Annotated in this window: 219 protein-coding genes, 5 tRNA genes, 3 rRNA genes, 1 pseudogene and 2 riboswitches (2 of these 230 running past the window's edge); of the genes and pseudogenes, 59 read left to right on the top strand and 169 right to left on the bottom strand. The window is 72.3% G+C overall.

The window, feature by feature from the left end; all coding sequences use genetic code 11:
• Window positions 1-413, top strand: the 3' portion of a protein-coding gene (locus ACJ5H2_RS10090; protein ID WP_408899428.1) for a sulfite exporter TauE/SafE family protein. The gene continues 349 nt to the left of window position 1, outside the view; 413 of the gene's 762 nt are visible here — the last part of the coding sequence; its start codon lies off the left edge, out of view; it ends in the stop codon at window positions 411-413.
• A 3-nt stretch (window positions 414-416) separates the two neighbouring features.
• Here the strand turns inward: ACJ5H2_RS10090 and ACJ5H2_RS10085 are convergent, their stop codons facing one another.
• Complete coding sequence (locus ACJ5H2_RS10085; protein WP_408899427.1) at window positions 417-713, bottom strand: antibiotic biosynthesis monooxygenase family protein; 297 nt, start codon at window positions 711-713, stop codon at window positions 417-419.
• 45 nt (window positions 714-758) lie between these two features.
• Between ACJ5H2_RS10085 and ACJ5H2_RS10080 the strand changes: the two genes are divergently transcribed.
• Window positions 759-1487, top strand: coding sequence for a peptidylprolyl isomerase (locus ACJ5H2_RS10080; RefSeq protein WP_408899426.1), 729 nt, complete (start codon window positions 759-761; stop codon window positions 1485-1487).
• A gap of 7 nt (window positions 1488-1494) precedes the next feature.
• Here ACJ5H2_RS10080 and ACJ5H2_RS10075 read toward each other — a convergent pair whose 3' ends face one another.
• On the bottom strand, window positions 1495-2376 hold the full coding sequence (locus ACJ5H2_RS10075) for an oxidoreductase (protein ID WP_408899425.1): 882 nt from the start codon (window positions 2374-2376) through the stop codon (window positions 1495-1497).
• A 27-nt stretch (window positions 2377-2403) separates the two neighbouring features.
• Here ACJ5H2_RS10075 and pepN point away from each other — a divergent pair, with 27 nt between their 5' ends.
• Genes pepN through rmuC form a run of 3 tightly spaced genes read left to right on the top strand, consistent with a single transcriptional unit; the run spans window position 2404 to window position 7117 of the window.
• Complete coding sequence (gene pepN, locus ACJ5H2_RS10070; protein WP_408899424.1) at window positions 2404-4833, top strand: aminopeptidase N; 2430 nt, start codon at window positions 2404-2406, stop codon at window positions 4831-4833.
• Window positions 4830-5651 carry a formate dehydrogenase accessory sulfurtransferase FdhD gene (locus ACJ5H2_RS10065; protein WP_408899423.1) on the top strand — a complete coding sequence of 274 codons (822 nt, stop codon included), beginning with the start codon at window positions 4830-4832 and terminating at the stop codon, window positions 5649-5651. The genes pepN and ACJ5H2_RS10065 overlap by 4 nt, the downstream gene beginning before the upstream one ends.
• A gap of 59 nt (window positions 5652-5710) precedes the next feature.
• Window positions 5711-7117, top strand: coding sequence for a DNA recombination protein RmuC (rmuC, locus tag ACJ5H2_RS10060; RefSeq protein WP_408899422.1), 1407 nt, complete (start codon window positions 5711-5713; stop codon window positions 7115-7117).
• 6 nt (window positions 7118-7123) lie between these two features.
• On the opposite strand, the gene ACJ5H2_RS10055 is transcribed toward rmuC, so the two are convergent.
• The 16 genes from ACJ5H2_RS10055 to ACJ5H2_RS09980 form a co-directional block, all read right to left on the bottom strand.
• Window positions 7124-7966 (bottom strand): acyl-CoA thioesterase domain-containing protein, encoded by an 843-nt coding sequence (locus ACJ5H2_RS10055; protein WP_408899421.1) that lies wholly within the window; start codon window positions 7964-7966, stop codon window positions 7124-7126.
• Window positions 7967-7987: 21 nt separating this feature from the next.
• The gene (locus tag ACJ5H2_RS10050) at window positions 7988-9289 is read right to left on the bottom strand and encodes a serine hydrolase domain-containing protein (RefSeq protein WP_408899420.1); all 1302 of its coding nucleotides are present in this window, start codon (window positions 9287-9289) and stop codon (window positions 7988-7990) included.
• 7 nt (window positions 9290-9296) lie between these two features.
• On the bottom strand, window positions 9297-11879 hold the full coding sequence (gene gcvP, locus ACJ5H2_RS10045) for an aminomethyl-transferring glycine dehydrogenase (RefSeq protein WP_408899419.1): 2583 nt from the start codon (window positions 11877-11879) through the stop codon (window positions 9297-9299).
• Window positions 11880-11965: 86 nt separating this feature from the next.
• A riboswitch (glycine riboswitch) is annotated at window positions 11966-12056 on the bottom strand.
• 14 nt (window positions 12057-12070) lie between these two features.
• Window positions 12071-12655: a MerR family transcriptional regulator gene (locus ACJ5H2_RS10040; protein WP_408899418.1), complete on the bottom strand. Its 585-nt coding sequence runs from the start codon at window positions 12653-12655 to the stop codon at window positions 12071-12073.
• A 136-nt stretch (window positions 12656-12791) separates the two neighbouring features.
• A complete protein-coding gene (locus tag ACJ5H2_RS10035; RefSeq protein WP_408899417.1) occupies window positions 12792-13262 on the bottom strand; it encodes a bifunctional nuclease family protein in 471 nt (156 codons plus the stop codon).
• A 31-nt stretch (window positions 13263-13293) separates the two neighbouring features.
• Window positions 13294-14025 (bottom strand): MerR family transcriptional regulator, encoded by a 732-nt coding sequence (locus tag ACJ5H2_RS10030; RefSeq protein WP_408899416.1) that lies wholly within the window; start codon window positions 14023-14025, stop codon window positions 13294-13296.
• Complete coding sequence (locus ACJ5H2_RS10025; RefSeq protein WP_408899415.1) at window positions 14025-14531, bottom strand: FHA domain-containing protein; 507 nt, start codon at window positions 14529-14531, stop codon at window positions 14025-14027. The genes ACJ5H2_RS10030 and ACJ5H2_RS10025 overlap by 1 nt, the downstream gene beginning before the upstream one ends.
• Window positions 14532-14572: 41 nt before the next feature.
• Window positions 14573-14971, bottom strand: a complete 399-nt coding sequence (gcvH, locus tag ACJ5H2_RS10020) for a glycine cleavage system protein GcvH (RefSeq protein WP_408899414.1) — start codon at window positions 14969-14971, stop codon at window positions 14573-14575.
• A gap of 9 nt (window positions 14972-14980) precedes the next feature.
• The gene (locus ACJ5H2_RS10015; RefSeq protein ID WP_408899413.1) at window positions 14981-15769 is read right to left on the bottom strand and encodes a DUF881 domain-containing protein; all 789 of its coding nucleotides are present in this window, start codon (window positions 15767-15769) and stop codon (window positions 14981-14983) included.
• Entirely contained in the window at window positions 15762-16094 is a 333-nt protein-coding gene (locus ACJ5H2_RS10010; RefSeq protein ID WP_408899412.1) for a small basic family protein, read from the bottom strand. Before ACJ5H2_RS10010 ends, ACJ5H2_RS10015 begins: the two co-directional genes overlap by 8 nt.
• The gene (locus ACJ5H2_RS10005) at window positions 16091-16942 is read right to left on the bottom strand and encodes a DUF881 domain-containing protein (RefSeq protein ID WP_408899411.1); all 852 of its coding nucleotides are present in this window, start codon (window positions 16940-16942) and stop codon (window positions 16091-16093) included. The genes ACJ5H2_RS10010 and ACJ5H2_RS10005 overlap by 4 nt, the downstream gene beginning before the upstream one ends.
• The gene (locus tag ACJ5H2_RS10000) at window positions 16935-17504 is read right to left on the bottom strand and encodes a CDP-alcohol phosphatidyltransferase family protein (protein WP_408899410.1); all 570 of its coding nucleotides are present in this window, start codon (window positions 17502-17504) and stop codon (window positions 16935-16937) included. The genes ACJ5H2_RS10005 and ACJ5H2_RS10000 overlap by 8 nt, the downstream gene beginning before the upstream one ends.
• The gene (locus ACJ5H2_RS09995; RefSeq protein ID WP_408899409.1) at window positions 17501-18571 is read right to left on the bottom strand and encodes a hemolysin family protein; all 1071 of its coding nucleotides are present in this window, start codon (window positions 18569-18571) and stop codon (window positions 17501-17503) included. The genes ACJ5H2_RS10000 and ACJ5H2_RS09995 overlap by 4 nt, the downstream gene beginning before the upstream one ends.
• The gene (locus tag ACJ5H2_RS09990) at window positions 18564-19910 is read right to left on the bottom strand and encodes a hemolysin family protein (protein ID WP_408899408.1); all 1347 of its coding nucleotides are present in this window, start codon (window positions 19908-19910) and stop codon (window positions 18564-18566) included. Before ACJ5H2_RS09990 ends, ACJ5H2_RS09995 begins: the two co-directional genes overlap by 8 nt.
• Window positions 19907-21796, bottom strand: a complete 1890-nt coding sequence (locus ACJ5H2_RS09985) for an acetoacetate--CoA ligase (RefSeq protein WP_408899407.1) — start codon at window positions 21794-21796, stop codon at window positions 19907-19909. The genes ACJ5H2_RS09990 and ACJ5H2_RS09985 overlap by 4 nt, the downstream gene beginning before the upstream one ends.
• Entirely contained in the window at window positions 21793-22455 is a 663-nt protein-coding gene (locus tag ACJ5H2_RS09980; RefSeq protein WP_408899406.1) for an acyltransferase, read from the bottom strand. Before ACJ5H2_RS09980 ends, ACJ5H2_RS09985 begins: the two co-directional genes overlap by 4 nt.
• Window positions 22456-22535: 80 nt before the next feature.
• On the opposite strand from ACJ5H2_RS09980, the gene ACJ5H2_RS09975 reads away from it, so the two are divergent.
• Both ACJ5H2_RS09975 and ACJ5H2_RS09970 read left to right on the top strand, forming a co-directional pair.
• The gene (locus ACJ5H2_RS09975) at window positions 22536-23687 is read left to right on the top strand and encodes a CDP-glycerol glycerophosphotransferase family protein (protein WP_408899405.1); all 1152 of its coding nucleotides are present in this window, start codon (window positions 22536-22538) and stop codon (window positions 23685-23687) included.
• Between the two features lie 12 nt (window positions 23688-23699).
• Entirely contained in the window at window positions 23700-25034 is a 1335-nt protein-coding gene (locus ACJ5H2_RS09970) for a DUF2786 domain-containing protein (protein WP_408899404.1), read from the top strand.
• Here the strand turns inward: ACJ5H2_RS09970 and ACJ5H2_RS09965 are convergent.
• Entirely contained in the window at window positions 25024-25413 is a 390-nt protein-coding gene (locus tag ACJ5H2_RS09965; RefSeq protein WP_408899403.1) for a hotdog fold thioesterase, read from the bottom strand. The two genes, ACJ5H2_RS09970 and ACJ5H2_RS09965, sit on opposite strands and share 11 nt — an antisense overlap.
• Window positions 25410-26255: an SDR family oxidoreductase gene (locus tag ACJ5H2_RS09960; protein WP_408899402.1), complete on the bottom strand. Its 846-nt coding sequence runs from the start codon at window positions 26253-26255 to the stop codon at window positions 25410-25412. Before ACJ5H2_RS09960 ends, ACJ5H2_RS09965 begins: the two co-directional genes overlap by 4 nt.
• Before the next feature lie 102 nt (window positions 26256-26357).
• On the opposite strand from ACJ5H2_RS09960, the gene ACJ5H2_RS09955 reads away from it, so the two are divergent.
• Window positions 26358-27089, top strand: a complete 732-nt coding sequence (locus ACJ5H2_RS09955; protein WP_408899401.1) for a PaaX family transcriptional regulator C-terminal domain-containing protein — start codon at window positions 26358-26360, stop codon at window positions 27087-27089.
• A gap of 18 nt (window positions 27090-27107) precedes the next feature.
• On the opposite strand, the gene ACJ5H2_RS09950 is transcribed toward ACJ5H2_RS09955, so the two are convergent.
• Window positions 27108-28079 (bottom strand): AurF N-oxygenase family protein, encoded by a 972-nt coding sequence (locus tag ACJ5H2_RS09950; RefSeq protein ID WP_408899400.1) that lies wholly within the window; start codon window positions 28077-28079, stop codon window positions 27108-27110.
• 55 nt (window positions 28080-28134) lie between these two features.
• Window positions 28135-28929 carry an SDR family NAD(P)-dependent oxidoreductase gene (locus tag ACJ5H2_RS09945; RefSeq protein WP_408899399.1) on the bottom strand — a complete coding sequence of 265 codons (795 nt, stop codon included), beginning with the start codon at window positions 28927-28929 and terminating at the stop codon, window positions 28135-28137.
• Window positions 28930-29040: 111 nt separating this feature from the next.
• Here ACJ5H2_RS09945 and ACJ5H2_RS09940 point away from each other — a divergent pair, with 111 nt between their 5' ends.
• Window positions 29041-29643, top strand: coding sequence for a TetR/AcrR family transcriptional regulator (locus ACJ5H2_RS09940; RefSeq protein WP_408899398.1), 603 nt, complete (start codon window positions 29041-29043; stop codon window positions 29641-29643).
• Here the strand turns inward: ACJ5H2_RS09940 and ACJ5H2_RS09935 are convergent.
• From ACJ5H2_RS09935 to ACJ5H2_RS09915, 5 genes are all read right to left on the bottom strand, one after another.
• Window positions 29615-30643: an NADP-dependent oxidoreductase gene (locus tag ACJ5H2_RS09935; RefSeq protein ID WP_408899397.1), complete on the bottom strand. Its 1029-nt coding sequence runs from the start codon at window positions 30641-30643 to the stop codon at window positions 29615-29617. The genes ACJ5H2_RS09940 and ACJ5H2_RS09935 overlap by 29 nt on opposite strands.
• A gap of 16 nt (window positions 30644-30659) precedes the next feature.
• Complete coding sequence (locus tag ACJ5H2_RS09930) at window positions 30660-31439, bottom strand: helix-turn-helix domain-containing protein (RefSeq protein ID WP_408899396.1); 780 nt, start codon at window positions 31437-31439, stop codon at window positions 30660-30662.
• Window positions 31440-31552: 113 nt separating this feature from the next.
• A tRNA-Pro gene (locus ACJ5H2_RS09925) sits at window positions 31553-31626 on the bottom strand.
• 93 nt (window positions 31627-31719) lie between these two features.
• Window positions 31720-35037 carry an error-prone DNA polymerase gene (locus ACJ5H2_RS09920; protein WP_408899395.1) on the bottom strand — a complete coding sequence of 1106 codons (3318 nt, stop codon included), beginning with the start codon at window positions 35035-35037 and terminating at the stop codon, window positions 31720-31722.
• A 7-nt stretch (window positions 35038-35044) separates the two neighbouring features.
• The gene (locus ACJ5H2_RS09915) at window positions 35045-36412 is read right to left on the bottom strand and encodes a DUF222 domain-containing protein (RefSeq protein ID WP_408899394.1); all 1368 of its coding nucleotides are present in this window, start codon (window positions 36410-36412) and stop codon (window positions 35045-35047) included.
• A 52-nt stretch (window positions 36413-36464) separates the two neighbouring features.
• On the opposite strand from ACJ5H2_RS09915, the gene ACJ5H2_RS09910 reads away from it, so the two are divergent.
• Together ACJ5H2_RS09910 and ACJ5H2_RS09905 are read left to right on the top strand one after the other, a co-directional pair.
• Window positions 36465-36857 carry a VOC family protein gene (locus ACJ5H2_RS09910; protein ID WP_408899393.1) on the top strand — a complete coding sequence of 131 codons (393 nt, stop codon included), beginning with the start codon at window positions 36465-36467 and terminating at the stop codon, window positions 36855-36857.
• 86 nt (window positions 36858-36943) lie between these two features.
• Complete coding sequence (locus ACJ5H2_RS09905) at window positions 36944-37417, top strand: VOC family protein (RefSeq protein WP_408899392.1); 474 nt, start codon at window positions 36944-36946, stop codon at window positions 37415-37417.
• A 100-nt stretch (window positions 37418-37517) separates the two neighbouring features.
• On the opposite strand, the gene ACJ5H2_RS09900 is transcribed toward ACJ5H2_RS09905, so the two are convergent.
• The gene (locus ACJ5H2_RS09900) at window positions 37518-38396 is read right to left on the bottom strand and encodes an Ltp family lipoprotein (RefSeq protein ID WP_408899391.1); all 879 of its coding nucleotides are present in this window, start codon (window positions 38394-38396) and stop codon (window positions 37518-37520) included.
• Between the two features lie 252 nt (window positions 38397-38648).
• Here ACJ5H2_RS09900 and ACJ5H2_RS09895 point away from each other — a divergent pair, with 252 nt between their 5' ends.
• The gene (locus ACJ5H2_RS09895) at window positions 38649-38771 is read left to right on the top strand and encodes a hypothetical protein (RefSeq protein WP_408899390.1); all 123 of its coding nucleotides are present in this window, start codon (window positions 38649-38651) and stop codon (window positions 38769-38771) included.
• A 12-nt stretch (window positions 38772-38783) separates the two neighbouring features.
• Here ACJ5H2_RS09895 and arr read toward each other — a convergent pair whose 3' ends face one another.
• Window positions 38784-39194 (bottom strand): NAD(+)--rifampin ADP-ribosyltransferase, encoded by a 411-nt coding sequence (gene arr, locus ACJ5H2_RS09890; RefSeq protein ID WP_408899389.1) that lies wholly within the window; start codon window positions 39192-39194, stop codon window positions 38784-38786.
• A gap of 31 nt (window positions 39195-39225) precedes the next feature.
• Here arr and ACJ5H2_RS09885 point away from each other — a divergent pair, with 31 nt between their 5' ends.
• Complete coding sequence (locus ACJ5H2_RS09885) at window positions 39226-39504, top strand: PLDc N-terminal domain-containing protein (protein WP_408899388.1); 279 nt, start codon at window positions 39226-39228, stop codon at window positions 39502-39504.
• 2 nt (window positions 39505-39506) lie between these two features.
• Here the strand turns inward: ACJ5H2_RS09885 and ACJ5H2_RS09880 are convergent, their stop codons facing one another.
• Both ACJ5H2_RS09880 and ACJ5H2_RS09875 read right to left on the bottom strand, forming a co-directional pair.
• Complete coding sequence (locus tag ACJ5H2_RS09880) at window positions 39507-40631, bottom strand: endonuclease/exonuclease/phosphatase family protein (RefSeq protein WP_408899387.1); 1125 nt, start codon at window positions 40629-40631, stop codon at window positions 39507-39509.
• A 52-nt stretch (window positions 40632-40683) separates the two neighbouring features.
• Window positions 40684-41022, bottom strand: a complete 339-nt coding sequence (locus ACJ5H2_RS09875; RefSeq protein WP_408899386.1) for a TraR/DksA family transcriptional regulator — start codon at window positions 41020-41022, stop codon at window positions 40684-40686.
• A gap of 69 nt (window positions 41023-41091) precedes the next feature.
• Between ACJ5H2_RS09875 and ACJ5H2_RS09870 the strand changes: the two genes are divergently transcribed.
• Together ACJ5H2_RS09870 and ACJ5H2_RS09865 are read left to right on the top strand one after the other, a co-directional pair.
• The gene (locus ACJ5H2_RS09870) at window positions 41092-41574 is read left to right on the top strand and encodes a nuclear transport factor 2 family protein (RefSeq protein ID WP_408899385.1); all 483 of its coding nucleotides are present in this window, start codon (window positions 41092-41094) and stop codon (window positions 41572-41574) included.
• Window positions 41575-41611: 37 nt separating this feature from the next.
• A complete protein-coding gene (locus ACJ5H2_RS09865; protein WP_408899384.1) occupies window positions 41612-41806 on the top strand; it encodes a hypothetical protein in 195 nt (64 codons plus the stop codon).
• A 15-nt stretch (window positions 41807-41821) separates the two neighbouring features.
• On the opposite strand, the gene ACJ5H2_RS09860 is transcribed toward ACJ5H2_RS09865, so the two are convergent.
• From ACJ5H2_RS09860 to ACJ5H2_RS09725, 28 genes are all read right to left on the bottom strand, one after another.
• Window positions 41822-43174: a phospholipase D-like domain-containing protein gene (locus tag ACJ5H2_RS09860; protein WP_408899383.1), complete on the bottom strand. Its 1353-nt coding sequence runs from the start codon at window positions 43172-43174 to the stop codon at window positions 41822-41824.
• Window positions 43175-43262: 88 nt separating this feature from the next.
• Complete coding sequence (locus tag ACJ5H2_RS09855; RefSeq protein WP_408899382.1) at window positions 43263-43772, bottom strand: hypothetical protein; 510 nt, start codon at window positions 43770-43772, stop codon at window positions 43263-43265.
• 3 nt (window positions 43773-43775) lie between these two features.
• Complete coding sequence (locus tag ACJ5H2_RS09850; protein ID WP_408899381.1) at window positions 43776-45464, bottom strand: DNA polymerase Y family protein; 1689 nt, start codon at window positions 45462-45464, stop codon at window positions 43776-43778.
• Window positions 45461-46042 (bottom strand): hypothetical protein, encoded by a 582-nt coding sequence (locus tag ACJ5H2_RS09845; RefSeq protein WP_408899380.1) that lies wholly within the window; start codon window positions 46040-46042, stop codon window positions 45461-45463. The genes ACJ5H2_RS09850 and ACJ5H2_RS09845 overlap by 4 nt, the downstream gene beginning before the upstream one ends.
• 64 nt (window positions 46043-46106) lie before the next feature.
• Window positions 46107-47447: a ribosome biogenesis GTPase Der gene (gene der, locus ACJ5H2_RS09840; protein WP_408899379.1), complete on the bottom strand. Its 1341-nt coding sequence runs from the start codon at window positions 47445-47447 to the stop codon at window positions 46107-46109.
• A complete protein-coding gene (locus tag ACJ5H2_RS09835; RefSeq protein WP_408899378.1) occupies window positions 47440-48039 on the bottom strand; it encodes a lysophospholipid acyltransferase family protein in 600 nt (199 codons plus the stop codon). The genes der and ACJ5H2_RS09835 overlap by 8 nt, the downstream gene beginning before the upstream one ends.
• Before the next feature lie 110 nt (window positions 48040-48149).
• Window positions 48150-48851 (bottom strand): (d)CMP kinase, encoded by a 702-nt coding sequence (gene cmk, locus ACJ5H2_RS09830; protein WP_408899377.1) that lies wholly within the window; start codon window positions 48849-48851, stop codon window positions 48150-48152.
• Between the two features lie 24 nt (window positions 48852-48875).
• Window positions 48876-49952 (bottom strand): prephenate dehydrogenase, encoded by a 1077-nt coding sequence (locus ACJ5H2_RS09825; protein WP_408899376.1) that lies wholly within the window; start codon window positions 49950-49952, stop codon window positions 48876-48878.
• Between the two features lie 10 nt (window positions 49953-49962).
• A complete protein-coding gene (locus tag ACJ5H2_RS09820; RefSeq protein WP_408899375.1) occupies window positions 49963-50367 on the bottom strand; it encodes a VOC family protein in 405 nt (134 codons plus the stop codon).
• Complete coding sequence (locus tag ACJ5H2_RS09815) at window positions 50357-51184, bottom strand: helix-turn-helix domain-containing protein (protein WP_408899374.1); 828 nt, start codon at window positions 51182-51184, stop codon at window positions 50357-50359. Before ACJ5H2_RS09815 ends, ACJ5H2_RS09820 begins: the two co-directional genes overlap by 11 nt.
• A gap of 15 nt (window positions 51185-51199) precedes the next feature.
• The gene (locus ACJ5H2_RS09810; RefSeq protein ID WP_408899373.1) at window positions 51200-51952 is read right to left on the bottom strand and encodes a pseudouridine synthase; all 753 of its coding nucleotides are present in this window, start codon (window positions 51950-51952) and stop codon (window positions 51200-51202) included.
• Complete coding sequence (scpB, locus tag ACJ5H2_RS09805; protein WP_408899372.1) at window positions 51942-52586, bottom strand: SMC-Scp complex subunit ScpB; 645 nt, start codon at window positions 52584-52586, stop codon at window positions 51942-51944. The genes ACJ5H2_RS09810 and scpB overlap by 11 nt, the downstream gene beginning before the upstream one ends.
• Entirely contained in the window at window positions 52579-53424 is an 846-nt protein-coding gene (locus ACJ5H2_RS09800) for a segregation and condensation protein A (protein WP_408899618.1), read from the bottom strand. Before ACJ5H2_RS09800 ends, scpB begins: the two co-directional genes overlap by 8 nt.
• 67 nt (window positions 53425-53491) lie before the next feature.
• Window positions 53492-53833 carry a hypothetical protein gene (locus ACJ5H2_RS09795; protein ID WP_408899617.1) on the bottom strand — a complete coding sequence of 114 codons (342 nt, stop codon included), beginning with the start codon at window positions 53831-53833 and terminating at the stop codon, window positions 53492-53494.
• A gap of 2 nt (window positions 53834-53835) precedes the next feature.
• Window positions 53836-54765 carry a ParA family protein gene (locus ACJ5H2_RS09790; RefSeq protein WP_408899616.1) on the bottom strand — a complete coding sequence of 310 codons (930 nt, stop codon included), beginning with the start codon at window positions 54763-54765 and terminating at the stop codon, window positions 53836-53838.
• A gap of 219 nt (window positions 54766-54984) precedes the next feature.
• On the bottom strand, window positions 54985-55671 hold the full coding sequence (locus tag ACJ5H2_RS09785; protein ID WP_408899371.1) for a DUF6766 family protein: 687 nt from the start codon (window positions 55669-55671) through the stop codon (window positions 54985-54987).
• 81 nt (window positions 55672-55752) lie between these two features.
• Entirely contained in the window at window positions 55753-56115 is a 363-nt protein-coding gene (locus ACJ5H2_RS09780) for a hypothetical protein (protein ID WP_408899370.1), read from the bottom strand.
• Between the two features lie 16 nt (window positions 56116-56131).
• Window positions 56132-58660 carry a DEAD/DEAH box helicase gene (locus tag ACJ5H2_RS09775; RefSeq protein WP_408899369.1) on the bottom strand — a complete coding sequence of 843 codons (2529 nt, stop codon included), beginning with the start codon at window positions 58658-58660 and terminating at the stop codon, window positions 56132-56134.
• Window positions 58653-59618, bottom strand: a complete 966-nt coding sequence (gene xerD, locus ACJ5H2_RS09770; protein ID WP_408899368.1) for a site-specific tyrosine recombinase XerD — start codon at window positions 59616-59618, stop codon at window positions 58653-58655. Before xerD ends, ACJ5H2_RS09775 begins: the two co-directional genes overlap by 8 nt.
• 20 nt (window positions 59619-59638) lie before the next feature.
• Complete coding sequence (gene ald, locus ACJ5H2_RS09765; RefSeq protein ID WP_408899367.1) at window positions 59639-60754, bottom strand: alanine dehydrogenase; 1116 nt, start codon at window positions 60752-60754, stop codon at window positions 59639-59641.
• A 137-nt stretch (window positions 60755-60891) separates the two neighbouring features.
• A complete protein-coding gene (locus ACJ5H2_RS09760) occupies window positions 60892-61377 on the bottom strand; it encodes an Lrp/AsnC family transcriptional regulator (RefSeq protein WP_408899366.1) in 486 nt (161 codons plus the stop codon).
• On the bottom strand, window positions 61370-61963 hold the full coding sequence (locus tag ACJ5H2_RS09755; protein ID WP_408899365.1) for an NUDIX domain-containing protein: 594 nt from the start codon (window positions 61961-61963) through the stop codon (window positions 61370-61372). Before ACJ5H2_RS09755 ends, ACJ5H2_RS09760 begins: the two co-directional genes overlap by 8 nt.
• The gene (locus ACJ5H2_RS09750; protein ID WP_408899364.1) at window positions 61963-63657 is read right to left on the bottom strand and encodes a CTP synthase; all 1695 of its coding nucleotides are present in this window, start codon (window positions 63655-63657) and stop codon (window positions 61963-61965) included. Before ACJ5H2_RS09750 ends, ACJ5H2_RS09755 begins: the two co-directional genes overlap by 1 nt.
• Before the next feature lie 57 nt (window positions 63658-63714).
• A complete protein-coding gene (recN, locus tag ACJ5H2_RS09745; protein WP_408899363.1) occupies window positions 63715-65469 on the bottom strand; it encodes a DNA repair protein RecN in 1755 nt (584 codons plus the stop codon).
• Window positions 65466-66431 carry an NAD kinase gene (locus ACJ5H2_RS09740; protein WP_408899362.1) on the bottom strand — a complete coding sequence of 322 codons (966 nt, stop codon included), beginning with the start codon at window positions 66429-66431 and terminating at the stop codon, window positions 65466-65468. Before ACJ5H2_RS09740 ends, recN begins: the two co-directional genes overlap by 4 nt.
• Entirely contained in the window at window positions 66428-67261 is an 834-nt protein-coding gene (locus ACJ5H2_RS09735) for a TlyA family RNA methyltransferase (protein WP_408899361.1), read from the bottom strand. The genes ACJ5H2_RS09740 and ACJ5H2_RS09735 overlap by 4 nt, the downstream gene beginning before the upstream one ends.
• A complete protein-coding gene (locus tag ACJ5H2_RS09730) occupies window positions 67261-67443 on the bottom strand; it encodes a hypothetical protein (protein WP_408899360.1) in 183 nt (60 codons plus the stop codon). The genes ACJ5H2_RS09735 and ACJ5H2_RS09730 overlap by 1 nt, the downstream gene beginning before the upstream one ends.
• A 9-nt stretch (window positions 67444-67452) precedes the next feature.
• Entirely contained in the window at window positions 67453-68487 is a 1035-nt protein-coding gene (locus tag ACJ5H2_RS09725; protein WP_408899359.1) for an HAD-IIA family hydrolase, read from the bottom strand.
• Window positions 68488-68537: 50 nt separating this feature from the next.
• Between ACJ5H2_RS09725 and ACJ5H2_RS09720 the strand changes: the two genes are divergently transcribed.
• On the top strand, window positions 68538-69689 hold the full coding sequence (locus tag ACJ5H2_RS09720; RefSeq protein WP_408899358.1) for a DUF1015 family protein: 1152 nt from the start codon (window positions 68538-68540) through the stop codon (window positions 69687-69689).
• Here ACJ5H2_RS09720 and ACJ5H2_RS09715 read toward each other — a convergent pair.
• The 14 genes from ACJ5H2_RS09715 to argC all read right to left on the bottom strand — a co-directional run bounded on the left by ACJ5H2_RS09715 (window position 69649) and on the right by argC (window position 85537).
• Window positions 69649-70017, bottom strand: coding sequence for a single-stranded DNA-binding protein (locus ACJ5H2_RS09715; RefSeq protein ID WP_408899357.1), 369 nt, complete (start codon window positions 70015-70017; stop codon window positions 69649-69651). The two genes, ACJ5H2_RS09720 and ACJ5H2_RS09715, sit on opposite strands and share 41 nt — an antisense overlap.
• Before the next feature lie 285 nt (window positions 70018-70302).
• A 5S ribosomal RNA gene (rrf, locus tag ACJ5H2_RS09710) occupies window positions 70303-70419 on the bottom strand.
• Window positions 70420-70553: 134 nt separating this feature from the next.
• Window positions 70554-73679, bottom strand: a 23S ribosomal RNA gene (locus ACJ5H2_RS09705).
• 355 nt (window positions 73680-74034) lie between these two features.
• A 16S ribosomal RNA gene (locus ACJ5H2_RS09700) occupies window positions 74035-75553 on the bottom strand.
• The 16S, 23S and 5S rRNA genes sit together here, the layout of an rRNA operon.
• A 392-nt stretch (window positions 75554-75945) precedes the next feature.
• Window positions 75946-77376, bottom strand: coding sequence for an argininosuccinate lyase (argH, locus tag ACJ5H2_RS09695; RefSeq protein WP_408899356.1), 1431 nt, complete (start codon window positions 77374-77376; stop codon window positions 75946-75948).
• Window positions 77373-77891: an NUDIX hydrolase gene (locus tag ACJ5H2_RS09690; RefSeq protein WP_408899355.1), complete on the bottom strand. Its 519-nt coding sequence runs from the start codon at window positions 77889-77891 to the stop codon at window positions 77373-77375. The genes argH and ACJ5H2_RS09690 overlap by 4 nt, the downstream gene beginning before the upstream one ends.
• On the bottom strand, window positions 77891-79321 hold the full coding sequence (gene argG, locus ACJ5H2_RS09685; RefSeq protein WP_408899354.1) for an argininosuccinate synthase: 1431 nt from the start codon (window positions 79319-79321) through the stop codon (window positions 77891-77893). Before argG ends, ACJ5H2_RS09690 begins: the two co-directional genes overlap by 1 nt.
• Window positions 79318-79845 carry an arginine repressor gene (locus ACJ5H2_RS09680; protein ID WP_408899353.1) on the bottom strand — a complete coding sequence of 176 codons (528 nt, stop codon included), beginning with the start codon at window positions 79843-79845 and terminating at the stop codon, window positions 79318-79320. The genes argG and ACJ5H2_RS09680 overlap by 4 nt, the downstream gene beginning before the upstream one ends.
• A gap of 1 nt (window position 79846) precedes the next feature.
• Window positions 79847-80773 carry an ornithine carbamoyltransferase gene (gene argF, locus ACJ5H2_RS09675; RefSeq protein WP_408899352.1) on the bottom strand — a complete coding sequence of 309 codons (927 nt, stop codon included), beginning with the start codon at window positions 80771-80773 and terminating at the stop codon, window positions 79847-79849.
• The gene (locus tag ACJ5H2_RS09670; protein ID WP_408899615.1) at window positions 80770-81936 is read right to left on the bottom strand and encodes an acetylornithine transaminase; all 1167 of its coding nucleotides are present in this window, start codon (window positions 81934-81936) and stop codon (window positions 80770-80772) included. Before ACJ5H2_RS09670 ends, argF begins: the two co-directional genes overlap by 4 nt.
• A 41-nt stretch (window positions 81937-81977) precedes the next feature.
• Window positions 81978-82916: an acetylglutamate kinase gene (gene argB / locus ACJ5H2_RS09665; RefSeq protein ID WP_408899351.1), complete on the bottom strand. Its 939-nt coding sequence runs from the start codon at window positions 82914-82916 to the stop codon at window positions 81978-81980.
• A complete protein-coding gene (gene argJ, locus ACJ5H2_RS09660; RefSeq protein WP_408899350.1) occupies window positions 82913-84067 on the bottom strand; it encodes a bifunctional glutamate N-acetyltransferase/amino-acid acetyltransferase ArgJ in 1155 nt (384 codons plus the stop codon). Before argJ ends, argB begins: the two co-directional genes overlap by 4 nt.
• Window positions 84068-84089: 22 nt before the next feature.
• Window positions 84090-84488: an ACT domain-containing protein gene (locus ACJ5H2_RS09655; protein WP_408899349.1), complete on the bottom strand. Its 399-nt coding sequence runs from the start codon at window positions 84486-84488 to the stop codon at window positions 84090-84092.
• Window positions 84485-85537 (bottom strand): N-acetyl-gamma-glutamyl-phosphate reductase, encoded by a 1053-nt coding sequence (argC, locus tag ACJ5H2_RS09650; protein WP_408899348.1) that lies wholly within the window; start codon window positions 85535-85537, stop codon window positions 84485-84487. Before argC ends, ACJ5H2_RS09655 begins: the two co-directional genes overlap by 4 nt.
• An 81-nt stretch (window positions 85538-85618) precedes the next feature.
• On the opposite strand from argC, the gene ACJ5H2_RS09645 reads away from it, so the two are divergent.
• Together ACJ5H2_RS09645 and ACJ5H2_RS09640 are read left to right on the top strand one after the other, a co-directional pair.
• Window positions 85619-86608: an ATP-binding cassette domain-containing protein gene (locus ACJ5H2_RS09645; RefSeq protein WP_408899347.1), complete on the top strand. Its 990-nt coding sequence runs from the start codon at window positions 85619-85621 to the stop codon at window positions 86606-86608.
• Window positions 86608-87441, top strand: a complete 834-nt coding sequence (locus ACJ5H2_RS09640; protein ID WP_408899346.1) for an ABC transporter permease — start codon at window positions 86608-86610, stop codon at window positions 87439-87441. The genes ACJ5H2_RS09645 and ACJ5H2_RS09640 overlap by 1 nt, the downstream gene beginning before the upstream one ends.
• Window positions 87442-87444: 3 nt before the next feature.
• Here ACJ5H2_RS09640 and ACJ5H2_RS09635 read toward each other — a convergent pair whose 3' ends face one another.
• From ACJ5H2_RS09635 to ACJ5H2_RS09590, 10 genes are all read right to left on the bottom strand, one after another.
• Window positions 87445-90510 carry a BTAD domain-containing putative transcriptional regulator gene (locus ACJ5H2_RS09635; protein WP_408899345.1) on the bottom strand — a complete coding sequence of 1022 codons (3066 nt, stop codon included), beginning with the start codon at window positions 90508-90510 and terminating at the stop codon, window positions 87445-87447.
• Window positions 90510-92993: a phenylalanine--tRNA ligase subunit beta gene (gene pheT, locus ACJ5H2_RS09630; RefSeq protein WP_408899344.1), complete on the bottom strand. Its 2484-nt coding sequence runs from the start codon at window positions 92991-92993 to the stop codon at window positions 90510-90512. The genes ACJ5H2_RS09635 and pheT overlap by 1 nt, the downstream gene beginning before the upstream one ends.
• The gene (pheS, locus tag ACJ5H2_RS09625; RefSeq protein ID WP_408899343.1) at window positions 92990-94114 is read right to left on the bottom strand and encodes a phenylalanine--tRNA ligase subunit alpha; all 1125 of its coding nucleotides are present in this window, start codon (window positions 94112-94114) and stop codon (window positions 92990-92992) included. Before pheS ends, pheT begins: the two co-directional genes overlap by 4 nt.
• 60 nt (window positions 94115-94174) lie before the next feature.
• Window positions 94175-94774: a DinB family protein gene (locus ACJ5H2_RS09620; protein ID WP_408899342.1), complete on the bottom strand. Its 600-nt coding sequence runs from the start codon at window positions 94772-94774 to the stop codon at window positions 94175-94177.
• Between the two features lie 7 nt (window positions 94775-94781).
• On the bottom strand, window positions 94782-95816 hold the full coding sequence (locus ACJ5H2_RS09615; RefSeq protein WP_408899341.1) for an ATP-binding protein: 1035 nt from the start codon (window positions 95814-95816) through the stop codon (window positions 94782-94784).
• Window positions 95813-96604 (bottom strand): TrmH family RNA methyltransferase, encoded by a 792-nt coding sequence (locus tag ACJ5H2_RS09610; RefSeq protein ID WP_408899340.1) that lies wholly within the window; start codon window positions 96602-96604, stop codon window positions 95813-95815. The genes ACJ5H2_RS09615 and ACJ5H2_RS09610 overlap by 4 nt, the downstream gene beginning before the upstream one ends.
• A gap of 2 nt (window positions 96605-96606) precedes the next feature.
• Window positions 96607-97005: a 50S ribosomal protein L20 gene (rplT, locus tag ACJ5H2_RS09605; RefSeq protein WP_408899339.1), complete on the bottom strand. Its 399-nt coding sequence runs from the start codon at window positions 97003-97005 to the stop codon at window positions 96607-96609.
• Between the two features lie 43 nt (window positions 97006-97048).
• Window positions 97049-97243 (bottom strand): 50S ribosomal protein L35, encoded by a 195-nt coding sequence (gene rpmI, locus ACJ5H2_RS09600; protein ID WP_028654205.1) that lies wholly within the window; start codon window positions 97241-97243, stop codon window positions 97049-97051.
• 25 nt (window positions 97244-97268) lie between these two features.
• Entirely contained in the window at window positions 97269-97934 is a 666-nt protein-coding gene (gene infC / locus ACJ5H2_RS09595) for a translation initiation factor IF-3 (protein ID WP_408899614.1), read from the bottom strand.
• A gap of 247 nt (window positions 97935-98181) precedes the next feature.
• Window positions 98182-98727: an SseB family protein gene (locus tag ACJ5H2_RS09590; protein ID WP_408899338.1), complete on the bottom strand. Its 546-nt coding sequence runs from the start codon at window positions 98725-98727 to the stop codon at window positions 98182-98184.
• A 65-nt stretch (window positions 98728-98792) separates the two neighbouring features.
• On the opposite strand from ACJ5H2_RS09590, the gene ACJ5H2_RS09585 reads away from it, so the two are divergent.
• The 3 genes from ACJ5H2_RS09585 to ACJ5H2_RS09575 are packed head-to-tail and all read left to right on the top strand — an operon-like array spanning window position 98793 to window position 101463.
• The gene (locus ACJ5H2_RS09585) at window positions 98793-100037 is read left to right on the top strand and encodes an amino acid deaminase/aldolase (protein ID WP_408899337.1); all 1245 of its coding nucleotides are present in this window, start codon (window positions 98793-98795) and stop codon (window positions 100035-100037) included.
• The gene (locus ACJ5H2_RS09580) at window positions 100015-100557 is read left to right on the top strand and encodes a uridine kinase (RefSeq protein ID WP_408899336.1); all 543 of its coding nucleotides are present in this window, start codon (window positions 100015-100017) and stop codon (window positions 100555-100557) included. The genes ACJ5H2_RS09585 and ACJ5H2_RS09580 overlap by 23 nt, the downstream gene beginning before the upstream one ends.
• 15 nt (window positions 100558-100572) lie before the next feature.
• Window positions 100573-101463, top strand: coding sequence for an aldose 1-epimerase family protein (locus ACJ5H2_RS09575; RefSeq protein ID WP_408899335.1), 891 nt, complete (start codon window positions 100573-100575; stop codon window positions 101461-101463).
• Between the two features lie 6 nt (window positions 101464-101469).
• On the opposite strand, the gene ACJ5H2_RS09570 is transcribed toward ACJ5H2_RS09575, so the two are convergent.
• The 12 genes from ACJ5H2_RS09570 to ACJ5H2_RS09515 all read right to left on the bottom strand — a co-directional run bounded on the left by ACJ5H2_RS09570 (window position 101470) and on the right by ACJ5H2_RS09515 (window position 111611).
• Window positions 101470-101937: a PH domain-containing protein gene (locus ACJ5H2_RS09570; RefSeq protein WP_408899334.1), complete on the bottom strand. Its 468-nt coding sequence runs from the start codon at window positions 101935-101937 to the stop codon at window positions 101470-101472.
• A gap of 1 nt (window position 101938) precedes the next feature.
• Complete coding sequence (gene hisG, locus ACJ5H2_RS09565; RefSeq protein WP_408899333.1) at window positions 101939-102781, bottom strand: ATP phosphoribosyltransferase; 843 nt, start codon at window positions 102779-102781, stop codon at window positions 101939-101941.
• An 11-nt stretch (window positions 102782-102792) separates the two neighbouring features.
• Window positions 102793-103056 (bottom strand): phosphoribosyl-ATP diphosphatase, encoded by a 264-nt coding sequence (locus tag ACJ5H2_RS09560; protein WP_408899332.1) that lies wholly within the window; start codon window positions 103054-103056, stop codon window positions 102793-102795.
• 93 nt (window positions 103057-103149) lie between these two features.
• The gene (ribH, locus tag ACJ5H2_RS09555; RefSeq protein ID WP_408899331.1) at window positions 103150-103635 is read right to left on the bottom strand and encodes a 6,7-dimethyl-8-ribityllumazine synthase; all 486 of its coding nucleotides are present in this window, start codon (window positions 103633-103635) and stop codon (window positions 103150-103152) included.
• Between the two features lies 1 nt (window position 103636).
• Entirely contained in the window at window positions 103637-104887 is a 1251-nt protein-coding gene (locus tag ACJ5H2_RS09550) for a bifunctional 3,4-dihydroxy-2-butanone-4-phosphate synthase/GTP cyclohydrolase II (RefSeq protein WP_408899330.1), read from the bottom strand.
• A gap of 1 nt (window position 104888) precedes the next feature.
• On the bottom strand, window positions 104889-105503 hold the full coding sequence (locus tag ACJ5H2_RS09545) for a riboflavin synthase (protein ID WP_408899329.1): 615 nt from the start codon (window positions 105501-105503) through the stop codon (window positions 104889-104891).
• Entirely contained in the window at window positions 105504-106553 is a 1050-nt protein-coding gene (gene ribD / locus ACJ5H2_RS09540; protein ID WP_408899613.1) for a bifunctional diaminohydroxyphosphoribosylaminopyrimidine deaminase/5-amino-6-(5-phosphoribosylamino)uracil reductase RibD, read from the bottom strand.
• Between the two features lie 126 nt (window positions 106554-106679).
• Window positions 106680-106838, bottom strand: a riboswitch (FMN riboswitch).
• A gap of 100 nt (window positions 106839-106938) precedes the next feature.
• Window positions 106939-108111 (bottom strand): lipid-transfer protein, encoded by a 1173-nt coding sequence (locus tag ACJ5H2_RS09535; protein ID WP_408899328.1) that lies wholly within the window; start codon window positions 108109-108111, stop codon window positions 106939-106941.
• Window positions 108108-108515, bottom strand: a complete 408-nt coding sequence (locus ACJ5H2_RS09530; protein ID WP_408899327.1) for a MaoC family dehydratase — start codon at window positions 108513-108515, stop codon at window positions 108108-108110. Before ACJ5H2_RS09530 ends, ACJ5H2_RS09535 begins: the two co-directional genes overlap by 4 nt.
• The gene (locus tag ACJ5H2_RS09525) at window positions 108512-108901 is read right to left on the bottom strand and encodes a Zn-ribbon domain-containing OB-fold protein (protein ID WP_408899326.1); all 390 of its coding nucleotides are present in this window, start codon (window positions 108899-108901) and stop codon (window positions 108512-108514) included. Before ACJ5H2_RS09525 ends, ACJ5H2_RS09530 begins: the two co-directional genes overlap by 4 nt.
• Window positions 108898-109443 (bottom strand): MaoC family dehydratase N-terminal domain-containing protein, encoded by a 546-nt coding sequence (locus ACJ5H2_RS09520; protein ID WP_408899325.1) that lies wholly within the window; start codon window positions 109441-109443, stop codon window positions 108898-108900. The genes ACJ5H2_RS09525 and ACJ5H2_RS09520 overlap by 4 nt, the downstream gene beginning before the upstream one ends.
• Entirely contained in the window at window positions 109440-111611 is a 2172-nt protein-coding gene (locus ACJ5H2_RS09515; protein WP_408899324.1) for an acyl-CoA dehydrogenase, read from the bottom strand. Before ACJ5H2_RS09515 ends, ACJ5H2_RS09520 begins: the two co-directional genes overlap by 4 nt.
• A gap of 33 nt (window positions 111612-111644) precedes the next feature.
• Here ACJ5H2_RS09515 and ACJ5H2_RS09510 point away from each other — a divergent pair, with 33 nt between their 5' ends.
• On the top strand, window positions 111645-112568 hold the full coding sequence (locus ACJ5H2_RS09510) for an alpha/beta fold hydrolase (protein WP_408899323.1): 924 nt from the start codon (window positions 111645-111647) through the stop codon (window positions 112566-112568).
• On the opposite strand, the gene ACJ5H2_RS09505 is transcribed toward ACJ5H2_RS09510, so the two are convergent.
• Complete coding sequence (locus ACJ5H2_RS09505; RefSeq protein WP_408899322.1) at window positions 112522-113973, bottom strand: WS/DGAT/MGAT family O-acyltransferase; 1452 nt, start codon at window positions 113971-113973, stop codon at window positions 112522-112524. The two genes, ACJ5H2_RS09510 and ACJ5H2_RS09505, sit on opposite strands and share 47 nt — an antisense overlap.
• 94 nt (window positions 113974-114067) lie before the next feature.
• Here ACJ5H2_RS09505 and ACJ5H2_RS09500 point away from each other — a divergent pair, with 94 nt between their 5' ends.
• A complete protein-coding gene (locus ACJ5H2_RS09500) occupies window positions 114068-115339 on the top strand; it encodes an alpha/beta hydrolase fold domain-containing protein (RefSeq protein ID WP_408899321.1) in 1272 nt (423 codons plus the stop codon).
• On the opposite strand, the gene ACJ5H2_RS09495 is transcribed toward ACJ5H2_RS09500, so the two are convergent.
• The 22 genes from ACJ5H2_RS09495 to thrS form a co-directional block, all read right to left on the bottom strand.
• The gene (locus ACJ5H2_RS09495; RefSeq protein WP_408899320.1) at window positions 115329-117650 is read right to left on the bottom strand and encodes a RelA/SpoT family protein; all 2322 of its coding nucleotides are present in this window, start codon (window positions 117648-117650) and stop codon (window positions 115329-115331) included. The two genes, ACJ5H2_RS09500 and ACJ5H2_RS09495, sit on opposite strands and share 11 nt — an antisense overlap.
• A gap of 64 nt (window positions 117651-117714) precedes the next feature.
• A complete protein-coding gene (locus ACJ5H2_RS09490) occupies window positions 117715-118272 on the bottom strand; it encodes an adenine phosphoribosyltransferase (RefSeq protein ID WP_408899319.1) in 558 nt (185 codons plus the stop codon).
• Between the two features lie 4 nt (window positions 118273-118276).
• A complete protein-coding gene (gene secF, locus ACJ5H2_RS09485; protein WP_408899318.1) occupies window positions 118277-119548 on the bottom strand; it encodes a protein translocase subunit SecF in 1272 nt (423 codons plus the stop codon).
• A complete protein-coding gene (gene secD, locus ACJ5H2_RS09480; protein WP_408899317.1) occupies window positions 119548-121335 on the bottom strand; it encodes a protein translocase subunit SecD in 1788 nt (595 codons plus the stop codon). Before secD ends, secF begins: the two co-directional genes overlap by 1 nt.
• A 3-nt stretch (window positions 121336-121338) precedes the next feature.
• Window positions 121339-121671 (bottom strand): preprotein translocase subunit YajC, encoded by a 333-nt coding sequence (yajC, locus tag ACJ5H2_RS09475; RefSeq protein ID WP_408899316.1) that lies wholly within the window; start codon window positions 121669-121671, stop codon window positions 121339-121341.
• Window positions 121672-121803: 132 nt separating this feature from the next.
• Window positions 121804-122883: a Holliday junction branch migration DNA helicase RuvB gene (gene ruvB / locus ACJ5H2_RS09470; protein ID WP_408899315.1), complete on the bottom strand. Its 1080-nt coding sequence runs from the start codon at window positions 122881-122883 to the stop codon at window positions 121804-121806.
• 22 nt (window positions 122884-122905) lie between these two features.
• A complete protein-coding gene (gene ruvA / locus ACJ5H2_RS09465) occupies window positions 122906-123502 on the bottom strand; it encodes a Holliday junction branch migration protein RuvA (protein ID WP_408899314.1) in 597 nt (198 codons plus the stop codon).
• Window positions 123499-124023 carry a crossover junction endodeoxyribonuclease RuvC gene (ruvC, locus tag ACJ5H2_RS09460; protein ID WP_408899313.1) on the bottom strand — a complete coding sequence of 175 codons (525 nt, stop codon included), beginning with the start codon at window positions 124021-124023 and terminating at the stop codon, window positions 123499-123501. The genes ruvA and ruvC overlap by 4 nt, the downstream gene beginning before the upstream one ends.
• A gap of 105 nt (window positions 124024-124128) precedes the next feature.
• Window positions 124129-124896, bottom strand: coding sequence for a YebC/PmpR family DNA-binding transcriptional regulator (locus tag ACJ5H2_RS09455; RefSeq protein ID WP_408899312.1), 768 nt, complete (start codon window positions 124894-124896; stop codon window positions 124129-124131).
• A gap of 15 nt (window positions 124897-124911) precedes the next feature.
• On the bottom strand, window positions 124912-125784 hold the full coding sequence (locus ACJ5H2_RS09450) for an acyltransferase family protein (protein ID WP_408899311.1): 873 nt from the start codon (window positions 125782-125784) through the stop codon (window positions 124912-124914).
• A 73-nt stretch (window positions 125785-125857) separates the two neighbouring features.
• Window positions 125858-126439, bottom strand: a complete 582-nt coding sequence (gene pdxT / locus ACJ5H2_RS09445; RefSeq protein WP_408899310.1) for a pyridoxal 5'-phosphate synthase glutaminase subunit PdxT — start codon at window positions 126437-126439, stop codon at window positions 125858-125860.
• A 32-nt stretch (window positions 126440-126471) separates the two neighbouring features.
• Window positions 126472-127440: a signal peptidase I gene (locus tag ACJ5H2_RS09440; protein ID WP_408899309.1), complete on the bottom strand. Its 969-nt coding sequence runs from the start codon at window positions 127438-127440 to the stop codon at window positions 126472-126474.
• Window positions 127440-128042 carry a hypothetical protein gene (locus tag ACJ5H2_RS09435; protein ID WP_408899308.1) on the bottom strand — a complete coding sequence of 201 codons (603 nt, stop codon included), beginning with the start codon at window positions 128040-128042 and terminating at the stop codon, window positions 127440-127442. Before ACJ5H2_RS09435 ends, ACJ5H2_RS09440 begins: the two co-directional genes overlap by 1 nt.
• Window positions 128035-128685, bottom strand: a complete 651-nt coding sequence (locus tag ACJ5H2_RS09430; RefSeq protein ID WP_408899307.1) for a hypothetical protein — start codon at window positions 128683-128685, stop codon at window positions 128035-128037. The genes ACJ5H2_RS09435 and ACJ5H2_RS09430 overlap by 8 nt, the downstream gene beginning before the upstream one ends.
• Window positions 128686-128751: 66 nt before the next feature.
• Complete coding sequence (locus ACJ5H2_RS09425; RefSeq protein ID WP_408899306.1) at window positions 128752-129453, bottom strand: signal peptidase I; 702 nt, start codon at window positions 129451-129453, stop codon at window positions 128752-128754.
• A gap of 23 nt (window positions 129454-129476) precedes the next feature.
• The gene (locus ACJ5H2_RS09420) at window positions 129477-130064 is read right to left on the bottom strand and encodes an alternate-type signal peptide domain-containing protein (protein ID WP_408899305.1); all 588 of its coding nucleotides are present in this window, start codon (window positions 130062-130064) and stop codon (window positions 129477-129479) included.
• 221 nt (window positions 130065-130285) lie between these two features.
• Window positions 130286-131179, bottom strand: coding sequence for a pyridoxal 5'-phosphate synthase lyase subunit PdxS (gene pdxS, locus ACJ5H2_RS09415; protein ID WP_408899304.1), 894 nt, complete (start codon window positions 131177-131179; stop codon window positions 130286-130288).
• Between the two features lie 31 nt (window positions 131180-131210).
• Complete coding sequence (gene pgsA / locus ACJ5H2_RS09410) at window positions 131211-131873, bottom strand: phosphatidylinositol phosphate synthase (protein WP_408899303.1); 663 nt, start codon at window positions 131871-131873, stop codon at window positions 131211-131213.
• Window positions 131874-131895: 22 nt separating this feature from the next.
• On the bottom strand, window positions 131896-132396 hold the full coding sequence (locus tag ACJ5H2_RS09405; RefSeq protein ID WP_408899612.1) for an HIT family protein: 501 nt from the start codon (window positions 132394-132396) through the stop codon (window positions 131896-131898).
• A gap of 44 nt (window positions 132397-132440) precedes the next feature.
• Window positions 132441-133175, bottom strand: coding sequence for a TetR/AcrR family transcriptional regulator (locus tag ACJ5H2_RS09400; protein ID WP_408899302.1), 735 nt, complete (start codon window positions 133173-133175; stop codon window positions 132441-132443).
• A gap of 40 nt (window positions 133176-133215) precedes the next feature.
• A complete protein-coding gene (locus tag ACJ5H2_RS09395) occupies window positions 133216-134058 on the bottom strand; it encodes a hypothetical protein (RefSeq protein WP_408899301.1) in 843 nt (280 codons plus the stop codon).
• A gap of 155 nt (window positions 134059-134213) precedes the next feature.
• A complete protein-coding gene (gene thrS, locus ACJ5H2_RS09390) occupies window positions 134214-136187 on the bottom strand; it encodes a threonine--tRNA ligase (RefSeq protein ID WP_408899611.1) in 1974 nt (657 codons plus the stop codon).
• Between the two features lie 164 nt (window positions 136188-136351).
• Here thrS and ACJ5H2_RS09385 point away from each other — a divergent pair, with 164 nt between their 5' ends.
• Window positions 136352-136903 (top strand): Dps family protein, encoded by a 552-nt coding sequence (locus ACJ5H2_RS09385; protein WP_408899300.1) that lies wholly within the window; start codon window positions 136352-136354, stop codon window positions 136901-136903.
• 25 nt (window positions 136904-136928) lie between these two features.
• Window positions 136929-137555: a class I SAM-dependent methyltransferase gene (locus tag ACJ5H2_RS09380; RefSeq protein ID WP_408899299.1), complete on the top strand. Its 627-nt coding sequence runs from the start codon at window positions 136929-136931 to the stop codon at window positions 137553-137555.
• Between the two features lie 68 nt (window positions 137556-137623).
• On the opposite strand, the gene ACJ5H2_RS09375 is transcribed toward ACJ5H2_RS09380, so the two are convergent.
• Together ACJ5H2_RS09375 and ACJ5H2_RS09370 are read right to left on the bottom strand one after the other, a co-directional pair.
• Window positions 137624-137695: transfer RNA gene (locus ACJ5H2_RS09375), tRNA-Val, on the bottom strand.
• Between the two features lie 90 nt (window positions 137696-137785).
• Window positions 137786-139639, bottom strand: a complete 1854-nt coding sequence (locus ACJ5H2_RS09370) for an NAD(P)-binding domain-containing protein (RefSeq protein WP_408899298.1) — start codon at window positions 139637-139639, stop codon at window positions 137786-137788.
• 93 nt (window positions 139640-139732) lie between these two features.
• On the opposite strand from ACJ5H2_RS09370, the gene ACJ5H2_RS09365 reads away from it, so the two are divergent.
• The gene (locus ACJ5H2_RS09365; protein WP_408899297.1) at window positions 139733-140899 is read left to right on the top strand and encodes a GAF domain-containing protein; all 1167 of its coding nucleotides are present in this window, start codon (window positions 139733-139735) and stop codon (window positions 140897-140899) included.
• A 3-nt stretch (window positions 140900-140902) separates the two neighbouring features.
• On the opposite strand, the gene ACJ5H2_RS09360 is transcribed toward ACJ5H2_RS09365, so the two are convergent.
• On the bottom strand, window positions 140903-141730 hold the full coding sequence (locus tag ACJ5H2_RS09360; RefSeq protein ID WP_408899296.1) for an aminotransferase class IV: 828 nt from the start codon (window positions 141728-141730) through the stop codon (window positions 140903-140905).
• A gap of 169 nt (window positions 141731-141899) precedes the next feature.
• Between ACJ5H2_RS09360 and ACJ5H2_RS09355 the strand changes: the two genes are divergently transcribed.
• From ACJ5H2_RS09355 to ACJ5H2_RS09345, 3 genes are all read left to right on the top strand, one after another.
• A tRNA-Gly gene (locus ACJ5H2_RS09355) sits at window positions 141900-141972 on the top strand.
• A gap of 50 nt (window positions 141973-142022) precedes the next feature.
• Window positions 142023-142096: transfer RNA gene (locus ACJ5H2_RS09350), tRNA-Cys, on the top strand.
• 14 nt (window positions 142097-142110) lie between these two features.
• Window positions 142111-142185, top strand: a tRNA-Val gene (locus tag ACJ5H2_RS09345).
• A 130-nt stretch (window positions 142186-142315) separates the two neighbouring features.
• Here the strand turns inward: ACJ5H2_RS09345 and ACJ5H2_RS09340 are convergent.
• A complete protein-coding gene (locus ACJ5H2_RS09340) occupies window positions 142316-142975 on the bottom strand; it encodes a hypothetical protein (protein ID WP_408899295.1) in 660 nt (219 codons plus the stop codon).
• A gap of 122 nt (window positions 142976-143097) precedes the next feature.
• Between ACJ5H2_RS09340 and ACJ5H2_RS09335 the strand changes: the two genes are divergently transcribed.
• Entirely contained in the window at window positions 143098-143688 is a 591-nt protein-coding gene (locus ACJ5H2_RS09335) for a hypothetical protein (protein WP_408899294.1), read from the top strand.
• Between the two features lie 271 nt (window positions 143689-143959).
• Window positions 143960-144679 (top strand): hypothetical protein, encoded by a 720-nt coding sequence (locus ACJ5H2_RS09330; RefSeq protein ID WP_408899293.1) that lies wholly within the window; start codon window positions 143960-143962, stop codon window positions 144677-144679.
• A 206-nt stretch (window positions 144680-144885) separates the two neighbouring features.
• On the opposite strand, the gene ACJ5H2_RS09325 is transcribed toward ACJ5H2_RS09330, so the two are convergent.
• From ACJ5H2_RS09325 to ACJ5H2_RS09290, 8 genes are all read right to left on the bottom strand, one after another.
• Window positions 144886-145179, bottom strand: coding sequence for a hypothetical protein (locus ACJ5H2_RS09325; RefSeq protein ID WP_408899292.1), 294 nt, complete (start codon window positions 145177-145179; stop codon window positions 144886-144888).
• Window positions 145176-145607 carry a hypothetical protein gene (locus ACJ5H2_RS09320; protein ID WP_408899291.1) on the bottom strand — a complete coding sequence of 144 codons (432 nt, stop codon included), beginning with the start codon at window positions 145605-145607 and terminating at the stop codon, window positions 145176-145178. Before ACJ5H2_RS09320 ends, ACJ5H2_RS09325 begins: the two co-directional genes overlap by 4 nt.
• Window positions 145604-146251: a site-specific integrase gene (locus ACJ5H2_RS09315; protein WP_408899290.1), complete on the bottom strand. Its 648-nt coding sequence runs from the start codon at window positions 146249-146251 to the stop codon at window positions 145604-145606. Before ACJ5H2_RS09315 ends, ACJ5H2_RS09320 begins: the two co-directional genes overlap by 4 nt.
• An 84-nt stretch (window positions 146252-146335) precedes the next feature.
• On the bottom strand, window positions 146336-146740 hold the full coding sequence (locus ACJ5H2_RS09310; protein WP_408899289.1) for a YjbQ family protein: 405 nt from the start codon (window positions 146738-146740) through the stop codon (window positions 146336-146338).
• Between the two features lie 513 nt (window positions 146741-147253).
• The gene (locus tag ACJ5H2_RS09305) at window positions 147254-147463 is read right to left on the bottom strand and encodes a hypothetical protein (protein ID WP_408899288.1); all 210 of its coding nucleotides are present in this window, start codon (window positions 147461-147463) and stop codon (window positions 147254-147256) included.
• Window positions 147464-147533: 70 nt separating this feature from the next.
• A complete protein-coding gene (locus ACJ5H2_RS09300; RefSeq protein ID WP_408899287.1) occupies window positions 147534-148001 on the bottom strand; it encodes a hypothetical protein in 468 nt (155 codons plus the stop codon).
• A 79-nt stretch (window positions 148002-148080) separates the two neighbouring features.
• Window positions 148081-149196, bottom strand: coding sequence for a potassium channel family protein (locus tag ACJ5H2_RS09295; RefSeq protein WP_408899286.1), 1116 nt, complete (start codon window positions 149194-149196; stop codon window positions 148081-148083).
• A 10-nt stretch (window positions 149197-149206) separates the two neighbouring features.
• A complete protein-coding gene (locus tag ACJ5H2_RS09290; protein ID WP_408899285.1) occupies window positions 149207-150157 on the bottom strand; it encodes a YihY/virulence factor BrkB family protein in 951 nt (316 codons plus the stop codon).
• A gap of 119 nt (window positions 150158-150276) precedes the next feature.
• Between ACJ5H2_RS09290 and ACJ5H2_RS09285 the strand changes: the two genes are divergently transcribed.
• The gene (locus ACJ5H2_RS09285; protein WP_408899284.1) at window positions 150277-151407 is read left to right on the top strand and encodes a phosphotransferase; all 1131 of its coding nucleotides are present in this window, start codon (window positions 150277-150279) and stop codon (window positions 151405-151407) included.
• Here ACJ5H2_RS09285 and ACJ5H2_RS09280 read toward each other — a convergent pair.
• Entirely contained in the window at window positions 151395-152798 is a 1404-nt protein-coding gene (locus ACJ5H2_RS09280; protein WP_408899283.1) for a cation:dicarboxylate symporter family transporter, read from the bottom strand. The genes ACJ5H2_RS09285 and ACJ5H2_RS09280 overlap by 13 nt on opposite strands.
• A gap of 131 nt (window positions 152799-152929) precedes the next feature.
• On the opposite strand from ACJ5H2_RS09280, the gene ACJ5H2_RS09275 reads away from it, so the two are divergent.
• Complete coding sequence (locus tag ACJ5H2_RS09275; protein WP_408899282.1) at window positions 152930-154528, top strand: ATP-binding protein; 1599 nt, start codon at window positions 152930-152932, stop codon at window positions 154526-154528.
• Entirely contained in the window at window positions 154525-155217 is a 693-nt protein-coding gene (locus ACJ5H2_RS09270; RefSeq protein ID WP_408899281.1) for a response regulator, read from the top strand. The genes ACJ5H2_RS09275 and ACJ5H2_RS09270 overlap by 4 nt, the downstream gene beginning before the upstream one ends.
• 14 nt (window positions 155218-155231) lie before the next feature.
• Here the strand turns inward: ACJ5H2_RS09270 and ACJ5H2_RS09265 are convergent, their stop codons facing one another.
• A complete protein-coding gene (locus ACJ5H2_RS09265; protein ID WP_408899280.1) occupies window positions 155232-156683 on the bottom strand; it encodes a glycine hydroxymethyltransferase in 1452 nt (483 codons plus the stop codon).
• Window positions 156684-157034: 351 nt separating this feature from the next.
• On the opposite strand from ACJ5H2_RS09265, the gene ACJ5H2_RS09260 reads away from it, so the two are divergent.
• From ACJ5H2_RS09260 to ACJ5H2_RS09245, 4 genes are read left to right on the top strand one after another with little or no spacing between them, the layout of a single operon-like run.
• The gene (locus ACJ5H2_RS09260; protein ID WP_408899279.1) at window positions 157035-158765 is read left to right on the top strand and encodes a nitrite/sulfite reductase; all 1731 of its coding nucleotides are present in this window, start codon (window positions 157035-157037) and stop codon (window positions 158763-158765) included.
• Window positions 158765-158965, top strand: coding sequence for a hypothetical protein (locus ACJ5H2_RS09255; protein WP_408899278.1), 201 nt, complete (start codon window positions 158765-158767; stop codon window positions 158963-158965). The genes ACJ5H2_RS09260 and ACJ5H2_RS09255 overlap by 1 nt, the downstream gene beginning before the upstream one ends.
• On the top strand, window positions 158962-159708 hold the full coding sequence (locus tag ACJ5H2_RS09250) for a phosphoadenylyl-sulfate reductase (protein WP_408899277.1): 747 nt from the start codon (window positions 158962-158964) through the stop codon (window positions 159706-159708). The genes ACJ5H2_RS09255 and ACJ5H2_RS09250 overlap by 4 nt, the downstream gene beginning before the upstream one ends.
• Before the next feature lie 31 nt (window positions 159709-159739).
• On the top strand, window positions 159740-160483 hold the full coding sequence (locus tag ACJ5H2_RS09245; protein ID WP_408899276.1) for a sirohydrochlorin chelatase: 744 nt from the start codon (window positions 159740-159742) through the stop codon (window positions 160481-160483).
• 8 nt (window positions 160484-160491) lie between these two features.
• On the opposite strand, the gene ACJ5H2_RS09240 is transcribed toward ACJ5H2_RS09245, so the two are convergent.
• From ACJ5H2_RS09240 to hutH, 15 genes are all read right to left on the bottom strand, one after another.
• Complete coding sequence (locus ACJ5H2_RS09240; protein ID WP_408899275.1) at window positions 160492-160902, bottom strand: DUF3037 domain-containing protein; 411 nt, start codon at window positions 160900-160902, stop codon at window positions 160492-160494.
• Complete coding sequence (locus tag ACJ5H2_RS09235) at window positions 160899-161669, bottom strand: HipA family kinase (protein WP_408899274.1); 771 nt, start codon at window positions 161667-161669, stop codon at window positions 160899-160901. Before ACJ5H2_RS09235 ends, ACJ5H2_RS09240 begins: the two co-directional genes overlap by 4 nt.
• A complete protein-coding gene (locus ACJ5H2_RS09230) occupies window positions 161669-162529 on the bottom strand; it encodes a PPK2 family polyphosphate kinase (protein WP_408899273.1) in 861 nt (286 codons plus the stop codon). The genes ACJ5H2_RS09235 and ACJ5H2_RS09230 overlap by 1 nt, the downstream gene beginning before the upstream one ends.
• 9 nt (window positions 162530-162538) lie before the next feature.
• Window positions 162539-163051, bottom strand: a complete 513-nt coding sequence (locus tag ACJ5H2_RS09225; protein WP_408899272.1) for a phosphoribosyltransferase — start codon at window positions 163049-163051, stop codon at window positions 162539-162541.
• On the bottom strand, window positions 163041-163571 hold the full coding sequence (locus tag ACJ5H2_RS09220) for a regulatory protein RecX (RefSeq protein WP_408899271.1): 531 nt from the start codon (window positions 163569-163571) through the stop codon (window positions 163041-163043). Before ACJ5H2_RS09220 ends, ACJ5H2_RS09225 begins: the two co-directional genes overlap by 11 nt.
• Window positions 163572-163982: 411 nt before the next feature.
• On the bottom strand, window positions 163983-165032 hold the full coding sequence (gene recA, locus ACJ5H2_RS09215; RefSeq protein ID WP_408899270.1) for a recombinase RecA: 1050 nt from the start codon (window positions 165030-165032) through the stop codon (window positions 163983-163985).
• Between the two features lie 195 nt (window positions 165033-165227).
• The gene (locus ACJ5H2_RS09210; RefSeq protein ID WP_408899269.1) at window positions 165228-166535 is read right to left on the bottom strand and encodes an MFS transporter; all 1308 of its coding nucleotides are present in this window, start codon (window positions 166533-166535) and stop codon (window positions 165228-165230) included.
• Window positions 166532-166726 carry a DUF3046 domain-containing protein gene (locus ACJ5H2_RS09205; protein ID WP_408899268.1) on the bottom strand — a complete coding sequence of 65 codons (195 nt, stop codon included), beginning with the start codon at window positions 166724-166726 and terminating at the stop codon, window positions 166532-166534. The genes ACJ5H2_RS09210 and ACJ5H2_RS09205 overlap by 4 nt, the downstream gene beginning before the upstream one ends.
• Window positions 166723-167268, bottom strand: a complete 546-nt coding sequence (locus ACJ5H2_RS09200) for a DinB family protein (protein ID WP_408899267.1) — start codon at window positions 167266-167268, stop codon at window positions 166723-166725. Before ACJ5H2_RS09200 ends, ACJ5H2_RS09205 begins: the two co-directional genes overlap by 4 nt.
• 90 nt (window positions 167269-167358) lie before the next feature.
• Complete coding sequence (locus tag ACJ5H2_RS09195) at window positions 167359-167922, bottom strand: DM13 domain-containing protein (protein ID WP_408899266.1); 564 nt, start codon at window positions 167920-167922, stop codon at window positions 167359-167361.
• A 25-nt stretch (window positions 167923-167947) separates the two neighbouring features.
• On the bottom strand, window positions 167948-169105 hold the full coding sequence (gene hutI / locus ACJ5H2_RS09190; RefSeq protein WP_408899265.1) for an imidazolonepropionase: 1158 nt from the start codon (window positions 169103-169105) through the stop codon (window positions 167948-167950).
• A complete protein-coding gene (locus ACJ5H2_RS09185) occupies window positions 169102-170412 on the bottom strand; it encodes a formimidoylglutamate deiminase (RefSeq protein WP_408899264.1) in 1311 nt (436 codons plus the stop codon). The genes hutI and ACJ5H2_RS09185 overlap by 4 nt, the downstream gene beginning before the upstream one ends.
• Entirely contained in the window at window positions 170409-171659 is a 1251-nt protein-coding gene (locus ACJ5H2_RS09180) for an allantoate amidohydrolase (protein WP_408899263.1), read from the bottom strand. Before ACJ5H2_RS09180 ends, ACJ5H2_RS09185 begins: the two co-directional genes overlap by 4 nt.
• Window positions 171660-171661: 2 nt before the next feature.
• Window positions 171662-173353 (bottom strand): urocanate hydratase, encoded by a 1692-nt coding sequence (gene hutU, locus ACJ5H2_RS09175; protein WP_408899262.1) that lies wholly within the window; start codon window positions 173351-173353, stop codon window positions 171662-171664.
• The gene (gene hutH, locus ACJ5H2_RS09170; protein ID WP_408899261.1) at window positions 173350-174912 is read right to left on the bottom strand and encodes a histidine ammonia-lyase; all 1563 of its coding nucleotides are present in this window, start codon (window positions 174910-174912) and stop codon (window positions 173350-173352) included. The genes hutU and hutH overlap by 4 nt, the downstream gene beginning before the upstream one ends.
• Window positions 174913-175020: 108 nt before the next feature.
• On the opposite strand from hutH, the gene ACJ5H2_RS09165 reads away from it, so the two are divergent.
• Complete coding sequence (locus ACJ5H2_RS09165; protein ID WP_408899260.1) at window positions 175021-175779, top strand: IclR family transcriptional regulator; 759 nt, start codon at window positions 175021-175023, stop codon at window positions 175777-175779.
• Here ACJ5H2_RS09165 and ACJ5H2_RS09160 read toward each other — a convergent pair.
• Complete coding sequence (locus ACJ5H2_RS09160) at window positions 175754-177202, bottom strand: class I SAM-dependent DNA methyltransferase (protein WP_408899259.1); 1449 nt, start codon at window positions 177200-177202, stop codon at window positions 175754-175756. The two genes, ACJ5H2_RS09165 and ACJ5H2_RS09160, sit on opposite strands and share 26 nt — an antisense overlap.
• Window positions 177203-177261: 59 nt before the next feature.
• Here ACJ5H2_RS09160 and ACJ5H2_RS09155 point away from each other — a divergent pair.
• The 8 genes and pseudogenes from ACJ5H2_RS09155 to ACJ5H2_RS09120 all read left to right on the top strand — a co-directional run.
• Window positions 177262-178626: pseudogene (locus tag ACJ5H2_RS09155) on the top strand (nicotinate phosphoribosyltransferase); the annotation flags it as partial.
• Window positions 178600-179229, top strand: a complete 630-nt coding sequence (locus tag ACJ5H2_RS09150) for an isochorismatase family protein (RefSeq protein WP_408899610.1) — start codon at window positions 178600-178602, stop codon at window positions 179227-179229. The pseudogene ACJ5H2_RS09155 and the gene ACJ5H2_RS09150, both read left to right, overlap by 27 nt.
• Window positions 179226-179933 (top strand): NUDIX hydrolase, encoded by a 708-nt coding sequence (locus ACJ5H2_RS09145; protein WP_408899258.1) that lies wholly within the window; start codon window positions 179226-179228, stop codon window positions 179931-179933. Before ACJ5H2_RS09150 ends, ACJ5H2_RS09145 begins: the two co-directional genes overlap by 4 nt.
• Before the next feature lie 55 nt (window positions 179934-179988).
• Window positions 179989-180369 (top strand): ArsR/SmtB family transcription factor, encoded by a 381-nt coding sequence (locus ACJ5H2_RS09140; protein ID WP_408899257.1) that lies wholly within the window; start codon window positions 179989-179991, stop codon window positions 180367-180369.
• Window positions 180366-180911 carry an SRPBCC family protein gene (locus ACJ5H2_RS09135; protein ID WP_408899256.1) on the top strand — a complete coding sequence of 182 codons (546 nt, stop codon included), beginning with the start codon at window positions 180366-180368 and terminating at the stop codon, window positions 180909-180911. The genes ACJ5H2_RS09140 and ACJ5H2_RS09135 overlap by 4 nt, the downstream gene beginning before the upstream one ends.
• Window positions 180908-181477, top strand: a complete 570-nt coding sequence (locus tag ACJ5H2_RS09130) for a TIGR03086 family metal-binding protein (RefSeq protein WP_408899255.1) — start codon at window positions 180908-180910, stop codon at window positions 181475-181477. The genes ACJ5H2_RS09135 and ACJ5H2_RS09130 overlap by 4 nt, the downstream gene beginning before the upstream one ends.
• Window positions 181478-181518: 41 nt before the next feature.
• A complete protein-coding gene (locus tag ACJ5H2_RS09125; RefSeq protein WP_408899254.1) occupies window positions 181519-181875 on the top strand; it encodes a TfoX/Sxy family protein in 357 nt (118 codons plus the stop codon).
• Entirely contained in the window at window positions 181872-183131 is a 1260-nt protein-coding gene (locus ACJ5H2_RS09120; protein ID WP_408899253.1) for an MFS transporter, read from the top strand. The genes ACJ5H2_RS09125 and ACJ5H2_RS09120 overlap by 4 nt, the downstream gene beginning before the upstream one ends.
• On the opposite strand, the gene ACJ5H2_RS09115 is transcribed toward ACJ5H2_RS09120, so the two are convergent.
• The gene (locus tag ACJ5H2_RS09115; RefSeq protein WP_408899252.1) at window positions 183124-183789 is read right to left on the bottom strand and encodes a class F sortase; all 666 of its coding nucleotides are present in this window, start codon (window positions 183787-183789) and stop codon (window positions 183124-183126) included. The two genes, ACJ5H2_RS09120 and ACJ5H2_RS09115, sit on opposite strands and share 8 nt — an antisense overlap.
• 47 nt (window positions 183790-183836) lie before the next feature.
• On the opposite strand from ACJ5H2_RS09115, the gene ACJ5H2_RS09110 reads away from it, so the two are divergent.
• From ACJ5H2_RS09110 to htpX, 3 genes are read left to right on the top strand one after another with little or no spacing between them, the layout of a single operon-like run.
• Complete coding sequence (locus ACJ5H2_RS09110) at window positions 183837-188426, top strand: ATP-dependent helicase (RefSeq protein ID WP_408899251.1); 4590 nt, start codon at window positions 183837-183839, stop codon at window positions 188424-188426.
• The gene (locus ACJ5H2_RS09105) at window positions 188419-189216 is read left to right on the top strand and encodes a DNA-formamidopyrimidine glycosylase family protein (RefSeq protein WP_408899250.1); all 798 of its coding nucleotides are present in this window, start codon (window positions 188419-188421) and stop codon (window positions 189214-189216) included. Before ACJ5H2_RS09110 ends, ACJ5H2_RS09105 begins: the two co-directional genes overlap by 8 nt.
• 56 nt (window positions 189217-189272) lie before the next feature.
• Window positions 189273-190145 carry a zinc metalloprotease HtpX gene (gene htpX / locus ACJ5H2_RS09100; protein WP_408899249.1) on the top strand — a complete coding sequence of 291 codons (873 nt, stop codon included), beginning with the start codon at window positions 189273-189275 and terminating at the stop codon, window positions 190143-190145.
• Between the two features lie 120 nt (window positions 190146-190265).
• Here htpX and ACJ5H2_RS09095 read toward each other — a convergent pair whose 3' ends face one another.
• From ACJ5H2_RS09095 to ACJ5H2_RS09065, 7 genes are all read right to left on the bottom strand, one after another.
• Window positions 190266-190577, bottom strand: a complete 312-nt coding sequence (locus ACJ5H2_RS09095) for a helix-turn-helix domain-containing protein (RefSeq protein WP_408899248.1) — start codon at window positions 190575-190577, stop codon at window positions 190266-190268.
• Between the two features lie 44 nt (window positions 190578-190621).
• The gene (locus tag ACJ5H2_RS09090) at window positions 190622-191137 is read right to left on the bottom strand and encodes a CinA family protein (RefSeq protein WP_408899247.1); all 516 of its coding nucleotides are present in this window, start codon (window positions 191135-191137) and stop codon (window positions 190622-190624) included.
• 45 nt (window positions 191138-191182) lie between these two features.
• Complete coding sequence (locus tag ACJ5H2_RS09085; protein WP_408899246.1) at window positions 191183-196270, bottom strand: ExeM/NucH family extracellular endonuclease; 5088 nt, start codon at window positions 196268-196270, stop codon at window positions 191183-191185.
• Between the two features lie 205 nt (window positions 196271-196475).
• On the bottom strand, window positions 196476-197126 hold the full coding sequence (pgsA, locus tag ACJ5H2_RS09080) for a CDP-diacylglycerol--glycerol-3-phosphate 3-phosphatidyltransferase (protein WP_408899245.1): 651 nt from the start codon (window positions 197124-197126) through the stop codon (window positions 196476-196478).
• A complete protein-coding gene (gene rimO, locus ACJ5H2_RS09075; protein ID WP_408899244.1) occupies window positions 197123-198571 on the bottom strand; it encodes a 30S ribosomal protein S12 methylthiotransferase RimO in 1449 nt (482 codons plus the stop codon). The genes pgsA (ACJ5H2_RS09080) and rimO overlap by 4 nt, the downstream gene beginning before the upstream one ends.
• A gap of 64 nt (window positions 198572-198635) precedes the next feature.
• The gene (locus ACJ5H2_RS09070; RefSeq protein WP_408899243.1) at window positions 198636-200300 is read right to left on the bottom strand and encodes a helix-turn-helix domain-containing protein; all 1665 of its coding nucleotides are present in this window, start codon (window positions 200298-200300) and stop codon (window positions 198636-198638) included.
• 29 nt (window positions 200301-200329) lie between these two features.
• Window positions 200330-202948 (bottom strand): DNA translocase FtsK 4TM domain-containing protein, encoded by a 2619-nt coding sequence (locus ACJ5H2_RS09065; RefSeq protein WP_408899242.1) that lies wholly within the window; start codon window positions 202946-202948, stop codon window positions 200330-200332.
• A gap of 232 nt (window positions 202949-203180) precedes the next feature.
• On the opposite strand from ACJ5H2_RS09065, the gene ACJ5H2_RS09060 reads away from it, so the two are divergent.
• A complete protein-coding gene (locus ACJ5H2_RS09060; protein ID WP_408899241.1) occupies window positions 203181-206420 on the top strand; it encodes a M4 family metallopeptidase in 3240 nt (1079 codons plus the stop codon).
• A 49-nt stretch (window positions 206421-206469) separates the two neighbouring features.
• Here the strand turns inward: ACJ5H2_RS09060 and ACJ5H2_RS09055 are convergent, their stop codons facing one another.
• The 8 genes from ACJ5H2_RS09055 to gcvT are packed head-to-tail and all read right to left on the bottom strand — an operon-like array spanning window position 206470 to window position 213674.
• Entirely contained in the window at window positions 206470-208155 is a 1686-nt protein-coding gene (locus ACJ5H2_RS09055; protein ID WP_408899240.1) for a ribonuclease J, read from the bottom strand.
• Complete coding sequence (gene dapA, locus ACJ5H2_RS09050) at window positions 208155-209042, bottom strand: 4-hydroxy-tetrahydrodipicolinate synthase (protein WP_408899239.1); 888 nt, start codon at window positions 209040-209042, stop codon at window positions 208155-208157. The genes ACJ5H2_RS09055 and dapA overlap by 1 nt, the downstream gene beginning before the upstream one ends.
• A 42-nt stretch (window positions 209043-209084) precedes the next feature.
• Window positions 209085-210023, bottom strand: coding sequence for an LLM class F420-dependent oxidoreductase (locus ACJ5H2_RS09045; protein WP_408899238.1), 939 nt, complete (start codon window positions 210021-210023; stop codon window positions 209085-209087).
• A gap of 57 nt (window positions 210024-210080) precedes the next feature.
• On the bottom strand, window positions 210081-210617 hold the full coding sequence (locus ACJ5H2_RS09040) for a dihydrofolate reductase (RefSeq protein WP_408899237.1): 537 nt from the start codon (window positions 210615-210617) through the stop codon (window positions 210081-210083).
• 13 nt (window positions 210618-210630) lie between these two features.
• Entirely contained in the window at window positions 210631-211425 is a 795-nt protein-coding gene (locus ACJ5H2_RS09035) for a thymidylate synthase (protein WP_408899236.1), read from the bottom strand.
• Between the two features lie 27 nt (window positions 211426-211452).
• Entirely contained in the window at window positions 211453-212295 is an 843-nt protein-coding gene (locus ACJ5H2_RS09030) for a PhzF family phenazine biosynthesis protein (RefSeq protein ID WP_408899235.1), read from the bottom strand.
• Window positions 212292-212561 (bottom strand): hypothetical protein, encoded by a 270-nt coding sequence (locus ACJ5H2_RS09025; protein ID WP_408899234.1) that lies wholly within the window; start codon window positions 212559-212561, stop codon window positions 212292-212294. Before ACJ5H2_RS09025 ends, ACJ5H2_RS09030 begins: the two co-directional genes overlap by 4 nt.
• A 3-nt stretch (window positions 212562-212564) precedes the next feature.
• Entirely contained in the window at window positions 212565-213674 is a 1110-nt protein-coding gene (gcvT, locus tag ACJ5H2_RS09020) for a glycine cleavage system aminomethyltransferase GcvT (RefSeq protein WP_408899233.1), read from the bottom strand.
• 46 nt (window positions 213675-213720) lie between these two features.
• Here gcvT and ACJ5H2_RS09015 point away from each other — a divergent pair, with 46 nt between their 5' ends.
• Complete coding sequence (locus tag ACJ5H2_RS09015; RefSeq protein WP_408899232.1) at window positions 213721-215244, top strand: leucyl aminopeptidase; 1524 nt, start codon at window positions 213721-213723, stop codon at window positions 215242-215244.
• Here the strand turns inward: ACJ5H2_RS09015 and ACJ5H2_RS09010 are convergent.
• Window positions 215198-215548: a hypothetical protein gene (locus ACJ5H2_RS09010; RefSeq protein ID WP_408899231.1), complete on the bottom strand. Its 351-nt coding sequence runs from the start codon at window positions 215546-215548 to the stop codon at window positions 215198-215200. The genes ACJ5H2_RS09015 and ACJ5H2_RS09010 overlap by 47 nt on opposite strands.
• A 111-nt stretch (window positions 215549-215659) precedes the next feature.
• Between ACJ5H2_RS09010 and sucB the strand changes: the two genes are divergently transcribed.
• Together sucB and ACJ5H2_RS09000 are read left to right on the top strand one after the other, a co-directional pair.
• Complete coding sequence (sucB, locus tag ACJ5H2_RS09005) at window positions 215660-217420, top strand: 2-oxoglutarate dehydrogenase, E2 component, dihydrolipoamide succinyltransferase (RefSeq protein ID WP_408899230.1); 1761 nt, start codon at window positions 215660-215662, stop codon at window positions 217418-217420.
• A gap of 32 nt (window positions 217421-217452) precedes the next feature.
• The gene (locus ACJ5H2_RS09000; protein ID WP_408899229.1) at window positions 217453-218361 is read left to right on the top strand and encodes a TIGR01777 family oxidoreductase; all 909 of its coding nucleotides are present in this window, start codon (window positions 217453-217455) and stop codon (window positions 218359-218361) included.
• On the opposite strand, the gene ACJ5H2_RS08995 is transcribed toward ACJ5H2_RS09000, so the two are convergent.
• A complete protein-coding gene (locus ACJ5H2_RS08995; protein ID WP_408899228.1) occupies window positions 218321-218932 on the bottom strand; it encodes a hypothetical protein in 612 nt (203 codons plus the stop codon). The genes ACJ5H2_RS09000 and ACJ5H2_RS08995 overlap by 41 nt on opposite strands.
• Before the next feature lie 70 nt (window positions 218933-219002).
• On the opposite strand from ACJ5H2_RS08995, the gene lipB reads away from it, so the two are divergent.
• The 5 genes from lipB (at window position 219003) to ACJ5H2_RS08970 (ending at window position 222848) form a co-directional block, all read left to right on the top strand.
• Entirely contained in the window at window positions 219003-219746 is a 744-nt protein-coding gene (lipB, locus tag ACJ5H2_RS08990) for a lipoyl(octanoyl) transferase LipB (RefSeq protein WP_408899227.1), read from the top strand.
• A gap of 4 nt (window positions 219747-219750) precedes the next feature.
• Window positions 219751-220695 carry a lipoyl synthase gene (gene lipA / locus ACJ5H2_RS08985; RefSeq protein WP_408899226.1) on the top strand — a complete coding sequence of 315 codons (945 nt, stop codon included), beginning with the start codon at window positions 219751-219753 and terminating at the stop codon, window positions 220693-220695.
• 37 nt (window positions 220696-220732) lie between these two features.
• On the top strand, window positions 220733-221449 hold the full coding sequence (locus tag ACJ5H2_RS08980) for a DUF4191 domain-containing protein (protein ID WP_408899225.1): 717 nt from the start codon (window positions 220733-220735) through the stop codon (window positions 221447-221449).
• Between the two features lie 128 nt (window positions 221450-221577).
• Complete coding sequence (locus tag ACJ5H2_RS08975; RefSeq protein ID WP_408899224.1) at window positions 221578-222141, top strand: DUF6318 family protein; 564 nt, start codon at window positions 221578-221580, stop codon at window positions 222139-222141.
• Window positions 222138-222848, top strand: coding sequence for a PKD domain-containing protein (locus ACJ5H2_RS08970; RefSeq protein WP_408899223.1), 711 nt, complete (start codon window positions 222138-222140; stop codon window positions 222846-222848). Before ACJ5H2_RS08975 ends, ACJ5H2_RS08970 begins: the two co-directional genes overlap by 4 nt.
• Before the next feature lie 13 nt (window positions 222849-222861).
• Here the strand turns inward: ACJ5H2_RS08970 and ACJ5H2_RS08965 are convergent, their stop codons facing one another.
• The 3 genes from ACJ5H2_RS08965 to ACJ5H2_RS08955 form a co-directional block, all read right to left on the bottom strand.
• Window positions 222862-224193: a DUF222 domain-containing protein gene (locus ACJ5H2_RS08965; protein ID WP_408899222.1), complete on the bottom strand. Its 1332-nt coding sequence runs from the start codon at window positions 224191-224193 to the stop codon at window positions 222862-222864.
• Between the two features lie 65 nt (window positions 224194-224258).
• On the bottom strand, window positions 224259-225197 hold the full coding sequence (speB, locus tag ACJ5H2_RS08960; RefSeq protein ID WP_408899221.1) for an agmatinase: 939 nt from the start codon (window positions 225195-225197) through the stop codon (window positions 224259-224261).
• A protein-coding gene (locus tag ACJ5H2_RS08955; RefSeq protein WP_408899220.1) for a flavin monoamine oxidase family protein crosses the window boundary here: on the bottom strand, window positions 225194-225359 show its final stretch. Its footprint extends 1157 nt past the window's final position; only the last 166 of its 1323 coding nucleotides appear in the window; its start codon lies off the right edge, out of view; the stop codon is at window positions 225194-225196. The genes speB and ACJ5H2_RS08955 overlap by 4 nt, the downstream gene beginning before the upstream one ends.

Genomic DNA, 225359 nt, shown 5'->3' with positions numbered 1-225359 from the left:
CCCAGCCCTGGATCTCCCGCTGGCTGGCTCGGCACCGGGACCTCGGCGACGGCCCGCGCCACGCACTGTCCCCCGCGACCACCGGCTTCGCCCTGCTGACCGGCGTGTACGGCGGCTACTTCGGCGCGGGCTCCGGCGTGATGATGGTCGCCGTTCTCGCCCTCGGCACCGATCTGGACCTGCGGGTGGTCAACGGGCTCAAGACGCTGGCCGTGATGGCCGGCAACATCGTGGCCGGCGCGATCTTCGTCGCGGTCGCCGACCTCGACTGGCACGCGATCGCGCTCCTCGCCGCCGGCTCGGTCGGCGGCGGCTACCTGGGGGCCCGGATCGGGCGGCGGCTGCCCTCGAGCGTCTTCCGGGCCGGCGTCGTCGTCGCCGGCCTGGTCGCCGCGGCGCTGATGCTCCGCTAGCTGCTAGCCCAGGTCGACGTCCCGATAGTGCTCCACCACCGGGAACGGGTCGTAGAACTCGTGGAGCAGGGCCCGCCACTCGTCGTACTGCGGGGAGCCGCGGAAGCCCTCGGTGTGGTCCTCGACCGTGTCCCACTCGACGAGGAGCAGGTACAGCTGGGGCGACTCCAGGCAGCGGCGCAGGGCGAGGCTGCGGAAGCCGGGCATCGAGGAGATGATCGGGCGCGCCCGCCGGAAGGCGGCCTCGAACTCCTCCTCGCGACCGGCGACGACGGGCAGGACGGCGTGCTCGAGGATCATGGGCCCAGCCTCGCAGGCTCGGCCCCGCTGCGTACCATGCGCCCCATGCGCTCTCGTCTGCTCGCCGTCGCTCCGGCCCTGCTGCTGCTCGCCACCCTGTCCGCCTGCGGCGAGGACTCCGGTGACGACTCCGGGAAGGGATCCGGCAAGGACTCCGGCGCGGCAGGCGCCACGGACACGGTGGAGTGCGACTGGCAGGAGGAGGGCGAGCCGGCCCGCGAGGTGGACCTCCCGCCCACCACGCCGACGTACGACGGCGAGGTGCCCGCCGTGCTGACCACCTCGGTCGGGACCCTCAACGTCACCCTCGACGCCGCGAAGGCGCCGTGCACCGTGCAGTCCTTCGCCTCGCTCGCCGAGCAGGGCTACTACGACGGCACCTCGTGCCACCGCCAGGGCAACGAGACCGGCTTCGAGTTCCTCCAGTGCGGCGACCCCTTCTTCGACCCGACGGCGGCAGAGGCCGACCCCAGCACCGGCACGGGCGGCCCCGGCTACACGATCCCCGACGAGGTCGACGGGAGCGAGACCTACCCGGCGGGCACCCTCGCGATGGCCAACACGGGCGTGCCGCACTCCGGCGGCGGACAGTTCTTCATCGTCTTCGGCGACTCCCAGTTCCCGCCGGACTACACCGTGTGGGGCCACCTCGACGCCGCCTCGCTCGAGACGCTGAGGAAGGCGACCGCGAGCGGCAACGACGGCTACTGGGCGCAGAGCGGCGGCGGCCGCCCGAACACCCCGGTGACCTTCGAGAGCATCCAGGTCGGCTGAGAGCCGATCAGCCCCCGGTCAGCGCGACGGACCTCTCCCAGAGCGCCCGCGCCAGCACCTCGTCCTCGGCGCGCCGCGACATCCGCGCCGGCGCGGGCCAGCCCCACAGCTCGGTCCGCCCGTGCGGCCCGACGTAGGCGCCGCCCTCCACGTCCATCGTCGCGGCGTAGACCGTGCAGAGCGCGCCGCGCCACGCGGGCATGCCGACGAGCCGCTGGCCGTAGTGCCCCACGGCGGTGACCACCGGATGACCGGAGCCGCTGGTGATCGCGGTCGCCGACGCCCCCGGGTGGGCAGCCACCGCCCGCACGGGCGAGCCGTCGGCGCGCAGCCGCCGGTCGAGCTCGCGCATGAACAGCAGGCCGGCGAGCTTCGAGTCGCCGTACGCCTGGAAGGGCCGGTAGGGCCGGCGCTGCCAGCCGAGGTCGTCGAGGTCGATCCGGCCCGACCGGTGCTCGCGTGAGCTGACGATCACGACGCGGTCGGTGAGGGCCGGCAGGAGCAGGCGGGTGAGCAGGAAGTGTCCGAGATAGTTCGTCGCGAAGTGCATCTCGACGCCCTCCGGCGTCACCGCGTGCGGTACGCCGAGCACGCCGGCGTTGTTGACCAGGACGTCGACCGGACGCCCGTCCGCGAGCAGCGCCCGCGCGAAGGAGCGCACCGAGTCCAGGTCGCTCACGTCGACCTGGCGGACCTCGACGCGGCCCTTGTCGTGGCCCGGGACCCGGCGCGCGGCGGCCTCCGCCTTCTCGCGGCTGCGACAGGCCAGCACGATCTCGGCTCCCCGCGAGCCGAGGATCCGGGCGGTCTCCAGGCCCAGCCCGCCGTTCGAGCCGGTGATGACGAACCGCCGACCCTGCTGGGGCGGCACCTGGGTCCAGGGTCGCATGGCCGTAGGCTCCCATAGGCTGCAGACATGAGTCTCACGCGTGCCGAAGCAGAGCACCGGGCGAGTGTGCTCGCCGTGTCGTCCTACGACGTCGAGCTGGACCTCTCGCTCGCCGAGGACGCCTTCCGCTCGGTGACCACGATCCGCTTCCGCAGCGAGCGCTCGGCCACCTTCGTCGACGTCACGCCGCGCACCCTGCACGGGGTGCGGCTCGACGGCAGCAGCCTCGACCCCGCGCTGCTCGCCGACGGCCGGCTGCCTCTCGCCCTCGACGCCGGGGAGCACGAGCTCGTCGTCGAGGCGACGATGGGCTTCCGCAACGACGGCGAGGGCCTGCACCGCTCCGTCGACCCCGCCGACGGGCGCGCCTACGTGTACGGCATGTCGTTCATGGACGCCGCGCCGTCGATCTTCGCGTGCTTCGACCAGCCGGATCTCAAGGCGCCGTACACGATGCGGGTCGCGGCGCCCGCCGACTGGCTGGTCGTCGGCAACGCACCGGCCCGCGAGACCGGAAGCGAGGGCGCCATCCGGCACTGGGAGCTGGGCCCCACACCCCCGCTGGCCACCTACTTCGTCACCCTCGTCGCCGGGCCCTACCACCTGGTCCGCGCGGAGCACGACGGCATCGCGCTCGGCCTGAGCGCCCGGCAGAGCCTGGCGGCCACGCTCGACCGCGAGGCCGACGAGCTGCTCACCCTCACCCGGCAGTCCTTCGACGAGCTGCACCGCCTCTTCGGCATCCGGTACCCGTTCGGCGACTACCACCAGGCGTTCGTGCCGGAGTTCAACGCGGGCGCCATGGAGAACCCCGGGTGCGTGACCATCCGCGACCCCCTGCTGTTCGAGGGCAGCAGCACCCGCGCCGACCGCAGCTTCCGCGCCGCGCTGGTCGCGCACGAGATGGCGCACCAGTGGTTCGGCAACCTGGTCACCCCGACCTGGTGGGACGACCTGTGGCTCAACGAGTCCTTCGCCGAGTACATGGGCTACCGGGTGATCGCCGACGCCACCGAGTACGCCGACGGATGGCTGCACCAGTCCTACGCGCGTCGCACGTGGGGCATCACCGCAGACCAGCGGCCCACGACCCACCCGGTGGCCGGCAACGCGGCCGAGGACGCCCTCTCTGCGCTGCAGAACTTCGACGGCATCTCCTACGCCCGCGGCTGCAACGTGCTGCGCCAGCTCGCGCAGCGCCTCGGCGACGACGCCTTCCTCGCCGGCGTGCGCGAGCACTTCACGCTGCACCGCTTCGGCAACGCGACGATGCACGACCTCTTCGCGAGCTGGGAGCGCGCCGCCGGCGGGACGTCCCTCGACGGCTTCGTCAAGGACTGGCTGCTGACCCCGGGGGCCGACCGCCTCGAGCTCGACCGCGCTGCCGGCGTGGTCCGTCGTACCTCCCCGCCCGCGCACCCGGCGGACCGGCGCCACGAGATCCTGGTGGCCGTCCACGGCCCGGACGGGTGGACCCAGCGGCCGCTGGTGGTCGACGGCCCGGAGACGCCGCTCGCGGTCGGCGACGCGCCCGTGCTGCTGGACGCCGCGGAGACCACCTGGGCCGTCAGCCCGCCGGACGACCTCACGATGGCGGCCCTGCCGGCGCTCGCGCCCACGATGACCGACCCCCAGCTGCGCGCGACGATGTGGAACAGCGTGCGGCTGGGCCTCTTCGAGGGGGCGCTCGCCCCGGCGCAGGTCGCCGAGCTGCTCGCCACGGCTCCTCCGGTGGAGGACACCGCCGACGGCGTGCGGAACCTGCTCCCCTGGGTCCTCGACGTCGCCCTCCCGCTCGCGCCGCCGGGCACCGGGGAGCGCTTCCACGCCGCCGTCCGCGAGGCCGCCGAGCGCGCCGAGCCCGGCTCGGAGCTCCAGCTGTCGGCGTTCCGGGCCACCGTGCTGTCCAGCTCCGATGTCGCCCGGCTCGAGCGCTGGGCCGCGGCCGAGGACCTGCCCGAGGGCATCGTGGGTGACAGCGACCTGCGATGGAAGGCGCTGCGCCGGCTCGCCGAGCTGGGCGCCACCGACCGCGCCCGCCTGGACGCGGCGCTGGAGGCCGAGCGCAGCGGCGCGACGACCGTCCACCACGCCCGGGCGGTGGCCTCGCTGCCGACCACCGACGCCAAGGAGTTCGCCTGGGTGCGGGCCACGGGCGAGGTGTCCGTCCCGAACTACGAGGTGAAGGCCGCCGGCACCGGGATGTGGCAGCCGGACCAGCGCGACCTGACCGCCCCCTTCGCCGAGGCCTACTTCGCCCGGCTCGATGCGATCGTCGCGGCACACCAGGGCTGGGTGCAGGGCGACGTCGTCGAGGCCTACTTCCCGATCACCCACCTCGACGAGGCGACCGAGGCTGCCGCCGCGGCGGCGCTGGAGGGCGAGCTGCCCGGCGCCGTACGACGGCGGCTGGCCGACCGGCTCGACGAGCTGCGCCGCCGTCGGGCCCTGCTGTGAGCGCCACGAAGGCCCGCCGTCCGGGCCCGACGACCCGGGTGCGGGTCGCCGAGCACCGGGGCGAGGAGCTGCGGCGCCACGAGGACCGGGTGCTCACCGAGGAGCCGCTCGAGATCCGGCTGGCGTGGCCGGGCGCGCCGGCTCGACGGGTGTGGACGACCCTGCGCACCCCCGGCCACGACTTCGAGCTCGCGGCGGGCTGGGTGCACCACGAGGGCCTGGGTCGGCCGGCCGGCGTCGCCTACTGCACCGACGTCGAGCTCCGCCCCGAGCAGGAGTTCAACGTCGTCACGCTGAGCCTCGCCGCTACACCGCCGCGCGTGCCGAGCCAGCTGGACGCGCTCAGCGCGGGGTCGGCGGCCTGCGGGGTGTGCGGGACCGACGAGGTCGGCGAGGTGCTGGCCCGCCGTCCCACCGGGCCCTGGTCCGGCGCGCTCCCCTCCGCCGACGTCGTGCGACGGCTGCCCGACCTGATGCGGCCCCACCAGCGGCTCTTCGAGCGCACGGGCAGTGCGCACGCCGCGGGCCTGTTCGCCGCCGACGGCTCGCTCGTGGCCGTGCGCGAGGACGTCGGCCGGCACAACGCCGTCGACAAGGTGGTCGGCTCCCGGCTCCTCGCCGGCGCGTCGCCGGCCGAGGCGGCACTGGTGATCAGCGGCCGGGCGGGCTTCGAGCTGGTCCAGAAGGCCGTCGCCAGCGGGATCGGCGCCCTGGTCGCGGTCGGCGCTCCGACCGGCCTCTCGGTGCGTCTCGCCGAGGCCGGCGGGCTCGCCCTGTTCGGCTGGACCAAGGGCGAGCGCACCGTCCGCTACGCCTGATCCGGGTCGGACGGCGCGCCCCGAGGGGTTCTGTCGCGGGTCCCTGTTTGACTGCTCCCATGGCCATCCTCCTCGCTCTCCTCCTCGGTCTCCTGCTCGGCGCAGGGGTCGGCTGGCTGGCGCGGCAGGCCACGCTCCCGCCGGCGACCCAGCTGCCTGCGGACGAGGCTCCCGAGGTCGTCGCGGAGCGCCACGAGGCCGCCCTGGCCGCGCTCCGGGCCGACCACCAGCTCGCGCTCGCCGAGACGCGTGCCGAGGAGGCCGCCGTCCGCGCCGCCGTGCAGGCCGAGCTGACCGGCGCCCTCGCGACGGTCGAGCAGCTGCGCGACGCCGTCGACGAGGCCCGGGGGCAGTACCGCGCCCTCGTGGAGCAGCAGCGCCGGGCCGAGCGCGAGCGAGAGACCCAGGAGGCCGGGCAGACCCAGGTCCTCAAGACCCTCACCCCGGTCGTGGAGCACCTGCGCGCCATGCAGCGCAAGGTCGACGACCTCGAGCAGGCCCGGGTGCGCCAGCACACCGAGCTCGCCACCCAGATCCAGCACACCCAGCGATCGGTGGAGGACTCGCGCAAGGCCGCCGACACGCTGGCCTCGGTGTTGAAGAACAACGCCGTGCGCGGCGCGTGGGGCGAGACCCAGCTGCGCACCCTCGTCGAGACCGCGGGCCTGCTCAACCGCGTCGACTTCGAGCTGCAGCACTCCGTGGAGGCCGACTCCGGCGCGCGCCGCCCGGACATGGTGATCAACCTGCCAGGCGGCAAGCAGATGGCGATCGACGCGAAGGTGCCCTACAACGCGTTCATGGACGCCCACCGCGAGGGCCTCGACCCCGAGGCGCGCCAGCGCCTCCTGGAGGACCACGCCCGCAAGGTGCGCGGCCATGTCGACGTCCTCGCCCGCAAGGGCTACTGGACGGGGCTGGCGGTCAGCCCGGAGTTCACGGTCGCCTTCATCCCCAACGAGCAGCTGCTCAACGCGGCGCTCGAGGTGGACCCCTCCCTGATGGAGCATGCCTTCAAGCAGGGCATCGTGCTGGCCACGCCGACCAACCTGTGGGGGATGCTCAAGACGGTGGCGTTCACCTGGAAGCAGGAGGCGCTCACCGAGGACGCCGAGGTCCTCTTCGAGCTCGGCCAGGTCCTCTACCGCCGCATCCTCAAGCTCTCCGAGCACGTCGACAAGCTCGGCCGCTCCCTGCAGCGCAGCGTGAAGGACTACAACGCCTTCACCGGCTCGCTGGAGCGCTCGGTGCTCCCCGCGGCCCGCAAGCTCAACGCCGCGGACCCGGTCACCACGATCCCGGTGCCCAAGGAGGTCGAGGAGACGCCGAAGGCGCTCACCTCCAGCGAGTTCTCCGCGCTGGCCGACCTCGACCGCGAGGAGCTGGTCTTCGACTTCGACACGCCGCTCGATCCCTCCCTCGGGGCCGTCGACGCGGAGATCGTCGACGACGCGCAGGCGGGCTGAGCGCGCTCACGCGGCGCCGCGCGGCTCCACCCCACCGGACAGGTCGACCGTCCGCCGGGTGTTGGCGAGCGAGGTGACCGTCGCCGTGCCGATCGGGCCGGAGGCGTCGAAGACCTCGGCGGTCCCCACCGCGATGCCGTCGGCGGCGAGGTGGTCGGCGGCGCGCAGGCCCAGGCGGGAGCTGTCGGGCAGGCGGCACAACGCCAGGTCGATGTCGGTGTTGATGTGCTCGACGCCGCGGGTGCCCCAGTTGGTGACCATGCTGGTGGCGTCGGCGATCGAGGCCACCGCCTGGAACGGGGTGCACTCCTCGCCCAGGACGACCGGGACGGCGGTCTGCCAGGTCTGATGGCGCCCTCCGTTCTGGTGGTCCCCGAAGTCGTCCGACCAGGGTGCCGCGCTCGCGAACCAGGGCACGTGGTGCTCCCCCGGCGCCGGCAGCCGGTCGGCCGGAGGCGGCGCCGGTCGCTCGTGCGGCGCCGACCACACCTCGCCGTCGGCGTTCGCCGACGGCAGGAGGAAAGTGCCGCTGGCGCGGGCGACGACCTCCCCCTCCTGGTCGACCACCGCGTCGAGAAGTACCAGCCGCGGTCCCCCGCGCACGACCCGCGCCGAGGCGCGCGTCGCGATCATCCGCGCCGGCCGGAACAGGTCGACGTGGTAGCGAGCCGGAACGAGGTCCGCCCGACCGGCGGCGGCGAGCTCGTGCTCCAGGGCCCGGGCGAGCAGCCCGCTCACCGCGACGCCGTGCATCTGGTCCGCGCGCCACAGGCTCTGCGCGAGGGGCATCGGCGCGAAGCCTGCGGGTGACTGCTGGAACCAGGCGAACTGGAACGTGTTCTCGTTCACGGGAGCATCATGCCCCCTGCCTCATGCGTCGGGCGCAGGACCCCCGGGGATCGGCGCATCCGGGTCGTACGGTGAGCGGGTCCACACGAAGGTCGCGCACTCCAGGTGGCTCACCCGGCCGTCGGCCCGACGGCGCGTCCGCAGCCGCTCGCCCCGGTGGTAGCCCTCGATGCCGAGGAAGGCGTCACCGTCGCGCCGGAAGCGCTCCTCGAGCTCACCCGTGCGCAGGTCGCGCATCCTCAGCTCGCCACCGACCCACTCGAACGCGAAGCCGGTGTGTCCCCAGAACCAGACACCGAGCACGTCGGCGACCTCCGCCGGCACGGGACGGGGCGAGGGCCGCCACGGCACCGTCACCGGTCCGCCGCGGGCGTCCACCGCCAGCAGCCGCGCCGGCACCTGCTCGGCGTCCAGCCCGGTCGTGGCGTCCGCGAGCGCGACCACAGCGTCGCGCGCGTCGCGGTCGACGAACAGGGATGCCTGGAAGCCGGGCATCGAGCCGGTGTGGCCGACCATCGTGCGCTCGCCGACCCGCAGCACGCGCAGCCCCAGGCCGTAGGACTCCGCAGGGGCGGCCGGTGCGGCCATCTCGTCGAGGGTCGCGGGCGAGAGCACCTCGGGGTGGCCGGTCGCCAGGAAGTCGGCCCAGCGGAGCAGGTCGCCGACCGTGCTCCACAGCTGGCCTGCCGGCGCCATCGCCCCGGTGTCGGTGTGCGGCTCCGCGCTGAGCGTGTGGGCGAAGTGGTCGACACTGCGTCCCGGCGCATGGTCCGGCGGCGGGTGGTAGGTCGTCGCGCCCATCCCGAGCGGAGCCAGGAGCCGGGCCTGGACGACCTCCCACCACGGGGCGCCGCGCAGCCGCGCGGCGACCTCCCCCAGGAGGGCGTACCCGAGGTTGGAGTAGTGGTAGTACTCCCCCGCAGCGGCCACCCGCCCCGAGCCGTCGTTGGCGGCGAGCAGCTCCGCGACCGAGCCGCCGTCGACCCGCTCCCACCACGGACCGGCGGGCTCGCTCTGCAGGCCCGCGGTGTGGCTCAGCAGGTCACGGATGGTCGCCTCGCCGTAGCCCGCCTCCGGCACGTGGGCACCGACCGGGTCGTCCAGGCGCAGGGCGCCCTCGTCGCGCAGCTGCAGGACGAGGACGGCCGTCAGCGTCTTGGTGATCGAGCCGATCCGGTACGACGAGGCGGTGCTCACCGCGCGGCCCGGCAGCACACTCACGCAGCCCTGCCAGACCGGCGCCCCGCCACGGGCGACGGCGGCCGAGACCGACGGCAGCCGTCCGGCAGCCTGGAGCGCGGCCAGCGCCTCGTCGTACGCCACGGGGCGCTCAGTCGGCGTAGGCGTCCACCGGCGGGCAGGCGCAGACCAGGTTGCGGTCGCCGTAGGCCTGGTCGATCCGGGCCACCGGCGGCCAGTACTTGTCCGGGGAGATCCCGGCCGGGAAGACCGCGACCTCGCGCGAGTACACCCGGTCCCACTCGCCCACGAGTGCGCGCGCGGTGTGCGGCGCGTGGTGCAGCGGCGAGGCCTCGACGTCCCACTCCCCCGCGGCGACCCGGTCGATCTCGCCCTTGATCGCGATCATCGCGTCGCAGAAGCGGTTCAGCTCGGCCAGGTCCTCGGACTCGGTCGGCTCGACCATGAGCGTGCCCGCGACGGGGAAGGACATGGTCGGGGCGTGGAAGCCGTAGTCGATGAGCCGCTTGGCGACGTCGTCGACCGACACGCCGGTCTGCGCGGTGATCGGACGCAGGTCGAGGATGCACTCGTGGGCCACCAACCCGGACTCGCCGCGGTAGAGCACCGGGAAGTGCTCGCCCAGCCGGGCGGCCACGTAGTTGGCCGAGAGGACCGCGACCGCGGTGGCCCGGGTCAGTCCCTCGGCGCCCATCATCCGGATGTAGGCCCACGAGATCGGCAGGATGCCCGCGGAGCCGAACGGCGCGGCGCTGATCGCGCCCGTCCCCTCGCGGCGGCTCTCGTCGGGGTGCAGCGGGTGGGTCGGCAGGTACGGCGCCAGGTGCGCGCGCACCGCGACCGGGCCCACGCCCGGACCGCCGCCGCCGTGCGGGATGCAGAACGTCTTGTGCAGGTTCAGGTGGGAGACGTCGCCGCCGAACCTGCCGGGCGCGGCGTAGCCGAGCAGGGCGTTGAAGTTCGCACCGTCGATGTAGACCTGCCCACCGTGCTCGTGGACCACGTCGCACAGCTCGGTGATGGTCTCCTCGTAGACGCCGTGCGTGGAGGGATAGGTGACCATGATCGCCGCGAGCGTCGCGGAGTGCTGCTCGCACTTGGCGCGCAGGTCGTCGAGGTCGACCGTGCCGTCGTCGTTGGCCTTGACGACGACGACCTTCATGCCCGCCATCACCGCGGAGGCCGGGTTGGTGCCGTGCGCGGACGACGGGATCAGGCAGACGTCGCGCTGTCCCTGTCCGTTGGCCCGGTGGTAGTTGCGGATCGCGAGCATCCCGGCGTACTCGCCCTGCGCGCCGGCGTTGGGCTGGATGGAGACGCGGTCGTAGCCGGTCACCTCGGCCAGCCAGCCCTCGAGCTGCTCGATCAGCTGGCGGTAGCCCTCGGCGTCGGCGGCTGGCACGAACGGGTGCAGCCCGGCGAAGCCGGCCAGCGAGATCGGCTCCATCTCCGTGGTGGCGTTGAGCTTCATCGTGCAGGAGCCCAGCGGGATCATGCCGCGGTCGAGCGCATAGTCGCGGTTCGACAGCCGCGCGAGGTAGCGCAGCATCGAGGTCTCGTTGTGGTGGGTGTTGAACACCGGGTGGGTCAGGAAGTCCGTGGTGCGCTCAAGCTCGTCAGGGATCGCGCCGGCGACCGACCAAGGGCCGTCGACCGGCTCCGCCCCGAAGGCCTCCAGCACCGCGCCGATCGCCGAGCCCGACGACTCTCCCACGCTGATGCCGACATGGTCCGCGTCGACCAGCCGCAGGTGCGCTCCCCCCGCGCGCGCGGCGGCGACGATCTCCTCCGCGCGCCCCGGGACGGAGGCGAGGACCGTGTCGAAGAACGTGTCGTGCACCACCTCCACGCCGGCGCTGCGAAGTCGATCCGCGATCAACGACGCCAAGGCGTGGATCTGCTGGCTGATCGCCTTCAGCCCCGCCGGCCCGTGGTAGACGGCGTACATCCCCGCGGTGACCGCGAGCAGCACCTGCGCGGTGCAGATGTTGGAGGTCGCCTTGTCGCGGCGGATGTGCTGCTCGCGGGTCTGCAGCGCCAGCCGGTACGCCGGGCGGCCCTCCGCGTCGACCGAGACGCCGACGAGCCGGCCGGGGAGCTGGCGCTCGAGGCCCTCGCGCACCGCGATGAAGCCGGCGTGCGGGCCCCCGTAGAAGAGGGGGACGCCGAAGCGCTGCGCGGAGCCGACGACGACGTCGGCCCCCAGGGTGCCGGGCGCCTCGAGGAGGGTGAGGGCGAGCAGGTCCGCGGCGACGACGGCCAGTCCGCCGTGCTCGTGGACGGCGTCGATGACGGGCTTGATGTCGGCGACGCGGCCCGACGCGCCCGGGTACTGGACCAGGACGCCCGCGACCGGGCCCTCGGGCAGGCCGTCGGCGAGGTCGGCGACCAGGATCTCGATGCCGAGGCCCTCGCACCGGGTGCGGACGACGTCGATGGTCTGGGGCAGCGCGTCCGCGTCGACGACGAAGGGGCCCGCGGCCTTGCGGTTGGCCCGGTAGGCCAGCGCGACCGCCTCGGCGGCCGCCGTTCCCTCGTCGAGCAGGGACGAGCCGGCCGTCGTGAGTCCGGTCAGGTCGGCGACCATGGTCTGGAAGTTGATGAGCGCCTCGAGGCGGCCCTGGGAGATCTCCGGCTGGTACGGCGTGTAGGCGGTGTACCAGCTCGGGTCCTCGAGCACGTCGATGTGACGGGAGGCGAAGGGGGCGCTCATGAGCGAGGGAGGCTCCTGGGGTCGGGGTCGATGAGTCGATCGAGCCCTCCCCCTCTGTCGGCGCGCCGCTGCGCCTTCAGAGTTGCCTGCTCCGCACGGTCCTGGCGCCTGAGAGGTTCCGGGGAGGGATTGCCCCTTCGGCGCAGGCACGGGGCCTGACTCTCCCGTGCAGCATCAACAGCGAGTACAGGCTACCCCACGTTGCGGGCAGCGCGGCGAGCAGCGAGCTCGTCGCCGGCGACGGCGGCGTCGCCCTCGGCCTCGTTGGCGTGCTCGCTCGGGAGCTGCGCCAGCGTGCCCTCGATCTCGCGCCACACCCCGCCGATCGCGATGCCGAACACGCCCTGGCCGCCCTGCAGGAGGTCGATGACCTCGTCGTTGCTGGTGCACTCGTAGACGGAGGCCCCGTCGCTCATCAGGGTGACCTGGGTGAGGTCGTCGGTCCCGCGCTCGCGCAGGTGGCCGACGTGCAGGGAGATGCCGGCGTCGAGCAGGCGCTTGATGATCTTGAGGATCAGGATGTCGCGGAAACTGTAGAGCCGCTGCGAGCCGGAGCCCTTGGCACCGCGCACGCTGGGCTCGATCAGGCCCGTGCGGGCCCAGTAGTCGAGCTGGCGGTAGGTGATGCCGGCGGCGTTGCACGCGGTCGGGCCGCGGTAGCCCAGGTCGCTCGGCAGGGGCGACACGTCGTCGGTGAAGAGCAGTCCCTGCTCCTCGGCGGCAGCAGTCGCCGCGGTCACGTCCTGACCGACCTTCTCGGGCTGCTGCTCGTTCACGGATCCTCCAGGTCGCTGCGCCGATGCGCGGGTTGCACTGCTGTGGTTCGACCTCCTCACGGTACGGCCGCGGTGTCCGGCCGGTCAAAGAGGTGGCTGGGCGTGTCGCCGAAAACCCTCAACCTGAGGCTGAGGTTCAACCCTCCGCGCCGAAGTCCTCCGGCGAGACGTGGTCGAGGAACTCGCGGAAGGCCTCGACCTCGTCCTCCTCCTCGGCGGGCGCGGCGAGCCCCGCCTCGGCGAGGACGTCCTCGTCGCAGTAGATCGTGGTGCCCGTGCGCAGCGCGAGGGCGATCGAGTCCGAGGGGCGCGCGCTGACCTCGACGCCGGACGCGAAGACGAGCGTGGCGTAGAAGACGCCGTCGCGGACGTCGGTGATCCGGACCTCGCTCAGCTCGTTGCCGGTGGCGGTGAGCACGTCGCGCATCAGGTCGTGCGTCAGCGGGCGCGGCGGGACGACGCCCTGCTGGGCGAACGCGATGGCGGTGGCCTCGACCGCACCGATCCAGATCGGCAGGTAACGGTCACCCTCGACCTCGCGCAGCAGCACGATCGGCTGGTTGGACGGCATCTCCACCCGGACACCCATCACATCGACCTCGCGCATGCGTCCAGCCTACTGCGTGGGGACAGACGGCTCAGATGCGACGCAGGCCGGCCTTCACCAGTGTCGCGTGCAGCCGCACGGAGAGCGCCGCGATCTCGCTGACGGTGTCCTCCGCGCGGGCGCTCGCGCCGGCATCGCGGCCCTTGCGCGGCGTCACGACCTGCTGGATCAGGCCGACCTCACGGTCGGCCGCGGTCCGGAAGGCGCGCAGGTGGCGCGGCTCGATGCCGTAGTCGGCGAGCTCGCGGGCCGTCTGCGCGACCACCAGCGCGTCGGTGTCGTAGTGGCCCGTCGGCGAGGGCGTGATGATCGCGAAGGACTCGAGCTGGCCGAGCAGCTCCTCGTCGATCTCGGCGATCTTGAGCAGCTCCTTGCGCGAGAGCCGCAGCCGGTCGGTACGGCGGAAGGACTCGGGCGCGGGCAGCCCGTCGGCGCCCAGGGCGACGGTCGGCACGGTCGGCACCACCGGCTCCGGCTCGGGCGGGGTGAGTCCGCGGTCGATGGCGTCAAGGTGCTCCCCGATGACCTTGAGCGGCAGGTAGTGGTCGCGCTGCATGCGCAGGATGTAGCGCAGCCGCTCGATGTCGCCCTCGGAGAACTTCCGGTACCCGGCCGGCGTGCGCTCGGGCTTGACCAGGCCCTCGGCCTCGAGGAAGCGAATCTTGGGGATGCTGATGTCCTCGAACTCGGCACGCAGCCGGTCGAGCACCTGACCGATGTTGAGCCGTGGCTCCCGCTCCCCCCGAGCGACAGCAGCCGTCATCACGCGCTTTCGTGACCGGCGAAGAAGACCAGGCGGTACTTCCCGACCTGGACCTCGTCGCTGTCCTTGAGCTGGACCTTCTCGATCCGGTCGCGGTTGACGTAGGTGCCGTTGAGGCTGCCGGCGTCCTCCACGGTGAAGGTGTCGCCGTCGCGCCGGAAGACGGCGTGCCGCCGTGAGACCGTGACGTCGTCGAGGAAGATGCCGCTCTCCGGGTGGCGTCCGGCGCTCACCTCGTCGGCGTCGAGCAGGAACCGGCTGCCGGAGCCGGGTCCCTTCTGGACGACGAGCAGAGCGTGGCCGACCGGGAGCGCGTCGACCGCCGCGGCGTCGACCGGGCTGAGGGCGCGGTCGGAGGTCTCGACGCGCTCGCCGCCGCCGAACTGGATCGTCGCGGTGGCGTCGGTCGGAGGCGCCGGCTCCGGCGCGACCAGCCGCGTCCCGCACTGCGAGCAGAAGCGGGCGTCATCGGGGTTCTGCCGACCACAGGCGGTGCAGAACGGCATCAGTGGCTCCTCACGGTGGGTCTTCTCACGAACCTACCGGATCAGTTGTCGAGCTGGGCCTCATATGCGGCGGCGTCGAGCAGTCCCTGGGCCTGGGCGAGGTCCTGGCCGTCGGCCGGGACGACCTCGAAGAGCCAGCCGGCGCCGTACGGGTCGGTGTTCACCAGCTCGGGGGTCGCGTCGAGCGCCTCGTTGACGGCCACGACCTCGCCGGTGACGGGCGCGTAGACGTCGCTGACCGACTTCGTGGACTCCAGCTCGCCGCAGGCGTCGCCGGCGCTCACGGACGCACCGACCTCGGGGAGGGACACGTAGACGATGTCGCCGAGGGCGTCCTGGGCGTAGTCGGTGATGCCGATCCGCACCGAACCGGCGGCCTCGCCGGGCTGACGGAGCCACTCGTGCTCGACGGTGTACTTCAGGTCCGCGGGGTTCGTCATGGCGCCACCTTATTGCCCCTGGTCCGGAACGGCATACGAAGGCCGGTCGCGTCGCACGACCGACTCGATGTCGACCGTGCTCACCTCCTCGACCTCGACGACGGCTCCGTCGTTCTCGAGCTGCTTCTTGGGCCCGTAGGCGAAGGTCATCGCCTCGGACAGCACCGCCGGGTCGCCGATCGCCACGATGGCGTACGGCGCCTCGATCCGCTCGCCGTCGACGAGGAAGCCGCCGTCGTCCTCCGCGAAGGAGGTCTGCGCGACGACCCGGACCTTGCCGTTCACCTCGATCGCCTCCGCACCCACGGTGCGCAGCTCCTGGATGGTGTCCAGCAGCGAGGACAGGCGGACCTCGCCGTCCTCCTCGGTGATGGTCACGCGGAGGCCGGGACCGGTCACCGGCACGAGCCCGGCCAGGATGTTGAGGTCGTCGACCTCCGCCTCGGCCTGGTCCAACGCGGTCTGCCGCTTCGTCGTGTCGTCGCGCAGGCCGCTGGCGACCTCCTCGAGACGCTCGATCTCGGTCTCGGTGCGCTGCCGGGTGCCGGCCAGGCCGTCGAGCAGGTCGATCAGCTCCTGCTCACGCAGTCCCGCATAGGTCTCGTCGGTGTCGGCGGCCCGCACCTGGGTGACGGCGCCGAAGCCCACCAGCGCCAGCAGCACGGCGGCCACCAGCTGCCTGCGGGAGGGACGCAGAAGCGCCTGCCGCAGCCGGTCGGCGGGCGTGGCGTCGGCGGGTGTGGCGTCGGCGGGTGTGGCGTCGGCGGGTGGCTCCGGCACGGGCTCCGGCTCAGGCATGGAAGATGTGCCTCCGGATCGCGGCGACGTTGGTGAAGATCCGGATGCCCAGAACGACGATCACGCCGGTCGACAGCTGGCCGCCGACGCCGAGCCGGTCGCCCAGGTAGACGATGCCGGCAGCGATCACGACGTTGCTGAGGAACGAGACGACGAACACCTTGTCGTCGAAGATCCCGTCGAGATACGCGCGCAGCGCGCCGAAGACCGCGTCGAGCGCGGCGACCACGGCGATGGGCAGATAGGGCTCGACCGCGCGGGGGACGTCCGGCTGGAAGAAGAAGCCGAGGGCCACGCCCACGACCAGTCCGAGCACCGCGATCACGGCATCTCACCTCCCTGGCCCTTCGGCTCGATCTGTGCGTACTCCGCCGACCGTAGCCGCTGCAGCGCGCCGGGCGCGGCAGGCAGGTGGAGGTCGTCGACATTGTCCATCGAGTGCTCGAAGCCGTACTGGCGGGCCAGCGCGACGAAGCGCAGGCCCGCCTGGGTCTCGACGAAGCTCGACGCCAGCGTGCGCCGGTCGCCGATGGCGAGGATCGTGAACGGGGGCGCCACGCCGACGCCGTTGACCTCGATGGCCTCGCTCACGTTGCGGATGCCGCCGCGGGCGTTGAGCCGCTGGCCGTTGATCGAGATCGCCTCGGCGCCGGCGTCCCACAGACCGTCGACGAGGAGCGCGAGGTCGGAGTCGCGCAGCCCCTCGTTGGGGCCGGCGTACGGAGGGTTGTCCAGGGTGACCCGGACACCCGCTCCGGTGACCGGCTCGAACCCGGTGAGGGCGCCGAGCCGCGAGCGGCGCGTCTGCACCTCGGCGTAGCGCCGGCCGAGCGAGCGCAGGCTGCTCTCGGCGGCGGCGTTGGACGTGCGCAGGCCGGCGAGCTCCTCCTGGAGCCGGCGTACCGTGGCGCGACGCGCCTCCAGCCGCTCGATGAGGGTCGCCCGGCTCGCGTCGTCGACGTCGGCGTTCTCCGAGGTCTGCACGCCCGCGACGGTGACCAGCATCGCGAAGGCCCCGATCACGAGGACCACGGCGACGTGGTAGGCGCGACGCGTCGCGGGCTCCCGGGTGGCAGCGGTGCGCGAGGCGGCGACCTGGTAGTCCCGGTCGATCGCCTCCTGGGTGATCAGCGCGAGCAGCGGAGTGCGGGACCGGTCGAGGCTCTCAGGCATGGGCGCGCCGCTCGGTCGTGGCGAGGAGCCGGCGGACCTGCCAGGCGTAGAGGACCCCCGCCCACCAGTACAGGCCGATCCCCCACAGGGCGAACGCCCAGCCGAAGACCTGCGCGAGGGTGGCCACCGTGCCCTCGCCGTCGCCGAGCAGCAGCAGCGGGAAGGCGTAGAGCAGGTTGAAGGTCGCGGCCTTGCCCAGGAAGTGCACCGGCAGCGCGCTGTAGCCGCGCGTCCGCAGCAGCGGCACCAGGCCCCACAGCAGGAGGTCGCGCAGCGGCAGGCACAGCGCGACCCACCACGGGATGATGTCGCGCATCGCCAGCCCGACCACCACCGCGAGGATGTAGAGCCGGTCGGCGACCGGGTCGAGGAGCTGCCCCAGCTCGGAGGTCTGGTCGAGCTTGCGCGCCAGCCAGCCGTCGAGGAAGTCGGTCACCCCCGAGACCATGAGCACCACGAGTGCGAGCACGTCCTCCTCCGGCCCGAGGACCAGCCAGAGGAAGAGGGGGACGCCGAGCAGCCGCAGGAAGCTGATCAGGTTGGGCAGCGTCAGCACGGTCACGATGATGGCTCCTCGGAGTGAGCCGCGTCGCGGATCTCGCCGACCAGCTCCTCGATGACGTCCTCCAGCGCCGCGATGCCCAAGGTGGCGCCCGCGGGGTCGACGACCCGCGCCATGTGCGCGCCCCGGCGCTGCAGGACCTCGAGGGCGTCGTGCAGCAGCGTGCTCTCGGTCACGGTCGCGAAGGGCCGGATCCACCGGTCCGCGATCGGGCGCTCACGGCGCTCCTCGTCGGGTTCGAGGACGTCCTTGATGTGCAGGTAGCCCAGCAGCTCGCCGCCCCCGCCGGCGCTCTCGGCACCGGACACGACCGGGAAACGGCTGAAGCCGGTGGCCGCGCAGAGCGCCTCGACGTCGGCGCCGGTCGACCCGCGGACCACGGTCGCGAGCGAGTCGGGACGCATCATCACCTCGCCGACGGTCTTCTCGGTGAAGCCGAGGGCGAACGAGAGCCGGTCGTACTCGTCCTCGGCGATCAGGCCCTCGCCGTGGGACTCCTCGACGAGGGCGGCGACCTCCTCGCGGGTGTAGGTGCTGCCGATCTCGTCCTTGGGCTCGATGCGCAGCAGGCGCAGGATGCCGTTCGCGATGGCGTTGATGCCGGCGATCACCGGCCGCAGCACCGTGACGATGCCGAGCATCGGGGGTCCCAGGATGAGTGCGGCGCGGTCCGGGCCGGCGATCGCGATGTTCTTCGGCACCATCTCGCCCAGCACGACGTGCAGGAAGACGACGACCGTCATCGCGATGACGAAGGCGACGGGGTGCAGCCACTCGTCCGGGACGTGCAGCTCGTGGAAGGCCGGCTCGATCAGGTGGGCCAGCGCGGGCTCGCCGACGGCACCGAGGCCCAGCGAGCAGATCGTGATGCCGAGCTGCGCGCCGGCCATCATCTCCGAGACCCGCTCCATCGCGGTCAGGGTGATCTGCGCCATCCGCGACCCGGCCTGCGCGCGGGGCTCGATCTGGCTGCGGCGCGCCGAGATCAGGGCGAACTCCGCGCCGACGAAGAACGCGTTCGCGCCCAGCAGCACCACCGCCAGCAGGACGCCGCCGAGGTCACCCATCGGCGCCGACCTCCTCGACGCGCATGGAGATCCGGTCGATCCGCAGGCCGTCCATGTGGTCGACGGTCAGCACGGCGCGGCGGGCGGGCCCCTCCTCGTCCTCCCCCTCCGTGGGAAGGGGTACGACGGCCACGTCGCCGGTCTGCGGGACCCGGCCGAGCACCTTGAGGACGAGTCCCGCGACGGTGTCGTAGTCCTCGCTCTCCGGGAGCGGGACCTCGGTGAGGTCCTCGACCTCGTCGGGACGCAGCAGGCCCGAGAGGGACCAGGTGCCGTCGCGGCGCAGCCGGCCCCGGGCGCCGAGCCGGTCGTGCTCGTCGGCGATGTCGCCGACGATCTCCTCGATCACGTCCTCGAGCGTCACGATGCCGGCGTGGTCGCCGTACTCGTCCAGCACGATGGCCATCTGGAAGCCGTCGGCGCGCAGCAGCGCGAGCAGCGGGTCCAGGCGCAGCGAGTCGGGCACCAGGATCGGCTTGGCCATCAGGTGCTTGACCTTCGTGGTCGCGCGCTCGTGGAGCGGCAGCGCCACGGCGTTCTTGACGTGCACGGTGCCGACGACCGCCTCGGAGTCGTCGAGCACGGGGAAGCGCGAGTTGCCGCTCTCGCGAGCCAGCGCGATGACCGCGCTGGCGCGGTCGTTGACCTCCAGCGACCGGGTGCGCACTCGCGGCGTCATGATCTCGCCGGCGGTGCGCGTGCCGAACTCCACCGAGCGCTCCATCAGCTCGGCGGTGTCCGCGTCGAGCGTCCCCTCGTCGGCCGAGTGCTGGATGAGCGAGGCCAGCTCGGTGGAGCTGCGCGCCGAGCGCAGCTCCTCCTGGGGCTCGACCCCGAGCCGGCGCACGATCGCGTTGGCGCTGCCGTTGAGCACCCGGATCGGTCCGCGGCACAGGGCGGTGAAGGCCCTCATCGGGCCCTGGGTGAGCCGCGCGGTGGCCAGGGGCAGCGCGATGGCGACGTTCTTCGGCACCAGCTCGCCGATGAGCATGGTGAGCAGGGTGCTCAGGGTCAGGCCGATCGCCACCCCGACCGGCCGTACGGCGCCGTCGGCCACCCCCGCGGCCGCGAGGGGGTCGCCCAGCAGCTCGGCGATGGCCGGCTCGGCCAGGAAGCCGATGGCCAGGTTCGTGATGGTGATGCCGACCTGGGCGCCGGAGAGCTGGGTGGACAGCGACCGCAGCGCCTTCTGCAGACCGAGCGCGGCGGCGTCCCCGTCCGCGGCGGCCCGGTCGACCTGACCGCGGTCGACGGTGACGAAGGCGAACTCCGCCGCGACGAACAGTCCACACGCGAGCACGAGGAGGATGGCGAGCCCCAGCAGCAGCCAGGCGGTCATCGGGTTCTGCGGCTCCTGCCCACGGTTCGGTACCAGTCGATCAGCTCTGGGTCGTCCACACTACCCGGATCGTAGGCGGCGCCGAGGTCCTGGCCGGCGAGCACCTTCTTCACGGGGACCTCGAGCTTCTTGCCGGTCCGCGTGTGGGGGATGCCGGGCGCCTGGATCACGACGTCCGGCACGTGACGCGGCGAGGCATGGGTGCGGACCGCGTCGCGGATGCGGGCGTCGAGCGCCTCGTCGAGCTCCACGCCCTCGGCCAGCACCACGAACAGCGGCATCCAGTAGCCGCCGTCGGGCTCCTCGACGCCGATCACCAGCGCCTCGCGCACCTCCGGCAGCGCCTCGACGGGCTCGTAGATGTCGCCGCTGCCCATCCGGATGCCGTTGCGGTTGAGCGTCGCGTCGGACCGGCCGTGGATGACGACCGAGCCGTGGTCGGTGATGGTGATCCAGTCGCCGTGACGCCACACGCCGGGGTAGGTGGCGAAGTAGGCGTCGCGATAGCGGCTCCCGTCGTCGTCGCCCCAGAAGCGGAGCGGCATGGAGGGCATGGGCCGGGTGACGACGAGCTCGCCGACCTCGCCGCGCACCGGCGCGCCCGCCGGGTCGTAGGCGTCGAGTGCGACGCCCAGGCAGGGCCGGCTGAGCTCCCCCGGCCACACGGGCAGGGTCGGGGCCGGGCCGACGAAGGCGCTGACGACGTCGGTGCCGCCGCTGATCGAGCAGATCTGGACGCCGGGCCCGAGCTCGGACTGGAGTGCCTCGTGGCTGGTGGCCGGGAAGGTCGACCCGGAGATGCCGACCCGGCGCAGGCGGGACAGGTCGTGACCGGCCGGTCCCACGCCGTCCTTCTGGCAGGCGGCGACGTAGCCCGGGCTCATCCCCGCGACGGTGACGTCGTGTCGCGCGGCGAGCGCCCACAGGCCGTCCGTCGCCGGGTGGGCCGGGCTGCCGTCGTACGCGACGACGGAGGCGCCGGTGAGCAGCCCTCCGACGACGAAGTTCCACATCATCCAGGAGGGGGTCGTGTACCAGAACAGCCGCTCCCCCGGCCCCAGGTCGAAGTGGTACGCCGCCACCTTGGCCTGTTCCAGGAGCGCCCCGCCGTGCCCGTGGACGATGCCCTTCGGCCGGCCGGTCGTGCCGGAGGAGAACAGCACCCACAACGGATGCCCGAACGGGACCGGCGTGGGCGCGAACGGCAGGTCGGCGCCGGTCGCCTCCTCCCAGGCAGGGGTACCCACCTCGAGCGTCGCGCGCAGCGTGGGCAGCGCGGACGCGAGCTCGGCGACCACCTCGGTGCGGTCGTGCCGGCGCCCGCCGTGGACGTAGGAGGAGGCGTGCAGGAGCACCACCGGGTCGAGCTGCTCGAACCGCGCGCGGGCGGCCGACGCCGCGTAGTCCATGCCGCACACCGACCACACGGCGCCGAGGCTGGCCGTCGCCAGCAGCCCGACGATCGCGTCCGGGGTGTTGGGCAGGAAGGCGACGACGCGGTCGCCCTCGCCGACGCCGAGCCCGCGCAAGGTCGCGGCGAGCGAGGCGGTCCGGCGCCGCAGCTCGGCCCAGGTGAGCGCGCGGGCGGCGGAGGGGTCCTCTGTCACGCCGACGACCGCGACCTCCTCGTCCGGACGGCCGTCCAGGACGGCGGCCGCGTAGTTGACCCGCGCGTCGGGGAACCAGACCGCACCGGGCATCCGCTCCTCCGCCAGCGCGGGCCCCGGCAGCGGGAAGCCGAGGTGCTCGGCGGCGAGGGACCAGAAGGCGTCCAGGTCCGTGACGGACCAGGCCCACAGCTCGTCGTACTCCTGGGTCGTGCCCGCGCCCAGCGGGCGGCCCGTCGCGGAGGAGGCGAACGCGGCGAGCTCCTCGATCCGGCTCATGAGGTCAGGGTAGGCGCCATCTCGCTCACCCGCGCCCAGTCGCCGCCGGCATCGCGGACCCGCAGCAGGCGGGCCGGGACGCCCCCGACCACCGCATGGTCCGGCACGTCGCCACGCACCACCGAGCCCGCCGCCACCACGACGTTGCGCCCGATCGTCGTGCCGGGCAGGACCATCGCCCCGTGTCCGATCCACGATCCCGAGCCGATCCGGACCGGCTGGTGGGTCCCGAACTGGCGGCCGATCGGCGTGTCGGGGTCCTGGTAGCCGTGGCTGGCGTCGGAGACGAAGACGTCCTGCCCGAACCACACGTCGTCACCGATCTCGATCGACTCGTGGGCAGTGAGGCAGACCCGCGCGCCGAGCACGCACCGCTCCCCGATCACGAGCCCGCGCTCAGGCAGCACTGCCTGGGTCGGGCCGTAGCCCACGGAGAGGGTGGCGTACTTGCCGATCAGGGTGTCCCGGCCGACGTGGATCGCGGGGGCGTTGACGACGTCGGAGATCGGGAACGCCAGGCACGCCCCGGAGCCGAAGGTGCCGAACCGGTCGGCCAGGTCGGTGCCCGGCGCCACGTCGCCCAGGTGCTCGGCCCAGCGCCAGGCGGAGTGGACGGACCGGTTGAGGAGGCGGCGCAGCGGGCGCCGGAGAGCGAGCACCGGCCGAGGTTACCGAAACGCAACCTCGACGGGGGTCCGTCGGTTCGTCGACCCACCATTCGTGGCCGTAGAATCTGTAGGTGCAGAACCTCCACGTCATCGCCTACTTCGCCGACGACCCGACCCGGGTCTACCAGCTCCTGCAGTGGATCCCGGTGCTCGAGCGGCTCGATGGCAGCCATCCGGTGGGAATCGTGACCCGCGACCCGGAGACGCACGCGGTGGTCGAGGCGCGCACCTCGCTGCCGGTCCTCCTGGCGCCCGGCTTCGCCGACCTCGCCGCGACGTACGACGAGCTCGACGCGAAGGTAGTCCTCTACTGCAACAACTCGATGCTCAACTTCAACTCGCTGCTGGACGGCCGGATGCTGCACGTCCACATCAACCACGGCGAGAGCGACAAGCAGTCGATGGTGTCGAACAACGCGAAGGCCTACGACCGCGTCTTCGTCGCCGGCGAGGCCGCGGTGCAGCGGCACCGGGCAGCCCTCATGGAGCTCGACGAGTCGCGGCTGGTGCGGATCGGTCGTCCCCAGCTGGACCTGCGCCCCGCTCCCCTGCTGCCGGCGAGCGAGCGTCGCACGGTCCTCTATGCGCCCACGTGGGAGGGCGACGCGGACTACAACGACTACACCTCCGTCGACGTCTTCGGCGTCGAGATCGTCCGCTCGGTCCTGGCGGTCCCGGACGTGCGTCTGGTGTACAAGCCCCACCCGAAGGTGACCACCAGCCAGACCCCGGCCATCCGGGAGGCCCACCAGGCCATCCTCGACCTGGTGGAGCGCGCCGCCGAGCGCGAGCCGGAGGCGGGCCACGCGGCGATCTGGCAAGGCGACATCCTCGCCGTGTTCCCGGGCTGCGACGCGATGGTCACCGATGTGTCGTCCGTCGGCCTGGACTGGCTCTACCTGCAGACCGACAAGCCGCTCCTCATCACCGACCGCCACCACGACGCCGAGCGGCTGCGCCAGGAGGTGCCCGTCAGCCGGTGCGCCGACGTCATCGACACCGACGACCTGCCCCGGCTCACCGCGCTGCTGACGGACCGGCTCGAGCACGACGAGCACCGGATGGCCCGCGCCGCGATGCGTCACCACTACTTCGACGACAACGGCGTCGGCGACAGCACGGTCCGCTTCGTCGAGGCGGTCGGCGCGCTCGTCGCGCTGCGCGACCGGCTGCGCGGAGACCTGGAGCCCGGGAGCGCGGACGGAACTGTCGGAGCGGCCTGACAGGCTGGGCGCATGCCCGACACCGCCACCGTCTACGCCGCCGAGGACCTCTTCGCCGGCTGGCTCGACGAGGCGTCGCGCACCCCGGGCCAGCCGCTGCGCATCCAGGTCGGCCCGAGCCTGCAGACGTTCGAGCCCGAGACAGAGCCGCGGTTCACCGACCCGGGGCACGTCCAGGAGTTCGTCGACCGGGTGCTCGCCCATCTCGTCGCCACCGGCAGCCGGTACGACGACGGCGCGGGCCTGGACCTGGCCGGGGTGCCGGTCGCCGTGCGCCCCCGCCGTGGCCACACCCGCGCCCACTACGAGTTCGACGAGCTGCCCGCCCGCGGGGTGATCGCCATCCCGCCGCGCGAGGTCGGCGGTGCCTGGTCCCTGCGGGCCGCGGTCGTGCTGCACGAGCTCGCCCACCACCTGGCCGGTGCCGGCGGGCACGGACCCGAGTTCCGCACCACCTCGCTGCGCCTCCTCGAGGACATCGGCCTGCCGGTGCTCGCCGACCTGCTCCACACGGCGTACCGGCTGCACGGCCTCGACACCGTTGTGAACGGGGAGGACCGCACCCTGCTGCGCATCGGGCGGCTGCTGCGCCAGGCCGAGCGCACCGCCAACGCCGCCGAGCGGGAGGCCTTCTTCGCCAAGGCGCAGACCCTCGCCAGCCGGCACCAGATCGCTCTCGCGGTGGCCCGCGCGACGGCCGGCGCCGAGGAGCGGCGGGAGGAGCCCACCTGGGAGACGGTGCTCATCGGCGAGACCGGGAAGCGCTCGCTCGCGCGCTACGTCCGGCTGATCCTGGAGATCGCGCGCGCCAACGACGTGCGGGTGGCGATCTACACCAGCAACACCCGGGTCACGCTCTACGGCTTCCCGTCCGACATCGCGGTCGTGCAGGCGCTCTACGCGACGCTGGTGACGCAGATGGTCGCCGACGGCGACGCGCACCTGCGCTCGGGCGCCCACAAGGCCGACCAACGCGAGGTGTGGAACCCTCGCCGCCGGCGCTGGGAGCGCAAGCCGGTCCACGGGTCCACGGCGCGCGCCGCGTTCTACGAGGCGTGGGCCGACCACATCGGAGAGCGCCTCGCCGCCGCCCGGGCGGAGGCGCGGGCGAGCGCCATCGCCGCGGACGCCCCGGTCGCCGAGGGCCCGACGTCGACGGAGCTGGCCCTGCGGGCGCGGGAGGTCGAGGTCGTCGACTACTTCGGCCGCATGCAGCGCGACCACGGCATCCGGGGCACCTGGAAGGGTGCCGCCCACGCCGGGCACGCGGCTCCTGGCTCGCACGAGGCCGGCACCCGCGCCGCCGCCCGGGCGAGCCTGGGCACCGAGCGGGCGATCACCCCGTAGGGCCGGCAGCCCGCACGCGGCGGTTGGCCCGGCCGTTCGCACGGGCGACCAGCTTCTCGCCGCTCGTCACCCGGACCACGAAGAGGTCCTCCTTCGCCAGCCGCTCGGCGACCTCAGCGGTCGCGACCAGTGTGTCGCCGGCCCGGGCGGGCGAGACGTAGTCGATGTGGACCGCGCTCACCACGCCGGAGTGCTCGGCGTCGTTGGCCGCGGCCGCGAGGGCGATCCCCGCGAGCGAGAAGAGGAACGACCCGTGCGCGGTGCCGTGCGGGTTCAGGTGGTCGCCGGTGACGACCACCCGTGCCTCGGCCCGTCCGCCGCCGTGCCCGGCGACGTCCACGCCGAGCGTGGCGGCGAAGGCGTCCTGCGGCGCGCTCACGACCGGGTCCGGCCGGGCGGGTCGATGAAGATGTCGTACTCCAGCTCGCCGGTTCCGCCGTAGGACGACAGGTCCGTGACACCGGCCTCGCGCAGCACGTCCACGTCGAGCACGGCGTTGCCCGTGAACTCTCGGGAAGAACGCGTGAGGATCTCGATCGCCGCATCGGCCACGATCTCGGGCGTGCGCGCCTTCTGCATCGCGTCGTCGCCGCCCAGCAGGTTCTGCACGGCCGCGGTGGCGATGAGGGTCTCCGGCCACAGGCAGTTCGCCGCCACGCCCGCCTCGGCGTACTCGGCGGCCCAGCCGAGGGTCAGCAGGGACATGCCGTACTTCGCCAGGGTGTACGCCGGATGCTTGCCCAGCCACTCCGGTGACAGGTTGAGCGGCGGCGAGAGGGAGAGGATGTGCGGGTTCACGCTCGTGCGCAGGTGGGGCAGGCATGCCCGGGTCAGCAGGTAGGTGCCGCGCAGCTGGATCTGCGTCATCAGGTCGAAGCGCTTGACCGGCAGCTGCTCGGTGCCGTCGAGCGCGATCGCGGAGGCGTTGTTGAGGCAGATGTCGATGCCGCCGAAGCGCTCGACCGCGCGGGCCACGGCGCTCTCGACGGAGGCCTCGTCGCGCACGTCGCCGACGACTGCCAGCGCTCGGCCGCCAGCTGCCTCGATCTCCGCCGCCGCCGTGTGGACGGTGCCGGGCAGACGGGGGTCGGGCACGTCCGTCTTCGCCAGCAGGACCACGTTGGCGCCCTCCCGCGCCGCGGCCAGCCCGATCGCCAGCCCGATCCCCCGGCTTCCACCGGACATCATCAGGGTCCGCCCCGCAAGTCGCTTCTCAGTCATGGAGGAACCGTTACACGTTGGCGACAGGCGCGCCAAGACTGTTAGACATAGATCACAACATCTGCGCCACAGCCGTCGCGACTCTGTAACATGTCGCTCGCCATGGCCGCCCCGGATCTCAAGCCCGTCACGACGCGCTCCGCGCTGCTGACCCTGCTGCTGGGCGCCGACGTGCCCCGGCTGTCCACCCGTGAGCTGGTCGCCGCCGCATCGGTGGTGGGCTTCGCGGAGCCGACCGTGCGGGTCGCGCTCTCGCGGATGACCGCGGCCGGCGACGTGGTCCGTGACGGGGACGGCTGCTATCTGCTCTCCGAGCGGCTGGCCGCGCGCCAGCGACGGCAGGAGGAGGCCGCCCATCCGTCGCTGCGGAGGTGGGACGGCACGTGGGAGCTCGTCGTCGTCACCGCCGCCGGACGGACAGCGAGCGAGCGCGCGGACCTGCGCGCCGCGCTGGGCGAGCTCCGCCTCGCCGAGCTGCGCGAGGGCGTGTGGACCCGGCCGGCCAACCTCGAGCTGGCCTGGCCGGAGACGGTCAGCGAGGTGGGCGAGCGATTCGGCGGTGCCGCGCCCGCCGCGGACGCGGCCGCGCTCGCGGCGCGGCTGTGGGACCTCGACGGCTGGGCCGCGACCGCGCGCCGCCTCCTCGAGGCCACCGACACCACCGACCCGGTGCTGCGGTTCACCGCCTGCGCGACCTCGGGACGCCACCTGCTCGCCGACCCCGTCCTGCCAGCGGACCTGCTGCCGGACGACTGGCCGGGCGACGCGCTGCGCGCCTCCCACGTCGCCTACAAGCAGTGGGTCGTGGACATGCGCCGCAGCCTGACCGGGTGAGCAGGCCTCCCCGGTCGGTCAGTCGGCGGCGGGCACGGGCTCGCTGCGGAACCGGTTCGGCCGCCCGGCGATGCCGAGCGCGCGCCACACCCGGCGGGAGACCGGGTTCATCAGGCCGGTCTCCTCCGCCAGCATCCGCACGTCGCCGAACATGTCACGCAGGAACTTCCGCGACTCCGGGCTGCGCCACCAGATCTCCCGCGCGACCTCCTTCGGGATGCCCATGTCGCGCATGGCCCTCGGCCCGGGGACGACGATCGCGTCGCACAGCAGCCGCATCACGACGGGCGTGAGGACCGAGGCGAATGCACGCTCGAGACGGTTGAGCCGGGGCGCCCGGTGCTCGAGGAACTGGTGGGCGAAGCCGATGTGCCGCGCCTCCTCGGCGACGTGGATCTGGCTGATCCGCTCCAGCAGCGGGTGCATCGGCGTACCGGAGCGCAGCATCACCTTCTGCACGTAGTCGATCGGCTCCTCGCCGCCGAGCACGCCCACGAAGAAGAGGAACGGCAGGTGCTTCGCCGCGAGCGGGAGGAACGGACCGAGCGCGCGGAAGACGCTGTGCGCGCCGGGGACGTCCAGGCCGGTCCGGTTGACGAACTCCTGGAACATCTGCGTGTGGTGGCACTCCTCGGTCGCCTCGTGCGTGGAGTAGCGGAACTCCGCGCGGCCGTTGGGCAGGTCGAGGCAGTACATCATCAGCCCGGCGATCAGCACCTGCTCGAACTGGAGACCGACCTTGACCACATTGGTCTGCCGGTAGAAGCCCACCGCGATCTGACGCTCGACCGGGAGCGAGCGGTACCACGCGGTGCGGCCGAGCGGGTCGACGTCCGGGAGGATCCAGCGCGGGTCCGCGGGGTCGATGGCGTACGCCGGGTCGTCCCACGCGATGTCGACGAAGGCGTCGAAATGGTGCTCGACCGAGGCCTCGGACAGTGTCCGCAGCTGGTCCTGGTAGCTGGTCGCGTCGACGCCGATGCCGCCCATGGCCACATGTTACCGTCGGTAACATCTAACGCAAGGGCGGCGTCGGCGTGGCGGCTCAGAAGTGGGTGCCCCCGTCGATGCGGACCTCGGTCCCCGTGATGAACGCCCCGTCGTCGCTGGCGAGCATCGCCACGACGCCGGCGACCGTCTCCGGCCCGGCGAAGCCCTGCCCCAGGGCAGGGGCGAGCTTCGCGAACAGACCCAGGTCGGCGTCCTCCGGGAGGCCGGGACCGACACTCTGCCCGCTGGCGCCGCTGCCGTCGGTCATGCCGGACGAGATCGAGCCGGGCTGCACAGCGGTGAATCGGATGCCGTCGCCGGCGTACTCGGCCGCCAGGGCGTGCGTCATCGACTGGATGCCGCCCTTGCTCGCGGCATAGGCCGCCATGTACGGGTGCGCGAACATCGCCGAGGTGGAGCTGAAGTTCACGACGGCGGCGCCGGCGCCCTCGCGCAGCGCGGGGACGGCCTCCCGGATGACCAGGAAGGTCCCGACCAGGTTGACCCGGAGCACCTGCTCGAAGGCCTCGACCGTGGTCTCGTGGGTGTGGCTCGAGCGCAGGATGCCGGCCGCGTTGACGAGGGCGTCCAGCCCACCGAGGTCGCGCACCGCCGCGGCCACCGCCGCCCGCACCGACGCCTCGTCGGCGACGTCGACCACCACGGTGCCCAGCCGGTCGGTCCCGCCGTCGACGGCCGCGGCCTTCGCGACCGTGTCGTCGAGTCCGGCTCTGCTCACGTCGGCGGCCACCACACGGCCGCCCTCGGCCAGCATCCGCAGCACCGTCGCCTGGCCGATGCCCGACCCGCCTCCGGTCACCAGCACCCGGCGTCCCTCGTAGCGGTTCATCAACGTCCCCTCTCTCGATCGCCGCGCAGGCCCCTGCCCGCGCCATCTGGCACAACGTGCCGATACGGCACAATATGCCCGGACGCCGCCGGGGCCGATACGCTCGTCCCCGTGAGCGAGACGGGGAGCCTGACCGAGCGGCGCAGGGCGGCGACCCGGCTCGAGATCGCCCGGACGGCGGCGCGGCTGTTCACCGAGCACGGCGCGTCGGGTACGACGGCCGAGGCGATCGCGGCGGCGGCCGGGATCGGGCTGCGGACGTTCTACCGCTACAGCCGTACGAAGGAGGATGCCGTGGCGCCGCTGCTCACCGTCGGCGGCGACGCCTGGCGCGCGCGGCTGGCCGCGACCGAGCCGGGCGCTCCCCTCCTCCCCGCCGTGGAGCGGGCCATCCGGGCGAGCCTCGGGGCGGGCGACGAGGACGGCGACCTCGCGTCGGTCCGCGGCCTGCTGCGCGCCGCCGGGGAGGATCCCGACCTGGCGGCGGTCTGGTACCGGGTGAACCGCGACTCCGAGGCCGGGCTGCTCCCGATCCTGGCGCGGATCGCACCGGGCGCGGACCCCCTCGAGCTGAGGCTGGTGGCGGCCGCGGCGACGGACGCGATCCGGGTGGCCCTCGAGTCCTGGGCCGAGGGCGAGGAGCACGCGGCGCCGGTGGAACTGGCCGTGCGCTGCCTGCGCGCGCTCACCGCTGGGCTGCCACGCCGACCTTGACCAGCAGCTTGCCGAAGTTGCGGCCGACGAGAAGGCCGCGGAACGCCTCGGGCGCGTTCTCGAGACCCTCGACCACGTCCTCGCGGTAGCGGACCCGGCCCTCCCGGACCCACTGCGTCATGTCGCGCTGGAAGGGCTCGCCGAGCGTGGGCTCGAACTCGCTCTGGATGAACCCGCGCACCGTGAGGCTCAGGGTGAGGACCCGGCCCATGAACGCCGGCAGGCGGTCCGGGCCGGAGGGCGCCTCGGTGGCGTTGTAGTTGGCGACGAGCCCACAGACGGGGATGCGCGCGTAGGTGTTGAGCCGGCGGGTCACCGCGTCCGCGACCGGCCCGCCGACGTTCTCGAAGTACACGTCGATGCCGTCCGGCGTCGCCGCCGCGAGCTCGTCGCGGAAGGTCGGCGAGCGGTGGTCGAGCGCGACGTCGAAGCCGAACTCCTCCGTCAGCGCCCGCACCTTGTCCGGACCGCCTGCGATGCCGACCGAACGGGCGCCCTTGACCTGGGCGATCTGGCCGACGGCTGAGCCGACCGGGCCGGTCGCCGCGGCGACCACGACGGTCTCCCCCGGCTGGGGGCGGCCGATCTCCAGGAGCCCGGCGTACGCCGTGAAGCCGGGCATGCCCAGCACCCCGAGCGCCGTCGAGACGGGGGCGGCCTCCGGGTCGAGGCGGCGCGTGTGGCGGGCGTCGGCCACAGCATGGGTCTGCCAACCGGTGTAGGCCAGCACGACGTCGCCCACGGCGCGCCGCTCGGAGCGGCTCTCGACGACCTCGCACACGGTCTGGCCGACCATCACGCCGCCGACCGGCACCGGCGCGGCGTACGACTTCGCCTCGCTCATCCGGCCCCGCATGTACGGGTCGAGGGAGAGGTAGATCGTGCGCAACAGCACCTGGCCCTCCGCGAGGGCGGGCAGGTCCTCGGTGACGAAGGCGAAGTCGTCGTCGGTGGGCTCCCCCACGGGGCGGGCGGCGAGGCGGATCTGGGTGGTCTGCACGGGTCGAACGTAGTCGTCAGGCCGTGAAGAACCGCCGCGTGGCCTCGTCCGCCGGCAGGAAGGTCTCCAGCGCCAGGCCCTCCAGCGCCGCGTCGGTGGCGGTCTGCAGCTGCGCGGAGGTGCTGAACATGCGCAGCAGGTCGTCGCCGTAGCGCAGCTCCAGGGTGAGCACCGGGCCCGTCGTCGCCGGGTCGAGGCGGGGTACGCCGCCCGCGAGCTCGGCGATCTCGGACGCCAGCGCATGGTGGCGCGGGTCGTGCGTCCGCTCGGCCCGACCGGCCGCGCGGTGGTAGAGATGGGCCGCCCACTGGTCGAGGTTCTCGATCCTCCTCGCGAGCCCGTCCGGGCGCAGGCACAGGCGCACCACGTTGAGCGGCGGCTCGAGGAGCTCCGGCGCGCACCCCTCGAGGAAGGGCGTCAGCGCCGTGTTGGCGTCCACGACGTCCCAGTAGTCGTCGAGCAGGATCGCCGGGTAGGGCAGGTGCGCGTCGAGCAGGCTGCGGAGACCGTCCATCACCACCGCGAGGGACCGGTCCTCCAGGGAGCGGTCGGGATAGCGCGGCGCGTAGCCCGCGGCCAGCAGCAGCCGGTTGCGCTCACGCAAGGGGATCTCCAGGTTCTCGGCGAGGTGCAGGATCATGTCGGGCGTCGGGTGGGCCCGGCCGGTCTCCACCCGGCTCAGGTGGCGGGTCGAGACCGTCGACAGGTTCGACAGCTCCTGCTGGCTGAACCGGCGGCGCTCTCGCCACGAACGAAGCATCGGCCCGACCTGCGGGCTCTCCAGCACTGCGGTCATGGGTCGCAGCCTAGGGAGGCGGTGTCCGGGCGCCCATGACCTCGGAGGTCATGGGGAGCCAGAGACGACAGAGCCCCTCCGACCGTGACGGTCCGGAGGGGCTCTGCATGCGGTCGGGCTGACAGGATTTGAACCTGCGACCCCCTGACCCCCAGTCAGGTGCGCTACCAAGCTGCGCTACAGCCCGATGCCCCGTCCGGAACCAGCCGTCCGGAGCGGGGGGAACACTACCGCAGGCCCGTGGGCTCCCCCGAATCGGCCTCGCTACGGGCGCGCCGGGTCACCGGAAGTCCCGCGAGGACTGCCGCGCCTGGAGCGCGTCGCCGGCGCCGGGGAGGACGGCGTCGAGGGGCTCGACGCGGTCGGCGACGAGGTTGGTGACGCCGTCCTGCCGCTCGACCTTGCCGCGGATCACGACGGCGACCCGGTTGCGGGCGGCCTGGCGGTGGGCGCGCATCACGCCCTGGGAGCAGATCACGTTGAGCATCCCGGTCTCGTCCTCGAGGTTGAGGAAGGTGATGCCGCCAGCGGTGCCGGGGCGCTGGCGGTGGGTGACCAGCCCGGCGACGTGCACCCGTCGCCCGGCCTCGGCGGTCGCGAGCTCGCCCACGGGCTTGATCCCGGCGGCGGCCAGGGTGGCGCGGAAGTGCTGGATCGGGTGGACGTCGGTCGAGACCCGGGTCGCCCAGAGATCGGCGAGGGTCGTCTCCAGCGGCGACATCTCCGGCAGCGTCGGCGGGGCGGGGGCGGGGGTGCTCCCCGGCAGCTGGGCGGCGTCCTCGGCGTACCCGGCCATCCACAGCGCCTGACGACGGTCCAGGCCGAGGCAGTCGAGCGCACCGGCCGTGGCGAGCGCCTCGAGCTGGGCCTGGCTCAGCCCGGCGCGTCGCGACAGGTCGCGGATGTCGGCGAACGGCGCATCGGCGCGCGCCTGCACGATCCGGGTCGCGACCTCCGTGCCGATGCCCTTCACCGCGTCGAGCCCGAGGCGCACGGCCAGCGCGCCGTCGTAGCGCAGCGGGTCGGCGGAAGGCTCCTCGGAGGTCTTCGGAGCCGGCTCGAGCCCCGCCTGGACGCCGGAGCGCGCGAGGTCGGGCGGCAGTACGAGCACCCCGTGGCGGCGGGCGTCGGCGACCAGCGACTGCGGTGAGTAGAAGCCCATCGGCTGGTTGCGCAGCAGGCCGGCGAGGAAGGCGGCCGGGTAGTGGAGCTTGAACCAGGACGAGGCGTAGACCAGCAGCGCGAAGCTGAGCGCATGCGACTCGGCGAAGCCGAAGCCGGAGAAGGAGAGGATCTGGACGTAGATGGCATCGGCCGCATCCCCCGTGATGCCCTTGCGCGCCATGCCGGCGTACAGCTTGTCCTTGACCTTCTCGATCCGCTCGACGCCGCGCTTGGAGCCCATCGCGCGGCGCAGCAGGTCGGCGTCGTCGGCGCTGCAGTCCCCGAGCGCGACGGCCATCTGCATGAGCTGCTCCTGGAACAGGGGGACGCCGAGGGTGCGCTCCAGGATCGGCCGGAGCAGCTCGTGCTGGTAGGTGACCTTCTCCTTGCCGGTCTTGCGGCGGATGTAGGGATGGACCGCGCCGCCCTGGATCGGGCCGGGGCGGATCAGCGCGATCTCGATGGCGAGCTCGTAGAAGCACTCGGGCTTGAGCCGCGGGAGGGTGCCGATCTGGGCGCGGGACTCGACCTGGAAGACGCCGATCGAGTCGGCGCGGCCCAGCATCTCGTAGACCGCCGGCTCCTCCTTGGGCAGCGTGGCCAGGGTCCACTCCTGACCGAGGTGCTCGGCGACGAGGCGCATCATGTGGTCGAGGGCGCCGAGCATGCCCAGGCCGAGCAGGTCGAACTTCACCAGTCCCATGGACTCGCAGCCGTCCTTGTCCCACTGCAGCACGGTCCGCTTGTCCATCCGCGCCCTCTCGATCGGGCAGACCTCGCCGATCGGGCGCTCGGTGAGCACCATGCCACCGGAGTGGATGCCGAGATGGCGAGGGGCGGACATCAGCTCCTCCGCGAGGGCGACGACCGGGTCGGGGATGCCGAGGTCCCGCTCGACCTCGCGTCCCCAGCTGTCGACCTGCTTGGACCAGGCGTCCTGCTGGCCGGTGGAGTAGCCGAGCGCCTTCGCCGCGTCCCGTACGGCCATCCGGGGGCGGTAGCTGATCACATTGCACACCTGCGCGGCGTTGCGACGGCCGTAGGTGTCGTAGACCCACTGGATCACCTCCTCGCGCCGGTCGGAGTCGAAGTCCACGTCGATGTCCGGCTCCTCCTCGCGGTGCTGGGAGATGAACCGCTCGAAGGGCAGGTCGTAGAGCACCGAGTCGATGGCGGTGATCCCGAGCGCGAAGCACACCGCCGAGCTGGCGGCGGAGCCGCGGCCCTGGCACAGGATCCCGTTGTCCCGTGCGAACCGCACGATGTCGTGCACGATGACGAAGTAGCCGGCGAAGTCCTTCTCCAAGATCACCGTCATCTCCGCCTCCACCCGCTGCCGGGCCCTCCCGGCGTGCGGCAGGTGCGCGTACCGCTCCGCGAAGCCCTCCTCCACGAGGTGGCGCAGTTGCTCGCCTGCCGTGCGCCCCTCGGGGATGCCCTGCTTGGGCAGCCTCGGGGAGGCCTTGCGTAGGTCGAAGGCGAGCTCGCGGACCAAGGCGACCGAGCGTCGCACCGCGTCGGGGCGGTGGGCGAAGCGCCGCATCATCTCCTCGCCGCTGCGCAGGTGCGCCCCGCCGGACAGGTCGAGCCAGCCGTCGAGCTCGGCGATGCTGCGGCGGGCACGAATGGCGGCCATCGCGGCGGCCAGGCGCCGCTTGTCCGGAGTCGCGAAGTGGACGTTGCCCGTCGCCAGCACCGGCAGACCGCGGTCGTCGGCGATCCGGGCGAGCAGGTCGTTGTCCTCCTCTCCGCCCGGATGGTCGCTCGCCGTCAGCTCCACCACGACGTGCTCGCGCCCGAAGCGCCGGGTCAGCTCGTCGAGGGCGGCGGCCGCGGCCACGGGACCATGCTCGCCGAGCGCCCTCCGTACGGCGCCCTTGCGGCAGCCGGTGAGCACCATCCAGTGCCCTCTCCCCCGCTCGGCGAGCTCGTCGAGGTCGTGGGCGGGGCTGCCCTTCTCCGGCGCCCGCAGCCCGGCCTCCGTGATCGCCCCGGAGAGGCGGTGGTAGCCCTCCACGCCGCGCGCGAGCACGAGCAGGTGGGTGCCCTCCGGGTCGGGGATGCCGTTCTGGGAGCGGTGGACGTCGAGGGTGAGCTCGGCGCCGTACACGGTGGGCAGACCGTAGTCGGCGCCCGCCTCGGCGAACAGCGGCGCTCCGGCGAAGCCGTCGTGGTCGGTGAGCGCGAGACCGTCGAGACCCAGCCGCACGGCCTCCTTGACCAGGTCCCCCGGAGAGCTGGCGCCGTCGAGGAAGCTGAAGTGGCTGTGGCAGTGGAGCTCGGCGTAGGGCACCGACTCGGCCGGTCGGTGAACCAGCTCGGGCTCGACGCGGGGTCGCTTCCGTCGCGACACCGGCGCCTCGAGGGCCGGGACGCGTCCGGACAGGCGGCGCTCGAGCTCGCTCCACGGGACCGGGGGGTTGTTCCAGCCCATGGTCTGCTCAGGCGACCAGGCCGTAGCGGCCCGGACCGATCTCCACGTAGCGCGGCTCCCGCCAGCCGGGCGGAGCGGGGGCGGTGGCGACGTACCGGTGGCCGGTGGGGGTGATGGTCTCGACCTCGGGGCGCTCGCGCGGGCTCGAGACCACGCGTTGTCGCCAGCCCGGCGCCTGCTTGGCGTGGTTGCACGCCTCGCACAGGCCCTGCCCGTTGGCGGCGCTCGTCGCGCCGCCCTCCTCGACGGGCGTGAGGTGGTCGGTGTGGCGCACCGGGGCGTCGCAGTAGGGACTGGCGCAGATCCCCAGCCCCTGCAGGGCCAGGAGCTCGGCGATCCCGTCGGGGAAGAGGCGCTGGCGACTGGTCATCGCCACCAGCCGGCCCAGCCGGTTGCGGTAGAGCCGGCGGAACCACGCCGTCGCGTCGTCCAGGGCGTGGGCGGCCAGCTGGCGGGCGACCTCGGCGGGGAGCACCTCCCCCGCCACACCGTCGCCGGACAGCACGGCGGGCGCGTGGCCCCCGGCGAGGGTCTCCTCGGACATGGTCAGGTTGATGGTGACGGGCACCGCGGGGGCACGCTCGGCGCTGCCCGTGTCGGGCAGGCCGGTCAGCCGAGACAGCATCAGGTCGGACATCAGCTGGCCGAGCGAGCGCTGGTCGCCCTGGGCACGAGCGCTCAGCGCCGCCGCACGGACGGACGCGTACGCCGCGACCGCCTGGGCGACCGGCATCAGCCCGGTCAGGTAGGCCATCGTGTCGGGCGCGGGCCGGACCGTGACGTTGCGGTCCGCCTCGGCCCGACGGGCGCGCCGCGCGACCGCTGCGGGGTCGAGCTCGGCCGCCAACCGGCGCACCCGGCCGAGGAGCTCGCGGGTGCCGACGCCGGCGAGGGCGCGCGGGTCGGCGCAGAGCTCCTCGTCGACGAAGGACCGCTGCTCGGCGCTCAGGCAGCCGGTCTCGCGGGCCAGGATCGTGGCGCGGAACTCGTTGAGCGAGCCGTCGCGGAGCCGGGCGAGGGTGTGCGGCATCTCGGTGACGAGGACCTTCGCGAGGCCCAGCAGGGACTGACCGCGGTGCGGCGACTCGCGCCGCGCGAGCGCGACCTCCGCCGCGATCCCCCGGCCCTGCCGCGCGGCCGGCACGCCCGCCCGCGCCTGCTCCGCGCGGCGCCGGGCGTCGAACGCGACCGCCGCCTGCGCCTGGGCGGCGCACGCCGCGGACTTCAGCTCCTCGAGCGCGGCGATCAGGTCCACCTGGTCGGCCGATCCACCGGCCGATCCACTGGCGGATCCACCGGCCGATCCCTCATCGCACCACGCGACCACCCGGTCGGCGTACGACCGGATCTCGGCGGCGGTGAGGGGTGCGTCCATGACCACATCCTATCGAACACCTGTTCGATCTCCAACTGGCTACGCTGCCGCTGTGGACACAGTGCGACAGGTGCAGGTGACCTTCGACTGCGCGAGCCCGCGCGCGGTCGCGGACTTCTGGAAGGCGGCGCTCGGGTACGTCGACCCGCCCTACCCGCCCGACCCCGACGACGCCTGGGCGGTCTGCGAGGACCCCACCGGCGCCGGCCCTCGGATGTACTTCCAGCGCGTCCCCGAGGGCAAGACGGCCAAGAACCGGGTCCACCTCGACGTCGGCGTCGGCACCGGTCTGACCGGCGACGAGCGACTCGCCGTCCTCGAGGCGGAGGCGACGCGGCTGGAGGCCCTCGGCGCACGGCGCGGCCGGCTGCTCCTCGCCGACGAGGAGAACGAGTCCTGCCAGAACATGTTCGACGTCGAGGGCAACGAGTTCTGCCTCGACTAGCTCCTCGCCGATGAGTCCCGCCGCCGGGTCCGGTCGTCCTAGGCATCGGCCCTCGACCGGAGGGCCCCCGGACGAGGAGATCCCCCATGGCATCGGTGCGCACCCATCTGTGGTTCGGCAACGACAAGGCCGTCGAGGCCGCGAAGTTCTACGCCGAGCACATCCCGAACTCGTCGGTCGGCCAGGTCCTCACCGCCTGGACCGAGCCCGGCACCTCCGTCGCCGAGGTCGTCGAGTTCACCGTCGCCGGCCACGAGGTCATCGGCCTCAACGCCGGACCGGAGTTCCACCTCAACGAGTCGTTCTCCTTCTACCTGAGCGTCGAGGGCCAGGAGGAGGTCGACAGGTACTGGGAGATCCTCACCGCCGACGGCGGCGAGCCGGGCCCCTGCGGCTGGTGCAAGGACAAGTACGGCGTGTCCTGGCAGGTCATCCCCCGCGAGCTCGAGGAGCTCTGCGGCGACTACACCACGCCCGCCAACCAGGCGGCCTGCCGGGCGATGCTGACGATGGGCAAGATCGACATCGCCGAGCTGCAGGCGGCGTACGACGGGGCGTGAGGTTTTCGTGGAAGCAGCTGCGGCCGGCAGCCGAGTTCCGACCGAGACTTCTGCGGCCCGCTGGCGGATGATCGTCGATCAGCTGCGGCGCCGAGAAGCATCAGTACGCTTGATTGACCCCGTGCACGGCCTGCTCGTAGGTGAAGCCTTCAAACTGCAACTGCGAGATCAGTCCGGCCCGAGAGAAGGACGAGTAGTCGAGATAGTCCTTCGCCTTCTGCACAGCCTGCTTGAACCAATCGACCTTCAAGTAGTCGACAGCGAAGGTAGCGTCGGAAGTGCTGAAGCCCTCAAACTCCAACTGATTGATTAAGCCGCTCCGCGAGAATGACGAGTAGTCGAGATAGTCACTAGCTTTCTCGATCGCGTTGTACATCTCCGACGTGATCTTCCATCGACTCGGATCATTGGGGAAGTCGTCCACGGAGTTGGCACGCTTGTCTCCGTCTGAGTCCTTGCTGTACCGCTCGTCTTTCGGAAAGTCGTCGATCGCGTCTGCTACCCCGTCGCCGTCAGTGTCCTTGCTGTACTTCGCATTCTCCGGAAAGGCGTCCTTGTAGTCGGGGACGCCATCCTTGTCAGTGTCGACGTCGTCTCTGGTCCGCACCTTCGGATCACTCGGGTCAGGGTCATCCACATCAGCGGCGCCGTCGCCATCTGTGTCTACGTCTTCCTCAGTCCGAACGTTCGCGTCAGTTGGGTCGTAGTCCTCCCCGTCACTCACGCCGTCGCCGTCGGCATCTGTCTCGGACTCCTCAGAAGAGGTGTCCTTGGCGTCGGCCGCTCCGGAGGAGGAGTCCTTCCCCGTGTCCTGGTCCTCCGAAGACACCGCAACCAGGATTCCTCCGAATCCGCAGCACAGGACCATGATTCCACCGACGACGCCAAGCGCTATCCATAGCACCTTGTTCTGGCGCTTCGGCGGAGACGCCAGATAAGGCTGAGAAGGAGGCGGGGGCGGAGGCGCGGGCACTGACATGGAGACACTCCGACGACAGGTGACTGGTTAGCTGGAGGATAAGAGAGATCGCGACCTCGCGTTCGGTTTCGACGAAACGAATCCTCGCAACAGGACGTAGAACTCCCTTGCCCGAACCGGAGACGTCCTCCGGCTCCGAGTGCGCCGTGGCAATGTCGCCGACCCCCTCCCGCCGATGCGGTCCACCCACCGCCCGTCATACTCGACGTACCCGAGGTGACCGTTCGTGGAGCAGGCGCCCGAGCTGCGACCGTGGAGCGGATTGCCGCCGCCTCCGGCACCGTCGGGAGCGACACCACCAGCCTCGCCGATCTCGCGCAGCTTCTGGGCGCCGAATGGCTGCTCGCCGCGGCGCTGACCGGAGACGGTGCGTGAGTCAAGCCCGCGCTAATTGATGATCTCGCCTCGCTCGTCCGCCGCCAGCTCGGCCAGCCGGTCCCGCCATGCCTGCAGCGCCTCCGGCGCCAGCCGGGTCCAGTCGGTGACCTCGCCGACGACCTTCAGCGGCTCTCGGCTGCGATAGGACCGCGTGGGGTTGCCGGGGAACTTCTTGTCCGTGACGTTCGGGTCGTTCTCGAAGTCGCCCGTCGGCTCCACGAGGTACACCCGCGGCTCGCCGTCGCCCGCCGCGAGCTCGGCGGCGAGGCCGGCGCCGTCGACGAGCGCGGTGAAGTAGATGTGGTTCATCACCACCTCCGGGCGGTAGTTCGACCGAAACCCGGCGGTGAGCAGGTCGCCCTCCCGCAGGTCGGCCTTCGTGCCGTGGAAGAAGGGCCCCTCGTCCAGTACGTCGCTCACGGCTCGAGCCTAGGCGCTGTACCGTTCGGACATGTTCGCGGAATGGCTGGGCGTGCTCGGCATCAACTACGCCTTGAGCCTCCTCGCGGTCATCGACATGTTCCGGTTCCGCCCGGCCACGTGGCACCGCGCAGGCCAGAACCGAGCGCTGTGGATCGCCCTCTCCCTCCTGCTCCCGCCGCTCGGTGGGCTTCTGTACCTGACCGGACCGCGGCTCCGCCTCCGCCAAGCCGTGCGCGCGATGAGGACTGCCGTCGCCTCTGGGACGGACGACTCGGCGTCGCGCGCCACCCGCGCCGCGGCTCCCTGACCTCAGAGGTCCTCGAGGTCCGCGTAGATCGCCGCGTGGTCCGAGGCCTCGTGCTCGGGCCGGTCGAGCGTCGGGAAGACCTCCCACGGGTCCTTCGTGCGGCTGCCGCGGTAGACGCCCTTGCGGTACACCCCGCCCCCGGTGGCCCGGGCGAAGAGGGGATCGGACAGCAGGACGTAGTCGATCTTGTCCTTCTCGTTGCCCGAGCCGTAGGTGCCGCGGCGGTGGTTCCAGTCGAAGTCGGGGTGCGCGCTGATGTCGGTGAGCCCCGGCAGCGAGAGGAGTGGTGCGAGGGCGTCGCTCGCGGGGTCGTCGTTGAGGTCGCCGGTGATCGCGACGTACTCGAGGCCCTCCTTGCGCAGGGCCTTGTAGATCGCGGCCACCCGGCGGGCCTGGCGCTTGCGCCGCTTGGCGCCGATCGGGTCGTTCCTCGAGGCATAGCCCTTCGACTTGAAGTGGTTGGCCAGGACGACGAGACGGCTGCCGCCCGGGGTGTCGAAGTGGTACTCGCAGCAGTCCCGGGAGAACACCGGGCCCTGCGTGTCGGCGTCGAAGATGTGCGTGCGCATCTGCGCCAGCGTGTAGCCGGGCGCCGCCATACAGCCGACATCGATGCCACGGGTGTCGTTGCCCTCGACGACCATCACCTGCGGGTACGGCGTGCCGCCCACGGCCGGCAGCATCGCGCGGTTGAACATCTCCAGGCCCGGCCGGTCGTCGGCCTCGACCACGGTGAGGACGTCGGCGCCGAGCTCCTTGATGACGAGAGCGGTGTGCTCGGTGGCCCGCACGTTGACGGCCACCGTCTTCAGCTCGACCCAACCCACCCAGTCGGCCCGGCCCTCCGCGACCAGCGTGACCGGTCCGGTCATCGGCCGGCGCAGCAGCCGCCCGCGCAGCTTGCGCAGCCGCACGAACGTGCCCTCGTCGTCGTTCAGCACGCCGAGCTGGTCGAGGAGGTCGAGGATCTCGGCCTCCACGCCGGCGTAGCTGGCCCGCTCGAAGAGCTCCGAGACCCGCGCGTGGGCGGCGAGGATCCGGCTGCGGGTCTCGGCGTCGGCCTCGCCGCTGTCCATCGCCTTGGGCCGGGCGAAGAGGTTCTCGACGTTGAACGACGCGATCCGCATGCGTCCACGATGGGCGGGTGCCGCACGCGGGGCAATGGCCCGAACGGGCCCCCTAGGGTCGTGCGGCGCAGGCGACGCACCGGCGTGCCGACGGCCGGGCCTCGAGCCGCGCGGAGGCGATCGGCTCGCCGCAGCGCTCGCACACGCCGTACGTCCCGGCGTCCAGGCGCGCGAGGGCGGCGTCGACCTCGGCGAGATGGCGGCGGACCTGGGCGACGAGGGTCGCCAGCTGGGACCGCTCGAATGCGATGGTCGCGCCCTCGGGGTCGTGCTCGTCGTCGGCGTTGGTGTCGCGCGAGGCGGCGACGACCTCGTCGAAGCTGCCGGTCAGGCCGGAGAGCCGGCGGCCCGCCTCGGCCCGCTCGGCCTCCAGCAGTGCGCGGGGGTCCATGGGAGGCCACCCTGCCACCGACGACCGACACCCCTCGACCAGACCTAGAACACGTTCTACAGTGCGCCCATGGACCTCGTCGCGATCGAAGAGATCAAGCGCCTCAAGTACCGCTACTTCCGCACCCTCGACCTGAAGCGCTGGGACGAGTTCGCGGACTGTCTCGCCGAGGACGTGCGCGCCCGCTACGGGACCCAGGCGATGGGCGAGCCGCTGCACTTCGACAGCCGCACGGAGGTCGCCGAGTACATGGCGGCCAACCTCGGCCCCGGGATCATCACGGTCCACATCGCCAACCACCCCGAGATCGACGTCGACGGCGACGCCGCGACCGGCTCCTGGGCCTTCGAGGACACGGTGATCGTGCCGGACTTCCGGATGCAGGTCCGCGGCGGCGGCTACTACCAGGACACCTACCGTCGCGACGCCGACGGGTCCTGGCGGATCGCCTCGACGCAGTACGAGCGCATCTACGAGGCGACGACCTCCCTCGAGGACACACCGAGCTTCCGGCTGATCGCCAACCGCTGGGACCCCTCGCTCGCCCACTGAGGCGGCTGTCGGCCCGGCGAGCGGGTACGTCGGGTCCATGACGAGCACACCCAGTGACGACCAGCGCGAGGCCGAGCGGGTGGCCGAGCGGGCCGAGCTCCTGCCCGAGGAGCAGCAGGCGGGCAGCGAGGATCCGCAGGACCAGGCCGCCGCGATCCTCGAGGAGTCCGACGAGCGCGTCGACGACCCCGAGGGCACCCGCCGGGAGAGCTCCCAGACACCGGGCGGGTGACCTCGGGGCGCTCCGTCAGTGCAGCTCGAGCTCGTGGAAGGGGTAGTCCCTCGGCCCGAGGAACTCGGTGCCCGGCACCACGCGGCCGTTGGGGTCGGCGGAGTTGACGTAGTTGTTGAGGCTGCGCGGCGCCTGGCGGTAGATCAGGTCCACCCAGTCGGCGTACTGCGCCGCCATCAGCGCGTCGTCGCGGAAGATGACGTTCTGCTCGTCGGAGTGCCAGCCGAGCTGGGTCCAGTTCTCACTGCTGGAGAGGACGACGTTGCCGTCGGCGCGGCCGTCGACGTTGCCCTGGACCGCCAGCCCCTTGAGGTGGACATAGCGGTCCTTGAACTTGTTGGCCGTCGCGCCGGTGATGTACACCATCTGCTTCGCCGGCAGGCCCCGCAGGATGTTGCGGATCTTCAGCGACATCATCATGAACACGATCCGCACGTCGCAGCCCGCGCGGGCCAGCTCCCGCACCTTGCGCGCGACCCGCGCACCGCGCTCGTCGCCCCAGACGGCGTTGGCGATGCGCACCTTCGTGCGCCCACCCGGGACGTTCGCGGCGCCCGTGCACCGCACCTCGTCGAGCACCTTCAGCGCCGGGTCGACCTTCTTCTTGTGGGGCGCGAACATCGAGGTGATCGTGCCGACCGTGAACCGCAGCGGCTTGGTGTTCCTGTCCTTCTTCGCCTGCTTCCACATCGTCATCCAGCCGTCGTAGACGGCCGGGTTCTCGGTGATCGTGGTCCAGTCGTTGAACTGCTGCACCGCCGCGGCGCCGGTGAAGTTGCCGGAGCCCTGCATGGCGATGTGGCTGGTGGCACCGGACCGGCTGACCAGCATCAGCTTGGAGTGCATGGCACCGCCCTTGCCGCGGCAGGTCGCGACGCAGGTGCGGATCCAGCTGCGCTGCGACTTCGGCCGCTCGGCGTTGCCCTTCGCCAGCGCCTTGCGCAGCACCGGGTACGACCGCCCCGGCCCCTGCGACCGCGCCAGACCGCGGGCCATGATGATCTGGACCGAGACCCCTCGCCGGTGGGCGTTGATGAACTTCTTGGCCAGCTTGGGCGAGTCGAAGTTCCACGTCATCAGCCGGATCGACTCGCCCGCGGGGACGTTCTTGACCGTGTGGATGATCTTGCGCTGGATCTTGGTCCGCTTCTTCTTGCGGAAGGGGTGGTTGAAGACGATCCCCGGCGTCACGACGTACGACGGGTCGGGCGCGCGCTTCACGACCGTGGACGCGGCGGGCGCGGCCTCCGCCCGCGCCAGGACGCCCTGGCTCCCGGCCAGCAGCCCGATCCCGAGCAGCAGCGCGACCCCCGCCGCGACCACCCCTCGCGTCCGTCCGACCGCCGACGTCCCCCACTCGAACCGCACGATTCCCACTCCCTGATGTCCCGGACTGTTCCGCCCTACCAGCGGGAGCGGGGCGCGATCCATTACAGGGTCGCGGCGGCGGGCTTGCTCACTCGCGCAGGAGCCGGTCGATCTCGGCCAGCACGCCCTTGCGGTTCTTGCCGCCGATCTCCCGCTCCTGCACGCGGCGCAGCTCGGTGGGACCCAGTCCGGCGATCCGCGCCTTCACCTGCGGGACGGTGAGGGTGTCGAGGTCGGGGACGACGAGTGTCTCGACGTTGTCGAGCGGCGGAGGCTCGACGGTCGGCTCGTCGTCGCCCACCGCGGCACTCCGGCGGCGCCCGGGCAGCAGCTGGCTGGGCACGAGCGGCAGCCTCGGAGCCTGCCCCCGCACGGTGTCGAGGACCTGCAGGAGAGCCTGGGAGTAGGCCTTGCCGGTGCTGACCAGCTGCCCGAGGAGGCTGTCGGCCTCGTCGCGGGTCAGCGAGCCGCGGGCGACGAGGTCGTCCATCAGGCTCTGCAGCCGGGTCATCTGGATGGTGACGCTGTGCTCGAGCGCGCCGTGCAGGGCGCGCAGGTTGCGCCCGACGAGGTCAGCCGGCTTCCCGGTGCGTCCCATGGGTCAATCGTACGCCGCCTCCACCTCCCAGCTCCCCGGATCGCGCCAGCACAGCAGCCAGGCCCGGCCGTCCACGCCGACCACCTGGAAGCGGGCCGCCCTCCCCGAGCCGGATGCCGAGCCCTGGCCGGGGTTCGCGGCCAGCCACCAGCCCTCGTCGACCGGCCACGGCCCGGCCCAGGACGCGACCGGGCACCAGCGCCGTCCGATCCGGATCCGCCACGGCTCCCCCGTGACCACCCCGCGGGCGGTCACGGCGACGGGGACGGACGCCTCGTCGACGACCTCGGCCTCGAGGGGCGTGGCGAAGACCCGGCTGGGCGCCGGACCGGGGATCCGCCCTGGCCAGGGCCGGTCGACGGGGCGCAGGCCGACCGGGCGCTCGCCCCACGGCACCAGCGCCTGCCGGTCCGCCGCGCCGCGCCCACCCTGGAGGACCGGCACCCGGACGGCGTCGTACCCGACCATCGCCTGGACCCGCGCGACCCCCCGCACGACCTGCTCCTCCGCGCCGCCGCCCCACAGCCCGTCGGCGTGGTCGCCGGCGGGCTCGACGACCTCGGGCAGGAAGCGGACCAGGGTGACCGCGGAGGTGATGGCCTCGCCGGTGGACTTGCGGCTGCGCAGTCCCGAGGACGCCATCCCCGCCTGGAGCTGCCAGTGCACGCGGTCCACCAGGTCGCGGGAGGTGAAGCAGCGCGGGTGCAGCCAGGTCCGGGTGGACACGCCCTGCCCGTCGTGCGACGGCGACGGCTCGAACTCGGCCTCGACCCGCACCGAGGTGGCCACCAGCTGCCTCTCGGCGAGCCCGGCGACGAAGCGCTCGGCGGTGGTGCGGACGCTGAAGGTGACCGCCTCCGCCGAGTCGAGCGGAGGCTCGAAGGAGATCTCGCACGCCAGCTCGGGCGGTGGGGTGCGCGCGGCGAGCCGGGTGACCTCCCTGCCCTGCACGCGGCGCCACACGTCGGTGCCGTAGCTGCCGAAGCGGTTGGCGACCTCGCCCGCGCCGAGCCGGGCGAAGTCGGCGAGCAGCACCAGGCCGAGGCGGCGCAGCAGGTCGGCGAGCTCGGCTCCCTCGGGCCCGTCGTCGGCGAGCACCGTGACGGGCAGAGCGCGCAGGAACTCCGCCGAGCCGCCCGGGGCCACCGACAGGCAGGCCTGCGGCGGCGCCTGCCGGGCCGCCCGCTCCGCGGTGTAGAGATCGTCGGCCGCGCCGAACCGGCTGTCCCACACGCCCGCCTCGACGAGATGCTCGGCGAGCACCGCGGCGGCTGTCTCCTCGCCGTCGAGGCCGGCCCGGGCGAAGTAGCGGCCGGGCGCGGGGACGGCGAGCAGTCCCGGGCGCAGCGGAGCCACCCCGGGCCGCACCGCCTCGACCGTGGTCAGCACCGGCTCGAACCACCGCGCATCGCGCTCGGGGCTCGCGTCCAGCAGCACCAGCTCGGGGCAGCGGGCCTGGGCGTCCCGACGCCGCTGGCCGCGCCGCACACCCTCGGCCCGCGCGGCGGCGTTGCACACGGTGACGACGTTGTTGGCCAGGACGGCGGCGGGCGCCGCCGTGGTCACGGCTGCTGGGCCGGCTGCCGGACCGGCTCCTGGACCGGACGCTGGGCCGGTGTCGGAGTCGGCGAGCTCCAGCATGCCTGCGGTGACGGACCAGTCCGGGCACCACAGGACCATCGTCCGCGTCACAGCGCCACCTCGGTCCGCACCGGCATCCGGGCCCCGCCGCGCACCACGAGCGTGGCCCGCCGCTCGCGCAGCCGGCCGCGCCCCTGCCCGATGCCCTCCCAGACGACCTGCTCGGCGCTGATCCTCGCCTCGCAGCGCGGCCACTCCCCCTGCACGACGAGCACCGCCGAGCGCGCCCGGAGCCGGGCCTCGAGGATCGAGGCGGACTGGGCGTCGACCCCGCCGGGCGGGCGCAGCACGACGACCTTCACGACGTCGACGAGGGCCGCGGCGACCTCCAGCCAGTGCTCCCCCGGCGCGGGGACGAGGACCGTGCGCCCGAGCACGATCCCGCGCTGGTGGGCGGCCTCGGCCCCGAAGTCGTCCCAGCCCGTGAAGCCGACCCACTCCCCGGCCTGCGAGGCCCCCGCGGCGAGAGCCATGGCGAGGCTCGCGGAGTCGACGCCGTAGACCCCGCCGGTGCGCAGCTGGACCAGTCCCGAGAGCTCCGGGAGGACCGGGACGCCCAGCCGGGTCGGACCGCCCTCGAGCGCGGCGATCCGCCCCCGGAGCTGGTCGAGGACGGCGGCTTGGCTCACTCCCCCATGTTCGAACATTTGTTCGAACATGGCAAGCGGGTGCCTCCCGGCGACCCCGAGGGACTCAGCGGCGCGCGCGCTTCTCCCGCGGCTGCACCTTGATCTCGATCGGGGTGCCGACGAAGCCGAACTCCTCGCGCAGCCGGCGCTCGATGAACCGCTCGTAGCCCTGGTCGAGCTTGCCCGTGGTGAACAGCTTGAACACCGGCGGCGCGCTCTGCACCTGGCTGCCGAAGAGGATCCGCGGCTGCTTGCCGCCCCGCACCGGGTGCGGGTGCTCGGCGACGATCCGGCCGAGGAAGGAGTTGAGGGAGCCGGTCGAGATCCGGGTCTCCCAGCCCTCGATCGCGCGGTCCAGGGCCGGGACGAGACGGTCGATGTGCCAGCCGGTCTTCGCGGTGATGTTGATCCGCGGCGCCCACTGCACCTGGACCAGGTCGCGGTCGATCTCGCGGTCGAGGTAGAAGCGGCGCTCGGCGTCGACGAGGTCCCACTTGTTGAAGGCGATCACGAGCGCCTTGCCGGCCTCGCGCACCTCCTGGAGGATCCGCACGTCCTGCTCGGCGATCGACTCGTTGCCCGCCAGCACGAGCACGCACACCTCGGCGCGCTCGATGGCGGTCGAGGTCCGCAGCCAGGCGTAGTACTCGTGGCCCGACGCCTCCTTGACCCGCTTGCGGATGCCCGCGGTGTCGATGAAGCGCCACTGCCGCCCGCCCAGCTCGACCAGCTCGTCGACCGGGTCGACGGTCGTCCCGGCGACGTTGTCGACGACCACCCGCTCCTCGCCGGCGAGCTTGTTGAGCAGCGAGGACTTGCCCACGTTGGGACGCCCCACGATGGCGATGCGCCGGGGCCCGCCGACCTCCTGCTCGGGCCGCTCCGGCGTCTCGGGCAGCACGGCGAGCACGGCGTCGAGCAGGTCGCCCGAGCCTCGGCCGTGGAGCGCGGAGACGGTGTGCGGCTCGCCGAGGCCGAGATTCCACAGCCCGTGCGCCTCCGCCTCGGCGCGCTCGTCGTCGACCTTGTTCGCCGCGAGCACGACCGGCTTGCCGGACCTGCGCAGCACCCGGACGACGGCCTCGTCCGCGTCGGTGATGCCCACCGAGGCGTCCACGACGAAGAGCACCGCGTCGGCGAGGCTGACCGCCACCTCGGCCTGGGCCTTGATCCGCTCGGCCATTCCGCGGGCGTCGGGATCCCAACCGCCGGTGTCGACCAGGGTGAACGCGCGTCCGGCCCACTCGGCGTCGTACGACACCCGGTCGCGGGTCACGCCAGGGATGTCCTCGACGACCGCCTCGCGACGGCCGAGGATCCGGTTCACCAGGGTCGACTTGCCGACGTTCGGGCGGCCGACGACGGCCAGCACCGGGACCACCCCGGCCGGGGCGACTTCACTCATCAGGTTCTCCTTGCGGGAGCGGGCCGGGCAGGCTCCGCCCCGTCTCATCCAGGGCAACGGCCAGCTGCTGCTGCATGTGGTCGCGCAGCGCGGCCGAGGTCAGACGGACATTCTCCCGCGTCCGGGGCCAGGGCACCGCATCGACGGCAGAGGGCTCTCCCACGACGATGTCGATCCGGGCCCCCTTGCGGGGCAGCGAGCTGCTGGAGCCGCCTGGCTCACGGGTGCCCAGGAAGGTCAGCGGCACGACGGGCGCGCCGGTGACCAGCGCCAGGTAGGCCGCGCCACCGCGGAAGGTCTCCAGGTCACCCGGCCCGCGGGTGCCCTCGGGGAAGACGCCCACGGCGCCACCCTCGCCGAGCACCCGCAGCGCGGCCCGCACCGCGGCCGGGTCGGCATGGAAGCGGTCCAGCGGGATCTGCCCCGACGCCCGCAGGAAGGCACCCAGCGGTCCGGCGAACATCTCGACCTTGGTCAGCGCATGCACCGGTCGCGGCGCGAAGATCGCCATCAGCGGGCCGTCGACCAGGCCGATGTGGTTGCCGGCGACGACGACCGGGCCGGTCGCCGGGAACCGCTCGGCATGGTGCACCCGGACATCCCAGCGGCGCCGGATCAGCCAGCGCGCCCCGGGTCTGCCCGCAGCCAGGAGCCCGCGTGCGGGGCGCGGGACCCGATGCGACGAGCCGGGTGGAGGCGCGCTCACCGGCGCTCCATCACCAGGCCCACCACGGCGTCGACGACCTCGTCCAGGGTCAGCTCGGTGGAGTCGATGTGGACCGCGCCGTCGGCCATGGTCAGCGGCGCCACGGCCCGGCCGGAGTCGATCTCGTCACGGGCGAGGAGCGACTCGCGGGTGGCCGCGATCGAGGCGGCGTCGACGCCGCCGTTCTCCAGCGCCCGGCGCGCGGCCCGGGCAGCCGGGTCGGCGGTGAGGTAGACCTTCAGCTCGGCCTGGGGCCACACGACGGTGCCGATGTCGCGTCCCTCGACCACGATGCCGCCGTGGCGGCCTCCGGGCGGGGCGATGATCGCCTGCTGCATCGCGACCAGCCGTGCCCGGACCTCGGGGACCGCGCTGACCGGCGAGACGGCGGCGTTCACCTCGTCGCTGCGGATCTGCACCGACACGTCGACGCCGTCGACGGTGATCGTCGGGGCGAGCGGGTCGGTGCCCGAGACCAGCACCGGCTCCCCGGCGCGCGCGGCGACCGCGGCGGCGTCGTGGACGTCGACGCCCTGCTCGAGCATCCACCAGGTCACGGCGCGGTACTGCGCGCCGGTGTCGAGATAGCGCAGGCCGAGTCGGTCGGCGACGGCGCGGCAGGTGCTCGACTTGCCCGAGCCGGACGTCCCGTCGACGGCGATCACCACGTGCTCGAGGACGTCCACCTGCGCGTTCACGGCCCGTAGGCTACCGGTGCCGGCTCACGGGTGCGTGGTCCAGCCCCTCGACTCCAGGGCCGCCCGCAGCTCCTCGGCCCGGCCGGCCACCACGTCGAGCTCGACCTGGCCGACGGGGCGGCCCGGGTCGTGGTCGATCCGCACGTCCTCGATGTTGACCCCGCTCGCGCCGGCGTCCGCGAAGAGCCGGGCCAGCCCGCCGGGCTGGTCGGGCAGGGCCACCCGGACCGCCTCCATCGGCTGCGGTGCGGCGCCGTGCTTGCCCGGGATGGCCCGGGTGCCGGCCTGGCCGTAGGCGAGCAGTGACTCCAGCCCGACCCGGTCGCCGTCGGCGACCGCCGCGAGCGCGAGGTCGAGCCGGTCGCGGACCTCGGCGAGCAGTGCCGCGACGGCGGCGGCGTTGCCCCCGATGATCTGGCTGTAGAGCCGGGGGTCGCCGGCGGCGACCCGGGTGACGTCGCGGACGCCGGTTCCGGACAGCGCGAGGTGGTCCGGCGAGGCGCCGGCCAGGGTGCCCGCGACGAGCGAGGCCATCAGGTGCGGGACGTGCGAGGTCCGGGCCACGGCGCGGTCGTGCTCGGCCGGGCTCAGGTGCACCGCGACCGCGCCGCACACGCGCACCAGCGCCTCGACGACCCGGGTCGCGGCCGGGGTCGCGTCGGGCCCGGGGGTCACCGCCCAGGGGCGGCCCTCGAAGAGCTCGGCGCTCGCGCCGAGCGGGCCGGAGTGCTCGGTGCCCGCCATGGGATGGCCGCCCACGTACCTGCCGACGGCCGGGTGGCGCGCGACCGCGGCGAGCGGCGCGTCCTTGACGCTGCCCACGTCGGTCACCACCGTCCCCGGCCCCGCTGCGTCGAGCGACTGGGCGATCACCGCTCCGAGCGCGTCCGGGGGGACCGCCACCACGACGAGCTGGGGGGTGTCCTGCGCCGTGCGCGGTCGCCCGGCACCCAGCCCGGTCGCGGTCCTGACGTGGTCGGAGGTGGTGTCGGTGAGGAGCACGTCCAGCCCCGACCGGCGGCACGCCAGCGCGATCGAGGTGCCGATCAGGCCGGTCCCGACGATCTCGACCGGGCCCGTGAGCGCACTCGTCTCTGACACGCAGGACAGGTTAGGGGATCGCCTCCGCGCCCGGCTGGTAGGACCCGAACGACCAGTGGTTGCCCTCGGGGTCGCGGACGCTGCCGCCCCGGCCGCCGTAGTCCTGGTCGACCATCGGGCGCTCGACGCTCGCCCCGGCGGCGACCGCGGCGTCGAAGACGCGGTCGGGGTCGTCGCTCACCAGGTAGACGGCGCCGGAGCCGGCGGGCTGGAGCGGGCTGTCGTCGCGGACCGCTCCCCACATCAGCCCGCCCCCGCCGGGCCAGAGCCACTCGGCGTGGACGACCGTGCCGGTCTCGTCCCGGTGGGTGGCGTGCTCGGTGAAGCCGATCGCCCGCAGCCAGGCGGTCATCGTGTCGGTGTCGCGGAACTGCAGGGCCGGCCAGAGCCGGACCGTCGCTGCGTCAGTGGTCATGGCCCGATCCTGCCGGTACGCCGTCCGCGCGGTCTTGAACGAACGGGAACTCCTCGCGCAGCCAGGTCGTCGGCGTGCACCCGGCCAGCGCCGACCACTCACGGCTCAGGTGGGCCTGGTCGCTGTAGCCGCACAGCGCCGCCACCTCGGCCAGCGGTCGCCTGCCCAGCTCTCGGCGCGCCGTCTCGAAGCGTGCCAGGCGCTGGAAGGCCTTCGGTGCGAGACCGGCCTCGGCCCGCACGAGCGAGGACAGCCGTCGCCGGCTGTAGCCGACCTCGTCGGCCACCTCGCTCACCCGGGTGCCCGACGTGAGCAGCGCGAGCGCGCGGGCCACCTCGGCTCGCGGAGCGTGGTCACCGCGCTGCGCGGCCAGCGCGGCCAGGACGCGGTCGACGAGCGCGACGCGGCCCGCCCAGGTCGGGACGGCGTGCAGCCGCTCCGGCAGCTCCCGCAGCGGGCGCGGGACGGCGGCCTCGTCGAGGTCGGTCAGCGCGCCGGACAGGTCCGCCGCCGGCCGCCCGAGGAGCACCCGTGCTCCCTCGAGGGTCAGCGCGAGCTGGACTCCGCGCTGCGCGCCGTCGTGGTGGACCGCGGCCGGCTCGGTGTGCAGCCCGGACAGCGATCCCCATGCGGCGTGCAGGGTCGAGGGACGTCCCGCCCAGGCGACGCGCAGGGGGTCGTCGAGCGGCAGCACCAGCGTGAGGGTCGTCGACGGCAGTCCGCGGTGGACGCCGGGCGCGCCGAAGCGGACGTCGTACGGGATCCGCGCCGCGACATAGGGGCGCAGCGCCACGGGGACCGGTGGGGCCGGGATCACGCCACCACGGTAGGTCTAGAGGCCGACCAGCTCCAGGAGCTGGCCGAGCTCGTCGTCGGACAGCTCGCGGATCGCCCCGCTGCGCAGGGTGCCGAGCTCGATCGGACCGAACCGGGTCCGGCTGAGCTGGCGCACGGGGTGGCCGACCTGGTCGAGCAGTCGGCGCACGATCCGGTTGCGACCCTCGTGGATGACCAGCTCGATGATCGACCTGTCCGCCGAGGTGTCGATGACCCGGGCTCGGCGTACCTGGACTGGACCGTCGGCGAGGGTCACGCCGGCGAGCAGCTCGGCCACCGTGGCCTTGGTGAGCCGCCCGGCGACCTCGGCGACGTAGGTCTTCTCCACCTCGAAGGACGGGTGCGCCATCCGGTGCGCGAAGTCGCCGTCGTTGGTGAGCAGCAGCAGCCCCGAGGTGTCGGTGTCGAGACGCCCGACGTGGAAGAGCCGCTCGGGCCGGTCGGCGACCAGGTCGCTCAGGGTGGGCCGTCCTTGCGGGTCGGCCATCGTCGACACGATGCCCCGCGGCTTGTTGAGCACCAGGTAGACGTGCTCGGAGACCGGCGGCAGCCGCTTGCCGGAGACCTTGATCACCGCGGTGCGGGGGTCGACCTTCGTGCCGAGCCGGGTGACGACCTCGCCGTCCACCTCGACCTCACCGGCGAGCATCAGCTCCTCGCAGCGGCGCCGCGACGCGACACCGGACTGGGCGAGCAGCTTCTGCAGCCGGATCTGCCCGTCGTCGTCGACGGCGATCTCACGCGTCATCTGGCTGCTCCTCCCCGTCGGTGGTCTCGGGCGCCGGGTCCTCGGCGGGCGCCAGCTCCTCCTCCATCTCGGCGAGCTCGGGCAGATGGGGCGCGAGGTCCGGCAGCTCGTCGAGCGAGACGATGCCGATCCGCTCGAGGAAGTAGGTGGTCGTGCGGTAGAGCGTCGCACCGTGCTCGCCGTCGCGTCCGGCCTCCTCGACCAGGCCGCGGCTGATCAGGGTGCGCATCACGCCGTCGACGTTGACCCCGCGCACCGCGGAGACCCGCGCACGCGAGACCGGCTGCTGGTAGGCGACCACCGCGAGCGTCTCCAGGGCCGCCTGGGTGAGCCGCGCCTGCTGGCCCTCGAGCACGAAGGCCTCGACGACGGGGGCGAGCGCGTCGCGGGTGTAGTAGCGCCACCCACCGGCGACATTGCGCAGCTCGAAGCCGCGCCCCTGCTCGTCGTACTCCCCCGCCAGGGCGCCGAGGGCCTCGACGACCTCGTGCTCGGGATAGCCGACCGCGGTGGCCAGGGCCACCGCGTCGAGCGGCTGGTCGGCGACCATGAGCACGGCCTCCAGCGCCGGGCGGAGCTCGGCGAGCGGGACGGGCAGCGCCTCGTCGGCGTCTGCGACAGCCTCGTCACTCATCGGGTGTTGCCTCCTCGGGGACGGGCGCCCCGTCGAACTCGTCGGTGATCAGGTCCTCGATCGCGCCGGCCTCGTCGCCGGTCCAGCGCACGGTGAGCTCGCCGAGCGGGGTCACCTGGTCGAACGCGACCGCGCCCTCGCGGAACAGCTCCAGCAGCGAGAGGAAGCGCGCGACCGTGGTCAGCGTGTCCGGCGAGTCGCCGCACAGGGCGCGGAAGGTGAGCGTGCCCGCGCGGCGCAGCCGGTCGGCCACGACCACGGCCTGCTCGCGCACGCTCACCGTCGGGGCGTGGATGTGGTGCAGGGAGAGCTGCAGCTCGGGACGCGGCGTCATCGCCTTCGCCGCGAGCGCGGCGAACTGCTCCAGGCCGATCCCGATCAGCACCTCGGGCAGCAGGCCGGCGTACCGCTCCTCCAGCCCGACCGCACGCGGGAAGCGCCGCGCCTCGGCCTGCAGCCTCTCGTCGAGCACGGCCGCGACCTGCTTGTACGCCTTGTACTGCAGCAGCCGCGCGAAGAGCAGGTCGCGGGCCTCCAGCAGGGCCAGGTCCTCCTCGTCCTCCACGTCACCGGCCGGCAGCAGCCGGGCGGCCTTGAGGTCGAGCAGGGTCGCGGCGACGAGCAGGAAGGAGGTCGTCTCCTCCAGCGCGTCGTCCGGGAGCAGCTTGATGTGCGCGATGAACTCGTCGGTGACCTGCGAGAGCGCGATCTCGGTGACGTCGAGCTTGTGCTTGGAGATCAGGCTCAGCAGCAGGTCGAAGGGGCCCTCGAAGTTGCTCAGGTGCACGGCGAAGCCGCCGTGCACCTCGTCCTCGGCGCTGCCGGTCTCGCCATCCATCTCGCCACCCGTCTCGCCACCCGTCCCGACGGGGACGTCGACCGGATCGGGGCTGCTCACGCCTGCATCATGACTCACGCAGGCGCCGGACGAGCGCGGAGCCCTCTCCCTCGGCCTCGAGCTCGGCGAGGACCAGGTGCAGCGCCGCGCGGACCACGCGGCCACGGTCGACGGCCAGGCCGTGCTCGCCGCGCAGCGTGAGCCGCGCCCTCTCCAGCTCCATCAGCTCGGTCGAGGTGACGTAGACGGTGATCTTCTCGTCGTGGCGGACCCGGCCGCTGGGCCCCTTCGGGGGCTCGGGCGCGGGCGCGGCCTCCGTTGCGAGGTCGGCGGGCGGGTCGGGAACGGCCCGGACGGCGGGGCCGGAGGGCTCGGCGGTCGGCCGGAACAGGTCGTCGGCCGCCGGCATGCTCACGCGTCGAGACACCGTGCCGCCACCTCCTTCGCGAGCTGGCGGTACGCCTCCGCCCCGCTCGAGCTCGCGGCGTACGACGTGATCGGCTCGCCCGCGACGGTGGAGTCGGAGAACTTCACGGTCCGGCGGATGACGGTGTGGAAGACCTTGTCCCCCCACGCCTGCACGAGGCGCTCGAGCACCTCGCGCCCGTGCAGGGTGCGCCCGTCGTACATCGTGCCGAGGACGCCGTCGACCTCCAGGCCCGGGTTGAGGCGCTGCTTGACCTTGTCGATCGTCGCCTTGAGCAGCGCCACCCCGCGCAGGGCGAAGTACTCGCACTCCAGGGGCACGATCACGCCGTGCGAGGCCGTGAGCGCGTTGACGGTCAGCAGGCCGAGCGAGGGCTGGCAGTCGATGAGAATGACGTCGTACTCGCGCATCGCGGGCGCGAGGACGCGCTGCAGGGTCTGCTCGCGGGCCACCTCGTGGACCAGCTGCACCTCCGCGGCCGAGAGGTCGATGTTGGACGGCAGCAGGTCCATGCCGGGCACGCCCGAGGGGACGACGACCTCGTCGAGGGTCGCCTCGGGGTCCATCAGCAGGTTGTAGACCGTGCTCTCCATCTCGTGCGGGTTCAGCCCGAGCCCGACCGACAGCGAGCCCTGCGGGTCGAAGTCGACGAGCAGCACCTTGCGGCCGTACTCGGCGAGCGCGGCGCCCAGGTTGATGGTCGTCGTGGTCTTGCCGACGCCGCCCTTCTGGTTGCACATGGAGATGACCCGGGCATGGCCGTGCGCCGTCACCGGCTTCGGGTCCGGCAGGACCGGCATCGGCCGTCCCGTCGGACCGATCTCACCGGTCACGGTCTGTACGGACGCCTGGTCGGCGGCGCTCGGCGCGGGCTCCGGGACCGGGAACTGCAGGGTCATGGCGTCCTCGGTCACGGCTGCGTCCTCCGTGCCGAGGGGTACGTCACTGCCGGGCGCCGGGATCGGCATCCTCGGCGGCATGTCGGGTGCACTGGATCCTCCGTAGAAGCCGACCATCGCCCTCACCTCTGTCTGGTCCATCGCTGGAGTGGGTTGCGGGCTCCTTCCCCAGAGCCCGGGACCCCTCCATCCAACAATGTCGACACGGCGACATTCGGGAGGCGCGCCGCGAGGTCAGCCCTCGATGCCGGTGCTGTGGTGCGGCTCCCCCACCGGCTTGCTCTCCGCCGACCCGCGCTCGCGCAGGAAGATGGCGAGCACGGCGAAGGCGCCGACCGCCAGGAACTCCGACTGCCAGTTCTGCAGGGTCCGCTCCCAGAAGTCCGCCGACCCGACGTAGGCCCCCCACGACTGCGGGTCGCGCAGCTGCTGGAGACGGTGCTCGTTGTCCGCCGCCCAGCCCGCGATCGACTGCGCGAGCCAGGACAGGGCGAAGATGACGCCCACCGCGAGGGCCAGCGAGTGGGAGTACAGGCGGGTGCGCCAGCCGCCGACGACGGCCCAGCGGGGGGCGTCCGGCGGCGCGAACCGTCCGATCTCCTGCTCCTCGTCGCTCTCCAGGCCCGGCTTGTCGAGCTCCTTGGACTCCGGCGAGCCCTGCTGCAGGAACCACACCGTCGCGAGCACGTAGAGCAGGAACTGCAGGAACTCGCTCTGCCAGTTCTCCGCGACCGCCACGGCGAAGTCGGTCGAGGTCACGTACTCGCCGTACCCGATGGTCCCCAGGCGCTCGCCCACCTGGTCGTCGTTGAACGCCCGCCAGCCCGCGAAGGACTGGGCGACCAGGGTGCCGAGGAAGAGAAGCCCGAAGAACAGGCCGAGCGAGTTGTTGCGCACGAAGGTCCTGGCCCGGCTGCTCATGCGTGCCTCATCCCCGCCCAGATCATGAGCGCCAGTCCCACCGCGATGACGGCCACGTAGGCCACGAACATGAGCTTCATCTCAGCCTCCCTCCACCGCGCAGCGGTAGGGCTCGTCCCCCGATGCCGCACAGCCGGCCGCGACCACCCGCCAGCCGTCGTCGTAGCGCCCCAGGAACACCGTGTCGGTGCCGGTGTCGACCTGCGCGGCGGTGGCGTAGACCTCGGCCTCGACCTCGTCGCCCGCCGGCGGCAGGTCCTCCTCGAGCAGCGCGTCGGCGCACGGCGCCTGCGCCTCCTGCGTGAGCGTCTCGCGGGCGGACGGTGCCAGCAGCCGGCAGGCGCCCTCGCCGTCCCCCGCGTCGACGGCGCTCTGGAAGCGCTGGACGACGTCCGCGACCGCGTCGTCGCGGCCCTGGTCGCCCGCGCACCCGCTCAGGACCACGGCCAGCAGGGCGCCGCTAGCCGCCCAGGGCGCGCATCGCCTCGGTACGGACGACCGCCTCGCCGGCCTCGTCGGAGGCGGCGAGGTCGACGAGGGCCTCGATGACCCAGTCGTGGTGGCCCTCCGGGTCGTGGAGGGTCTGGACGACCCGCCACTGCCGGTCGGCGTGGACCTTGTCGACCGCGAACAAGGCGGGTCCGCGGGCATCCGCATCGGTGAGGAGCCGTTCATGCTCCTCGTAGTACCCGTCGAGGGCCTGATCCCAACGCTGTGACGTCATCTCCGAGCCCTCCGGCTCCAGCGCGGCGAGTCCGGCGACGTCGTCGCGCGCGACCAGCTCGACCCGGCGCCACAGCGCGTTGCGCACCATCACCTCGAACGCGCGGCCCTGCTGGCTGAGCGGGCGGGGCGGCGGCGGGGGTGCGTGCTCGGCCACGGCACGGGAGGCATGCTCGGGGTCGTTGAGCGCCTCCCACTCGTCGAGCAGGGAGGAGTCCACCTGCCGGATCGTCTCCCCCAGCCAGTCGACGAGCAGCTCGAGCTCCTCGGTGCGGTACGACGCCGGCACGCTCTGCCGCAGCGCCCGGTAGGCGTCGGTGAGATAGCGCAGCACCAGGCCCTCGGAGCGCGCCACCTGGTAGCGCGAGACGAGGTCGGTGAAGCCCATCCCCTCCTCCCACATCTGCCGGACGACGGACTTCGGGCCCAGCGCGTCCGGCGCCAGCCAGGGATGGCGCTCGCGGTAGGTCTCGAAGAGTGGCTCGAGCAGCTCGCCCAGTGGCTCGGGCCAGGTGATGTCCTCCACCAGCGCCATCCGCTCGTCGTACTCGACGCCGTCGGCCTTGAGCGCGGCGATCGCCTCGCCCCGGGCCGCGTGGCGCTGGGCCATGAGCAGCGGCCGGGGCGCCTCGAGGGTGGCCTCGACGACAGAGACGACGTCGAGGGTGTAGCTGTCGGCGTCCGGGTCGAGCACGTCGAGCACGGCCAGCGCGAAGTGGGACAGCGGCTGGTTGAGCGCGAAGTCCTCCGGCAGCGCCTCGGTCAGCACGTAGCGCCGCCCGAAGGCGTCGACCTCGTCGAGCCGGGTCAGCACCTCGGAGGTCACCAGGCTGCGCGCCAGCCGCACGGCGCGCTTGGCGAGGCGCAGCTGGCTGCGCCGGTCCTCGTGGTTGTCCGTCAGCAGCCGACGCATCACCGGGAACGCGTCCTCCTCGCGGGAGAGCACGTTGACGAGCATCGCGTTGTCGACCCTCATCTGCGACTTCAACGGCTCCGGCCTGCCCTCCACCAGCTTGGCGAAGGTCTGCTCGCTCCAGACGACCGTGCCCTCCGGCGGCTTCCGCAGCTGGGGCTTCGACCTCTTCTTGGGGTTGGCCGCGTTCTTGGCCTCGGACTTGGCCTTCGCCTTCTCGTTCTCGATGACGTGCTCGGGCGCCTGGACGACGACGTAGCCCGCCGTGTCGTAGCCCGCGCGCCCCGCCCGGCCGGCGATCTGCAGGAACTCCCGGGTGCGCAGCACCCGCTGCCGTGACCCGTCGAACTTCGCCAGGCCGGTGAACAGGACGGTGCGGATCGGCACGTTGATGCCCACCCCGAGGGTGTCGGTGCCGCAGATGACCGTCAGCAGCCCCGCCTGGGCGAGCTGCTCGACGAGGCGGCGGTAGCGGGGCAGCATCCCCGCGTGGTGGACGCCGATCCCCTGCCGCAGCAGCCTGTTGAGCGTCTTGCCGAAGCCGGCCGCGAAGCGGACGCCCGCGATCCGCTCGGCGATCTGCTCCTTGCGCTCCTGGGGGACCACGGTGTCCAGGCGTCCGGGTCCGCTCAGCAGCGACACCGCGTGCTCGACCGCGGCCGCCTGGGTGAAGTGGACGACGTACACCGGCCCCTGACCGGTGGTGACCAGCTCCTCGAGCTTCTCGCCCATCGGGTCGAGCGACCAGGAGAAGTCCAGGGGCACCGGCCGCTCGGCCTGGTCGACGATCGTGGTCGCGCGGCCGTTGCGGCGGGTCAGGTCGGCCGCCAGCTCGGAGGTGTCGCCGAGCGTGGCCGACATCAGCAGGAACTGCGCCTGGGGCAGCTCGATGAGCGGCACCTGCCACGCCCAGCCGCGCCCGGGCTCGCCGTAGAAGTGGAACTCGTCCATGACGACCATGCCGACGTCGGCGGACCCGCCCTCACGCAGCGCGATGTTGGCGAGCACCTCCGCGGTGCAGCAGATGACCGGAGCGTCGGCGTTGACAGCCACGTCGCCGGTGAGCATCCCGACGTCGGCGGCCCCGAACACCTCGACGAGGTCGAAGAACTTCTCGCTGACCAGGGCCTTGATGGGGGCGGTGTAGAAGGTCACCCGGTCCTCGGCCAGCGCGGCCATCGCCGCCGCCATCGCGACCAGCGACTTGCCCGAGCCCGTCGGCGTCGCGAGCACCACGTTCTCGCCGGCCAGCAGGGACACGATCGCGTCCTCCTGGTGCGGGTACAGCTCCAGGCCGCGCTCGTCGGCGTACCCGAGGATGCGGTCGTAGGCCCCGTCGCTGGACTCAGCCATGGCGGGCCCTCGGGTGCGCGGTCGCGAAGACCTCGCGCAGGTTGTCGACGGTGACGAGCGTGTAGACCTGCGTGGTGGTCACCGAGGCGTGGCCGAGCAGCTCCTGGACGACCCGCACGTCCGCACCCCCGTCGAGCAGATGGGTGGCGAAGGAGTGCCGCAGCGTGTGCGGGGACACGTCGCGGGTCACGCCCGCGCGCTCGGCCGCCTTCACCAGGACCGCCCAGGCGGACTGCCGGGAGAGCCGGCCTCCCCGCGCGTTGAGGAAGAGCCCCGGCACCGCTGGTCCCGCGGACGTGGTCGAGAGTGCCGGGCGGCCGCGGACGAGGTACGCCGACAGCGCGGCGCAGGCGTACGTCCCGACGGGCACCATCCGCTCCTTGCCACCCTTGCCGCGCAGCAGCAGGGTGGCGTCGGCCGGGTCGAGTCCGGGCTCGACCAGGTGGCTGACGTCGTCGACGTCGAGCCCGACCGCCTCGGAGATGCGCGCCCCCGTGCCGTAGAGCACCTCCAGCAGGGCCCTGTCGCGCAGTGCGAGCGGGCTGTCCCCGGCACCGGCCGCCGCCAGGATCGCCTCGACGTCGTCCAGCGGGAGGGCCTTCGGTAGCCGCCTGGCCGGCGTCGGCGGCTTCACGCCGGCCGCAGGGTCGGCCTGGGCGAGCCCGTCGGCGACCGCGAAGCGGTGGAAGCCCCGCACGGCCACCACCGTGCGCGCGGCGCTGGCCGCGCTCAGCGGTGGATGGTCGGCGTCGCCCTCGCGCAGCCAGACCAGGAACTCGGTGACGGTCTGCTCGCTCACCGCGTCCAGCGTCTCGATGCCGGCCGCGGCGAGATGGGCGCGGTACCGGCGCAGGTCGCGCCGGTACGACGACAGCGTGTTCGCCGCCAGCCCCTTCTCGACCGCCAGGTGGTCCAGGTACGTGCGGACCGCCCGGTCCACCGCACCCGTGCCACTCACCCGGTCAGGCTAGCGTGCGCTCAGGCGAGGGCCTCCGCCACCGGCACGGACGCCAGGCCGGTGGCCTCACCGACCGGGGCGTTGGTGAGCTGGCCGGCGTGGGTGTTGAGACCGAGCGCGAGGCTCGCGTCGGCGCGGCACGCCTCGCGCCAGCCCTTGTCGGCCAGCGCGACGGTGTAGGGCAGGGTCGCGTTCGTCAGCGCGTAGGTGGAGGTGTTGGGCACCGCGCCCGGCATGTTCGCCACGCAGTAGAAGGTCGAGCCGTGGACCTGGTAGGTCGGGTCCGCGTGCGTCGTGGGGCGGGTGTCCTCGAAGCAGCCTCCCTGGTCGACCGCGATGTCGACGAGCACCGAGCCCGGCTTCATCCGCGACACGAGCTCGTTCGAGACGAGCTTCGGCGCGGCGGCGCCGGGGATCAGGACCGCACCGATGACCAGGTCGGCCTCGGTGACCTGCTGCTCGATCGCCAGCTTGGACGACGCCAGGCCGTGCACCCGGTTGTTGTAGCGCCAGAAGGACATCCGCAGCTTGTCGAGGTCGGTGTCGAGGAGGGTGACGTCCGCACCCATGCCCAGCGCGATGTTCGCGGCGTTCTGGCCGGCGACGCCGGCGCCGATGACGACCACCTTGGCGTTGGCCACGCCGCCGACGCCGCCCATGAGCACGCCACGGCCGCCCTGGGCCTTCATCAGGGAGTAGGCGCCCACCTGGGGCGCCAGGCAGCCGGCGACCTCCGACATCGGGTAGAGCAGCGGCAGCGCGCCGGACGGCAGCTGCACGGTCTCGTAGGCGATGGCCGTGACCTTGCGGGCGACCAGCTCCTGGGTGAGCGCCTTGTCGGCGGCGAGATGGAGATAGGTGAAGAGCACCTGCCCCTCCCGCATCCGGTGGTACTCCTCGGCCACCGGCTCCTTCACCTTGAGGACCATCTCCGCGCTGGACCACACCGCGTCCGCGTCGGGCAGGATGGTGGCGCCCGCGGCGGCATAGTCGTCGTCGCTGATCGAGGAGCCCACGCCGGCGCCGGTCTGGATGACGACCTCGTGGCCGTGCGCCACCAGCTCGTGGACGCCGATCGGCGTGATGGCCACCCGGTACTCGTGGTTCTTGACTTCCTTCGGCACGCCGACGCGCATGCGGATCCCTCCTGGTCGCTGGAACCCGTCGCGGATTCCCCTGTGGAGAGAAATGATGAAGATCAGTCGAGCCGGCCGCTAGATGCGCCAGCGACAATTCGCTGACGCAGCAGAAATCCGGATCGGATCGTCGGCGATCAGGGCCCTGGCGGGCGCTGGGCCGAAGCCTGTTCGGCCGGACGGCCGCGCAGGTGCTCGAAGATCAGGCTGGTCTCGGTCATCGCCACGTCGCGGGTGCCGCTGAGATGGTTCAGGACGAACTCCCGCAGCTCCTCGGAGCCGGCCGTCGCGACGTGGATGAGGAAGTCGTCGGCGCCGGCGAGGAAGTAGACGTTGAGGACCTCGGGCAGCCTCGCCATGGCCTGCGCGAAGGCACTCAGCTCGCCGCGGGCGTGCGGGCGCAGCCGGACCGAGATCATCGCCTGCAGCGGCCGGCCGATGCTGGCCTGGTCGACCTCCGCGTGCGCTCCCCGGATGATGCCGCGCTCGAACAGCGAGCGCACCCGTCCGTGGCAGGTGGACGGCGCGATCCCGACGCGGGCGGCGAGGACGTTGTTGGCGAGCCGCGCGTCGTCCTGGAGCTCACGGACGATGGCGGCGTCGATCGGGTCCAGGTCAACCACGGGCCGCCTCGCGGTCCCGTCGTACCTGGAGGGCGAGGACGGCCTGCACCACCGGCCCGTCGCTCACGTCGCCCGCGAGGACGGCGTCGACCAGGTGGGCGAAGGGCGCCCAGAACACCTCGAGGTCGGCCTCCTCGTGCTCGAGCACGAAGTCGCCGCGGTCGGCGGGCTCGAGGTCCTCCGCGAGGTAGTAGTGGATCCGCTCCGCGGAGTAGCCCGGCGAGCTGAGCGTGGAGAGCAGGTGCGTCCACCGCCTGGCAGCGAGCGCCGCCTCCTCGCGCAGCTCCCGTCGGGCGACCTGCTCGGGGTCCTCGCCCGGATGGTCGATGACCCCGGCCGGCAGCTCGACCAGCCGGTACTGCGCCGGGTGGCGGTACTGGCGCAGGCACAGCACCCGGTCCTCCGCGTCGATCGCCAGGACGACGGCGGCACCCGGGTGCTCCAGCACGAGCCGGCGGAAGGGCTCCTCCCCGTCGGCTCCGGGCCGGCGGATCCGGTCGGAGCGGAAGGCCACGACCCAGGCGTCCCGGTGCAGGTCCGTGCTGTCCTCGACCGGCCAGGACTCGGGGACGTCGCGCAGCACCATCAGTCGGCGTGGAGGAGGCTGTCGTCGATCTCGAGCCGGGTCTCGCGCTGGCGCGCGATCGCGGCACCGACCAGCCCGGCGAAGAGCGGGTGCGGGCGGGTCGGCCGCGAGCGCAGCTCGGGGTGCGCCTGTGTGCCGATGTAGTACGGGTGCACGTCCCGGGGGAGCTCGACGAACTCCACCAGGTCCAGCTCGGTGTTGAGCCCGGAGAAGACCAGCCCCGCCTCCTCCAGCTGCGCACGGTAGGCGTTGTTGACCTCGTAGCGGTGCCGGTGTCGCTCCTCGATCACGTCGACGCCGTAGACCTCGCGCGCGATGGAGCCGGGCTTGAGCTGCGCCGGGTAGAGGCCCAGGCGCATCGTGCCGCCGAGGTCGCCCCCGCCCTCGACGATGGACTTCTGCTCCTCCATCGTCGCGATCACGGGCTCGGGGGTGTCCGGGTCGAACTCGGTGGAGCCGGCCTTGGTGAGGCCGAGCTCGGTACGGGCGTACTCGATGACCATCGACTGCAGGCCCAGGCACAGGCCGAGGGTCGGGATGGCATGCGCGCGGGCGTAGGTCAGCGCCCCGAGCTTGCCCTCGAGGCCGCGGATGCCGAAGCCGCCCGGCACGCAGATCGCGTCGACGTCGGCCAGGTGCTTCATGGCGCCCGCGGGCGTCTCGCACTCGTCCGAGGCGACCCAGCGGATGTGGACCTTCGCCTCGTGGGCGAAGCCGCCGGCGCGCAGCGCCTCGGTCACGGAGAGATAGGCGTCGTGGAGGTCGATGTACTTGCCGACCAGCGCGATGGTGACGTCCTCCTTGGGGTGGTGCACCCGGCGGAGCAGGTCGTCCCAGACGGTCCAGTCCACGTCGCGGAAGGGCAGGTTGAGCCGGCGTACGACGTAGGCGTCGAGACCCTGGCGGTGCAGCACCTTCGGGATGTCGTAGATCGACGGCGCGTCGGCAGCCGTGACCACGGCCTCCTGGTCCACGTCGCACATCAGCGAGATCTTGCGCTTGATGCCCTCGGGCAGCTCGCGGTCGGCGCGGCACACGACGGCGTCCGGCTGGATGCCGACCTGGCGCAGGGCGGCGACGGAGTGCTGGGTGGGCTTCGTCTTCAGCTCGCCCGAGGGACCGATGAAGGGGACGAGCGAGACGTGCAGGAAGAAGCAGTTGTCGCGCCCGATGTCGTGGCGGACCTGGCGCGCTGCCTCGAGGAAGGGCAGGGACTCGATGTCGCCGACGGTGCCGCCGATCTCGGTGATCACGACGTCGACCGGCTCGCTGCCGCGGCCCATGGCGAGGATCCGGTCCTTGATCTCGTTGGTGATGTGCGGGATCACCTGCACGGTGTCGCCGAGGTACTCGCCCTTGCGCTCCTTGGCGATCACCGAGGAGTAGACCTGCCCGGTGGTGACGTTGGCGATCTGGTTGAGGTCGGTGTCGAGGAAGCGCTCGTAGTGGCCGATGTCGAGGTCGGTCTCGGCGCCGTCGTTGGTGACGAACACCTCGCCGTGCTGGAAGGGGTTCATCGTGCCCGGGTCGACGTTGAGATAGGGGTCGAGCTTCTGCATCGTCACCCGCAGACCGCGCGAGCGCAGCAGACGGCCGAGGCTGGAGGCGGTCAGTCCCTTGCCCAGCGAGGAGGCGACGCCTCCGGTGACGAAGACGTGCTTTGCCTGTCGAATCGAACCGCTACCGGGCGCCATGTTCACGGGATTCCATCCTACGTCATGTCCGGTGGTTTCACGGTGCCGACACTCGTCTCAGTGTGCCCGCGGCGCGTTGCGCGCCAGCTCGAGCAGCTCGCGGGCGTGTGCGAGCGCGGTGTCCGACTCGGCGAGGCCGGCGAGCATCCGGGAGAGCTCGCGCTCGCGCCCGGCGTCGTCGAGGGTGACCAGGCCGGAGCTGGTCACCGAGCCGTCGCTCGACTTCTCCACCAGCACGTGGCGGTCGGCGAACGCCGCGACCTGCGGCAGGTGGGTGACGACGAGGACCTGCGCCTGCTCGGCGAGGGTCGCCAGGCGCCGCCCGATCTCGACCGCCGCCGCGCCGCCGACGCCGGAGTCGACCTCGTCGAAGACGAACGTCGGCACCGGGCTCGTGCCCGCCAGGCACACCTCGACGGCGAGCATCACCCGGGAGAGCTCACCGCCGGACGCGCCCTTGTGGAGCGGCCGCGGCTCGGAGCCGGTGTTGGCCGCGAGCAGGAACTCCACCTCGTCCAGGCCGCTGCGCCCGAAGCGGACCCATCGCTCCCCCACGCGCAGCAGGTCGGCCGGCGGGCGCTCGGGATCGGCGGGTGCCTCCGCCGCGCGTGGCGAGACCCGGATCGTCACCACCGCGTGCGGCATCGCGAGGAGGGTCAGCTCGTCGGAGACCGCCGCGCCGAGGCGGCTGGCCGCCTTGACCCGGGCCTCGCTGAGCGCGCTGCCGGCGCCGGCCAGCTCGGCGCGCAGCCGCGCGGACTCGGCCGTGAGCTCCTTGATCCGCTCGTCGGTCGAGTCGAGGTCGAGCAGGCGCGTCGCGGACTGCTCGGCCCAGGCGAGCACCTCGTCGACCGTCTCGCCGTACTTGCGGGTCAGCCCGATCAGCGCCGCGCGCCGCTCGGAGACGGCGGCGAGGCGGGCGGGGTCGGTGTCGATGCGGGAGGCGTACGACGCGACGTCGGCGGCGACGTCGGAGAGCAGGTAGCTCACCTCGGCCACCCGGTCGGCCAGCTCGGCCGCCTCGGGGTCGTGGTCCCGCACGCCGTCGAGCTGGCCGCGGGCCGCGGAGACCGCGCCGAGCGCGTCGGGCGACCCGTGCTCGCTGGAGAGGGCCTCGCGGGCCTGCTCCGCGGCCAGGCGCAGGGTGTCGGCGTGGCCGAGGCGGGCCTCCTCGGCGGCCAGCTCGGCGTCCTCGCCCGGCTGCGGCGCCACCGCGGCGACCTCCTCGACGCCGTGGCGCAGCAGGTCCGCCTCGCGGGCCCGCTCACGGGCGCTCGCGACCACGTCGGCGAGCTCGCGCTCGGTGGCCACCAGCCGGTCATGGACGTCGCGGTAGGTCGCCAGCAGCTCGTCGAGCGCGCCGAACCGGTCGAGGGCCTCGCGCTGCGTGCGCGCCTTGAGCAGGCGGTGCTGGTCGGACTGGCCGTGCACCGCGACCAGGGGCTCGGCGAGCGCGGCGAGGGTCGCCACCGGGACGGCAGCGCCGCCGGCGAAGGCGCGGGAGCGGCCCTCGGCGCTGACGTTGCGCGCCAGCACGACCCCGTCGTCCTCGGCCTCACCGCCGGCCTCCTCGACGGCCGCCACCAGGTCGGGCAGCGAGCCGGCGGCGACCAGCCCCTCGACCCGGGCCTGCCGCGCCCCGGCGCGGACGGCTCCGCTGTCGGCGCGGCCGCCCAGCAGGAGGCCGAGGGCGGTGACGACCATGGTCTTGCCGGCTCCGGTCTCGCCAGTGATGACGGTCAGGCCGGGGCCCAGCTCGAGCGTCGAGGAGTCGATGACGCCGAGCGAGCTGATCCGGATCTCCTCGATCATGAGCCCCCCTCCCCCCGGGCCCGCGCCTGGCGCCGCTCCGCGGCGCCGCGCCAGCCCTCGACGGACAGACCGAACTTCGCGACGAGGCGGTCGGTGAAGGGGGCCTGGTGCAGGCGGACCAGGCGGACCGGCCGTTCACCCCGACTCACCTCGATCCGCGCGCCGGGCGGCAGGTCGACGCTGCGCCGACCGTCGCACCACAGCACGCCCGAGCCCTGGTTGCCCTCGAGCACCTCGATCGCGATCACCGACGACGGGGCGACGACCATCGGCCGGGCGAACAGCGCGTGCGCGCTCAGGGGGACGACGCACAGTGCCTGGACCTGGGGCCACACGATCGGCCCGCCGGCACTGAAGTTGTAGGCGGTCGACCCCGTCGGGGTCGCGCAGACGACCCCGTCGCAGCCCCAGCGGGACAGTGGCCGGTCGTCGATCTCGACGACCACCTCGAGCATCCGCTCGCGGGCGGCCTTCTCCACGCTGGCCTCGTTGAGGGCGAAGGTGGAGTAGACGAGACGGCCGTCGACGTACGCCTTCACGTCGAGGGTGAGCCGGTCCTCGGTGGTGTAGCGCTGGTGGACGATCGCGTCGATCGTCGCCGCGACGTCCTCGTGCTCGGCCTCGGCGAGGAAGCCGACGTGGCCGAGGTTGACGCCGAGCACCGGCGTGGACCGCTGGTGGGTGACCTCCGCCGCGCGCAGGATGCTGCCGTCGCCGCCGATCACGACGGTGAGCTCGCAGCCGTGGCTGGCGTCGGACTCGGAGTCCGTCAGCTCGACGGACGGGACGTAGTCGGCGGGCGTCAGCTCGAGGTCCCGCGCCTCGTGACGGAGCAGGCGTACGACGATCCCGTGCCCGGTGAGCTCCTTGACGAAGGCGCGCGCCACGTCGCGCGCCTCGGCCCGCCCGGTGTGGGCGAGCACGAGCACCCGGCGCGCGGCGGCGGTGGTCGCGGACGTCATGGGCCCACCCTCTCATCCGGGTCCGACGTGCCCCGTCGCACGACGGCCGCGACGGACGCGTCGTCCTCGGTGGGAGGCCCGTGACGCAGCCACAGGAAGAACTCGACGTTGCCCGACGGTCCCGGCAGCGGGCTGACGGTCACGGCGCGGACGCCCCATCCTCGCCTGGCGGCCGCGTGGGCCACGCCGAGCACGGTCTCGACCCACAGCTCGGGATCGCGCACCACACCGCCCTTGCCCAGCCGGTCCTTGCCGACCTCGAACTGCGGCTTGACCATGAGCGCGAGGTCGCCGTCCGGCCTGGTCACGCCGAGCAGCGCGTCGAGCACCAGGGTGAGCGAGATGAACGACAGGTCGCCGACCACGAGGTCCACGGGCCCCCCGATCTGCTCGACCGTGAGCGTGCGGACGTTGGTGCGGTCGTGCACGACGACCCGCTCGTCCTGCTGCAGCGACCAGTGCAGCTGTCCGTAGCCGACGTCGACCGCGACCACCTCGGCCGCGCCGGACCGCAGCAGCACGTCGGTGAACCCGCCGGTGGACGCTCCCGCGTCGAGGCAGCGGCGGCCGGCGACGGTGAGGCCGAGGGGCGCGAACACCGCCAGCGCGCCGGCCAGCTTGTGGGCACCGCGCGAGACGTAGTCCGGCCCGTGCTCGCCCTCCGTGACCACGATCGCGACGTCGGTGGTGACCCCGGTGGCCGGCTTGGACGCCAGGGCGCCCGCGACCTTGACCCGGCCGTCGGCGATCAGCTGCGCGGCGCGCTCGCGTGAGGGCGCCAGGCCGCGGCGCACCAGCTCCGCGTCCAGGCGCAGGCGGCGTGGCGGCACTACGGGGCGGCCGGGGGCGCGGGGGGATGGTCCAGGGCGCGCCGGAGCTCCCCGTGCGCTTCCTCCAGCACGCTCGCGTGCTCCTCGAGCGGGCGCCGGTCCAGGCCCGCGACCAGGTCGAGGACGCGGTCGACGGCATCGATCCCGGTCGGCGTCGGCGCCGGAACTCCTACCTCGGTCATGACGCGAGGCTACCGCGCTGCGCGCCCCGGCTCGGGGACCCGGGCCATGGTGACGTCCGGCACCACGCCCGTCCGGTCGCGGTGGTCCCATGCGGTCGCCGCCGCCACCCGCCACCAGTCCGCGGACGACGGCGTCGGCCCGTCACCTGGCCCGTCATCCCGGAGGACCAGGCGGCCTTCCTCGACCCGTCCGGTCCACCCGCCGAGACGCCAGCCGCCGGGGACCGCCTCCGGCGCGGCGTGCGGGACGCCGAGACCACGGAGATCGGGCGCGACGTACGTCGGCCGCTCCCCCGGCGACGCCCGCACCAGCTCAGCCAGGCCGCTCACGCCGGTGAGCACCAGCAGCGAGTCCACCCCCGCGCGGTGCGCGCCCTCGATGTCGGTGTCCAGCCGGTCGCCGACCATCAGCGGGCGCCGGCCACCGACCCGGCGCACCGTCTCGTCGAGCAGCGGCCGCTCCGGCTTGCCCGCCACCTGCGGCGTCACGCCGGTGAAGCGTCGCATCATGTCGACCAGCACGCCGTGCCCCGGGGCGACGCCGTAGGCCGTCGGGATCGTGTGGTCGGTGTTGCTCGCCACCCACGGCAGCCCGTCGCGGATGCGGACGGCCGCGTGCATGATGTCGCGCCACGGCAGGTCGGGTCCGTACCCGCTCGCCGCGGCCGCCGCCTCCGCGCCGGCGTCGACCGGCACCAGCCCGACCTCGTCGAGGGCGGCACGCAGCCCGGCTCCGCCCAGGCACAGGATCGGCGCACCCGCGCCGAACCTCTCGAGCAGCAGCCGGGCAGCGGCCTGGGCGCTCGTCACGACGTCCTCGGCCGCGGCGGTCACGCCCAGCTCGCGCAGGTGCTTGGCCACGACGCCCGCGGGGCGGGATGCGTTGTTGGTGATGAAGGCGACGCGCATCCCCGCGGACCGGGCGTCGGCGATCGCCGCGGAGGCGCCGTCCACGGCCGCGGAACCGATGTAGACCACCCCGTCCAGGTCGAGCATCGCCAGGTCGTAGGCGGCGGTCAGCGGGCCGTCGGATGTGAGCAACACGGGGTCCACCTTGCCAGCACCGGCGACCATCGGCTCCGTACGATGCCCTGATGGACGCGACGACCCTGGTGACGCCACCGTACGTCGCCGGGCCGCTGCGGCTCGAGCCCTTCGCCGCGCTGAGGCTGGTCCCTGCGCGCGTGGGCAGCCCGAGCACCGGTCGGGCCTTCGCGCGGCCCTACAAGGACGTCTCTGCACGCCTGCTGCGCTGGCAGGCGCGGGGACTCGTCCAGGCCGACCCGGCGCCGGCGCTCTATCTCCACGAGTACAGCGTGAACGGCATGACGGTGCGTGGCCTGGTCGGCGCGCTCGACGTCTCGCGCCGGGCCGCGCGTCCGGAGGACCGGGCGGTGCTCCCGCACGAGGGCATCCACCCGGTCCAGGCCGACGAGCTGGCGGACCGGATGGACGAGATGGAGCTCAACCCCGCCCCGATCCTCCTCGTCCACCAGGGCAGCCCCGCGCTGCGCGCGATCGTCGCGCGGATCGCGGAGCGCGAGCCGGACCATGCGTTCACCGACCGAGCCGAGCAGGAGCACCGCGTCTGGGCCGAGCGCTCGCCCCAGACCCTGGCCGAGATCGCCGCCGAGCTCGCGGCCGACCGCGCGCTGATCGCCGACGGGCACCACCGCTATGCCGCCTACCTGCGCCTGCAGCGGCGCCGCGCCGGTGACCACCCCGCTCCGCGACCCACCGATCTCGGGCTGGCCATGCTCATCGACCAGGAGGACACCCCCCTCTTCCTGGGCCCGATCCACCGCACCCTGAGCGGAACCTCGCTCGACGACCTGCGCGATGCCGCCGACACCCTGGGGCTCGCCTACCGCGAGCACCGCCAGGCCGACGCCGTCCAGGCGCTCTCCTCGGCCCAGCTCGCGGCAACCGACGGGACCCGGTGGGCGGTGGTCAAGCTGGCCGTCGGACCCGACGAGGCCGCCGTCGAGGCACTCCACCAGCGCATCCTGCCCGCACTCCCCCACGGTCCGACCGCGATCGCCTACCACCACACGGCCGAGGAGGCGCTGGGAGGCGCGCGGCCCGATGCGATCGCGGTGCTGATGCCGGCGCCGACGGTGGACCTGGTGCTCCGGGTGGCCGAGGCGGACCGCCTGCTTCCAGAGAAGGCGACCTCCTTCCAGCCCAAGCCCAGTCTCGGCGTGCTCATCCGCTCGCTGCGCGACGCAGCACCCGCGCCGTCGTGACCTCGACCTCCACCCGCGAGGACGTCTGTCCGCCGGCACGGTAGAACCGGCGCCGCAGCGCCCCCTCCACGCCCACCACGTCACCCGCCCGCCAGGAGCGCATCGAGCGCCGCACCCGCGCCGACCAGCCGGCCAGGTCGACCACGTCCACCGAGGGACCCCTGCGCCCCGACGCCAGCATCCGCACCTCCGGCCGCGGCACTACGACGCGACACGTCCACAGCCGGTCGCCGCTGGGCAGCACCCGCTCCTCCGGGTCGGCCGCCACCCGTCCGGTGAGGACCACGGCATTGCTCATCTCGTCGCTCGAGACCGCTGCCCGTGCCATCGTCGAACCACCTCCCAGGAGATCCACCGGCGGATCCCCGCGGAGCCGCTCGTGGACGATCCTTGCCGCGGCCGGCACCTTCGGACAGGGAAGGCCCGACGGCCTGGGGAGGAGACGGCCCGCGGTCGGACCTGTGGAGAAGCGACGTTCCCGGCCGGTGCTCGTGGGAGCCGTGGGGACAGCGGGCCGGTGCGCCTGCGCCGGAAAGCACATACGCCGACAACGACCCAGGACCGAAAAAGAACTCAGGGCCAGCGCGTGAGCGCTGGCCCTGAGCCAATGTATGTCCGGCGGCGTCCTACTCTCCCACATCCTCTCGGTTGCAGTACCATCGGCGCTGGCAGGCTTAACTTCCGGGTTCGGGATGGGACCGGGTGTTTCCCTGCCGCTATGGCCGCCGTAACTCTATGAACCCCCTCGCTGGCCCGTGGTGCCCAACGAGTGTGGGTACGGGTGGGGGTTGGTCTTCATCGTGGACGCGCAGCACCAATCACAACTGGTGTTGTTTGGTGTTGTTGGGTGTGTAAGTGGTTTGTTGTGGCAAGTCTTCGGCCTATTAGTACCGGTCGGCTGGGCATTACTGCTGTACACCTCCGGCCTATCAACCCAGTGTTCTGCTGGGGGCCTTAACCCACAAAGGGGTGGGAAACCTCATCTTGAAACGTGCTTCCCGCTTAGATGCGTTCAGCGGTTATCACTTCCGAACGTAGCCAACCAGCCATGCACCTGGCGGTACAACTGGCACACCAGAGGTTCGTCCATCCCGGTCCTCTCGTACTAGGGACAGCCTTTCTCAAGTTTCCTACGCGCGCGGCGGATAGGGACCGAACTGTCTCACGACGTTCTAAACCCAGCTCGCGTGCCGCTTTAATGGGCGAACAGCCCAACCCTTGGGACCTACTCCAGCCCCAGGATGCGACGAGCCGACATCGAGGTGCCAAACCATCCCGTCGATATGGACTCTTGGGGAAGATCAGCCTGTTATCCCCGGGGTACCTTTTATCCGTTGAGCGACCACGCTTCCACTCGCAGTGGCCGGATCACTAGTTCCGACTTTCGTCCCTGCTCGACATGTCTGTCTCACAGTCAAGCTCCCTTGTGCACTTACACTCAACACCTGATTGCCAACCAGGCTGAGGGAACCTTTGAGCGCCTCCGTTACATTTTGGGAGGCAACCGCCCCAGTTAAACTACCCATCAGGCACTGTCCCTGAACCAGATCATGGCCCTAGGTTAGACATCTAGTACGACCAGAGTGGTATTTCAACGATGACTCCACCCCAACTGGCGTCGAGGCTTCACAGTCTCCCACCTATCCTACACAAGCCGAACCAAACACCAATGCCAAACTATAGTAAAGGTCCCGGGGTCTTTCCGTCCTGCCGCGCGTAACGAGCATCTTTACTCGTAGTGCAATTTCGCCGAGTCCATGGTTGAGACAGTAGGAAAGTCGTTACTCCATTCGTGCAGGTCGGAACTTACCCGACAAGGAATTTCGCTACCTTAGGATGGTTATAGTTACCACCGCCGTTTACTGGGGCTTAAATTCTGAGCTTCGACTTGACGTCTAACCCGTCCTCTTAACCTTCCAGCACCGGGCAGGAGTCAGTCCGTATACATCGTCTTACAACTTCGCACGGACCTGTGTTTTTAGTAAACAGTCGCTTTCCCCTGGTCTCTGCGGCCTCCTGTGCTTCCCCCAGCAAGTGGGTTCACACATCGGGCCCCCCTTATCCCTAAGTTACGGGGGCATTTTGCCGAGTTCCTTAACCATGGTTGTCTCGATCGCCTCGGTATTCTCTACCTGATCACCTGAGTCGGTTTCGGGTACGGGCGGCTCATGGCTCGCTAGAGGTTTTTCTCGACAGCATAGGATCACCCACTTCGGCCATACGGCCTCGGCATCACATCTCAGACTCACCCACCCAAGGGCTGCGACCCGGATTTGCCTAGGCCACGTCCTACATGCTTACCCGCCGTCTACCATCGCGGCGGTTGGGCTACCTTCCTGTGTCACCCCATCGCTTGACTACTACCGGATCGGATCCCACGCTCCACACAACCGCCTCACCCCGAAGGGATCGGTCAGCTGCGCTTCGGGTGGTTAGCATCACCGGGCTCGTCATGGGCGCCATTTCGCCGGTACGGGAATATCAACCCGTTGTCCATCGACTACGCCTGTCGGCCTCGCCTTAGGTCCCGACTTACCCAGGGCAGATTAGCTTGACCCTGGAACCCTTGATCAATCGGCGCACGGGTTTCTCACCCGTGATTCGCTACTCATGCCTGCATTCTCACTCGTGTCACGTCCACACCTGGATCACTCCGGCGCTTCACCCCTGACACGACGCTCCCCTACCCAACCGCACCCCTGAACCACCATCACGTGGGGCTTGGGTTGACATGCGATTGCCATGGCTTCGGCGGATGGCTTGAGCCCCGCTACATTGTCGGCGCGGAATCACTTGACCAGTGAGCTATTACGCACTCTTTCAAGGGTGGCTGCTTCCAAGCCAACCTCCTGGTTGTCACTGCGACTCCACATCCTTTTCCACTTAGCCACCTCTTAGGGGCCTTAGCCGATGGTCTGGGCTGTTTCCCTCTCGACTACGAAGCTTATCCCCCGCAGTCTCACTGCCACGCTCTCACTTACCGGCATTCGGAGTTTGGCTAACGTCAGTAACCTTGTAGGGCCCATCGGCTATCCAGTGCTCTACCTCCGGCAAGAAACACGCAACGCTGCACCTAAATGCATTTCGGGGAGAACCAGCTATCACGGAGTTTGATTGGCCTTTCACCCCTATCCACAGGTCATCCCCTCCATTTTCAACTGAAGTGGGTTCGGTCCTCCACGCCGTCTTACCGGCGCTTCAACCTGCCCATGGATAGATCACTCCGCTTCGGGTCTAGAACACGCGACTCAAACGCCCTATTCGGACTCGCTTTCGCTACGGCTTCCCCACACGGGTTAACCTCGCCACGTATCGCTAACTCGCAGGCTCATTCTTCAAAAGGCACGCCGTCACCCACAACAGGCTCCGACGGATTGTAGGCACATGGTTTCAGGTACTATTTCACTCCCCGCCAGGGGTACTTTTCACCTTTCCCTCACGGTACTGGTCCGCTATCGGTCATCGAGGAGTATTTAGGCTTAACGGGTGGTCCCGCCAGATTCACACACCATTCCAGGAGTAGCGTGTTACTTGGGAAATGCTGAACACAGCCAGACACTGTCGTCTACGGGGCTATCACCCGCTCCGGCACCGCTTTCCAACGGACTTCGACCTCGCATCTGGTTTCTTACTGCGCGCCATCCCGGCAGAGACAGCAACAACACTCCCACAACCCCCACACCGCAACGCCTGCCGGCTATCACACGACATGGGTTTAGCCTCATCCGATTTCGCTCGCCACTACTCTCGGAATCACTTTTGTTTTCTCTTCCTACGGGTACTGAGATGTTTCACTTCCCCGTGTTCCCTCCACACACCCTATTTCATTCAGGTGCAGGTAACTGGACATGACTCCAGCTGGGTTTCCCCATTCGGACATCCCCGGATCAACGCTCGGTTGCCAACTCCCCAGGGCATATCGCAGGCTCCAACGTCCTTCATCGGCTCTCGATGCCAAGGCATCCACCATGTGCCCTTAACAACTTGCCCACAACAAACCACCAACACACACAACAACAAAAGCCGTCGATGCATCAACGATCGAAGTGAAGCAAACCAATTAAGAGAACACACAAAACAATCACGAAACAAACACTATAATTAATGCTCGCGTCCACTATGAAGAAATCAAACAACCAGAAGCCCAACCAGCACCCACCCAAGACCAGCTCGAGCAGACGTCTGATGCCTCAGACACCCAACAGCGTGCCACACCTACCGAACACACCCACCCGACGAGACAACCCCACCGAACAGACATGCCCAACGATTGCTGCGTTCCACTAGCGAACACCCCAAACAGTCAACGACTCACTCGGCCGCCGACAACGGGTGTGCTCCTTAGAAAGGAGGTGATCCAGCCGCACCTTCCGGTACGGCTACCTTGTTACGACTTCGTCCCAATCGCCAGCCCCACCTTCGACGGCTCCCCCCACAAGGGTTAGGCCACCGGCTTCGGGTGTTGCCGACTTTCGTGACGTGACGGGCGGTGTGTACAAGGCCCGGGAACGTATTCACCGCAGCGTTGCTGATCTGCGATTACTAGCGACTCCGACTTCATGGGGTCGAGTTGCAGACCCCAATCCGAACTGAGACCGGCTTTTTGGGATTCGCTCCCCCTCACGGGATCGCAGCCCTTTGTACCGGCCATTGTAGCATGCGTGAAGCCCTGGACATAAGGGGCATGATGACTTGACGTCATCCCCACCTTCCTCCGAGTTGACCCCGGCAGTCTCCCATGAGTCCCCGGCATAACCCGCTGGCAACATGGAACGAGGGTTGCGCTCGTTGCGGGACTTAACCCAACATCTCACGACACGAGCTGACGACAGCCATGCACCACCTGTACACCAGTATCAAAGAGACCCCTATCTCTAGGGGCTTCCGGTGTATGTCAAACCCAGGTAAGGTTCTTCGCGTTGCATCGAATTAATCCGCATGCTCCGCCGCTTGTGCGGGCCCCCGTCAATTCCTTTGAGTTTTAGCCTTGCGGCCGTACTCCCCAGGCGGGGCGCTTAATGCGTTAGCTACGGCACGGAACCCATGGAATAGGTCCCACACCTAGCGCCCAACGTTTACGGTGTGGACTACCAGGGTATCTAATCCTGTTCGCTCCCCACACTTTCGCTCCTCAGCGTCAGGTAATGCCCAGAGAACCGCCTTCGCCACCGGTGTTCCTCCTGATATCTGCGCATTTCACCGCTACACCAGGAATTCCATTCTCCCCTGCATACCTCTAGTCTGCCCGTATCGAAAGCAAGCAACCAGTTAAGCTGGCTGTTTTCACTCCCGACGCGACAAACCGCCTACGAGCCCTTTACGCCCAATAATTCCGGACAACGCTCGGACCCTACGTATTACCGCGGCTGCTGGCACGTAGTTGGCCGGTCCTTCTTCTACCCCTACCGTCACTTGCGCTTCGTCGGAGTTGAAAGAGGTTTACAACCCGAAGGCCGTCATCCCTCACGCGGCGTTGCTGGATCAGGCTTCCGCCCATTGTCCAATATTCCCCACTGCTGCCTCCCGTAGGAGTCTGGGCCGTGTCTCAGTCCCAGTGTGACCGGTCACCCTCTCAGGCCGGCTACCCGTCAAAGCCTTGGTGAGCCATTACCTCACCAACAAGCTGATAGGCCGCGAGCACATCCTGCGCCGAAAAAACTTTCCACACCACCACATGCGTGACAGTGTCATATCCGGTATTAATCACCGTTTCCGGTGGCTATCCCAGAGCACAGGGCAGATTACTCACGTGTTACTCACCCGTTCGCCGCTCGAGTACCCCCGAAGGAGCCTTTCCGCTCGACTTGCATGTGTTAAGCACGCCGCCAGCGTTCGTCCTGAGCCAGGATCAAACTCTCCATAAGAAAATCCAAACCTGACAACACGACCCCACTGACAAAAACTTGTCATCAGAATCATCATTGCCGAAAACACACACCCAACCCCAAACAGGATCAGGCGCACACAAACATTCGCAACAATCTATGCATGACACACTGTTGAGTTCTCAAACATCACACGCACTCACGCCTCGGCCTCGTGGGCTTCGGTCGCGGGGCAACCTGTGAAACGTTAGTGGTTCGCCTCCTGCTCGTCAACTCCGGGCGACCGGAGTCTCAGACCTGGATCTGAACCGTGCTGCGGACGCGGCGAAACCTCGTGTTTGGGGCCTTGCCCCGGAGGTTCTCGCTGCGTTCCCCGCAACGAGAAGAACATTAACAGCAAACGTCCCCCTCGTTGCAAATCGGGGTCCCCCTCAGCGCGCGGAGCGCGCCGCCTGGACGCGTTTGCGCAGGTCAGCGAGCTGTTCGGCGACACGGACCGGAGCGGTGCCCCCGCGCCCGTCCCGCGAGGCGACCGACCCGGCGACCGTCAGGACGGCGCGTACCTCCGCGGTCAGGTGCGGCGAGATGGCAGCGAACTGCTCGTCGGTGAGCTCGTCGAGCTCGATGCCGAGCCCCTCGCACTCGCGCACGCACGCACCGGCCAGCTCGTGGGCGACCCGGAACGGCACGCCCTGCTTGACCAGCCACTCGGCGATGTCGGTCGCGAGCGAGAAGCCCTGCGGGGCCAGCTCACCCATCCGCACGGTGTCGAAGACGAGCGTCGCGATCTGACCGGTGAACGCCGGCAGCAGGACCTCGAGGGTGTCGACCGAGTCGAACACCGGTTCCTTGTCCTCCTGCAGGTCGCGGTTGTAGGCAAGCGGCAGAGCCTTCAGCGTGGTGAGCAGCCCGGTGAGGTTGCCGACCAGGCGCCCGGCCTTGCCTCGGGCGAGCTCGGAGATGTCCGGGTTCTTCTTCTGCGGCATGATGCTCGACCCGGTCGACCAGGAGTCGTGCAGCGTCACGAAGCCGAACTCCTTCGTCGCCCACAAGATCACCTCCTCGGCGATCCGGCTGATGTCGATGCCGGTCTGTGCGGCGACGAAGGCGAACTCTGCCACGAAGTCGCGCGATGCCGTGCCGTCGATCGAGTTCGCGGTCGAGCCGGTGAAGCCCAGCTCGCGGGCCACCAGCTCGGGGTCGAGGCCCAGGCTCTGGCCCGCCAGCGCGCCGGAGCCGTACGGCGAGTCGCCGGCCACCCGCCGGCGCCAGTCGCCGAGCCGGTCGACGTCGCGCAGCAGCGCCCAGGCGTGCGCGAGCAGATGGTGGGAGAGCAGGACCGGCTGCGCGTGCTGCAGGTGGGTCCGCCCGGGCATGACGGCGGGTCCCCCGTCCACCGAGGTCAGGTGCCGCTCGGCCTGGTCGGCCAGCGCGTCCACCAGGTCGAGGACCAGGCCGGCGACCGTGACCGCGTGGTCGAGCAGGTAGCACCGGAAGAGCGTGGCGATCTGGTCGTTGCGCGAGCGCCCGGCCCGCAGCTTGCCGCCGACCTCGGGGCCGACCTCCTCGATGAGCAGCCGCTCGAGCGCGCCGTGGACGTCCTCGTCGGCGGGGCCGGGCCGGAGCGAGCCGTCGCTGAAGCGGCGGGCGAGAGCGTCGAGCCCGCGGTGCAGCTCGGCCTCCTCGTCGGCGCTGAGCAGGCCCGCCGCACCGAGCGCCTTCGCGTGGGCGTGGGAGCCCGCGATGTCGTAGAGGCCGAGGCGCCAGTCGAAGTGGGTCGAGCGCGAGAGCGCGTCGAGCTCCGGCGACGGCCCGCCCTCGAAGCGCCCGCCCCACAGCTTGCCGGTGTTGGTCTCGCTCATGCCCTCACTCCTCGTACGTGGCCGATCGCCGCTCGCATCTGGTCGACCAGCCGCGGGTCCACCGCACGGCCGTCCCGCTCGAGGTCCTCGGGCGTCCACCAGGCCGCGTCGAAGATCGACTGCGACTCCAGCAGGTCCAGTCCCTCGAAGCTGACGGGCGTCTCCTCGAGCGCGACCGCGAACAGGGTGGACTCGTTGACGTAGTCGCGGCCGTTCCACGAGAACGCGACCTCGAAGGTCCCGAACGGCTCACCGAGCCGGTCCGCGGACACCACGATGCCGGTCTCCTCCCGCAGCTCCCGGGCCGCCGCCTGCGCCAGGGACTCCCCCGGATCGGCCGCGCCGCCGACCGAGAACCAGTAGCGCACCGCCGGCACGGCGGGATCGCAGCCGAGCAGCAGCAGCACCCTGCCCTGCGCGCTGACCGGCAGCACCCGGGCCACCGTGCGCCGCGTGGGCCGTCCGGGGCCCGCCCGCTCGCCCTCGCCCATCCCGTCGGTCACCCCGTCCGTCATCAGTCGGTCCCGAGCTCCATCGCCGCCTCCTCGAGGATCGCCTCGCCCTCGTCGCCCCCGTCGGGGTTCGCGGTGATCTGGTCGTAGCCGCCCGCCGGGAGCTCGCCGAACAGGGTGCCGTGCTCGACCAGGACCGTGCCCTGGTCGAGCGGCTGGCCGGCGTACTGCTCGAGCTTCGCGCGCGAGTCGGCGATGTCCAGGTTGCGCATGGTCAGCTGGCCGATGCGGTCCGTCGGGCCGAAGGCGGCGTTCTCGACGCGCTCCATCGACAGCTTCTCGGGGTGGTAGGAGAAGTTCGGGCCCTCGGTGCGCAGGATGGTGTAGTCGTCGCCGCGACGCAGGCGCAGGGTGACCGTGCCGGTGACGAGCGAGGCGATCCAGCGCTGGATCGACTCGCGCAGCATCAGAGCCTGCGGGTCGAGCCAGCGGCCCTCGTAGAGCAGCCGGCCGAGCTTGCGGCCCTCGAGGTGGTAGTTCGCGAGCGTGTCCTCGTTGTGGATCGCGTTGAGCAGACGCTCGTACGCCGCGAACAGCAGCGCCATGCCGGGCGCCTCGTAGATGCCACGCGACTTCGCCTCGATGATGCGGTTCTCGATCTGGTCGGACATGCCCAGGCCGTGGCGCCCGCCGATGGCGTTCGCCTCCAGCACCAGCGCGACCGGGTCGTCGTACCGCTTGCCGTTGATCGCGACGGGACGACCGGCTTCGAAGGTGACCGACACGTCCTCGGTCTCGATGGCCACGGAGGGGTCCCAGAACTTGACCCCCATGATCGGCTCGACGACCTCGAGGGAGACGTCGAGGTGCTCGAGGGTCTTCGCCTCGTGGGTGGCGCCCCAGATGTTGGCGTCGGTGGAGTACGCCTTCTCGGTGGAGTCGCGGTAGGGCAGGCCGTGGGCGAGGAGCCACTCGCTCATCTCGTGCCGGCCGCCGAGCTCGGCCACGAAGTCGGCGTCGAGCCACGGCTTGTAGATGCGCAGCTCCGGGTTGGCCATCAGGCCGTAGCGGTAGAAGCGCTCGATGTCGTTGCCCTTGTAGGTCGACCCGTCGCCCCAGATGTTGACGTCGTCGGCCTGCATCGTGCGCACCAGCATGGTGCCGGTCACGGCGCGACCGAGCGGGGTCGTGTTGAAGTAGGCCTTCGCACCCGAGCGGATGTGGAAGGCGCCGCAGGCGAGGGCGGCGAGCCCCTCCTCGACCAGCTGCGGCTTGATGTCGACCGCTCGGGCGATCTCGGCGCCGTACTCGCGGGCACGCACGGGGACGCCGGCGATGTCGGGCTCGTCGGGCTGACCGATGTCGGCGGTGTAGGTGCAGGGGATCGCACCCTTCGCGCGCATCCACGCGACGGCGACGGAGGTGTCGAGGCCGCCGGAGAAGGCGATGCCGACGCGCTCTCCCCGGGGCAGGGAGGTCAGGACCTTGCTCAACTGTGTTCCTTTCGGGTGTCGCCTTCGGCGAGAGCGGTGAACATGTGGGCCAGGGCGTCTCCCCCGGCGGGATCGCGCCCGATCACGAGCACAGTGTCGTCGCCGGCGATCGAGCCCAGCACGTCGGCCAGCTCGACCTTGTCGATCGCGCTGGCCAGGAACTGGGCCGCACCCGGGGGCGTGCGCAGCACCACGAGGTTCGCGCTGGCCTCCGCGCTGACGAGCAGCTCGGTGGCCAGGCGCGAGAGGCGGTGGTGGGCGCCCGCGCCCTCGCCGGTCACGGGCGCGCGGTTCCCGCCCTCGGCGGGCACGGCGTACACCAGGGCGCCGCTGGCGGAGCGCACCTTGACCGCGTCGAGCTCGAGCAGGTCCCGGCTCAGGGTGGCTTGGGTGACGTGCACGCCCCGCTCGCCCAGCAGGTCGGCGAGCTCCGGCTGCGAGCGCACCTCGCGCGTCTCCAGCAGCTCGACGACGATCGCCTGCCGGGCGCTCTTCGTCATCGGGGTCAGGGCGTGCTCGTGCATGTCAGGACCTCTGGTCCTCGAGCCACGAGAGGATCGCCTTCTGGGCGTGGCGCCGGTTCTCCGCCTCGTCCCACACGACGCTCTGCGGCCCGTCGATGACCTCGGCCGCGATCTCCATCCCCCGGTACGCCGGCAGGCAGTGCAGCACGATCGCGTCCGGCTTCGCCGCGGCGACCAGCTCGGCTGTCACCGACCAGGGGCCGAAGACGGCGCGGCGGGCGGACGCCTCGTCCTCCTTGCCCATCGAGACCCAGGTGTCGGTGATCACGACGTCGGCGCCCGCGACGGCCTCGTGCGGGTCGGCCACCGCAGTCCCGGACCCGCCGGTCTCGGCACCGATCTCGCGGGCGCGGGCGAACATGTCCTCGCCCGGGACGTAGCCGTCCGGGCCACTGACCCGCACGTGCATGCCCGCGGTGGCGCCCGCCAGCAGCCAGGAGTTGCCCATGTTGCAGGCGCCGTCGCCGAGGAAGGCGGCGGTCAGGCCGGCCAGCTCGCCCTTGTGCTCGCGGATGGTGAGCAGGTCCGCCAGCAGCTGGCAGGGGTGGAAGTCGTCGGTCAGCGCGTTGACGACGGGAACCCCGGCGTACGACGCCATCTCCTCGAGGCTCGCCTGCGCGAAGGTGCGCCACACGATCTGCGACGCCTGGCGGCCCAGCACGCGGGCGACGTCGGCGACCGACTCCCGCTTGCCGATCCCCGCGAGCGTGCCGTCGACGAGCATCGGGTGCCCGCCGAGCTCGGCGATGCCCGCGGCGAAGGACGCCTGCGTGCGCAGGGTCGGCTTGTCGAAGATCATCGCGACCGTGCGCGGCCCGGCGAGCGGCTTGGTGTCGTAGGGGTGGGCCTTCATCTGCGCCGCCAGCGCCAGCACCTCGGCCTGCTCGGCGGGCGTCAGGTCGTCGTCGCGCAGGAACGAGCGGGTCATCGGGCCACCTCCGCGTGGTCGAGGATCGTCGGCCAGGCGGCGGCGAAGGCCGCCACGTCGGTGTCGGGAAGGTTCAGCGGCGGCGCCATCCGGATCCGCTCCGGCGTCGCCGCGTTGAGCAGGAAGCCCGCGTCCTGGGCGGCGGAGACCACCTCGGCGGCCTTCGGCTCGACGAGCGTGAGCCCGACGAGGAGCCCCTCGCCCCGGGTCTCCACCACGCGCGGGTCCGCTGCGGCCGCCTCGCGCAGGCCTCGCCCCTGGGCCTCGGCGTGCGCGAGCAGGCCCTCGTCCTCGATCACGTCGAGGACGGCGAGCGCGGCCGCCGCGGCGACCGGGTTGCCGCCGAAGGTGGTGCCGTGGTTGCCGGGGTCGAAGAGCTTGCCGGCACCGTGGGTCGCCAGGCAGGCGCCGACGGGAATCCCGCCGGCGAGGCCCTTGGCCAGGGTGACGATGTCGGGCACGACCGGCGCGTCGACCAGCGCCGGGTGCTGGTGGGCGAACCACGCGCCGGTGCGGCCCACCCCGGTCTGGATCTCGTCGAGCCACAGGAGGGCCCCGCTCGCGTGGGCGATCTGCTGCGCGCTGGGGAGGTAGTCGCGCGGCGGCACGATGACGCCGGCCTCCCCCTGGACCGGCTCGACGAGCACGGCCGCGGTGTCCCGGTCGACGGCTGCCTCGAGGGCCGCCGCGTCGCCGTAGGGGACGAAGACGACCTCGCCGGGCAGCGGCTCGAAGGGCTCGCGGTAGGCCGCCTTCGAGGTCAGAGCCAGCGCGCCCATGGTGCGCCCGTGGAAGGAGCCCTCGGTCGCGACGATCTTCGTGCGCCCGGTACGCCGGGTCAGCTTGAGCGCCGCCTCGTTCGCCTCGGCGCCCGAGTTGGTGAAGAACACCCGGGTCTCGACCGGCTCGGCCACACCGGCCCGGAGCAGCGCGCCGAGCCGCTCGGCCAGCGTGATCTGCGGGGCGCTCGCGAAGAAGTTCGAGATGTGGCCGAGGGTCTGCAGCTGCTCGGTGACCGCGGCGACCAGTCGCGGATGGCCGTGGCCCAGCGCGTTGACCGCGATCCCGCCCAGCAGGTCGACGTACTCGCGGCCGTCGACGTCCCACACGTGCGCGCCGGCACCGCGGGCCAGCACGGTCTTCGGCGGCCCGAAGGTGTTCATCAGCGCGCCCGTGTAGCGCTCGGTCCAGGCAGCATTGGTCGTCACGTCGACGTCTCCCTCGCCTTGCGGGTCTTCGTGGTCACGCCGGGGAGCACCTGGGTGCCCACACCCTCGTCGGTGAACAGCTCCAGGAGGACGGCGTGCGCCTGGCGCCCGTCGACGACCGTGGCGCGCTTGACCCCGTCGCGCACGGCCTGCAGGCAGGCGCTCATCTTCGGGATCATGCCGCTCGCCAGGGTCGGGAGGATCTCCTCCAGCGCCTCGGGGCTGATCTCGCCGATGACCTCCTCCGGGTCCGGCCAGTCGAGGTAGAGGCCCTCGACGTCGGTGAGGACGAGCAGCTTCTCGGCGCCGAGGGCGGCGGCCAGCGAGGCGGCGGCCGAGTCGGCGTTGACGTTGTGCACGACCCCGTCCACGTCGGGCGCGACGCTCGAGACCACCGGGATCCGGCCGGCCTCGATCAGGTCCAGCACCGCCTCGGGCCGGACCTGCGCGACCTCGCCGACCAGCCCGAGGTCGACCTCCTCGCCGTCGACCACGGTGTTGGTCTGCTCCGCGGTGAACAGCCCCGCGTCCTCACCCGAGAGACCGACCGCCAGTGGACCGTGCTCGTTGATGAGTCCCACGAGCTCGCGCTGCACCTGGCCGACCAGCACCATCCGGACGACGTCCATCGCCTCGGGCGTGGTGACCCGCAGGCCGCCACGGAACTCCGACTCGATGCCGAGCCGGTCGAGCATCGTGGAGATCTGCGGACCGCCCCCGTGCACGACCACCGGTCGGAAGCCGGCGAAGCGGAGGAAGGCGATGTCCTCGGCGAAGGCGCGCTTGAGCACGTCGTCGGTCATGGCGTTGCCGCCGTACTTCACCACGACGACCTTGCCGTGGTAGGCCTTCAGCCAGGGCAGCGCCCCGGCGAGGGTCTCGGCCTTGAAGGGGTCGGGCTTGCCCGACTCGTGGGTCTCCGCGGGGTTGCTCATGAGGAGTAGGCGCTGTTCTCGTGGACGTAGGCGTGGGTGAGGTCGTTGGTCCAGACCGTCGCCTCGGCGTCGCCGGACTTGAGGTCGATGGTCACGCTCACCTTCCGCTCGGACAGGTCGACGAGCGCGGGGTCCTCGGCGGGGGTGCTGTTGCGGCAGACCCACACGCCGTTCATCGCGACGTCGAGGTCGGCAGGGTCGAACGCGGCGCTCGTCGTACCGACCGACGCGAGCACCCGGCCCCAGTTCGGGTCCTTGCCGAAGACGGCGGCCTTGAACAGGTTGCTGCGGGCCACGCTCCGGCCGACCTCGACCGCGTCGTCCTCGGAGGCGGCGTTGACGGTGGTGATCGCGATCTCGTGGTCGGCTCCCTCGGCGTCGGCCAGGAGCTGGACCGCGAGCGAGCGGCAGACCTCGGTCAGCGCGGCCGTGAAGTCCGCGCGGGTCGGGGTCACGCCGGACGCACCGCTCGCCATGACGGTCACGGTGTCGTTGGTCGACTGGCAGCCGTCCGAGTCGAGCCGGTCGAAGGTGACCCGGGTCGCCGCGCGCAGCGCGGCGTCCAGGTCGCCGGCGGGGACGACGGCATCGGTCGTGATGACGACGAGCATGGTCGCGAGGGCCGGCGCGAGCATGCCGGCACCCTTGGCCATGCCGCCGATCGACCAGCCGGCGTCGTCGGTGACCACGACCTGCTTGCTCACCGTGTCGGTGGTCATGATCGCCTCGGCCGCGGCATCGCCGCCGTCCGGCGAGAGCCGGGCGTGCACGGCGGCGACCCCGTCGAGCAGGGTCTGGCGGTCGTTGACCAGGCCGATCAGGCCGGTCGAGCAGACGACGACGTCGCCGGGCGCGATCCCGGCGAGCTCGCCGACCCGCTCGGCGACCTGGTGGGTGGTCTGGAAGCCCTCGGGGCCGGTGTAGCAGTTCGCTCCACCGGAGTTGAGCACGACGGCGCGCACGACGCCGTCCTTGACGACCTGCTCGCTCCACAGCACGGGATTGGCCTTGCACCGGTTGCTGGTGAACACCGAGGCCGAGTCGAAGGTCGGGCCCTGGTTGAGGACCAGGGCGAGGTCGGGCTTGCCGGTGGACTTCAGGCCGATGGCGGCGCCGGCGGCGACGAAGCCGGCGGGGTGGGTCACGCTCACGGAAGGTTCCTTCTGCTGGGTGCTATGGGACGGGGACGGCGGGGGCGACGGTGTGCCCCGATCGTCGCCACGCCTCCTCGGCCCGGTCGGCCATGCCCGTCGGGACCAGGACCCAGTCGGTGTCGAAGGTGGAGAGCACGAACACCGGGACCTCGGCCTCGGCGAGCGGGCTCAGCATGGCGACCAGGACACCCGGCGTCGCCAGGTCCTGGGTGCCGTCCACGCAGAAGGCGGTCCATGGCTTCTGGTGCCGCGCCTTCTTCGGCACGCTGCGGCCGGCACACACCAGCGAGGTCTCGGTGGCGGTCGCCGTGATCGCGAAGACCGAGGACGACTCCGCCCACAGCGGGATCTCGGCCCCGGCGGGGAGCCGTACGACGGCCAGGGTCTCGGGATAGCGGGAGAGGGAGAGCTCGGTCACGGGGCCAGTCCTACCGTCGAGAGGCCGGTGGTCTCGTCGAGACCCAGGGCGAGGTTCATGCACTGCACGGCGGCGCCGGCGGTGCCCTTGGCGAGGTTGTCGACCGCGCCTACGGCGACCAGCCGTCCCGCCGCCTCGTCGACGGTCACCTGCAGGTGGACCGCGTTGGAGCCGAGGACCGCCTGGGTCTGGGGCCACTGGCCCGCGGGCAGGACGTGGACGAAGGGCTCCTCGGCGTAGGCCTTGGCGTAGACCGCGTGGGCCTCCTCCGCCGTCACGGCGCCGGCGAGAGGCGCCGAGCAGGTCGCCAGGATGCCGCGGGGCATCGGCACGAGCACGGGCGTGAAGCTCACCCGCACCTCGGCGCCGGTGCCGGCCACGCGGCTCAGGCTCTGGGTGATCTCGGGCGTGTGCCGGTGGACCCCGCCCACGCCGTACGCGCTGGTGCTGCCCATCACCTCGCTTCCGAGCAGATGGGGCTTGGCGGCCTTGCCGGCGCCGCTGGTGCCGGAGGCGGCGACGACGACGACGTCGGGGACGACCAGCCCTCCGGCGACGGCCGGGGCGAGGGCGAGAGAGGAGACCGTGGGATAGCAGCCGGGTACGGCGACCCGCGTGGCGCCCCGGAGGGCCGCGCGGTTGCCGGGCAGCTCGGGCAGCCCGTAGGGCCAGGTGCCGGCGTGGGCGCTGCCGTAGAAACGCTCCCAGGCCCCGGCGTCCTCGAGACGGAAGTCGGCGCCGCAGTCGATGACGACCACTCCCGCGTCCCGCGCGGACAGCTCCTCGGCGAGCGCGCCGGACTGTCCGTGGGGCAGCGCGAGGAAGACGACGTCGTGCCCGGCGAGCACCTCCGCGGTGGTCGGCTCGAGCACCCGCTCCGCCAGGGGCGTCAGGTGGGGCTGCAGCGCGCCCAGCCGCTCCCCTGCGTTGCTGCCCGCGGTGAGCGCGCCGATCTCGACTCCCGGATGGCCCAGCAGCAACCGGACGAGCTCACCCCCGGCGTACCCGCTGGCGCCGGCGACGGCGGCCCTGACCCTGCTCATGTGCATGAATATACAGGGTCATGCATGAAACCGCGAAGGGGGTCCGCTGAAGGCGGACTGAAGGCGACGGGCGGGACGCTCGGCCCCATGAGCGACATCCTGCACCCTCCACCCCCGGACCGCGACCTCGCGGTCGACGCCCGCGGCCTGGTCAAGGCCTTCGGGACCTTCCGGGCCGTCGACGGCATCGACCTCCAGGTACGGCGAGGCGAGGTCTTCGGCGTCCTCGGGCCCAACGGCGCGGGCAAGACCACGACCCTGTCCATGCTCGCCACGCTGCTCCCCATCGACGGCGGACGCGCCGCCGTCTTCGGCGTCGACGTCGCCGCGGACCCGCACCGGGTCCGCCAGCTGCTCGGCGTGACCGGCCAGTACGCCTCCGTGGACGAGAACCTGACCGCGACCGAGAACCTGGTCCTCTTCGCGCGGCTGCTCGGCCACCGCCGGCAGCGGGCCTACGCCCTCGCCGACGACCTGCTCGAGCGCTTCGGCCTGACCGAGGCCGCGGGCCGCCAGATCAAGGCCTTCTCCGGCGGCATGCGACGGCGTCTGGACCTCGCGGCGTCCCTCATCGCCCGCCCGCCGCTGATCTTCCTCGACGAGCCGACCACCGGCCTGGACCCCCGCACCCGCGGCCAGATGTGGGACACCATCCGAGAGCTGGTCGCGCAGGGCTCGACGATCCTGCTGACCACCCAGTACCTCGACGAGGCCGACCAGCTCGCCGACCGCATCGCCGTCATCGACGCGGGCCGCAAGGTCGCCGAGGGCACGCCGGAGCAGCTGAAGGCGGGCGTGGGCTCCTCGACGCTGCACCTGCGCCTGGCCGAGCGGGGCCAGACGGCCGCCGCGGCCGCCGTCGTGGAGCGCGCGCTGGGCGAGGCGCCGGTGCTCACCCCGGAGGCCGGCGGACTCAACGTCCCACTCGCGGACGCGGACCGCGCCGGCGACATCCTCATCGCGCTGCGCCAGGCGGAGGTCTCGATCACCGCCGCGACCGTCCGCCAGCCCACGCTCGACGAGGTGTTCCTCGCCCTGACCGGGCACCACAGCGACCCCACCGAGGAGGTGGCCTGATGACCGCGACCATCGACACCCGTTCCGCCGTCGGCGCTCCGCTCGACCCGGCGGCCCTGCCGGCCCGGCCCTCGCTGCGCGAGACCGTCGACCAGACCCTGGCCATGGCCTGGCGGGCGACGAAGAAGATGCGCCGCAACCCCGAGCAGTTCTTCGACGTCACCATCCAGCCGCTGCTCTTCACCGCGATGTTCGCCTACGTCTTCGGCGGCGCGATCTCGGGCAGCGTCAGCGCCTACCTGCCGATCATCATCCCGGGGATCCTCGCGCAGACGGCGCTGACGTCCTGCATGGCGATGGGCACCCAGCTGCGCGAGGACATGGACAAGGGCGTCTTCGACCGCTTCCGGTCCCTGCCGATCGCACGGATCGCGCCCCTCGCCGGACCGGCCCTCGCCGACGTGATCCGCTACCTGGTGGCCGCGACCCTGACCATCCTGGTCGGCATCGCGATGGGCTACCGGCCGGGTGGCGGCGTGCTGGGCACGCTCGGCGGCTGGCTGCTGACCATCGTCGCGGCATGGTCGCTCGCCTGGATCTTCACCTGGCTCGGCACCGTCGCCCGCTCCGCGCAGGCGGTCCAGGGCATCTCGATGATGATCATGTTCCCACTGACCTTCCTGTCCAACGCCTTCGTCCCCGCCGACTCGCTGCCGGGCTGGCTGGAGGCGTTCGTGAAGGTCAACCCGGTCTCGCACGTGGTGACGGCCTGTCGCGACCTGATCAACGAGGGTCGCCTCACCGCCGAGGTCGGCTGGGCGCTGCTCGGCTGCGCGGCGGTGGTCGCCATCTTCGCTCCCCTGGCGGTGCGGTCCTACTCCCGCAAGCTCTGAGGGTCAGCGCAGCAGCCGAGCGACGACGTCGCGAGCCTCGTCCAGCAGGTCAGGCCCGCGACGCTCGCCGTACGCGACGTCGAGGCGCGCTCGCTCCCCCGGCACCGCGTCGTCGCAGCGCGCGGCGGCCCGCTCCCAGGAGAGGGAGGGCACGAAGCGCGGGTAGCCCAGGCGGTCGGCGAGCACCAGCAGCCGGACCGCGTCCTGCGGCGGCAGCGTGCCGAAGCGCAGCGACCAGGTCCCGAGGGCGAAGAGCATCAGGCCCAGGACCGGGACGTCGACGAAGTGCCGCTCGCGGTCGAGGACGCGGGGCAGGGCCTCCACCAGCCACCGGTGCGCCTCCCGGCCGCGCGGCTCGCGGTCGTGGAGGGCGAAGGCCACGAGGGTGACGGTGTTGCCGTAGATCAGCCAGGGCGCGATGTCGGCGTCCGCCCCCATGCCGGGGAAGCGCACCGCGGCCATCGCCTCGGCCGCCTGCTCCACGACCCGGCAGCCCTCCTCCACGTCGCCACGGGCGAAGGCGATCTCAGCCTGGGTGACCAGCACCGTGCCGCGCGCCGTGTAGGCACCCGCCGCCGCCCGGTCCAGGTGCGCCAGCACGTCGTCGAGGACCCGCTGCGCGGCAGCGGGGTCGTCGCGCTCGAGCCAGGCGACGGCGGAGATCGTCATCGCCTGGAGGGCGTCCTCGTGGGCACCGAGCCGGACCAGGACCGGTACGGCGGCGCGCGCGTGCGGCTCGGCGTCGGCGATCCGTCCGAGCTGGCTGTAGAGCCCGGCGAGCTGCGCGTGCAGCACCGCGCTCGTCCACGGCCCGCTGTCGTCGGTGGTGATCGCCAGCGCCTGCTCCGCGGCCGCGATCGCTGCCGGGGCGTCCCCGATGTTCTCGCGCTCGTGGCTGCGCCACTGCAGCGCGATGCCGCGGACCAGCGGGTCCGGGTCGCCGACGAGCTCGTCCGCAGGCGTCAGCAGCGGGCTGGCCGCCGGCGCCTTGGCCCCGAGCACCACCGTGGTCATCGCCGCGATCCGCGGGCTCGTCGTACCGGGCCCGAGCGCGGTCAGCGCCGCGAGGAGGACCTCGAGCACGTCGAGCTGCGCGATCCAGGAGTTGACCAGGGTCAGGCACAGGGCGGCGCGCGCCTGGTCGGCGCGCTCCGGGCTGACCGGCAGCTCGCCGAGGACGCCCGCGACCGCCTCGCAGAGCACGATCACCCGGGCGTGCACGCCGCGGATGCTCCAGAAGCTCCCCAGCAGTGCGAGCAGCGCCGCCACGGCGTCCGGATCGCGGGCCACGAGCGCCTTGCGGAGGGCGTCGGCGAGGTTGGCCTCCTCGACGGCGATGGCGTCCATGACCTCCACCTGGTCGCGCGAGAACACCCGCGGCGCGTGCCGGTCGGCGAAGGCGACCGCCCAGGCCAGATGGGCCGCCTGCGCCTGGGCCGCCTCGCCGGCGTCGACCAGCTGCATCCGGCCGAACTCGCGGACCGTCTCGAGCATGCGGTAGCGCAGCGGCCCGCTGCCGCCGTCGAGCACCGTCAGCAGTGACTGGGCGACGAGCTCCTCGACCGAGGCGAGCGCGTCCGCACCGAGCACCGTCTCGGCCGCCGCGAGGGTCAATCCGTCCTGGAACACCGAGAGCCGCCGCAGGGCACGACGGTCCCGGTCGGCGAGCAGGTTCCACGACCAGTCGATGACCGCGAGCAGGGTCTGGTGGCGGTCCGGGGCGGCGCGGTCACCCCCGCGCAGCAGGGCGAAGCGGTTCTCCAGGCGCGCTGCGATGTCGGCGACGGCCATGGCGCGGACCTTGGCGGCGGCCAGCTCGAGCGCGAGCGGCAGGCCGTCGAGTCGCTCGACGATCTCCGCGACGGCACCCTCGGGCAGCGCCACACCCGGCCGAGCAGCCAGCGCACGCTGTCGGAAGAGGTCGGCGCCGTCCGCGGCGCCGAGCCGGCCGAGCTCGAAGACGTGCTCACCCGCGATGGCGAGCGGAGCCCGGGTCGTGGTGAGCACACGCAGCGTCGGCGTGACGGCGACCAGGAAGGCGACGAGGTCGGCGACGGCACCGACGACGTGCTCGCAGTTGTCGAGCACGAGCAGGGTCGGCGCCCGGTCGAGCTGCTGGGCGATCCGCGAGCGCACGTCGCGCAGCTGGTCGGGGGTCAGCACGTGCCGACCGGTGACCGAGTTCCGCACGCCGAGCGCCGAGCCGACCTCGGCGACGACGTCGGCCGGGTCCACCACGCCGACCAGCTCGACCACGTGGACGACGGGCTGGTCGGCGTCCGCGGCGACCAGCTGCGCCAGACGGGTCTTGCCGAGTCCGCCCGGGCCGAGGATCGAGACGACGCGGTGCGAGCGGACCAGGGCACGCAGCCGGGCGAGGTCGCCGTCGCGTCCGACCAGGCTGCTGGCGTAGTGGCTCAGGCCCGAGCGCTCCGGGCTGTCGCGCAGGAGCAGCTCGCGGTGCAGGGCCTGCAGCTCCGGGGACGGGTCCACGCCGAGCCGGTCGGACAGGCTCGCCCGGTGCCGCTCGTAGCGGGCCAGCGCGGCGGGCGCGCCCCGCACGGCCGACTCGCTGCGCAGCAGGGCGGCGAGGGCGGGCTCGTCGCCGGCGCAGCCCGCCTCCTCCAGCAGCGGGAGCGCCTCCTCGTGCCGGCCCAGTCCGGAGAGGATCCGTCCGGCGAGCGCGGGCACGCCCTCGAGCTGCGGGAGGTACGCCGCCGCCTCGCTCCATGCGCCCGCGGCGGCCGCCGTCCGCGCCGCCTCGATCGCCCGCTCCCGGGTCCAGAGGTCGACGTCGTCGGGGCCGAGCGCCAGCCGGTAGCCGTGACCGGCGCGCTCGACGACCTCGGGCCCGGTGGCCGCACGGGCCCGGGACACCACGACCTGCAGCGCCTTGGTGGGGCGCGCGGGCGCACCCTCCCCCCAGATTTCCTCGATGAGGCGGTCCTCGGGGACGATCCGCCCTCCCGCCCGCGCCAGCGACACCAGCAGCGTGCGCGTCCGCTCGCCCGGCACGGCGGCGCCGTCCCAGGTGACCTCGCCGGTCAGCCGCAGCCGCGGCGCGGGCATCAGCGTTGCACTGCTCCCGTCAGCTCCGCGGCCCGCGCCACCGCCGCGTCGCGCGCGGCACCGGTCTCGGCCTCGGTGAGGGTGCGGTCGGGGGCCCGGAAGCGCAGCGCGAAGGCCAGCGACTTCTGTCCCTCCTCGATCTGCTCCCCGGTGTAGACGTCGAAGAGCCGGATGGACTCGAGCAGCTCGCCGGCGCCCTCACGCAGCGCGGCCTCCACCGCGGAGACCGTCACCGCGGCGTCCACGACGAGCGCGACATCCTCCTTGGCGACCGGCATCGTCGAGAAGCGCGGACCGGGCGTCACCTCGGTGGCGGCGGCCATCAGGGCGTCGAGGTCGAGCTCGACGGCCGCGCTGCGGGCCGGGAGACCGTAGGCCTTGACCACGCCTGGGTGCAGCTCGCCGGCGTGACCGACCTCCACCCCGTCGATGCTCACCAGGGCGCAGCGGCCCGGATGCCAGGGCATCCGGCTCGCCGAGGCGACCTCGACGGTGACGCCGAGGTCCGCGGCGAGACGGCGTACGACGGCCAGGGCGTCGGTCCAGCCGGCCTCGGTGCCCGCCCCCCACCAGCCCGCGCGACGGCGCTCGCCGGCGAGGACGACGGCGAGGTGCTGGGGCTGGACGGGCAGGGCCTCGACCAGCTTCTCGAGCTCGGCCTCGGAGGGGCGGGTGTGCACGCCGTAGATCGGCGCCGGCCCGTTGTCGGAGGGGAAGGCGACCGTGCCGGTCTCGAACAGCGCGACGCCGGCGGCGCCGCGGCTGACATTGCGGGCGGCCGCGTCGAGCAGGCCCGGCAGCAGGGTCGTGGTGTAGGCCGGCTCCTCGCTGGAGAGCGGGTTGGCCAGCCGGACCGTCGCGCGCAGCGGGTCGTCGGCCGGCAGCCCGAGCTTGTCGAAGGTGGCCTCGCCGACGAACGGGAAGGTGACCACCTCGACCAATCCGGACCCCGCGAGGGTGCGCCCGATCCGGCGGCGCAGCCGCTGGGTGCGGGTCAGGCCCCGGCCCGTGGCACGCCGCGGGAGCACGCTCGGCACCTGGTCGTAGCCGACGATCCGGACGACCTCCTCGACGAGGTCGTGGGGGTCGTTGACGTCGGGGCGCCAGGTGGGCGGCGTGACCTCGATGGTGGCCGCGTCGTGCTCGACCACGACGGCTCCGATCGCGCGCAGGCTCTCCACGGTGGTCATCGCGGTGATGTCGATCCCGCTGAGCCGCGCGGGGAGGTCGGTCGCGATGGTGATCGAGGGGCGCTCCGGCGCCGTGCCGACCAGGGTGAAGCCGGGCTCGGCGGTCGCGCCGCCGTGCTCGACGAGGAGCTCGACCACCCGGTCCGCCGCGATGCCGGGCAGCAGCGGGTCCACGCCGCGCTCGTTGCGCTTGCCCGCCTCGGAGGTGAGCTTGTGCCGCTTGCCGGTGCGGAACATCGACACCGCGTCCCAGTGCGCTGCCTCGACGAGGATGCGGGTGGTGGACGCCGACATCTCGGTCGACGCACCGCCCATCACGCCGGCCAGTCCGATCGGGCCGGAGTCGTCGGTGATGACGAGGTCCTCGGTGGACAGCTCCCGGTCGACGTCGTCGAGCGTGGTGAGCCGCTCGCCCTCGCGGGCCCGGCGCACCCCGAGCGCTCCGGAGACCTTGTCGGCGTCGTAGCCGTGGATCGGCTGGCCGAGCTCGAGCATGACGTAGTTGGTGATGTCGACGGCGAGCGAGATGGAGCGCATCCCGGCCTGCTCCACGCGACGCCGGATGAACTCGGGGGTGGCAGCGGTCGGGTCGAAGCCGCTGACGAGACGGGCGGCGAAGACCGGACAGCCGACCGGGTCGTCCACGACGACCTCCCAGGCGCGCCCGTCGACGGCCGGCAGCTCGCGCTCGGCGGGGTCGGCGAAGGGGACGGCGAAGCCGAGCGCGGCCTCCCGCGCCAGGCCGCGCAGGGACAGCGCGTAGGCCCGGTCCGGGTTGATCTCGAACTCGATCACCTCCTCGTCGAGGCCGAGCAGGCCGAACACGTCGTCGCCGGGGGCGCCGGCGTCCGGCGGCAGCACGAGGATGCCGTCGTGGTCGTCGCCGATGCCGAGCTCGCGGACCGAGCAGATCATGCCCGCCGACACGTGCCCGTAGGTCTTGCGCGCGGAGATCTCGAAGCCGCCGGGCAGCGCGCCACCCGGGAGGATGACGACGACGAGGTCGCCCGGCTCGAAGTTGTGGGCGCCGCACACGATGCCCTGGGGCTCACCGGTGCCGTTCGCGTCCCCGACGTCGACGCTGCACCAGTTGATGGTCTTGCCGTTCTTCTGCGGCTCGGGCTCCTTGGTGAGCACCTTGCCGATGACGAGCGGGCCGCGGATGCCGGCGCCGGCGGCGTGGATGCCCTCGAGCTTGAGCCCCAGGGCGGTGAGCCGGTCGGTCAGCACCTCGGTGGTGACGTGCTCGGGCAGGTCGACGAGCTCCCGGATCCAGGAGACAGGGGCCTTCACAGTTCACTCCCGAATGCCGTGGTGAAGCGCACGTCGCCCTCGAACAGGGTGCGCAGGTCCTCGAGGCCGTGCCGGAACATCAGCGTCCGGTCGATGCCCATGCCGAAGGCGAAGCCGGAGAAGCGCTCCGCGTCGATCCCGCAGGCCTGGAGCACACGCGGGTTGACGATCCCGCAGCCGCCCCACTCGATCCATCCCTCTCCGCGACACGTGCGGCAGGCGTCGGGACCGTCGTCCTTGAGCCCGGTGCCGCGGCACACGAAGCAGGTGAGGTCGACCTCGGCGGAGGGCTCGGTGAAGGGGAAGTACGACGGCCGGAAGCGCGTGGTGATGCCCTCACCGAACATCTGCGAGGCGAAGTGGTCCAGGGTGCCCTTGAGGTGCGCCATCGAGATGCCCTCGTCGACGGCGAGCCCCTCGACCTGGTGGAACATCGGCGAGTGCGTGGCGTCGTACTCGTCGGTGCGGAAGACCCGCCCCGGGCACACGACGTAGATCGGCGCGTCGGCGGACACACCGCGGGTGAGCATGGTCCGCGCCTGCACCGGGCTGGTGTGGGTGCGCAGCACGACGTGGTTGTCGGCGGGCTCGGTCCAGAACGTGTCCTGCATCGTGCGCGCGGGGTGGTCCGGCCCCAGGTTGAGGGCGTCGAAGTTGAGCCACTCGGCCTCGATGACCGGGCCCTCGGCGACCTCCCAGCCCATGGCCACGAAGATGTCGGCGATCAGCTCGGCGCCCGTGGTCAGCGGGTGGCGGCCGCCGGCCGGCACCTCGTCGGTCGGCAGCGTGACGTCGACGGCCTCCTCGACGAGGATCCGCGCCTCGTGCTCGGCCTCCAGCTCCACCTGGCGCGCGGCGAGTGCCTGGCTCACGGCTCCGCGCGCCTGCCCCACGCGCTGGCCGGCCTCCTTGCGGGCCTGGGGTGGCAGCGCACCGATCTCGCGGTTGGCGAGAGCGAGCGGGGAGCGGTCGCCGGCGTGCTCGGTGCGCACCGCCTTGAGCTGCTCCAGGTCGGTGGCGGCGGCGATCGCGGCCAGCGCGGCGTCGCGCGCCGCCTCGACCTCAACAGGGCTCACGGCGGCGACCTCCACGGGGTCGTAGTCAGTGTTCGGGCCAGACATCGTGGGCCAAGTCTAGGAACGGTCGACCCTCGGCGACGAACCGGTATTCGCTGATGGTCCTCACGCGGGGAACTGGTCGGCGATCGCGGTCAGCCGTGCGACGTACGCCGGCCAGTCCACCCCGTCGGGCACGTTGGTCATCCCGGGCCGCATCCCCGTGGAGCCGTCGACCTGCTCGCGGAGGATGTCGGCGTGACCGGCGTGCCGGTAGAGGTCGCTCATGACGTGCACCGCGATCTCCTGCAAGGTCACCGCCGAGCGGTCCTCGGGCCACCACGGGACCCGGCCGACGGTGTCGAGGGGGAGCTCGGCCAGAGCCGCGTCGGCGAAGGCCCCGACGCGCTCGTAGAAGGAGACCAGGTCCGCGGCGGGCAGGGTGGCCGGCACCGTCCAGTCGGCCTGGGGGTCCGCGTCGTAGGCGTCCTCGGGCACCAGGGCGGGATGGTCCGGCTCGGGCCAGGACCGCCCGAAGGTCGGGCCGAAGTAGCCGATCTCCACGTTCGCGCAGTGCAGAACGATGCCGAGCAGGCTGCTCCCGGTCGGGGTGCGGGGCAGGCGCAGGTCGCGCTCCCCCAGCCCCTCGACCTTCCACAGCAGGGCGGTGCGGGCGCTGGCGAGATAGGTCCGGAGGACCTGGGCGGGTCCGGCGAGCTCGGTCATCGCACCATCATCCCCGAGCGGGGAGGCACGGCCACGTGGTGACGATCCGGGCTCCGCCGCCGGGCCGGTCGTCGACGACGACCGTGCCGCCGTGCGCCCGCACCAGGCCGCGCACGATGTAGAGCCCGAGCCCGGAGCCGCCGCCGCGGCTCTGCGTCCAGAACTTCGTGAAGATCCGCTGCCGCAGCTCCGGCGCGATGCCGGCGCCCTCGTCGGTGACGGTGACCGCGAGCTGGCCGGCGTCCTGGTCCCAGCGTCCGACGTGCATCCGCACGGTGCCGCTGCCGTGGCGCACGGCGTTCTCGACCACGTTGGTGAGGACCTGCATCACCTTGTCGGGGTCGGCGTCGGCCGGCGGCAGGTCCTCGTCGACCTGGAGCTCGATCGGGGTCGAGGTCACCACCGTGATGGACTCGTGGACCATCGCCGCCTTGCGCCCCAGGTCCGTGGGCCGGCGGTGCAGCTGGAGCCGCCCGGTGTCGATGCGCGCGACGTCGAGGAGCTCGGCGATCAGGCGGCTGAGCCGGTCGGCGTCCGCGCTCGCGGTCGTCAGCATGAGCCGCTTCTGCTCGTCGCTCAGCTTGTCCCAGCGGTGGAGCAGGGCCTGCACGAAGCCCTTCACGCCCGTCAGCGGGGACCGCAGCTCGTGGGCGAGGGTCGCCACGAGGTCCGAGCGGTCACGGTCCAGGCGTGCGCGGCCCCGTCCCGAGCGCAGGTCGACGGCCACGGCACTGACGGCTCCGCCGCGGGCCGCTCGGTGCAGCCGGGCGGTGACCAGCACCTCGGTGCCGTCGGGCAGCAGCCAGGACTGCTCGGGGATGCCGGTGCGCGTCGACAGGCCCTCGTAGGGCGCGTTCGCGTCGTGCCAGGACCGGCCGTCGTGGTCGGTGAGGGCGAGCACCTCGCCGAGCGGGCGACCGAGGCCGGTCGCGGTCGAGCCGAGGTCGAGCATCCGGACGGCGACCGCGTTGACGGCGCTCACCCGTCCGTCGGCCCCGGCGATGACGACGCCGTCCGGGAGGAGGTCGAGGGGGTCGCTCACCGGGCCATCATGGCGCGGGCGCTGGCATACAGACAGACCGCCGCGGCGGTGGCGAGATTGAGCGACTCGGCTGCGCCGAGGATGGGGATGCGCACCCGGTGGTCGGCGAGCCCCGCCAGCTCGGGCGGCAGGCCCCACGCCTCGTTGCCGAACAGCCAGGCCGTGGGTCGGGCCAGCAGGTCGTCGGCCGCGAAGAGGTCGACCTCCCCGTCGCCGGCTGCGGCGAGCACGGTCAGGCCGGCGTCCTGCGCGCGTCGTACGGCGGCGGCCGGGTCGCGCTCGAGGAGGACCGGGAGGTGGAACAGGCTGCCCACCGTGGCGCGCACGGTCTTGGGGTTGTAGGCGTCGACCGAGTCGCCGGCCAGGACGACCGTGTCCGCACCGGCGGCGTCGCTGGTGCGGATCACCGTGCCGGCGTTGCCGGGGTCGCGCACGTCGGCGCAGATGGTGACCAGGCGCTGGTCCGCCGGCGGGGTGGGCGCGCCCTCGACGTCGGCCAGGAACCGGCACACGGCGACGATGCCCGCAGGGCTGACGCTGTCGCTGAGACCCGACATCGCCCGAGGGTCGACCAGCGTCACCCCGACGGCACCGAGCAGGTCGGCGTACTCGCCGGCGGCCTCGGCGGTGGCGAAGACCTCGACGACACAGCCGGGCACCGCCAGGGCGCCCTCGACGGCCTTCGGGCCGTCGGCAAGGAAACACCGCCGCTCGGATCGCTCCGAGCGGCGGTGCAGCTTCCGGGCTTCCTTGACCCTGGTGTTGCCAGCGGTCAGGGGCACGGACATGGTCAGGCGGAGACCTTGCCGGACTCGCGAGGCGCGTTGACGTCCTCGGGCAGCGCGGCCTTGGCCTGCGCCACGATCGCCGCGAAGGCGGCCGGGTCGTTGACCGCGAGGTCGGCGAGGATCTTGCGGTCGACCTCGATGCCGGCCAGGTTCAGGCCCTGGATGAACCGGTTGTAGGTCAGGCCCTCGGCGCGGGCGGCCGCGTTGATCCGCTGGATCCACAGGCGACGGAAGTTGCCCTTGTTCTTCTTGCGGTCGTTGTAGCTGTAGACCAGGGAGTGGGTGACCTGCTCCTTGGCCTTGCGGTACAGCCGCGAGCGCTGGCCGCGGTAGCCGCTGGCCCGGTCCAGGGTGGTACGACGCTTCTTCGCCGCGTTCACTGCGCGCTTGACGCGTGCCATCTTCTAACTCCTCGTTGCTTGCTCAGGTGCGGACGACGGCCGGTCAGAGACCGAGCATCTTCTTCGCGCGCGGGACGTCGTTCTTGGCAACCTCGACCGTGCCGGTCAGGCGGCGGGTGACCTTGGAGGCCTTCTTCTCGAGGTTGTGGCGCTTGCCGGCCTTCTCGCGAAGGATCTTGCCGCTGCCCGTGACCTTGAACCGCTTGCTGGCACCGGAGTGCGTCTTGTTCTTCGGCATTGCTCTCTCTCCTATGACTGAGGTCTCAGGCGTCGATCTCGGGGTCGAGGTTCTCGGAGCGACCCCGCTCCTTCTTCTGGGCGGCCGGCTTCTGGGCGACCCGCTCGGCCTGCGCGGCGGCGTCGGCGGCGGCCTCGGCCTCGCGCTCGGCGCGGCGCTCCTCCTTGGCGGCCTTCACCTCGGCCTTGGCCTCGGCCTTCTTCTTGTGCGGCCCGATGACCATCGTCATGTTGCGGCCGTCCTGCTTGGGGTTGGACTCCACGAAGCCCAGCTCCTGGACGTCCTCGGCGAGCTTCTGCAGCAGGCGGTAGCCCAGCTCGGGACGGTGCTGCTCGCGACCGCGGAACATGATCGTGATCTTGACCTTGTCGCCGGCCTTGAGGAAGCGAACGACGTGACCCTTCTTGGTCTCGTAGTCGTGCGCGTCGATCTTCGGCCGGAGCTTCATCTCCTTGATGATGACGTTGGTCTGGTTCCGTCGCGCCTCACGGGCCTTCTGGGCGTTCTCGTACTTGAACTTCCCGTAGTCCATGAGCTTGCAGACGGGGGGCTTGCCCATCGGGGCGATCTCCACCAGGTCCAGGTCGGCCTCCTGCGCGAGCTTGAGTGCCTGGTCGGTGGGAACGATGCCGACGGTCTCGCCGTTGGGTCCCACGAGACGGACCTCGGGAACCCGGATCCGTTCGTTGATGCGCAGCTCGGTGCTGATGTGTCCTCCAAACTCGGTCGGTCGGGAGGTCTTCGGCCCTGCAAATGAGAAGAGGCTCCCGCTGGTGCAAGCGGAAGCCAGTCACGAGCGGTGGCGTCCGCCACCGCTCTCCATGGACCGGACCCGACGACCTGGCGGCCGGCTGGGTGGGAGACGATGGTGCTGGTCCCCGCTTGTGGATCTGCCATCCCCGCTCGCGCGGGCATGACGGATCGGTCAACGCCAGATGCTACCGGAGTTGTTCCCCGGACGCCGAATCCCCGAGCCAGCCCCAGCCGCCGTCCTCGAGCCTCACCGGCGTCCAGCGGGCCGCGACCCGGTGGAGGTCGTCGTCGGCGAGGACGAAGGGGTGCGGACCCGCGACGTCCACGACCAGCGCGTGCGCCCCCTCCTGGACGGCGGTCGCCGCGGCCAGGTGCGCGGCGACGGGCACCGGTCGCGCCTGGGGGTCCCAGGCGGCCAGGGCCGCGAGGTCGGTGAACGCCAGCAGCGCCATCCGGCCGTCGGCTCCGGTGAGCAGGACGGCCGCCATGTCGCTCGACTTGTCCCGAGCCAGGCCGTCGGCGCCGACCTCCGCCTCGCCCAGGATCGCCACGACCGGCACCAGCAGCCGCGCACCGCCGAGCGCGGCGAGGACCTCCGGGTACGACGTCGCGCCGGTGTCGTAGCCCGCCAGGGCCCGGGCCAGCGCGGTGTCCGCGGAGCCGTCGTCGTCGACGTACTCCGAGCCCTGGAGGCGGCGTGCGTCGGGGCGCTCGTTCGGCGATGCGGTCACCGGCCGATCATCCCACCCGTGGAACGATGGCCGACGTGCAGCACCACCCGTCCATGCCACCAGCCGTGACACCACCCGCAACCTCCTCCGTCGCGCGCACCCGCCTCGCGGCCCGGCTGCGCGAGGCCGTCGCCGCCTGGCCCGAGGCCCTCGCGACGCCCGTCTTCGTGGTGGACCTCGACGCCTTCGACGCCAACGCCGCCGACCTGGCCCGCCGCGCGGCGGGGACTCCGATCCGGGTCGCCTCCAAGTCGGTGCGGGTGCCCACGCTCGTCCGCCGGGCCCTGGCGGCGGACGGCTTCGCGGGGGTCCTGGCCTACACGCTGGCCGAGGCGCTGTGGCTCGCCGAGCAGGACGTGTGCGACGACATCGTGGTCGCCTACCCGAGCGTCGACCGGGCGGCGCTGGCGGCGCTGGTCGCCTCGCCCCGCGCAGCGTCCCGGGTGACGATCATGGTCGACGACGCCGCGCACCTGGACCTGGTCGACAGCCTGCGGGCCTCGACCGCGGTGCCGGTGCGCGTCGCGATCGACGTCGACGCCGGCCTCCGCTGGGGCGGCCAGGCGGTCGGTCCCAAGCGCTCCCCGCTGTACGACGTCGGCGCGGTCGTCGCGCTGGCGCGTGCGGTGGTCGACCGGCCCGGCTTCCAGCTGGTCGGCGTGATGACCTACGAGGGCCAGGTCGCGGGCGTTCCCGACGCCGTGCCCGGCCAGCGCGCGAGGTCCGCGGTGGTGCGCCGGATCAAGCAGCTCTCGCTCGCCCAGCTCCAGGTCCGTCGTACCGCCATCGGCGAGGCGCTGGACGCCCTCGTCGGCCATGGCGACTTCGGTGGTCTGGAGTTCTGGAACGCGGGTGGGTCGGGCTCGATCGAGTCGTCGGCGGCGGACCCGGTGGTCACCGAGGTCACCGCCGGCTCGGGCCTGATGGCGCCGACCCTGTTCGACCACTACCGCTCCTTCTCCCCCACCCCAGCAGCCTTCTTCGGGCTGCCGGTGACGCGGCGCCCGAGCGCCGACGTGGCGACGGTGCACGGCGGTGGGCTGGTCGCCTCCGGCCCCGCCGGCGCGGACCGTGCCCCCACCCCGTGGGCGCCGCCCGGCCTGGGCCTGACCGCTCTCGAGGGCGCCGGCGAGGTGCAGACCCCGCTGGTCGGCGCGAACGCGGCACGGCTGGCCATCGGCGACCTGGTCTGGTTCCGGCATGCGAAGTCCGGTGAGCCGTTCGAGCACGGCCGGAGCGTGCTGCTGCTCCAGGGTGAGCGCTTCGTCGAGGAGGTCCCGACCTACCGTGGCCACGGCCTCGCCTTCTGACGTCCTCGCCGCGGCCCTGTCCCGTCCGCCGACCCTCGGCTCCGGCCGGCTGGTCTGCGTGGACGGCCTGGCGGGCTCGGGGAAGACCACCCTCGCCCGCGCGGTGTCCCGGTTGGCCCCGGAGGCCGTCGTCCTGGGCACCGACGAGATGCTCGAGGGCTGGCGCGGCCTGCCCGGCCTCGGCCGCTCGGTGGAGGACCTGCTGCGTCCCCTGGCCGCCGGACGGCCCGGCCGCTGGCGCCGCTGGGACTGGTACGCCGACCGGTGGGCCGAGACCCGCACCGTCGAGCCCGGACCGCTGCTGGTCCTGGAGGGCGTCGGCAGCGCCGCGGCCGCCTACGACGACCTGGTCACCCTGCTCGTCTGGGTCGAGGCCGACCTCGACGTGCGGCTGCGGCGCTGGCTCGAGCGCGACGGCGAGGAGATGCGGCCGCACTGGGCCGACTGGCTCGCCGACGAGCAGGACCTGCACGAACGCGAGAACACGCGGGCGCGGGCCGACCTGGTCGTGCGCACCTGAGCCTAGGCTGGCGCCGTGACCCCGCCGACCGGTGAGCAGTACGTCCTCGCGGCCCACGGCTACCGTGCCGTCGTCACCCAGGGATGCGGGGCGCTGCGCGCGCTGAGCTTCGAGGGGCGCGCGCTGGTCGACGGCTTCGCCGAGGACGCGATGCCCGCGGGCGGACGCGGGCAGCTGCTGGTGCCGTGGCCGAACCGGATCCGCGACGGCCGCTACGAGTTCGCGGGCACCACCCACCAGCTGGCCCTGTCCGAGCCGAAGCGGGGCAACGCCTCGCACGGCCTGGTCCGCTGGGCGTCGTGGACCCTGGCCGAGTCCGCGGCGAACCGGGTCGTGCTGTCGTACTTCCTCCCGGCGCAGACCGGCTACCCGTGGGCGCTGGCCCTGCGGACGACCTACGCCCTCGACGGCGAGGGGCTGACGGTGACCCAGGAGGCGACCAACCTGGCCAGCACCGCGGCGCCGTACGCGTCGGGGGCACACCCCTACCTGCTGGCCGGCCCCGGCCCGTGTGACGGCTGGGAGCTCGAGCTGCCTGCGGCGACCCGGCTGGTCACCGACGACGACCGCCTGCTGCCGGCCGGCCGCGAGGCGGGGGACGCGTTCCGGGTGCCGTCCCCGATCGGCGGGTCGGTGCTCAACCACGCCTACGGCGATCTCGACCGCGACGCCGACGGCCGCGCCACCGTCCTGCTGCGCGCGGGCGAGAGCGGTGTCGCCCTGTGGGTCGACGACCGGCACCGCTGGCTGCAGGTCTACACCGGCGACGACACCCCGACGCCGCGGGTCAGCGTCGCGGTCGAGCCGATGACCGCTCCCCCGGACGCGTTCAACTCCGGCGACGACCTGGTCGTGCTGGCGCCCGGCGAGACCTTCGCGGCCTCCTGGGGCATTCGCGCCCTCTGACCCGTCTCAGCCCTGGTGGGCCGCGACGACCGCGCGCAGCTCGCGGATCGCCGTGGCAGCCCGGGGCCCGTCGGAGGCGTGGATGCCGAGCAGGGAGATCCGGTCCTCCTCGCCCTGCTCCAGATAGGGCCAGGGCGCGCCCTGGCGGAAGCGGACCGTGCCGACCTCAGACCAGGCCAGTCGGCGGGTGCGGTAGCCGTTGACGATCGTCAGCCCGTCCTCGCGGGCGACCACCCGGGAGCGGGCCAGGCCGTTGAGCAGCGCCAGGCCGAGCAGCACGAAGAAGATCACCGTGGCCTTCTCCAGGTCCTTGACGGCCGCCTTGGTCTCGGCGTCGAACTGCAGCCACAGCCAGGCGAAGGCGCCGACCAGCACGACCCCGAACACGGCCGCCGCCAGGCGCGGCCCGAGCGGGCGCCAGGTGCGCGGCAGGGCGGGCACGGGGGTCGGCTGCTGCCCCTCGGACGTGGCCACGTCAGAGCCGGCAGGCGTGGATGTCGGTGGTGAGGATCGCGCGGGCGCCCAGCGCGAAGAGCTCGTCCATCACCCGCTGCGCCGTGGCGCGCGGCACCATCGAGCGGACCGCGACCCAGCCCTCACGGTGGAGCGGGCTGACCGTGGGGCTCTCGATGCCGGGCGTGAGGCCGATGGCCTGCTCGACCTTCTCCGCCCGGATGTCGTAGTCCATCATCACGTAGGCCCGGGCGACGAGGACACCCTGCAGCCGGCGGGTGAAGACCTCGAGCGCACCCGCGTCGGCGCCGACCCGGGTGATCATCACGCCCTCGGACTCCAAGATGACGTCGCCGAACACCTCGAGACCGGCGTTGCGCAGGGTCGAGCCCGTCTCCACGACGTCGGCGATCGCGTCGGCCACGCCGAGCTGGATGCTCGTCTCGACCGCGCCGTCGAGGCGGACGACCGAGGCCTCGATCCCCTGCTCGGCGAGATAGCGCTTGACCACCCCGTCGTACGACGTGGCGATCCGCTTCCCGGCCAGGTCCTCGACCTTCTCGGCCGTGCCGGGCCGGGCCGCGAACCGGAACTTCGAGCGGCCGAACCCGAGCTGGAGTGCCTCCGTGGCGGTGGCGTGGGAGTCGAGCAGCAGGTCGCGCCCGGTGATGCCCGCGTCGAGCGTGCCCTCGCCGACGTAGAGCGCGATGTCGCGCGGACGCAGGTAGAAGAACTCCACGTCGTTGTCGGGGTCGAGCTTGGTGAGCTGCTTGGCGTCGGTGCGCTGGGCGTAGCCGGCCTCGCGCAGCATGCCCGAGGCGGCCTCGGAGAGGGCGCCCTTGTTGGGGACGGCGATCTTGAGCATCGGGGTGTTCCTCAGAGGTGGGTGTAGACGTCCTCGAGCGAGAGTCCGCTCGCGATCATGAGGACCTGGGCGTGGTAGAGCAGCTGGCTGATCTCCAGCGCGGTGGCGTCCCTGCCCTCGTGCTCGGCGGCCATCCAGGACTCCGCGGCCTCCTCGATCAGCTTCTTGCCGATCGCATGGACGCCGGCGTCGAGCGCCCGGACCGTCCCGGAGCCCTCCGGTCGCGTCCGGGCCAACTCGGTGAGCTCTGCGAACAGCTCGTCGAACGTCTTCACGGGAGACCAGCCTACGGCGTGCGAGCCGGCCCGCCCGCGCCGGTCTCACCCGAGCGGCTCACCCGAGCGGACACCCGATGGACCACCGGGCGATCAGGCGTAGCCCCTGCTCCGGATCCGCTTCAGGGTCGCCGCGGTCTGCAGCGCGGCCGAGGCCGCCTCGTAGCCCTTGTCCTCGCTCGACCCCTCGAGGCCCGCCCGGTCCAGCGCCTGCTCCTCGGTGTCGCAGGTGAGCACGCCGAAGCCGACCGGCGTCTGGTGGTCGAGGGAGACCCGGGTGAGTCCGTCCGTCGCGGCGTTGCAGACGTACTCGAAGTGCGGCGTGCCGCCGCGGATCACCACACCGAGGGCGATCACGGCGTCGTACGACGGTGCGAGGGCCGCCGCGGTGACCGGCAGCTCGAACGTGCCGGGGACGCGCACCACGACCGGCGCCTCCAGCTTGTGGTCGGCGAAGGCGCGCTGGGCGCCGGCGACCAGGCCGTCCATGACCTGGGTGTGCCAGCTCGCCGCCACGACCGCGACGCGCAGGTCGTGGCAGTCGATGGGCGCGATCTCGGGGGCGCCGTGTCCGGCCATGTCAGTTGACTCCTTCGAGGTCGTTCAGCTCCGGGAGCGCGGGCAGGTCGTGGCCCATGCGGTCCCGCTTGGTGAGCAGGTACGGGAGATTGTGCCCGTTGGGGCGGGGGGTCAGCGGCACCCGCTCGGCGACTCCGATGCCGTAGTCCTCGAGGGAGGTGACCTTGTCGGGGTTGTTGGTGAGCAGGCGCACCTCGGAGATGCCGAGGTCCTTGAGGATCTGCGTCGCCGCGCCGTAGTGGCGGGCGTCGGCGGGCAGGCCCAGGTCGAGGTTCGCGTCGACGGTGTCGCGGCCGCCGTCCTGGAGCTGGTAGGCCTGCAGCTTCGCGACCAGGCCGATGCCCCGTCCCTCGTGCCCGCGCAGGTAGACGACGACGCCGCTGCCCGCCTCGACGATCCGGTCCATCGCCTCGTTGAGCTGCGGGCCGCAGTCGCAGCGGCTGGAGCCGAACACGTCGCCGGTGAGGCACTCCGAGTGCACCCGGGTGAGCACGGGGCCGTCGGCGCCGAGCGCCGCCGGGTCGCCGTACACGAGAGCGACGTGCTCGCTGCCGTCGACGGTGATCGTGTAGCCGATCGCGGTGAAGTCGCCGTGGCTGGTCGGCAGCCGGGTCTCGGCCTCGCGCACGACGTGGTTCTCGACCCGTCGGCGGTGACGCACGAGGTCCTCGATGGAGATCATCGCCAGGCCGTGCTCGTCGGCGAACGCCCGCAGCTCCGGCGCGCGCTTCATGGTGCCGTCGTCGTTGACGACCTCGACCAGCACGCCCGCCGGCGTCAGGCCGGCGAGCCGGCACAGGTCGACCGCGGCCTCGGTGTGGCCGCGGCGGACCAGCACCCCGCCCTCGCGGTAGCGCAGCGGGAACACGTGCCCCGGGCGGGTCAGCTCCCATGGCTCGGTCGCCGAGTCGGCGAGGACCCGCACGGTGTGGGCGCGGTCCGCGGCGGAGATGCCCGTGCTCACGCCGTCGCGGGCGTCGACCGAGATCGTGTACGCCGTGCGGTACGCGTCCTTGTTGTGCGGCGTCATCAGCGGGATCTCGAGGCGGTCGAGCATCGCACCGGGCATCGGGGCGCAGATCACGCCGCTGGAGTGCCGGATCGTGAAGGCCATCAGCTCCGGCGTCGCCTTGCTGGCGGCGAAGATGATGTCGCCCTCGTTCTCGCGGTCCTCGTCGTCCACGACGACGACCGCCCTGCCGGCCGCGATGTCGGCGATCGCACGCTCCACGGGGTCCAGTCGCACGGACATCTCAGTTCTCCTCGTTCTTGGCGCTCGCGTAGACGCGCACGAGCTTCTCCACATGCTTGGCGATGACGTCGACCTCGAGGTTGACCCGGTCGCCGACGGCCCGGAAGCCGAGGGTGGTGCGGGCGAGGGTCTCGGGGATGAGGCTGACGGTGAAGCTGGTCTCGCCCGCCTCGACGACCGTGAGCGAGATGCCGTCGACGGTGATCGACCCCTTGTCGACCAGGTAGCGGCCGAGCTCGGCAGGCATCGCGATCTCCACGACCTCCCAGTGCTCGCTGGGCGTGCGGGCGAGGACCTCGCCCACTGCGTCGACGTGGCCCTGCACCACGTGGCCGCCGAGTCGCTTCTCGGCGGTGACGGCGCGCTCCAGGTTGACCCGGTCGCCCACGGCGAGCCCGCCGACGCTCGTCTTGGCGAGCGTCTCGGCCATCACGTCGGCGGTCCACGTCGTGTCGGTCCGCTCGGCCACGGTCAGGCAGCAGCCGTTGACGGCGATCGAGTCGCCCAGCCCGGCGTCGGACAGCGTGACCTCCGAGGCGATGGTGAGCCGGACGGCGTCACCCTGGTCCTCGATCGCGGTGACGGTGCCGAGCTCCTCGACGATGCCGGTGAACATTCAGCGCTCCTTCTCGGTGGTGGACGTGCGGGCCCGCGCGCCGCGGGAGCCGACGGGGCTCATGGTCATGCGGACGTTGGCCTCCGGACCCTCCCCGACGACCGTGGCGTCGACGAGCTCGAGGTGGAACGCGTCGGCGATGGTGCCGATTCCGAGCTCGCCGACGGCCGAGCGGCCGGCGCCGAGCAGCATCGGAGCGACGTAGGCGACGACCTCGTCGACGAGGCCCACCCGGAGGAACGCGGCGGCCAGGGTCGGCCCACCCTCGAGGAAGACGTGGTGGCGGCCGTGGTCGGCGTACAGGCCCCGCAGCGCCGCGACCGGGTCGCGCGTGCGCAGGTGCAGGGTGGGCGCGGCGTCGTCGAGGATGCGGCGCTCGGCGGGGAGGTCGCGCTCCCCCATCACCACCCGCAGGGGCTGCTCGCCTACGGGCTGGTCGTCCTCTCCGCGGACCGTCAGCTGCGGGTCGTCGACCTCGACGGTGTGGGTGCCGACGAGCATGGTGTCGCACCGGCCGCGCAGCAGGTGGGTGTCGCGGCGCGCGGCGGGCGAGGACACCCAGCGCGAGGTGCCGTCGGCGGCGGCGCTGCGGCCGTCGAGGGTCGTGGCGAACTTCCAGGTGACGAACGGCCGGCCGTGCCGGTGGGCGAAGGTCCACGCCCGGTTGACCTCGGCCGCCTCGTCGGCCAGCAGGCCCGCGTCCACGTCGATGCCGGCGGCCAGCAGGGTCTCCATCCCCCCGGCGGCCTGCGGGTTCGGGTCACGCTGGGCGATCACGACGCGGCCCACGCCCGCGGCGATGAGGGCCTGGGCGCACGGGCCGGTGCGGCCGGTGTGGTTGCAGGGCTCGAGCGTCACGACGGCGGTCGCGCCCCGCGCCCGGTCACCGGCGACGGCCAGCGCCTCGACCTCGGCGTGCGGGGTGCCGGCCCCGTGGTGGTAGCCCTCGCCGACCACGGTGCCGTCGGGCGCGAGCAGCACGCAGCCGACGCGTGGGTTCGGGTGAAGCGGCACGCCGGGGCTGGCCGCCAGCGCGAGGGCGCGACGCATCGCGTCGTACTCCCGGGTGAAGGTCTCCACCGGCCCTGCCTCTCGTCGTCCTGGTCGCGGACTCCGGGGCTTGCCTGGCGTGCGGCGGTCGGTGCCGCCCGGGGGCGGTCCGTCCGTCGGACACTCGTGCGTGCACTTCCCATCCGGACTTTGACCGTCGGTCCAGGAGTTCCACCTGGTCAACCGACCGCTGGCTGCGATCGGGTCGCGGACTTCCGAGCGAAGCGAGGATGCTTCGGCTCTTTCACCGCCGGTTCGGAGTTTCACCGACCCCAGAGCACGCGAGCTCTTGGGGACCATGGTGGCACAACGCCACACGCCGCGGGCTGTGGGTCCGGTCACTGGGACGCCCGCGGAGAGCGTCGCTCCCTCTCCCGCGCCCCGCTCAGGCCGAGAGGACCAGACCGCTCGTCGGCACCCCGGTGCCGGCGGTGACGAGCACGTGGTGGGCGTCGGCGACCGGGTTGACCGAGCTGCCGCGGATCTGCCGCACCGCCTCGGCGATGCCGTTCATGCCGTGGATGTAGGCCTCGCCGAGCTGGCCGCCGTGGGTGTTGATCGGCAGGCGGCCGCCGATCTCGATGGCACCGTCCTTGACGAAGTCCTTGGCCTCACCGCGGCCGCAGAAGCCGAGCTCCTCCAGCTGCATGAGGACGTACGGCGTGAAGTGGTCGTAGAGGATCGCCATCGGCAGGTCGGCGGGGGTGAGCCCGGACTGCTTCCACAGCTCCCGCCCGACGACGCCGATCTCGGGGATGCCGATGTCGTCGCGGTAGTAGGACGTCATCACGAACTGGTCCCGGCCCGATCCCTGCGCGGCCGCGGCGACGTACGCCGGCCGCTGCGCCAGGTCGCGCGCCCGCTCGGCCGAGACCACCACGAGGGCGACGGCGCCGTCGGACTCCTGGCAGCAGTCGAGCAGGTGCAACGGGTCGGCGATCATCCGGGACGCCTGGTGGTCCGCCAGGGTGATCGGCTTGCCGTAGAAGAAGGCCGCCGGGTTGGTGGCGGCATGCCGCCGGTCCGCGACGGCGACCCGTCCGAAGTCCTCCGACGTCGCGCCGTACTCGTGCATGTAGCGACGGGCCTGCATCGCGACGGTCGCCGCGGGCGTCGACAGGCCGAGGGGGTAGGTCCACGCGTTGTCGAGGCCGTTGGTGTTGACCTGGGCCGCCGCCCAGGCGGAGACCTGCCCGAAGCGGTCGCCCGAACGCTCGTTGAAGCCGCGATAGGCGACCACGACGTCCGCGACACCGGTGGCGACCGCCATCGCGGCCTGCTGCACGGTCGCGCAGGCCGCGCCGCCGCCGTAGTTGATCCGGCTGAAGAAGCGCAGCTCGGGGATGCCGAGCTCCCGGGCCACCGCGATCTCCGACGAGGTGTCCATCGTGAACGTGACCAGGCCGTCGACGTCGGCGGGGGTCAGCCCGCAGTCGGCCAGCGCGCGGCGCACGGCCTCCACCGAGAGCTGCAGCTCGGAGCGGCCGGACTCCTTGGAGAACTCCGTGGCGCCGATGCCGGCGATCGCGGCCTTGCCGGACAGGGTGCGCTCGCTCATGCCGCGTCCTCCCCGGGAGCGGCGACGGTGACCGTGCCGACGACGTGGTCGCCGAGGGAGACCGCGCCGACCACCTCGATGGTGGCGACGCCGTCCGCGACCTCGGTGACCTCGCCGGAGAAGGTGAAGGTGTCGTAGGGGTACGCCGGCGCGCCGAGCCGGATCGCGATGCCCCGGATCTGCACGTCCGGGCCCGCCCAGTCGGTCACATAGCGCTCGCACAGCGCGGTCGAGGTGAGGATGTTGACGAAGATGTCCTTCGAGCCGGCCGCCTGGGCGATGTCGCGGTCGTGGTGGACGTCTTGGAAGTCGCGGGTCGCGATGGCCGTCGAGACCACCAGGGTCGGGGTGATCGGCAGCGACCACTCCGGCAGCCGTGCTCCGACCTGCAGCTGTGCGCTCATCGGTCCACCTTCGTCCAGATCGGGAGGGTCAGCTCGTCGTCGACCACGTTCCAGCCGACGGCCACCCGGTCGCCGATCTCGACCGGACCGGTCATCTCGGCCACCATGCGCACGCCCTCGTCGAGATCGACGAGCGCGATGACGAGGGGCAGCTGCTTGCCGGGAACCTGCGGGGCGTGATGGACCAGGTAGGAGAAGACCGTGCCCTCTCCCCGCGCCACGACGTGGCCGCGGTCGAACGCGCCGCAGTCCGGGCACGCCGGGCCGGGCGGATGGCGCAGGACCCCGCACTGGTTGCACTTCTGGATGCGCAGCTCGTGCTGCGCCGTCCCCTCGAAGAAGTAGGCGTTGTCCCGGTTCACGACCGGGCGCACCGGGCCGGTCACGACGCCCCCTTGGGGATGAACTTGAGGACGCGGAAGAGCATGCTCGCGACCTTCTCACTGGTGCCCTCACTGGTGCCGTCGCCATGCTCGACGTACCAGGTGTTGCGGGAGGTCACGAAGTAGCCGACACCCATGCCGGTCGCCTTCGGTCCGACGACGGAGTCCAGCGCCGTGGTCACCCGCAGCCGCTCCCCCACGCGGAGATAGCGCTCGTAGGACTGCTCGCAGTTGGTGCCGAGGACGGCGGTGAATCCGGCGTCGGTGAGCGCCCGCATCATGGCGTGCAGCGGGTCGTCCTCCGCCGGCCGGCCGCCGAGCCCGTACATGGTCCACACCTGGGCCATCGAGGGCGGCGCCTCGCCCTGCTGGAAGCGCGGGCTGTCGAGCCCCATGGCCTCGAGCCAGTTGTTGATCGTCGGCTGGTTGACCTCGTCGCGGGCGAACCGCTCGGCGGCCTCGCCCCAGCCCTTGATCCGCTCCGCCTCGGCCATCACCTTCTCGTGGACGGCGGGGTCGACCAGCTCGCGCGGCTCGGCGCTCATCGCGGCACCCGCGGCAGGCCGAGGCCGAACATCGCGATCAGCTCGCGCTGGACCTCCTGGACCCCGCCGCCGAAGGTCAGCACGAGGTTCCGCTTGGCCTGCGCGTCGAGATAGTCGAGCAGCTCCCGCGTGGCGGGCTCGCCCGGGTCGCCGTGCCGGTGGACCAGCGCGACGAGGTCGGCGAGCAGGTGCTGGACCTGGTCGGAGGCGAAGACCTTCGAGGAGGACGCGTCCGCGACCTCGATCTCGCCGGCGGCCGCGGCCCGGGCGACCTCCCAGTTGAGCAGCTCGTTGACCCGGAACACCGCGGTGGTCCGTCCGAGCACGTCCCGTACGTCGGGGGCGTCGCGGACGCCCGCCGCGTCGGCCCAGCGCACCACCCGGTCGCGCAGGCCCTCGATGCGACCGGCGGGGCCGAGCATGACCCGTTCGTGGTTGAGCTGGGTGGTGATCAGCCGCCAGCCCTGGTTCTCCTCCCCCACGAGCATGTCGGCGGGGACCTTGACGTCGTTGAAGTAGGTCGCGTTCACGTGGTGGGAGCCGTCGGCGGTGATGATCGGCGTCCAGCTGTAGCCGGGGTCCTTCGTGTCCACGATGAGGATCGAGATCCCCTTGTGCTTCGGGGCGTCCGGATCGGTGCGCACGGCGAGCCACAGGTAGTCGGCCTGGTGGCCGCCGGTCGTCCACATCTTCTGGCCGTTGACCAGGTAGTACGGGTCGCCGTCCCCCTCGACCAACCGCGCGGTGGTCCGCAGCGAGGCGAGGTCGGTGCCGGCGTCGGGCTCGCTGTAGCCGATCGCGAAGTGCACCTCACCCTTGAGGATGCGCTCCAGGAAGAGGTCCTTCTGCTTCTGCGTGCCGTAGCGGATCAGCGTCGGGCCCACGGTCTGCAGGGTGACCGAGGGCAGGTGCACGTCGGCGTACTGCGCCTCGTTGGCGAAGATCGTCTGCTCGATCTCGCCGAGTCCGTGCCCGCCGTACTCCTTCGGCCAGCCGACGCCCATCCAGCCGTCGGCGCCGAGCCGCCGGATCAGCCGCTCGTAGGTCGGCCCGTGCCGGTCCCACGCGCCCTCGACGGGATCGGGATCGTGGAGACCCTCGAACTCGGCGGCGACGCCGCCGAAGTACTCCCGCAGCCGGGCCTTGAGCGCGCGCTGCTCGTCGCTCAGCTCGAGGTTCTTGGTGGTCGGGCTCTCCACCGGGACCTCGGCGGCGGTCGTGTCGAGCGCATGCGCGAGGTCGGTCCCCCAGCTGGTCAGGGCGACGAGCGGGTAGGTGATGTCGACGCCCATCCCGCCGTGGAGGTGGTGGCAGGTGCGCAGTGCCGTGGGCGCGACCTGGCTGGCCCAGTAGCCGGCGACGGCGAGGTCGTCGCCCGCCTCCCGCCCAGCCGCGACCCGCTCCATGGCGTTGTCCGCCGCCAGGTCCAGGGTGCGCGAGGCGACGTAGACGTCGGCCATCTGCAGCGACACGGCCTGGAACTCGGCGAGCGCGCGGCCGAACTGCCGGCGGCCCTTGACGTACTCCGCGGTCAGATCGCGCGCTCCGGCGAGGACACCGGCGGCGAGGGTCGCCAGTCCGGCGCGCGCGAGGTCGCGCAGCCGAGCGGCCGCACCCTCGCCGAGGCGCTCGGCCGGCGCGCCGTCGAGCACCACGGTGTGCTGCGGCGAGGCGCTCGAGGCGCTGGCCGGCAGCAGGGTGACGCCCGGACCGGCGGGGTCGACCAGCACCACGACCTCGCGCTCGTCCTCGCTGGCGACGACGAGCAGGCGGTCGGCCTCCTGCGCGATGGTCACCGCCGGCTTGCGGCCGCTGACCGCACCGTCGGCGTACGTCGCGCGGCCGCGCAGGGCGGGCGTCACGACGAGCTCGCCGGCGGCGATGGCGGGGAGCAGCTCCTTGCGCTGGGTGTCGGTGCCGTGCTCGGCCAGGGTCAGTGCGCCGCAGCACAGCGTCTCCCACGCCGGCACCTGGACGCCCGCGTGCCCGCACGCGCGCAGCAGCACGGCGATCTCACGCAGGCCGAGGCCGTCGCCGCCGTGCTCCTCGGGCACGGGCAGGGCGGTGAGCCCGGCAGCGGCCCAGGCCGACCACGCCCGGGCCTCGGCCTCGCGCTCGAGCACCTCGCCGACGACGGCACGGACTGCGTTGATCGCCTCAGCATCCACGGAGAAACTGTAACGTGTTCTAGTGTGGTCCGCATGGGGGCCGTCTCACTGATCGAGGTCGCGCGCCGTCGCGTCCACCTGCCGCCGACGACGATCCCCGCGGGCAGGATGGTCGAGCTGCCCGGTCGAGGTGGAGCGAGCTGGGTCACCGACACGCCGGGACCGCATCCCGATGCCCCCGCCATCGTGCTCCTGCACGCGCTGGGGACGACCGGACTGCTCACCTGGTTCCCCGCCATCGAGCCCCTCAGCCGCCGGTTCCGCGTGGTCACCCTCGACCAGCGCTGGCACGGGCGCGGGATCCCGAGCGAGCAGTTCAGCCTGGTCGACTGTGCCGACGACGTCGCCGCGCTCGCTGACGCGCTCGGGCTCCGCTCGGTGCTCGTCGGCGGCTACTCGATGGGCTCGATCATCGCCCAGCGGGTCTGGCGTCAGCACCCGGACCGGGTCGAGGGCCTGGTGCTCGCCGCCACGACGGACCGCTTCCAGCTCACCGCGGCCGAGCGTGGGTTCTTCCTCGGCATGGGGAGCTCGATGCTGGTCCTGCGCGGCGTCTCCCGCTCCCGGACCGCCGTACGCGCCGCGCGCGCCGCTGCCCGCGGCGTCGACCTCGCACCGTCGGACCTGCACGACTGGGCCCTGCGCGAGTTCCGCTCGACCAGCCCGTGGGCGGTCGGCCAGGCCGTCGCCGCCCTCGGTCGCCACCACTCCCGGCCCTGGCTCGGGCGCATCGACGTGCCGACCGCGGTCGTCGTGACGATGCGGGACCGGGTCATCCCGCCCCAGCGCCAGATCGCCCTCGCCCGGGCGATCCCGGGCGCGACCGTGCACGAGGTGGACGACGGGCATGCCGCCTGCGTGCTGGGCGCGGAGCGGTTCGTGCCCCGCTTCGTCGAGGCGGCCGCGACCGTCAACGCACGACGTCGGGACCTGCCGCGGCGTCGACCGCCGCGCTGAGGCGCTCCAGCTCCGCGGGGAAGTGCCGCACGAGCGCGTCGGTGTCGGGCATCGACTCGCGGCAGGCGATCACGCCCACGTGCATCTGACCGGCGTTCGACATCACCGTGACGTTGAGCCCGGCGCCGTGGAACACCGGGCCCAGCGGGCACAGGGCGTCGATCCGGGCGCCCATGAAGTACAGCGGGATCGGCGGTCCGGGGACGTTCGAGATGACCAGGTTGTGCACGACCGGGTGCCGCTCGGCGAGGCGCAGGTTGGCATAGGCGCGGACCGCGAGTCCGAACGTCCGCGGCGCCGCGAACTCCGCCCAGTCCTGGAGCGCGTCCGCGCTGATCGCGTTGTGATGCTCCTTCGCGTGCCGGTTGCGCTCGGCCAGCATGTGCAGGCGCTCCAGCGGGTCCGCGACGTCCGTGCCGAGCTTGGTGAACAGCGCCGAGACCTTGTTGGCTCCGCTCGAGCGGCGCGAGCTGTCGCGCACGCTCACCGGGACCGTCGCCAGCAGCGACGACTCCGGCAGCTCGTCGCGCTCGGCGAGATAGGCGCGCAGGGCGCCGCCGGCGACAGCGAGCACGACGTCGTTGACCGTCGTCCCGGTGGCCTTCTTGAGCCGACGGATCTCCTCGAGGTCCAGGTCCGCCATCGCGATGGAGCGGTGCGAGGTGATCGTGCCGTTGAACGAGGTGCGCGGCGCGGAGAAGGGTGCGGCCATCGCGGTGCCCCGCCGGGCGCGTCCGATGCTCTTGGTGATCAGCTGGGCCGAGGGCTTGAGCACCTTCACCACCGTCACCGGGCGCGTCGCCGTGCCGATCACGGCGCGCCCGAGCAGCTCGCCGCGACCGGGGTCGCGAGGGTGCGGCGCGTTCTCCGGCACGAGGGGCGGCGCGTCGGGCTCGAGGGAGCACAGGTGGGAGATCAGGTTCGAGCCGGAGACCCCGTCGACCGTCGCGTGGTGCATCTTGGCGAACACGACGACCTTCTCCCCGTCGGCGGCCTCCGCCCCGCCGGCACCGTCCGCGGGGGGCCGGTAGCCCTCGATCACCCACATCTCCCACAGCGGGCGGGACCGGTCCAGCGGGAGCGAGGCCAGGTGGGCGCACAGGTCCATCAGCTCGGCGTACCCGCCCGGGGTCGGCAGGGCCAGGCGGTGCACGTGGCGCTCGATGTCGAAGCTCCTGTCGCGCACCCACACCGGGTGGTCCAGGCCCAGCGGGACGCCGCGGACCTTGCGGGTGAACCCGGGGACGTCGCGCACCCGGGCCTCGATCTCGGCCTGCATCGCACCGAAGGAGTACGGCGTGCTCATGGTGGCGGGGTCGAGCACCATCACCGCGCACACGTGCATCAGCTGCGCCGGCGTCTCCAGGTAGAGGAAGCTCGCATCGAGTCCCGACAGCCGATCCATGGAAGTCCCCCCGGTGGTTGAGGTGCGAGCGAAGCGAGCCTCGCAACGTAGAACCTGTATCAGTTTCCCACAACGAGCCGGATATCCTCGGGTCATGGGATTCGTACGCCGCCAGCTCGTCACGGCGGCGCTGACCGCCAACGCCATCCGTCCCCTGCCCGGCTTCCGCGCCGGGATCCCGGCGTTCTTCGCCGGCTGGGTCACCGGCGAGCTGGCCCCGCACGTCCTCGGGCTGACCGTGGCCGACGCGGCCGCGCACGCCACGGGCCGGCGACGTGATGCCCGCGGGCTCGCCCTGGCCGCGCTCACCAGCGCGGGCCTGCTCCACCTGATCCGCCAGAGCAGGCAGGCGGTCACCCACGCGGAGGAGGCGCTGGTCGAGGGCCTCGGCGTCGACTACGTCGAGCAGCTCGACGCGAAGCCGACCCCCGCGGACCTGGCCACGCCGTGGCGGCGGCTGGCCAACCCCTTCGCCTTCGGCCGGGCAGCGCGCCGGGCCGGCGTCGAGGTGCACCGCGACATCCCCTTCGCGCCGTACGGCCGCCGCGGGATGCTCGACATCTACACCTCGGAGGTGACCCCGGCGTCCGGGGCGCCGGTGCTGCTGCAGGTGCACGGAGGCGGCTGGACGATCGGCACCAAGGACCAGCAGGGACTGCCGCTGATGCAGCACCTGGCCGCCAAGGGCTGGGTCTGCGTGGCGATCAACTACCGGCTCGCCCCGCGCGACCCGTGGCCCGCGCAGATCGTAGACGTCAAGGCCGCGATCGCCTGGGTCAAGGAGAACATCGCCGCCTGGGGCGGCGACCCCGGCTACCTCGCGATCACCGGAGGCTCCGCCGGCGGCCACCTCGCGGCCCTCGCCGCGGTGACGCCCAACGCCCCCGAGTTCCAGCCGGGCTTCGAGTCGGCCGACACCAGCGTGCAGGCGGCCGTGCCCTACTACGGCGTGTACGACTGGGCCGGGGCGACCGGGCTGCGCTCGGCGGAGCTGATGCGGGACAAGTTCCTCGCGCCGCGGGTGGTGCGCCGGCGCTTCGCGGACGCGCCGCGGCTCTTCGAGGAGGCGTCACCGCTGCTGCGGGTCACCCCGGACGACCCGGACTTCTTCGTGATCCACGGCGCGCAGGACACCCTGGTCGACCCCGGCCAGGCCCGCGCCTTCGTGGAGGCCCTGCGCGCGACGTCGAAGCGGACCGTCGTGTACGCCGAGCTCCCCGGCGCGCAGCACGCCTTCGACATCTTCCCCTCGATCCGCTCCCAGCACCTGGTGCGGGCGACCGACCGCTTCCTCACCTGGCACTGGAACGTCTGGCGGCGTGAGCGGTCGGACGGCCTCCAGGGCGGCGGGTCGCTCAGCTCGTGACGCGGTAGGCGTCGAACACGCCCGGCACGGTGCGCACGGCGCTCAGCACGGTGTCCAGGTGCTTGGCGTCGGCCATCTCGAAGGTGAACCGGGACTTGGCGACCCGGTCGCGGGAGGTGGTCAGGTTGGCCGACAGGATGTTCACGTGGGCGTCGGAGAGCACCATCGTGATGTCCGAGAGCAGCCGGGAGCGGTCGAGCGCCTCGACCTGGATGTTGACCAGGAAGGTGGACTGTCCGGTGGGCGCCCACTCGACGTCGACGAGCTTCTCGGGCTGGGCGAGCAGGCTGGCGGCGTTGGTGCAGTCCTTGCGGTGCACCGAGACTCCCCCGCCCTTGGTGACGAAGCCGAGGATCGTGTCCGGCGGCACCGGGGTGCAGCACTTCGCGAGCTTGACCCATACGTCGGGTGAGCCGGTGACGATGACGCCGGCGTCGCCGCCGGTGGCACGGCGGGGCCGGCCGCGGCGGCCGGTGATGGTGACCGCCTCGGCGAGGTCCTCCTGGGCCCCCTCGTCGCCGCCGTGCAGCTCGATCACCTTGCGGACGACGGTCTGCGCGCCGAGGTTCCCCTCGCCGACGGCGGCGTAGAGCGCGGTGACGTCGGCGAGCCGGAACGCGGACGCGGCCAGCGTCAGCGAGTCGTGGGAGAGCAGGCGCTTGAGCGGCAGGCCCTCCTTGCGCATCAGCTTGGCGATCTCGTCCTTGCCGCGCTCGATCGCCTCCTCGCGCCGCTCCTTGGTGAACCACTGGCGGATCTTGGAGCGGGCGCGCTGTGACTTCACGAAGTTCAGCCAGTCGCGCGAGGGCCCGGCCCCCTCGGCCTTGGAGGTGAAGACCTCGACGACGTCGCCGTTCTCCAAGGTCGACTCCAGGGGCACCAGCCGGCCGTTGACCCGCGCGCCGATGGTGCGGTTGCCGACCTCGGTGTGCACGGCGTAGGCGAAGTCGACGGGGGTCGAGCCCGACGGCAGCGCGATCACGTCGCCGCGGGGGGTGAAGACATAGGTCTCGGTCTGGTTGATCTCGAAGCGCAGCGACTCGAGGAACTCGCCCGGGTCCTCGACCTCGCTCTGCCAGTCGAGCAGCTGGCGCACCCAGCTCATGTCGTCGAGATCGCCGCGCTTCTCGGTGTCGTTGCCCGCGCGGCCGTCCTCCTTGTACTTCCAGTGCGCCGCGACACCGTACTCCGCGCGGCGGTGCTGGGCGAAGGTCCGGATCTGCATCTCGACCGGCTTGCCCTGAGGGCCGATCACGGTGGTGTGCAGCGACTGGTACATGTTGAACTTCGGCATCGCGACGTAGTCCTTGAACCGGCCCAGGACCGGGTTCCACCGCGAGTGGAGGACGCCGAGGACGCCGTAGCAGTCGCGGTCCTCCTCGACGAGGATGCGGATGCCGACCAGGTCGTAGATGTCGGAGAAGTCGCGGCCGCCGACGATCATCTTCTGGTAGATCGAGTAGTAGTGCTTGGGCCGGCCGGTGACCGTCGCCTTGATCTTGGCCTCGCGCAGGTCCTTCTCGACCTGCGAGATCACCTCGGCCAGGAACGAGTCGCGGGAGGGCGCGCGCTCGGCGACGAGGCGGACGATCTCGTCGTAGATCTTGGGGTGCAGGGTCGCGAACGCCAGGTCCTCGAGCTCCCACTTGATCGTGTTCATGCCGAGGCGGTGGGCCAGGGGGGCGTAGATGTCGAGCGTCTCGCGGGCCTTGCGCTCCTGGGTGGACTGCTTGACGAAGCGCAGCGTGCGCATGTTGTGCAGGCGGTCGGCGAGCTTGATGACCAGTACCCGGATGTCGCGCGACATCGCGACGATCATCTTGCGGATCGTCTCGGCGTTGGCCGAATCGCCGTAGACGACCTTGTCGAGCTTCGTGACGCCGTCGACGAGCCGAGCCACCTCGTCGCCGAAGTCGCGTCGGCACTCCTCCAGCGTGTACGGCGTGTCCTCGACCGTGTCGTGCAGCAGGGCCGCCACCAGGGTCGGCTCGGTCATGCCGATGCCCGCGAGGATCGTCGTCACCGCGAGCGGGTGGGTGATGTACGGGTCGCCGCTCTTGCGCTTCTGGTCGGCGTGCAGCCGCTCGGCGGTGAGATAGGCGCGCTCGAGCAGCTGGAGATCGGCCTTCGGGTGGTTGGCCCGCACCGCGCGGAACAAGGGCTCGAGGACCGGGTTGGACACCTGTCCCCTGCTGCCCATCCGGGCCAGCCGGGCACGCACGCCGCGACCGCCACCCGCGTCGCTCGGGACCGGGGCGGGCGCGGACGCAGCCCGCGGGGATACGCGGGGGGTCGTGCTCTCCTCGGTCATTGCGCCAGTCTAGGGCGCCCGCCAGGGCGGGGGCGAAGCGCCGTCGGCCACGGGCGAGGCAGGGTCAGACCGTCGCGAGGGTGCGGACGGGCACCTCGCCCAGCGGCGCACGCCCGTCGAGGAAGCCCAGCTCCATCAGGGCCGTGAAGGCGGCCGGCTCGGCGCCGCAGCGGCGGACGAGCTCGCAGGTCGCGCCCGCGGTGCCGCCGGTGGCGAGCACGTCGTCGACCAGGAGCACCCGGTCCCCCGGTGCGACGGCGTCCTGGTGCAGCTCGAGCACCGCCTCGCCGTACTCGAGCGCGTAGTCGACGCGGTGGGTGGCATGCGGGAGCTTGCCCGCCTTGCGGACCGGCGCGAAGCCGACGCCGAGCGCGAGCGCCACCGGCGCGGCGAGGATGAACCCGCGCGCCTCCATCCCGACGACCTTGTCGACGACGACCTCGCCCCGCTCGTCCCGACCGGCCTCGGCGAGGGCCGCGACGACCGCCGCGAAGCCCGCCGCATCGGCGAGCAGGGGCGTGATGTCCTTGAAGACGATCCCGGGCTCGGGGAAGTCCGGGATGTCGCGGACCAGCCGGGCCAAGGCGTCGACCGCGCTCGCGCGGACGTCGCGACCGCTCACGCCGCTACTTCTTGCCGCGCTTGGAGCGCGCCTGCCGGACCGGCTGGGCGCGTCCGGAGCTCCCCCGGTCGGCGACCGGGCGGCTGCTGGTCGGGACGACCCGCCCCTTCCCGGCGGCGCTGGTGTCGGGCGCGGTGCGGCGCGCGGCCGGCCGGTCCTCCACCTCGATCTCGAGCTCGTCCTCGAGCAGCTCGTCCGGCACCGCGTCGGGGTCGCCGACGCGGCGAGCGCCGGCTGCCGGGGTGTCCTCGGTGAATGCCGGCACGCTCGCGTAGCGGTCGGCGAGCGCCCGCTGCTTGGCCTTCGCCCGCCGCGCCTGCGCCTGCACGTCGCCCTCGCGCATCTTCAGGTGCACGAGGATGCGCGGGGCGAGCATCACCGACGAGTACACGCCGACCGCCATGCCGACGAACTGGGCCAGGGCCAGGTCCTGGAGCGAGCTCGCACCGAGCTGGACCGCGGTCACGTAGAGGATGGCGCCGAGCGGGATCAGGGCGACGATCGCGGTGTTGATGGAGCGCACCAGCGTCTGGTTGACCGCGAGGTTGGCCGCGTCGGCGTACGACTGGGTGCTCTTGCGCAGGACGGTGGTGTTCTCCTTGACCTTGTCGAAGACGACGACCGTGTCGTAGAGCGAGAACCCGAGGATCGCCAGGAGGCCGGTCACCGCGGCCGGGGTCACCTGGAAGCCGGAGAGCGCGTAGACGCCGACCGTGAGTGCGATGTCGTGGAACAGCGCGAGCAGGGCGGCCACCGACATCCGCCACTCGCGGAAGTAGGCCCAGATGAAGAGCACGACCGCGATCAGGAAGATCCCGATGCCGATGAGCGCGCGCTTGGCGATCTCCGCACCCCAGCTCGGTCCGATGTCCTGGATCGAGATGTCGCCGTCCTGCACGTCGGGGTAGACCTCGTGGACGAGCTCGGTCATCTCCTCGCGCTGCTGCGCGGACAGGTTCTCGACCTGCACGGTGAGCGAGCTCGAGCCCTCGGTGGTGACGATCGGGTTCTCCGCGTTCTCGATCCCGGCGTCCGCCACCTCCTCGCGCATGCGGTCGGCAGCGTCCTGCGTCGCGTTGCCGTCGCCGACGGGGATCGACAGCGTGGTGCCGCCGGTGAACTCGACGCCCATGTTGAGCGGCTTGACGAACAGCACGCTCACCGCCAGCGCGACGAGCAGGAGCGAGGCGCCGTACCACAGCCAGGGACGGCCGACGAAGTCGATCGACCTGCGGCCCTGGTAGAGCTCGTTGCCGAGCCGGGACATCTTGCCCATCAGGCGTCACCTCCTGCGACGGCGGTACGACGGCTCGGCGTGACGTCCATGCCCAGCGTCTCCTTGCTGAGACCGGACAGCTTGTGCCCGGAGTTGAAGAGCCGGAACTGCGCGAGCCAGGACACCATCGGCTTGGTGAACCAGAACAGCACCGCGAGGTCGATCAGCGTCGTCAGGCCGAGCGCGAAGCCGAAGCCCTTCACGGCGCCGGTGGCGAACACGTACAGGATCAGCGCGGAGAGCAGCTGGACCGTGTTGGCGGCGACCCGGGTCACCCGGGCCCGGGCCCAGCCGGTCTCCACCGCGACCCGCATCGACTTGCCCTCTCGCATCTCGTCGCGGATGCGCTCGAAGAAGATGATGAACGAGTCCGCGGTGACGCCGACCGCGATGATGAGGCCGGCGATGCCCGGCAGGGTCAGCGTGAAGCCGGCGGTCTCGCTCAGCAGCAGCACCATCGCGTAGGTGATCACGGCCGCCACGAACAGCGAGCTCACCACCACCAGGCCGAGGCCGCGGTAGTAGACGAGGCAGTAGAGCATGACCAGCGCGAGGCCGATCGCGCCCGCCGTGAGCCCGGCGGAGAGCTGGTTGCCGGCCAGCGACGGGCCGATCTCCTCGACGGAGGTCTGCTGGTCGTTGAACTTGATCGGCAGGGCACCGAACTTGAGGCTGTTGGCGAGGTCCAGCGCCTCCTGCTCGGTGAAGTCACCCTCGATCTGCGAGCGCCCGTCGGTGATCACGCTGTTGAGCACCGGGTCGGTGAGGACCTGGGCGTCGAGCACGACGGCGAACTGCTCCTCGGTGCCCGCGAAGGCTCGGGTGACGGCCTCGAAGTCGGAGGCGGCACCGGCGGAGCCCTTCGGGTGCGCGCGGTCCTTGTCGTTGCCCATCTCGATCGCGACGACCCAGCCCACGCCGTTCTGCGGGGTCTGCGCGCTGGCGTCGTCCAGCTCGGTGCCCTCGACGACCGACCGGCTGAGCAGGGACTTGATGACCCCGCGGTCCTTGTCGGGCAGCGAGCAGGCCACCAGGGGCTTGTCGGGGTCGTCCGGCAGGTCGGCCGGCTTGCCCTCGGCGTCGACGAGGATGCCCTTCTCGTCGCAGGTGTAGGAGTTGAAGGCGGTGATCGACTCCTGGTCGGGGCTGCGCGACCAGGCGATGTCGTCGGCGACGGTCCACTTCGCGCCGTCGCCGGCAGGGTCCTCCGCGGTCGGGGCCGCGGGCGACTCGCCCTCGGCAGGCGCGTCGGTGGCCCCGTCGGTCGGGGTCGCCCCGTCGGTGGCGCCGTCGGTGGCCCCGTCGGTGGCGCCGTCGGTCGGGTCGTCCTCGGCCAGGGTCAGAGGCGCGCGGCCCAGCCCGCCGGTCGCGGCGCTGGTGTCACAGGCGGCCGGGCGGACGTCGGAGCAGGCCACCAGCCGGAAGCGGAGCTGCGCCTGGCGCTTGACCGTCTCCTCGAGCTGGTCGCGGTCCTTGGTCTTGCCCGGCACCTCGACCACGATGTTGCGGCCGCCCTGCGTGGTGACCGCGGCCTCGGCGACACCGGAGCCGTTCACACGCTGGTCGATGATCCGCCGCGCCTCGTCGAGGTTCTCCTTGCTGGGCTCCTGCTCGGCGGTCAGCGTGATCCGCGTGCCGCCCTGCAGGTCGAGCCCCAGCGCGGGACGCCACGGCTTCTCGGGCTCCTCGACGCCGGCCTGGGAGAGCGCGGTGAGGCCGTAGAGAACGGCGAGGCCGAGGAAGAAGACGATCAGGTTGCGCCCGGGGCGCGGACGGCGGGCCGCCATGGCTCAGCGCTCCTCTTCGTCGTGCGGACGGTCGTCGGCGGCCGCGTCCGGGCCGCCGTCGCCGAGAGGGGCCTCCGCCTCGCGGCGTACCGAGGCGACGGCGCCGCGGACCACGCGCACGGCCACACCGGGGGCGACCTCGAGCTCGAGGTACTCCTCGGTGACGCCGGTGATGGTCCCGAAGATGCCGGAGGTCAGCATCACGTCGTCACCCACCGAGAGCCTCGCCTGGAGCTCGGCAGCCTGCTTGCGCTGGCGCGACGCGGGACGGATGATCAGCAGCCAGAAGATGGCCGCGATCGCCACGATCGGCAGCAGGGACACAACGTCGTTCACGGACCAACCTTCTCCACGGGGGCAAGGACGGACGCCGGAGGACGAGGACGTCCCCGGGACCGACTGCGAAGTGTAGCCACGGAACCTTGCACCGCACGGATCGACGGCGGATTCGGCCGCGACGCCGCCGGCTCAGTCCTCGAAGAGGGTCGGCCCGGTCTCGTCGTACGGCAGGACGGGTGGCGTGAGCCCCAGGTGCGTCCACGCCGCGGGGGTCGCGATCCGCCCGCGCGGGGTGCGGGCGAGGAAGCCGTTGCGCACCAGGAACGGCTCGGCGACCTCCTCCACCGTCTCCCGCTCCTCGCCGACGGCCACGGCCAGCGTCGACACGCCCACCGGACCGCCGCCGAAGCGGCGGCACAGGGCGTCGAGGACCGCCCGGTCGAGGCGGTCGAGGCCGAGCTCGTCCACCTCGTACAGGTCGAGGGCGGCCTGGGCGACCGAGCGCGTGACCACCCCGTCGGCGCGGACCTGCGCGTAGTCGCGGACCCGGCGCAGCAGCCGGTTGGCGATGCGCGGGGTGCCCCGCGACCGTCCCGCGATCTCGGAGGAGCCGTCGGCGGCGAGGTCGACGCCGAGCAGGTCGGCGGAGCGGCGCACGATCCGGTCGAGCTCGTGCGGCTCGTAGAACTCCAGGTGGGCGGTGAACCCGAAGCGGTCGCGCAGCGGCCCGGGCAGCAGTCCGGCCCGGGTGGTCGCCCCGACGAGGGTGAACGGCGGCAGCTCGAGCGGGATCGCCGTCGCGCCCGGCCCCTTGCCGATCACGACGTCGACGCGGAAGTCCTCCATCGCGAGGTAGAGCATCTCCTCGGCCGGTCGCGACATCCGGTGGATCTCGTCGACGAAGAGCACCTCACCCTCGTTGAGGCCGGAGAGGATCGCGGCGAGGTCGCCGGCGTGGGTGATCGCGGGCCCGCTGGTGATCCGCAGCGGCGCGCTCATCTCGTGGGAGATGATCATCGCGAGCGTGGTCTTGCCCAGCCCGGGCGGCCCGGAGAGCAGCACGTGGTCGGGGGCCCTCCCCCGCTGGCGCGCGGCCTCGAGGACCAGCCCGAGCTGGTCGCGCACCCGGGACTGTCCGACGACCTCGTCGAGGGTGCGCGGGCGCAGGGCCGCCTCGACGGCGCGCTCGTCGCCCTCGGCCTCGGCGGCCGTGAGCGAGCGGAGGTGACCCTCCTCCGCGGCCTCGAGCTCGTCTTCGTGGAAGGGCATCCCTCAGCCTCTCATCCGCCGCTCACGCCTTCGACAGCGAGCGCAGGGCCGCCCGCAGCAGCTCGCGTACGTCGGGGGCGGCGCCCGCCTCGGCGGCGACCGCGTCGACGGCCTTGTCGGCGTCCTTGGCGTTGTAGCCGAGGCCGACGAGTCCCTGGTGGACCTGCTCACGCCAGGCGCCGGTGGCGGTCACGGCGCCGGCGGGCGCGGAGCCGGTCGGCACGCCGATGCGGTCCTTGAGCTCGAGGATGATCCGCTGGGCGCCCTTCTGCCCGATGCCCGGGACCTTCGTGAGGGTGCGGACGTCGTCGGAGGCGATGGCCGTGCGGACACCGTCGGGCGAGAGCACCGCGACGATCGCCTGGGCGAGCTTGGGCCCGACCCCGGAGGCGGTCTGGACCAGCTCGAAGATCGCCTTCTCGTCCTCGTCGGCGAAGCCGTAGAGAGTCAGCGAGTCCTCGCGCACGATCATGCTCGTCGGCAGGGTCGCGGTCGCGCCGGTGCGCAGCTGGGCGAGGGTGCCGGGCGTGCACATCAGCTCGAGCCCGACGCCGCCGACCTCGACGACGGCACTGGAGAGGGTGAGCGCGGCGACCTGGCCGCGGACGAAGGCGATCAACGCGCCCTCCTTCCTGCCGCGGCGAGCGCGGCGTCGATGCGGGCCTGGGACCCGCCCCGCCAGATGTGGGTGATGGCCAGGGCGAGGGCGTCGGCGGCGTCGGCGGGCTTCGGCATCGCGTCGAGCCGCAGGATCCGGGTCACCATCGCCCCGACCTGCGCCTTGTCGGCGCGCCCGTTGCCCGACACCGCCGCCTTGACCTCGCTGGGCGTGTGCAGCGCGACCGGCAGCCCGCGGCGCGCGGCGCAGACCATCGCGATCCCGGCGGCCTGGGCGGTGCCCATGATCGTGCTGACGTCGGAGCGGGCGAAGATCCGCTCGATCGCGACCGCGTCCGGCCGGTACTCGTCGAGGCGGGCGTCGATGCCCTTCTCGATGGTGACCAGCCGCTCGGGCACGGCGAGCTGGGAGGAGGTGCGCACGACGCTCACGTCGACGAGCGCCAAGGGACGCCCGACGGAGCCCTCGACCACGCCGAGCCCGCAGCGGGTCAGCCCCGGGTCGATCCCGAGCACGCGCACGCCATCACCTTCTGTCCGAACAGATGTTCGGACAGAACGTTAGTGGTCGATTTCAGAAAACCGCGGCGACACGCGCAAGGCGCCTTACGCACCCGACCACGCGTCTCACTCCTCGATCTGGTCCAGGACCTCGTCGGGGATGTCGGCGTTGGAGAAGACGTTCTGCACGTCGTCGAGGTCGTCGACCGCGTCGACCAGCTTGAGCACCTTGCCCGCGGCGGCCGGGTCGGCGACCGGGATGTCCATCGTGGCGACGAACTGGACCTCCGCGGACTCGTAGTCGATGCCCGCCTCCTGCAGGGCGGTGCGGACGGCGACGACGTCGGTGGCCTCGGACTGGACCTCGAAGGCCTCGCCCAGGTCGTTGACGTCCTCCGCGCCGGCGTCGAGGGTCGCCTCGAGGAGGTCGTCCTCGGAGACCTCGCGGTCCTCCTGCGCCTTGGCGACCACGACGACGCCCTTGCGGTGGAAGAGCCGGGACACTGAGCCCGGGTCGGCCATGGTGCCGCCGTTGCGGGTGACCGCGGTGCGGACCTCCATCGCGGCCCGGTTGCGGTTGTCGGTGAGGCACTCGACGAGGAGGGCGACACCCTGGGGTCCGTAGACCTCGTACATGATCGTCTCGTAGTCGACGCCGCCACCCTCGAGCCCGCCGCCGCGCTTCACCGCGGAGTCGATGTTCTTGTTGGGGACCGACTGCTTCTTGGCCTTCTGGATGGCGTCGAAGAGCGTGGGATTGCCGGCCGGGTCGGGGCCACCCATCTTCGCGGCGATCTCGATGTTCTTGATCAGCTTGGCGAAGAGCTTGCCGCGCTTGGCGTCGATCGCGGCCTTCTTGTGCTTGGTGGTCGCCCACTTGGAGTGGCCAGACATCAGTCCCTCTGTCTCTCAGTGTCGTCTCGGGGCAGGCACCGGCACCGCCTCGGGCGCCGCCACACCGCTCGGCTTGGTGACGGCGGTGGATTCTACCGGTGGCCAGACGAAGAGCACGTCGGCCCAGCGATGGCGCCGCAGCCGCACGAGCAGCGCCCCCGTCGCCAGCGGTACGACGACGGCGACCGGCACCGCGAGGCGGGGGTCGTGCACGCCCGCCAGGTGGGCCAGCCGCACGGCGTACACCATGACGACGAGGTGGCAGGCGTAGAACACGACCGACTGCCGCCCGATCGCCGCCAGTACGCCCCACGGCAGGCGGTCGGCGGCGGTCGCGACGGCCGTCGGGACGAGGGGCCCGAGGGACCGTGCGGCGACGTCGCCCAGCAGGAACCACCCCGCCAGGACGGCGAACCGCTGCAGGTCGGGCGAGGCGATCGTCGTGCCGAGCAGCACCAGCGCCGGCCCGGCGACCGTGCGCAGCCACGCCGGCAGCGGGGTCGCGAGCACGTGGTAGCAGAAGAGGAACGCGAGGAACCACAGATAGCTCTCGGGGTGGTAGAGCAGCCGACGCGCGAGTTCGGGCGGCGGCGGCCGGCCCGCGGCGACCGCGTCCACGGCCAGGTGGGTGACGTCGAGCGCTGACCAGAGCAGATAGGGCCACAGCAGCGCGCGCACCTTGCCCGCGAGGTGGCGGCGGGCGCCCTTCGCGAGCGAGCGGGCGAGCAGCAGTCCGGAGAGGGCCATCAGCAGCGGGATCCGGTACGGCTCCAGCGACCGGTTGAGCGCGGCCAGGCCGGGCAGCGGCCCGGCGGTCAGCTCGGCGTGCAGCAGCACCACCGCGACGACGGTGAGGCCGCGCAGCCCGTCCATCCACTGGTGCCGCACCCGCCGACGATGGCGTGCCGCGGCGACCGCCGCGCGACCGCGACGGAAACGACGGCTGAACGCCCGATCCGGCCTACCCTGCGACGAGGTCGAGGAAGACCCGGTGCACCCGGCCGTCGCCCTCCACCTCCGGGTGGAAGGAGGTCGCCATCAGATGTCCCTGGCGGACGGCGACCGGGTGACCCTGCGCCTCGGCGAGCACCTCGACGTCCGGGCCGGTCTGCTCGACCCACGGCGCGCGGATGAACACCGCGTGCACGGGCTCGGCGAGGCCGGCGAAGGGCAGGTCGGCCTCGAAGGAGTCCACCTGGCGGCCGAAGGCGTTGCGCCGCACGGTCACGTCGAGACCGCCGATCGTCTCCTGGTCGGCCGTCCCGCCCTCGATCCGGTCGGCGAGCAGGATCATGCCGGCGCAGGTGCCGAAGGCCGGCATGCCGGCGCGCACCCGCGCCCGCAGCGGCTCGAGCAGCTCGAAGGTCCGGGCCAGCTTGGCCATGGTCGTCGACTCCCCGCCGGGCAGCACCAGGCCGTCGCACCGCTCGAGCTCGGCCGGCCGGCGTACCGCGAAGGCGTCGGCACCGAGGGCGGTCAGGGTCTGCAGATGTTCGCGGACGTCACCTTGCAGGGCGAAGACGCCGACGGCGGGGGCGGGCACGCCCGAAGGCTATCGAGGCCCCTACCTGGCCCCTACTTGGCGCCGCAGTACATCCACCAGTTCGGCCCGTTGGGCCGCGGACCCGAGTGCAGCGGCGTCGTCGTCGCCGGCCCGACGTTGGAGTGGTTGCTCGCGAGCCGGGTCTGCACGACGGCCGTGTAGTTGTCGTTCTGGCCGCCGCCCGAGACGATGCCGAAGGTCAGGTGGATGACGGTCGGCGGGCTCGCCGGCGCGATCGTGCCCGACGCGATCGGCGCGGCGACACCGTTGCGGTACAGCTCCCAGTAGTACTCGTACTGCAGGCCGAGGGCCGGCCACGCGAGGTCCGCCTGCTGGCGCGGGTTGGTCTCGCTGGAGGTGCAGGTGGGCTGCTGGTGGCTGACGGCGGCGGGCGTCGACGCCGCGACGGTCGCGCTCGCGCTGTCGGTCCAGTACGCCGACGTGAACGCCCACGGCGCCACGCCGCTCGCGCCGAGGCCGACGCCGAGGGCCACCGTGGACGCCAGACCGACGGGCACGAGCCGGTGGCCGCGGCCGAAGCCGACCAGCAGGACCCCGGCGACGAGGAGGACGGTCACGGTCAGCCCCGCCGGGCTGGCGGCCGCGTTGAGCGCGTAGCCGGCGTAGGGAACGCCCGCCACGACCCGGTCCGCGGTGGTGACGCGGTACGCCTGCGCGTCGGCGACGTCGTTGGCGTCGCCCCGCAGCGAGAGGACGGCGGCATCGCCCTCCGTGGCGACGCCGACGACCCGGTGGGTGACCCGGTCCCCCCGCGCGTCGACGACGCTGACGACGTCGCCCACCGCGAGCTCGGATGCCGGGACCTCGCGGGCGATGCCGAGCGCACCCGCGTCGTACGCGGGGCTCATCGAGCCCGACGAGAAGACCAGCGGCGTGACGTTCAGCGCCCAGCCCGCCAGGAGCGAGAGCAGGCACAGCGACCCGAGCACTCCCCCGGTCCACAGGAGCACCTCGCGCGCGATCCGCACCGTACCGGCCATCACGAGGGCTCCTGCTTCGCGGGGAAGGTGAAGGTCACGGTGGAGATGGCGCTCGGCGCGATGTTCGATCCCGACGGCAGGGTGACCTGGATGCAGACGTCGTGCGACTGGGTGGGCGCGAGGTGGAGGTCCACGGCCTGGTCGAAGCCCGGGAGCGTGGCCCCGCTCGCGCCGACGAGGACGCCGCCGGTGCACGTGCCGGAGGAGACGGTGCCACCGCGCCGCACGGTGACCTTCAGCGCGGCGCCGAGGCTGCCGGTCGCGGCGGCCTGGACCCGGTAGGACAGGGGGGCGTCGCCGCGGCTGTTGTTGCGCACGGTCATCACCGCGGCCCTGCTGCCGCCGTCGGGCAGGTTGGCCAGGCTCAGGTCGGACCAGCCGGCGATCGTCTCGGGACGCTGCCGGACGTTGGCCTCGAGGTCGATGTGAAGGGCGCCAGCGGTCAGGGCGGTGCCGGTGACCTCCTCGCCGTCGGTCCAGTACGCCGAGGTCGCGACGGCTCCGGTGCCGATGAGGAGGCCCGCGGAGAGCAGGGCCCGGGTGCGTCCGCGGCCGAACCACCGGCCGCGCGGCGCACGATGACGGGACGTCGTCCTAGCCATGGTGCACCTCCTGGCGGGGCCGGGCTCGGCGTGGACGGGCGAGCGCGATCCCGGCGCCGACCAGCCCGGCCGCGAGCCAGAGCAGCCCCGTCCCGAACGCGCTTCCCGTGTCGGGCAGGGCGCCCGCCCCCGCGTCGCCATCGTCGTCCTCCACACCGGCGATGTCACCGGCCTCGGCCATGCTCACCCGGACCACGAAGGGCGCGATCTCGTCCATGTGGGCGGTGGTCTCCGGGCGGAAGGTCCCGCGCACGGTGATCGTGGTGGCCGCGTCCGTGGGGAGGTCGAGGACGGGGGGCTGGACCCGCGTCGTACCGCCCAGGACCTCGACCCAGGGGCCCGCGCCGAGCCGGGCCTCGAGCAGGAAGTCGGGCGAGGCCAGCAGCGCCTGGGTGTCCGTGGCCAGCACGTCCACGCTGAGCTCGCCCGCCGACGGTCCCTCGTTGCGGACCCAGAAGGTGCGCTCCTCCACGTCCCCGGGGATCCACCGGAAGGCGGGGTCGAACAGCGGGGTCGTCAGCTCGGGGGCCCAGGCGACCCCGTCGCGGCTCAGCCCGATCTCGTCCTCCGCGTGGGCCGGCGCGGCCGCGGCGCCGACAGCCATCAGGGCTGCGGCCACGAGCGAGGCGATGCGGCGGATCATGTGGGCTTCCTCAGGTGGGTCGTGTTGGTTGGTGGTGGGAGGCGGGTGGTCGTGTGTGGTGGTGGCTCAGCGCCGGAGCCGGCGCCAGGTCAGGAGCAGCAGCGTGGAGAGGACCACGAGTCCGGCCACCAGCGCGATCCGCCGGCCCGGTCCCGCCGCCGCCCGCTCCAGGGCGTCCGGCTCCGCTGTGTTCAGTTCTGTCCCTCGTGTGCTGTCGGTCGCGGCCTCCGGTCCGGGGGTGGCCCCGCGGCCGCGGCGCCGGTCCCGGATCGCCCCGACGAACATGAAGGCCGCGTAGCCGACCAGTGCGGTCGAGACCACCGCGACGGCCGCCGTGCGCTGCTCGCCGTCGATCACGCTGTTCACATGGCCGAGGAGCGGAACCGAGTACCAGAGCCGACCGCGGACCTGGACCGGCCGGACCACCTCCTCGTCGGCGGTGTCGTTCGCGTCGCCCTGGGTGGTGAAGACCGGCGTCCCGTCGAGACGGGTGCCGATCGACACCACCCGGTGGGTCACCACCGTCGACCTGCCCGACGCGAGCTGGTAGGTGATCACGTCACCCACCCGGATCTCGTCGGCGTCGACGGGCCGGACCACCACGAGCGTCCCGGGCGGGAGCCCCGGTTGCATCGACCCGGTCAGGACCGTGAAGGGTGTCCCCCCGGCCAGCCGCGGTACGACGACCGCGGCGGCCAGGACGAGCACCGCTCCGATGATCACCAGCCAGGCGAGGATGCTCCCGATCCCGCCGAGAACCCTGCGCACGCCGGTCAGCGCGCCGTCACCGATCAGGGAGTGTGGTCCTGGGTGATGGTCACGGTCAGGGCGGCGAGGGTCGCGGCGACGGAGCCGTCGGGGACGACGTTGGTGTCGTTGTCGAGCCCGTCCACGCCACCCTCGTCCTCGGCGCTCATGTACGGCCAGTCGACCGTGATCGTCGCGGTGATCGTGTCGTTGTCGGCGACCGCGACCGGGGTCTGCCCGTCGCCGGGCGCGCCGCCGTTGACGGCGTACGCACCGGTCACGTCGATCTCGTCGAGGAGCGCCGCGGTGCCCGTGACGTTGCCGCCCTCGGTGATCGCCTCGGTGGCGAAGGTCGCGGAGAGGTGGTTGCCCGCCGCGTCGACGGTGTACTCGCACTCGCGGGTCAGGCTGTCGCCCGGCACGAGGCGGTCCGCGACCGGGTCGAAGGCGGTCGCCTCGCCGTCGAGGAGCCAGTCCCCGCACTCGACGAGGTCCAGCTTGAGGTGCCCGGCGGTGATGCCCGTGCCGGCGATGTCCTCGCTGTCGTTCCAGTACGCCAGGGTGCCCGCACCACCCATGAGCAGGACGGTCGCGGTTCCCGCCGCGAGCGCGCCCTTCGTCGTCTTCTTCATCTGTGCTCCAGTCCCCCATGCCCTGTTGTCCCCAGGTCAGGTCGGTCGTGGTCGCGGCGCAGGGAGCGCCCCGCGATCCACAACGAAGGGGACCACGCATCGACAGGCCCGCGGAGCGGAATCGGGACCAAAGGCCCGTAATTTTACCGAGGGTGTGACGGCACCCACGTGCCCTCACACCCTCGGGTGTCGTCTCAGGGGCGGACGGCGTCCGCCCCGACTCACCAGCCGCGCTCGGCGAGGCGGTGCGGCTGGGGCAGCTCCTCGACGTTGATGCCGACCATCGCCTCGCCCAGGCCGCGCGAGACCTTGGCCACCACGTCGGGGTCGTCGAAGAAGGTCGTGGCCTTCACGATGGCCTCGGCCCGCTGCGCGGGGTTGCCGGACTTGAAGATGCCCGAGCCGACGAACACGCCCTCGGCGCCGAGCTGCATCATCATCGCCGCGTCGGCGGGAGTGGCGATGCCGCCCGCCGTGAACAGCACCACCGGCAGCTTGCCGGTGCGGGCGACCTCGACGACCAGGTCGTAGGGCGCCTGCAGCTCCTTCGCGGCGACGTACAGCTCGTCGTCGGCCAGCGAGCCGAGCCGCCGGATCTCGGCGCGGATGGTGCGCATGTGGGTCACCGCGTTGGACACGTCGCCCGTGCCAGCCTCGCCCTTGGAGCGGATCATCGCGGCACCCTCGGTGATCCGGCGCAGCGCCTCGCCGAGGTTGGTCGCACCGCACACGAAGGGGACGGTGAAGGCCCACTTGTCGATGTGGTTGGCGTAGTCGGCCGGGGTGAGGACCTCGGACTCGTCGATGTAGTCGACGCCGAGCGACTGCAGGACCTGCGCCTCGGCGAAGTGGCCGATCCGGGCCTTGGCCATCACCGGGATCGAGACGGCCTCGATGATGCCGTCGATCATGTCGGGGTCGCTCATCCGCGACACCCCGCCCTGGGCGCGGATGTCCGCGGGGACCCGCTCCAGCGCCATCACGGCGACCGCGCCGGCGTCCTCGGCGATCTTGGCCTGCTCGGGGGTGACCACATCCATGATCACGCCGCCCTTGAGCATCTCGGCCATGCCGCGCTTGACCCGGGTGGTGCCGTGCTCCTGCTGCTCGCTCATGGCTGCGATTCTACGGCCGCGAGCGGCGTCACTACGCCGGGGGCTCCCCCGCGGACGGACCCCCGTCACGGAGCTCGAGGGCGACCGCCTGGCGGCGTACCTTCAGCACCCGGAAGGCCACGGTGTAGGTGCTCGCGAAGGCCAGCGCCCACAGGGTCGCGTGCATGAGGATCGGCAGGTCGAGGAGGTCGCCGAGCCCGGTCATGACCAGGATCGCGACCAGCCGGTCGGCCCGCTCGGCGATGCCGCCCTTGGCGTCCATCCCGAGCGACTCGGCGCGGGCCCGGGCGTAGGAGGTGACCGAGCCCATCACCAGGCACCACAGGGTCACGCACAGGTAGAGATAGCTGTCGCCCTGGCCGGCGCCGGTGCCGGCGAAGTAGAGGGCGAGCCCTCCGAAGATGGCGCCGTCGCCGATCCGGTCCAGCGTGGAGTCCCAGAACGCGCCGAACGGCGAGACCCGGCCGGTCTCGCGGGCCATCCGGCCGTCGATCAGGTCGCTGAAGACGAACGCCGTGATGACCAGGACGCCGACCAGGAGCTCCCCCTGCGGGAAGAAGACCAGGGCGCCGGCACTGACGCCGAGGGTGCCGACGAGGGTCACCGCGTCCGGGCTGATGCCCAGCCGGATGAACAGCCGCACCACGGGGTGCAGCACGGTCCCGGCCCAGAACTCCTTGAAGCGATCCAACACGGGGCGAGAACCTACTCGATCGTCAGGTCGCCGGCGCCATCTGCCAGGCGGTCGCGAGCAGGTCCCGGGTCTCACCCAGCAGCTGCGGCAGGGTCTTGGTGCCGCCGATGACGGTCATGAAGTTCGCGTCGCCCGACCACCGGGGTACGACGTGCTGGTGCAGGTGCCCGGAGAGCGAGCCGCCGGCGGCGCCGCCGAGGTTGAGGCCGATGTTGAAGGCGTGCGGCTGGGACACCGCCCGGATGGTGCGCAGCGCCGCCTTGGTCAAGGCCGTCACCTCGTCGGTCTCCTCGTCGTCGAGGTCGAGGTAGTCGGCGACGTGGCGGTAGGGCAGGACCATCAGATGCCCGGGGTTGTACGGGTAGAGGTTGAGCACGACATAGGCCGTGCGGCCCCGGACGACCACGAGCTCGTCGTCGGTGGAGGTGGCGGGGTCCGGCGTGATCCGGCAGAACGGGCAGGCCGGACGCGGGTCGGCGTGCGCCGGCTGCTCGTCCGGGCCGTCGCCGCGCACGTAGGCCATCCGGTGCGGCGTCCAGAGCCGCTCCAGGCCGTCGGGACCGCCCGTCACGCCTTGTCCTGCACGTCGGTCGGCCCGAGCGCCTGGAGCAGGTCCGAGACCGGGAGGTCCGGCAGGTTGAGGCCTCGCGACAGCGCCATGCCGTTGATCTGCAGCCAGATCGACTCCGACAGGATGCTGATGCAGGTCTCGATGCCCGGCTCGCGCACGTCGCGCTCCAGCCAGCGACGGACGGCGGCGAAGACGGCGCCGATCATCCCGAACACCCAGGGGTCGAGCGCGGCGCGGTCGTCCTCGCTCAGCTCGACGCCGAGGGCGGCGACGACGATCGCCATGATCCCCTCGATGCTCTCCGCGACCTGCTCGACCGCCTGGCTCAGCGGGCTCGGGCCCCAGCCGGCGAGGTCGCGCTCGGCGAACCAGTACAGCGTGGGGTGGGCCTCGGCCCAGCGCACGAAGCTGCCGACGATGCGGTGGATGATCTGGTCCGGCGTGCCGTCGTACGACAGTGCGGGGAGCAGCTCGTTCCCGACCTGCTCGCAGATCGCGCGCTGCACGGCCCGGTCGAGGTCGGAGCGGTCCTCGAAATGACGGTAGATGACGGTGCGGCTCATCCGCGCCTCGTCGGCCACGGCCTGCACCTGGAACTCCTCGCCCGGCGCCTGGCGCTCCAGGACGGCGATGGCGGCGTCGATGATCACCTGCCGGCGCACCTGGTTGTGCTCCTGCCAGCGCCGGCGGCGCCCGTCGAGGGGCTCCGCGTCCACACCTTCCGAGGTCATTGGCAAACCCTCTCACGTCCGCTTCGGAGCGCGCGGCCGGCTAGGAGAACCGGTGGAACCAGCGTCCGAGGTCGGCCGCGATCCCCGGGCAGGTCAGGTTCTGGTCGCGCTGCTGCTCCACCCACTGTCCCATGACAGCCATGCCGCCCTGGATCGACCAGTCCGGACCGCACCGGCGCAGCGCCTCGGCACGGGAGGTCTGGCCGGCCGCCCGCCACTCCGGCACGCCGCCCAGGCTCAGGTCGCCGACGACCCGGCGGTAGAGGCTCGGTGTGGAGTACACCCCGATCCGGAAGCCGGCGTCGGTGTAGCCGCGGGCCACCCCCTCGATGACGGCCGCGTTGGCCCGCAGGTCGCTGCTCCACTCGAACAGGGGGACCGGCTCGATGTCGATCCACACGATGGGGCTCACCAGGCCGACCTGGCCCATGGTGCCGATGTTGAAGCGCGCCTGCTGGTAGCCGACGTTGCGCAGCCGGCCGAGCCGGTCGCTCGCGTCGTACGGCCCGTCGGCGCCGTACTCCTCCAGGAGCGCCTTGCTCGGATAGCTCGACACGGCGTAGACGGCGACCAGCACGTCGTTGTCCTTGGCCCACTGCACCTGGTCGGACAGGCAGGGGTTGGGCGTGAAGCCGGGGCCGTTGGTCAGCCCCAGGACGACGTACTCGGCCTCGGGCAGCGGCATGGGCATGCCCAGGCCCTGCTTCTCGGGGATGCCGGTCCCCGGCGGGCACTGCGGCCAGCTCACGTCGGCACCCAGCACCTCACCGTCGCGCCGCGCGATGTCGCTCGTCGGCCGGCCGCTCTCGCGCGCCGCCTCCTCCGCCAGCTTGGCCAGGTCGCTGGCGTCGGCCCCCGGGTCGCCCGCGTCGCCGGCCGGCACCCCGTCGGTGGCGGGGGCGCTGGTGGGCGGCGTGCTGGCCGGCGGCCGGGGTGGCGCACCCGACGGCGAGCTGCCGTCGCCGCATCCGGCGAGGACGGCCGCGAGCGCGGCGAGGGCACACGCCAGGCGCGCCCGGCGCCCGCCGCCGCCGATGGCTAGACCTGCTCGCGGGCGGCCACGGCCGCGACGACGCGCTGGACCGCCTCGGCGATCGGAACGCCGTTGTCCTGACGGCCGTCGCGGTAGCGGAAGCTGACGGCACCCGCCTCGACGTCCTGGTCGCCGGCGATCACCATGAACGGCACCTTCTGCAGCTGCGCGTTGCGGATCTTCTTCTGCATCCGGTCGTCCGACTCGTCCACCTCGACCCGGATGCCGTGCTTGCGCAGCTCGGCGGCCACCTCGTAGAGGTAGTCCACATGGCGCTCGGCGATCGGGATGCCCTGCACCTGGACCGGGGCCAGCCACGGAGGGAAGGCGCCGGCGTAGTGCTCGACGAGGACACCGAGGAAGCGCTCGATCGAGCCGAACTTCGCCGAGTGGATCATCACCGGCTGCTGCTTGGACCCGTCCGGTGAGGTGTACTCGAGCCCGAAGCGCGCCGGCTGGTTGAAGTCGTACTGGACCGTTCCCATCTGCCAGGTGCGCCCGATGGCGTCCTTGGCCTGGACGGAGATCTTCGGGCCGTAGAACGCGGCGCCGCCGGGGTCGGGCACGAGCTCGAGCCCGGTCTCCGCGGCGACCTCCTCCAGCACCCTCGTCGCGGTCGCCCAGTCCTCGTCGGAGCCCACGAACTTCTCGGGCTTGGAGTCGTCGCGGGTGGACAGCTCGAGGTAGAAGTCGTCGAGTCCGAAGTCCTTGAGCACGCCGAGCATGAAGCCCAGGAGGTGCTTGACCTCGGCCGGCGCCTGCTCGGGGGTGCAGTAGGAGTGCGAGTCGTCCTGCGCGAAGCCGCGGACCCGGGTCAGGCCGTGGATGACGCCGGACTTCTCGTAGCGGTAGACGCTCCCGAACTCGAACAGCCGCAGCGGCAGCTCGCGGTAGGAGCGCCCCCGGCTGCTGAAGATCAGGTTGTGCATCGGGCAGTTCATCGCCTTCAGCTGGTAGTTCGCGCCCTCGAACTCCATCGGCGGGAACATGGTGTCGGCGTAGTAGGGCAGGTGGCCCGAGGTGTGGAACAGCCCGTCCTTGGTGATGTGCGGGGTGCCGACGTACGAGAAGCCCTCCTCGATGTGGCGCTGGCGGACGTAGTCCTCCATCTCCCGCTTGATCACGCCGCCCTTGGGATGGAACACCGGCAGGCCCGAGCCGATCTCGTCGGGGAAGCTGAACAGGTCGAGCTCGCGACCGAGCTTGCGGTGGTCGCGACGCTCGGCCTCCTCGAGGCGGTGGAGATGCTCCTCGAGCGCCTCCTTGCTCGGCCAGGCGGTGCCGTAGATGCGCTGCAGCTGCTTGTTCTTCTCGTCGCCGCGCCAGTACGCCGCCGCACTGCGCATCAGCTTGAACGCGGGGATCCGCTTGGTGGTCGGCAGGTGCGGGCCACGGCACAGGTCCTTCCACGCGACCTCGCCGTTGCGGTTGATGTTGTCGTAGATGGTGAGCTCGCCACCGCCCACCTCCGCGCTCGCGCCCTCCGCGGCGTCGGCGGCCGAGCCCTTCAGCCCGATCAGCTCGACCTTGTAGGGCTCGTCGGCCAGCTCGACCAGCGCGTCCTCGTCGGTGGTGACCCGGCGCTCGAAGCGCTGGTTCTCCTTGATGATCTTGCGCATCGCGGTCTCGAGCCTGGCGAGGTCCTCGGGCACGAACGGCGTCTCGACGTCGAAGTCGTAGTAGAAGCCGTCCTGGATCGGCGGGCCGATGCCGAGCTTGGCCTCGGGGAAGAGCTGCTGGACCGCCTGCGCGAGCACGTGCGCGGTCGAGTGCCGGAGGATGTCGAGACCGTCGGGGCTGCCGATCAGCACACCCTCGACCTCGTCGCCGTCGGCGAGCTCGTAGGAGAGGTCCTTCAGCTCCCCGCCGACCCGGGCCGCGATGACGTCGGCGTCGTCGCGGAACAGCTCCCAGGCCTTGGTGCCCTCCGTGACCGTCGACTCCCCCCGCGCATCGGGGGTGAGGACGGCGACCTTGATGTCGGACACGGAAGAGCTCCCTCGGAGTGGTTCGTGGGTGACGGCGCGGCCGGTCGCAGCGCCGGGTGTCGATCGTACCGAGCGGGGGCGGCCGGTCGCGCGGCAGTTCGGCGAGCCCACCGCGCCGACCGTCTGAACCCGCCGCGACCGAGTACCGGAGGACCATGGCACGCAACCAGACCCTGCACTTCACGACCCCCGGCCTCGACGAGGCCACCGCGCAGCGCGTCGTCGAGCTGCTCCAGAGCCGGCTCGACGCCTGCACGGACCTGCACCTGACCCTCAAGCACGTGCACTGGAACGTCGTCGGCCCGCACTTCATCGCGGTGCACGAGATGCTCGACCCACAGGTCGACACCGTGCGCGGCTTCGCCGACGACCTCGCCGAGCGGATCGCGACCCTCGGCGGCGCCCCCCAGGGCACGGCCGGCGGCCTCGTCGCGCGCCGCGCCTGGGACGACTACGACATCGGCCGCGCCACGACCCAGCAGCACCTGGCGGCCCTGGACGTCGTCTACCAGGGCGTGATCTCCACCTACCGCGAGGGCATCAAGGAGCTCGACGAGCTCGACCTGGTCACCCAGGACATGTTCATCTCCCAGACCGAGCAGCTCGAGCTCTTCCACTGGTTCATCCGGGCGCACCTGGAGGACACCGGCGGCCGGCTGAGCACCGAGGGCGCCACGACGGAGAAGGACGCCGCCGCCGAGGCGTGAGCCGCGCGCGCCGTACGCTCGGCGCATGCGGTTCTGGGAAGAGCGCGTCGTGCCCGTACTGGTCGACCGGGCACTGTCCACTGCGCCGGTCCACGAGGAGCGCGCGGCGGCCTGTGCCGGCCTTGCCGGACGGGTGCTCGAGGTGGGCTTCGGGTCCGGCCTCAACATCGGCCACTACCCCGCCGGCGTCACCGAGGTCGCCGCGGTGGAGCCGTCCGACCGCGGCTGGGAGCTCTCGGCGCGCCGGCGGGCGGGCGCGTTGGTGGCGGTGACGCGGATCGGGCTGGACGGGCAGGACATCGCGGCCGAGGACCATGGCTTCGACCAGGCCCTCATCACCTTCTCGCTGTGCACCATCCCCGACCCGGCACGGGCTCTGCGAGAGGTGCGTCGTCTCGTGCGCCCCGGCGGCACGCTGGCCTTCCTCGAGCACGGCCTGTCCCCCGACCCGCGGGTGGCGCGCTGGCAGCACCGCCTCGACCCGGTCGAGCGCCGCGTGGCCGGCGGCTGCCATCTCAGCCGGGACGTGCCCGCGCTCCTCGAGAGCGCCGGCCTCGTGATCGACACCCTGCGCACGGCGTACCTGCCCGGACCGGCGGTCAGCCGGCCCTGGGGATATCTGTACCGCGGCACGGCCGCGACACCCGGCTGAGCGACCGGAGCGATCCTCGACACGACGCAGCCCCCGGCCCGCTGTGGGCCGGGGGCTGTGTGCTGCGGTGGGCGATACTGGGTTCGAACCAGTGACCTCTTCGGTGTGAACGAAGCGCGCTACCACTGCGCCAATCGCCCGGGACGGACCCGAAGGATCCGCGGTCGGAGACTCTAACGCATCGCGCGACGCGGTTCACATCGGGACCTCCCCCGACGCTCCAGCACGCCTCAGCCGAGGTGGTGCACCTCCTGCAGCCGGTGCACGGGGGTGTCGATGCCGACATGGCGCGCCTTGAGCTGCAGGGCCAGGTAGAGCGAGTAGTGGCGCGACTGGTGCAGGTTGCCGCCGTGGAACCAGAGGTTCTCCTGCTGGGTCGGCTTCCACATGTTGCGCTGCTCGCCCTCCCACGGTCCCGGGTCCTTCGTGGTGTCCGAGCCCAGGCCCCACACCTTGCCCACCTTGTCCGCGACCTCCTGACTGATCAGGTCCGCGGCCCAGCCGTTCATCGAGCCGTAGCCGGTGGCGTAGACGACGAGGTCGGCGGGGAGCTCGGTGCCGTCGGCGAGCACGACCGACGTCTCGGTCAGCCGGTCGACCTGGCCCTTGGCGAGCTTGACCTCGCCGTTCGCCACCAGCTCGGCGGCGCCGACGTCGATGTAGTAGCCCGAGCCGCGGCGCAGGTACTTCATGAACAGCCCGGACCCGTCGTCGCCCCAGTCGAGGTCGAAGCCGGCCGCCTCCATCCGCTCGTAGAAGTCCTTGTCGCGCTCGCGCATCTGCTCGTAGAGCGGGATCTGGAACTCGTGCATGATCTTGTAGGGCAGCGACGCGAAGACCAGGTCGGCCTTCTCCGTCGTCATGCCGGCCTCGAGGGCCCGCTCGGAGTACAGGTCGCCGAGCCCGATGTCCATCAGGGTGTCGCTCTTGACGATGTGCGTCGAGGAGCGCTGCACCATCGTCACGTCGGCCCCGTGCTCCCACAGCGCACCGCAGATGTCGAAGGCCGAGTTGTTGCTCCCGATGACGACGCACCGCTTGCCGGCGTACGCGTCGGGTCCGGGGTGCTGCGAGGAGTGGTGCTGCTCTCCCTGGAAGACGTCCCTGCCGGGGAGGTCGGGGACGTTCGGCTTGCCCGACATGCCGGTCGCCATCACCAGGTGCGTGGGCTTGAGCACGAGCGGCCGGCCCTCGCGCTCGAGGTGGACGGTCCACTCCCCCGCGTCCTCGTCGTACGACGCCTTGGTCGCGACGGTGTTCGACCAGTAGGGCACCTCCATCACGCGGGTGTAGAACTCCAGCCAGTCGCCGACCTTGTCCTTGGGCGCGAAGACCGGCCAGTTGTCCGGGAACTTGAGATAGGGCAGGTGGTCGTACCAGACCGGGTCGTGCAGGCACAGCGACTTGTAGCGGTTGCGCCACTGGTCGCCCGGGCGCGGGTGCTTGTCGACGACCAGCGCCGGTACGTCGAGCTGCCGCAGCCGCGCGCCGAGGGCGATGCCGCCCTGGCCCCCGCCGACGACGAGCACGTAGGGCTGGGTGTCGACGCCGAGCGACGCCTCCTCGGCCTGGCGCCGCTCGAGCCAGGTCACCCGGTCCTTCCTGGCACCGTGCTCGGCCCCCATCGGCCGTCGCACGCCCCGGGGCTCCTCATGGCCCTTGAGCTCGTAGAGAGTGGTGAGGAAGGTCCACGCCCTCGGGCCGGCTCCGTCGCCGGGGTCGACGAGGCGCACCAGGCCGCGGCCGCGACCGACCGCGGTCTCGAACTCGAACCAGGCGGTGGTCACGCCGTCCGCGGTCGTCGCCGGCTCGGTGAGCCGGAAGCCGCGCGGGTCCACCCGGTCCAGGGTGTCGGTGAGGAGGTCGGCGACACCCTCGGGGTTCTCCACCGTGGTGAGGTTCCAGGAGAACGCGACGAGGTCGCGCCAGAAGCTGGTCGAGGCGAACAGGCCCGCGGCGCGGGCGACGTCGCGGGCGGTCAGGGCGTCCTCGAAGGCCGCGAACCACGCCGTGGCGGGGTCGGACGGAGCGTCGAGGTGGTCGGTGTCGGCCGTCGTGACGGGCCGGTCGTCGAGCTGGGTCATGCCGAGAAGGAGACTGCGCCCGCCGAGCGGGCCGGAAGCGTTGCACGTTGTTGCATGTGGCCCCGGTCACACGGGCCCGCCTACTGTGGAGCCATGGCCACGCACGACCTCGCGATGCGGGCCCGCGACCTGGTCCGGATCCACGACGCGGTGCTCTCCGGCTCCTCGCCGCCCGCGCGGCCACGGGCGGTGGTGGCCCGGTCCTGGACGCGGGTGCTGAGCCTCGGGATCGACCCGGACGGCCGCAACGGCCGCGACCCGCTGCCGCCCTCCGACGTCGAGGAGAGGCGGCGTACGTCGCGGCTCTCGCTGGTCATCGACGAGATCCGCGAGCTGCTGCTCAGCGCCGCCGACGCGTCGAACTACCTCGTCGTGGTCGCCGACGCCGAGGGCGTCGTACTGTGGCGCAGCGGGTCGCCGCGGGTGAAGCGCCAGGCCGACGGGCTCGGCTTCACCGACGGCGCGACCTGGACCGAGGCGAGCGTCGGCACGAACGCCATCGGCACCGCGCTCGCGGAGTCCGCGCCGGTGCAGCTCTTCTCCGCCGAGCACTTCGAGAACGCTCAGGTCCCCTGGTACTGCACCGCCTCCCCGATCCACGACCCCATCGACGGCTCGCTGCTCGGCATCGTCGACGTCAGCGGCCCCGCACTCACGCTCCACCCGGCGATCGAGGCGCTCGTCACCGCGTCCGTACGGCTGGCGGAGGCGCGCCTGTGGCGCCACCACGAGGAGCGGCTCGAGCAGCTGCGACGGACGGCGGAGCCGCTGCTGTCCGGCGCCAACGGCCCGCTGCTCGTGGTCGACGACCACGGCTGGGTGGCGGCGCACCAGGGCGTGGCCGTGCGCGACCGGGTCGAGGCGCCGCAGCCGGATCGCGCGCTCGCCGTCCCCGGGCTCGGGCTCTGCCTGCCCGAGCGACTGCGCGGTGGCTGGCTGATCCGCCCCTCGTCGTCCGCGCACGTCCTGGACGCCGTCCTCGACCGCGGCGGCGCGCCCGCGACGCTCGAGGTGCGCGGGGGCGACGCACCCTGGCGGGTGGCCCTCACGCCCCGTCACGCGGAGCTGCTGGCCGCCGTCGCGGCGGCCGGGCCGGCCGGAGTGTCGGCGGGCCAGCTGAGCCACCGGATCTACGGCGACGGCGAGCACCAGGTGACCGTGCGCGCCGAGATCTCCCGGATGCGGCGCGTCCTCGGCGCACTGCTGGCGACGAATCCCTACCGCCTCGGCGACGGGGTGTCGCTGACGGTGGTGGGCTGAGCGTCAGCGGTCCAGGCCGAGGAGCTCGGCCTCCCGCTCGCGCCACGCGGCCGCGGCCCTGCGGGTCACCGGACCGGGGGCGGGCAGCTCACGGTCGTCCCAGCGGTGGACGCCCTGCACGTCGCGGGTCGTGGACACCAGGAAGATCTCGTCGGCTCGGGCGGCGACCTCCATCGGCTCGTCGACCTCGGTCGCGCCGAACCACTCGAGGACCAGTGCCCGGGTGACGCCGGCCAGGCATCCGCTCGCCAGCGTCGGCGTGCGGAGCTCGCCGTCCACCACGTAGAAGACGTTGGTGCCGGTCCCCTCGCACAGGTGGCCCGCCAGGTTCGCGAAGACCGCCTCGCTCGCGCCCCGCTCCCGGGCCGCGGCGAGGGCGACCACGTTCTCGGCGTACGACGTCGTCTTCAGGCCGGCCAGCGCCCCGCGCTCGTTGCGCGGCCACGGCACCGTGACCACGGCGGTGGTCTCCGGCGCGGGGTCCATCGGCGCCGCGACGACGATGACGGTCAGCGGGTCGTCACCGCGTCCGCTGCCCAACGGCGCATTGCCGCCGGTGACGGTGATCCGCAGCCGGCCGAGCTCCATCGGCTCGCCGTCCAGCACGGCCGCCACCCCTCGTCGTACGTCGTCGACGTCGAGGCCGCGCAGGCCCAGTCCCGCCGCCGAGCGCTCGAGCCGGTCGAGATGGCGCTGCAGCGCGAACGGCTGCCCGCCGACGACCTTGACCGCCTCGAACACCGCGTCCCCCACAGTCAGCCCGTGGTCGGTCACCGGCACCGCCGGCGACCTCGGGTCGGACAGGACCTGGCCGTTGATCCACACGCGCATGGCACCAGCCTAGGAGGGCCCTTGGGAGGTCCGCGCGAGCCCCGGCGACGGCCGCCGGAGAGGGTGCGACATGCCGGAGGGCACCCCGGTTTTGGCGCCGTTCACCGGATCGGCTAATGTTCTCAACCGCACCGCAGAGCGGGTCGAGAGGCCGGCGAAATGGTGCGAAGCGGACGTAGCTCAGTTGGTAGAGCGCAACCTTGCCAAGGTTGAGGTCGCGAGTTCGAGCCTCGTCGTCCGCTCGGAGTGGTCAGACCCACTGGCTGACCAGGCCAGTGTGTCCGGCCGCCACGGTGGGTTGGCCGAGAGGCGAGGCAACGGACTGCAAATCCGTGTACACGGGTTCAAATCCCGTACCCACCTCCACCACAACTCCACAGGGGCGATTGGCGCAGCGGTAGCGCGCTTCCTTGACACGGAAGAGGTCACTGGTTCAAACCCAGTATCGCCCACCACGTTTCCGCAGGTCAGAGCAGGGTTTTCGGATCCGGATCTAAGATCGGGAACATACGGGGAACAAGGAGCGGCCAAATTTGGCCGCTCCTGTCCTTGTTTTCGGGATGCTGCGCTTCAACAGACCGCGCCTCAACGAGGTGCAACATGCGGGTCCGGCCAGCGCTCGTCACAGTCGTCGCACAACGTGATCCAGACAGTGCGGCCGTCTCGAAGCGAGCCCCGCCGTCCGCACGACTCGCAGACCGTCGCCGATCGCTGTTCGAACTTGTCGACGATCGCGGCGACGCGAGCACGATCGGCGTCGGTGTGGCTGCTGTCGCCTCCGCGCAGCGTGGCCTGGTATGCCAGGACACCGAACTTCTGCTTAATCGCGTAGAAGCGGTAGTCCGGGAACTCGTCGGCAAGACGCGCGTGGCATTCCTCGATGAGTCCACGCCAGCCCTCCCCAACAAAGACGATCTCGAAGTCAGGAGCGATGGAGTGTGGGCGCAGCGATGCGATGAGCGATGGGCTGTTGGCAGGGTCGAGCACCCACATGAGCACATCGTCGCAGGCGCAGCACCAAGCGTGGCCTGACCGGGCGCATTGAATCAGCGCCAGTTTCCGACGGGCTGCGCGTCGATGAAGCGCTCGATCGAGTCGGCCTTGATCCGGAGGGTCTTGCGACCGAGGGCGTACGGCTTCGAGCTGACCGTCGGCGATGTAGCGCCGGACGGTCCGCGTCGACACGGCAAGCGCGTCGGCGGCGTCGCCGAGCGTGACGAGGCGTCGGGTGATGGTGGCAGGCATGGCGGGCTCCGAGGTCGTGGCGGACGCCGTTCGTCCGCTCTTGTCCCTCAAGGCCGCGCGGTTCTGCCGAGTGGCCACGCGATCGCCCGAGCAAGACCGGTCAGACTCGATACGGTCGGTTCGTGGCACTCGACCCCAAGCTGAGCGAAGCCCTGGCCATCTTGACCGAGGCGAGGTCGCTCTACTGGCAGCGCGATCGCGACACTCCCTGGACCCGCGACGAGAGCCTCGAGCGCGCGCTGGCAGATGCCTGGGCAGCAGTGACAGCGAAGGTCGATCAGCAGGAACTCGTCGTACCGGTGTCCGGCCCACCCCAGTGCAACGTTGGCGCGCCGACCCCGGTTCTCGTAGCGGGGGTCGAAGGAACATCGGTCGCCTACGACCGACAGGACAGTGAGCGATGCCTCCTGACCTTCCGCAACGTCGACTCGGTGCTCTTCGGAGGTAGCAACGACGAGGCCCTCAATGGGCACCGGCTCTGGGGCCGTGGTCTCGAGCCGTACGCCTTCCAAGAAGTCATCAACTCGGCTTGGATCGCGCAACGGGAGCGCGAGAACTCTGTCCACGACTACCACCGCGGCGGATGGCATGCGCGCTTGCGGCACTTCATCTACACGTTCCACGACGAGACGTTCGAGTGCATCGCAGCCGACTTCGTCGTCGATGACCGGGACAATGCATCGCCTACTGCGATGGCCGCTCTGTCGATGTAGTTGCGGTTCGGCGTACGACCGCCCGGGCAATCCGTTGGCTGGTGCCGCTCGACACGCTCGTTTCCGCGTTCGAGCGAGCCGACTCGCCGGAGGCGATCCACGAGTCGTACCCACCGTGGCGCTCGGCGACATCGACGCGATCTTCACCTACTGCGTACGCCATCGCCACGAGGTGAACCTCTACCTCGCTGAGCGAGCCGAGCAACGCGCTGCTGCCCGGGCCACGGTGGAGCGGCTGTTCCCGCGGTCCGCGTAGAGCATCCTTCTGCCCGTGAAGAAATCTCGCAGCCTGCTGCCGATCCTCATCGGCGCGCTGATGGCTGTTTCGGCATGCTCAGTCGTGACGAACGATGACGAAACCGAGCCGGGCTCGCCAAACGGGCCAGAGTTCACGACCACGTTCACGCGCATCGCGGAAAACGGCTACATCGACATGGGCCTCGACTTCGAGAATCCGACGACCGAAGCGGTCACCATCGACGGTCAACTTGTCGCGCGCGACGCCAGCGGCACTGTGCTTCCCGATGTACGGGTCACGACCGCCTTCGGGACGGAGTCCGGTCGCGCGGTTGTCTTCCCTGGCGTGAACGTCGACTTCGTGCAACTCGAAGGCCGCGAGGAACAGCAGGTCCGCGAGATCACGCTGGAGAGCGCCGAGGTGACCGTTCTCGACGTGGCTCCTGAGACGCAGTACGTCGAACTGAAGCCGCTCGATGGACAGGGCAGGGAGCTCGAGTACGACATGAGTGCTGAGCAGATCAGTCTGGAGAACCCGAACCCCTTCCCGGTGCGGATCCGCATTGTCCTGATGGTTCTGCGCGCGCCGCAGGAAGGGATTCCGCAGGAAGCTTCCCTCGTCCGCGACGTGACCACTGTCGAGGCAAAGGCGTCGGGGAACACGATCGTCGATCTGGACGAGCGGACTCGTTCACTGCTGCGCGAGCACGGACTCACATCATTCGTGACCTTGCGTCCCGTATTGGCGCCGTAATGGCCCGGCGCCGCCGGCAGGGAGCCGGCGGGGCTCAATCCTGAGGCACGGTGTTGTTGTCCTCTGTCGCTGCGGACCGAGTGCCCTCGTCGGTCAGCGACGCGTAGTGAGCTCTGAAGACCCGCTCGGCGTCGCGGCCTTCCGAGCCATGCGGTCTCGCCGCTCCTGGGCGTACTCCGCAAAGGGCTTGGCCATGGGTCGTCCGCTCAGGCGTGGTGCGCAGTGAAGCGCTCGATGGCCGCCTGATACTCCTCGATCGCTCCGGGGAGCAGTTCGATGTGGACGACCGTGCCGTCGGCCTTGGCCACCAGGTCGATGACCTGGCCCATCGCCAGGTCTTCGCCGTCGCGCAGAGTGAGGACTGCCCCGGGCACGATCTGCTGGGGCTCGCGGGCTTCGTCGAGCCACACCCAGATGTAACCGGTCTCGTCCTCGTTGGCGAAGTCGGCTTCGAGGTCGACCCGGTGGTCGGCCACGTCAGCCATGTTCTGAGTTGTCATCGGGGCCTCCTTCCAGGTCTCCGCTTCCAGTATGGATTGTCCCTGATCTCACCCAGGGCGTCCATGAACGCCTGGTAGTCGGGGCCGCCAGGGCCACTGAACAGCACCGTCCAGTGCGGCGCCTTGAAGGTCGGGAGCAGGCGAAAACCTGCCAGGTCGCTGCTCCTGATCCGGTAATAGCGACGCCGGACATCCATCTTGGTCGCCAGGACCCACGGCTCGCTCTCATCGGAAGCGGCGAAGACCGAGATCCCCCAGCAGCCTTCGCCGGCGTATGTGTAACGGCGGTGGAGGCGAAGCGCCTGCCGCTTCAGCACGTCAACGTTGTCCTTCTCGTCGCCGGCACGCAGAAGCAGGACCAGGTCGTCGGGGTCTTCGTCCGGACGCAAGGCATCCTCCAACGCATCTTTCCCCGGGGGCTCGGTCACGCTTCGACCCTTCCATCAGGCTCCGACACCAACGCCGAGAGTCGGCGGGCGATCTCGGCGTCGCGGTCGGCGGCGGCGTGCTGGTACCGCATCGCTGCACCGGGGGTGGAGTGGCCGAGTCGGCCCATGAGCTCGGCGAGGGTCGCGCCGGTCTGGGCGGCGAGGACGGCGCCGGTGTGGCGGAGGTCGTGCCAGCGGAGATCGGGGCGACCGGCCTTCTTCCGAGCCGGGTAGTAGACCTTGTAGAGCGTCGACGGCGCCATGGGGGCGTTGCCGTCGGCCGCGGCCGGGAAGAGGAGCGCGTCCTTCCCCGTGGCGACGTGGTTCTTCAGGTGCGCCTTGACGACTGGGATCAGGTGCGGCGGGATCGCGACGTCGCGGACGCCCGCGTCCGACTTGGGCGAGCCGACGATGAACTTCCCGCCGGCACGGACCACGGCACGACGGATGTTGACCCGGTTGTTGCGCAGGTCGATGTCGCCGCGGCGCAGCTCGGCACGGATGTGCGCCGGGTTGTACGGGATCAGCGGCTTCGGCCGTTCCAGCTGGCCGTCGGGACCCGTGTAGGCGGCGCGGTAGCGACCGGAGTTCCGCCGCTCGATCCGCCCGAAGCCACGGCGGGCGCTACTGGTTGCGCGAGCCATCTAATGTCCTCCCAGTATCGCCCACCAGCACCACGAAGGCCTCCTGACCTGCGAAGACTCGCAGCCAGGGGGCCTTCTTCGTGCTCACCCCGCCAGGAAGCTGAAGCGCACCTCGCGCTCGTGGTTGTCGACGTTGAGGTCGACCAGGCAGATGCTCTGCCAGGTGCCGAGGGCGAGCCGGCCGCCGAGCACGGGCACGCTCGCGTACGGCGGCACGAGGGCGGGCAGCACGTGGGAGCGGCCGTGGCCGCGACTGCCGTGGCGGTGCAGCCAGCGGTCGTCGGCGGGCAGCAGGGTCCCGAGGGTCGAGAGGAGGTCGTCGTCGCTGCCGGCGCCGGTCTCCAGGATCGCGAGGCCGCAGGTGGCATGGGGCACGAAGACGTGGAGCAGTCCGTCCCCGCGCGCGGAGACGAAGGCCGTGCAGTCGCGGGTCAGGTCGAGGACGACGTCGCGGTCGCCCGTGCGGTAGGTCCGGGTCTCGGTGTCCATCGACCCATCATCGAGGTGTCGTCGCCCACTCCGCCGCAGGCGCGCTCTTCCCGCGACGGAGCAGGCACCCGGATGTCCCGGGTCCGACAGGCGCTCAGCGGTCTCCCGGAGAGCACCCGCCCATGGTCAGGCAGAGTGGGGACGCCTCACCACGGCCGGCCCGCGACAGGGAACGGTCGCGCGCCGGGGAAGGAGGGACGCAGGGAGCCGCTGGACGTCGCACGATGGACATGGGCGGATCCCTTCTCGTCGCAACCGCCTCGATCCCGAGCGCTCGGCAGGTCCTGACTCACCATAGGTCCGCCGCGCCACGACCCGAGCGGACTTCGCGAATGCTTTACCCGCGCGAGCAAGAACGCCCTGCCCGGGCAGGCCGGGCAGGGCGTCCCGTGCCCGGCGAGTGTGGGGTTCGTCGGGCACGCTGTGGTTGGGGAACCGAGCCCGAGGCTAGTGGCTCGCGCCGTCCCCGCGAGGCGAAATCGGACAGATCGGCGCGCCGATGTGCCCTGCGCTTCACCCCGCGGTCGAACCCGCCCTCGGCTCGGGCATCGCGGGTCGCAGCGCGGTCGCGGCGAGCCATTCGGTGACCGCCCGCCCCTCGCGGTCGACGTACGACACCAGGCCCTCCCAGCCGGCCTCCGTCGAGCGCCAGTCGAGCACCAGGCCCGGGAGCTCGACGGGCACGAACGCCAGCCTGACCCAGACATGCCGCACCCCCGCCATGGCGTCATGTTAGAACATGTGTTCGAACACCGGGCGGGGGTGTGGCGGGTTCAGCGGATGCGGCCGGGCCTCACGCCTGGGTGCCGTTGACCCGCGGCTCCACGAGCGGGTCGCTGGGGTCGAGGGAGCCGCTCGTGTCGGTCTCCTCCTCGACGGCCCGGGGGTACGACGGGGCGCTCGACGGGGCCGCGTGGGTGGGACCGCTCCCCTTGCGGCGCTTGGCCGCCATCACGCCGACGATGCCGGCGATCCCGAGCGTCAGCAGCACGAGCAGCGCCTTGCGGCTGCGGCGGTGCGGCTGCGGCAGACGGTCGGAGACGGCGTCCGGGAGCCGGTCCACGACCTGGTCGGGCAGGTGCCGGCTCAGCATCTCGGCCGCGTGGGCGCCCTTCTCGGCGGCGACGGCGCGGCCCTTGTGGACCAGCGGCGGCGTCCTCTCGGCGACGGTCTGGACGGCTGACTCGACTTCGGGCACGACGGCGTCGACGAGATCGCGCAGGTCGTCCCTCAGCAGTTCGGCCGTGCTCTTGCGATGCATGGTGCCTCCTCCTCGGATTCGGACTACGCACGCGCAGTACCCGATCCCCCACGGGCAACCCGGGGAGGCCGACGGCGACTCAGTCCTGGTCGGCGGCGAAGTCCTCGTTGTGGGTGCCGGGGCGCGGGGCCCACGGCAGCTCCTTCGCCGGTCGTACGACGATCAGCCGGTCGCCGCGCGCGAGCAGCGTGACGACCGGGTCGAAGTAGCGGTAGACCTTCTCGTCGCGGACCACCGCGATCACCTGGTCGGGCAGCGACTGGGGCGGCATGCCGACCTCGTTGACGAGCAGCTCCCGCTCGGCGACCTCGAGGCCCTCGCCGTAGGTCAGCAGGTCCTCCATCACCGAGCCGAGGGTCGGCGAGAGCGTGGAGAGGCCCAGGAGGCGGCCGACCGCGTCGGAGGAGGTGATCACCGAGTCGGCGCCGGACTGGCGCATCAGCGGGGCGTTCTCCTGCTCGCTCACGGACGCGACGATCCACGCGTCGGGGTTGAGCTGGCGCACGGTGAGGGCGGCGAGGACGTTGGAGTCGTCGCGGCCGGTGGTGATGATGACCTGGTCGGCCTCGGCCACGCCGGCGCGCTGGAGCACCCCGCGCCGGGTGGCGTCGCCGGTGATGACGGCGAGCTGGTCGGCGTGCGCGTCGGCCAGGGCGACCGGGCTCGGGTCGACCACGACCACGTGCTCGCGGTCGAGGCCGTTGTTGACCAGGGTCTCGACGGCGCTGCGGCCCTTGGTGCCGTAGCCGATCACCACGACGTGGTGTCCCATCTGGTTCCTCCATCGGGAGATGCGGAAGAGCTCGCGGCTGCGCTGGGCCAGGACCTCGAGGGTGGTGCCGATCAACAGCACGAGGAAGCCGATGCGGGCCGGGGTGATGATGAACGCGTTGACGAGCCGTGCAGGGTCGCTGACCGGCGCGATGTCGCCGTAGCCGGTCGTGCTGAGTGTGACCGTCGTGTAGTAGATGGCGTCGATCAGCGAGATCGTGCCGTAGGGGTCCTCGGCGGTGGCGTCTCCGGCGTCGCGGTAGCCCTCGCGGTCGAAGTACACCAGGAGCACCGTGCCGACGAGGATGCCGAGAGCCAGCAGCAGCCGACGGCCCAGCTCCCACCACGGCGAGCGGGTGCGCTCGGGCAGCGCGACCTGCCCCGTGAGGGGGGTCTCGGCCGGTCCTCCGCTCAGCGCGCCCACGGCCCGGAACCTACTCCACCGCGTCCGTGGGACGTCGCAGGAGGCGCGCGACCAGCTCCCGGCGCGCCCGTTGGGTGGCCTCCTGCGGGAACACCTCGTCGAAGGCGGCGTTCACGCCCGCGCCGATGAGCACGGCGAGCGCGGCGATGTAGAGCCACACCAAGATGGCGATCGGCGCGGCCAGCGGGCCGTAGATGGAGTGCGAGTCCTCGGCGGTCACGGTGAGCACCCACCGCAGGAGATAGGAGCCGACGATCCAGCTCACCAGGGAGAACACCGCGCCGGGCAGGTTGAAGCTCCAGCTGGTCCGCACCGGGACGGAGACGTGGTAGAGCGTGGCGAGGAAGCACACGCACAGCACGACGATCAGCGGCCAGTAGAAGCCCATCAGGAACTCGGCGCGGTTCGGCAGCCAGGACCGGACCAGCCGCGGGCCCGCGACGACCAGCGGGAGCGTGACCGCCCCGGTGACCACGGCGAGGATGTACAGCACGAAGGACAGCGCGCGGGTGCGGACGATCCCGCGGTGCCCGCCGAGCCCGTGCATGATCGTGATGGTGTCGACGAAGACGTTGAGCGCGCGCGATCCGGACCACAGGGCGAGCACGAAGCCGAGCGAGATGACGTCGAACCGCCCGCCGCGCAGCACGTCGTCCATCGTCGGCTTGATGACCTTGTTGACCGCGGTGTCGGTGAGGAAGCGCGAGAACAGCTCGACCACGGCGCGTCGCACCTCCTCGACCTGGGCCGCGGTGAAGTGCTCGGTGACGTAGCCGACGCCGCCGGCGAGGGCGAAGATCAGCGGCGGCACCGAGACCACGGCGAAGAAGGCCGCCTCCGCGGCGAGGCCCGTGACCCGGTAGCGCAGGCACGAGCTGACCGTGGTGACGACCAGGCGCCACACCAGGTGGGCGAGCCGTCGGAGCCGCGGCACGCGCCGGGTCTCCGCATCGTCGGCCATGGGCGTCACGCTATCCGGCGCGAGCCGGTGCGCCGGGGATCCCCACGGCCCTACGATCGGGTGATCTGCATCGCTCGGGCGGGCCGCAGAGGAGTGCCGCACCCGCTCAGGAGGCCACCGTGCACGACCGCACCGCCCTCGGGCCCGCCGACGTCCGCGACGACGTGCTCGCGGCGATGGTCGCGGACCTCCTCGGGGTCGAGGACGCCGAGCCGACCTCGTCGCTCGCCGTCCCGGTCGACTACGAGCTCCCGGCGATCACGACCGGCGGACGCTGGTGGGTCAGCGGCACCGCCGCCGTCGACGGGCACGCGCGTCCGTTCCGGATGTTCGTCAAGCACGTCCACGAGTGGTCCCGCTCGCCGCTCTTCGCGTCGGTCCCACCGGAGGTGAGGGACTGGGCGGCCGGGATGGTGCCGTGGCGCACCGAGGGGGCGGTCTACCGGTCCGACCTCGGCGATCGGCTTCCCGCGGGCCTCGCGCTCCCGCGGGCGGTCGGCGTGCACGACATCGACGACGGCGCCTACGCCGTGTGGCTCGAGGTGGTGCCGACCGTCGCGGCGCCGTGGGACCTGGCCCGCTACCGGCACGCGGCGCACCTGCTCGGCCGGCTCGCCGGGAGCCACCGGGTGCGCGAGCTCGCCGACATCGGCGGGCACGCGTGGGACATCAGCCGGTACGTCGAGGGGCGGCTCGGCCACCAGGTGCTCCCGATCCTCGGCAGCGAGGAGATCTGGCGCCATCCCCTGGTGGCGGAGTCCTTCGGCCCGCTCCGGCCGCGCCTGCTCCAGGCGCTCGATCGCCTTCCCGCCCTCTGCGACGAGCTGCTCGCCCTGCCGGTGCTCGTCGGGCACGGCGACGCGTGCCCCAACAACCTGCTGGTGCGTCCCGACCGCGACGGCTTCACCCTCATCGACTTCGGGTTCTTCATGGCGCTGCCCGTCGGCTTCGACCTCGGCCAGCTCCTGGTCGGCGAGATCCAGCTGGGGCGCGGGCGCGCCGACGGACTGGCCGCGCGCGACGAGGCCTGCCTCATGTCGTACGTCGAGGGGCTGGCGGCGGAGGGCGTCGACCTCGACCCGGTCACGGTGCGGCGTGCCCACGCGCTGCATCTGCTCATCTTCAGCGGCCTCTCCGCGATCCCCTTCGAGCACCTCGACGCCGAGCCCACGGACGCGCTGCAGGCGATGGCCGCCACGAGGGCGGCCATCGCCCGCTACAGCCTGGACCTCCTGGATCAGACGGGCTGAGGCGCGCGGCCCGCACGGTCGACCGGCTCCCCCGCCGGTTCCCCCACCGGCACCCCCACCGGCTCCCCCACCGGCTGATGGTCGTCGACCATGGTCGTCTCGTCGAAGGGGTCGTCGCCGGACAGCGCGCGCGCCATCTGCTCGCGGTCGATGCTGCCGGTCCAGTGGCCGACGAGCACGGTGCCGACGGCGTTGCCGGCGAAGTTCGTGAGCGCGCGGGCCTCGGACATGAAGCGGTCGATGCCGACGATCAGGCCGACACCGTCGACCAGCTCCGGGCGGTGCGACTGCAGGCCGCCGGCCAGAACGGCCATGCCGGAGCCGGTCACGCCGGCCGCGCCCTTCGCGGCGATCATCATGAACAGCAGCAGCGAGACCTGCTCGCCGAGGGCGAGCGGCGTGCCGACCGCCTCGGCGATGAAGATCGACGCCATCGTCAGGTAGATCGCGGTGCCGTCGAGGTTGAAGGAGTAGCCGGTCGGGACGACGACCCCGACGGTGGTCTTGTCGACGCCGGCGTGCTCGAGCTTGGCGATGACGCGCGGCAGCGCCGACTCCGAGGACGAGGTGGCCAGGATCAGCAGGAACTCGCGGCCCAGGTAGCGCAGCAGGGCGAAGATGTTCAGCCCCGTCGTCACCTTGAGCAGCAGGCCCAGGACGACGAAGACGAACAGCACGCAGGTGACGTAGAAGCCCACCATGAGCACGGCAAGGCTCTTGAGCGCGTCGGCGCCGCCGGTGGCCACGACCGCCGCCATCGCGCCGAAGGCGCCGACGGGTGCCGCCCACATGATCATGCCGAGCAGCCGGAACACCAGGCGCTGGACGTGGCCGACGACCGCGAGCACCGGTGCGCCGGCCGCGCCCATCCGCTGCAGTGCGAAGCCGACGAGCAGCGCGACGAGCAGCGTCTGCAGCACGCTGCCGCTGGTCAGCGAGCTGAACAGCGAGTCCGGGATGATGCCGAGCAGGAACGCCGTGGTGTCCGCGTGCCCCTCGGCCGCCTTCTCCTGGGCCAGCGCGGCGCCGTCGGCCGTGACGTGCAGCCCGTCGCCCGGGTGCAGGAAGTTGCCGACGACCATGCCGATCGACAGGGCGACGGTCGACATGACGAGGAAGTAGCCGAGTGCCAGGCCGCCGACCCGGCCGACCTTGGCCGCGCTGGCGACCGAGCCGACGCCGAGCACGATCGTGCAGAAGATGATCGGCTGGATCATCATCTTGATCAGGTTCACGAAGCCCTCGCCGAGTGGCTTGAGCTCGACGGCGAAGGTCGGGAACAGCAGTCCCGTGGCGATGCCGAGCATGACCGCGCCGATGACGGCGAGGTAGAGGTAGTGGGTGGCGCGCGAGCCGTGCCTGGGCTGCGCCGCCGTGCTGGTGGTGGTCATGGTTCCTCCTGGTCCGGGCCGCGGGGGCCACCGGCCACTCTGGTCGCGGGCGTGACGACCGTCACCGTTGTGTTCGTTGTGTTCGTGGCACACGTCACAGGGCACGGCCCGTGGTGGGCGAGAATGGCCGGGTGCCGCGTCTCCGCCTGCTCCGCGACCGACCGGTCGCCCGCCAGGTCCTGGTGCTGCAGGTCGGCACGGTGCTGCTGCTGGTCCTGACCGGCATCCTGCTGGCGTCGTACGACGCCCGGCGCGACGCGCGCAGCCGCGCGACCCAGCGCGCGGTCGCCGTCGCGCAGACGGTCGCCGACGCGCCCACCGTGCGCGAGGCGCTGGCCACCCCCGACCCGACGGCCCGGCTGCAGCCGTGGACCGAGGAGGTCCGACGCGACACCGACACCGACTTCGTCGTCGTCATGGGCCTGGACCGGACGCGCTTCACCCACACCGACCCCGACCAGATCGGCGGCCGGTTCGTCGGCGACCTCGGCGACGCGCCGCAGGGCGAGCTGTTCACCCAGGAGTACACGGGGACGCTCGGGCCGTCGGTGCGTGCGGTGGTCCCCGTCGAGGACGACGGCCGGGTCGTCGCGCTCGTCTCGGTGGGGATCACCGTCAGCGACATCAACCGCGGGCTGCGTCGCGACGTCACCGTGGTGGTGCTCTGCGGCGTCCTGGTGCTGCTGGGGGGCCTCGTCGGCGCCTGGCTGCTCGGACGGCGGCTGCACCGCGTCACCCACGGCATGGGCGAGCGGGAGCTCGCGCGGATGTACGAGTACTACTCGGCGGTCCTGCACTCGGTGCGCGAGGGGCTGCTGCTGCTCGACGGGGCCGGTCGGGTCCAGCTGGTCAACGACGAGGCACGCCGGCTGCTCGCGCTGCCCGAGGACGTGGTCGGCCGCCCGATCGAGGAGCTCGGCCTGGCGCCCGCCCTGGTCGCCGCCGCCCGCGGCCGCACCGCCGAGTCGGACGACCTGTACCTCGCCGGGGAGCGGATCCTCGTGGTCTCCTCCGCGCCCGCGCGCTGGGACGGCCGCGACGTCGGCTCGGTCGTCACGCTGCGCGACCACACCGAGCTGCGCTCGGTGACCGGAGAGCTCGAGGTCGTCCGCCGGCTCACCGAGTCCCTGCGCTCGCAGAACCACGAGTCCGCCAACCGCCTGCACACCGTCGTCTCCCTCATCGAGATGGGCCGCGCCGAGGAGGCGGTCGACTTCGCCACGTCCGAGCTCCACGTCGCCCAGCTGCTGACCGACCGGGTCGTCGGGGCGGTGGACGACCCGGTGGTGGCCGCGCTGCTGCTCGGCAAGTCCGCCGAGGCCGCCGAGCGCGGCGTCGAGCTCGTGGTCACGGGGACCGTGCCGGAGGGCAGCGGCGTCCCGCCCCGCGACCTCGTCACGGTCGTCGGCAACCTCGTGGACAACGCGCTGGACGCGGTGGCGGACGCCGACCCGCGCCGGATCGAGGTCGCCTTCGCCGGTGAGGGAAGCGCACTCGTCGTCCGGGTCGGGGACAGCGGCCCGGGCCTCAGCCCCGGCGACGCGGAGCGCGTGCTGGACCGGGGCTGGACCACCAAGGCCTCCCCCGGCACCGGCCGCGGTCTGGGCCTCGCGCTGGTCGTGCAGACCGCCCGCCGGCACGGGGGCGGGGTCGAGGTCGGCACCTCGCCGCTCGGCGGCGCCGAGTTCACGGTCACCCTGCGTCCGCGCACCCCGGTGGAGAGCACGTGAGCGTCCGGGTGCTCGTCGTGGAGGACGAGGAGCTGGCGGCCGAGGCGCACGCCTCGTACGTCGAGCGGGTGCCCGGCTTCGCGCTCGCCGGGGTCGCGCGCTCGGCGCGCGAGGCGGCCCGGGCGCTCGACGCGGCACGCGAGGCAGGCGCGCCGGTCGACCTCGTGCTCCTCGACATGAACCTGCCCGACACCCACGGCCTCGGGCTCCTGGCCGGCCTGCGGGCCGCCGGCCACCTGTGCGACGTGATCGCCGTGACCGCCGCCCGGGACACCCAGGTCGTGCGCCAGGCGGTCGGCCAGGGGGTCGTGCTCTACCTGCTCAAGCCGTTCACGTTCGCGACCTTCCGCGCCAAGCTGCAGCAGTACGCCGCGTACCGGGCCGAGCTGGACGCGGCGCCGGCCGAGGTGGTGCAGGACGAGGTCGACCGGCTGCTCGGCTCGCTGCGGCCCAGTGCGACCGCGCCCCTGCCCAAGGGGATGAGCGCGGAGACGCTGCGCGCGGTGACGGCCGCCCTGCGCGAGGCAGACGGTGAGCTCTCGGCGAGCGAGGTGGCGGCCGCGGTGGGCAGCTCGCGGGTGACGGCGCGGCGCTATCTCGAGCATCTCGCCGACCAGGGGCTCGCCGCCCGCGGCCTGAGATACGGCGCGGGCGGCGGGCGGCCCGAGGTCAGCTACTCCTGGCGGTGAGCCTGGCGACCAGCTCAGGCCAGGTCGAGGCCCGGGTACAGCGGGTGCTTGTCGAGCAGCTCGGCCGACGCGGCGTGCACCTTGTCGGCGACCCCGTCGGCGAGCACGTACGAGGCCTTCGACGGCGCGCCCGCGGACGTCGTACCGGGCTGGGTGTTCTTCAGCACCTCGACGATGAGCTCGGCGACGACGTCGAACTCGGCCGCGCCGAAGCCGCGGCTCGTCAGCGCCGGCGTGCCGATCCGGATGCCGGAGGTGTACCACGCGCCGTTGGGGTCGGACGGGACGGAGTTGCGGTTGGTGACCACGCCGGCGTCCAGCAGGGCCGACTCGGCCTGGCGGCCGGTGAGGCCGAACGAGCTGACGTCGAGCAGCACGATGTGGTTGTCGGTGCCGTCGGTGACCAGCTTGGTGCCGCGCTTCATCAGGCCCTCGGCGAGCGCCTTGGCGTTGTCGGCGATGTCCTGGGCGTAGGACTGGAAGGCAGCGGTCCGGGCCTCGGCGAAGGCGACGGCCTTGGCGGCCATGACGTGCGAGAGCGGGCCGCCGAGCACCATGGGGCAGCCGCGGTCGACGCTCGGGGCGTACTCCTTGGTGGCCAGGATGAAGCCGCCGCGCGGACCGCGCAGCGACTTGTGCGACGTGCTCGTGACGACGTGCGCGTGGGGCACCGGGTCCTCGTCGCCGGTGAACACCTTGCCGGCGACCAGGCCGGCGAAGTGGGCCATGTCGACCATGAGCGTGGCGCCGACCTCGTCGGCGATCTCGCGCATCTTGGCGAAGTTCACGCGCCGCGGGTACGCCGAGTAGCCGGCGACCAGGATGAGCGGCTTGAACTCCTTCGCCTTCGCACGCAGCGCGTCGTAGTCGACCAGGCCGGTCTCCGGGTCGGTGCCGTACTGGTTCTGGTGGAACATCTTGCCGCTGATGTTGGGACGGAAGCCGTGGGTCAGGTGCCCGCCCGCGTCGAGGCTCATGCCCAGCAGGCGCTGGTTGCCCAGCTCGTGGCGCAGCCGCTCCCAGTCGGCCTCGGAGAGGTCGTTCATGTTCTTCACGCCGGCGTCCTGGAGCCACGGGCCCTCGACGCGGTGCGCCAGGATCGCCCAGTACGCCGTCAGGTTGGCGTCGATGCCGGAGTGCGGCTGGACGTAGGCGTACTCGGCGCCGAACAGCTCACGCGCGTGCTCGGCCGCGAGCGACTCGACGGTGTCGACGTTCTGGCAGCCCGCGTAGAAGCGGTGGCCGACCGTTCCCTCGGCGTACTTGTCGCTGAACCAGGTGCCCATGGTGAGCAGCACGGCGGGCGAGGCGTAGTTCTCGCTCGCGATCAGCTTGAGCGAGGCTCGCTGGTCGGCGAGCTCCTGGCGCGTCGCGTCCGCGATGCGCGGCTCGACGGAGGCGATGACCTCCAAGGCCTGGCGGTAGGCGCTGCTGACGAGGTCGCCGTTGAGGGAGTTGTCGCTCATGGCGCACAGCGTAGTGCCGGGCCGCCGCTGGCGCGCTGGCAGGCAGCACCTCGTGTGACGTGCGTCGCAGATGCCGCTCGCGCCACCCGTACAGGCGGAGGATCTGTCCACATTGTGGGAACGGCATCCAAATATTGAGATCAGCATTTGTGGCGCCGTCGTCCGAGGGATGAGACTCGTTGACATGGTCACTGCTGCCACCCATGCGCACCTCGTGGTTCGACGCCACGTGGACTTCGGGCGCACGCGCAGCATGATGTGTTGGCCCCGCTGACGTTGCCGCCGCATCCACCCGAGCCACGCGCCTGAGGACTCCCGGGCGCCCTTCAGCGAAGGACCACCTCGACAGCCATGCCTGACCTGCGCTTCAAGCCCGAGCGAGCCAAGCACACCGAGATCCCGCGCCCCAAGCGCGCGGAGGGACAGTGGGCCCTCGGCTACACCGAGCCGCTCAACAAGAACGAGCAGTCCAAGAAGGACGACGACCCGCTCAACGTGCGGGACCGCATCCTCTACACGTACTCCAAGCGCGGCTTCGACTCCATCGACCCCGCCGACCTGCGCGGCCGGTTCCGCTGGATGGGCCTCTACACCCAGCGCAAGCCCGGCATCGACGGCGGCAAGACGGGCTCGCTGGAGGAGGAGGAGCTGGACGACCGCTACTTCATGCTACGGGTCCGTTCCGACGGCAAGCTGCTCTCCCCCGCCGCGGTCCGCACGCTCGGCCAGATCGGAGTCGACTTCGCGCGCGACACCGCCGACGTCACCGACCGGCAGAACATCCAGTACCACTGGATCGAGATCGAGAGCGTGCCCGAGATCTGGGAGCGCCTCGACGCGGTCGGCCTGCACTCGCTCGAGGCGTGCGGCGACTCGCCCCGCCCCTTCCTGGGCTCGCCGGTCGCCGGCGTCGCCAAGGACGAGATCATCGACGGCACGCCGGCGCTCGAGGAGATCGAGCGGCGCTACATCGGCAACAAGGACTTCTCGAACTTCCCGCGGAAGTTCAAGACGGCCGTCACCGGGCACCCGAGCCAGGACGTCTCCCCCGAGACCAACGACGTCTCGTTCGTCGCCACCGTGCACCCCGAGCACGGCCCGGGCTTCGACGTGTGGGTCGGCGGCGGCCTGTCGACCAACCCGATGCTCGCCCAGAAGCTCGGCGTGTGGATCCCGCTCGACGAGGTCCCCGACGTGTGGTCCGGCGTCGCGGGCATCTTCCGCGACTACGGCTACCGCCGGCTCCGCTCGCGCGCCCGGCTGAAGTTCCTCGTCGCCGACTGGGGCGTGGCGAAGTTCCGCGAGGTCCTCGAGAACGAGTACCTCGGCAAGAAGCTGGTCAGCCTTGCCTCGCCCGAGTCGCCCGTCGGGCACCGCGACCACGTCGGCGTGCACGAGCAGAAGGACGGCCGGTTCTACGTCGGCGTCGCCCCGACCGCCGGCCGCGTCTCCGGGAGCCTCCTGGTGCAGCTCGCCGACCTGCTCGACGAGTACGGCGTCACCGGCGCCCGCCTCACGCCGTACCAGAAGATCGTGCTCATCGGCGTCGACGGTGCCGTGCTCGACGCGCTGCTCGACCGGCTCGACGCGATCGGCCTGTCGGCACGCCCGTCGAACTGGCGTCGCAACACGATGGCGTGCACGGGCATCGAGTTCTGCAAGCTCGCGATCGTCGACACCAAGAAGCGCGCCAGCGACCTGGTCGACGAGCTCGAGCGCCGCTTCCCCGACCTCGACCAGCAGGTTCCCTCGGGGATCACGGTCAACGTCAACGGCTGCCCCAACGCCTGCGCGCGGACCCAGGTCGCCGACTTCGGCCTCAAGGGCCAGCTCGTCGTCGACGAGTCCGGCCAGCAGGTCGAGGGCTTCCAGGTGCACCTCGGCGGGGCGATCGGCCTGCGCGCCAACTTCGGCCGCAAGCTGCGCGCCCACAAGGTCACCAGCGCGGGTCTCGACGACTACATCAGCACCGTCGTCGGCAACTATCTCGCCGACCGCACCGAGGGGGAGGCGTTCGACGCCTGGGTGCACCGGGCCGACGAGGAGCTGCTGCGCGGCGAGAAGGCGCTGGAGTCCGTCTGATGTCCGAGTCGGCGTCGTCGCGGGCGGTGCCCTACCACTGCCCCTACTGCGGCGAGACCGACCTGTGGCCGCACGAGCCGACCGGCTGGGAATGCCGGGGCTGCCGCCGGGCCTTCAGGGTCGAGCTGCTCGGCCTCACGGCCCGGGCGTCCGACCCGAGCACCCACCCCACAGCCAAGGAAGAAGGAGGTGCCTCATGACCACCGCCACGACGCGTGCCGCCCGGGAGTTCCGCGGGTCGCACACCACCGGCCGGTCCCCTGAGGAGCTCCGCGAGCTGGTCTCCCACTGGGGCGCCGAGCTCGAGCTCGCCCCCGCCGAGGTCATCATCGAGTGGGCCGCCGCGACCTTCGGCGAGCGCTTCTGCATCACCTCCTCGATGGGCGACGCCGTCCTCGCGCACCTCGCCGAGAAGGTCGTGCCGGGCGTCGACGTCGTCTTCCTCGACACCGGCTACCACTTCGTCGAGACCATCGGGACCCGCGACGCCGTCGCCGCCACGATGAACGTCAACCTGATCTCGATCACCCCGGTCCAGTCCGTCGCCGAGCAGGACGCCGAGTACGGCCCCGAGCTCTACAAGCGCGACCCGGACCTGTGCTGCGCGCTGCGCAAGGTCAAGCCGCTGGCCGACTCGCTCGCCGGGTACGACGCCTGGGCGACCGGCCTGCGCCGCGCCGAGACGCACAACCGCGTGATCGCGCCGGTCATCGGCTGGGACGCCAAGAAGCAGAAGGTCAAGGTGTCCCCCATCGCCCGGTGGAGCGACGAGCAGGTCGAGCGCTACATCGCCGAGAACGGCGTGCTCGTCAACCCGCTCGTCTACGACGGCTACCCGTCCATCGGCTGCGCGCCGTGCACCCGCCGGGTCGCTCCCGGCGAAGACCCGCGCAGCGGCCGCTGGGCCGGCACCAACAAGACCGAATGCGGGATCCACTCATGACCGCCCGCATCCAGGAAAGGGGGAACCGACGATGACCGCTCCGGCACTCATCGCCCTTGCCCACGGCAGCCGCGACCCGCGCTCGGCCGCCACCGTCTCCGCACTGGTCGACGCGACGAAGGCGTTGCGTCCCGACCTGCGCATCGAGAAGGCGTTCCTCGACCTGGCCAAGCCGGGCTTCCACACCGTGGTCGACCGGCTGGTCAAGGCCGGGTACGACGAGATCGTCGTCGTACCGCTGCTGCTGGTCGAGGCCTTCCACGCCCGGGTCGACGTACCCGAGGCGATCGCGGAGGCCACGGCCCGGCACCCCGGCCTGCAGATCCGGGCCACGGCCGTGCTCGGCCTCGAGGCGCGCTTCCTGGAGGTGCTCGACGAGCGGCTGCGCGAGGCGCTCAAGGCAGCCCGCGTCCGCGAGCTCGACGCCCTCGTGCTGGCCGCGGCCGGCACCTCCGACCCGCTGGCCAACCAGGCGGTCGCCCGCCTGGCCCGGCTGTGGGGCGCGCACCACAAGCTGCCCGTGACGGCGGCGTACGCCACCAGCGCTCCCCCGGCCACCGGCGAGGCCGTGCGCGCGTTCCGGGCCGAGGGCCGGCGCCACATCGCGGTCGCCTCGCTCTTCCTCGCCCCCGGCAACCTGGTCGACCGGGCCACCGAGCTCGCTCTCGAGGCCGGCGCCGTCGCCGTGTCCGAGCCGCTCGGCGCCCACCCGGAGATCGCCCGCACCATCCTCGCCCGGTACGCCGTCGGCGCGGTGGAGCTGGTCCCCGTCTAGCGCGACGGCTAGAGCACCAGCTGCTCGAGCAGGTGCTCCAGGGTGCGGGCGGGGTCGGCGGTGACGCCGCCGTGGACCGGGCCCGGCTGGAGGACGGTGCTCTTCGGCGCCTTGAGGAACCCGAAGCGGGTGCTGGCGTCGTCCTTCTGCGCACGCGAGCCGTACGCCGTGGCGCGCACGCCGACGCCGAAGCCGCGGTGCGCCTCGCCCCGGCACACGCGGTCGACCGCCTCCAGTGCGGCTTCGAGGGAGGCGAGGTCGACCTCCGCGTCGAGGGCGCGGATCCGTGCCGGGTCGAGCGCGGAGCGCACGCCGAGGTAGTCCTCGGCCGGGCAGTGGAGCACCACACCGACGTTGACGAACTCCTCGCGCTCGATCCGCGGGACACAGCGCAAGGTGACGTACTGGTAGGGCTTCACGAGGACATCACCGGCTCGGGCAGCCAGGCCCGACCCCCGTCGCGCCGCGCGGCGAGGAAGGCGAGATAGCGCTCGCGCACCGCCGCCGCCGACTCGGCTCCGGGCACCGGGTCCAGCCAGTCGTCGCACACGTCGTCGAGCACAGCGGTGAGTGCCTGGTCGGTCAGCCGGTCCGCGAGCCCCGCGTCCTGGGCCCGCGCCTCGCCGGCGAAGGCGCGCAGGATGTGCTCGGAGGCGTCATAGGGCTGCGCCGCGAAGCGCGCCGGGTCGCCCGCACCGCCCGACCAGGAGTGGTGGAAGTACAGCGACGCACCGTGGTCGATGGCCTGGAGCGTCCCGCGCCACACCAGCAGGTTCGGGTTGCGCCAGCTGCGGTCGACGTTCGCACTGAACGCGTCCAGCCACAGGATCCGGCCGGCGAGGTCGGCGTCGGGCGCGCTCGTCGGGTCGTAGCCGAACGAGCCCGGCAGGAAGTCGATGCCCAGGTTGAGCCCGGCGCTGGCGTTGATCAGGTCCTGGACCTCCTCGTCCGCCTCGTAGCGCGCGATCTCGGGGTCGAGGTCGAGCACCACCTGGTCCGGCGTGGGTACGTCGAGCAGCCGGGCCAGGCCCGCCACGACCACCTCCGCCACGAGCACCCGGGTGCCCTGGCCGGCGCCACGGAACTTGCAGACGTAGGTGCCCAGGTCGTCTGCCTCGACGATCCCCGGCAGGCTGCCGCCCTCGCGCAGGGGCGTGACATAGCGGGTGACCGCGACCTGCTCCATCACAGCGGCTTCTCGTCGAGCAGGCGCTGCCTCTCGCGCTGCACGTCGAAGTCCGCCTTGGGCCAGCCCAGGTCGAAGGAGCGGAGCGCGTCGTGCAGCAGGGTGCCGATGGCCAGGTTGCGGTACCACTTCTTGTCGGCCGGGATCACATGCCACGGCGCGACCTCGGTGTTCGTCCGCTCGATCGCGATCTCGTAGGCCTCCTGGTAGGCCGGCCACAGCGCCCGCTCGTCGACGTCGCCGGGGTTGTACTTCCAGTGCTTGGTCTCATCGTCGAGGCGCGCGAGCAGGCGCTCCTTCTGCTCGGCGGCCGAGATGTGCAGCATGCACTTGATGACGGTCGTCCCCCGCTCGACCAGGTCGGCCTCCCAGGCGCTGATGGCCTCGTAGCGGCGCTCGATCTCCTCGGGCGGCGCGAGGGAGCGCACCCGTGCGATGAGCACGTCCTCGTAGTGGGAGCGGTCGAAGACCCCGATCAGGCCGACCGGCGGCAGGGCCCGGGTGATCCGCCAGAGGAAGTCGTGTGCACGCTCCTCCTCCGTCGGCGCCTTGAACGAGGTGATCCGCACGCCCTGCGGGTCCATCAGCCCGACCGTCGAGCGCAGCGTGCCGCCCTTGCCCGAGGTGTCCATGCCCTGCAGCACGAGGAGGATCGTGCGCTGCCCGCCCGCCTTGCCCTCGGCGAAGAGCCGCTCCTGCAGCTCGGCCAGGTCGGGGCCGAGCGCCTCGAGGGCGGCCGTCCCGGCCTTCTTGTCGCCGTCGAAGCCCGGTGCGACATCGGTCTCGATCGCACCCAGGTCGACCGGTCCCGGGGCGACGCGCAGCGAGGAGGTCAGGTCCGAGAGGGGGAACGCGCTCATGCGGCGAGACTAGTGGGCGAGGCCGCCGCGGCGGTCCACCAAGGGCGGCGCCGCGGACCAGGGAAAGTCGATCCAGCCCTCGGTACGCCGCCAGACGTACTCGGGCCGGATCACCGTCCACGGCTTCTCGTAGATCACCGCGGTGCGCGCCTCGGCGACGTGGTCGGCGAAGAAGTCGCGGACCACCTCGAGCGTCTTGCCGGTGTCGGCGACGTCGTCGGCGATCAGCACCCGCATGCCGGTCAGGTCGATCGCCGCCGGGGTCGGCGGCAGCATCATCGGCACGTCGAGCCGCTCGTTGACGCCGGTGTAGAACTCGACGTTGACCGCCGAGAGGTTCTTCACGTCCAGTGCGTAGCCCAGGCCCATCGCCAGCCCGAGGCCGCCGCGGGCGATGGCGAGCACGATGTCCGGCTCGAAGCCGTCGTCGACGACCTGCTGCGCGAGGTCGCGCACCGCGGCCCCGAAGAGGTCGTAGGTCAGGATCTCGCGCTCGGGCGCCGGCGTCGCGTCAGTCGTCACCCGCCCATTCTGCACCGAGCTCGTCACGCACCACCGCGTAGGCGACGCCCGGGGGGTAGCCCTTCCGGGCGAGCATCCCGACCAGTCGGCGTACGGCGACCTGCTCCTCCACCCCGCGCATCGAGCGCACCTTCTTGCGGACCAGCAGGCGGGCGTTCTCCTCCTCCTCGTCCGGGTCGACCTCGGCCAGCACGCTCTTCGCTGTCTCCTCGGCGACCCCCTTGCGACGCAGCTCGACCGCCAGCGCGGTGCGGGCCAGGCCGCGGCTGCGCTGGCGCCCCTCCACCCAGGCCCGGGCGAACGCCTCGTCGTCGACCAGCCCGACCTCCTCGAACCGGTCCAGCAGCCGGTCCATCACGTCCTCGGGGACGTTGCGGCGGGCCAGCCGCTCCTCCAGCTCGCGCCGGCTGCGGGCCTTGATGCTCAGCTGGTCGAGGATGATCTTGCGGGCCACCGACTCGGGATCGGCGTCCTCGGTCCAGCCGGGCTCGTCGTCCTCGGGTGGCTCGGTGCTGCGCACGGGTTCTCCCTCGGGGTCGTTGCTGGTCAGGTTCGGGGTGGGGTCCGCCCGGGCGCCTCCGGCGCCTCCCGGGCCGCGCGGCGCGGCTCGGAGCGGGGACCCCGCCGCCGGCGGCCCCTCACTCTCACGACCGGACTGTCCTGCACACGCCGACGGCACCCCGACATCGCCGCGCCGGGCGCCCCGTCCGGCGCCTGCGGCGCCCGGCCGGACCGTGGACCCTCTCGCGCCGCTTGGTCGCGGTCGAGCCGCCGACGGCGTCTTGCCGCCAAGGCACCTCAGCCACGCACCCGCGTCAACTGCGCGGCCGGCAGCATGGCGCCCCGCGGCGAAGCCGCATCGACGGGCAAGGGCGGGCCGAGCGCAGCGAGCGCCCGTTCGCAGCCGTCGATCGGGCGACACGCTCGGCCATCAGAAGCTGTCGACGCCGATCGGCTCGTCGGAGAGGTCGTCGGGGGCGTCGATGGTCGGGGTGACGCCGAGCTTCTCCAGGATCCGCTTCTCCAGCTCGTTGGCCAGGTCGGGGTTGTCCTTGAGGAAGCTGCGGGCGTTCTCCTTGCCCTGGCCGAGCTGGTCGCCCTCGTAGGTGTACCAGGCGCCGGCCTTGCGGATCAGGCCCGCCTCGACGCCGACGTCGATCAGGCTGCCCTCGCGGGAGATGCCCTTGCCGTACATGATGTCGAACTCCGCCTGCTTGAACGGCGGGGCGACCTTGTTCTTGACGACCTTGACCCGGGTCCGGTTGCCGACCATGTCGGTGCCGTCCTTGAGGGTCTCGATCCGGCGCACGTCGAGACGCACGGAGGAGTAGAACTTCAGCGCGCGACCACCGGTGGTGGTCTCGGGCGAGCCGAACATGACGCCGATCTTCTCGCGCAGCTGGTTGATGAAGATGGCGGTCGTCTTGGACTGGTTGAGCGCACCGGTCATCTTCCGCAGCGCCTGGCTCATCAGGCGGGCCTGGAGGCCGACGTGGCTGTCGCCCATCTCGCCCTCGATCTCGGCGCGGGGGACGAGCGCGGCGACGGAGTCGATGACGATGAGGTCGAGCGCGCCGGAGCGGATCAGCATGTCGGCGATCTCGAGCGCCTGCTCACCGGAGTCGGGCTGCGAGACCAGGAGGGCGTCGGTGTCGACGCCGAGGGCCTTGGCGTACTCCGGGTCGAGCGCGTGCTCGGCGTCGATGAACGCCACGATGCCGCCGGCCGCCTGGGCGCTGGCCACGGCGTGCAGGGAGACGGTGGTCTTACCGCTCGACTCGGGGCCGTAGATCTCCACCACGCGACCACGCGGGAGACCGCCGATGCCGAGCGCGACGTCCAGCGCGATCGAGCCGGTCGGGATCACGTCCAGGGGAGCGCGCGAGTCGTCGCCGAGCCGCATCACCGAACCCTTGCCGTACTGCTTCTCGATGTTCAGCAGGGCGGTCTCGAGCGCCTTCTGCCGGTCGTCTCCAGCCATGTCCTCGTCTCCTTCGTGTCGTGGTGAGCCAGGTACGTCGGCGACGCTAGAGCGAGGTCCCGACACAACCTGGTCAGTCGTGTCGCGGTTGTGGACAACCCGTCCGTACGTCGTACCTGTGGACAGCCGAGGGACCCGGAGGGACCGGCTGCTGCCGTACGCACCAACCTACCCGAACACCTGTTCGAAGTCGCGTCAGCCGGCCCGGCGTGTCGGCTCCGCCCCGCCGGCGGCGCGGGACTCCACCATCGCCCGGGCCGCACAGCCGAGCACGCCCAGCACCAGCAGCAGGCTGGCGAGCGCCAGCGCGGGATAGCCCGCGGCGCCGACGACGACGCCCGCGACGGCTCCGGCGGCCGCGGCGGTCAGGCCCATCACCAGGTCGGACACGCCCTGGACGTCGGTGCGCACCACCAGCGGCGCGTGCTCGGCGACCAGCGTCGAGGACGCGACCATCGCCAACGACCAGCCGACGCCCAGCAGGAACAGCCCCGCCGTGACCTGCCAGGACATCCCGGCGGGCGCCGAGGCGCACAGCAGCAGCGCGGCGAGCAGGACGCCTCCCCCGGCGGCGAGCACCGGCGGGCGACCCACCCGGTCCGCGAGCATCCCGACGAGCGGGGAGAAGGCGAACATGCCGAGCACATGCACGCTGATCACGACGCCGATCACCTCGAGACCCGAGCCGCCGTGCTCCATGTGCAGCGGCGTCATCGTCATCACGCCGATCATCGTGGCGTGGGTCAGGGCCAGGCCCGCGATCGCGTAGCCCAGCACCGGCCGCTCGCGCACGGTCGCCGCGGTGCGGCTCCACGAGGAGCCGGTCGGGCGGGCGACCGGGGTCGTGGCACCGCCGGCCGCGACCCGCTGGGCGGTGAGCAGCGGGTCGGGACGCAGCAGCAGGCCGACCGCGAGGGCGGCCAGGAGCATGCCGATCGCGCCGATCGCGAACGGTCCGGTCAGCTCGGGGATCCCGACGGCATCTGCGAGCGCACCGGCCGGGCCGGTCAGGTTGGGGCCCGCGACCGCGCCGATCGTGGTCGCCCAGACGACGACGGAGAGGGAGCGGGCGCGGTTCGCGTCCGTGGCGAGGTCGGTGGCGGCGTACCGGGCGGCGTTGTTGGCCGAGGTCGCCGCGCCGAGCATCATCGCGCCCACCAGCAGCAGCGCCATCGAGCCGACGACGCCCGCGAGGACGGCCGTCAGTCCGCCCGCAGAGCCGACGACGTAGCCCGTCATGAGTCCGGTACGACGCCCCCGCCGCGCCATCAGCGGCGCGAGCAGGAAGGAGATCACGGCCGCGCCCAGCACCTGAGCGGTCTGCGCGAGCCCCGACATCGCCTCGGATCCGGACAGGTCGCGGGCGAGCAGCGACGCGGTGGCGATGCCGATCGTGATCCCGACCGCGCCCACGGCCTGGGTGAGGACGAGGACGCGGACCGTGCGCCGCTGCAGGGCGCCCGCGACCAGGTCGGGCTCCACGCGACCGGCGAGGCCGGTCACCGCTCGCTCGCCGGCAGCTCGAGGACCTCCCAGACGGCGCGCCAGACCTCCTTGGGCGTGACGCCCGCGTCGAGCGCCTCGGCGGCCGTCCGGTGGTCGAGCGCCGCGATCACGAAGCTGTCGGCCCACACCCGGGCGTAGCCGTCACCGAGATGGCGGTCCATGCGTGCCCAGAACTCGGTGTGCCTCACTCCCCCATGATCCACCGGACGTCCCAGCGGTGATGCACCAGGTCGTGCAGGTGGTAGGCGCCGAGCGTCTCCACCGTGAAGACGCTGCCGTCGCTGCGCCGGCCGGGACGGCTCCACGCGTCGTCGGGGACGGCGTCGTACGCGGAGGCGACGGCCTCGGCGGCCGCCACCAGGTCCGGGACGACGTCCGCGGCCCGCTGCTCGTCGTACCGCTCGGTCCGGGCGGTCTCGTCCTGGTCCCAGTTCGCGAACCGCGGGTCGTCCTCGGTGAGCAGCTGCGCCAGGCGCACGGAGAAGATCCGGTTCACGTCCCGGACGTGACAGCCGTACTCGGTCGGCGACCACACCGTCGGCGAGGGGCGCTCCTGCGCGCCGGGCCGGGCGAGGGCGCGCGACCAGAACTCCGCGTTGTCGCGCACCAGCGAGCCGAGAGCGCGCCGGTCGACCGCGGCGGCGTCGTACCCGCACTCCGGGCAGGGCTCGGTGAGCACCCAGGTCCAGTCCTTGGTGTCGGGGGCGATGGCGGCAGGCTCGGTCGTCATGGGGGGATCCTCCCGTCCCCGCGGTGTGGCGGGCGAGAGAGATCCGGTCAACCGCCGTCGAAGGACTGCCAGCGCCGCACCGGCGGCGCCTCAGGCGATCGCGGCGGTGCCGAAGGCGACGTTGAACCGGTCGCACCAGATCACGACCGAGCGCATCGCGCCCAGGTCGGCGTCGTCGGGGATCTCGTAGTTCTGACTGCCCTGGTTGCCCTTGAGCGCGCCGAGGCGGACGTAGGCGCCGTCGTCGTAGGTCCCCCACGAGTCGCGGCAGCCCTCGCAGTCCCCGCCGCTGCGCCGATCGGTGAGCCACACGTGCAGGTCCGGGCCGTTGGACGTGTCGAGGTCCTCGATCCGCAGGAAGCGGCTGCCGTCGCTGCGTCGGTAGACGACGGCACGGCCCGAGGTGCCGTGCTCGGCGTCGATGAACGACGCCGACGCGAGCACGACCCTCGTCCGCGCGCCGTCCGTCGCGGAGGGGACGGCCGAGTCGGACAGCCCGCCGGACGCCGTACCCACGACGGCGCCGGGGTCGTCACCCTCCGTGACGGTCTCGTCGACGAACAGCAGCCAGGGCTGGAAGAGCGCCAGCGCGGCCACGAGGACGACGACCAGGACCCCGCCGACCGACAGCCCGATGGCGCGCCTCCGGCTCATGGCCCCAGCGTAGGCGAGGCGGGCGTCAGGCGCTCCAGGTGCGCGCGACGAGCGGCACCCCCGGCCGGTACGCCAGGTGCACGTGCGTGGGAGCGTCGAGCAGGACCATGTCGCCCCGCGCGCCCGGCACCAGGGCGCCCACGTCGGTGCGGCCCAGCGCCCGCGCGCCACCGGCCGTGGCCGCCCAGACCGCCTCGGCGGGCGTCATCCCCATCTCCCGCACGGCCAGCGCGATGCAAAACGGCAGCGAGCTGGTGTAGCAGGAGCCGGGGTTGCAGTCGCTGGCGATCGCCACGGTGACGCCCGCGTCGACCAGCCGGCGGGCCGACGGGTAGGGGTGCCGGGTCGAGAACTCCACGCCGGGCAGCAGGGTCGCGACCGTCCCGGCGTCGCGCAGGGCGTGCACGTCGTCGTCGGTGAGATAGGTGCAGTGGTCGACGGCGGTCAGGCCGAGCTCGGCGGCGAGCCGGACGCCCGGTCCCTCGCCGAGCTGGTTGGCGTGCAGCCGTCCCCTCAGCCCGGCGGCCGCTCCCGCGGCGAGGATGGTGCGGGCCTGGTCCTCGTCGAACGCGCCGCGCTCGCAGAACACGTCGATCCAGCGGGCGTGCGGGGCCGCGGCCTCGAGCATCGGCCCGGTGACCAGGTCGACATAGGCCGCCGGGTCGTCGGCGTACTCCGGCGCGACGACGTGGGCGCCGAGGAAGGTGGTCTCGTCGGTGAACTGCCGCGCGACCTCCAGCGAGCGCGCCTCGTCCGCGACGGACAGCCCGTAGCCGGACTTGATCTCCAGGGTCGTGGTGCCCTGCCGGCGCATCTCCGCGACGTGCCGGGCGACCCCGGCCGCGAGCTGGTCGTCGGAGGCCGCGCGGGTGGCCGCGACCGTGGTGCGGATCCCGCCGGCGGCATAGGACTCCCCCGCCATCCGGGCCTGGAACTCCAGCGACCGGTCGCCCGCGAACACCAGGTGGCTGTGGCTGTCGACGAAGCCCGGCAGGACCGCACGGCCCTGGGCGTCGAACACCTCGTCGGCGTCCGGCGCGTCGGCCGCCGCGCCGACCCAGGCGACCCGGCCGTCGGAGACGACCACCGCGGCGTCGTTGCGGATGCCGAGCGGGTCGCCCGTCTCCGCGGCGGCGGGGTCGTTGGTGACGAGCTCGCCGATGTTGGTGATGAGCAGGCTCATGGCTTCCAGATCCTTCCGATGACCTCGCTCAGCGCGCGTCCGACCCGGCCGTGGTCGCCGTCGAAGGCCACCCTGCCGTCCACCAGGACGTGGGTCACGTCGGCTGCTCCCGCGGCGAAGACGGCCGTGTGCTCGTCCCCGCCGGTGCCGGCCGTGCGCGGCGAGGCCAGGTCGATGGTGACGAGGTCGGCCCGCCGGCCGACCGCGATCTCGCCGGCGTCCTCGAAGCCGAGGCTGCGGTGGCCGTCGGCGGTCGCCGCGGCGAGGAGCTCGCCGGCGCTCCAGTGGCCGCGGGCCTGAGTGGCCAGGCGCTCGTCCATCTCGACCGCGCGCATCTCCTCGAAGGCGTCGATCACGGCGTGGCTGTCGGAGCCGAGGGTCAGCACGGAGCCGGCGGCCTGCAGCCGCCGTGCCGGGCCGATCCCGTCGCCCAGGTCGCGCTCGGTCGTGGGGCAGAAGGACGCGAACGCGCGGGCCTCCCCCAGCAGGCGGATGTCCGCGGCGGTGAGGTGCGTGGCGTGGACGGCGCTCGTCATCGGGCCGAGCACACCGTGGTCGGCGAGGAGCCGGGTCGGGGTGACACCGTGGGCGGCGACGCAGTCCTCGTTCTCCTTGACCTGCTCGGAGAGGTGCACGTGGACCGGCGTCCCCTGCTCGACGTACGCCGCGACCGCCTTCAGCGCCTCGGCCGGCACCGCCCGCACGGAGTGGGCGGCGACGCCGATCCGGGCGGCGGCGCCGGTGAGCGGAGCGAGCGCCGAGACGCGCTCCCGCCAGGCGTCGGCCGACCGGTCGTCGAAGCGGCGCTGCACGCCCTCGGGCGCCGCACCGAAGCCGCTGGACAGGTAGAGCGTGTCGAGCAGGGTGATCCGGATGCCCGCGTCCCGGGCAGCGGCGAGCAGGGCGTTGCCCATCGCGTTCGGGTCGTCGTACGGCGTCCCGTCGGGCTGGTGGTGCAGGTAGTGGAACTCGCCGACCGCGGTGTAGCCGGAGGCCACCATCTCGGCGTAGGTCGCCTTCGCGAGCTCGTAGTAGGTGTCCGGGTCCAGCCGCCCCGCTACGGCGTACATCTGCTCCCGCCAGGTCCAGAACGTCCCGCGGTCGGTCTGCGTCCGGCCGCGCAGCGCGCGGTGGAACGCGTGGCTGTGGGTGTTGGCGAACCCGGGCAGCGTCAGGCCCCGCAGGGGGACGCCGGTCGCGGTCGCGTCGGGCACGACCGCGGTGATCCGGCCGTGCTCGACCTCGACCCGGACGGTGTCCCGCACGCGGCCGTCGACCCAGGCATGCTCGAGCAGGTAGGCGGTCACGCCGGCGCCTCCCCGCTCACGAGGCCGGTCAGGGAGTCCGCGAGCGCGGCCACACCGGCGAGGCAGTCGGCCATCTCCGCGCTCTCGTACGGCGAGTGGGAGACGCCCGACGGGTTGCGGACGAACAGCATGGCGGTGGGGATGCCGGCCTCCTGCAGGATGCCGGCGTCGTGACCGGCCTGCGTGGGCAGCACGGGCACGCCCCCCAGGCGACCCGCGAGCTCGTCGCGCAGGGCGGTGTCGAAGGCGACCTCGCCGCTCACGGACTCGGCCGTCACGGTGACGGTGGTGCCGTCGCGCTCCGCACGCTCGGTGGCCTGGCGCTCGATCTCGCCCACCAGGGAGGCGAGCGCGGCATCGGACTCGGCCCGGGCGTCCAGCCACCCGGTGACGTGGGACGGCACGGCGTTGGTGCCGTTGGGGCGCACGTCGATCCGGCCGAAGGTGGCTCGCTGTCCCTGCACCCGCGCCTGCTTGTTCGCGGCGAGCGCGGTCATCGCGAAGGTCAGCATCGGGTCGGCGCGGTCCTCCATCCGGGTGGTGCCCGCATGGTCGGCGCGGCCGGCGATGTCGTAGCGGTAGCGGCCATGCGGCCAGATCCCGTCGTGCACGCCCACCGCGGCGTCGAGGTCGACCAGGCCGCGGCCCTGCTCGACGTGGAGCTCCACGTAGGTGGCGACGCCGTCCAGCAGGGTGGAGCGGGCCCCGTCGGCCGGACCCGCCACGACGTCGCCGAGGCGGACGCCGTCGCGGTCGGTCAGCTCGCGCGCGTCCTCCCAGGTCGTGGCGCCCACCGCGAGCCGCGAGCCGAGGCAGGCCCGGCCGAAGCGGGAGCCCTCCTCCTCGACGAAGGCCGCGACGCCGAGGCGTCGGGCCGGCACCACGCCGCGCTCACGCATCAGGTCGAGGGCGGCGAACGACGAGACGACGCCGAGCGGGCCGTCGTACGCGCCACCGTCGAGGACGGAGTCGAGGTGCGAGCCGGTCAGGACGGCGCCCGGGGTCTCGAGGCTCGTCGCCGGCGCTCCTCGCACCTCGACCGCCGGAGGAGACCACCACGCGACCAGGTTGCCGAAGGGGTCCTCCTCGACCTCGAGCCCGCGCACGGTCGCCGCCTCGCGGAACCACGCACGCAGCTCGAGCTCGGCGGCGTGCCACGGCTGACGGAAGTAGCCGCCGGACGACGCCGAGCGGCCGATGGGCACGAGGTCGCGCCACATCTGCTCGAAGTCGGCAACCTGGGCCACGATCAGCCTTCCTGCATGGGGATCCGCACGCCGCGCTCGGCGGCCACCTCGATCGCCCGGTCGTAGCCGGCGTCGACGTGGCGGATGACGCCCATGCCCGGGTCGTTGGTCAGCACGGCCTCGATCTTCGCAGCCGCCAGCTCGGTGCCGTCGGCGACGCACACCTGGCCGGAGTGGATCGAGCGGCCCATGCCGACGCCGCCCCCGTGGTGCAGCGACACCCAGGTGGCGCCCGAGGCGACTGCGGTCATCGCGTTGAGCAGCGGCCAGTCGGCGATGGCGTCGGAGCCGTCGAGCATGGCCTCGGTCTCGCGGTACGGCGAGGCGACCGAGCCGCAGTCGAGGTGGTCGCGACCGATCACGATCGGCGCCTTGAGCTCGCCACTCTTGACCATCTCGTTGAACTTCAGGCCCGCCAGGTGGCGCTCCTTGTAGCCCAGCCAGCAGATGCGCGCCGGGAGGCCCTGGTAGTGGACCCGCTCCTGGGCCATGCCGATCCACTTGTGGAGCCGCTCGTACTCCGGCTTCTCGCTGGGAGGGAACAGCTCGAGGATCGCCTTGTCGGTGGCGGCGATGTCGGCCGGGTCGCCGGAGAGCGCGGCCCAGCGGAAGGGGCCCTTGCCCTCGCAGAACAGCGGCCGGATGTACGCCGGCACGAAGCCCGGGAACTCGAATGCGCGGTCGTAGCCGCCCTTGCGCGCCTCGTCGCGGATCGAGTTGCCGTAGTCGAACACCTCGGCGCCGGCGTCCTGGAACTCCACCATCGCCCGCACGTGCGCGGCCATCGAGGCCTGCGCCTCCTTGGTGAAGCCCTCCGGGTCACGCTCGGTGCGCTCGTGCCACTCCTCGAACGGCACGCCCGCGGGGAGATAGGACAATGGGTCGTGCGCCGACGTCTGGTCGGTGACGATGTCGATCGGCGCCTTCATCTCGAGCAGCCTCGGGAAGATCTCCGCGGCGTTGCCGAGCAGGCCGATCGAGAGACCACGCCGCTCGTCGCGCGCCTGGACGGCCAGCTCGAGGGCATGCTCGAGGTCGTCGGCCTGGACGTCGAGGTAGCGGTGCTCGATGCGGCGGGCGATCCGGCTCTGGTCGACGTCGACGCAGATCGCGACGCCGTCGTTCATCGTGACGGCGAGCGGCTGCGCGCCGCCCATGCCGCCGAGGCCGGCGGTCAGCGTGATCGTGCCCGCGAGGGTGCCGCCGAAGCGCTTGTCCGCGACGGCGGCGAAGGTCTCGAAGGTGCCCTGCAGGATGCCCTGGGTGCCGATGTAGATCCAGGAGCCGGCCGTCATCTGGCCGTACATGGTCAGGCCCATCTCCTCCAGGCGCCGGAACTCCTCCCAGTTGGCCCAGTCGCCGACCAGGTTGGAGTTGGCGATGAGGACGCGAGGCGCCCACTTGTTGGTCTTCCACACGCCGACCGGCTTGCCGCTCTGCACGAGCATGGTCTCGTCGTCCTCGAGGTCGCGCAGGGTGCGCACCAGGGCGTCGTACGCCTCCCAGCTGCGGGCGGCCTTGCCGGTGCCGCCGTACACGACGAGGTCCTCGGGACGCTCCGCGTTCTCGGGGTCGAGGTTGTTCATCAGCATCCGCAACGGGGCCTCGGTCTGCCACGACTTCGCGGTCAGCTCGGTGCCGGTGGCCGCGTGGATCGGCAGGCGGGGGTTGGTCTGGCCAGATGAGGTGGTCATGCGAGTTCTCCGATCACGTTCGCGACGGCCGCGGTCACGGAGCGGTCGGCGACGAGCTGGTAGGCGGTTTCGATCTCGGGAGCGAGGAATCGGTCGGTGCCGGGTCCGCCGACGCCGGCGTCGCGGAGCAGGTCCACGACGGCGCCGGTGGCCGGGCTGGGGGTGGTGCCGCTGGTCGAGCCTGTCGAGACCCGCAGGTTGAGCGCGCGGGAGGCGGCCATCAGCTCGATGGCCAGCACCCGGGTCAGGCCGTCGACGGCCCGGCGCAGCTTGCGCGCGGCCGACCAGCCCATCGAGACGTGGTCCTCCTGCATCGCGCTGCTCGGGATGGAGTCGACGCTGGCCGGGTTGGCCAGGCGCTTGAGCTCGGAGACGATCGCGGCCTGGGTGTACTGCGCGATCATCAGGCCCGAGTCGACGCCGGGGTCGTCGGCCAGGAAGGGCGGCAGCCCGTGGTTGCGCGCCTTGTCGAGGAAGCGGTCGGTACGACGCTCCGAGATGGAGGCGAGGTCGGCGGTGACGATCGCCAGGAAGTCGAGCACGTAGGCGACGGGAGCGCCGTGGAAGTTGCCGTTGGACTCCACGCGGCCCTCGTCTGCGAGGACGACGGGGTTGTCGACGGCCGAGGCGAGCTCGCGCGCCGCGACCGAGGCCGCGTGGGCGACGGTGTCGCGCACGCCGCCGTGGACCTGGGGGGAGCAGCGCAGCGAGTAGGCGTCCTGGACCCGGTTGCAGTCGGGGCCGCGATGCGAGGCGACGACGCCGGAGTCGCGCAGGAGCGCGGTGAGGTTGGCCGCGGACGCCGCCTGGCCGGGATGCGGGCGGATCGCCTGCAGCTCCGCCGCGAAGACCCGGTCGGTGCCGAGCTGGCCCTCGACCGACATGGCCGCGGAGATGTCGGCGACCTTCAGCAGGTCGGTCAGGTCGTGCAGCGCGAGGACGAGCATGCCGAGCATGCCGTCGGTGCCGTTGATGAGGGCGAGGCCCTCCTTCTCCTGCAGCTCGACCGGCGTGAGGCCCGCGGCAGCGAGAGCGGTCGCGGCGTCGGTCAGCTCGCCGTCGGCGGTGCGGACCGGCCCCTCGCCCATCAGCGCGAGTGCGCAGTGTGCCAACGGGGCGAGGTCGCCGGAGCACCCGAGCGAGCCGTACTCGTGGACGACCGGGGTGATCCCGTGCGTCAGGAGCGCGGCGAGCAGCTCGGCGGTCTCGCGTCGTACGCCGGTGCGTCCGGTCGCGAGCGTGGACAGGCGCAGCAGCATGAGGCCGCGCACGACCTCGCGCTCGACCTCGGGGCCGCTGCCCGCGGCGTGCGAGCGGACCAGCGAGCGCTGGAGCTGGGCCCGCAGCTCGGGGGCGATGTGGCGGGTGGCGAGGGCGCCGAAGCCGGTGGAGACGCCGTAGTGCGGCGTGGGGGACGCGGCGAGGTCCTCGATGACCGCACGCGCCTTGTCGATCGCGGCAAGGGCCTCGTCGCTGAGCACGACACCGGCGCCGCCGCGGGCCACCGCCACCACATCCTCGAACGAGACCGCGCCCGTACCGATCGTCACATTCTCCATGCTCCGATTCCACCAACCGGGGGTGGCGCGCACCAGAGCGAAGGGCCATGATGAGTCTCAGATCCGAGACTTGCCCGACCCGGGCGGCCGGCCGAGAGAGGACTGCGCATGGCACAGGTCCCCGCCGCGACGCGGGCGCTGCGGGTGCTGCGCTTCCTCGCCGGCCAGCCGGAGCCGGTGGCCGTCGAGCGGATCGCGCGCGAGCTCGGGATCCCGCGGTCGACGACGTACCACCTGCTGCAGGCGATGGCCGACGAGGGGTTCGTCGTCCACCTGGCCGACGACCGCCGCTACGGGCTCGGCGTCGCGGCGTTCGAGGTCGGCTCCGGCTACGCGCGCCAGGCACCCCTGCAGCGGCTCGCCCGGCGCCCGCTCGCCACCCTCGTCGACCGGACCGGGCACAGCGCGCACCTCGCGGTGCCGCACGGGCGCGACGTGCTCTACGTCGTCGAGGAGCGTGCCCCCGGCCGGCCGCCACTGGTGACCGACGTCGGCGTCCGGCTGCCGTCGCACCTGACCGCCAGCGGCCGCGCCATCCTCGCCCACCTGCCGGCCAGCCAGGTCCGGGCGCTCTATCCCGACCGCGCCGCCTTCGTGGACCGCACCGGCCGCGGGCCCGGCTCGCCGACGGCGCTGCGCTCGGTGCTCGCCGAGACCCGACAGCGCGCCTACGCCGTCGAGGACGGGGAGGTCACCGACGGGATGGCGAGCGTCGCGGCCGCCGTCCTCGACCACAACGAGATGCCCGTCGCCGGCGTCGCGGCCACCTACCCGGCCGACGAGCTCGACACGCGCCAGCGTGACCGCCTCGCCGACGCCGTCGTCTCGACCGCCGCCATCCTCAGCCGCCGCCTCCGCGGGCGCTGATGCGGCGCCACCACCAGTCGAAGGTGTCCGGGGACGCGCGGTAGGCGGCGGTCATCGCCCGGCCGGCGGCCGCGAGGAGCGCCGAGCGGTCGGCGTCGGCCGCGCGTTGCGCCTCCTCGGCCAGGCGGGCGCCCTCCGCCCATGCCGCGACGTCGGGCGGCAGCGGCAGCGCGGCGAGCTGGCGGGCGCTGACCTTGACCGAGCCCGGGGTCAGGCCGGAGCCGAGATAGCGCGTCGCGGCGTGCGCGACGACGGGCGGGGCGAGCAGCACGGCCAGCAGCCGCCACAGGTCCCCCGGCTCCCGCGGTACGACGCTCACCACCGGCACCGACGGCAGCCAGGCGCCCGCCTCGTCCACGACGGCCTCGATCACGCGGCCCTGCCCGGCCACGAGCAGCTTCGGCACCAGCCGGGAGGCGGCCCACTCGGCCAGCGTCCCGTCGGCGTGGAGCGCGGCGAGGTCGACCGCGGGCGCGGCGTACGCCTGGCGAGCGAAGCGGGTCGGCACCCTCCCCCAGCGCGACTCGGCCGGGTCGATCAGGCCGGTGGTCACCAGCGGCGTCCCGCCCGGCAGCCGGTCGCGGACGAAGGGGGCCAGGCCGTAGTACTGGTCCCGGAAGTCCGCGGTGCATGCCGCGAGTTCGCCCAGCGTGCCGGTGCCGTCCTCGAGCCGGACGCCCGGGATCCCGAAGACCGGCGCCGCGAGCGATCCCCAGCCGTCCGGGTCGGTGCCCGGCCGCGCCCCGATCCGTACGACGGGCACACAGGTCAGCACCGACGTCCCCGCGAACACCGGCCGGTCGCCACACCACAGCTCGGTGACCGCGCCGCGCGCGGCGACGGCCTCCCGCACCGGGCCCGCATCGCGCGCGGCCAGGACCGAGATTGGCTGCACCAGAGCGACGACCCCGCCGGGGGCGGCGAGGTCGAGCGCCCGGCGCAGGAACACGGCGCTGGTGTCGGTGTAGGCGCCCAGCCCGCGCCGGTGCTCCTCGCTCCGCCCGGCGGACCGACGCCGGAGCTGTCCGAGGAACGGCGGGTTGCCCACCACGGCGTCGAACGTGCGGCCCTCCCAGGCGGCCAGCCCGTCGGCCACGACGACCTGTCGCTCGATCTGCTCCCGCGGGACGGCGGGGTCGAGGGCGTGCAACCGCTCCCGCGCGATCCGCACGGCCTCGGGGTCGAGGTCGGACCCGCGCACCGCCCCGACGCCCAGGCGCCGCGCCGCCGCCACGAGGAAGTGGCCGGTGCCGCAGGCCGGGTCGAGCACGCTGACCGCACCCGGGAGCGCGCGGTCGAGGACCCAGCCGACGAGCTCGGCAGGCGTGTAGTAGGAGCCCTGGGCCCGGCGTCTGTCGCGCTCGTTCGCGGCGAGATGGCGCTCGTAGGCGGCGGCCTCGTCCGCCTCGTCCCCGCGCGCCATGCTGGGACCCTAGAGGAATGATGTTATAGTCATTCTGACTACAACATCGAGGAGCTGCGATGGACCGCACGGGACCGACGACCGGACCGACGACCGGCCTGCTCACCGACCGCTACGAGCTGACCATGCTGGACTCCTTCGTGCGCGACGGCAGCGCGGGACGCCCGGCGGTCTTCGAGGCGTTCGCCCGCCGCCTCCCGGAGGGTCGGCGCTACGGCATGCTCGCCGGACTCGGCCGGCTGCTGGACGCGGTCGAGCGCTTCTCGTACGACGCCGACGAGCTCGCCTGGCTGCAGGAGCAGGGCGTGATCGGGGCGGAGACCGCGCGATGGCTGGCGGACTTCCGGTTCTCCGGCGACATCGACGGCTACCGCGAGGGCGACCTCTACTTCCCCGGAAGCCCGATCCTCACCGTCACCGGGTCCCTCGGGGAGTGCCTGCTGCTGGAGACCCTGGTGCTGAGCATCCTCAACCACGACACGGCCATCGCGAGCGCCGCCGCACGGATGGTCGACGCCGCGCAGGGCCGGCCGATCATCGAGATGGGCGGGCGACGCACCCACGAGGAGGCGGCCGTCGCCACCGCCCGGGCGGCCTACCTCGCGGGCTTCGCGACGACGAGCAACCTCGCCGCCGGACGCAGGTACGGCGTCCCGACCGCGGGCACCGCCGCGCACGCGTTCACCCTGGCCCACGACACCGAGGCCGACGCCTTCCGTAGCCAGGTCGCGGCGCTCGGGGCGGGGACCACACTGCTGGTCGACACCTACGACATCGCCGAGGGCATCCGCACCGCCGTCGAGGTCGCCGGCACCGGCCTCGGCGCCGTGCGCATCGACTCGGGCGACCTGGCCGAGGAGTCCCACAAGGCGCGCCTCCTGCTCGACGAGCTCGGCGCGACCGACACCCGGATCGTGGTCACCAGCGACCTGGACGAGTTCGTGATCACGGCGCTCGCCGACGCCCCGATCGACGGCTACGGCGTCGGCACCCGCGTGGCCACCGGCTCGGGACATCCCACCGCGAGCATGGTCTACAAGCTCGTCGCCATCGCCGACGGACCGGGTGAGCCGCTGCGGTCGGTGGCGAAGAAGTCCAAGGACAAGGGCTCGGTCGGCGGCCGCAAGCGCGCCTACCGCGCGTACGCCGCCGACGGCACGCTGGTGGCCGAGTGGTTCACCGGCCAGGACGCCCCCGCCCCCGACGCGGCGGCACGGCCGGTCCAGGTGCCCCTCGTCCGGGCGGGCGAGGTCGTCCACCGCCCTGCGCTGAGCGAGGTGCGCGCCTTCGCGGCACGGACCCTCGCCACGCTGCCGCCGGACGCGCGCACGGTCGCGGCGGGACCGGCGTACCTGACCACCACCCTCCACGAGGAGAGCACCATGAGCGAGAGCACGATGACCGAGAGCACGACGAGCGGGAGCACGACGAGCGGGAGCACCAGGGCCCTGGTGGTCGTCGACGTCCAGAACGACTTCGTCGAGGGCGGGTCGCTCGGCGTCGCGGGCGGGCACGAGGTCGCGAGCCGGATCAGCGAGCACCTCGCCGAGCACGCCGGCGAGTACGCCGTCATCGCGGCGTCGCGCGACTGGCACCTGCCGGGGCACGAGGCGGGCGAGACCAACGGCGGCCACTTCCACCCGCCGGGCGAGGACCCGGACTTCGTGACCACCTGGCCGGTGCACTGCGTGCAGGGCGAGGCCGGCTCGGACTATGCGCCCGAGCTGGTCACCGACGCGGTCACGCACCACGTGGTCAAGGGCATGGGCGAGCCGGCGTACTCGGCCTTCGAGGGCGTCACCGACACCGGGGAGCGGCTCGCCGACCTGCTCCGCGACGCGGGTGTCACGGAGGTGGACGTCACCGGCATCGCCACCGACTACTGCGTGCGCGCCACCGCGCTCGACGCGGTCGCGGCCGGCTTCCGGGTGCGTCTGCTCGACGGCCTGCACGCCGGCGTCGCGCCGGCGTCATCCCAGGCGGCGCTCGCCGAGATGGCCGCCGCCGGGGTCGAGGTGACCCGATGAGCGCCGAGCACCCGCCCTTCGCCGTCGCGGTCGACCTGGCGATCTTCACGATCCGCGACGGCGCGCTCGCCGTCCTCCTCGTGGAGCGCGGCGAGGAGCCCTTCGCCGGCTCGTGGGCGCTGCCGGGCGGGTTCGTCGAGCCGGACGAGGACGCCGAGCAGGCGGCCTGGCGCGAGCTGCGGGAGGAGACCGGCCTCAGCGACTCCGCGCGCTTCGGGCATCTCGAGCAGCTGCGCACCTACTCCGCCCCCGACCGCGACCCGCGCATGCGGGTGGTGTCGGTGGCCCATGTCGCCCTCGCACCCGACCTGCCCGAGCCGCAGGCCGGCACCGATGCGTCCGATGCGCGCTGGTGGGTCGTCGACGACCTGCTGGAGGGCGAGGACGGCCCGACCCTGGCCTTCGACCACCGCCAGATCCTGGTGGATGCCCGCGAGCGGGTGCGCGCGAAGCTGGAGTACACGACGCTGGCCACCGAGTTCGTGGCAGAGCCCTTCACCCTGCCCGAGCTGCGTCGCGTGTACGCCGCCGTCTGGGGCACTCCCCCGGACCTCGGCAACTTCCGCCGCAAGGTGCTGGGCACCGAGGGCTTCGTGGTCCCGACCGACGCGCGCGGCGAGGCGGCCGAGGCGGGCGGACGGCGCGCACTGCTCTACCGCCGCGGTCCCGCCAGGCTGGTGCAGCCGCCGATGGTGCGCGGCTGACAGGTACTCAACCGAACGGTTGACAACGCCTGCGGGGACGGGTTTACTCAACCTCGTGGTTGAACAGGACGACCGGCTGTCCCGGGTCTTCGGCGCCCTCGCCGACCCGACCCGGCGCGACATGGTGGCCCGGCTCGCGGCCGGCGACGCGACCGTGAGTGAGCTGGCGGCGCCGTACGACGTCTCCCTCCAGGCGGTCTCCAAGCACCTCAAGGTGCTCGAGGAGGCCGGCCTGGTGCGGCGCAGCCGCGACGCTCAGCGCCGCCCGGTGCACCTGGACGCGGAGGTGTTCGACCTGATGACGGCATGGATCGAGCGCTATCGGCGCCAGGTCGAGGAGCGCTACCAACGGCTCGACCAGGTCCTCGCCCGGATGCAGGGCACGGACCCGGTGAGCACCGAGAGCACGAGCGAGCAGCGAGGAGCAGCAGGATGAGCAGCAGGATGAGCAGCAGGATGAGCAGCAGGATGAGCAGCATGGCCACCGACTCCCCCGGCACCACCATCGAGGCCGACCCCGACGTCCCGACCGTGCGGATCGTGCGGGAGTTCGACGCCCCGCGCGAGCTGGTCTACCGCGCCCACGTCGAGCCCGAGCTCGTCACGCAGTGGCTGGGCCCCCACTCGATCGACATGGACATCGAGGTCTGGGACCTGCGCACCGGCGGCGAGTACCGCTACACCGCGACGCGTGACGGCGAGGAGGTCGCCCACTTCTACGGATCGGTGCACCGGGTCACCCCCAACGAGCGGATCGTGCAGACCTTCGGCTTCGAGGAGATGCCCGAGGCGGTCAGCCTCGACACCGTCGTGTTCCACGAGCTGCCCGGGGGACGCACCCGGCTCGAGGCGCTGTCCGTCGTCTACGACTTCGAGTCCCGCGCCGGGATGCTCGCCAGCGGCATGGAGGTCGGCGTCAACGAGGGGTACGACGCCCTCGACACGCTGCTCGCCCGGCTGACGGGCGCCGCCGAGTGATCCCCGACAGCCCCGCCGAGGAGCACCGCAGCATCGCGGGCACCTTCGGCGACAGGGTCCGCGGGGTGGCCGACTGGGACTCCCCCACCCCCGTCGCCGACTGGCGGGCCCGCGACGTGGTCCGCCACCTGGTCGAGTGGTTTCCCGCCTTCCTGGCCGACGGTGCCGGCATCCGGCTGGAGCCCGGCCCGTCGGTCGACGACGACCCGGTCGCCGCCTGGGAGCACCACGCGGACGCGGTGCAGCGCGTCCTCGACGACCCGACCAGCGCGGACGTCACGTTCGCCCACCCGCGGCTGCCGGCGATGCCCCTCCCCCAGGCGGTGGCGCGGCTCTACACCGGAGACGTCTTCCTGCACACCTGGGACCTGGCGCGCGCGACCGGTCAGGACGACACCCTCGACGCCGAGCGCTGCCGGACGATGTACGAGGGCATGGAGCCGCTCGACGAGGTGCTGCGCCACAGCGGCCAGTACGGCCCCCGTGTGCCGGTCGCTGACGACGCCCCCTGGCAGGACCGGCTGATCGGGTTCATCGGGCGCGACCCCGCCTGGCAGCGGCCATGACCCGGTCGAGGAGTGTCGGTGGCAGGCCCTAGCCTCCTGACATGGCGTACGACGAAGAGCTGGCCAGGCGGGTGCGCGACCTCCTCGCCGAGGAGGCCACCGTGGCCGACCGCGAGCTGACCGAGAAGAGGATGTTCGGGGGGCTGGGGTTCATGGTCGCCGGCAACATGGCGCTCGCCGCCAGTGGCCAGGGCGGTCTCCTCGTGCGCGTCGACCCCGCCGAGAGCGAGCAGCTCGTCGCCACGACCCCTGCCTACCCGATGGAGATGCGCGGCCGGCCGATGGCCGGCTGGCTGCGCGTCGACCTCGACGAGCTCGCCACGGACGCGGCGCTCGCCGACTGGGTGCGCCGCGGTGCGTCGTACGCCGCGACGCTGCCGGCCAAGTCCGCGCCGTGAGGACCTTCTGGGCCGCCCTCCCCGCCGAGGGCCGCTGGCTGCTGTCCACCGTCGCGATCCAGACCCTCGGCCGCGGCCTGACCCTGCCGTTCACACTGATCTACCTGCACGAGGTCCGCGGCTTCGAGCTCGGCCTGTCGGGGACGCTGATGGCGCTCATCGCCGTCGTCGGCCTCCTGGTGACCGGACCCGGCGGCGCGCTGGTCGACCGGTACGGCGCGCGGGCGGTCCTGCTCGTCGGCCTGGTCGCGATGGTCGTGGGCAATGTGCTGCTCGCCTTCGCCACCACCCCCGCCGCCGCCGCGGTGGCGCTGGTGCTTGTCGGCTTCAACTTCGGCGTCTCCTGGCCGGCCTTCAACGCCCTCATCGCGGCCGTGGTCGACGGCGAGCTGCGCCAGACCTACTTCGGCATCAACTTCGCGCTGGTCAACCTGGGCATCGGTGTCGGCGGCGTGGTCGGGGGGCTGTTCGCCGACGTCGGCCAGCCGGAGACCTTCACCGCGATCTTCCTCGGCGACGCCCTCACCGGACTGGTCCCCATGGCCCTGCTCCTCGGCCCGCTCCGCCACGTGCACGGCCGCGCCGCGGAGCCGGAGGACGGGACCGCGCCGGCGGCCGTGGGCTACCTGGCGATCCTCAGGCAGCCGGCGGTGCGCTGGCTGACCCTGCTCACCTTCGTCGGCACCTTCATCGGCTACGGACAGCACGAGGCGGGGTTCCCGGGCTTCGCCCGGCAGGCCGCAGAGGTCTCGACGCGCACCGTCGGCCTGGCCTTCGCGGTGAACACCGTCGTCATCGTGGTGCTCCAGTTCTCCGTGCTCAGCCGGATCAAGAGGCACCTGCGCACCCGCGTGATGGTGGCGATGGCGGGGGTCTGGGCGGTGGCGTGGGGCCTGCTCGGCGTGGCCGGTGTCGTCCCGGGCGGCGGCCTGGCGGTGGTCGGCGTGCTCGCCTACATGGCGGTGTTCGCGCTCGGCGAGACGCTGCTGCAGCCGACCGTCCCCGCCATCGCCAACGACCTGGCGACCGACCGCACCCGCGGGCGCTACAACGCGATCACCGCCGCCGCGTTCCAGGGCGGGGCGATCGCCGGACCGGTCGTGGCGGGCTTCCTGCTCGAGCACGACCTGGCGGCGGCGTACATCGCGGTGATGGTGGCCGGCTGTGCCGCCATCGCGGTCATGGCCCTGGTGCTGGAGCGACACGTGCCCGCCGCGGCGAACGGCCGCGTCGACGTGCCGGAGCCGGTCAGGTAGCCGTCGCGACCGGGCTGGCGAACCACAGCGTCCGGTGCGTCCAGTCCCCCGGGCCGCGCCGCTCACCCGAGCAGACCACGATGACGACCTCGGGCGGCCCGTCGACCGCGTCCCAGCCCGGGAAGCCGTCGGTGGCGAGGACCTCGGTCCGCTCCGTGACGGCGTAGCAGGCCACCTGGTCGCCCGCGCGGAGGACCAGCCGCCCACCGACCTCGAGACCGGCCAGCAGCCTGTTGCCCAGGGCGGAGCCGTCCGGCCAGGTGTGGGTGTTGAGCAGGACATGGCCCTGCTCCGAGCCCGGCCGGACCCCGCCGCGGTCCCAGGCGACGGACAGCTTGTCGGAGACGGGCGGGACCCCGGGCACCCCTGCCGCGTCGCGCGGCAGGGCGAGCACCCGGGCCCTGCGGACCACGCCCTCGACGGTGATCGACGTCGGCGCGAAGCCCGAGGTCGCGGGCCGCGCGCACGGGTCGGGCGGCGGCGTGGGCGCGGGCGTCGGCGTCGGCGCCGCGCTCGGCGGGGGGACGACGGCACGCGGCTCCGCGGGCTCGTCCCCGCCGCGCAGCAGTAGCCAGGCCAGCAGCCCGGCGAGGACGAGCGCGACCGTCCCCGCGACCAGCGCGCGGTCGCGCCGCCGGCTCCCGTTCTCCACCGCCACCCCTCCATTGTGACGGCGGTGTCGGCGCCGTGCGGGAAGATGGCGCAATGGTGGACGAGGGAGCTCCGGCCGACCCGCTCGGCAGGTTCAGCGAGGCGACGCGCACGTGGTTCCGCGCGGCGTTCGCCGAGCCCACGCCCGCCCAGGCCGGCGCGTGGGAGGCCATCTCTCGCGGCCACCACACGCTCGTCGTCGCGCCCACCGGGTCGGGCAAGACGCTCAGCGCCTTCCTCGCCGGTCTCGACCGCCTGCTGACGACCCCGGCGCCCGAGGACCGGCTGCACCGCACCCGAGTCCTCTACGTCTCGCCGCTCAAGGCCCTCGCCGTCGACGTCGAGCGCAACCTGCGCGCCCCGCTGACCGGCATCCGCCAGACCGCGGAGCGCCTGGAGGCCGGCCGCCCCCTGCCCGAGGTCACCGTCGGCATCCGGTCGGGCGACACCCCGGCCAACGAGCGCCGCCGCCTGGCGACGCGCCCCCCGGACGTCCTCATCACGACGCCGGAGTCGCTCTTCCTCATCCTCACCAGCCAGGCGCGCGAGACACTGCGCGGCGTCGAGACGGTCATCGTCGACGAGGTGCACGCCGTGGCCGGGACCAAGCGAGGTGCCCACCTCGCGCTCAGCCTCGAGCGCCTCGACGCCCTGCTCCCCCGCCCGGCCCAGCGGGTCGGGCTCTCCGCGACCGTCCGGCCGACCGAGGAGGTCGCGCGCTTCCTCGGCGGCACCGCTCCCGTCGAGATCGTCGCTCCCCCCACCCGCAAGGAGTGGGACCTGCGCGTCGAGGTGCCGGTCGAGGACATGACCGCGCTCGGCCAGGTCGTGGACGACGACGACCCGACCGCCCCGCCCGCGCGCGCCAGCATCTGGCCCCACGTCGAGCAGCGGGTCGCGGAGCTGATCGGCGAGCACCACTCGACGATCGTGTTCACCAACGGGCGGCGCACCGCCGAGCGGCTGACCGCGCGCCTCAACGAGATCGCGGCCGACGCGACGACCGAGGGCATCACGCCGCCGGCCGAGATCATGGCCCAGTCCGGTGCCTCGGCGGGCGCGCCGCCGGTCCTGGCCCGGACCCACCACGGGTCGGTGTCCAAGGAGCAGCGCGCGCTCGTCGAGGACGACCTCAAGTCCGGTCGCCTGCCCGCCGTCGTGGCGACGAGCAGTCTCGAGCTGGGCATCGACATGGGGGCGGTGGACCTGGTCCTCCAGATCGCCTCCCCGCCCAGCGTCGCCAGCGCCCTCCAGCGGGTCGGCCGGGCCGGCCACCAGGTGGGCGAGACCTCGGTCGGCGTCTTCTTCCCCCAGCACCGCGGCGACCTGGCGCCCGCCGCCGTGACCGTGGCCCGGATGCGCACCGGCGGCATCGAGGCGCTGCGCGTCCCGGCCAACCCGCTCGACGTGCTGGCCCAGCAGATCGTCGCCGCGGCGGCCTCCGGCGAGTGGGACGTCGACGAGCTGTTCGCGCTGGTGCGTCGCAGCGCGCCGTACGCCCAGCTCCCGCGCCCGGCGTACGACGCCGTCCTCGACCTGCTCGCCGGTCGGTACCCCTCCGACGAGTTCGCCGAGCTCCGGCCACGGATCACCTGGGACCGGGTGACCGGCACGATCAGCGCCCGCCCGGGCGCACAGCGGCTGGCGGTGACCAGTGGCGGCACCATCCCCGACCGCGGCCTGTACGGCGTGTTCCTGGCCGGCGAGGGCACGAACCGGCGGGTGGGCGAGCTCGACGAGGAGATGGTCTACGAGAGCCGGGTGGGCGACGTCTTCGCGCTGGGCGCCACGAGCTGGCGCATCGAGGACATCACCCACGACCGGGTGATCGTCACGCCGGCGCCGGGGGTCCCGGGCCGCCTGCCGTTCTGGAAGGGCGACACCGCAGGGCGACCGACCGAGCTGGGCGAGGCGATCGGGGCGTTCACCCGCGAGCTGGCCGCGCTGCCCGACGCCGAGGCGCACGCGCGTGCGCGCGAGATCGGTCTCGACGACCATGCCGCCGCCAACCTGGTCGCCTACCTCCGCGAGCAGGTCGAGGCCACCCGGGTGCTCCCCAGCGACACGACGGTCCTGGTCGAGCGCTTCCGCGACGAGCTCGGCGACTGGCGCCTCGCGGTCCACTCCCCCTACGGCATGGCCGTCCACGCGCCCTGGGCGCTGGCGATCAATGCCCGCCTGCGTGAGCGCTACGGCATCGACGGCCAGGCGCTCGCCTCCGACGACGGGATCGTGATCCGGATCCCCGACACCGACGCGGAGCCGCCCGGCGCGGACCTGGTCGCCTTCGAGCCCGACGAGATCGACGAGATCGTCACCCGCGAGGTCGGCGGCTCGGCGCTGTTCGCCGCCCGCTTCCGCGAGTGCGCCGCACGGGCGCTGCTGCTCCCCCGCCGCGACCCCGGCCGCCGCTCGCCGCTGTGGCAGCAGCGGCAACGGGCGGCCGCGCTGCTCGAGGTCGCGGTGCGCTATCCCGCCTTCCCCATCGTGCTCGAGACGGTCCGCGAGGTGCTCAACGACGTCTACGACCTGCCCGGCCTGACGGCGCTGCTGCGCCGCGTCGAGCAGCGCGAGATCACCGTCACCGAGGTCGAGACGAGCCAGCCGTCGCCGTACTCCCGGACGCTGATGTTCGGCTACGTCGCACAGTTCGTCTACGAGGGCGACTCGCCACTCGCCGAGCGGCGGGCCGCGGCCCTCACCCTCGACCAAGGCCTGCTGGCCGAGCTGCTGGGGCGCGCGGAGCTGCGGGAGCTGCTCGACCCCGACGTGCTCGCCGAGGTCGAGGCCGAGCTGCAGCGGACCGTTCCCGAGCGGCGGGCCCGCGACGCCGAGGGCCTGGCCGACCTGCTGCGCCTGCTCGGGCCGCTCACCGCGGCCGAGGTGACGGCCCGCGCCCGCGACGACGCCCCGGTGGCCGAGTGGCTCGCCGACCTGGTCGCGGCGCGCCGAGCGGTCGAGGTGCGGATGCCGTACGGCACGGCCTGGGTCGTCGTCGAGGACGTCGCCCGCCTGCGCGACGGGCTGGGCGTCCCCGCGCCACCTGGCACACCGGCCGCGTTCGCCGAGCCGGTCGCCGACCCCCTCGCCGACCTCGTCGGCCGCTATGCCCGCACCCACGGCCCGTTCACGGTCGACCAGGTGGCCGCCCGGCTCGGACTGGGCGTGGCCGTGGTCCGGCACACCCTGCAGCGCCTGGAGGCCGAGGGGCGAGTGCTGTCCGGCGAGTTCCGGCCGGTGCCGATGCTCAGCTCGGCGGCCGGTGAGGAGTGGTGCGACGTCGAGGTGCTGCGTCGCCTGCGGCGACGCTCGCTCGCCCGTCTGCGCCACGAGATCGAGCCCGTCGAGCCGACTACCCTGGCGCGCTTCTCAGCCGCGTGGCACCAGGTCTCGACAGGCACGACCGCCGGCGCCGGCAAGGGTCCGCGCGGGGTCGACGGACTGCTGCACACCGTCGAGCAGCTCGCCGGAGCCCCGATGCCCGCCAGCGCCCTGGAGTCGCTGGTGCTTCCGGCCCGGGTCCGCGACTACGAGCCGTCCCTGCTCGACGAGCTGACCGCCACCGGCGAGGTGGTCTGGGCCGGTCACGGCGCACTGCCCGGCAGCGACGGCTGGATCTCCCTCCATCTCGCCGACCGCGCCCCGCTCACGCTTCCGGAGCCCGGGCCCGTCGAGGACCCGCTGCACCAGCGCGTGCTCGACGTGCTGGCACCCGGCGGCGCGTGGTTCTTCCGCCAGGTCGCCGACCAGGTCGCCCGCGCCTGCCTCACCGCCGGCGACGACCCGCCGCTCGACGACGCGGTCAGCGCCGCGCTGTGGGCTCTGGTGTGGAGCGGCCATCTCACCAACGACACGCTGACCCCGCTGCGCGCGCTCACCAGGTCCGGCCGCCCGGCCCACCGCACCCGGCGGGCCGGGCCCCGGCCTGGCCGGCTCTCCCGCACCGGACGTCCCGAGACCGCCGGGCGGTGGGCGCTGCTTCCCGCGATCGACACCGACCCGACCCGGCGCGCCCACGCCGCCGCCGAGCAGCTGCTCGAGCGGCATGGCGTCGTCACCCGGGGCGCGGTCGTCAACGAGCGGGTGCCCGGCGGCTTCGCGGCGGTCTACAAGGTGCTCAGCGCCTTCGAGGAGGCCGGGCGCTGCCGACGCGGCTACTTCGTCGAGGGGCTCGGCGCGGCGCAGTTCGGCACCGCAGGCGCCGTCGACCGGCTCCGGTCGTTCTCGGCCACGGTCGGCGGCGAGGCGCTGGACGTGAAGCCGGTGGCGCTCGCGCTGGCGGCGACCGATCCCGCCAACCCCTACGGGGCCGCTCTGCCCTGGCCGACCCCGGAGCGCGAGCAGGAAGGAGCCGGGCACCGGCCCGGACGCAAGGCGGGCGCCCTCGTCGTCCTCGTCGACGGTGCACTCGTGCTCTACGTCGAGCGGGGCGGCCGGACCCTGCTCACCTGGACCGAGGACCCGGACCGGCTCGCACCGGCCGCCGAGGCGCTCTCGGCGGCCGTCCGGCGCGGCAGCCTCGGGCAGCTGACGGTCGAGAAGGCCGACGGCACCGCCCTGCTCGGCAGCGGCGGGCCGCTGCGCGACGCGCTCGCGGCGGCGGGATTCGTCGCCACGCCGCGAGGGCTTCGGATCCGTGCCTGAGGGCGACGCGGTCCGTCGGACCGCGGACCGGCTGGACCGGGCGCTGGCCGGGCAGGTGCTGACCGGGTCGGACTTCCGCGTCCCGCAGCTCGCGACCACCGACCTGAGCGGCGCGCGCGTGGAGCGGACGGCGACCCACGGCAAGCACCTGCTGACCCGCCTGGTGACGTCCGCGGGAACCTCGCTCACCCTCCACACGCACCTGAAGATGGAGGGCAGCTGGCGGGTCGCGCGGGCAGGAGAGCGCCCGCCCGGACCGGCGGTCGACGCGCGGGTGCTGCTGACCACCGAGCGCGTGGTCGCCGTGGGGCTGCGGCTGGGCCTGGTCGAGCTGCTGCCGACCGCGGAGGAGGCGTCCGTGGTCGGTCACCTCGGCCCCGACCTGCTGGGTCCATGGACCGCCGACGACCGGGCCGAGGCCGTCGCGCGGCTCTCGGCCCGTCCGGAGCGCGTCCTCGGCGAGGCGCTCCTCGACCAGACCGTGGTGGCCGGCATCGGCACGATCTGGCTCGCCGAGAGCTGCTTCGTGCACGGTGTCTGCCCGCTCGGGCCGGTCGCGGCGGTCCGGGACCCGGGCCGCTTCCTCGACCGCGCCCGGCTCATGCTGCAGTCCGCGATGCGGACCGGGCGGCCACTGACCACCGGCGACCGGCGCAACCCGGTCTGGGTCTACCGCCGCCAACGGCAGCCCTGCCTGCGTTGCCGCACCACGATCGAGGCCGGCCAGGTCGGCGACCCCGGCCGCGAGCGGACGACGTACTGGTGTCCGCGATGCCAGCCGATGGCGTGACCCGGGTCTCTCGGCCGGCTCGGAACCCGCGCTCCCTCGTCGTTCGTTGACGAGGCATGCACCACCACTTCAACGGGCTCAAGACCGCCGGCCTGTTCGGCGCCATCTTCGCGCTCCTGCTCGCCGTCGGCGGGCTCATCGCCGCCGCGACCGGGAGCTCGGCGTTCATCTGGATCTTCGCGCTGATCGGTGTCGGCACGACCGCCTACGGCTACTGGAACTCCGACAAGCTCGCGATCCGGGCCATGCACGCCTACCCCGTGTCCGAGGCGCAGCAGCCGGCTATGTACCGGATTGTCCGGGAGCTCTCCGAGCGGGCTGGCCAGCCCATGCCGGCGCTCTACGTCTCCCCGACCCAGGCGCCCAACGCCTTCGCGACCGGTCGCAACCCGCAGCACGCCGCCGTCTGCTGCACCGAGGGCATCCTCGGCCTGCTCGACGAGCGCGAGCTGCGCGGCGTTCTCGGCCACGAGCTCATGCACGTCTACAACCGCGACATCCTCACCGGCTCCGTCGCCGCGGCCGTCGCCGGCGTGATCAGCTCGGTCGCGCAGTTCCTGGCGTTCACCTCGATCTTCGGCGGCGGCAGCGACGAGGACCGTCCGAACCCGCTCGTCCTGGTCGCCACCGCGCTGTTGGCGCCCTTCGCGGCGGCGGTCATCCAGATGGCGATCAGCCGCACCCGGGAGTACGACGCCGACGAGGACGGCGCCCGCCTCACCGACGACCCGCTCGCCCTCGCCTCCGCCCTGCGCAAGCTGGAGCTGGGGACGGCCCGCGCGCCGTTGGCGCCGACCCCACAGCTGCAGAACGCCAGCCACATGATGATCGCCAACCCCTTCCGGGCGGTCGACGTGCAGCGGATGTTCTCCACCCACCCGCCGATGGCCGACCGGATCGCGCGCCTGGAGGCCATGGCCGGCCGCTGACAGGCGACGCGCTTGACATAACGCGAGCCTGGACGAGGAAACTCACGCTTGGACGATGATCCTTCTTCGTCCAAGCGTGAGTTTCACCGGCCGGCCGGTGAAACTCGCGCGCGGCCGCGATCAGGCGGCCGAGGCCACGACCTCGCCCGCGCGGCGCGGCGCGATCGACGTGGGGGTGGCGGCCAGGACGGCGGCGGCCTCCTCGAGCGCGACGGCGTCGGCGACCTCGCGGAGCACGTCGGACAGGGGCATCTCGAGCGCGTCGCACAGGGAGGCGAGCAGCTCGGAGGACGCCTCCTTCTGGCCTCGCTCGATCTCGGAGATGTAGCCGAGACTCACCCGGGCGGCGCCGGAGACCTCACGGAGGGTGAGACCGAGCTCGGCGCGGCGACTCCGCAGGATGTCACCGAGCGATCGGCGAAAGAGCACCATCGCGAGCTCCTCTCCGTGGGTGGGTGGTCGGTCTGAGCACAACGCTACCCGAGCGCCGAATCTTCCGCTGGCTGCCCAGTCCTTGAGCGCGCCGCGTCGAGCGCGTCCGCCAGCGCGGCGACCGCGGCGTCGACGGTGGCGTCCTGGATCTCGGACCGCTCCCCCGACAGGTCGAGCTCGAGCGCACGGGTGCCGTCGGGCCCGGCCAGGCCCACGAACACGGTGCCGACCGGCTTGCCCTCCTGGCGCTCCGGCCCCGCGACGCCGGTCGTGCTCAGCGCGTACGCCGTCCCGAGCAGGCGGCGCGCCCCGTCGGCCATCGCCCGGGCGCACTCGGCGGACACCACGCCGTGCTCGTCGACGAGGTCCTTCGGCACGCCGAGCACCTCGACCTTGACGTGGGTCTGGTAGCTGACCACCCCGCCGGCGTACACGACCGACGAGCCGGGCACGTTGGTCAGCCGCGCGGCGAGCCTCCCGCCCGTCAGCGACTCAGCGGTGGCGACGCTGGCGGACGCGTCCTGCAGGGCGTGGACGAGGGCCTCGGCCGGTGACTCCATGACCGCATCGTGTCACGGACCACCGACCGAGGCCCTCGGGGTCCGTCAGCCGCGGACCACCTTGACCTTCGTCGTCACCGTGGCCGGCACGTGGGTCGCGCTGCCCGCGTAGGTGACCACGACCTTCTTCTTCCCGGTCGAGCCGAACGCCTTCAGCCGGACCTTCGCGCGCCCGTCCACGAGCGTCACCGTGCGCGCCTTCTGGCCCTTGGCCTTCACGGTCACCGTGCCGGTGACCGGCCGCCCGGCGGCGTCGACGACCGTGACCAGGACCCTGGCCCGCGTCGTGTCGACGACGACCCGCTTCGGCTTCAGCTTCACGCCCAGGGTCACCGCCTGCTGGCCCGGCGGCGGCGTGACGACGCCGCCGCTCACCGTGATCGGCACCCGCACCACCGTGCCCGTCTGCGGCCCGACCAGGGTCAGCTCCGTCGCACCACCGGGCGTGGCGGCGGGCAGGACGACGTCGACGGCCGCGGTCCCGTACGGGTCGTACACCGCGGTGCCGATCGTGTTGTCCACCGCCGCCGTGCCGAGGACCTGGTCGCCGAGCTTGACCTGCAGCTGGGCGTCCTCCACGTCGGTGCCCGACATCGCCCAGGAGCCGACGGTGAGCTTGACATGGCTGCCCGGTGCGTACGTCGCGGGCGCGTCGGCCGGGAGCTCCACCTCGACCGCGTGCTGGCTGTAGTCCACCGGCAGCGGGTCCGTGGCGGCGTGATCGGCCATGTAGTCGACCATCGCCTGGAGGTCGACCTTGCCGGTGTCCTTCTTGGCGGTGCCCTTGGCGAGCTCGAAGAAGTTGTCGCCGCCGGAGGCCAGGAACGAGTTCGCCGTCACCGAGTACACCTGCGCGGGGTCGATCGGCACACCGTGCAGCCACATGCCGGTGACCTCGCCCTGGAAGGTGGCGGTGCCGTTCACCGTCACCGGCGTCTCGGTGTAGGTGTAGGTGAACCCGGCGGACACTCCCAGCCGCAGGAAGGGTCGCGACGGGACGGCGCCGGCCGAGGTCCGCTGCCACTGCTGCTCGAGCACGGTCTCGATCTGCGCCCCGGTCAGCCGCATGTTCACCAGGGTGTTGGCGAAGGGCTGGACCACCGCCGCCTGCTTGTAGGTCAGCTTGCGGCTGTCGCCCTCGGGCGTGCCGACCATGTCCTGGCGAAGACCACCGGGGTTCATGAACGCGATCTGCGCCGAGCCCGCCTCCGGAGTGTCGGTGGCCCACCGCTGGACCTCGGCGACCAGGTTGCCGAGGGTCGACTCGCCACCGCGGTTCTCGGTGGTGCCGTTGGCGAGCTTCGCCCGGTTGAACGGGCCCTCGATCTCGCCCAGCTTCACCGCGCCCAGCACCTCGGCCTCGGCCACGGCGTCCTTGATCGGCTGCTCGAGGGCCGGGTCCTTCTCGTAGCCGGTCCCGGCGATCCCGATGACCTCCTGCGAGAGCGCGACGAGGTCGCCGGTGTTGTCGTCGTAGGTGAAGACCAGCTGGTTGAGGTTCTGGCCGTACTGGCCGGCGGACACCACGGGCCGCTCGGTCACGGCGCGTGCCTCGTCGGCCCAGGCGTCGACGGGGAAAGAGCAGTTGTACGCCAGGTGGGTGTGCCCGGAGACGATCGCGTCCACGTCGGCGGAGGTGTTCTGGGTGATGTTGCCCCACACCGTGTTCTCGTCGGTGAAGCTCGGCGACGCGCAGTCGGTGCTGGGTGAGCCCTCGTGGACCAGCAGGACCACCAGGTCCGCGCCCTCGTCCTTGAGGTCGGCCGCGGCCGCGTTGGTCGCCTCGACGATGTCGGTCACCGTGACGCCCTCGATCAGCGAGGGGTTGACCAGCGACGGCAGGTCCTCGGTCACGGCGCCGACGAAGCCGACCTTCACTCCGTCGATCGTCTTGGTCCAGGTCTCCGCCAGGTCGTCGCGGCCCGCGGGCTCGACCACGTTCGCGGCGATGTACTCCCACTCGGCCCGGTTCTGGATGCGGCCGACGAAGTCCTCGTAGCCCTGGTCGAACTCGTGGTTGCCCGCCGCGGACACCTCGAGTCCGGCCTCGTTGAGGGCGTCGATGGTCGGCTCGTCGTTCTGGATGAAGGACTCGAAGGTCGAGGCGCCGACCAGGTCGCCGGCCGCCACGAAGACGGTGTTCGGGTTGTCGGCACGCAGCTCGTCGAGCGCACCCGACAGCACCTCGGCTCCCGCGCTGTCGCCGCCCGAGGGCAGGATCCGGCCGTGGAAGTCGTTGGTGCCGATGACCTGGATCCGCTTGTAGGTGCCGGTCACCTCCGGCACGTCGATGCCGACGATCTCCGGGTTGTGGTCCGAGGCCGCGAAGGGCTGGTTCGGCTGCCAGAAGTCGGTGACGTTGTAGTTGTAGCGGCTGTACTGGAACGCCACGGACTCCGCGGCGTTGATGTCCCAGATGTCCGCGCCCGTGACCATCGCGAGCGCAGCCTCGTTGCCGAGCACGTGGTCGAGGGAGCCGGAGAGCCCCGAGAACGAGTAGCTCTCCTCGGTCGGGTCGTCGGACTCGATGAGGTCGAAGCCGCCCTGCTCGAGGACCCGGATCGGGTCCTCCTTCGAGTAGGAGTTGAAGTCGCCCGCGAGGAAGACCGCGTCGATGTCGCGGGCCTCGGCGAACTCGTTCGCGAACGTCACGAGCCGGCTCGCCTGGCGGGTCCGATCGCCGTTGAACGCGCCGGTGTCGACGCTGTTCGCGTTGTCCCCGGTGGCCGGCGGCTCGCTGTCGCCCTTGGACTTGAAGTGGTTGAGGATGACCGCGAAGGCGTCGTCGTCCAGGGCGCCCTTGGCCTTGAACGCCTGGGCGAGCGGCTCGCGGGCGTTGGCGAACTCGGTCGTCCCGAACAGGATGTCGGACGTGCCGACCGGCTCCACCGTGGCCGCGCGGTAGATGAACGCGGGACGGATCACGTCCTGCTCGGCGACCTGGTTCGTCTGGGTCGCCTCGCCGGGGCTGTGGACGTAGCGCCACACCTCGGAGCCGGCGGCGGCGTTGAGCGCGTCCACGAGCGAGCGGAGCGCGTCGTCGCGGTCGATCTCGTTGACCAGCTTGACCGAGCTCTCGACCTCCTGCAGACCGACGATGTCGGCGTCGAGCAGGTTGATCGCGGTCACGATCTTGGCCCGCTGCCGGGCGAGGCTCGCGTCCGTCGCCGCGCCGCGCGGGCCCCGACCGTCGTTGGCCTCCGGGCCGTTGGGAGTCTCGAAGCCGCAGCGGTTGTTGGCGATCCGGTTGCCGGCACGGTCGGTGTAGTAGGTGCAGTGCGTCTTCGGATTGAGGCTCGCTCCGGCGGCGACGTACGCCTCACCGGTGGTGTTGAAGTAGTTGAGGACGTTGAAGGTGGCGATCTTGAGATCGCCGCCCACGTCCGCGGGCGCGCCGTTCTGCGGCCGGGTGTTCTCGAAGGTGGCGGTCCCCGCGCCGTCGCCGAAGATCGGCGACTGCGGCTGGAAGCGCCAGGTGTTGAAGCGGTACTCCAGGACGACCGGCCCGGTCAGCGTCGCCTCCGCGCCCACGCGGATCGGGTTGGCGGGCGTCAGCCAGGGCAGCGGCTGGTTCTTCGCGGCGGCGGTCGTCATGTAGTTGACCGAGGTGCCGTCGTCGAGCACGACGCCGCGGGCCGCGTTGTCCGCCTTGACCTCGTCGAGCTTCAGGCTGCTGTCGGAGTAGAACTCGGTCGGCTGGCGCAGCGGCGTGTCGCCGGTGGCGAGGCCGACCTCGGCGAAGGTGTTGATGTTGTAGGCGTTGGTGACCGTGAACTGGTCGGTCGGCGCGAGGAGCATGCCCTCCTGCGCCTCGCGGCCCTGCTCGGTCGTCGGGTAGGCGATGGCGAGCGGCACCGGCGCGGCCAGCGGCGCGACCTCGACGACGCCGCCGGCGACGGGCGTGATCTCGGTGGTCTCGAAGGCCTCGCTCACCGGCCCGGTGACCTCGACGGTGTCGCCGATCGCGACGCCGGCGGGCATGGCGTTGGGACCGTAGACGAAGATCGCGTCCGAGGCGCCCGGGGTGGTGTCCGTGGCGCCGGATCCGGCGGTCTGGATGTACATGCCGTCGAAGTTCGAGGCAGCGAACGCGGGGTCCTTGTACATCGCGGTGACGACGCCGGTCGTGGTGACGACGTCGCCCGGCCCGCTCCCGGTCTCGGCGGCGTACTCCGAGCGCGGGCCGGTGCCCTGGATCTCGTGGATCGCGACCTCGGCCGGCGCCGCGCCGACGGTGATGGTGAAGGTGTCCGTGTCGGTGACCGGCGTCCCGGCGCTGTCGGCAACCTGGACGGTCACCGGGAAGGTGCCCTCGGCGGACGGCGTGCCGCCCAGGACGCCCGCCGCGCTCAGGGTCACGCCGGCCGGGAGGGCGCCCGACGTCAGCGTCCACGTGTACGGCGGCGTGCCGCCCGTCGCGGACAGGCTCACCGGCCCGACCGGGACCCCCACGTAGCCCGCGACGTCCGCCTGGTCGGCGGCCTCGAGCGGCTCGGGCGCGTTGTTCTTCGTGTTGGTCGGCGTCGGCGGCGTCAGCGGCGAGAAGTCGTTGGCGTTGTTGTCGGTGTCGGCACCGTTGGCCGCGCGGGAGAGGCTGGCGGTCACGCCGTAGCCGGACGCCTCGGCGGCGCCCTCGGGGGCATTGCTGGTGCCGTAGCCGATCTTGTCGGTCAGGCCGGTGTCCGTCGTCGGGTCGACCAGAGCCGTGCTCGTGGTCAGGAAGATCGTGCCACCGGTCGACCCGCTCGGCTGGAAGCCGGTGTTGGTCGCGTCCGCGGCGGGCAGCGGCGCGCCGTTCGCGGCGTTGCTGCCGCCCTTGAGCAGCGCGTGCCCGCCGGCGGGCACGGAGAGTGCCGCCAGGTCGATCTTGCTGGTCGCGGCGCCCGTCCCTGCGGCGGATCGGTACTGCACCGAGCCGGTGAACACGATCGGGTTCGCGGTCGGGTTGTAGAGCTCCACGAACTTGTTGACGAAGCTCGCCCCCGACGAGCCGCCGTTGACGTAGATCTCGGAGATGACCAGGTCCGTGCCACCGGGGTTCGCGGCGGCCGGGGTGGTCGGGAGGGCGGTGAGACCCGAGACGGCCAGCGCCGCTCCGAGGGAACCGAGCAGGCACTTCTTCACTGAGCGCATGGACTACTTCCGGGGTCGGCAGGACGACAGAGGTTCCGACTCACGCGCCCGAGACAGCGGGAGCCGGGGGGAAGGATGACTAACCTAGGCCGATCCCCACGGCGCACCGCAAGAGACTGGGGAACTTGAGGTGACGAAAAGGCGACATCTCGACCCACCGCATGCCGTCAGATGTTGCCCTTGCGGTCCGCGAGACCGCACGATCTCAGGCTCCCGACGGCTTGCGGATCGCGTGGCGCTGCTTCCACACGTCGCGGAAGAACTCGTAGCCGGACCAGATGGTCAGCACGAAGGCGACGACGAGCAGCGCGACCGCCGCGACGTACACGACCTCGCCGGGGACGTCGAGCCAGCTCACCTCGTCGCCGACCTCGAGGAGCGGCAGGGTGAGGAAGCCCAGCGCCAGCGCCTGGGCGGCGGTCTTCCACTTGCCGCTCTGCGCGGCGGCGATGACGACGGACTTGAGCACCGAGAGCCGCAGCAGCGTGACGGCCCACTCGCGCACCAGCACCAAGACGGTGATCGTCCACATCCACCAGGTGTCCATGATGATCGAGAGGCCGATGAAGGCCATGCCGGTGATCGCCTTGTCCGCGATGGGGTCGGCGATCTTGCCGAAGTCGGTGACGAGGTTGCGGGCGCGGGCGATGTCGCCGTCGATCTTGTCGGTCACCATCGCGACGAAGAAGATCGCCCAGGCGACCGTGCGCCACAGGATCGAGTCGCCGCCGTCGTGGAGCAGCGCCCAGCCGAAGAACGGCACCAGGACGATCCGCAGCGTGGTCAGCGCGTTGGGCAGGTTCCAGTTGCTCGGCGTCGCCGGCGCCGGCGTCTTCCCCGTGCTCGTCCCGCTCATCGCTGTCCTCCTGCCGGCTCGGCGATCAGGTCCACCCCGTCCGACGCCACGACCACGGCGCGCAGGAGGTCGCCCACTCGGGCGTCCGGTACGCCGAGCACCCGGGTGGTGCCGTCGACCTCGGGTCCCTGCTGGGCGGCGCGTCCCTCGACGGCGCCGTCCCGGCTGCCGTCGGGGTCGACCTCCTCGACCAGCACCTCCACGGTGCTGCCGATCCGCTCCTCGGCCCGCTCCGCGGTGAGCTCCGCGACCAGGTCGTTGAGGTGCTGCACCCGGGCCCGGATCTCGTCGTCGTCGAGCTTGCCGTCGAGCGCGGCCGCCTCGGTGCCGTCCTCGTCGGAGTAGCCGAACACGCCCGTCACGTCCATCCGGGCGGCGACGAGGAAGTCGCACAGGGTCTGGAACTCCTCCTCGGTCTCGCCCGGGAAGCCGACGATCACGTTGGAGCGGACCCCGGCCTCCGGCGCGAGCTCGCGCACCTGCGCCAGCAGGCCCAGGAAGCTCTCCGGGTCGCCGAAGCGGCGCATCCGGCGCAGCACGGTCGCGCTGGCGTGCTGGAAGGACAGGTCGAAGTACGGCGCCACGCCCGGCGTGGTCGCGATCGCGCGGACCAGGCCAGGGCGGGTCTCCGCGGGCTGGAGATAGGACACCCGGACCCGCTCGACGCCGTCGACCGCCGTCAGCTCGGGCAGCAGCGTCTCGAGCAGGCCGAGGTCGCCGAGGTCCTTGCCGTAGGACGTGGAGTTCTCCGAGACGAGGAAGAGCTCCTTGACGCCCTGCTCGGCGAGCCAGTGCGCCTCCTGCAGCACGTCGGAGGGGCGGCGGCTGACGAAGGAGCCGCGGAACATCGGGATGGCGCAGAAGGTGCAGCGGCGGTCGCAGCCGCTGGCCAGCTTGAGGGGGGCCATCGGACCGCCGTCGAGGCGACGCCGGATCGCCGAGCGACCGGGGATGGCGATGTCGATGTCGGCACCGAGATCGGCGGTCTCAACGGCCGCCTGGCGCTCGGCGGGGCTGATCGGCAGCAGCAGCCGTCGGTCGCGCGGCGTGTGCGGGTGCGGGCGCTCGCCGGCGAGGATCGAGCGCAGCCGTCCGGAGATGTCCTGGTAGTCGTCGAAGCCGAGCACGGCGTCGGCCTCGGGCAGCGAGTCGGCCAGCTCCTCGCCGTACCGCTCGGCCAGGCAGCCCACGGCGACGACCGCCTGCGGACGGCCCGACTCCTTGAGGTCGGCCGCGGCCAGCAGGGTGTCGATCGAGTCCTTCTTCGCCGCGTCCACGAAGCCGCAGGTGTTGACCACCACCGTGTCGGCGTTCTCGGGATCCTCGACCAGCGTGAAGCCGTCGGCGGCGAGCCGTCCGGCCAGCTCCTCGGAGTCGACGTCGTTGCGCGCGCACCCGAGGGTGAGCAGCGCGATCGAGACGGGCGGAGTGGGTGTGCTGGTCATGTCCGAACGAGGATACCGGCGGGAACCCGCCCGCCGGCATTCCGCGTTGCTGTGGTCAGCGCCCTCAGGGCGCGACCAGCGTCTTGGACACCTCGGCCCCGGTCTCCCCCAGCGCCTTCGGCTTCGCACCGCCGATGGCGTAGGTCACCGAGCCGTCGGAGCTCCAGATCCGCACCGGCGGCACCACCTTGAGCTCGGAGGTCTGGCCGAAGGCCAGGTTGCCGTCGAACACGATCTCACCCGCCGCGTCGCGGATGACCAGCTGGGCGCCGCCGCCGGCGGCGGTCAGGCTCAGCTTGACCGGGTCGCCCTGCGCCGCGGCCGCCTTGGAGATCCCGCCGCTCTGGTTGAGGACCGGCGTGTCGCCGACCGGAGCCGGACCGCCCATCACGAGCCGGGCGACCGACCAGACCAGCACCGCGCCCATGACGGCGGCGATGAGGACGGACCAGTTGCGCCCGCCGCGGGTGCTGCGGATGGCGCCGCGGCCTCCGGTCGCCAGCTCGGACTCGAACACCCGGCGCGCGTCGACCGGGGCGTCGGCATAGGTCTCGTCGTACGCCGCCACCAGGGGCCCCGCGTCGATGCCGAGGACCCGTGCCAGCGTGCGCAGGTGCCCGCGGGCGTAGAAGTCTCCGCCGCAGGGGGCGAAGTCGTCGACCTCGATCGCCTCGATGACGTGCGGGCGGATCCGGGTGCGCTCCGAGAGCTGGTCGATGGTCAGGCGGAGCCGGTCGCGGGCGGCCGTGAGCTCCGGGCCGATCACCGGCCGGGGCGCGGGGCGGACGGCGAGGTCCTCGAGCACCACGGTGACGGTGTCGCTGTGCGCGTCGGTGTGCGCGTCGGTGTGCGCGTCGGTGTGCGCGTCGGCGTCGGCGAGCGCGTGCGGCCGCTCGCGCGGCGGCTCCGTGACCGGGGCGCGCACCAGGGTGGGCCGGTCCAGCTCGACCCGGGCCGCCAGGAAGGTCGACCGCTCCGGAGCCGGTGGCTCGTCGTCCGCGTCGGGCGCGGGCACGGCCGCGATCTCGTCGGTGGCCTCGCTGTCCGCGGCCAGGACGATCTCGCCGGTGTCCTCGTCATCGGTGGAGTCGGTGCTCTCAGGACGGTCGGCGTCCTCGGGGACGGGGCGCCCCGCCAGGCCCGCGGCCACCCGCGCGGCGATGCCGCGCCGCTCCTCGGGGGCGACGGGGCTGTCGTCGGCGTAGAGGTCGCTCAGCTGGGGGACGGAGTCCTCGCCGGCCGACGTCTCGTCCGCCAGGCCGGGGACGACCTCCACCACGTCGGCGCGTCCGTCGGCCAGCTCGGCGAGCACGTCGCTGAGCGAGCCCGCGTCGACGCCGACCACGCGCGTCGCGAGCGTGAGCGGTACGACGAGCTGCTGGTCGTCGTACCCGTCGACGAGGACGTGCCCGTCACGGACGAGGCCGCGGCGGGGCAGGTGCTCGAGGCAGTCGATCTCCGGCCAGGCGATCCCGCGCCAGGTGGCGCCCTGGCGCAGCCGCACGCCGTGCTCGTCGGCCACGAGCAGGGGCGCCCGGGCGTCGACCAGCGCGGCGACGTGCGCGAGGGTGACCACGGCGAGCACCCCGAAGGAGACCCAGTCCAGGGTCGTGCCACCGGTGAACGCGCGCACGGCGAAGGCGACGGTGAGCAGCGCGGAGAAGCCGCCCACCGACGCGGACAGCGCGACATTGCGGCGGACCTCGATCCGCGCCGTTGCGTCAGACATCTCGCTCGTCCTTTCCGGGGTCCCCTCGGTCATGCCTCCCCCTGGATGGTCATGATCACGGCGTCGATCTCGTCGGGCTTGACCAGGACGTCGCGGGCCTTGGACCCCTCGCTCGGCCCGACCACGCCACGGCTCTCGAGGATGTCCATCAGGCGACCCGCCTTCGCGAACCCGACCCGCAGCTTGCGCTGCAGCATCGAGGTGGAGCCGAACTGGGTCGACACCACGAGCTCGATCGCCTGGACGACCAGGTCCATGTCGTCGCCGATGTCGTCGTCGAGGACCTTGCTGGAGGCTGCCGGAGCGGTGACGTCCTCGCGATAGCTCGGCTCGAGCTGCGACTTGCAGTGCTTGACGACCTGGTGGATCTCCTGCTCGGTGACCCAGGAGCCCTGGACGCGTATCGGCTTCGAGGCCCCCATGGGGAGGAAGAGCCCGTCGCCCTGGCCGACCAGCTTCTCCGCGCCGGGGGTGTCGAGGATGACCCGGCTGTCGGCGAGGCTGGAGGTCGCGAACGCCAGGCGGGAGGGGACGTTCGCCTTGATCAGGCCGGTGACGACGTCCACCGACGGACGCTGGGTCGCGAGCACCAGGTGGATGCCGGCGGCACGGGCCAGCTGCGTGATCCGGACGATCGAGCCCTCGACGTCGCGCGGCGCGACCATCATCAGGTCGGCGAGCTCGTCGACGATGACCAGCAGGTACGGGTACGGCGTGAGCGTGCGCTCGCTGCCCGGCGGCACCTCGACCTTGCCCTCGCGGACCGCCTTGTTGAAGTCGTTGATGTGCCGGAAGCCGAAGTTGGCGAGGTCGTCGTACCGCATGTCCATCTCGCGGCAGACCCACTCGAGGGCCTCGGCGGCCTTCTTCGGGTTGGTGATGATCGGCGTGATCAGGTGCGGCACGCCCTCGTAGGCGTTCAGCTCGACCCGCTTGGGGTCGACCATGATCATCCGGACCTCGTCCGGCGTCGAGCGCATCAGCACCGAGGTGATCATCGAGTTGATGAAGCTGGACTTTCCGGAGCCGGTGGCGCCGGCCACCAGCAGGTGCGGCATCTTCGCGAGGTTCGCGACGACGAAGCCGCCCTCGACGTCCTTGCCGAGCCCGGCCACCAGCGGGTGGTGGTCGCTGCGCGCCACGTTCGAGCGGAGCACGTCGCCGAGGGACACGATCTCCTTGTCGGTGTTGGGGATCTCGACCCCGACCGCCGACTTCCCGGGGATGGGGCTGAGGATGCGCACGTCCTCGGAGCCCACCGCGTAGGAGATGTTGCGCTGGACGCCGAGGATCTTCTCGACCTTGACGCCGGTGCCGAGCTCGATCTCGTAGCGGGTGACCGTCGGTCCGCGGGTGTAGCCGGTGACCTGGGCGTCGACGTTGAACTCGTCGAGCACGGTCTGCAGCCGCTCGACGACCTCGTCGCTCGCCTTCGACCGCGCACGATGCGGGTCGCCCGGCTTGAGGGCGGAGGCGTCCGGAAGGGTGTAGACGATGTCGCCGGAGAGGGCGAGCTGCTCGACCCGCTGCGGCAGGTCGGCGTGCGGCGGTGGCTCGAGCTCGCCGGTCTCGTCGGTGGCGGGCGCGGCCTGCGCGAGCCGGCGCGCGATGAGGGCGTTGGACCCGGCCTCGGGGTCGACCGGCTCGGTGTCCTCGTCGGCCAGCGGCACGTCGATCGGCTCGAGGAGCTCCATCGACTCCTCCGCCGGGCCGGGCTCCTCGTCCTTCTTGCGCCGGCGCTTGCGCGGCTCGGCGAGCACGGGCGAGTCGTAGGCGGGGTCGCCCATCCGCTCGAAGGTGTCGTCGAGCTGGAGCGCCTCGGTGTCGGCGTCGTCGTGGTGGTGACGGCCGAGGAGCAGGTCCCCGATCTCGCGCAGCCGGTCGGGCACGCGGTAGAGCGGCGTCGCGGTGATGACGAGGACGCCGAAGAACGCGAGCAGCGCCAGGAGGGGTACGACGACCGCCGGGGCGCGGAGCAGGTCCAGGAGAAGCGCGGACACGACGTACCCGACGGCTCCGCCGCCGTCGCGCAGCGGGAGGGTGTCGCCCCGGATCGGCTCCGGGCTGCCGTTGGCGATGTGCACGATGCCGAGCAGGCCGAACGAGAAGGCCGTCCAGCCGATGACCTGGCGGCCCGCCGGCCCGTTGCCCACCGGGTCGCGCATGACCCGCCAGCCGGCGGCCAGCACCAGCAGCGGCACGAACCAGGCGATCTTGCCGACCGTGCCCGCCACCGCGGCCCGGGTGAAGTCCATGACCCCGCCGGGCACCTCGAACCAGACCGCTGCGCAGATGACGAGGGACACGGCGACGAGCAGCAGGCCGAAGCCGTCGCGGCGCTGCTCGGGCGCGATGTCGCGGGCGCCGTGCCCGACGCCGCGGGTCACCGCCCCGATGCCGTGGGCGAAGGCGAGCCAGAGGGCGACCACTCCCCTGCCGAGCGCCGTGAAGGCGCGCAGGACCGGACCAGGACCGCTGCGCACCGCCCGAGGGGCCGGCCGCTTCGCCGCGGTCGACTTCTTGGCCGGTGGCCGCTTCTTGGTGGTCGTACTCCGGGAACGCGAGCTGGCTGTCTTCTTCACGCCCGAGCGGGAGGAAGAGCTGGTCCTGCTGCGCGACCCCGGCGGGGAAGACGTACGGGTCGCCATGACACCAAACCTAGGTGATCGTCACTCCAGTCACAGGGACCACACGAGGGTGTGTCGGCCCCGGGCCCGCCCGCGTCGGGAGGTTCTCCGGTCGAGCGGGGGTGCCGGCGCAGCCTTTCCGCGGGACCTATGGACCCGCCGCATTCTGCGTCCTAGGGTGCCGAGCACGCGTGCCGGAGCAGGCACCCCCTAGGCCTGCCGACGCCGCGTTCCATCTCGAGGAGAACATGTCGTGCCACTCACCCTCCCCCGCGCGCTGCGCAAGGGCCTCGGTCTCTCCCTGATCGGGGCGGCCCTCGTCGTCGTACCGTCGGCGGCCGTCGAGGCCGCCCCGAAGGACCCTCCCGTCGTCGAGCAGATGCGCGACGAGGCCCAGGGCCGCGTCACCGTCACCGAGTCTCCGGCCACGGGCCGCGTCGGCTTCGTGCGCGCCAGTGACGACCTGTTCCCCTCCCGCGCCATCGGTCGGTCTGCGAACGACGCGGCGGCCAAGGCGACGGCCTATCTCGGCAAGTACGGCAAGGCGTTCGGCGGTCGGGACGTGGATCTCGTCCGCAGCGGCGTCACCGAGACGCCGGCGGGCTACACGGTCGACTTCGTGCAGACCTACCGCGGCCTGCCGGTGTTCGCGAGCAAGCTGCGCGCGCAGGTCGACCGCCAGGGCGACCTCACCTCGGTCGGCGGGTACGTCGCCCCGGCGGTGGACGTGGCCACCACCCCGCATCTCGACCAGAGCGCGGCCGTCGCCAAGGCCACCCAGCTCGTGGAGGCCGGTCCGGCCGGCGGCCGAGAGGCGCCCGAGGTGCAGGGCAAGCTGACGGTGGCGAAGGCCGAGCTCTCGATCTACCGGATGGGAGCGATCCAGGGTGTCCCGGGTCGCAACCTGCTCGCGTGGGTGCTCGAGGTGACCGACGGCAAGCAGGTCCGCGAGACCGTCGTCCTCGACGCGGTCACCGGCAAGCCGGTCAACCGCTACTCGATGATCGCGCACGGGCTCGAGCGGGAGCTGATCGAGAAGTTCGACGACGAGAACGCCACGCCTCAGACCGTGTGGGTCGAAGGTGCCCCCTTCCCCGGCGGTCTCGACGAGGACCAGCGCAACGAGGTGCAGGGCACCGGTGAGGCGTACTGGTTCTTCATGAACTCCTTCGGCCGCGACTCCTTCGACGGCGCCGGCGCCAAGATGATCACCGTCAACAACGACCCGTCCATCGCGTGCCCGAACGCGAACTGGAACGGTGTCTCGACCAACTACTGCTCCGGCGTCTCGTCGGACGACACCGTGGCTCACGAGTGGGGCCACGCGTACACCGAGTACACCTCGGGTCTGCTCTACCAGTGGCAGTCGGGCGCGATGAACGAGGCGTACTCCGACATCTGGGGCGAGACGGTCGACATGCTCAACGACCGCTTCAACGAGACGCCCGACGCCGAGCGGGCCGTCGGGGACTGCTCCAAGTACTCCGGCGAGATCCCGATCAGCATCAAGATCGCCGCTCCCGCGGAGATCGCGGGGAAGTGCGTCGCCGTCAAGGCCTCGGGCGGGCCCGCGTTCCCGACGACACCGACCGACGTGCCTCTCGTGGTCGGGCAGGACGCCGCCGACCCGGCCAACGACGACCTGCCGACCGACGGTTGCTCGCCGTTCCAGAACGCCGCGGCGATCGCTGGCAAATGGGTCTATGTCGACGAGAACCTCACCACCGGCTGCGGGGCCGCGGGCCTGGAGGAGTACTACGAGGGCCTCGGTGAGAACGCCGTCGCCGCGGGGGCCGTTGGCATCGTCGTCGGCGGCGACCCGCAGTTCGACCCGTGGGACATGCCGGGAGCGACCTTCACGATCCCGGCCGCCCAGATCGACGGCGACTCCGGGGCGGCGATCAGGGCCGCGGCGGGGCCTGTCACGCTCCGCGTCCACGGCCCCCAGGCTCCGGCAGTGGCCGACTCCTACCGCTGGCTGTCCGGTGAGGGCGACCCGGCCTTCGGCGGCGCGATCCGCGACATGTGGAACCCGAACTGCTATGGCGACCCGGGCAAGGTGAGCGACGAGGAGTACCACTGCGCGACGACCGACAGCGGTGGGGTGCACACCAACTCGGGCGTCGTCAACCACGCCTACGCGCTCCTCGTCGACGGTGGAACCTACAACGGTGTCACCGTTCCGGAGATCGGCCTGGACAAGGCGGCGCACATCTTCTGGCACACCCAGCTGACCAAGCTCACGCCGACGTCCGGCTTCGCCGAGCTGGCGGACGGCCTGGATGCCTCCTGCACGGAGCTCACGGGACTGACGACACTGAAGAAGCTCGCCATCGGCACCAGCCCGACCGGCGGGGCCGCCGCCGACGGCGGTCCGCTGCCGGCGATCACTGCCGACGACTGTGCGGCGGTGTCGGCGGTGGCGCAGGCCACCCAGCTGCGGGTCGAGCCGGTGCAGTGCAACTTCCAGCCCATGTTCGACGCCGGCACGGTCGGATGCGGACCGGGCACCGTCACGAGCACGCTGTGGTCGGAGGGCTTCGACGGCGGCGAGATCCCGGCGACCTGGGGTGCGCCGGAGGTCGAGGCCGACAACGCCCACTTCGACCCGGTCGTCACCACCGACCTGCCGACCGTCACCGCCGGCGGCACCCAGCATCAGGGCGGACCCGAGGTCCTCTACTTCAACGACCGCGGGGACGTCGACGACGCCGGAAGCTTCGGTAGCTGCGACGGCGGCCCGGACGACTACTCCTCCCGAGTCGGCGTCACGACGCCGCAGCTCACCGTGCCATCTGGAGCGCTCCCCCGGCTCTCCTTCGACCACTACGTCGCCTCGGAGGTCGAGTACGACGGGGGCAACGTGAAGGTGAGCGTCAACGGAGGCGGGTACCAGCTGGTGCCCCCGTCCGCGTGGCTGCACAATGCTCCGGGCGGCGAGCTCGCCTCGGCTCCGGGCAACACCAACCCCATGGCCGGCGAGGCGGCGTTCACCGGCACCGACGGTGGCAAGCCCACCGGCGCGTGGGGATCGTCGGTCATCGACATCACGTCGATCGCGGCGCCCGGTGACACGGTGCGCTTCCGCTTCGACTTCGGGATGGACGGCTGCAACGGCATCGACGGCTGGTACATCGACAACGTCGCGATGACCATCTGCACCCCGGCCCCGACGCCGCCTCCGGCTGCAACTCCGGCCCCCGGCACGGCCTCAGTCTCCCCGCAGGCCAGTGCCAAGAAGGGCACCGTCACGATCAAGGTCGTGACCGCGGGCGGCGTGACGCCGTCCGGACTGGTGACGGTCACGATCAAGGGCAGGACCTACACCGGGACCGTGGTGGACGGCGTACTGAAGGTCAAGGCCAAGAAGCAGCTCAGGAAGCTGTGGCGCCAGGGCAAGCGCAAGGTCAAGGCGACCGTGAGCTATCCCGGTGACGCGAAGGTCGCACCCTTCTCCGCGAGGGTGAGGATCAAGCTCAAGGGCAGGCAGTAGCCGTCGCCCGCTGGTGCAGGGGCCCCCGCCGGGGGCCCCTGCACCGCCGTCAGGCCTCGACCACGACCGGGATGATCATCGGCCGGCGCTTGTGGGTGTTGCTCACCCACCGGCCGATGGTGCGGCGGATGACCTGCTGGAGCTGGTAGGTGTCGGTGCTGCCCTCGTCGAGCGCGCGGTTCACCGCGTCGACGATGGGCTGCTTGATCGACTCGAAGTCGGAGTCCGCCCAGGCATGGCCGCGCGCATGGATCTCGGGCCCGGCGGAGACCTTCCCCGCGACGGAGTCGACGACGACGATCACGGAGACGAAGCCCTCCTCCCCCAGGATCCGGCGGTCCTTGAGCTCGGACTCGGTGACGTCGCCGACCGACTGGCCGTCGACGAAGACGTAGCCGCACTCGACCTTGCCGACCACGGAGGCCACCCCGTCGACCAGGTCGACGACGACGCCGTCCTCGGCGTACACGACGTTCTCGACGCCGGTCTGCTTGGCCAGGTCTCCGTTGGCGAGCATGTGCCGGACCTCGCCGTGGACCGGGAGGACGTTGCGCGGCTTGACGATGTTGTAGCAGTAGAGCAGCTCGCCGGCGCTGGCGTGGCCGCTGACGTGGACCAGCGCGTTGCCCTTGTGGACGACATGCGCACCGAGCCGGGACAGTCCGTTGATCACGCGGTAGACGGCGTTCTCGTTGCCGGGGATCAGGCTCGAGGCGAGGATGACGGTGTCGCCCTCCTCGAGGTGCACGAAGTTGTGGGTGCGCTGGGCGATCCGCGCGAGCGCGCTCAGCGGCTCGCCCTGCGAGCCGGTGGAGATGAGCACCTGGCGCTCGGGAGCGAGGTCGGCCAGCTCCTTCGCCTCGACCATGACGCCCGGCGGGACGTGCAGGTAGCCGAGGTCGCGCGCGATCGCCATGTTGCGGACCATCGAGCGGCCGACGTAGGCGACCTTGCGGTTGTACTTCACCGCCGCGTCGAGGATCTGCTGGACCCGGTGCACGTGGGAGGCGAAGCAGGCGACGATGATGCGCTGCTTGGAGTCGGCGAAGGCCTGCTCGAGCACCGGGGTGATCCGGCGCTCGGCCGTGGTGAAGCCCGGCACGTCGGCGTTGGTGGAGTCGGTGAGGAAGAGGTCGACCCCCTCCTCGCCGAGCCGGGCGAACGCCCGCAGGTCGGTGATCCGGCCGTCGAGCGGCAGCTGGTCCATCTTGAAGTCGCCGGTGTGCAGCACCAGGCCGGCGCCGGTGCGGATCGCCACGGCAAGCGCGTCCGGGATGGAGTGGTTGACGGCGACGAACTCGAGGTCGAAGGGGCCGAAGGAGATCCGGTCGCCCTCCTTGACGGTGTAGAAGGGCGTCTGGCGCAGCCGGTGCTCGCGCAGCTTGGAGTTGAGCAGCGCGAGGGTCAGCTCCGAGCCCACCAGGGGGATGTCCTGGCGCTCGCGCAGGAGGTACGGCGTCGCGCCGATGTGGTCCTCGTGCCCGTGGGTCAGCACGATCGCCTCGATGGCGTCGAGCCGGTCCCGGATCGCCGCGAAGTCGGGCAGGATCAGGTCGACGCCCGGGTGGTGGTCGTCGGGGAAGAGCACGCCGCAGTCGACGACGAGCAGGCGGCCGTCGTACTCGAAGACGGTCATGTTGCGGCCGACCTCGCCGAGGCCGCCCAGCGGAATGACGCGCAGGCCGCGCTTCGGCAGCTTCGGCGGCGCGGAGAGCTCCGGGTGCGGGTGCGACATCAGAGCAGGCCCGCCGCGGCGAGACCGGCACGGAGGTCGGCGACCTCCGCGTCGTCGAGCGCCATCAGGGGCGGCCTGACCCCTCGACTCTCGAGCACCCCGACCAGCTCGAGCGCGGCCTTGGCGGTCGTGGCGCCGTAGTTGGCGACGCCCATGATCGCCTCGAACGCCGGCACGAGTCCGGTGTGGATGCGCAGCGCCTCGGCGTGGTCGCCGGACAGGAAGGCGTCGATCATCGCGCGCAGCTGGCTGCCCGCGACGTGACCGACGACCGAGACCAGCCCGGTCGCGCCGTACGCGAGATAGCCGAGGGTGTTGATGTCGTCGCCGGAGTAGACCGTGTAGCCGAGGTCGACCAGCTGGGCGGTGCGCGGCAGGTCGCCGGTCGCCTCCTTGGTGGCGACGACGGTGTCCCACTCCTTCGCGGCGGCGTAGGTCTCGAGCGCGATCTTGGTGCCCGTGCGGCCCGGGACGTCGTAGAGCATCACGGGCACGTCGGTGGCCTCGACGACCTGGCGGAAGTGGTTGAGCACGCCGCGCTGGCTCGGCTTGTTGTAGTAGGGCGTGACGAGCAGCAGCCCGTCCGCACCCACCTTCTCCGCCTGCTGGGCGAGCTCGACGGAGTGGCGGGTGTCGTTGGTGCCGACGCCGGCGACCACGCTCGCACGGGCGCCGACGGCGTCCTTGACCGCGGCCAGGATCTCGCCGTCCTCGGCGCCGGTCGTGGTCGGCGACTCGCCGGTGGTGCCGGAGACGACGATGCCGTCGTTGCCGTTGTCCACGAGGTGCTTGGCGACCTTCTGCACACCGTCCAGGTCGACCGAGCCGTTCTCGAGGAACGGCGTGACCATCGCGGTCAGCATGGTGCCGAAGGGTGCAGACGTCATGGGGTCAGGCTATCGCCCCTCCCCGCCCTTCCCCACGTCGGCTCACACGTGCGGCATGACCTCCGCCGCCACCAGCCGCAGGTGGTCGAGGTCGGTCAGGTCGAGGACCTGCAGGTAGATCCGCTGCGCGCCGAGGTCGCCGTAGCGCCGGATCTTGTCGACCACCTCCTCGGGCGTCCCGGCCAGGCCGTTGAGGCGCAGCTCGTCGACCTCGCGACCGATGGCGGCGGCGCGGCGGGCGAGCGCGGCCTCGTCCTCGCCGACACACAGCACCAGCGCGTTGGACCAGACGAGGGACGAGGGGTCGCGACCGATCTCCTCGGCGGCGCGGCGCACCCGGCCGAACTGGGCCGCGGTGAACTCCTCGTCGACGAAGGGCAGGTTGAACTCGTCGGCGTACGCCGCGGCGAGGGCGGGCGTCTTGCGCGCGCCCTTGCCGCCGACGAGGACCGGTACGCCGCCACGCAGGCCGCTCGTCTGGACGGGCTTGGGCAGAGCGGGGCTCTCCTCGAGCCGATAGTGCGTGCCCTCGAAGGCGTAGCGCTCCCCGACCGGCGTCGACCACAGGCCGGTGACCAGCTCGAGCTGCTCGGCGTAGCGCTCGAAGCGCTCCGCGGTGTCCGGGAACGGGATCCCGTAGGCGGTGTGCTCCTGGGCGAACCAGCCCGCACCGAGGCCGAGCTCGACCCGGCCGCCGCTCATCTGGTCGACCTGCGCCACCTGGATCGCCAGCACGCCGGGATGGCGGAAGGTGGCACTGGTCATCAGCGTGCCCAGCCGGATCGTGCTGGTGTCACGCGCCAGCCCGGCGAGCGTGGTCCACGCGTCGGTCGAGCCGGGCAGCCCGTCACCGCTCATGTGGAGATAGTGGTCGCTGCGGAAGAAGGCGCCGAAGCCCAGGCGCTCGGCCTCGAGAGCGACCGCCAGGAGGTCGTCGTAGGTCGCGCCCTGTTGGGGTTCGGTGAAGACACGGAGCTCCATGGCTTCACTGTGCCAGCCGGGTGGTTTCGAGGCTCGGCCGCGGGGCGGCCTCGCACCTCAACCACCGGTGCCGGCGGTGCCCCCACACCCGAAGGCTCGCTCCCACCACACGATGGTGAACCCGTCGCGGGGCTCACGACGCACCTCCCGCCAGCGCTTCTGGCTGAACTCCGGGTAGTGGGTGTCACCCTGGGGCGCGAGCGGGATCTCGGAGATGACCTGCTCGTCGGCGTACGGCATCGCGGCGGCGTAGACGTGCGCTCCCCCGCCGATCATCACCTGCCGGTCGCCCGGCTGCCCCTCGAGGAGCCGGTCGGCGAGGGCGAGGGCATCGGTGATCGAGTGGGCGACCTCCACGCCCTGCGCGGCGTACGACGGGTCGCGGGTGAGCACGACCGTGGTCCGTCCGGGCAGCGGCCGGCCGATGCCCTCGTGGGTGGTGCGGCCCAGGACCAGCACGTGGCCCATCGTCGTGGCCTTGAAGTGCTGGAAGTCCTCGGAGATCTTCCACGGGATGTCGGCGTCGGCGCCGATCACGCCGTTCTCGGCGACGGCGGCCACCATCGTGACCCGCCGTCCTGCTGGAGTCGTCATCTCGCCTCTCGCCTCAGACAGCGATCGGGGCCTTGATGGCGGGATGCGGGTCGTAGCCCTCGACCGCGATGTCCTCCAGCTCGAAGGCGTCGATCTCGCTCACCGCCGGGTTGAGCAGGAGCTTCGGCAGCGGGCGCGGATCGCGGGTCAGCTGCAGCCGAGCCTGCTCGAGGTGGTTGGAGTACAGGTGCGCGTCGCCGAGGGTGTGCACGAAGTCGCCGACCTGGAGGCCGGTGACCTGCGCGACCATGTGGGTGAGCAGCGCGTAGGACGCGATGTTGAACGGCACCCCGAGGAAGACGTCGGCCGAGCGCTGGTAGAGCTGGCAGCTGAGGCGCCCGTCGGCGACGTAGAACTGGAACAGGCTGTGGCACGGCGGGAGCGCCATGTCGTCGACCTGGCTCGGGTTCCAGGCCGACACGATGTGGCGGCGGCTGTCCGGGGAGGCCTTGATCTGCGCGATCACCCGGGCGAGCTGGTCGATGTGCCCTCCGTCGGGCGTCGGCCAGGAGCGCCACTGCGCGCCGTACACGGGACCGAGGTCGCCGTTCTCGTCGGCCCACTCGTCCCAGATGCTGATGCCGCGCTCCTGCAGCCAGCGCACGTTGGTGTCGCCGCGCAGGAACCACAGCAGCTCACCGAAGACCGACCGGGTGTGGATCTTCTTCGTCGTCACCAGCGGGAAGCCCGCGGCGAGGTCGAAGCGCATCTGGTGGCCGAACACGCTCAGCGTGCCCGTGCCGGTGCGGTCACCCTTCTCCACGCCCTCGTCGAGGATCCGCTGCAGGAGGTCGAGGTAGGCACGCACGAGTTCAGCCTAGGCGCTGCCCGGCGCTCACAAGGTGACCGTCCCGCGAACGGTGGTGAGGGTGTCGCCGCCGACCCAGATCGTGCCGTCGGCGTCGGTGTCGACATGGATCCGGCCCCGACGGCCGATCGCGGTCCCCTGGGCGGCGACGTACGACGGCGGGAGCACGCCACTCCTGGTCAGCCACTGCGCCAGCGAGGCGTTGAGCGAGCCGGTGACCGGGTCCTCGGTGATGCCGGCGGCGTGGGGGACGAAGGCCCGGACCTCGACCGCGCACTCCGCTCCCTCCGGGTGCGGACCCACGACGCCCACGTCGACGGGGAGGTCCGCATAGGCCGGCGTGAGCGCGAGGACCTGCTCCGCCGACCCGAGGCGGACGCCCACCCAGCCGGGCCCGTTGTCGGCCCACGCGATGTCGAGGACGTCGCCGCGGTCGATGCCCAGCGCGGCGACGATCCGGCCCGTCAGCTCCTCGTCCACCGGCCCGGAGCGGATCAGGTCGGGAGCCGCGAACGCCAGACGGCCGTCGGTGCGGCGGAGCTCGACGAGCCCCACGCCGCACTGCTGCACCACCCGCTCCCCGGCCGGGGCTCCCCCGGCCTCGAGCCAGGCGTGGGCCGAGCCCAGGGTGGGATGACCGGCGAACGGCAGCTCGGTCTCGGTGGTGAAGATGCGCAGCCGGTAGTCGGCGCCCGGGTCGGTGGAGGCGACGAGGAAGGTCGTCTCGCTGAGGTTGGTCCACCGGGCGAACAGCTGCATCTCGTCCGCGCTCATCCCGTCGGCGTCGTGGACGACGGCGACGGGATTGCCGAGCAGCGGCTCGGCGGTGAAGACGTCGACCTGGCGGAAGTCCCGGGAGCGGCCGCTCATGCCGAGAGGGACATGGGGCCGTACACCTCGCGGTCGACCTCGAACAGGGTCACGTGCGTGACGCCGAGCTCGGCCAGCGCCGACCAGGTCTCGCCGATCCAGGACTCCGCGTCACCCTGGCTGGGGAAGGCCATGTCGGCGTACTCCTCGGCGGCCGGGCCGCTCAGCGCCACCTCGGCGCCGGAGGCGTCCTCGAGCCGCCAGTGCCAGGGGTTGTCGGCCGGGGCGGACGGACGGTAGTGCGAGGGCTGCTCGGGCAGGGTCATGGCTCAACTCTCCCTGACGGACGGCTGGACGAAGGGCGGCTTGGTGATCTGGAAGACCTCGGGGCGGCCGCGCACGTCGACCATCACCTCGGCGCCGTCGTCGACGACGGTCGAGACCAGCGCCAGCGCGATGCCCTTCCTCATCGTCGGCGAGAAGGTGCCCGAGGTGACCTCGCCGAGGGGGACGTCCCGCAGCAGCCGCACGCTCATGTGCGGACGTGGGATGGCGCGACCGGTGGAGACGAGGCCGACCAGCTTGCGCCGCGGGCCCTGCTCCCGCTCGGCGAGCAGGGCGTCGCGTCCCCAGAAGGCCGGCTTCTTCCAGCCGACCGCCCAGCCGAGACGGGCCTCGTTCGGCGTGACGTCCGGGGAGATGTCCTGCCCGTGGAGGGGATAGCCCATCTCCGTGCGCAGGGTGTCGCGGGCACCGAGGCCCGCCGGCACCAGCCCGTGCGGCTCGCCGGCCGCCATCAGCGCGTCCCACAGGGCCGGCGCGACCGCGGCGGGCGCGATCAGCTCGTAGCCCCGCTCGCCGGTGTAGCCGGTGCGGCAGACCACGACCTGCGCACCCTCGAAGGGCGCCTCGACGAAGCTCAGGTAGTCGTGCCCGACGGGCAGCCCGACGCCCGCGACCACCTCGTCGGAGCTCCTCCCCTGGACCGCGAGGACGACATAGTCACGATGGTGGTCGAGCACCTCGACCCCGTCGGGGGCCGCCTCGGCGAGCCGACGGCGCACCTCGGCGCTGTTGGCGGCGTTGGGGACGACGAGCACGTGGTCGTCGTCGTGGAGGTAGGTGAACACGTCGTCGACGATCCCCCCGGTGGCGTCGTCGACGACGAGGCTGTACTGCGCCCGGCCCGGGCCGATCCGGCGCAGGTCGTTGGTGAGCGTCGCGTTGAGGAAGTCCACCGCTCCGGGGCCGCGGACGACCAGCTTGCCGAGATGGCTCACGTCGAAGATGCCGACCCCGTCGCGGACCGCCGCGTGCTCCTTGACGACCCCGGTGGGGTACTCCAGCGGCATCAGCCAGCCGCCGAACTCGGAGAACTTGGCGCCCAGCGCCTCGTGCCGGTCGTGCAGGGGTGAGTGCAGGGGGGTCGCGTCCGCCATGGTCGGCAATCTATCGCCCGGCAAGGCCCCCGATATCGTCTGTCCGGTGACGACCTTCGCCCTCCGCACGGCCAGCCCCGCCAAGACCCGCGCCGAAGCCGTGGTCGTGGGCGTGCTGCCCGACGGCATGCTGGCCCCCGGCGCCGAGGACGTCGCCACGGCGTACGGCCGCAGGCTGTCCGGCCTCCTGGCGACCCTCGGCCTCAAGGGCGCACCCGGCGAGGTGGCCAAGGTGCCGACGGCCGGCACGATCGCCTCTCCCCTGCTCGTCCTCGTCGGCCTGGGCGCCGACCCCGACGCGGCCGCCGTCCGCCGGGCCGCCGGCAACGCGGCGCGCGCCGTCACGAACGCCGCATCGGTCGCGCTGGCGCTGCCCGCGGACTCCGCCGCGCTGGTGCGCGCCGTCGTCGAGGGCTACCGGCTGGGCGGCTACGCGTTCAGCTCCTACAAGAGCAAGCCCCCGGCGCCGACCACGCCGGCGGAGGTCGTCGTCCTCACCCCGGCCGCGCGCCGCGCCGAGGTGAGCAGCGCCGTGGAGCCCGCGCAGGTGCTGGTCGACGCGGTGTCTGCCGCGCGGGACTGGGTCAACACGCCGCCGGCCGACCTCACCCCGCCGGCGTTCGCCGACGCGATCGCGGCCGCCGTGAAGGCCGTCAACAAGGGTCTGGCCAAGGGCAGCACGAAGGTGAAGGTCGACGTGCTGGACGAGACCCGGCTCGCCGAGCTCGGCTGCGGCGGCCTGCTCGGCGTCGGCGCCGGCTCGTCCGCCCCGCCCCGGCTGGTGGAGCTGCGCTACGCCCCGAAGGAGGCGGTCGCCCACGTCGCCCTCGTCGGGAAGGGCATCACCTTCGACTCCGGCGGCCTGTGGATCAAGCCGGCCGCCAGCATGGCGACCATGAAGGAGGACATGGCCGGCGCCGCCGCGGTCGTGCAGGCGACGCTCGCGGCCGCCCGGCTCGGGCTTCCCGTGCGGATCTCGGCCTTCGCCGCGCTGGCGGAGAACATGATCGGCGAGGCGGCCATGCGCCCTGGCGACGTCCTCACGACGTACGACGGCACCACCGTCGAGGTGAGCAACACCGACGCCGAGGGCCGGCTGGTCCTCGCCGACGCGCTCGGCCGCGCGGTCGAGGCGCGGCCGGACACGATCGTCGACATCGCCACGCTGACCGGTCACATGGTGATGGCGCTGGGCGACCGGATCGCCGGCGTGATGGGTGACGACGACGTGGTCGCCGAGGTGCTCGCCGCCGCCGCGGCGGCCGGCGAGGACGCCTGGCCGATGCCGATCCCGGAGTTCATGGACGAGCGGATCCGCAGCTCGGGCGTCGCCGACCTCGCCCAGTACGACGGCGTCCGCTGGGGCGGTGGACTGTTCGCGGCCGCCTTCCTCCGCGCGTTCACCGGCGGCCTGCCGTGGGCCCACCTCGACATCGCGGGGCCGACCTTCAACAAGGGTGGTCCCTCGGGGCACCTGGCTGCCGGCGCGACCGGCTACGGGGTGGCGACGCTGCTGGAGTACCTCACGAGCCGGGCGAGCGCCGCTCCCGCTGCTTCTGTGCCTGCCTGACCCGGGAGTTGTAGTCCCGCATCCGCTGCGGGACGCCGACCACGGCGGCGTCGTACGACGGGACCTGGTGGCGGTTGCAGAAGTCGTGGGCCCAGCTGACCGACGGGACCCGGCGACGGGTCCACTCCCCGTCGTGGGCGACGAGGAGCAGGGTGACCTCGCTGACCGCGGTGCGCGGCTCCACGAAGCCCTCCACACCGCGGCGCTCCTGGACCCAGGTGCGCAGGTGCTCCTCGTCGGCGCGGACCGCGGCGCGCACCCGGGTGGAGCCGGTGCGCGCGGCGTCCTTCGCGGGGTTACTCATGCGTACCTTCCCGCGCCCGCGGAACCGGTCGAACAAAGACATGGATCAAGTGTGCCCGAAGCGTGGGTGGGCCGTTGCCGGTTGCGTTGCCAAGGGTGCAAGGATGAGTCCATGGCGACCGAAGTCACTCTCCCCGCGCTCGGTGAGTCCGTCACCGAAGGCACCGTCACCCGCTGGCTCAAGCAGGTCGGCGACCAGATCGCGATCGACGAGCCCCTGCTCGAGGTCAGCACCGACAAGGTGGACACGGAGATCCCGTCCCCCGTTGCCGGCACCCTGGTCGAGATCCGCGCGAACGAGGACGACACGGTCGAGGTCGGCGCCGTGCTGGCGGTCGTGGGCGAGGCCGGCGAGGCCCCCGCCGAGGCCCCTGCTGCCGAGACCCCTGCTGCCGAGGCGCCTGCTGCCGAGGCGCCCGCCGAGCCCGAGCCGGCTCCGGCCGCCGAGGCCGCACCGACCCCCGCCGCTCCCGAGACGCCGTCGGCCCCCGAGGCCCCCGCGCCCGCCGCGTCGGGCGGCGCCGAGGGCACCGCCGTGACCCTGCCCGCCCTGGGCGAGTCGGTCACGGAGGGCACCGTGACCCGGTGGCTCAAGCAGGTCGGCGACGCGGTCGCGGTCGACGAGCCGCTGCTCGAGGTCTCCACGGACAAGGTCGACACCGAGATCCCCTCGCCGGTCGCCGGCACCCTGCTGGAGATCAAGGCCGCCGAGGACGAGACCGTCGAGGTCGGCGCCGAGCTCGCCATCATCGGCTCGGGCAGCCCCGCCGCTGCGCCCGCCGAGCCGGCACCCGCCGAGTCGGCCGCCCCGGCAGAGCCCGCCGCACCCGCCGAGCCCGCCGCCCCGGCAAAGCCTGCCGGGCCTGCCGAGCCCGCTGCGCCTGCCGCACCGGCACCCGCGCCCGCCCAGGAGGCCGCTCCCACGCCCGCCGCCCAGCCCGCCCCGGCGCATTCCTCCGCCGCCGCCGACGGGCCCGGCTACGTCACTCCGCTGGTCCGCAAGCTCGCCGCCCAGCACGGCGTCGACCTCGCCACCGTGACCGGCTCGGGCGTCGGCGGCCGGATCCGCAAGCAGGACGTCCTCGACGCCGCGACCTCGAAGGCGCCGGCGGCGACCGCACCCGCGCCCGCCGCGGCCGCCCCGTCGGCCGCCCCGTCGCCGCTGCGCGGCCAGACCGTGAAGGTCAGCCGGCTGCGCAAGATCATCGCCGAGCGGATGGTGGAGTCGCTGCACGTCTCCGCCCAGCTCACCCAGGTGATCGAGGTCGACGTCACCAACATCGCCCGTCTGCGCGAGAGCGTGAAGGCGGAGTTCCAGGCGCGCGAGGGCGTCAAGCTCACCTACCTGCCGTTCTTCACCAAGGCGGCGATCGACACCCTCAAGCAGCACCCCGCGCTCAACGCCAACCTCGACCTCGAGAAGGGCGAGATCACCTACTACGACCGCGAGAACGTCGCGTTCGCGGTGGACACCGAGAAGGGCCTGCTGACCCCGGTGGTCAAGGACGCGGGCGACCTGTCCATCTCCGGCCTGGCCAAGAAGATCGCCGACGTCGCCGAGCGGACCCGGACCAACAAGATCGGTCCGGACGAGCTCTCCGGCGGCACCTTCACCATCACCAACCTCGGCAGCTTCGGCGCGCTGTGGGACACCCCGATCATCAACCAGCCGCAGGTCGCCATCCTCGGCCCCGGTGCCGTGGTCAAGCGTCCCGTGGTGATCGACGACGAGGACCTCGGCGAGACCATCGCCGTGCGCCACATGGTGTACTTCGCGCTCACCTACGACCACCGGGTGGTCGACGGCGCCGACGCGGGCCGCTTCCTGCGGGACCTGAAGAAGCGCCTCGAGGCCGGCCAGTTCGAGGTCTGAGCGCCCCAGGTCCGCGGGTCCCCAGTCCAGCCATGCACGTCGTGGTCGCCGGCTCGTCCGGCTTCCTCGGCCGCCAGCTCGTCGCCGAGCTGCGCGGCCGAGGCCACGACGTGACCCGCCTGGTCCGGAGGGAGCCGGCCGCGAACGAGTCGCGCTGGGATCCCCAGGGCGGCGTCGTGGACACCGCCCTGGTGCGCGCCGCCGACGTCGTCGTCAACCTCGCCGGGGCGCCGCTCGTCGGCAACCCCCACTCCGCGCAGTGGGCCCGCGACGTCCTCACCAGCCGGCGCGCCACCACCGCCCTGCTCGCGGCCACGGTCGCCGAGGCCCCGACGCCGCCCGCGCTGGTGAACGCCTCGGGCGTCAGCTGGTACGGCGACCACGGCCCGGCCGCACTCACCGAGGCGTCCGACACCCGCGGTCACGCCCTGCTCACGCAGGTGTGCCGCGAGTGGGAGGGCGCCGCCCACCCCGCCGTCCAGGCGGGAGCACGGGTCGTGCTGCTGCGCACCGCGCCCGTCCAGGACCGGCGCAACCCACCGCTGCAGCAGCAGCGGCTGCAGTTCCTCGCGGGCCTCGGCGGGCGGCTCGGCAGCGGGCGGCAGTACGCGCCGATGATCTCGCTGCGCGACTGGGTCGGCGCGGCGACCTTCCTCGTCGAGCACGCCACCGCGTCCGGTCCGGTGAACCTCTGCGCACCCCGCACGCCGACGAACGCCGAGTTCACGCGCGCCCTCGCCCGGCTCGTCCGGCGCCCGGCCCTGCTCCCGGTGCCGGCCGCGGCGATCCGGCTGGCCGCCGGCCCGATGGCCGACGAGGTCCTCGGCTCACTGAACCTCCGTCCGGCGGCGCTCCTCGAGCTCGGCTACCGCTTCGCCGACCCCGACGTCGACGCCGTGCTCACGACCGGGCTCCGCGGCGGCTCCGAGGCCGGTCGCTAGCGCTCCTCGCCTCACCACCGTCGCTCGCGGCGGCGAGCAGCCAGCGCCCGCCCGACCGGACGAACACCAGGCGCCGGGTGGACGGCCCGTCCCGGGGCAGCGCCACCTGCTCCCCCGACCCCGGCCGCACGCCGACGGCGCCGGCGAGGCGGTCGGTCACGACGACCACGATCCTCCGGTCGGTGCGACGGCGCAGCTCGACAGCCAGCACCTGCATGGTCATGTCCTCGACGCGCAGGCCGCGGCGCAGCCACGCCCGGAGCATCGCGGCATCCCGGGCGCCGGCGGCCGAGCCCCGCACGTAGAGCGCCCGCAGGGCTGCGACGTCCCCGTCCGCCCATGCCTGCGCACGCGCGCGGTCCCAGTCGCGCAGCACCGCCAGCGAGCCCACGGCGCGGGCCACGTCGACGCGTCCGGCGTCCGGAGCGACGACGACGCGCGGACCGGCGGACGTCGTACCGGATGGCGCCGGAGCGCGGGCGTGCAGCGCGAGTCCGGCGACCACCGCGACGACCGTGACGACGACCGCGGCGGTCCCGAGAAGGACGGCCCGAGGCCCCGAGATCCGCATGCGACGATCCTGAACCGGACGTCCGACAGGTGCATCTGCCCGTCCACAGGCCCCGGAGTACGCTCGACCCGTGACGCTGACCTTCCGCGAGGACGGACTCGGGCCCGACTTCATCGACTACGTCACCGCGTGGGACCTGCAGCGTGAGCTGCATGCGCAGGTCGTCGCCGGCGAGCGGACCGACACGGTGCTCCTCGTCGAGCACCCCCCGGTCTTCACCGCCAGCCGGCGCACCGAGGCGCACGAGCGGCCCGCCGATCCCGGCGGCGCCCCGATCATCGAGGTCGACCGCGGCGGCAAGATCACCTTCCACGGACCGGGCCAGCTCGTCGGCTACCCGATCGTCCGGCTCGCCGACCACGTCAAGGTCGTCGACTACGTCCGCCGGCTCGAGGAGGCCATCATCGGTGTGTGCGCCGAGCTGGGCGTCACGACGGCGCGGATCCCGGGCCGCACCGGGGTCTGGCTCAAGGCCGACGAGCGCGGCGGCGAGCGCAAGATCGCCGCCATCGGCATCCGGGTCCGCAACGGCGTGGCGATGCACGGGTTCGCCCTCAACTGCGATGTCGACCTGAGCTGGTACGACCGCTTCGTCCCGTGCGGCATCGCCGACGCCGGCGTCACCTCGCTGAGTGCCGAGCTCGGCCGGGACGTGCCGGTCCGCGAGGTCCTCGAGCCCGTGCGTCGCCATCTCAGCGAGCTGCTCGCGTGGAACGACTACGTCCCGACGCCCGACTACGAGCCCCGGCCCGACCCGGCGAAGACCTCGGCCCCGCCCGCCGTACCGGTGCTCAGCTATCCCCGAGTAGGCTGATGCGGTGAGTGCGACACCTGAGGGGCGCAAGCTCCTCCGCCTGGAGGTCCGCAACGCGGAGACCCCGATCGAGCGCAAGCCCTCCTGGATCAAGACCCGGGCCAAGATGGGCCCCGAGTACACCGCCCTGCACAAGCTGGTGAAGTCCGAAGGACTCCACACCGTGTGCCAGGAGGCCGGCTGTCCCAACATCTTCGAGTGCTGGGAGGACAAGGAAGCCACCTTCCTCATCGGCGGCGACCAGTGCACCCGGCGCTGCGACTTCTGCCAGATCGACACCGGCAGGCCCCAGCCGCTGGACCGCGACGAGCCGCGTCGTGTCGCCGAGTCCGTGCAGACGATGGGCCTCAAGTACGCCACCATCACCGGCGTCGCCCGCGACGACCTCCCCGACGGCGGCGCCTGGCTGTACGCCGAGACGGTGCGGGCCATCCACGAGCTCAACCCCGACACGGGCGTCGAGAACCTGATCCCCGACTTCAACGGCAACCCCGACCAGCTGGCCGAGGTCTTCGAGTCGCGACCCGAGGTGCTGGCGCACAACGTGGAGACCGTGCCGCGGATCTTCAAGCGGATCCGTCCCGCCTTCCGCTACGAGCGCTCACTGGGCGTGCTGACCGCCGCGCGCGAGTTCGGGCTGGTCACCAAGTCCAACCTCATCCTCGGCATGGGCGAGACCCGCGAGGAGGTCTCCCAGGCGCTGCGGGACCTGCACGACGCGGGCTGCGAGCTGGTCACCATCACGCAGTACCTGCGCCCGACCGTGCGCCACCACCCGGTCGAGCGGTGGGTCAAGCCCGAGGAGTTCGTCGAGCTCGCGGCCGAGGCCGAGCAGATCGGCTTCGCCGGCGTCCTGTCCGGGCCCCTCGTCCGTTCGTCGTACCGGGCGGGTCGTCTGTATCGTCAGGCGATGGCCGCGCGCGACGCGCGGGCCGAAGCGACTGCCTGATGTTCCGCCGTTCCGCCTGAGGAGACCGCAGCACCCCATGTCGAACACGCCTGTCGACCCGTCCACGATGAGCCGCCGCCGGCAGATCCTCGAGACCTACAAGATGTCCCGCGAGGTCGACCCGGCGATCCGCTGGTGGATGCTCGGCTCCTTCCTCGTCTTCGGCGGGCTCGGACTGGCGCTCTTCCGCCTGGTCCTTCCGCACAACGACTCGGTCTTCAGCTGGATCCTCGCCGGCGTCGCGAGCTTCCTCATCGGGCTGCTCGCCGTGATGATCGTCTTCGGCCGCCGCGCCCAGAAGGCCGCCTTCACCCGCCTCGACGGCCAGCTCGGCGCCGCGGCCCGCGCGCTGACGATGCTGCGCCGCGGCTGGGTGATCGAGGAGGTCGTCGGCTTCACCAAGCAGCAGGACATGGTCCACCGTGTGGTGGGTCCGCCGGGGATCGTCCTCGTCGGCGAGGGCAACCCGAGCCGGCTCAAGGCGCTGATGGCCAGCGAGCGCAAGAAGCACGAGCGGGTCGCGGGTGACTACCCCGTCCACGACATCCTGGTCGGCAAGGAGGAGGGGCAGGTTCCCCTCACCAAGCTGGTCCGCCACGTCCAGAAGCTCGGCCGCCAGGTGAAGCCGGCCGAGATCACCGAGATCCGCCAGCGCCTGCGCGCCCTCGACGCCCAGCGCCCCAAGGTCCCGCTCCCACGCGGCCCGGTGCCCACCTCGATGAAGGGCATGCGCGGCAACCTGCGCGGTCGCTGACCGTCCATCCACAGCCCGCCACCTCCTGGTGGCGCCGCTCGCCCGGGTCGGGTTAGCGTCGTCGGACGCGTCCCCGGTCCGGGCGCGGTGCTTTCTCGGGAGGACCCATGCGTCGACTGCGCGCCCTGGTGGCGCTCGTGCTGCTCATCGTGGGCGTGACCGCGTGCTCGGACGACGAGCCCGCCCCGCACGACCCGTCGTCGACCTGGAGCCCGACCGGGACGATGGAGGCGCCGTCCTCGACCGCAGCCGCGGTGCCGGTCGAGCCGAGGCTGCCCGACGCCGCGCGGGAGGCGAGTGAGGCGGGCGCGCGGGCGTTCATCGCGTACTACTGGGAGCTGGTCAACTACGCCCAGGTCACGGGAGACGTGAAGGCGCTCAGGGCGGCGTCCAGCCTCAACTGTGCAGGTTGCAACGCTGGAATCAGGGGTGTGCGCGAGCGGCGCCGCAGCGGCCAGAGAGTGGTCGGCGGCCCCCACGAGGCTGCAATCAAGATGTTGGAGAAACTGCAGACGGACTCAGGAGATTTGAACGGCTATCACGCAGTCGTCGTCGCGCGACACGACGAACAGACTGCAATCGGGGCCGACGGATCGGAAGATGTCAGGGCGGCCGGCGAGTCGACGTTCGACATGTACTTGATCTGGGTCGATCAGTCGGGCTGGCGCACAGACATCTTGGACGTGAAATGATCCGGCTCGCCTCCGCAGTCGCGACGATCGTCGTCACCACGCTTACCGCTGGACAAGCCGCCGCCGACGACAAGGGCGGGGCAGCAGACGACGGCTTCTGGGTGGAGGACATACGCAACGGGCAGACCCAAGAGCCTCTCAAGCCTCAACAAGGGCCGCAGCTGCTTCCGCCATCGACGCCCTGCGGTGATGCTGTCGAGGTCACTGAGGCAGAACTTGGGCCGGCGGTCACTTACTGCGCTGAATCCCACACCACGACTCGCACAGTCACCGTCGCGGATGTTCGTCGGGCGTTCGGTGAGCTGAAGCTGCCACCCGGGACGCTGGTGATCCAGCCACCCGACGGGTTGACCCTGGTCAACTTCGCGACCAACTTCTACACCACCGCCACGACCCCGATCGCCACCACCATCACCCTGCTCGAGCAAGCCGTCACCCTCGAAGCCACCCCGACCTCCTACACCTGGGACTTCGGCGACGGCCACACCCTGACCACCCACGAACCCGGCGCGCCGTACCCCGACCTGACCATCACCCACGACTACCAGCACACCGGCGACTACCAACCCAGCCTGGCCACCACCTACACCGGCCGCTACCGCATCGCCGACGGACCCTGGCAGACCATCCCCGACACCGTCACCATCCCCGGCCCCACCCAGGCCCTGCGCGTCATCGAGGCCCAACCCAAGCTCGTCGGCTATTGAACCGACCGGGGTGCTAGCCCGCCCAGGCCAGCTCGACGCGACCCATCACATCCACCCGCACCCCAGCACCCTCACCAGCACTACCGCCGGTGATCCGTCGCGTACCGGTCGCATCGACCAGAAAGTGGGCCCCGTAGGGATCGCGCCACACCACGATCCCGGGGAACGGATGTCGCGCGGTCCAACCGGCGTGGGTCTTGATCCGGTGATGGGTCCGGGTCAACGGACCCAGGTTCTCGATGCTCGTCTCACCGCCCTCGCTGTAGGGCTGTGCGTGGTCGAGATCCACCCGCCGGCCGGTGTTCGCCGCGAACGGGAACACGTCGCCGCCGTGGACCAGATGGACCGCTTCACGCAGCCGGGCGGGGATCTCGTAGGCATCGACCGGCACCATGCCGGGCAGGTCGACCACCGGGGTCACCTGCACCCGCGCGCCGGCGGCACCCAGCATCTGCACCACCCGACCGATGGTGACCGGCCCGTGACCCTCGACCCGCGCCACCGGTGACTCTGCATGCAGATGCAGATACGCCTTGGCGCGGACCTTCACCGGACCGACACTCAGATCCGGGTGCGCGGCGGGGTTCAACAACACCGCCGCGGCGGCGACCCGCCGGTCGTTGACCAACGCATCCGGCATCGACTCCGGCATCGACTCGGGCATCGTCTCGGTCAACCGGTCCGCGACCGCGGTGATGGCGGCATCCATCCCCGCCACCGTGACCGCGTCGGCCCTGATCACCAGGGTGGCCATGCCGTGCTTGTTCACCCGCGACATGCGGGCACACCGCTCCTTCGCAGCCGCCTCCTCCCGGGCCTTGGCCAGCTCGGGAGCCGCAGCGGCGACCTTGCCCTCCACCACCGCCTCGAACCGCGCCCACGCCAACCGGCCGTCCGCGACCTCGACCACCTCACCATCCACCCATGCCGCTTCGGCCTCGGACAGCTCGCGGGTGGCGTCCGCGACATGACGCGCATGGCTCACGCGGACCGTGCCGGCCTCCACCCCCGCCCACAGCTTCGGGAGCCGCAGCTGCAGGTCCACCGCGTCCGCGATCAACCGCCGCGCCCCATACGGACTGGTCTGCACCCGCGCCCCGAACACCGCTGCGGCGTGCTCGGTGACCAGCGGCGTCCCGCTCCCGCCCGCCCGGCGTGCCCGCTCCCGGCCACGACGATCGCTCACAGGCAGCCGGTCCGGGTGGTGCAGCACCGCCCACTGATACGCCGCCCGCAAGATCGCCCGCTCCGCCTCCAGGCGCGCCACATGCTGGGCCTCGACGAAGTCGAGAACCCCCGCTGCCGGCAGACCCTCCAGATCCACCACCGCCCGATCGGTGACCATGCCCCATCACACCCCAGGGGTCCGACACAAACCCCGGACGGGCCGGGCCCCTGGGGAAGGGGGACTCAGGCAGGCTTGCCCGGCAGCACCGAGAGCAGCTCGTAGGCCACGTGCGCCGCGGCGATCCCCGTGATCTCCGCGTGGTCGTACGCCGGCGAGACCTCCACGATGTCGGCGCCGACGACGTTGAGCCCCTCCAGTCCGCGCAGCACCTCGAGCAGCTGGGCGCTGCTCAGGCCACCGGCCTCCGGAGTGCCGGTGCCCGGGGCGAACGCCGGGTCGAGGACGTCGATGTCGAGCGAGACGTACACGGGGCGGTCGCCGAGCCGGTCGCGCATCCGGTTGATGATGTCGTCGATCGGCGAGCGCACGAAGTCCCGCGCGTGCACGGCGGAGAAGCCGAGCTCCTCGGACTCGTCGAGGTCGAGCTTGCTGTAGAGCGGTCCGCGGATGCCCATGTGCATGGCGTGGTCGAAGTCGATGAGTCCCTCCTCCGAGGCCCGGCGGAAGGGCGTCCCGTGCGTGTACGGCGCGCCGAAGTAGGTGTCCCAGGTGTCGAGGTGCGCGTCGAAGTGGAGGACGGCGATCGGCCCGTGCCGCTCGTGCTGGACGCGCAGCAGCGGCAGCGCGATGGTGTGGTCGCCGCCGATCGTCAGCAGGGTGCGGGAGGTGCCGGACAGCTCGCGAGCGCCGCTCTCGACGGCCGCGATCGCCTCGTCGAGGGAGAAGGGGTTGGCGCCGAGGTCCCCGGCGTCGGCGACCTGCGCGCGGTTGAACGGCTCGCTGTCCTGCGCCGGGTTGTAGGGCCGCAGCAGCCGCGAGGACTGCCGGATGTGGTTGGGACCGAAGCGGGCTCCGGGCCGGTAGGAGACGCCGCCGTCGAAGGGCACCCCCCAGACCAGGGTGTCGGCGTCCGGCACGTCGCTGAGCCGCGGCAGCCGGGCGAAGGTGGTGTCCCCCGCGTAGCGCGGGATCTGGGTCGCGTCGACGGGTCCGACGGTCATGCTGCGCCTCCCTGGCGGTCGATGTCCTGCACGTCCATGATCTCGCTGGCTCCACGCTTCCCCGACTCGATCGCGCCGTCAATGAAGGCGCGCCACCGGGTGGCGGTGTGGGAGCCGGTGAAGTGCACCCGGCCCTCGGGACGGGCCAGCGCCTTCTCGTAC

Origin of the sequence: Nocardioides pymetrozini, from assembly GCF_046058985.1 — a bacterium.
Taxonomy (GTDB): domain Bacteria; phylum Actinomycetota; class Actinomycetes; order Propionibacteriales; family Nocardioidaceae; genus Nocardioides.
Note: the sequence above shows the minus strand (reverse complement) of the source record. Positions and strands in the feature narration are given on the sequence as shown.

Bases quoted from the DNA above. Each gene is read 5' to 3' on its own strand.
- ACJ5H2_RS09985 (WP_408899407.1), bottom strand. From the start codon at position 21,796: ATGAGCCGGATCGAGGAGCTCGCCGCGTTCGCCTCCTCCGCGACGGGC.
- ACJ5H2_RS09635 (WP_408899345.1), bottom strand. From the start codon at position 90,510: ATGCCCGCGCCGCGGCTGCGGCTGACCGGCGAGGTCACCTGGGACGGC.
- pheS (WP_408899343.1), bottom strand. From the start codon at position 94,114: ATGTCTGGCCCGAACACTGACTACGACCCCGTGGAGGTCGCCGCCGTG.
- ACJ5H2_RS09880 (WP_408899387.1), bottom strand. From the start codon at position 40,631: ATGCGGATCGCGTCGTTCAACGTCGAGAACCTCTTCGCCCGGCCCAAG.
- ACJ5H2_RS09290 (WP_408899285.1), bottom strand. From the start codon at position 150,157: ATGGCCGACGATGCGGAGACCCGGCGCGTGCCGCGGCTCCGACGGCTC.
- recN (WP_408899363.1), bottom strand. From the start codon at position 65,469: ATGATCGAGGAGATCCGGATCAGCTCGCTCGGCGTCATCGACTCCTCG.
- ACJ5H2_RS08980 (WP_408899225.1), top strand. From the start codon at position 220,733: ATGTCGAACACGCCTGTCGACCCGTCCACGATGAGCCGCCGCCGGCAG.
- ACJ5H2_RS09070 (WP_408899243.1), bottom strand. From the start codon at position 200,300: ATGTCTGACGCAACGGCGCGGATCGAGGTCCGCCGCAATGTCGCGCTG.
- ACJ5H2_RS09855 (WP_408899382.1), bottom strand. From the start codon at position 43,772: ATGGGACGCACCGGGAAGCCGGCTGACCTCGTCGGGCGCAACCTGCGC.
- pdxS (WP_408899304.1), bottom strand. From the start codon at position 131,179: ATGAGCGAGCAGCAGGAGCACGGCACCACCCGGGTCAAGCGCGGCATG.
- ACJ5H2_RS09820 (WP_408899375.1), bottom strand. From the start codon at position 50,367: ATGACCACTGACGCAGCGACGGTCCGGCTCTGGCCGGCCCTGCAGTTC.
- ACJ5H2_RS10075 (WP_408899425.1), bottom strand. From the start codon at position 2,376: ATGCGACCCTGGACCCAGGTGCCGCCCCAGCAGGGTCGGCGGTTCGTC.
- ACJ5H2_RS09915 (WP_408899394.1), bottom strand. From the start codon at position 36,412: ATGGACGCACCCCTCACCGCCGCCGAGATCCGGTCGTACGCCGACCGG.
- pgsA (WP_408899245.1), bottom strand. From the start codon at position 197,126: ATGAGCGGGACGAGCACGGGGAAGACGCCGGCGCCGGCGACGCCGAGC.
- ACJ5H2_RS09230 (WP_408899273.1), bottom strand. From the start codon at position 162,529: ATGAGCGCGTTCCCCCTCTCGGACCTGACCTCCTCGCTGCGCGTCGCC.
- rmuC (WP_408899422.1), top strand. From the start codon at position 5,711: ATGGCCATCCTCCTCGCTCTCCTCCTCGGTCTCCTGCTCGGCGCAGGG.
- ACJ5H2_RS09945 (WP_408899399.1), bottom strand. From the start codon at position 28,929: ATGAACCGCTACGAGGGACGCCGGGTGCTGGTGACCGGAGGCGGGTCG.
- ACJ5H2_RS09385 (WP_408899300.1), top strand. From the start codon at position 136,352: ATGGCACGCAACCAGACCCTGCACTTCACGACCCCCGGCCTCGACGAG.
- ACJ5H2_RS09045 (WP_408899238.1), bottom strand. From the start codon at position 210,023: ATGGAGCTCCGTGTCTTCACCGAACCCCAACAGGGCGCGACCTACGAC.
- ACJ5H2_RS08970 (WP_408899223.1), top strand. From the start codon at position 222,138: ATGATCCGGCTCGCCTCCGCAGTCGCGACGATCGTCGTCACCACGCTT.
- ACJ5H2_RS09875 (WP_408899386.1), bottom strand. From the start codon at position 41,022: ATGGACCCCCGCGCACTGCTGGAGGCCGAGCGGGCCGAGGCGGGCCGC.
- gcvP (WP_408899419.1), bottom strand. From the start codon at position 11,879: ATGAGCGCCCCCTTCGCCTCCCGTCACATCGACGTGCTCGAGGACCCG.
- ACJ5H2_RS09135 (WP_408899256.1), top strand. From the start codon at position 180,366: ATGAGCAGCAGGATGAGCAGCAGGATGAGCAGCAGGATGAGCAGCATG.
- ACJ5H2_RS09365 (WP_408899297.1), top strand. From the start codon at position 139,733: ATGGCCACGCACGACCTCGCGATGCGGGCCCGCGACCTGGTCCGGATC.
- argB (WP_408899351.1), bottom strand. From the start codon at position 82,916: ATGAGCAACCCCGCGGAGACCCACGAGTCGGGCAAGCCCGACCCCTTC.
- ACJ5H2_RS09025 (WP_408899234.1), bottom strand. From the start codon at position 212,561: ATGACCCTGCCCGAGCAGCCCTCGCACTACCGTCCGTCCGCCCCGGCC.
- ACJ5H2_RS09530 (WP_408899327.1), bottom strand. From the start codon at position 108,515: ATGAGCGCACAGCTGCAGGTCGGAGCACGGCTGCCGGAGTGGTCGCTG.
- ACJ5H2_RS09195 (WP_408899266.1), bottom strand. From the start codon at position 167,922: ATGAGCCGGAGGCGCGCCATCGGGCTGTCGGTCGGCGGGGTCCTGGTC.
- ACJ5H2_RS09420 (WP_408899305.1), bottom strand. From the start codon at position 130,064: ATGAAGAAGACGACGAAGGGCGCGCTCGCGGCGGGAACCGCGACCGTC.
- ACJ5H2_RS09360 (WP_408899296.1), bottom strand. From the start codon at position 141,730: ATGCGCGTGTGGATCAACGGCCAGGTCCTGTCCGACCCGAGGTCGCCG.
- ACJ5H2_RS09795 (WP_408899617.1), bottom strand. From the start codon at position 53,833: ATGCCGGCGGCCGACGACCTGTTCCGGCCGACCGCCGAGCCCTCCGGC.
- ACJ5H2_RS09505 (WP_408899322.1), bottom strand. From the start codon at position 113,973: ATGGATCGGCTGTCGGGACTCGATGCGAGCTTCCTCTACCTGGAGACG.
- ACJ5H2_RS10025 (WP_408899415.1), bottom strand. From the start codon at position 14,531: ATGCCGTTCTGCACCGCCTGTGGTCGGCAGAACCCCGATGACGCCCGC.
- ACJ5H2_RS09620 (WP_408899342.1), bottom strand. From the start codon at position 94,774: ATGACCGAGCTCGCCGGACCCGCCCAGGTCCTCCGGACCTATCTCGCC.
- ACJ5H2_RS09235 (WP_408899274.1), bottom strand. From the start codon at position 161,669: ATGGAGCAGGTCGCGGTCACCCGCTATGTCACGCCCCTGCGCGAGGGC.
- ACJ5H2_RS09110 (WP_408899251.1), top strand. From the start codon at position 183,837: ATGGTGGACGAGGGAGCTCCGGCCGACCCGCTCGGCAGGTTCAGCGAG.
- ACJ5H2_RS09610 (WP_408899340.1), bottom strand. From the start codon at position 96,604: ATGTCCGTGCCCCTGACCGCTGGCAACACCAGGGTCAAGGAAGCCCGG.
- ACJ5H2_RS09055 (WP_408899240.1), bottom strand. From the start codon at position 208,155: ATGTCGCACCCGCACCCGGAGCTCTCCGCGCCGCCGAAGCTGCCGAAG.
- ACJ5H2_RS08965 (WP_408899222.1), bottom strand. From the start codon at position 224,193: ATGGTCACCGATCGGGCGGTGGTGGATCTGGAGGGTCTGCCGGCAGCG.
- ACJ5H2_RS09125 (WP_408899254.1), top strand. From the start codon at position 181,519: ATGGCGTACGACGAAGAGCTGGCCAGGCGGGTGCGCGACCTCCTCGCC.
- ACJ5H2_RS09030 (WP_408899235.1), bottom strand. From the start codon at position 212,295: ATGAGCGGCCGCTCCCGGGACTTCCGCCAGGTCGACGTCTTCACCGCC.
- ACJ5H2_RS09300 (WP_408899287.1), bottom strand. From the start codon at position 148,001: ATGCATCGCAAGAGCACGGCCGAACTGCTGAGGGACGACCTGCGCGAT.
- ACJ5H2_RS09930 (WP_408899396.1), bottom strand. From the start codon at position 31,439: ATGACCGCAGTGCTGGAGAGCCCGCAGGTCGGGCCGATGCTTCGTTCG.
- ACJ5H2_RS09495 (WP_408899320.1), bottom strand. From the start codon at position 117,650: ATGACCGAGGAGAGCACGACCCCCCGCGTATCCCCGCGGGCTGCGTCC.
- ACJ5H2_RS09255 (WP_408899278.1), top strand. From the start codon at position 158,765: ATGTCCGAGTCGGCGTCGTCGCGGGCGGTGCCCTACCACTGCCCCTAC.
- ACJ5H2_RS10035 (WP_408899417.1), bottom strand. From the start codon at position 13,262: ATGCGCGAGGTCGATGTGATGGGTGTCCGGGTGGAGATGCCGTCCAAC.
- hutH (WP_408899261.1), bottom strand. From the start codon at position 174,912: ATGGAGAATGTGACGATCGGTACGGGCGCGGTCTCGTTCGAGGATGTG.
- ACJ5H2_RS09870 (WP_408899385.1), top strand. From the start codon at position 41,092: ATGGACCTCGTCGCGATCGAAGAGATCAAGCGCCTCAAGTACCGCTAC.
- gcvH (WP_408899414.1), bottom strand. From the start codon at position 14,971: ATGACGAACCCCGCGGACCTGAAGTACACCGTCGAGCACGAGTGGCTC.
- ACJ5H2_RS09160 (WP_408899259.1), bottom strand. From the start codon at position 177,202: ATGGCGCGCGGGGACGAGGCGGACGAGGCCGCCGCCTACGAGCGCCAT.
- ribD (WP_408899613.1), bottom strand. From the start codon at position 106,553: ATGCGTCGCGCCCTCGCGCTGGCGGCCAGCCCCGGCGTGCCGCTTCAC.
- ACJ5H2_RS09715 (WP_408899357.1), bottom strand. From the start codon at position 70,017: ATGGCACGGGCAGCGGTCTCGAGCGACGAGATGAGCAATGCCGTGGTC.
- ACJ5H2_RS09680 (WP_408899353.1), bottom strand. From the start codon at position 79,845: ATGCACGAGCACGCCCTGACCCCGATGACGAAGAGCGCCCGGCAGGCG.
- ACJ5H2_RS10085 (WP_408899427.1), bottom strand. From the start codon at position 713: ATGATCCTCGAGCACGCCGTCCTGCCCGTCGTCGCCGGTCGCGAGGAG.
- secF (WP_408899318.1), bottom strand. From the start codon at position 119,548: ATGGGCAAGATGTCCCGGCTCGGCAACGAGCTCTACCAGGGCCGCAGG.
- ACJ5H2_RS09065 (WP_408899242.1), bottom strand. From the start codon at position 202,948: ATGGCGACCCGTACGTCTTCCCCGCCGGGGTCGCGCAGCAGGACCAGC.
- ACJ5H2_RS09720 (WP_408899358.1), top strand. From the start codon at position 68,538: ATGGACGCGACGACCCTGGTGACGCCACCGTACGTCGCCGGGCCGCTG.
- ACJ5H2_RS09950 (WP_408899400.1), bottom strand. From the start codon at position 28,079: ATGGGCGGCATCGGCGTCGACGCGACCAGCTACCAGGACCAGCTGCGG.
- ACJ5H2_RS09260 (WP_408899279.1), top strand. From the start codon at position 157,035: ATGCCTGACCTGCGCTTCAAGCCCGAGCGAGCCAAGCACACCGAGATC.
- ACJ5H2_RS09095 (WP_408899248.1), bottom strand. From the start codon at position 190,577: ATGGTGCTCTTTCGCCGATCGCTCGGTGACATCCTGCGGAGTCGCCGC.
- hisG (WP_408899333.1), bottom strand. From the start codon at position 102,781: ATGCTCAAGATCGCCGTCCCCAACAAGGGCGCCCTCTCCGAGGCCGCC.
- ACJ5H2_RS09865 (WP_408899384.1), top strand. From the start codon at position 41,612: ATGACGAGCACACCCAGTGACGACCAGCGCGAGGCCGAGCGGGTGGCC.
- ACJ5H2_RS09810 (WP_408899373.1), bottom strand. From the start codon at position 51,952: ATGACGCGTGAGATCGCCGTCGACGACGACGGGCAGATCCGGCTGCAG.
- ACJ5H2_RS09960 (WP_408899402.1), bottom strand. From the start codon at position 26,255: ATGACTGAGAAGCGACTTGCGGGGCGGACCCTGATGATGTCCGGTGGA.
- ACJ5H2_RS09145 (WP_408899258.1), top strand. From the start codon at position 179,226: ATGAGCGCCGAGCACCCGCCCTTCGCCGTCGCGGTCGACCTGGCGATC.
- ACJ5H2_RS10080 (WP_408899426.1), top strand. From the start codon at position 759: ATGCGCTCTCGTCTGCTCGCCGTCGCTCCGGCCCTGCTGCTGCTCGCC.
- pepN (WP_408899424.1), top strand. From the start codon at position 2,404: ATGAGTCTCACGCGTGCCGAAGCAGAGCACCGGGCGAGTGTGCTCGCC.
- gcvT (WP_408899233.1), bottom strand. From the start codon at position 213,674: ATGGCGGACGCGACCCCCCTGCACTCACCCCTGCACGACCGGCACGAG.
- ACJ5H2_RS09010 (WP_408899231.1), bottom strand. From the start codon at position 215,548: ATGAGTAACCCCGCGAAGGACGCCGCGCGCACCGGCTCCACCCGGGTG.
- ACJ5H2_RS09755 (WP_408899365.1), bottom strand. From the start codon at position 61,963: ATGGTGCTGCGCGACGTCCCCGAGTCCTGGCCGGTCGAGGACAGCACG.
- ACJ5H2_RS09545 (WP_408899329.1), bottom strand. From the start codon at position 105,503: ATGTTCACCGGCATCGTCGAGGAGCTCGGCACCGTCACCGCGATCGAG.
- ACJ5H2_RS10015 (WP_408899413.1), bottom strand. From the start codon at position 15,769: ATGCCTGAGCCGGAGCCCGTGCCGGAGCCACCCGCCGACGCCACACCC.
- recA (WP_408899270.1), bottom strand. From the start codon at position 165,032: ATGGCTGGAGACGACCGGCAGAAGGCGCTCGAGACCGCCCTGCTGAAC.
- ACJ5H2_RS09885 (WP_408899388.1), top strand. From the start codon at position 39,226: ATGTTCGCGGAATGGCTGGGCGTGCTCGGCATCAACTACGCCTTGAGC.
- ACJ5H2_RS09690 (WP_408899355.1), bottom strand. From the start codon at position 77,891: ATGACGGACGGGGTGACCGACGGGATGGGCGAGGGCGAGCGGGCGGGC.
- rimO (WP_408899244.1), bottom strand. From the start codon at position 198,571: ATGACCAGCACACCCACTCCGCCCGTCTCGATCGCGCTGCTCACCCTC.
- ACJ5H2_RS09750 (WP_408899364.1), bottom strand. From the start codon at position 63,657: ATGGCGCCCGGTAGCGGTTCGATTCGACAGGCAAAGCACGTCTTCGTC.
- ACJ5H2_RS09520 (WP_408899325.1), bottom strand. From the start codon at position 109,443: ATGAGCGCCGAGCCGCGCGAGCTGGTCGACCCCGCCGTCCACGAGAAG.
- ACJ5H2_RS09900 (WP_408899391.1), bottom strand. From the start codon at position 38,396: ATGTCAGTGCCCGCGCCTCCGCCCCCGCCTCCTTCTCAGCCTTATCTG.
- ACJ5H2_RS08995 (WP_408899228.1), bottom strand. From the start codon at position 218,932: ATGCGGATCTCGGGGCCTCGGGCCGTCCTTCTCGGGACCGCCGCGGTC.
- ACJ5H2_RS09430 (WP_408899307.1), bottom strand. From the start codon at position 128,685: ATGATCCGCCGCATCGCCTCGCTCGTGGCCGCAGCCCTGATGGCTGTC.
- ACJ5H2_RS09920 (WP_408899395.1), bottom strand. From the start codon at position 35,037: ATGGGCTGGAACAACCCCCCGGTCCCGTGGAGCGAGCTCGAGCGCCGC.
- ACJ5H2_RS09440 (WP_408899309.1), bottom strand. From the start codon at position 127,440: ATGGCCGGTACGGTGCGGATCGCGCGCGAGGTGCTCCTGTGGACCGGG.
- dapA (WP_408899239.1), bottom strand. From the start codon at position 209,042: ATGACGTCTGCACCCTTCGGCACCATGCTGACCGCGATGGTCACGCCG.
- ACJ5H2_RS09340 (WP_408899295.1), bottom strand. From the start codon at position 142,975: ATGCCTGCCACCATCACCCGACGCCTCGTCACGCTCGGCGACGCCGCC.
- ACJ5H2_RS09265 (WP_408899280.1), bottom strand. From the start codon at position 156,683: ATGAGCGACAACTCCCTCAACGGCGACCTCGTCAGCAGCGCCTACCGC.
- speB (WP_408899221.1), bottom strand. From the start codon at position 225,197: ATGACCGTCGGACCCGTCGACGCGACCCAGATCCCGCGCTACGCGGGG.
- ACJ5H2_RS09400 (WP_408899302.1), bottom strand. From the start codon at position 133,175: ATGACCTCGGAAGGTGTGGACGCGGAGCCCCTCGACGGGCGCCGCCGG.
- ruvB (WP_408899315.1), bottom strand. From the start codon at position 122,883: ATGCCCTTCCACGAAGACGAGCTCGAGGCCGCGGAGGAGGGTCACCTC.
- ACJ5H2_RS09645 (WP_408899347.1), top strand. From the start codon at position 85,619: ATGAGCGACATCCTGCACCCTCCACCCCCGGACCGCGACCTCGCGGTC.
- rplT (WP_408899339.1), bottom strand. From the start codon at position 97,005: ATGGCACGCGTCAAGCGCGCAGTGAACGCGGCGAAGAAGCGTCGTACC.
- hutU (WP_408899262.1), bottom strand. From the start codon at position 173,353: ATGACCACCTCATCTGGCCAGACCAACCCCCGCCTGCCGATCCACGCG.
- hutI (WP_408899265.1), bottom strand. From the start codon at position 169,105: ATGAGCCTGCTCATCACCAACATCGGCGAGCTCGTCACCAACGACCCC.
- ACJ5H2_RS09245 (WP_408899276.1), top strand. From the start codon at position 159,740: ATGACCGCTCCGGCACTCATCGCCCTTGCCCACGGCAGCCGCGACCCG.
- ACJ5H2_RS09250 (WP_408899277.1), top strand. From the start codon at position 158,962: ATGACCACCGCCACGACGCGTGCCGCCCGGGAGTTCCGCGGGTCGCAC.
- ACJ5H2_RS09315 (WP_408899290.1), bottom strand. From the start codon at position 146,251: ATGGCTCGCGCAACCAGTAGCGCCCGCCGTGGCTTCGGGCGGATCGAG.
- ACJ5H2_RS10030 (WP_408899416.1), bottom strand. From the start codon at position 14,025: ATGACGGCTGCTGTCGCTCGGGGGGAGCGGGAGCCACGGCTCAACATC.
- ACJ5H2_RS09085 (WP_408899246.1), bottom strand. From the start codon at position 196,270: ATGCGCTCAGTGAAGAAGTGCCTGCTCGGTTCCCTCGGAGCGGCGCTG.
- ACJ5H2_RS09380 (WP_408899299.1), top strand. From the start codon at position 136,929: ATGCGGTTCTGGGAAGAGCGCGTCGTGCCCGTACTGGTCGACCGGGCA.
- ACJ5H2_RS09510 (WP_408899323.1), top strand. From the start codon at position 111,645: ATGGGGGCCGTCTCACTGATCGAGGTCGCGCGCCGTCGCGTCCACCTG.
- ACJ5H2_RS09455 (WP_408899312.1), bottom strand. From the start codon at position 124,896: ATGTCTGGCCACTCCAAGTGGGCGACCACCAAGCACAAGAAGGCCGCG.
- ribH (WP_408899331.1), bottom strand. From the start codon at position 103,635: ATGGCCGGACACGGCGCCCCCGAGATCGCGCCCATCGACTGCCACGAC.
- ACJ5H2_RS09090 (WP_408899247.1), bottom strand. From the start codon at position 191,137: ATGGAGTCACCGGCCGAGGCCCTCGTCCACGCCCTGCAGGACGCGTCC.
- argF (WP_408899352.1), bottom strand. From the start codon at position 80,773: ATGACCCGCTCGTTCCTGCGCGACGACGACCTGACGCCCGCCGAGCAG.
- ACJ5H2_RS09150 (WP_408899610.1), top strand. From the start codon at position 178,600: ATGACCGAGAGCACGACGAGCGGGAGCACGACGAGCGGGAGCACCAGG.
- ACJ5H2_RS09325 (WP_408899292.1), bottom strand. From the start codon at position 145,179: ATGACAACTCAGAACATGGCTGACGTGGCCGACCACCGGGTCGACCTC.
- ACJ5H2_RS09305 (WP_408899288.1), bottom strand. From the start codon at position 147,463: ATGGCGGGGGTGCGGCATGTCTGGGTCAGGCTGGCGTTCGTGCCCGTC.
- ACJ5H2_RS09000 (WP_408899229.1), top strand. From the start codon at position 217,453: ATGCACGTCGTGGTCGCCGGCTCGTCCGGCTTCCTCGGCCGCCAGCTC.
- ACJ5H2_RS09550 (WP_408899330.1), bottom strand. From the start codon at position 104,887: ATGTCCGTGCGACTGGACCCCGTGGAGCGTGCGATCGCCGACATCGCG.
- secD (WP_408899317.1), bottom strand. From the start codon at position 121,335: ATGGCGGCCCGCCGTCCGCGCCCCGGGCGCAACCTGATCGTCTTCTTC.
- sucB (WP_408899230.1), top strand. From the start codon at position 215,660: ATGGCGACCGAAGTCACTCTCCCCGCGCTCGGTGAGTCCGTCACCGAA.
- htpX (WP_408899249.1), top strand. From the start codon at position 189,273: ATGCACCACCACTTCAACGGGCTCAAGACCGCCGGCCTGTTCGGCGCC.
- ACJ5H2_RS09955 (WP_408899401.1), top strand. From the start codon at position 26,358: ATGGCCGCCCCGGATCTCAAGCCCGTCACGACGCGCTCCGCGCTGCTG.
- ACJ5H2_RS09995 (WP_408899409.1), bottom strand. From the start codon at position 18,571: ATGGGTGACCTCGGCGGCGTCCTGCTGGCGGTGGTGCTGCTGGGCGCG.
- ACJ5H2_RS09905 (WP_408899392.1), top strand. From the start codon at position 36,944: ATGGCATCGGTGCGCACCCATCTGTGGTTCGGCAACGACAAGGCCGTC.
- ACJ5H2_RS09730 (WP_408899360.1), bottom strand. From the start codon at position 67,443: ATGACCGAGGTAGGAGTTCCGGCGCCGACGCCGACCGGGATCGATGCC.
- ACJ5H2_RS09405 (WP_408899612.1), bottom strand. From the start codon at position 132,396: ATGGCCTACGTGCGCGGCGACGGCCCGGACGAGCAGCCGGCGCACGCC.
- ACJ5H2_RS09200 (WP_408899267.1), bottom strand. From the start codon at position 167,268: ATGACGACCGAGCCTGCCGCCATCGCCCCCGACACCAAGGACTGGACC.
- ACJ5H2_RS09740 (WP_408899362.1), bottom strand. From the start codon at position 66,431: ATGACGTCCGCGACCACCGCCGCCGCGCGCCGGGTGCTCGTGCTCGCC.
- rpmI (WP_028654205.1), bottom strand. From the start codon at position 97,243: ATGCCGAAGAACAAGACGCACTCCGGTGCCAGCAAGCGGTTCAAGGTC.
- ACJ5H2_RS09800 (WP_408899618.1), bottom strand. From the start codon at position 53,424: ATGGATGGCGAGACCGGCAGCGCCGAGGACGAGGTGCACGGCGGCTTC.
- ACJ5H2_RS09970 (WP_408899404.1), top strand. From the start codon at position 23,700: ATGCCCGACACCGCCACCGTCTACGCCGCCGAGGACCTCTTCGCCGGC.
- ACJ5H2_RS09165 (WP_408899260.1), top strand. From the start codon at position 175,021: ATGGCACAGGTCCCCGCCGCGACGCGGGCGCTGCGGGTGCTGCGCTTC.
- der (WP_408899379.1), bottom strand. From the start codon at position 47,447: ATGAGTGAAGTCGCCCCGGCCGGGGTGGTCCCGGTGCTGGCCGTCGTC.
- ACJ5H2_RS09670 (WP_408899615.1), bottom strand. From the start codon at position 81,936: ATGAACACCTTCGGGCCGCCGAAGACCGTGCTGGCCCGCGGTGCCGGC.
- ACJ5H2_RS09535 (WP_408899328.1), bottom strand. From the start codon at position 108,111: ATGAGCGAGCGCACCCTGTCCGGCAAGGCCGCGATCGCCGGCATCGGC.
- ACJ5H2_RS09370 (WP_408899298.1), bottom strand. From the start codon at position 139,639: ATGACCCAGCTCGACGACCGGCCCGTCACGACGGCCGACACCGACCAC.
- argH (WP_408899356.1), bottom strand. From the start codon at position 77,376: ATGAGCGAGACCAACACCGGCAAGCTGTGGGGCGGGCGCTTCGAGGGC.
- ACJ5H2_RS09990 (WP_408899408.1), bottom strand. From the start codon at position 19,910: ATGACCGCCTGGCTGCTGCTGGGGCTCGCCATCCTCCTCGTGCTCGCG.
- ACJ5H2_RS09640 (WP_408899346.1), top strand. From the start codon at position 86,608: ATGACCGCGACCATCGACACCCGTTCCGCCGTCGGCGCTCCGCTCGAC.
- ACJ5H2_RS09310 (WP_408899289.1), bottom strand. From the start codon at position 146,740: ATGGACACCGAGACCCGGACCTACCGCACGGGCGACCGCGACGTCGTC.
- ACJ5H2_RS09040 (WP_408899237.1), bottom strand. From the start codon at position 210,617: ATGACGACTCCAGCAGGACGGCGGGTCACGATGGTGGCCGCCGTCGCC.
- ACJ5H2_RS09500 (WP_408899321.1), top strand. From the start codon at position 114,068: ATGGGATTCGTACGCCGCCAGCTCGTCACGGCGGCGCTGACCGCCAAC.
- ACJ5H2_RS09435 (WP_408899308.1), bottom strand. From the start codon at position 128,042: ATGGCTAGGACGACGTCCCGTCATCGTGCGCCGCGCGGCCGGTGGTTC.
- argC (WP_408899348.1), bottom strand. From the start codon at position 85,537: ATGCACATGAGCAGGGTCAGGGCCGCCGTCGCCGGCGCCAGCGGGTAC.
- scpB (WP_408899372.1), bottom strand. From the start codon at position 52,586: ATGAGTGACGAGGCTGTCGCAGACGCCGACGAGGCGCTGCCCGTCCCG.
- ACJ5H2_RS09785 (WP_408899371.1), bottom strand. From the start codon at position 55,671: ATGAGCAGCCGGGCCAGGACCTTCGTGCGCAACAACTCGCTCGGCCTG.
- ACJ5H2_RS09775 (WP_408899369.1), bottom strand. From the start codon at position 58,660: ATGGCTGAGTCCAGCGACGGGGCCTACGACCGCATCCTCGGGTACGCC.
- ACJ5H2_RS10005 (WP_408899411.1), bottom strand. From the start codon at position 16,942: ATGCCTGAGAGCCTCGACCGGTCCCGCACTCCGCTGCTCGCGCTGATC.
- ald (WP_408899367.1), bottom strand. From the start codon at position 60,754: ATGCGCGTCGGCGTGCCGAAGGAAGTCAAGAACCACGAGTACCGGGTG.
- ACJ5H2_RS09280 (WP_408899283.1), bottom strand. From the start codon at position 152,798: ATGACCACCACCAGCACGGCGGCGCAGCCCAGGCACGGCTCGCGCGCC.